This is a genomic window from Mangrovibacterium diazotrophicum (assembly GCF_003610535.1).
Classification (GTDB): Bacteria; Bacteroidota; Bacteroidia; order Bacteroidales; family Prolixibacteraceae; genus Mangrovibacterium; species Mangrovibacterium diazotrophicum.
Genome location: NZ_RAPN01000001.1, coordinates 922,744 through 1,153,429 on the forward strand (window position 1 = coordinate 922,744; position 230,686 = coordinate 1,153,429).

General features: G+C 43.9%; 202 protein-coding genes, 1 tRNA gene and 1 pseudogene (2 of these 204 running past the window's edge). 119 read left to right on the forward strand and 85 right to left on the reverse strand.

The annotated features are described in order from the left end of the window. The 5 genes from BC643_RS03670 to BC643_RS03690 form a co-directional block, all read right to left on the reverse strand. Nucleotides 1-688 carry the 5' portion of an ABC transporter substrate-binding protein gene (locus BC643_RS03670; protein ID WP_120271812.1) on the reverse strand. The gene continues 539 nt to the left of window position 1, outside the view, so only the first 688 of its 1,227 coding nucleotides appear in the window; it begins with the start codon at nucleotides 686-688; the stop codon falls past the left edge of the window. A gap of 1 nt (nucleotide 689) precedes the next feature. Next, nucleotides 690-2,915, reverse strand: a complete 2,226-nt coding sequence (locus BC643_RS03675) for a TonB-dependent receptor plug domain-containing protein (RefSeq protein ID WP_170154444.1) — start codon at nucleotides 2,913-2,915, stop codon at nucleotides 690-692. Nucleotides 2,916-3,005: 90 nt separating this feature from the next. Next, the gene (locus BC643_RS03680) at nucleotides 3,006-3,701 is read right to left on the reverse strand and encodes a hypothetical protein (RefSeq protein WP_147377128.1); all 696 of its coding nucleotides are present in this window, start codon (nucleotides 3,699-3,701) and stop codon (nucleotides 3,006-3,008) included. 548 nt (nucleotides 3,702-4,249) lie between these two features. Then, nucleotides 4,250-5,224 (reverse strand): NAD(P)H-quinone oxidoreductase, encoded by a 975-nt coding sequence (locus tag BC643_RS03685; protein ID WP_120271815.1) that lies wholly within the window; start codon nucleotides 5,222-5,224, stop codon nucleotides 4,250-4,252. 11 nt (nucleotides 5,225-5,235) lie between these two features. Beyond that, nucleotides 5,236-5,793, reverse strand: a complete 558-nt coding sequence (locus BC643_RS03690; protein ID WP_120271816.1) for a hypothetical protein — start codon at nucleotides 5,791-5,793, stop codon at nucleotides 5,236-5,238. A 127-nt stretch (nucleotides 5,794-5,920) separates the two neighbouring features. Between BC643_RS03690 and BC643_RS03695 the strand changes: the two genes are divergently transcribed. Next, the gene (locus tag BC643_RS03695; RefSeq protein WP_170154445.1) at nucleotides 5,921-6,817 is read left to right on the forward strand and encodes a LysR family transcriptional regulator; all 897 of its coding nucleotides are present in this window, start codon (nucleotides 5,921-5,923) and stop codon (nucleotides 6,815-6,817) included. 165 nt (nucleotides 6,818-6,982) lie between these two features. Here the strand turns inward: BC643_RS03695 and BC643_RS03700 are convergent, their stop codons facing one another. Next, complete coding sequence (locus BC643_RS03700) at nucleotides 6,983-7,189, reverse strand: (4Fe-4S)-binding protein (RefSeq protein ID WP_120271818.1); 207 nt, start codon at nucleotides 7,187-7,189, stop codon at nucleotides 6,983-6,985. Between the two features lie 344 nt (nucleotides 7,190-7,533). Here BC643_RS03700 and BC643_RS03705 point away from each other — a divergent pair, with 344 nt between their 5' ends. Next, nucleotides 7,534-11,019: a sensor histidine kinase gene (locus tag BC643_RS03705; RefSeq protein ID WP_120271819.1), complete on the forward strand. Its 3,486-nt coding sequence runs from the start codon at nucleotides 7,534-7,536 to the stop codon at nucleotides 11,017-11,019. Between the two features lie 453 nt (nucleotides 11,020-11,472). Here the strand turns inward: BC643_RS03705 and BC643_RS03710 are convergent, their stop codons facing one another. The 4 genes from BC643_RS03710 to BC643_RS23660 all read right to left on the reverse strand — a co-directional run bounded on the left by BC643_RS03710 (nucleotide 11,473) and on the right by BC643_RS23660 (nucleotide 14,385). Continuing rightward, complete coding sequence (locus BC643_RS03710; RefSeq protein ID WP_120271820.1) at nucleotides 11,473-12,735, reverse strand: O-acetylhomoserine aminocarboxypropyltransferase/cysteine synthase family protein; 1,263 nt, start codon at nucleotides 12,733-12,735, stop codon at nucleotides 11,473-11,475. An 85-nt stretch (nucleotides 12,736-12,820) separates the two neighbouring features. After that, nucleotides 12,821-13,108 carry a hypothetical protein gene (locus tag BC643_RS03715; RefSeq protein ID WP_120274132.1) on the reverse strand — a complete coding sequence of 96 codons (288 nt, stop codon included), beginning with the start codon at nucleotides 13,106-13,108 and terminating at the stop codon, nucleotides 12,821-12,823. A gap of 212 nt (nucleotides 13,109-13,320) precedes the next feature. After that, nucleotides 13,321-14,199, reverse strand: a complete 879-nt coding sequence (locus BC643_RS03720; protein WP_120271821.1) for an AraC family transcriptional regulator — start codon at nucleotides 14,197-14,199, stop codon at nucleotides 13,321-13,323. Between the two features lie 51 nt (nucleotides 14,200-14,250). After that, on the reverse strand, nucleotides 14,251-14,385 hold the full coding sequence (locus tag BC643_RS23660) for an Arm DNA-binding domain-containing protein (protein ID WP_120271822.1): 135 nt from the start codon (nucleotides 14,383-14,385) through the stop codon (nucleotides 14,251-14,253). Between the two features lie 297 nt (nucleotides 14,386-14,682). Between BC643_RS23660 and BC643_RS03730 the strand changes: the two genes are divergently transcribed. From BC643_RS03730 to BC643_RS03770, 8 genes and pseudogenes are all read left to right on the forward strand, one after another. Beyond that, nucleotides 14,683-15,825 carry a site-specific integrase gene (locus BC643_RS03730; RefSeq protein WP_120271823.1) on the forward strand — a complete coding sequence of 381 codons (1,143 nt, stop codon included), beginning with the start codon at nucleotides 14,683-14,685 and terminating at the stop codon, nucleotides 15,823-15,825. Nucleotides 15,826-15,839: 14 nt separating this feature from the next. Next, nucleotides 15,840-16,706 (forward strand): hypothetical protein, encoded by an 867-nt coding sequence (locus tag BC643_RS03735; RefSeq protein WP_120271824.1) that lies wholly within the window; start codon nucleotides 15,840-15,842, stop codon nucleotides 16,704-16,706. A 186-nt stretch (nucleotides 16,707-16,892) separates the two neighbouring features. Next, nucleotides 16,893-17,174, forward strand: coding sequence for a helix-turn-helix domain-containing protein (locus tag BC643_RS03740; RefSeq protein WP_211337974.1), 282 nt, complete (start codon nucleotides 16,893-16,895; stop codon nucleotides 17,172-17,174). Between the two features lie 402 nt (nucleotides 17,175-17,576). Beyond that, nucleotides 17,577-18,104 carry a hypothetical protein gene (locus BC643_RS03750; protein WP_120271827.1) on the forward strand — a complete coding sequence of 176 codons (528 nt, stop codon included), beginning with the start codon at nucleotides 17,577-17,579 and terminating at the stop codon, nucleotides 18,102-18,104. Nucleotides 18,105-18,212: 108 nt separating this feature from the next. Beyond that, nucleotides 18,213-19,274 carry an AAA family ATPase gene (locus BC643_RS03755; protein ID WP_120271828.1) on the forward strand — a complete coding sequence of 354 codons (1,062 nt, stop codon included), beginning with the start codon at nucleotides 18,213-18,215 and terminating at the stop codon, nucleotides 19,272-19,274. Nucleotides 19,275-19,344: 70 nt separating this feature from the next. Further along, nucleotides 19,345-20,514 (forward strand): DUF6371 domain-containing protein, encoded by a 1,170-nt coding sequence (locus BC643_RS03760; RefSeq protein WP_211337975.1) that lies wholly within the window; start codon nucleotides 19,345-19,347, stop codon nucleotides 20,512-20,514. 84 nt (nucleotides 20,515-20,598) lie between these two features. Continuing rightward, a pseudogene (locus BC643_RS23725) lies at nucleotides 20,599-20,829 on the forward strand (DnaB-like helicase C-terminal domain-containing protein); the annotation flags it as partial. After that, nucleotides 20,826-21,095 carry a hypothetical protein gene (locus tag BC643_RS03770; protein ID WP_147377129.1) on the forward strand — a complete coding sequence of 90 codons (270 nt, stop codon included), beginning with the start codon at nucleotides 20,826-20,828 and terminating at the stop codon, nucleotides 21,093-21,095. The pseudogene BC643_RS23725 and the gene BC643_RS03770, both read left to right, overlap by 4 nt. Before the next feature lie 58 nt (nucleotides 21,096-21,153). Here the strand turns inward: BC643_RS03770 and BC643_RS03775 are convergent, their stop codons facing one another. Next, nucleotides 21,154-24,429, reverse strand: coding sequence for a T9SS type A sorting domain-containing protein (locus BC643_RS03775; protein ID WP_170154446.1), 3,276 nt, complete (start codon nucleotides 24,427-24,429; stop codon nucleotides 21,154-21,156). A gap of 232 nt (nucleotides 24,430-24,661) precedes the next feature. Between BC643_RS03775 and hsdR the strand changes: the two genes are divergently transcribed. The 15 genes from hsdR to BC643_RS03850 all read left to right on the forward strand — a co-directional run bounded on the left by hsdR (nucleotide 24,662) and on the right by BC643_RS03850 (nucleotide 45,567). Beyond that, on the forward strand, nucleotides 24,662-27,907 hold the full coding sequence (gene hsdR, locus BC643_RS03780) for a type I restriction-modification system endonuclease (protein WP_120271831.1): 3,246 nt from the start codon (nucleotides 24,662-24,664) through the stop codon (nucleotides 27,905-27,907). 10 nt (nucleotides 27,908-27,917) lie between these two features. Then, complete coding sequence (locus BC643_RS03785; protein WP_120271832.1) at nucleotides 27,918-28,844, forward strand: glycerol kinase; 927 nt, start codon at nucleotides 27,918-27,920, stop codon at nucleotides 28,842-28,844. A 17-nt stretch (nucleotides 28,845-28,861) separates the two neighbouring features. Next, entirely contained in the window at nucleotides 28,862-29,773 is a 912-nt protein-coding gene (locus BC643_RS03790) for a PGN_0703 family putative restriction endonuclease (protein ID WP_147377131.1), read from the forward strand. Nucleotides 29,774-29,814: 41 nt separating this feature from the next. Then, nucleotides 29,815-30,921 carry a PD-(D/E)XK nuclease family protein gene (locus BC643_RS03795; RefSeq protein WP_170154447.1) on the forward strand — a complete coding sequence of 369 codons (1,107 nt, stop codon included), beginning with the start codon at nucleotides 29,815-29,817 and terminating at the stop codon, nucleotides 30,919-30,921. 49 nt (nucleotides 30,922-30,970) lie between these two features. After that, on the forward strand, nucleotides 30,971-32,431 hold the full coding sequence (locus tag BC643_RS03800) for a type I restriction-modification system subunit M (protein WP_120271835.1): 1,461 nt from the start codon (nucleotides 30,971-30,973) through the stop codon (nucleotides 32,429-32,431). Further along, nucleotides 32,432-34,039, forward strand: a complete 1,608-nt coding sequence (locus tag BC643_RS03805) for a restriction endonuclease subunit S (protein WP_120271836.1) — start codon at nucleotides 32,432-32,434, stop codon at nucleotides 34,037-34,039. Next, complete coding sequence (locus BC643_RS03810; RefSeq protein ID WP_120271837.1) at nucleotides 34,020-35,528, forward strand: restriction system-associated AAA family ATPase; 1,509 nt, start codon at nucleotides 34,020-34,022, stop codon at nucleotides 35,526-35,528. Before BC643_RS03805 ends, BC643_RS03810 begins: the two co-directional genes overlap by 20 nt. Continuing rightward, entirely contained in the window at nucleotides 35,528-36,586 is a 1,059-nt protein-coding gene (locus BC643_RS03815; protein WP_120271838.1) for an HNH endonuclease signature motif containing protein, read from the forward strand. The genes BC643_RS03810 and BC643_RS03815 overlap by 1 nt, the downstream gene beginning before the upstream one ends. Before the next feature lie 5 nt (nucleotides 36,587-36,591). Further along, a complete protein-coding gene (locus BC643_RS03820; protein WP_120271839.1) occupies nucleotides 36,592-37,023 on the forward strand; it encodes a hypothetical protein in 432 nt (143 codons plus the stop codon). 21 nt (nucleotides 37,024-37,044) lie between these two features. After that, nucleotides 37,045-39,642 carry an AAA family ATPase gene (locus BC643_RS23495; protein WP_211337976.1) on the forward strand — a complete coding sequence of 866 codons (2,598 nt, stop codon included), beginning with the start codon at nucleotides 37,045-37,047 and terminating at the stop codon, nucleotides 39,640-39,642. Nucleotides 39,643-39,688: 46 nt separating this feature from the next. Beyond that, the gene (locus tag BC643_RS03830) at nucleotides 39,689-40,873 is read left to right on the forward strand and encodes an McrC family protein (protein WP_170154448.1); all 1,185 of its coding nucleotides are present in this window, start codon (nucleotides 39,689-39,691) and stop codon (nucleotides 40,871-40,873) included. Between the two features lie 151 nt (nucleotides 40,874-41,024). Then, the gene (locus BC643_RS23665; protein WP_262697247.1) at nucleotides 41,025-41,159 is read left to right on the forward strand and encodes a hypothetical protein; all 135 of its coding nucleotides are present in this window, start codon (nucleotides 41,025-41,027) and stop codon (nucleotides 41,157-41,159) included. Between the two features lie 44 nt (nucleotides 41,160-41,203). After that, entirely contained in the window at nucleotides 41,204-44,119 is a 2,916-nt protein-coding gene (locus tag BC643_RS03840) for a cold-shock protein (RefSeq protein ID WP_120271842.1), read from the forward strand. Further along, nucleotides 44,116-45,036: a hypothetical protein gene (locus tag BC643_RS03845; protein WP_120271843.1), complete on the forward strand. Its 921-nt coding sequence runs from the start codon at nucleotides 44,116-44,118 to the stop codon at nucleotides 45,034-45,036. Before BC643_RS03840 ends, BC643_RS03845 begins: the two co-directional genes overlap by 4 nt. A gap of 228 nt (nucleotides 45,037-45,264) precedes the next feature. Then, nucleotides 45,265-45,567: a hypothetical protein gene (locus BC643_RS03850; RefSeq protein WP_211337977.1), complete on the forward strand. Its 303-nt coding sequence runs from the start codon at nucleotides 45,265-45,267 to the stop codon at nucleotides 45,565-45,567. 97 nt (nucleotides 45,568-45,664) lie between these two features. Here BC643_RS03850 and BC643_RS03855 read toward each other — a convergent pair. Next, nucleotides 45,665-45,738, reverse strand: a tRNA-Arg gene (locus BC643_RS03855). A 188-nt stretch (nucleotides 45,739-45,926) separates the two neighbouring features. On the opposite strand from BC643_RS03855, the gene BC643_RS03860 reads away from it, so the two are divergent. Beyond that, nucleotides 45,927-47,108 (forward strand): MFS transporter, encoded by a 1,182-nt coding sequence (locus tag BC643_RS03860; protein ID WP_120271844.1) that lies wholly within the window; start codon nucleotides 45,927-45,929, stop codon nucleotides 47,106-47,108. On the opposite strand, the gene BC643_RS03865 is transcribed toward BC643_RS03860, so the two are convergent. Then, entirely contained in the window at nucleotides 47,093-47,854 is a 762-nt protein-coding gene (locus BC643_RS03865) for an MBL fold metallo-hydrolase (protein WP_120274134.1), read from the reverse strand. The two genes, BC643_RS03860 and BC643_RS03865, sit on opposite strands and share 16 nt — an antisense overlap. An 80-nt stretch (nucleotides 47,855-47,934) precedes the next feature. Between BC643_RS03865 and BC643_RS03870 the strand changes: the two genes are divergently transcribed. The 17 genes from BC643_RS03870 to BC643_RS03955 all read left to right on the forward strand — a co-directional run bounded on the left by BC643_RS03870 (nucleotide 47,935) and on the right by BC643_RS03955 (nucleotide 66,283). Next, nucleotides 47,935-48,654, forward strand: a complete 720-nt coding sequence (locus BC643_RS03870) for an SAM-dependent methyltransferase (protein WP_211337978.1) — start codon at nucleotides 47,935-47,937, stop codon at nucleotides 48,652-48,654. Nucleotides 48,655-48,805: 151 nt separating this feature from the next. Continuing rightward, on the forward strand, nucleotides 48,806-50,176 hold the full coding sequence (locus BC643_RS03875) for a radical SAM protein (RefSeq protein ID WP_120271846.1): 1,371 nt from the start codon (nucleotides 48,806-48,808) through the stop codon (nucleotides 50,174-50,176). Further along, nucleotides 50,173-50,763: a methyltransferase family protein gene (locus tag BC643_RS03880; protein ID WP_120271847.1), complete on the forward strand. Its 591-nt coding sequence runs from the start codon at nucleotides 50,173-50,175 to the stop codon at nucleotides 50,761-50,763. Before BC643_RS03875 ends, BC643_RS03880 begins: the two co-directional genes overlap by 4 nt. Next, nucleotides 50,744-51,163, forward strand: coding sequence for a DUF4395 family protein (locus BC643_RS03885; protein ID WP_120271848.1), 420 nt, complete (start codon nucleotides 50,744-50,746; stop codon nucleotides 51,161-51,163). Before BC643_RS03880 ends, BC643_RS03885 begins: the two co-directional genes overlap by 20 nt. Further along, on the forward strand, nucleotides 51,160-51,942 hold the full coding sequence (locus BC643_RS03890) for a prolipoprotein diacylglyceryl transferase (protein ID WP_120271849.1): 783 nt from the start codon (nucleotides 51,160-51,162) through the stop codon (nucleotides 51,940-51,942). The genes BC643_RS03885 and BC643_RS03890 overlap by 4 nt, the downstream gene beginning before the upstream one ends. A 31-nt stretch (nucleotides 51,943-51,973) precedes the next feature. After that, nucleotides 51,974-52,225: a hypothetical protein gene (locus BC643_RS03895; protein WP_120271850.1), complete on the forward strand. Its 252-nt coding sequence runs from the start codon at nucleotides 51,974-51,976 to the stop codon at nucleotides 52,223-52,225. A 215-nt stretch (nucleotides 52,226-52,440) separates the two neighbouring features. Then, nucleotides 52,441-53,244: a hypothetical protein gene (locus tag BC643_RS03900; protein ID WP_147377133.1), complete on the forward strand. Its 804-nt coding sequence runs from the start codon at nucleotides 52,441-52,443 to the stop codon at nucleotides 53,242-53,244. Between the two features lie 137 nt (nucleotides 53,245-53,381). Continuing rightward, nucleotides 53,382-54,611: an Nramp family divalent metal transporter gene (locus tag BC643_RS03905; protein WP_120271852.1), complete on the forward strand. Its 1,230-nt coding sequence runs from the start codon at nucleotides 53,382-53,384 to the stop codon at nucleotides 54,609-54,611. Next, nucleotides 54,611-55,372, forward strand: a complete 762-nt coding sequence (locus BC643_RS03910) for a 5-oxoprolinase subunit PxpA (protein WP_211337979.1) — start codon at nucleotides 54,611-54,613, stop codon at nucleotides 55,370-55,372. The genes BC643_RS03905 and BC643_RS03910 overlap by 1 nt, the downstream gene beginning before the upstream one ends. Continuing rightward, entirely contained in the window at nucleotides 55,365-56,048 is a 684-nt protein-coding gene (gene pxpB / locus BC643_RS03915) for a 5-oxoprolinase subunit PxpB (RefSeq protein ID WP_120271853.1), read from the forward strand. Before BC643_RS03910 ends, pxpB begins: the two co-directional genes overlap by 8 nt. Next, nucleotides 56,041-56,976, forward strand: a complete 936-nt coding sequence (locus BC643_RS03920; RefSeq protein ID WP_120271854.1) for a 5-oxoprolinase subunit C family protein — start codon at nucleotides 56,041-56,043, stop codon at nucleotides 56,974-56,976. The genes pxpB and BC643_RS03920 overlap by 8 nt, the downstream gene beginning before the upstream one ends. A gap of 438 nt (nucleotides 56,977-57,414) precedes the next feature. Then, nucleotides 57,415-57,645 (forward strand): hypothetical protein, encoded by a 231-nt coding sequence (locus tag BC643_RS03925; RefSeq protein ID WP_120271855.1) that lies wholly within the window; start codon nucleotides 57,415-57,417, stop codon nucleotides 57,643-57,645. A 131-nt stretch (nucleotides 57,646-57,776) separates the two neighbouring features. Further along, a complete protein-coding gene (locus tag BC643_RS03930; protein ID WP_120271856.1) occupies nucleotides 57,777-60,215 on the forward strand; it encodes a tetratricopeptide repeat protein in 2,439 nt (812 codons plus the stop codon). A gap of 18 nt (nucleotides 60,216-60,233) precedes the next feature. Further along, the gene (locus BC643_RS03935; RefSeq protein WP_120271857.1) at nucleotides 60,234-61,616 is read left to right on the forward strand and encodes a hypothetical protein; all 1,383 of its coding nucleotides are present in this window, start codon (nucleotides 60,234-60,236) and stop codon (nucleotides 61,614-61,616) included. Nucleotides 61,617-61,995: 379 nt separating this feature from the next. After that, on the forward strand, nucleotides 61,996-64,008 hold the full coding sequence (locus tag BC643_RS03945) for a M13 family metallopeptidase (RefSeq protein ID WP_120271859.1): 2,013 nt from the start codon (nucleotides 61,996-61,998) through the stop codon (nucleotides 64,006-64,008). 212 nt (nucleotides 64,009-64,220) lie between these two features. After that, on the forward strand, nucleotides 64,221-65,408 hold the full coding sequence (locus BC643_RS03950; protein ID WP_120271860.1) for a serine hydrolase domain-containing protein: 1,188 nt from the start codon (nucleotides 64,221-64,223) through the stop codon (nucleotides 65,406-65,408). Between the two features lie 59 nt (nucleotides 65,409-65,467). After that, nucleotides 65,468-66,283 carry a sugar phosphate isomerase/epimerase family protein gene (locus BC643_RS03955; protein WP_120271861.1) on the forward strand — a complete coding sequence of 272 codons (816 nt, stop codon included), beginning with the start codon at nucleotides 65,468-65,470 and terminating at the stop codon, nucleotides 66,281-66,283. A gap of 48 nt (nucleotides 66,284-66,331) precedes the next feature. On the opposite strand, the gene BC643_RS03960 is transcribed toward BC643_RS03955, so the two are convergent. Next, on the reverse strand, nucleotides 66,332-66,799 hold the full coding sequence (locus BC643_RS03960) for a pyridoxamine 5'-phosphate oxidase family protein (protein WP_120271862.1): 468 nt from the start codon (nucleotides 66,797-66,799) through the stop codon (nucleotides 66,332-66,334). Nucleotides 66,800-67,418: 619 nt separating this feature from the next. Between BC643_RS03960 and BC643_RS03965 the strand changes: the two genes are divergently transcribed. Continuing rightward, the gene (locus BC643_RS03965) at nucleotides 67,419-69,347 is read left to right on the forward strand and encodes an amidohydrolase (protein WP_120271863.1); all 1,929 of its coding nucleotides are present in this window, start codon (nucleotides 67,419-67,421) and stop codon (nucleotides 69,345-69,347) included. Nucleotides 69,348-69,613: 266 nt separating this feature from the next. On the opposite strand, the gene BC643_RS03970 is transcribed toward BC643_RS03965, so the two are convergent. Beyond that, nucleotides 69,614-70,195 carry an HdeD family acid-resistance protein gene (locus BC643_RS03970; RefSeq protein WP_120271864.1) on the reverse strand — a complete coding sequence of 194 codons (582 nt, stop codon included), beginning with the start codon at nucleotides 70,193-70,195 and terminating at the stop codon, nucleotides 69,614-69,616. 313 nt (nucleotides 70,196-70,508) lie between these two features. Here BC643_RS03970 and BC643_RS03975 point away from each other — a divergent pair, with 313 nt between their 5' ends. From BC643_RS03975 to BC643_RS04010, 8 genes are all read left to right on the forward strand, one after another. Further along, the gene (locus BC643_RS03975; RefSeq protein ID WP_120271865.1) at nucleotides 70,509-72,839 is read left to right on the forward strand and encodes an arylsulfatase; all 2,331 of its coding nucleotides are present in this window, start codon (nucleotides 70,509-70,511) and stop codon (nucleotides 72,837-72,839) included. A 167-nt stretch (nucleotides 72,840-73,006) separates the two neighbouring features. After that, complete coding sequence (locus tag BC643_RS03980; RefSeq protein ID WP_147377134.1) at nucleotides 73,007-74,503, forward strand: hypothetical protein; 1,497 nt, start codon at nucleotides 73,007-73,009, stop codon at nucleotides 74,501-74,503. A 274-nt stretch (nucleotides 74,504-74,777) separates the two neighbouring features. After that, nucleotides 74,778-75,527 carry a DUF2971 domain-containing protein gene (locus tag BC643_RS03985; protein ID WP_120271867.1) on the forward strand — a complete coding sequence of 250 codons (750 nt, stop codon included), beginning with the start codon at nucleotides 74,778-74,780 and terminating at the stop codon, nucleotides 75,525-75,527. 402 nt (nucleotides 75,528-75,929) lie between these two features. After that, entirely contained in the window at nucleotides 75,930-76,571 is a 642-nt protein-coding gene (locus tag BC643_RS03990; protein WP_120271868.1) for a rhomboid family intramembrane serine protease, read from the forward strand. Between the two features lie 108 nt (nucleotides 76,572-76,679). After that, the gene (locus BC643_RS03995) at nucleotides 76,680-77,216 is read left to right on the forward strand and encodes a dihydrofolate reductase family protein (protein WP_120271869.1); all 537 of its coding nucleotides are present in this window, start codon (nucleotides 76,680-76,682) and stop codon (nucleotides 77,214-77,216) included. A gap of 255 nt (nucleotides 77,217-77,471) precedes the next feature. Continuing rightward, nucleotides 77,472-78,101, forward strand: a complete 630-nt coding sequence (locus tag BC643_RS04000; RefSeq protein WP_120271870.1) for a hypothetical protein — start codon at nucleotides 77,472-77,474, stop codon at nucleotides 78,099-78,101. 59 nt (nucleotides 78,102-78,160) lie between these two features. Then, nucleotides 78,161-79,744 (forward strand): serine hydrolase, encoded by a 1,584-nt coding sequence (locus tag BC643_RS04005; RefSeq protein ID WP_120274136.1) that lies wholly within the window; start codon nucleotides 78,161-78,163, stop codon nucleotides 79,742-79,744. Nucleotides 79,745-79,781: 37 nt separating this feature from the next. Continuing rightward, nucleotides 79,782-80,498 (forward strand): hypothetical protein, encoded by a 717-nt coding sequence (locus tag BC643_RS04010; RefSeq protein ID WP_147377135.1) that lies wholly within the window; start codon nucleotides 79,782-79,784, stop codon nucleotides 80,496-80,498. A 72-nt stretch (nucleotides 80,499-80,570) separates the two neighbouring features. Here the strand turns inward: BC643_RS04010 and BC643_RS04015 are convergent, their stop codons facing one another. Further along, a complete protein-coding gene (locus BC643_RS04015) occupies nucleotides 80,571-81,698 on the reverse strand; it encodes a helix-turn-helix domain-containing protein (protein WP_170154449.1) in 1,128 nt (375 codons plus the stop codon). Between the two features lie 274 nt (nucleotides 81,699-81,972). Between BC643_RS04015 and BC643_RS04020 the strand changes: the two genes are divergently transcribed. The 8 genes from BC643_RS04020 to BC643_RS04055 all read left to right on the forward strand — a co-directional run bounded on the left by BC643_RS04020 (nucleotide 81,973) and on the right by BC643_RS04055 (nucleotide 92,012). Beyond that, entirely contained in the window at nucleotides 81,973-82,728 is a 756-nt protein-coding gene (locus tag BC643_RS04020) for a helix-turn-helix domain-containing protein (protein WP_120271873.1), read from the forward strand. A gap of 235 nt (nucleotides 82,729-82,963) precedes the next feature. After that, nucleotides 82,964-84,184 (forward strand): hypothetical protein, encoded by a 1,221-nt coding sequence (locus BC643_RS04025; protein ID WP_147377136.1) that lies wholly within the window; start codon nucleotides 82,964-82,966, stop codon nucleotides 84,182-84,184. A 54-nt stretch (nucleotides 84,185-84,238) separates the two neighbouring features. Next, entirely contained in the window at nucleotides 84,239-85,108 is an 870-nt protein-coding gene (locus tag BC643_RS04030) for a tetratricopeptide repeat protein (protein WP_147377137.1), read from the forward strand. Between the two features lie 81 nt (nucleotides 85,109-85,189). Beyond that, nucleotides 85,190-85,879: a hypothetical protein gene (locus tag BC643_RS04035; protein WP_120271876.1), complete on the forward strand. Its 690-nt coding sequence runs from the start codon at nucleotides 85,190-85,192 to the stop codon at nucleotides 85,877-85,879. Nucleotides 85,880-85,973: 94 nt separating this feature from the next. Continuing rightward, nucleotides 85,974-87,953 (forward strand): M1 family metallopeptidase, encoded by a 1,980-nt coding sequence (locus BC643_RS04040; protein WP_120271877.1) that lies wholly within the window; start codon nucleotides 85,974-85,976, stop codon nucleotides 87,951-87,953. 122 nt (nucleotides 87,954-88,075) lie between these two features. Further along, nucleotides 88,076-88,981, forward strand: coding sequence for a TolB-like translocation protein (locus BC643_RS04045; RefSeq protein WP_120271878.1), 906 nt, complete (start codon nucleotides 88,076-88,078; stop codon nucleotides 88,979-88,981). A 153-nt stretch (nucleotides 88,982-89,134) separates the two neighbouring features. Then, nucleotides 89,135-90,436 carry a serine hydrolase domain-containing protein gene (locus BC643_RS04050; RefSeq protein WP_120271879.1) on the forward strand — a complete coding sequence of 434 codons (1,302 nt, stop codon included), beginning with the start codon at nucleotides 89,135-89,137 and terminating at the stop codon, nucleotides 90,434-90,436. Nucleotides 90,437-90,632: 196 nt separating this feature from the next. Next, the gene (locus BC643_RS04055; protein WP_120271880.1) at nucleotides 90,633-92,012 is read left to right on the forward strand and encodes a LamG-like jellyroll fold domain-containing protein; all 1,380 of its coding nucleotides are present in this window, start codon (nucleotides 90,633-90,635) and stop codon (nucleotides 92,010-92,012) included. Nucleotides 92,013-92,157: 145 nt separating this feature from the next. Here BC643_RS04055 and BC643_RS04060 read toward each other — a convergent pair whose 3' ends face one another. Further along, nucleotides 92,158-92,781 carry a hypothetical protein gene (locus BC643_RS04060; RefSeq protein ID WP_120271881.1) on the reverse strand — a complete coding sequence of 208 codons (624 nt, stop codon included), beginning with the start codon at nucleotides 92,779-92,781 and terminating at the stop codon, nucleotides 92,158-92,160. 503 nt (nucleotides 92,782-93,284) lie between these two features. Here BC643_RS04060 and BC643_RS04065 point away from each other — a divergent pair. The 3 genes from BC643_RS04065 (at nucleotide 93,285) to BC643_RS04075 (ending at nucleotide 95,607) form a co-directional block, all read left to right on the forward strand. After that, entirely contained in the window at nucleotides 93,285-94,475 is a 1,191-nt protein-coding gene (locus tag BC643_RS04065; protein WP_120271882.1) for a M24 family metallopeptidase, read from the forward strand. Between the two features lie 78 nt (nucleotides 94,476-94,553). Next, nucleotides 94,554-95,096 carry a GNAT family N-acetyltransferase gene (locus tag BC643_RS04070; protein ID WP_120271883.1) on the forward strand — a complete coding sequence of 181 codons (543 nt, stop codon included), beginning with the start codon at nucleotides 94,554-94,556 and terminating at the stop codon, nucleotides 95,094-95,096. Further along, nucleotides 95,080-95,607: a GNAT family N-acetyltransferase gene (locus tag BC643_RS04075; RefSeq protein ID WP_120271884.1), complete on the forward strand. Its 528-nt coding sequence runs from the start codon at nucleotides 95,080-95,082 to the stop codon at nucleotides 95,605-95,607. Before BC643_RS04070 ends, BC643_RS04075 begins: the two co-directional genes overlap by 17 nt. 10 nt (nucleotides 95,608-95,617) lie before the next feature. Here BC643_RS04075 and BC643_RS04080 read toward each other — a convergent pair whose 3' ends face one another. From BC643_RS04080 to BC643_RS04090, 3 genes are read right to left on the reverse strand one after another with little or no spacing between them, the layout of a single operon-like run. After that, nucleotides 95,618-96,694, reverse strand: coding sequence for a septation protein IspZ (locus tag BC643_RS04080; protein WP_120271885.1), 1,077 nt, complete (start codon nucleotides 96,692-96,694; stop codon nucleotides 95,618-95,620). A 9-nt stretch (nucleotides 96,695-96,703) separates the two neighbouring features. After that, entirely contained in the window at nucleotides 96,704-97,216 is a 513-nt protein-coding gene (locus tag BC643_RS04085; protein ID WP_120271886.1) for an FKBP-type peptidyl-prolyl cis-trans isomerase, read from the reverse strand. A gap of 12 nt (nucleotides 97,217-97,228) precedes the next feature. Continuing rightward, on the reverse strand, nucleotides 97,229-98,266 hold the full coding sequence (locus BC643_RS04090; RefSeq protein ID WP_120271887.1) for a DHH family phosphoesterase: 1,038 nt from the start codon (nucleotides 98,264-98,266) through the stop codon (nucleotides 97,229-97,231). 115 nt (nucleotides 98,267-98,381) lie between these two features. Here BC643_RS04090 and ndk point away from each other — a divergent pair, with 115 nt between their 5' ends. Then, nucleotides 98,382-98,801, forward strand: coding sequence for a nucleoside-diphosphate kinase (gene ndk, locus BC643_RS04095; RefSeq protein ID WP_120271888.1), 420 nt, complete (start codon nucleotides 98,382-98,384; stop codon nucleotides 98,799-98,801). Here the strand turns inward: ndk and BC643_RS04100 are convergent, their stop codons facing one another. Together BC643_RS04100 and recF are read right to left on the reverse strand one after the other, a co-directional pair. After that, on the reverse strand, nucleotides 98,802-99,092 hold the full coding sequence (locus BC643_RS04100; protein ID WP_120271889.1) for a DUF721 domain-containing protein: 291 nt from the start codon (nucleotides 99,090-99,092) through the stop codon (nucleotides 98,802-98,804). Then, nucleotides 99,079-100,197 (reverse strand): DNA replication/repair protein RecF, encoded by a 1,119-nt coding sequence (gene recF, locus BC643_RS04105; protein ID WP_120271890.1) that lies wholly within the window; start codon nucleotides 100,195-100,197, stop codon nucleotides 99,079-99,081. The genes BC643_RS04100 and recF overlap by 14 nt, the downstream gene beginning before the upstream one ends. 182 nt (nucleotides 100,198-100,379) lie before the next feature. Here recF and BC643_RS04110 point away from each other — a divergent pair, with 182 nt between their 5' ends. From BC643_RS04110 to BC643_RS04120, 3 genes are all read left to right on the forward strand, one after another. Further along, entirely contained in the window at nucleotides 100,380-101,069 is a 690-nt protein-coding gene (locus BC643_RS04110) for a tetratricopeptide repeat protein (protein ID WP_120271891.1), read from the forward strand. A 72-nt stretch (nucleotides 101,070-101,141) separates the two neighbouring features. Then, on the forward strand, nucleotides 101,142-101,627 hold the full coding sequence (gene ribH / locus BC643_RS04115; protein ID WP_120271892.1) for a 6,7-dimethyl-8-ribityllumazine synthase: 486 nt from the start codon (nucleotides 101,142-101,144) through the stop codon (nucleotides 101,625-101,627). 82 nt (nucleotides 101,628-101,709) lie between these two features. Then, entirely contained in the window at nucleotides 101,710-102,441 is a 732-nt protein-coding gene (locus BC643_RS04120) for a nucleotidyltransferase family protein (RefSeq protein WP_120271893.1), read from the forward strand. A 48-nt stretch (nucleotides 102,442-102,489) separates the two neighbouring features. Here BC643_RS04120 and BC643_RS04125 read toward each other — a convergent pair whose 3' ends face one another. The 3 genes from BC643_RS04125 to BC643_RS04135 form a co-directional block, all read right to left on the reverse strand. Further along, nucleotides 102,490-102,951, reverse strand: coding sequence for a Spy/CpxP family protein refolding chaperone (locus BC643_RS04125; protein WP_120271894.1), 462 nt, complete (start codon nucleotides 102,949-102,951; stop codon nucleotides 102,490-102,492). Nucleotides 102,952-103,174: 223 nt separating this feature from the next. Then, nucleotides 103,175-104,014 (reverse strand): HAD family hydrolase, encoded by an 840-nt coding sequence (locus BC643_RS04130; RefSeq protein ID WP_120271895.1) that lies wholly within the window; start codon nucleotides 104,012-104,014, stop codon nucleotides 103,175-103,177. Between the two features lie 36 nt (nucleotides 104,015-104,050). Then, nucleotides 104,051-104,923, reverse strand: a complete 873-nt coding sequence (locus BC643_RS04135; RefSeq protein WP_120271896.1) for a pyridoxamine kinase — start codon at nucleotides 104,921-104,923, stop codon at nucleotides 104,051-104,053. A gap of 293 nt (nucleotides 104,924-105,216) precedes the next feature. On the opposite strand from BC643_RS04135, the gene dapB reads away from it, so the two are divergent. The 4 genes from dapB to BC643_RS04155 all read left to right on the forward strand — a co-directional run bounded on the left by dapB (nucleotide 105,217) and on the right by BC643_RS04155 (nucleotide 108,339). After that, nucleotides 105,217-105,933, forward strand: a complete 717-nt coding sequence (dapB, locus tag BC643_RS04140) for a 4-hydroxy-tetrahydrodipicolinate reductase (protein ID WP_120271897.1) — start codon at nucleotides 105,217-105,219, stop codon at nucleotides 105,931-105,933. Between the two features lie 4 nt (nucleotides 105,934-105,937). Further along, a complete protein-coding gene (gene lepB / locus BC643_RS04145) occupies nucleotides 105,938-107,278 on the forward strand; it encodes a signal peptidase I (RefSeq protein WP_120271898.1) in 1,341 nt (446 codons plus the stop codon). 88 nt (nucleotides 107,279-107,366) lie between these two features. Further along, complete coding sequence (locus BC643_RS04150) at nucleotides 107,367-107,690, forward strand: lipopolysaccharide assembly protein LapA domain-containing protein (RefSeq protein WP_120271899.1); 324 nt, start codon at nucleotides 107,367-107,369, stop codon at nucleotides 107,688-107,690. A gap of 7 nt (nucleotides 107,691-107,697) precedes the next feature. After that, nucleotides 107,698-108,339: a WbqC family protein gene (locus BC643_RS04155; protein WP_120271900.1), complete on the forward strand. Its 642-nt coding sequence runs from the start codon at nucleotides 107,698-107,700 to the stop codon at nucleotides 108,337-108,339. A gap of 9 nt (nucleotides 108,340-108,348) precedes the next feature. On the opposite strand, the gene BC643_RS04160 is transcribed toward BC643_RS04155, so the two are convergent. Both BC643_RS04160 and BC643_RS04165 read right to left on the reverse strand, forming a co-directional pair. Next, complete coding sequence (locus tag BC643_RS04160) at nucleotides 108,349-108,774, reverse strand: NUDIX domain-containing protein (RefSeq protein ID WP_120271901.1); 426 nt, start codon at nucleotides 108,772-108,774, stop codon at nucleotides 108,349-108,351. Between the two features lie 55 nt (nucleotides 108,775-108,829). Continuing rightward, complete coding sequence (locus BC643_RS04165; RefSeq protein ID WP_120271902.1) at nucleotides 108,830-109,615, reverse strand: C40 family peptidase; 786 nt, start codon at nucleotides 109,613-109,615, stop codon at nucleotides 108,830-108,832. A 168-nt stretch (nucleotides 109,616-109,783) separates the two neighbouring features. Here BC643_RS04165 and BC643_RS04170 point away from each other — a divergent pair, with 168 nt between their 5' ends. Both BC643_RS04170 and BC643_RS04175 read left to right on the forward strand, forming a co-directional pair. Continuing rightward, nucleotides 109,784-111,850, forward strand: coding sequence for an HD family phosphohydrolase (locus tag BC643_RS04170; RefSeq protein ID WP_120271903.1), 2,067 nt, complete (start codon nucleotides 109,784-109,786; stop codon nucleotides 111,848-111,850). 126 nt (nucleotides 111,851-111,976) lie between these two features. Beyond that, nucleotides 111,977-112,219, forward strand: a complete 243-nt coding sequence (locus tag BC643_RS04175) for a PLDc N-terminal domain-containing protein (protein WP_147377138.1) — start codon at nucleotides 111,977-111,979, stop codon at nucleotides 112,217-112,219. A gap of 47 nt (nucleotides 112,220-112,266) precedes the next feature. On the opposite strand, the gene ftcD is transcribed toward BC643_RS04175, so the two are convergent. Then, nucleotides 112,267-113,949 (reverse strand): glutamate formimidoyltransferase, encoded by a 1,683-nt coding sequence (gene ftcD, locus BC643_RS04180; RefSeq protein ID WP_120271905.1) that lies wholly within the window; start codon nucleotides 113,947-113,949, stop codon nucleotides 112,267-112,269. An 11-nt stretch (nucleotides 113,950-113,960) separates the two neighbouring features. After that, nucleotides 113,961-115,208 (reverse strand): imidazolonepropionase, encoded by a 1,248-nt coding sequence (gene hutI / locus BC643_RS04185; protein ID WP_120271906.1) that lies wholly within the window; start codon nucleotides 115,206-115,208, stop codon nucleotides 113,961-113,963. Between the two features lie 388 nt (nucleotides 115,209-115,596). Here hutI and BC643_RS04190 point away from each other — a divergent pair, with 388 nt between their 5' ends. Continuing rightward, the gene (locus BC643_RS04190) at nucleotides 115,597-118,119 is read left to right on the forward strand and encodes a DUF5686 family protein (protein ID WP_120271907.1); all 2,523 of its coding nucleotides are present in this window, start codon (nucleotides 115,597-115,599) and stop codon (nucleotides 118,117-118,119) included. 20 nt (nucleotides 118,120-118,139) lie between these two features. Here the strand turns inward: BC643_RS04190 and BC643_RS04195 are convergent, their stop codons facing one another. From BC643_RS04195 to nth, 3 genes are all read right to left on the reverse strand, one after another. Then, nucleotides 118,140-118,475 (reverse strand): T9SS type A sorting domain-containing protein, encoded by a 336-nt coding sequence (locus tag BC643_RS04195; RefSeq protein ID WP_170154450.1) that lies wholly within the window; start codon nucleotides 118,473-118,475, stop codon nucleotides 118,140-118,142. A 224-nt stretch (nucleotides 118,476-118,699) separates the two neighbouring features. Further along, nucleotides 118,700-118,870: a DUF362 domain-containing protein gene (locus BC643_RS04200; protein WP_107823877.1), complete on the reverse strand. Its 171-nt coding sequence runs from the start codon at nucleotides 118,868-118,870 to the stop codon at nucleotides 118,700-118,702. Nucleotides 118,871-119,020: 150 nt separating this feature from the next. Next, complete coding sequence (gene nth / locus BC643_RS04205; RefSeq protein WP_120271909.1) at nucleotides 119,021-119,680, reverse strand: endonuclease III; 660 nt, start codon at nucleotides 119,678-119,680, stop codon at nucleotides 119,021-119,023. 86 nt (nucleotides 119,681-119,766) lie between these two features. Here nth and BC643_RS04210 point away from each other — a divergent pair, with 86 nt between their 5' ends. Then, nucleotides 119,767-121,644 (forward strand): ABC-F family ATP-binding cassette domain-containing protein, encoded by a 1,878-nt coding sequence (locus BC643_RS04210; RefSeq protein ID WP_120271910.1) that lies wholly within the window; start codon nucleotides 119,767-119,769, stop codon nucleotides 121,642-121,644. Between the two features lie 190 nt (nucleotides 121,645-121,834). On the opposite strand, the gene BC643_RS04215 is transcribed toward BC643_RS04210, so the two are convergent. After that, nucleotides 121,835-122,566, reverse strand: coding sequence for a DUF4163 domain-containing protein (locus tag BC643_RS04215; RefSeq protein ID WP_120271911.1), 732 nt, complete (start codon nucleotides 122,564-122,566; stop codon nucleotides 121,835-121,837). A 243-nt stretch (nucleotides 122,567-122,809) separates the two neighbouring features. Between BC643_RS04215 and BC643_RS04220 the strand changes: the two genes are divergently transcribed. The 8 genes from BC643_RS04220 to BC643_RS04255 all read left to right on the forward strand — a co-directional run bounded on the left by BC643_RS04220 (nucleotide 122,810) and on the right by BC643_RS04255 (nucleotide 130,763). Continuing rightward, nucleotides 122,810-123,715 (forward strand): OmpA family protein, encoded by a 906-nt coding sequence (locus tag BC643_RS04220; RefSeq protein WP_120271912.1) that lies wholly within the window; start codon nucleotides 122,810-122,812, stop codon nucleotides 123,713-123,715. A gap of 501 nt (nucleotides 123,716-124,216) precedes the next feature. Next, nucleotides 124,217-125,383 (forward strand): PAS domain-containing sensor histidine kinase, encoded by a 1,167-nt coding sequence (locus tag BC643_RS04225; protein ID WP_120271913.1) that lies wholly within the window; start codon nucleotides 124,217-124,219, stop codon nucleotides 125,381-125,383. 146 nt (nucleotides 125,384-125,529) lie between these two features. Beyond that, complete coding sequence (locus tag BC643_RS04230) at nucleotides 125,530-126,009, forward strand: nuclear transport factor 2 family protein (RefSeq protein WP_147377139.1); 480 nt, start codon at nucleotides 125,530-125,532, stop codon at nucleotides 126,007-126,009. Between the two features lie 107 nt (nucleotides 126,010-126,116). Next, complete coding sequence (locus BC643_RS04235) at nucleotides 126,117-127,085, forward strand: family 43 glycosylhydrolase (protein ID WP_120274137.1); 969 nt, start codon at nucleotides 126,117-126,119, stop codon at nucleotides 127,083-127,085. Nucleotides 127,086-127,232: 147 nt separating this feature from the next. Next, nucleotides 127,233-128,483 (forward strand): hypothetical protein, encoded by a 1,251-nt coding sequence (locus BC643_RS04240; RefSeq protein WP_147377140.1) that lies wholly within the window; start codon nucleotides 127,233-127,235, stop codon nucleotides 128,481-128,483. Between the two features lie 46 nt (nucleotides 128,484-128,529). Continuing rightward, entirely contained in the window at nucleotides 128,530-128,874 is a 345-nt protein-coding gene (locus BC643_RS04245; protein ID WP_211337980.1) for a diacylglycerol kinase family protein, read from the forward strand. Nucleotides 128,875-128,976: 102 nt separating this feature from the next. Continuing rightward, a complete protein-coding gene (locus BC643_RS04250) occupies nucleotides 128,977-129,537 on the forward strand; it encodes a GNAT family N-acetyltransferase (RefSeq protein ID WP_120271917.1) in 561 nt (186 codons plus the stop codon). Nucleotides 129,538-129,635: 98 nt separating this feature from the next. Beyond that, a complete protein-coding gene (locus BC643_RS04255; protein WP_120271918.1) occupies nucleotides 129,636-130,763 on the forward strand; it encodes a TlpA family protein disulfide reductase in 1,128 nt (375 codons plus the stop codon). A gap of 68 nt (nucleotides 130,764-130,831) precedes the next feature. On the opposite strand, the gene BC643_RS04260 is transcribed toward BC643_RS04255, so the two are convergent. From BC643_RS04260 to proS, 5 genes are all read right to left on the reverse strand, one after another. Then, a complete protein-coding gene (locus BC643_RS04260; RefSeq protein WP_120271919.1) occupies nucleotides 130,832-131,938 on the reverse strand; it encodes an OmpA family protein in 1,107 nt (368 codons plus the stop codon). Nucleotides 131,939-132,292: 354 nt separating this feature from the next. Next, nucleotides 132,293-133,615, reverse strand: coding sequence for a tRNA lysidine(34) synthetase TilS (gene tilS, locus BC643_RS04265; protein WP_120271920.1), 1,323 nt, complete (start codon nucleotides 133,613-133,615; stop codon nucleotides 132,293-132,295). Between the two features lie 6 nt (nucleotides 133,616-133,621). Continuing rightward, complete coding sequence (pepT, locus tag BC643_RS04270; RefSeq protein ID WP_120271921.1) at nucleotides 133,622-134,839, reverse strand: peptidase T; 1,218 nt, start codon at nucleotides 134,837-134,839, stop codon at nucleotides 133,622-133,624. Nucleotide 134,840: 1 nt separating this feature from the next. Next, nucleotides 134,841-135,527 carry a hypothetical protein gene (locus BC643_RS04275; RefSeq protein WP_120271922.1) on the reverse strand — a complete coding sequence of 229 codons (687 nt, stop codon included), beginning with the start codon at nucleotides 135,525-135,527 and terminating at the stop codon, nucleotides 134,841-134,843. 71 nt (nucleotides 135,528-135,598) lie between these two features. After that, nucleotides 135,599-137,074: a proline--tRNA ligase gene (gene proS, locus BC643_RS04280; RefSeq protein WP_120271923.1), complete on the reverse strand. Its 1,476-nt coding sequence runs from the start codon at nucleotides 137,072-137,074 to the stop codon at nucleotides 135,599-135,601. 98 nt (nucleotides 137,075-137,172) lie between these two features. Between proS and BC643_RS23290 the strand changes: the two genes are divergently transcribed. From BC643_RS23290 to nagB, 6 genes are all read left to right on the forward strand, one after another. Next, complete coding sequence (locus tag BC643_RS23290) at nucleotides 137,173-138,642, forward strand: hypothetical protein (RefSeq protein ID WP_147377141.1); 1,470 nt, start codon at nucleotides 137,173-137,175, stop codon at nucleotides 138,640-138,642. A gap of 58 nt (nucleotides 138,643-138,700) precedes the next feature. Further along, complete coding sequence (locus tag BC643_RS04290; RefSeq protein ID WP_120271925.1) at nucleotides 138,701-140,278, forward strand: OmpP1/FadL family transporter; 1,578 nt, start codon at nucleotides 138,701-138,703, stop codon at nucleotides 140,276-140,278. Between the two features lie 153 nt (nucleotides 140,279-140,431). Next, complete coding sequence (locus tag BC643_RS04295) at nucleotides 140,432-140,707, forward strand: hypothetical protein (RefSeq protein WP_120271926.1); 276 nt, start codon at nucleotides 140,432-140,434, stop codon at nucleotides 140,705-140,707. An 18-nt stretch (nucleotides 140,708-140,725) separates the two neighbouring features. After that, nucleotides 140,726-141,439 carry a class I SAM-dependent methyltransferase gene (locus BC643_RS04300; RefSeq protein WP_120271927.1) on the forward strand — a complete coding sequence of 238 codons (714 nt, stop codon included), beginning with the start codon at nucleotides 140,726-140,728 and terminating at the stop codon, nucleotides 141,437-141,439. Nucleotides 141,440-141,441: 2 nt separating this feature from the next. Continuing rightward, nucleotides 141,442-143,457 (forward strand): DUF4954 family protein, encoded by a 2,016-nt coding sequence (locus tag BC643_RS04305; protein ID WP_120271928.1) that lies wholly within the window; start codon nucleotides 141,442-141,444, stop codon nucleotides 143,455-143,457. Further along, a complete protein-coding gene (gene nagB, locus BC643_RS04310) occupies nucleotides 143,454-144,281 on the forward strand; it encodes a glucosamine-6-phosphate deaminase (protein WP_120271929.1) in 828 nt (275 codons plus the stop codon). The genes BC643_RS04305 and nagB overlap by 4 nt, the downstream gene beginning before the upstream one ends. Nucleotides 144,282-144,437: 156 nt before the next feature. On the opposite strand, the gene BC643_RS04315 is transcribed toward nagB, so the two are convergent. The 10 genes from BC643_RS04315 to BC643_RS04360 all read right to left on the reverse strand — a co-directional run bounded on the left by BC643_RS04315 (nucleotide 144,438) and on the right by BC643_RS04360 (nucleotide 158,909). Beyond that, nucleotides 144,438-144,656 (reverse strand): Nif11-like leader peptide family natural product precursor, encoded by a 219-nt coding sequence (locus tag BC643_RS04315; RefSeq protein ID WP_120271930.1) that lies wholly within the window; start codon nucleotides 144,654-144,656, stop codon nucleotides 144,438-144,440. Between the two features lie 367 nt (nucleotides 144,657-145,023). Beyond that, complete coding sequence (locus BC643_RS04320; protein WP_120271931.1) at nucleotides 145,024-147,291, reverse strand: two-component regulator propeller domain-containing protein; 2,268 nt, start codon at nucleotides 147,289-147,291, stop codon at nucleotides 145,024-145,026. A gap of 264 nt (nucleotides 147,292-147,555) precedes the next feature. Beyond that, the gene (nifJ, locus tag BC643_RS04325) at nucleotides 147,556-151,122 is read right to left on the reverse strand and encodes a pyruvate:ferredoxin (flavodoxin) oxidoreductase (protein ID WP_120271932.1); all 3,567 of its coding nucleotides are present in this window, start codon (nucleotides 151,120-151,122) and stop codon (nucleotides 147,556-147,558) included. A gap of 47 nt (nucleotides 151,123-151,169) precedes the next feature. Next, complete coding sequence (locus BC643_RS04330) at nucleotides 151,170-152,348, reverse strand: AAA family ATPase (protein WP_120271933.1); 1,179 nt, start codon at nucleotides 152,346-152,348, stop codon at nucleotides 151,170-151,172. 140 nt (nucleotides 152,349-152,488) lie between these two features. Continuing rightward, complete coding sequence (gene cobA, locus BC643_RS04335) at nucleotides 152,489-153,283, reverse strand: uroporphyrinogen-III C-methyltransferase (protein WP_120271934.1); 795 nt, start codon at nucleotides 153,281-153,283, stop codon at nucleotides 152,489-152,491. A 54-nt stretch (nucleotides 153,284-153,337) separates the two neighbouring features. Next, complete coding sequence (locus tag BC643_RS04340; RefSeq protein ID WP_120271935.1) at nucleotides 153,338-154,162, reverse strand: SDR family oxidoreductase; 825 nt, start codon at nucleotides 154,160-154,162, stop codon at nucleotides 153,338-153,340. A gap of 94 nt (nucleotides 154,163-154,256) precedes the next feature. Then, nucleotides 154,257-155,021 (reverse strand): uroporphyrinogen-III synthase, encoded by a 765-nt coding sequence (locus tag BC643_RS04345; protein WP_120271936.1) that lies wholly within the window; start codon nucleotides 155,019-155,021, stop codon nucleotides 154,257-154,259. After that, nucleotides 154,999-156,693 (reverse strand): NADPH-dependent assimilatory sulfite reductase hemoprotein subunit, encoded by a 1,695-nt coding sequence (locus BC643_RS04350; protein WP_120271937.1) that lies wholly within the window; start codon nucleotides 156,691-156,693, stop codon nucleotides 154,999-155,001. Before BC643_RS04350 ends, BC643_RS04345 begins: the two co-directional genes overlap by 23 nt. Before the next feature lie 143 nt (nucleotides 156,694-156,836). After that, nucleotides 156,837-158,636: an assimilatory sulfite reductase (NADPH) flavoprotein subunit gene (locus BC643_RS04355; protein WP_120271938.1), complete on the reverse strand. Its 1,800-nt coding sequence runs from the start codon at nucleotides 158,634-158,636 to the stop codon at nucleotides 156,837-156,839. Between the two features lie 42 nt (nucleotides 158,637-158,678). Continuing rightward, a complete protein-coding gene (locus BC643_RS04360; protein WP_120271939.1) occupies nucleotides 158,679-158,909 on the reverse strand; it encodes a DUF2061 domain-containing protein in 231 nt (76 codons plus the stop codon). A gap of 499 nt (nucleotides 158,910-159,408) precedes the next feature. On the opposite strand from BC643_RS04360, the gene BC643_RS04365 reads away from it, so the two are divergent. The 3 genes from BC643_RS04365 (at nucleotide 159,409) to BC643_RS04375 (ending at nucleotide 161,640) form a co-directional block, all read left to right on the forward strand. Then, nucleotides 159,409-159,711, forward strand: a complete 303-nt coding sequence (locus tag BC643_RS04365) for a chorismate mutase (RefSeq protein ID WP_120271940.1) — start codon at nucleotides 159,409-159,411, stop codon at nucleotides 159,709-159,711. A gap of 8 nt (nucleotides 159,712-159,719) precedes the next feature. After that, a complete protein-coding gene (locus tag BC643_RS04370; RefSeq protein WP_120271941.1) occupies nucleotides 159,720-160,661 on the forward strand; it encodes an aldolase catalytic domain-containing protein in 942 nt (313 codons plus the stop codon). Between the two features lie 214 nt (nucleotides 160,662-160,875). Then, on the forward strand, nucleotides 160,876-161,640 hold the full coding sequence (locus tag BC643_RS04375) for a DUF4197 domain-containing protein (protein ID WP_120271942.1): 765 nt from the start codon (nucleotides 160,876-160,878) through the stop codon (nucleotides 161,638-161,640). 118 nt (nucleotides 161,641-161,758) lie between these two features. Here BC643_RS04375 and BC643_RS04380 read toward each other — a convergent pair whose 3' ends face one another. Then, entirely contained in the window at nucleotides 161,759-162,139 is a 381-nt protein-coding gene (locus BC643_RS04380) for a LytR/AlgR family response regulator transcription factor (RefSeq protein ID WP_120271943.1), read from the reverse strand. Between the two features lie 319 nt (nucleotides 162,140-162,458). Here BC643_RS04380 and BC643_RS04385 point away from each other — a divergent pair, with 319 nt between their 5' ends. After that, nucleotides 162,459-163,397 (forward strand): DUF368 domain-containing protein, encoded by a 939-nt coding sequence (locus BC643_RS04385; protein WP_120274138.1) that lies wholly within the window; start codon nucleotides 162,459-162,461, stop codon nucleotides 163,395-163,397. Nucleotides 163,398-163,430: 33 nt separating this feature from the next. Then, nucleotides 163,431-164,180, forward strand: coding sequence for a shikimate dehydrogenase family protein (locus BC643_RS04390; protein WP_120271944.1), 750 nt, complete (start codon nucleotides 163,431-163,433; stop codon nucleotides 164,178-164,180). 94 nt (nucleotides 164,181-164,274) lie between these two features. On the opposite strand, the gene BC643_RS04395 is transcribed toward BC643_RS04390, so the two are convergent. The 5 genes from BC643_RS04395 to BC643_RS04415 form a co-directional block, all read right to left on the reverse strand. Next, the gene (locus tag BC643_RS04395; protein WP_147377142.1) at nucleotides 164,275-164,589 is read right to left on the reverse strand and encodes a hypothetical protein; all 315 of its coding nucleotides are present in this window, start codon (nucleotides 164,587-164,589) and stop codon (nucleotides 164,275-164,277) included. A 50-nt stretch (nucleotides 164,590-164,639) separates the two neighbouring features. Further along, nucleotides 164,640-165,041, reverse strand: coding sequence for a NifB/NifX family molybdenum-iron cluster-binding protein (locus BC643_RS04400; protein WP_147377143.1), 402 nt, complete (start codon nucleotides 165,039-165,041; stop codon nucleotides 164,640-164,642). Nucleotides 165,042-165,285: 244 nt separating this feature from the next. After that, a complete protein-coding gene (locus BC643_RS04405) occupies nucleotides 165,286-168,264 on the reverse strand; it encodes a PEP/pyruvate-binding domain-containing protein (protein ID WP_120274139.1) in 2,979 nt (992 codons plus the stop codon). 139 nt (nucleotides 168,265-168,403) lie between these two features. Beyond that, complete coding sequence (locus tag BC643_RS04410; protein ID WP_120271947.1) at nucleotides 168,404-169,477, reverse strand: 2-oxoacid:ferredoxin oxidoreductase subunit beta; 1,074 nt, start codon at nucleotides 169,475-169,477, stop codon at nucleotides 168,404-168,406. A 3-nt stretch (nucleotides 169,478-169,480) separates the two neighbouring features. Beyond that, complete coding sequence (locus BC643_RS04415; protein WP_120271948.1) at nucleotides 169,481-171,319, reverse strand: 2-oxoacid:acceptor oxidoreductase subunit alpha; 1,839 nt, start codon at nucleotides 171,317-171,319, stop codon at nucleotides 169,481-169,483. 214 nt (nucleotides 171,320-171,533) lie between these two features. On the opposite strand from BC643_RS04415, the gene BC643_RS04420 reads away from it, so the two are divergent. Continuing rightward, nucleotides 171,534-172,070, forward strand: a complete 537-nt coding sequence (locus BC643_RS04420; RefSeq protein ID WP_120271949.1) for a gamma carbonic anhydrase family protein — start codon at nucleotides 171,534-171,536, stop codon at nucleotides 172,068-172,070. Nucleotides 172,071-172,097: 27 nt separating this feature from the next. Then, on the forward strand, nucleotides 172,098-172,997 hold the full coding sequence (locus BC643_RS04425; RefSeq protein ID WP_120271950.1) for a nucleotidyltransferase family protein: 900 nt from the start codon (nucleotides 172,098-172,100) through the stop codon (nucleotides 172,995-172,997). A gap of 103 nt (nucleotides 172,998-173,100) precedes the next feature. Here the strand turns inward: BC643_RS04425 and murI are convergent, their stop codons facing one another. The 8 genes from murI to BC643_RS04465 form a co-directional block, all read right to left on the reverse strand. Next, the gene (gene murI, locus BC643_RS04430; protein WP_120271951.1) at nucleotides 173,101-173,937 is read right to left on the reverse strand and encodes a glutamate racemase; all 837 of its coding nucleotides are present in this window, start codon (nucleotides 173,935-173,937) and stop codon (nucleotides 173,101-173,103) included. Nucleotides 173,938-174,009: 72 nt separating this feature from the next. Then, entirely contained in the window at nucleotides 174,010-174,516 is a 507-nt protein-coding gene (locus tag BC643_RS04435) for an OmpH family outer membrane protein (RefSeq protein ID WP_120271952.1), read from the reverse strand. Between the two features lie 42 nt (nucleotides 174,517-174,558). Next, a complete protein-coding gene (locus tag BC643_RS04440; protein WP_120271953.1) occupies nucleotides 174,559-175,071 on the reverse strand; it encodes an OmpH family outer membrane protein in 513 nt (170 codons plus the stop codon). 65 nt (nucleotides 175,072-175,136) lie between these two features. Beyond that, nucleotides 175,137-177,725, reverse strand: coding sequence for an outer membrane protein assembly factor BamA (gene bamA / locus BC643_RS04445; RefSeq protein WP_120271954.1), 2,589 nt, complete (start codon nucleotides 177,723-177,725; stop codon nucleotides 175,137-175,139). Between the two features lie 19 nt (nucleotides 177,726-177,744). Continuing rightward, nucleotides 177,745-178,485 (reverse strand): isoprenyl transferase, encoded by a 741-nt coding sequence (locus BC643_RS04450; RefSeq protein ID WP_120271955.1) that lies wholly within the window; start codon nucleotides 178,483-178,485, stop codon nucleotides 177,745-177,747. A 1-nt stretch (nucleotide 178,486) separates the two neighbouring features. Then, entirely contained in the window at nucleotides 178,487-179,218 is a 732-nt protein-coding gene (porG, locus tag BC643_RS04455) for a type IX secretion system protein PorG (RefSeq protein ID WP_120271956.1), read from the reverse strand. A 184-nt stretch (nucleotides 179,219-179,402) separates the two neighbouring features. Continuing rightward, nucleotides 179,403-180,284 (reverse strand): NAD kinase, encoded by an 882-nt coding sequence (locus tag BC643_RS04460; RefSeq protein WP_120271957.1) that lies wholly within the window; start codon nucleotides 180,282-180,284, stop codon nucleotides 179,403-179,405. A 15-nt stretch (nucleotides 180,285-180,299) separates the two neighbouring features. Further along, nucleotides 180,300-180,992: a CBS domain-containing protein gene (locus tag BC643_RS04465; protein ID WP_245994857.1), complete on the reverse strand. Its 693-nt coding sequence runs from the start codon at nucleotides 180,990-180,992 to the stop codon at nucleotides 180,300-180,302. Between the two features lie 38 nt (nucleotides 180,993-181,030). On the opposite strand from BC643_RS04465, the gene BC643_RS04470 reads away from it, so the two are divergent. Together BC643_RS04470 and BC643_RS04475 are read left to right on the forward strand one after the other, a co-directional pair. Continuing rightward, nucleotides 181,031-181,747 (forward strand): pyridoxine 5'-phosphate synthase, encoded by a 717-nt coding sequence (locus BC643_RS04470; RefSeq protein ID WP_120271958.1) that lies wholly within the window; start codon nucleotides 181,031-181,033, stop codon nucleotides 181,745-181,747. Between the two features lie 131 nt (nucleotides 181,748-181,878). After that, entirely contained in the window at nucleotides 181,879-182,691 is an 813-nt protein-coding gene (locus BC643_RS04475) for an alpha/beta fold hydrolase (protein WP_120271959.1), read from the forward strand. 95 nt (nucleotides 182,692-182,786) lie between these two features. Here BC643_RS04475 and malQ read toward each other — a convergent pair whose 3' ends face one another. Beyond that, nucleotides 182,787-184,292, reverse strand: a complete 1,506-nt coding sequence (gene malQ, locus BC643_RS04480; protein WP_120271960.1) for a 4-alpha-glucanotransferase — start codon at nucleotides 184,290-184,292, stop codon at nucleotides 182,787-182,789. Nucleotides 184,293-184,531: 239 nt separating this feature from the next. Here malQ and BC643_RS04485 point away from each other — a divergent pair, with 239 nt between their 5' ends. The 3 genes from BC643_RS04485 (at nucleotide 184,532) to BC643_RS04495 (ending at nucleotide 188,189) form a co-directional block, all read left to right on the forward strand. Next, nucleotides 184,532-185,362, forward strand: a complete 831-nt coding sequence (locus tag BC643_RS04485; RefSeq protein WP_120271961.1) for a CvfB family protein — start codon at nucleotides 184,532-184,534, stop codon at nucleotides 185,360-185,362. A 135-nt stretch (nucleotides 185,363-185,497) separates the two neighbouring features. Beyond that, a complete protein-coding gene (locus BC643_RS04490) occupies nucleotides 185,498-187,744 on the forward strand; it encodes a type IA DNA topoisomerase (protein ID WP_120271962.1) in 2,247 nt (748 codons plus the stop codon). A 10-nt stretch (nucleotides 187,745-187,754) separates the two neighbouring features. Beyond that, nucleotides 187,755-188,189, forward strand: coding sequence for a hypothetical protein (locus BC643_RS04495; protein ID WP_120271963.1), 435 nt, complete (start codon nucleotides 187,755-187,757; stop codon nucleotides 188,187-188,189). A gap of 42 nt (nucleotides 188,190-188,231) precedes the next feature. Here BC643_RS04495 and BC643_RS04500 read toward each other — a convergent pair whose 3' ends face one another. The 5 genes from BC643_RS04500 to BC643_RS04520 all read right to left on the reverse strand — a co-directional run bounded on the left by BC643_RS04500 (nucleotide 188,232) and on the right by BC643_RS04520 (nucleotide 195,796). Next, on the reverse strand, nucleotides 188,232-188,663 hold the full coding sequence (locus BC643_RS04500) for a divergent PAP2 family protein (protein WP_211337981.1): 432 nt from the start codon (nucleotides 188,661-188,663) through the stop codon (nucleotides 188,232-188,234). Between the two features lie 130 nt (nucleotides 188,664-188,793). Continuing rightward, a complete protein-coding gene (locus BC643_RS04505) occupies nucleotides 188,794-189,996 on the reverse strand; it encodes an aminotransferase-like domain-containing protein (protein ID WP_120271965.1) in 1,203 nt (400 codons plus the stop codon). A 539-nt stretch (nucleotides 189,997-190,535) separates the two neighbouring features. Continuing rightward, nucleotides 190,536-191,615 (reverse strand): phosphatidylinositol-specific phospholipase C1-like protein, encoded by a 1,080-nt coding sequence (locus tag BC643_RS04510; protein WP_120271966.1) that lies wholly within the window; start codon nucleotides 191,613-191,615, stop codon nucleotides 190,536-190,538. A 133-nt stretch (nucleotides 191,616-191,748) separates the two neighbouring features. Continuing rightward, nucleotides 191,749-193,350, reverse strand: coding sequence for a diflavin oxidoreductase (locus BC643_RS04515; RefSeq protein WP_120271967.1), 1,602 nt, complete (start codon nucleotides 193,348-193,350; stop codon nucleotides 191,749-191,751). Nucleotides 193,351-193,702: 352 nt separating this feature from the next. Beyond that, nucleotides 193,703-195,796, reverse strand: coding sequence for a S9 family peptidase (locus BC643_RS04520; protein ID WP_120271968.1), 2,094 nt, complete (start codon nucleotides 195,794-195,796; stop codon nucleotides 193,703-193,705). A 323-nt stretch (nucleotides 195,797-196,119) separates the two neighbouring features. Between BC643_RS04520 and BC643_RS04525 the strand changes: the two genes are divergently transcribed. From BC643_RS04525 to BC643_RS04535, 3 genes are all read left to right on the forward strand, one after another. Further along, nucleotides 196,120-196,611, forward strand: a complete 492-nt coding sequence (locus tag BC643_RS04525; RefSeq protein ID WP_120271969.1) for a thioredoxin family protein — start codon at nucleotides 196,120-196,122, stop codon at nucleotides 196,609-196,611. A 244-nt stretch (nucleotides 196,612-196,855) separates the two neighbouring features. After that, nucleotides 196,856-197,380, forward strand: a complete 525-nt coding sequence (locus BC643_RS04530; protein ID WP_120271970.1) for a hypothetical protein — start codon at nucleotides 196,856-196,858, stop codon at nucleotides 197,378-197,380. Nucleotides 197,381-197,512: 132 nt separating this feature from the next. Further along, complete coding sequence (locus BC643_RS04535) at nucleotides 197,513-199,948, forward strand: GH36-type glycosyl hydrolase domain-containing protein (protein WP_120271971.1); 2,436 nt, start codon at nucleotides 197,513-197,515, stop codon at nucleotides 199,946-199,948. A gap of 53 nt (nucleotides 199,949-200,001) precedes the next feature. On the opposite strand, the gene BC643_RS04540 is transcribed toward BC643_RS04535, so the two are convergent. The 5 genes from BC643_RS04540 to BC643_RS04560 all read right to left on the reverse strand — a co-directional run bounded on the left by BC643_RS04540 (nucleotide 200,002) and on the right by BC643_RS04560 (nucleotide 202,826). Next, entirely contained in the window at nucleotides 200,002-200,643 is a 642-nt protein-coding gene (locus BC643_RS04540) for a DUF2202 domain-containing protein (protein ID WP_120271972.1), read from the reverse strand. A gap of 11 nt (nucleotides 200,644-200,654) precedes the next feature. Further along, nucleotides 200,655-201,104: a hypothetical protein gene (locus BC643_RS04545; RefSeq protein WP_147377144.1), complete on the reverse strand. Its 450-nt coding sequence runs from the start codon at nucleotides 201,102-201,104 to the stop codon at nucleotides 200,655-200,657. Between the two features lie 165 nt (nucleotides 201,105-201,269). Further along, nucleotides 201,270-201,785, reverse strand: coding sequence for a Spy/CpxP family protein refolding chaperone (locus BC643_RS04550; RefSeq protein WP_120271974.1), 516 nt, complete (start codon nucleotides 201,783-201,785; stop codon nucleotides 201,270-201,272). Continuing rightward, complete coding sequence (locus BC643_RS04555) at nucleotides 201,785-202,213, reverse strand: anti-sigma factor family protein (RefSeq protein WP_170154451.1); 429 nt, start codon at nucleotides 202,211-202,213, stop codon at nucleotides 201,785-201,787. The genes BC643_RS04550 and BC643_RS04555 overlap by 1 nt, the downstream gene beginning before the upstream one ends. A 37-nt stretch (nucleotides 202,214-202,250) precedes the next feature. Next, nucleotides 202,251-202,826: an RNA polymerase sigma factor gene (locus tag BC643_RS04560; protein ID WP_120274141.1), complete on the reverse strand. Its 576-nt coding sequence runs from the start codon at nucleotides 202,824-202,826 to the stop codon at nucleotides 202,251-202,253. A 213-nt stretch (nucleotides 202,827-203,039) separates the two neighbouring features. Between BC643_RS04560 and BC643_RS04565 the strand changes: the two genes are divergently transcribed. Both BC643_RS04565 and BC643_RS04570 read left to right on the forward strand, forming a co-directional pair. After that, a complete protein-coding gene (locus BC643_RS04565; protein ID WP_120271976.1) occupies nucleotides 203,040-204,869 on the forward strand; it encodes a sodium:solute symporter family protein in 1,830 nt (609 codons plus the stop codon). A gap of 216 nt (nucleotides 204,870-205,085) precedes the next feature. Continuing rightward, the gene (locus tag BC643_RS04570) at nucleotides 205,086-205,361 is read left to right on the forward strand and encodes a hypothetical protein (protein ID WP_120271977.1); all 276 of its coding nucleotides are present in this window, start codon (nucleotides 205,086-205,088) and stop codon (nucleotides 205,359-205,361) included. 4 nt (nucleotides 205,362-205,365) lie between these two features. On the opposite strand, the gene BC643_RS04575 is transcribed toward BC643_RS04570, so the two are convergent. Next, complete coding sequence (locus BC643_RS04575; protein ID WP_120271978.1) at nucleotides 205,366-205,854, reverse strand: PaaI family thioesterase; 489 nt, start codon at nucleotides 205,852-205,854, stop codon at nucleotides 205,366-205,368. Between the two features lie 69 nt (nucleotides 205,855-205,923). Next, on the reverse strand, nucleotides 205,924-206,739 hold the full coding sequence (locus BC643_RS04580; protein ID WP_120271979.1) for a prohibitin family protein: 816 nt from the start codon (nucleotides 206,737-206,739) through the stop codon (nucleotides 205,924-205,926). 73 nt (nucleotides 206,740-206,812) lie between these two features. Here BC643_RS04580 and BC643_RS04585 point away from each other — a divergent pair, with 73 nt between their 5' ends. Both BC643_RS04585 and BC643_RS04590 read left to right on the forward strand, forming a co-directional pair. Beyond that, nucleotides 206,813-207,760 carry a nucleoside phosphorylase gene (locus BC643_RS04585; protein ID WP_245994859.1) on the forward strand — a complete coding sequence of 316 codons (948 nt, stop codon included), beginning with the start codon at nucleotides 206,813-206,815 and terminating at the stop codon, nucleotides 207,758-207,760. Nucleotides 207,761-207,787: 27 nt separating this feature from the next. Beyond that, on the forward strand, nucleotides 207,788-208,654 hold the full coding sequence (locus tag BC643_RS04590; RefSeq protein WP_120271980.1) for a transglutaminase-like domain-containing protein: 867 nt from the start codon (nucleotides 207,788-207,790) through the stop codon (nucleotides 208,652-208,654). Here BC643_RS04590 and truA read toward each other — a convergent pair whose 3' ends face one another. Further along, nucleotides 208,655-209,425, reverse strand: a complete 771-nt coding sequence (gene truA, locus BC643_RS04595) for a tRNA pseudouridine(38-40) synthase TruA (protein ID WP_211337982.1) — start codon at nucleotides 209,423-209,425, stop codon at nucleotides 208,655-208,657. It lies immediately after the preceding gene. Between the two features lie 179 nt (nucleotides 209,426-209,604). Here truA and BC643_RS04600 point away from each other — a divergent pair, with 179 nt between their 5' ends. The 10 genes from BC643_RS04600 to BC643_RS04645 all read left to right on the forward strand — a co-directional run bounded on the left by BC643_RS04600 (nucleotide 209,605) and on the right by BC643_RS04645 (nucleotide 219,583). Next, the gene (locus BC643_RS04600; protein ID WP_120271982.1) at nucleotides 209,605-210,600 is read left to right on the forward strand and encodes an AAA family ATPase; all 996 of its coding nucleotides are present in this window, start codon (nucleotides 209,605-209,607) and stop codon (nucleotides 210,598-210,600) included. A 45-nt stretch (nucleotides 210,601-210,645) separates the two neighbouring features. Then, nucleotides 210,646-210,987, forward strand: coding sequence for a four helix bundle protein (locus tag BC643_RS04605; RefSeq protein ID WP_120271983.1), 342 nt, complete (start codon nucleotides 210,646-210,648; stop codon nucleotides 210,985-210,987). A 167-nt stretch (nucleotides 210,988-211,154) separates the two neighbouring features. Next, nucleotides 211,155-211,979 (forward strand): DUF58 domain-containing protein, encoded by an 825-nt coding sequence (locus tag BC643_RS04610; RefSeq protein ID WP_245994860.1) that lies wholly within the window; start codon nucleotides 211,155-211,157, stop codon nucleotides 211,977-211,979. Between the two features lie 3 nt (nucleotides 211,980-211,982). Next, entirely contained in the window at nucleotides 211,983-212,975 is a 993-nt protein-coding gene (locus BC643_RS04615) for a BatA domain-containing protein (RefSeq protein ID WP_120271985.1), read from the forward strand. Between the two features lie 68 nt (nucleotides 212,976-213,043). Continuing rightward, on the forward strand, nucleotides 213,044-214,036 hold the full coding sequence (locus tag BC643_RS04620) for a vWA domain-containing protein (protein WP_211337983.1): 993 nt from the start codon (nucleotides 213,044-213,046) through the stop codon (nucleotides 214,034-214,036). A 17-nt stretch (nucleotides 214,037-214,053) separates the two neighbouring features. After that, nucleotides 214,054-215,082, forward strand: coding sequence for a vWA domain-containing protein (locus BC643_RS04625; RefSeq protein ID WP_120274144.1), 1,029 nt, complete (start codon nucleotides 214,054-214,056; stop codon nucleotides 215,080-215,082). Then, nucleotides 215,079-215,918 carry a tetratricopeptide repeat protein gene (locus BC643_RS04630; protein WP_120271986.1) on the forward strand — a complete coding sequence of 280 codons (840 nt, stop codon included), beginning with the start codon at nucleotides 215,079-215,081 and terminating at the stop codon, nucleotides 215,916-215,918. The genes BC643_RS04625 and BC643_RS04630 overlap by 4 nt, the downstream gene beginning before the upstream one ends. A gap of 106 nt (nucleotides 215,919-216,024) precedes the next feature. Continuing rightward, nucleotides 216,025-217,848, forward strand: coding sequence for a BatD family protein (locus BC643_RS04635; protein ID WP_120271987.1), 1,824 nt, complete (start codon nucleotides 216,025-216,027; stop codon nucleotides 217,846-217,848). Nucleotides 217,849-217,871: 23 nt separating this feature from the next. After that, nucleotides 217,872-218,621, forward strand: coding sequence for a tetratricopeptide repeat protein (locus BC643_RS04640; protein WP_120271988.1), 750 nt, complete (start codon nucleotides 217,872-217,874; stop codon nucleotides 218,619-218,621). A gap of 95 nt (nucleotides 218,622-218,716) precedes the next feature. Then, nucleotides 218,717-219,583, forward strand: coding sequence for an enoyl-ACP reductase FabI (locus BC643_RS04645; RefSeq protein WP_120271989.1), 867 nt, complete (start codon nucleotides 218,717-218,719; stop codon nucleotides 219,581-219,583). A gap of 52 nt (nucleotides 219,584-219,635) precedes the next feature. Here BC643_RS04645 and BC643_RS04650 read toward each other — a convergent pair whose 3' ends face one another. From BC643_RS04650 to BC643_RS04665, 4 genes are all read right to left on the reverse strand, one after another. Further along, a complete protein-coding gene (locus BC643_RS04650; protein ID WP_120271990.1) occupies nucleotides 219,636-220,112 on the reverse strand; it encodes a hypothetical protein in 477 nt (158 codons plus the stop codon). A gap of 125 nt (nucleotides 220,113-220,237) precedes the next feature. After that, complete coding sequence (locus BC643_RS04655) at nucleotides 220,238-221,692, reverse strand: arylsulfatase (RefSeq protein ID WP_120271991.1); 1,455 nt, start codon at nucleotides 221,690-221,692, stop codon at nucleotides 220,238-220,240. A 111-nt stretch (nucleotides 221,693-221,803) separates the two neighbouring features. After that, entirely contained in the window at nucleotides 221,804-222,385 is a 582-nt protein-coding gene (locus tag BC643_RS04660; RefSeq protein ID WP_120271992.1) for an indolepyruvate oxidoreductase subunit beta, read from the reverse strand. A 12-nt stretch (nucleotides 222,386-222,397) separates the two neighbouring features. Beyond that, nucleotides 222,398-223,999 (reverse strand): indolepyruvate ferredoxin oxidoreductase subunit alpha, encoded by a 1,602-nt coding sequence (locus BC643_RS04665; RefSeq protein ID WP_120271993.1) that lies wholly within the window; start codon nucleotides 223,997-223,999, stop codon nucleotides 222,398-222,400. Between the two features lie 152 nt (nucleotides 224,000-224,151). On the opposite strand from BC643_RS04665, the gene BC643_RS04670 reads away from it, so the two are divergent. Then, nucleotides 224,152-225,486, forward strand: a complete 1,335-nt coding sequence (locus BC643_RS04670) for a sodium:solute symporter family protein (RefSeq protein WP_170154452.1) — start codon at nucleotides 224,152-224,154, stop codon at nucleotides 225,484-225,486. 20 nt (nucleotides 225,487-225,506) lie between these two features. On the opposite strand, the gene BC643_RS04675 is transcribed toward BC643_RS04670, so the two are convergent. The 5 genes from BC643_RS04675 to BC643_RS04695 all read right to left on the reverse strand — a co-directional run. Then, nucleotides 225,507-226,100, reverse strand: coding sequence for a hypothetical protein (locus BC643_RS04675; protein WP_120271995.1), 594 nt, complete (start codon nucleotides 226,098-226,100; stop codon nucleotides 225,507-225,509). 10 nt (nucleotides 226,101-226,110) lie between these two features. Further along, nucleotides 226,111-226,602: an RNA polymerase sigma factor gene (locus BC643_RS04680; protein WP_120271996.1), complete on the reverse strand. Its 492-nt coding sequence runs from the start codon at nucleotides 226,600-226,602 to the stop codon at nucleotides 226,111-226,113. 243 nt (nucleotides 226,603-226,845) lie between these two features. Continuing rightward, nucleotides 226,846-229,338, reverse strand: a complete 2,493-nt coding sequence (locus BC643_RS04685; RefSeq protein ID WP_120271997.1) for an endonuclease MutS2 — start codon at nucleotides 229,336-229,338, stop codon at nucleotides 226,846-226,848. 118 nt (nucleotides 229,339-229,456) lie between these two features. After that, nucleotides 229,457-229,858 carry a response regulator gene (locus BC643_RS04690; protein ID WP_120271998.1) on the reverse strand — a complete coding sequence of 134 codons (402 nt, stop codon included), beginning with the start codon at nucleotides 229,856-229,858 and terminating at the stop codon, nucleotides 229,457-229,459. A 20-nt stretch (nucleotides 229,859-229,878) separates the two neighbouring features. Then, nucleotides 229,879-230,686: the end of an alanine/glycine:cation symporter family protein gene (locus BC643_RS04695; protein WP_120271999.1), read on the reverse strand. Its footprint extends 872 nt past the window's final position; 808 of the gene's 1,680 nt are visible here — the last part of the coding sequence; its start codon lies off the right edge, out of view; the stop codon is at nucleotides 229,879-229,881.

The window sequence follows — 230,686 nt, forward strand, 5'->3', positions numbered from 1 at the left end:
TTCCCATCTGCGAGATCATTCCGCGGTACTCCGGGTTAAGCAAATCCGACCACGACCGGGGAAGAGCTAAATTCGGTTTCAACGCCGGATCGTAAACCATGACAAACTCCTCCGCTCCAAAAGTGTGGTACTGTCGTTTGTCATCCACCAATCCCGCTTTCCGGAACATTGCGTTAAAGGGTGCCCGGATCTGCGAAGTAAAATAACCCGGCTTAATCCATGAATCAGTAAACTGTTGGGTATTTAGCGAGCTAAAGCCTTTGCCAATCAATATATCCGGCAAATCATCAATCGATTGACAGAGTGCAAGGTAATTTTGAAATTCCTTCTTTTTGTATTTCGGAAAAATATTCAGGTTCAGACCTATTCCCTGCGATTTAGCAAAGGCGCAAAGCTCGTCTACGAAAGCTTGTTGCCAGGTAAAACTCACATAACCTGCTATATTTACCTGCCCGCTTTTCACCAGATTTCTGCGCATCTGCGCATAGTTGCACGGATACTGCAACGCTCGTTTCACCGTCCTTGTTAAACCAAGGGTCAGTGATTCCAAAGGCAGTTCATATTGCTCGGCAAAACTACCGACTGAAATATTTTCGTCAATCAGCTTACGGAAGGGCCAAAGAAACTCCAGGCATTCCGGATGTTGCTCCAGTAATTGTTTTAGATCTGTATCCGATTGTACCAACATATCAGTTCAAATTAAAAGTGACGTAAAAGCGAAAGTTCCTCCCTTCGGCCGGTAAGTACGACTGAAAGGTTTCGTAATCCTTGTTTGTCAGGTTGTTCACGACCAGTCGAAGTGACGGATTACAAGGCAAGGCCCCAAAGCTAAACCCGAGTGACAAATCTGTTACGACGTAGGCCGGCGTGGCATAACCGTCATCGGGCAGGCGCCTTTGCTCACTGTAGTAAACGGCAGCCAGCAATCCATGTGACGAAATATTCGGACTCAACTGGTAGTGGTAATGCAGCTCCGATTTCAGGTTGAAAGGCGGCACAAAGTCAAGTGGCTCTCCTTCTCCGAAATAATCTCCCCCATCTGAAACATCGGTTCCGTTCAGATATGACGCGCCGGCGGAGAACACCAGTTCATCTTCTTCCTGCAAAAGCTGTTGCACCGGTACTGTCAGCATCAATTCTCCACCCCACAGGCGGGCTTTCCCAACATTGGTATATTGAAAATTGGTTCCCGGTTGCCCCTTCACATCGTCCATGGTAATCATGTCTTTCATCAACCACAAAAAAGGGCTGAGATCCAACTCTATTTTACCAATTGTTTGCTGGTAATCCATATCGATGCTGTGGCAATATTCCGGCTTCAATTCGGTGTTTCCGTATAAAATACCCCGCGCCGTATAGTTATCGGCAAACAGCTCTGTTGTTTCGGGCATACGAAACGAGCGGGCCAGGTTCAGCTTAATGTGACTTTGCTCAGAAAGCCGAGTTTGTCCACCAATTGATGCCGAAACAGCATGAATATGACTCTCGCCTTCCTTATCCTGCTTCAAACTGTACACTTCACCTTCCTGCACATGGTCGTAGTCGAAACGCAGGCCGCCTGCCAGTGAAGTTCCAAAACCGGGCCGGAAGATGGTTTCACCAAAAGCTCCGGCCACAATCGAGCGCGCATTGATGCTCACCCGATTTCGAAACGAAAGGTTCTGAATGTAGTCGTTACTCTCGGTTGGCGACGAAATGTGAAAGCTGTAATAGGAAGTTCCCGTATTCAGCGTCCACTTTTCGCCAATCCGGTGCTGAAGCGTCCAGCTGGCACCGTAATAATAATCGGTGTAGTCGGTAACTTCCTGGAAAGACAAAAGATGGCCAGCAGCCGTGAAGTAACGTTTTTCAAGTTCCCGCTTTTCATGACTGAAATAAGCCGACACCACCGACTTCCAGTTTGGATTGGCTTGAAAAGTCCAGTTCATTGAAATGTTTCGCGTATCCTCAATATTGGTTGTTGCCAGTAAATATTCGGTCCCGCTGAAGCCTTTGGGTTTTCCCCAAGGCCCGCCCCAATGCAGGTCGACCAGCACGTCCAGTCGGCTTTTTGCTGACATTTTCCAGGCCGTTTTCGCCAGGAAGTCTTTATCCTCGTAAAAACTGTTTTCAATCGTCGTTCCGTCCGGGTAATGGCCGCTTCCAGCTTTGCGATAGCGTAGGTTAATTCCGCCCGCCAACTTTTCGTTCCCCTCACTGACCGAAGCCAGCAGGATGCGTTCATCGTTGTTGGTTCCGTAGCCAGCTGTCAGTTTCCCGTTCATCCCGTCTGTATCAAAAGGGAATGCATCAATTAGATTGACGATTCCGGCGATGGCACCGGAACCATACCGCACTGAAGCCGCTCCTTTCTCCACTTCAACGCGATCCAAATCGTACACATTGATGGTGTGGGACATAAAGCCTGCCGGGTAACTACTAAAGCGACGGTTGCCGTTGCGCAACACCAGGAGCCGTTTGCCTGATAAACCCCGGAGAATAAGTGGAACCTGGTAACCCGAGCGCTGCGTGAAACCTGCTTTGGCACCCAGTAAATCAGTCACGTGCAGCGGCATCCGTTCTTCCACCTCGGCTTTATCAACCGATAAAACAGCCGCATTGCTTTTAGCCCGCAGACTTTGACTTTGCAACACCATTATATCCCCCAGTTGATAAACACGAGGTGCCAATTCAATCTTTAAATCGTCACCAGGGCGTGCCAATTCAATATCGCGACTTTCAAAATTGCTTGCCGATACAGAAATCGCCAAAGGAAAAGCATACGCATCGACCGGAAAACAAAATTCTCCCTGCTCGTTGCATAGCAACTGTTTGCCTTGCGGCAATAGCAGGCTTGCAAAAGCAATGGGTTCCCCCGAAAGTGAAATCACCTTTCCGCTGATAACCTTTGCCGATAGTGTTTGACTAAGCATCATAAATAGAAAAATTAAGTGACACAAGTAATGATTCATGGACCGGAATTCTGGTAAATAATTGTCTGCCGTGCGGCGGATTGACTGGACAGCCTATTCGGAAATAACCTGCCAGCGAACAACGGTTTTTTGCTTGTCAGCCCCGCTTCCCTGGAAAGCATGTACCATAAATTTGACGTAACCTCCCTCACCAGTCTTCACCAGGTAAACCGGTTGAACTTCTTCCTCGGTCAAGCCATCAGGTATCACCAAGACATTGCTGCGGAAACTCCGGCCAATAACACATTGGTCGATAGCTGCAAAAAGCAGAGCCCGGTCATAGTATCCATCTTCGTTAATGCATGCAGCGTAATCCACGGTTGGCTCCGAAACAACCGACAACTGCATTTCCGGCGTTATTTCAGTCAGTGAATCGAAATATTCCAGTCCCGCTCCGATTTGAACAGCCTTCACATCCGAGTTCAACAACATGGCAGGGCAACCTTCCGACGCCAAATCACCATTATCATCTGTGTAATAAGACTTTACAGTGTAAAATTTAATATCATACGTGTAGTCGTCGGTTTCTTCCAGGTACTTGTAATCAAAATCCGTTTCTTCCAATGCTGTCTCGTCGTTTACGAAGTCCATTCCAGCCCCCCAGACATTCACATTTGGGTTCCGTTCAAGGGAATACTCCTTAACCGGGTAGTCACCCGAAACAATACTTTTCAACTGATCATCTTCACTACACGATACAGCAACCAAGCAGCTAAACGCCATTAAGCAATAAAAATTCATCCTTTTCATTATAGTCAAATTTTGGTTTTTCGATATTCATTAAAAAGATAACGTCGTTATTCACAAAACAGATAACGTGCCGAAAGATGATCTAAAGCTTAACCATCGGAAATGCAATACGATAGCAAAAACACAAGCAATACATAACTACAATTTTGTAGGACATTCAAGGTTAAAAACAACAAAATTGTGGGAAAATGGAAGTATTTGGCAAAACAATCGACAGCTTTTATTATTGTTTGTGTAAGGCAATGTTGACATTATTAGTTCTCGTTCACTCCAATATCCCTCCTATGGACAATTCTATTCCGTCGCTCCAAAATCCCTTTAATGTAACGACATGACATTCTAAGTCATGAGCTGAGCACGAATTCTCGATATCATAAACAAATTTCTCTGGGGGCGCAACAAAACTAAAAACGGTATAAAATTGGTAATTTGCTCACCCATTTTATACCGTTTACTTTTTTGATTCCACCTAATGTATCATCAATATCCTGTCCTCAAGATCACACCTGAAAACAAGCACAAACCGGATTAGGTTAATCTTAGTCGGATTACACCTCCCAATCCAGAATTATTTTGCCAATGTGCTTGCTTTGCTCCATGCATTGATGTGCCTGGACAACGTCGGTGTACGAATACGCTTTGTATACAATCGGTTTAAATTTCCCGTTTTCGATTAGTGGCCAGACATACTTCAGTACTTCTTCGGCCAAACGTTTCTTGTACTCGTACTCCCTTCCCCGCAAGGTACTTCCTGAAATACTTAGCCGCTTCACCATCATCTGCCAAATATCAAGCGAAACATCTTTCCCTGATTCAGCATTAATATAAACCAACCGGCCATCTTCGTTCAATACATGGAGGTTCTTTTCAAAATAAGGTCCTCCGATCATATCCAGGATAACATCAACGCCGCTGTTTTTCAATACCTCTTCAAAATCCTGCGTTTTATAATTAATGCACAGGTCGGCACCTAAATCGGAACAATATTGTGCTTTTTCGTCTGTACCCACTGTTGTGATAACCCGCGAGCCAAATGCGTGCGCCAATTGAATTGCGGTTACACCAATACCACTGCTTCCACCATGAACCAGTAAAGACTCTCCAGGCTGAAAACTTCCGCGCTCAAAAATGTTCGACCAAACTGTAAAAACTGTTTCAGGCAAACTGGCGGCTTCAATAAAATCCAATTTGGCGGGAATTGGCAGGCATTGTCCTTCTTTTACCGCAACAAATTGAGCATAACCACCGCCTCCCAGCAAAGCACACACGCGATCTCCCTCTTTCCATTGGGTAACGTCGGGACCACAAACTACCACGACACCAGCAACTTCCAAGCCCGGAATTTCATTGGGTGTATTTGTTGGAGCAGCGTATTTCCCCTGTCGTTGGAGAACATCGCTCCGGTTAACGCCTGAAGCTTTCACCTCGATTAAAACTTCATTCCCTACTGGAATTGGCTGAGGTATTTCTGTTAGTTGTAAAACTTCAGCACTTCCGAATTCAGTGATGGTAACAGCTTTCATAATCTCATTTTTTAGAAAGGTAAATTGTATTTGCCATACAGCGCTTTATTCTCAATACTTTTTGCAAACAGAGGTGTTTCTTCGTGGTTGTGTGCATCGGAGGCATCTTGTCTTGCTTTGGCAGCCTGGGCTAAAGTAATCCCGTTTTTACGGATGAACTCCATAAACTCGGGAGTTGCTGTTGCATGGATCGAGTTCGTATATTTCGACGTTTGATCATCAATTCGTTCCGCTTTGAGTTCCCATAGAACCTGAACTCTGGACCGACCGCTGGCAGTTACCGTATCCGAGATCGAAAGCATCCGGCAATAGTCGGGGCGGGCTTCGTCAAAAACATAGTGTTGTACCACCAATGCGGTTCCTACAAATTCAACATTGATCGACATTGGTGTGCCTTCGTAGTTAGCCGTAATCCCGGCTGCAATGTGATTAACCGAACAACGTTGATATTCGGCGTCCGGCAGGTGAAGCAGCCAGTCCGCAATATCAACTTTTTCAATTGGGGCATTGATCACTGTAGAAACGATTGATTCGGATAATGCGTTTTCGGGTGTTTGTAAAATTTCCATCTTTTCGTGTTTTAAAATTAACTGAAACAAAGTTCGATGATCTTTCTTAATCGTGGAAATGGTATTTTTAGATCATATCAATCGAAAATTTCGATATAGAATAATTATCTTTAGAAAAATTAGAAGAATGGAACTTCGTCAACTCAAATACTTTGTCCGTGCAGCTGAGCTTTTAAACTTCACCCAGGCTGCTGATGATTTGTACATCACCCAAAGCACCCTTTCACACCAAATAAAAGAATTGGAAACCTCGTTGGACATTCTCCTTTTTGACCGGATCGGGAAACGGGTAAGATTAACGGAAGCGGGAGAAACGATGCTCGGTTACGCCCGCAAAACCATTCGCCAGGCCGAGGAAGGCAGGCAGGTATTAATGGATTTGAATAATCTACAAACCGGCAAGTTAACGATTGGGGCAACTTACGGGCTAACCGAACTACTGATCCAATCCATTACCGCATTTAACCAGGAATTTCCCGGGGTCCAGGTCCGGATTGAATTCGGCTCGACCTCCGATTTACTGCAAAAGATCCGGGCCTTTGAAATCGACTGCATGCTTTCGTTCCTGCCTTCTTCCCCAAACCTGGCAGACCTTGTAATAAGCCAGCTGTTTACTGCTCATCTTTCGCTTATTCTCCATCAGTCGCATGCCTGGGCTAAACTCAAAAAAGTAAGCTTGCAAAAGCTGTCCGAACTGCCTTTGGTTTTGCCGTCGCCCAGTTACAGTATCCGGAATTTCCTGGATGGGATACTCCTGAAGAAAGGAATCGAATTAAATGCCAAAATTGAAATCAACGATATTCACAGCCTGCTGGAACTTACGAATACAAAAAATTGGAATACCATCCTGATGAATAGTTCCCTGTTCGATTTTGCAGAACTAACCGCTGTTCCCATCGAAGGCAAAAACATGATTCGTGAAGCAACAATCACGGTCTCTTCTGAAATCTACCAAAAGAAAGCCCTTTTGGCTTTCCAGGATATCATTCTGAAAAAGAGCTTGGCCTATCGACAGCAGAACTGAACCAACAATCTTTACATTGAATCCACCCTTTGGGGACAATATTCCTCGCACAAGAATTTTGAAAATGGAAATCAGGCAATTTCAAAGTTTCTTAAATCGGGGAATCCGCCTCATCCGCTTCCACTGAAGAATCCTATTCCCCTAATCGATTCAAATTATGCCGAATTATTTTTTGATACTTAGGGCGCCCGACGGGCATTTGGCAACCTGATCGATGAGTTCCTGTGAACTGGCATTCTCAATTTTAATCCAGGGGCGTTCGATCGGGTTGTAAACTTTCGGGAGGTTTTTGACACAAACGCCCGAGTGAATGCATTTCCAGGGTTGCCAAACTATGGTGATTTCGCCGTTGCTGTATTCTTTTGTTTCCATTGCAGTTCGTGTTTGTAGAGTAGACAAAGCTTGAAGGTAAAAAGTTTAGATGAGAGCATCTGATTAAGTCGGGTTCCCTCACTACGCGAGAATTGGATCTATTCCCAATATCCTCAGAAAGACAAAGAAAAATTAAGGCCAAAATCGACACTTTTAAAAATCAAGCGCAATAAAAGATGAAAAAATCCGATTTAAAAGCATATTCTACCGACACAACCTGATTTTTTACAGACCAAACGCCACCTTAACAATTTAATTGCTATCTTCTCCATATCCAAAATCCAAAAATCACAGTATACTGCGTTGCCCCCGTATATCATTTTCAGAATAAAAAATAGGACCGAATGAATATTCCTTCTCATTATCTAAATAAATCCAAAGAAGATCTACTCACTGAATTAGAGAGTCTTTTAAATGAAAAAGAACAGGCACTAAAGGAGTTAAAAATAATTCACCAAATAAGCGCGTTGATTGAAAACCCGGAGTATTCCTTTAATGAAATAATTAGTCAAGCGATTACAATTATTCATGATAATTGGCTCCTATCGCGCCTGCAAAGCGTGAAAGTTATAATAGGTGATCAGGAATACACCAGCCCTAACTTCGAAGTTACTCCATGGAAATTGACTGAAGTTATCAGCGCCGAATACAACGAAATCGGAGATCTTCAATTATTTTGCAGCGAAGAACCTTCTCTTATCGGTACTGACACCTTACAACACAGCAAAGAATTACTACACTTAATAGCTGTAAAATTAGGGGAAGCAGCGGCAAAGAATTCGCTGCAGAAGAAGTTTAACATCACTTTCCACCAAAGTCCTGTTGCTGTTTGCATTTTGGACATTGATGCAGGTTTTCAATTTTTGGATGCCAACGAAACTCTAATCGAAGAGTCGGGATACAAACGAGAAGAACTGATCAACAAGAAACTTTCGGACTTAGGGATTTTAAAAAATCCTGATGTTATTGACGATCTTAAGGAATCCTTTCACTCTAAAGAATTGATTCAGGGATATCCTATTCAGATTAATTCGATAGAGAACGAGATCAAATATCTGATAATGAATGCCCGGAAACTGAGCATTAATTCGCAAAACATAGCCGTCGCTTCTTTCATTGATATCACTGAAATCTTATCTCTCAAAGCTTCTGAAAAAGCGAGCAACGAGTTTAACCGCCTTCTGATCGATTCGATACCACTAGGCCTGGAAATCGTCAACCAGGACGGGAAAATCCTGTTCGCAAACAAAGTACTAAAAAACATGTTTGGTGAAGATCTTGTCGGTAAAACGTGTTGGTATTCTTACCGCAACAACAGCCAGCCATGCGATACCTGTCCGGTAAAAAAAACAATTCAAATTGGAGAGACTTTTTCCTCTGAAACCAATGAGCTTATCGGAAATAGAACTCTTCAAGTTAACCACACTGGATTCCGGTACAAAGGGAAACCGGCTTTGTTAAAAATCTTTATTGATATCACGGAACGTAGAAAAACCGAACAGGAACTCAGGGATGCTAATGAAAAGCTGCACGTAATATTTGATAACGTTGATGATGCCTACCTTCAAACTGATAACAATGCGACCATAACCTATGTGAACCCGGCAGCTCCGGCCATGTTTGGCTATTCTTCAGTCCAGGAGATGATGGGACTACAAGCGGATCTACTTTATGGAAAACCGTCCGACGCTCTGGATGTAAGAAATATAATGGCTCAAGGTGAGCATATCCACGATGAAACTTACCTGGCCAAGCGTAAAGATGGCTCCGTTTTCTGGGTCTCGATGAACGCTCGGTATATTTATGATGAAAACGGGAATATCAAAGGAAGGCAGGGATTTATTCGTGACATCTCTCAACGACAGGAATTTGAACAACAATTGATTGAAGCCAAAGAAACGGCAGAGCGAAACGAACAAAAACTACGAGAAGCGCAGGAGCTTGCTAAAATTGGAAGTTGGGACTGGGATAAACAAACTAATACCATAAATTGGTCACCGGAACTATATCATCTTTTAAAGCTAAACCCGAACCTCCCACCTCCAGGAATATATCAATCAGAAAGCATTTACACTCCGGATAGCCTGGAAAAGCTATCCGCTGCATTCCAGGAATGTCTTGCCACTGAAAAACCCTATGCAATTACACTGGAAATGGTAAAAGCGGACGGAAAACACTTTTTCGTAAAAACACAAGGACGTATTGTTAAAAGCGAAACAGGAGAAGTGATCGGTCTTCAAGGGACCGTGCAAGACATCGATAGACGAAGACGATTGGAAATTGAATTAACCAAAGCGAAGAATAAAGCTGAAGCTAATGAAAAAAAATTGGAAGAGGCCCAGGACATCGCCCGCATCGGGAGTTGGGAATGGTCGCTTACAACCAATACAACACAATGGTCACCGGCATTATTTCACCTTCTGGGAATGGAGCCGAACTCCTCTCTACCAACCTATGATGAATCTTTTGCTTTTATTTCCCCTGAATCCAGGACTAAAGTTGAAAAAGCGGTCTCGGAGTGCTTACAAAACGGCGAGCCATTCATTCTGGAATTTGAGATGATTCGAGCCGATGGTAGCTTTTTGACCATGTTATCCAGAGGGCGCCCAACGTTTGATGCGACCGGAGTCGTTATTGGTCTACAGGGAACGGTGCAGGATATTACCGCACAGAAAGCATTGGAATCCGATTTAATTCGGGCGAAGGATATCGCTGAAGCAAATGCAAAGGAACTTAACGAAGCACAGAAACTGGCAGGAATCGGAAGTTGGCAATGGATTGCGGGAACAGACACTGTCACTTGGTCCGAAAGCTTTTTCACTTTAGTCGGATTGGATCCCAGCCTTCCGGCTCCATCTTATGCAGAATTACCTAAATTCCACACAGAGGAAAGTTTTAGCCGTTTAAACGTCGTTGTTGAACATTCCATGAAAACAGGCGAACCGTTCGAACTGGAACTCGAAATGATAAAAAAAGACAGAAGTACCACACTCGTCTGGTCAAAAGGCAATGCCTTAAGAGATGAAAATGGTCGGATCATCGGACTATATGGAACTGTATTGGACATCAACGCCCAGAAGAAACTGGAAGCCGATTTAATTAAAGCTAAAGAAAAAGCAGAAGAAAGTAACCGGTTAAAAACAGCCTTTTTACTAAATATGTCGCATGAAATCCGGACTCCGATGAACGGTATCCTTGGATTTATGGGTCTACTGGATGAACCCGATCTTGATGCAGAAACTCGTTCTGAATTCATTAGCATCATTAATCAGAGTGGTGAACGACTAATGACGACTATCAATGACCTTTTGGAAATCTCAAAAATTGAAATTGGCGATTTAAACCTGCATTTTGCAGAAGTCGATCTTCGAGAAGTAATGAAATTTAAATACGATTTTTTCAAAATTCAAACAGCCAACAAAGGAATACATTTAAAGCTGGGACAACAAATTACCGGGGAAAGTGCCCAAATTATCTCCGACCGAAATAAATTGGGAGGTATAATGATAAACCTGATCCGGAATGCCTTCAAGTTCACAGACAACGGAGAAATTGAGTTCGGCAACTATCTTAAAGATGACAAACTTTGGTTCTATGTCACCGATACTGGAATTGGTATACCTCAGGATAAAATAGATGTGATTTTCGATCGTTTCGTGCAGGCGGACCTTGGTCTGAGCAGGGAATACGAAGGTTCCGGAATTGGGCTGTCAATTGCCAAAGCATACGTAGAAGCGCTAGGAGGTGAAATTGAAGTGAAATCAGAAGTAGATAAAGGAAGTACCTTTTCCTTTTGGATTCCCTATTCTCCTGTGTCCAAACCTTTGTGAAGATTTGAACGGATCAAAATAAACGTTTTACAAACAGCTGCAAAGTTTGTAAGAGGCTGCGATAAGTTGAGGCAATGAAACAACGCTAAGCATAAATTCCTCATGACTATTTTTCATTTTAAAGCAAAATACCCAGAATATTTCCAGGTATTTTGCTTGTTTAGAATTTGATATTGATGAAACGCAGAAAGCTTACTGGACAAAAATATTAGTTCATTTTCCGAAAAACGGCTACACTACTTATACTAAAATCGGCAGAACTTTATCGTTAATAACGATGACACTTTCATTTCATCTTTAAGCTATGCTCCTCTAACTTTGAAATCAATAGCGCCCCCGAGTTACTGTTTTTGATTCCTAATTTTTATCAATTTTGCAGATCTCAGTTTCGACATCAAGTTTCAGCATCTTCCCTCCAAGGCCCTTGATCCTAAAAAATCGTTTTTATGTGACCTAAACTTGAGTCAAGGCATTTCGAATATCTGCAAGAATATCATCGATATGTTCCAGACCGACAGAAATACGCACCAAAGCCTCGCTGATACCTGCGTCCTTAAGTTGTTCTGCACTTAGTTGACGATGCGTTGTCGAAGCCGGGTGTAAAACGGAAGTTCTGATATCGGCAACATGCACTTCAATGGATGCAAGTTTCAAAGCATTTATGAATGTCATAGCATTTTGTTTACCACCTTTCAGTTCAAAAGAAATAACGCCACTATTTCCTTTGAGATATCTTCGGGATAAATCGTAGTATTTATCGGTAGATAAACCTGGGTAAGTTACAGACAATATCTTGTCTGAAGCATTCAAAAATTCTGCCACCTTCATCGCGTTATAACAGTAGCGCTCCATTCTTATAGAAAGCGTTTCTAAGCCCAGATTGAGTAAAAAAGCGGAATGTGCAGCCGGATATACACCATAGTCTCTCATTAATTGCATTCTGGCTTTGATAATATAGGCGCTTGCCCCATATATTTCGGTATAAGAAACGCCGTGATATGATTCATCAGGTTCGGTCATTTCCGGAAAATTACCATTCGTCCAATCAAACTTTCCGCTATCTACGATAACGCCACCAATTTGGACGGCATGTCCATCCATGTACTTAGAAGTCGAATGGACAACTATGTCAGCTCCAAACTTAATCGGCTTACATAAAACAGGAGTTGCAAATGTGTTGTCAATTACCAATGGTACGTTATGGCTATGCGCCACTTTGGCGAATTTTTCGATATCCAAAACGGTTAGTGACGGATTGGAAAGCGATTCACCAAATACTGCCTTTGTATTGGATTTAAAAGCTTTGTGCAAAGTGGCCTCATCAGCATCAACATCTACGAATATACATTCTATGCCCTGTTTCTTTAAGGTAGTCGAAAAAAGGTTTGTTGCACCGCCATATATTTGAATCGGGCTAATCAAACTATCGCCCGCTTTACATAGATTTAGAATTGCAATAAGTAGTGCCGCCTGACCGGATGATGTGCACATTGCAGCAATACCACCTTCCAACTCCGCAATTTTACGTTCAACGGCCATCACTGTTGGATTGGCAAAACGGGAATAGATGATACTCTTTGTAGGATCATCAAAAACTTCACCTACTTCTTCAATACTGTCATAAACATAGGTGGTACTTTGCACTATTGGTGTAACTCGGGGTTCACTGTTTTGGGGCGAATAGCCTGCGTGGAGGCATAGTGTTTCATCTTTCATGTTAAATTATATGAATGATTTGTTTTTTTATTTTACAATCGGAATATGGCTTGCGTGGTAAAAGGCAGCCTTTTTTTGTCGACTATTAAGCAACGGCGTAGATCTTAATATTGAGATTGTTCTTGATGACGGATTTTAACGCAACTACTACCTCATCGTTGAAAAGATTACTCAATAAATACTCCTGCGCATTTTCAATAGTATTAAAGCTATGCAAAACCTGAATGTCTTCAACATGCACTAGCAATTCCTTTGTCAGCGCTCCTTCGATGGATTGAAGGAATGGAGTTTTGTACCGACTGTAAACGTCGACAACCTGCGCTCTATCCGCATCAGTTATCTTTAATGTAATTTCTAAATATGCCTTTGCCATAACGTTTGTGATTATTGTTTCAGCAAAGGTCTTGCTAATACCATTCATGAAAAATGGCTACATAAGAAAAAAAATGGTAGATTTGGGAATCCCCCCAACAAGTGACAATAATCCTATCGGTATACAAATACTGAGTATTCGATCCGCATTGTATTCAACGTTCTCCCAATGTAGCCCTATCCCCCAGACTAAATTGGCTCTATTTTACCACCTCAGGAAACAGCTTTTCGAAAATCCCTTGGAGCTATTTGGGTATTTCGCTTAAAGAATTTGACAAAATTAGAAGCATCAGAAAATCCTAACTGGTAAGCAATTTCACTTACATTCTTATCAGAATATGTTAAAAGTCGTTTTGCTTCTAAGGTGATACGTTCATTAATGATCTCTAGAGGTGTTTGTTGTAAATTCTCACGTGTACAATTAGTCAGGGTTTTTGCGGAAACGTTTAGCAGAGCTGCATATTCAAAGACAGTATGTATTTCAAAGAAGCTTTCTTCCAGCAGCTTTTGAAATCGTACCAATAAAATGTGAGAAGGGTTATTCATCGAAAGTTCTCCACTCTTTTCTCTAACGCCCAGACGTTGTGTGAGAATAAGAAACAAATGGAGAAGTACTTTCATGTATTCTCTATGCCCAAACTGGTTTGGATTTTTCACCTCCTCCTGCATCTGTAATACGATATTTAGTAATATGTCCCGGTCTTTCTCTTTTATCTTAAATAGGGGTTCTTTTTCAAAGGAGTGAAAGATATTATGCTTCATAAACACTTCCGTAAAGGTCTCACTATAATCAATAAACGAAGCGTTAAAATGAATGATGAAGCCATCCGGATAATTCTCATCAAAATGGTGAATTTGCCCCTTCGAAATAAAAAACAAGGAATTAGCCTTCACTTTGTATGTTTCAAAATCAACACGATGCTGCCCCATTCCGTCTTTAAACCATATGATTTGATAATAGCTATGCACATGTGGTTTCTGAGTATGTGCTGCGTTTTCAATCAAAAACTCCTTTAACGGATAGACTTCGAACTGTAGTTTTTCAGGCTCGTTTTTATGTAAGTGATACTTTTGGATAGGTGTTTCAGGCATACTTTTCTATAAAATCTGTTTCCCACAAATATTCGTTTGAAATCCCAATACTTACTCCTTTTTTAAGGATACTCCCAAGCTCTGATACCTTCTCTTACCATCTTTGGAGACCTGAATCATTAGCGGATTTTCCCCGTTAGCAAGGGTTTTAGACTTGTAAAGGACTACAGAAATAGATGCTTTCATGATGTAACTGGTTTACATCTCGGCTTAGAAAATCGCCTAAAAGCACCCCTTTAAAACAAAAATAGGAGTAAGAATAAAATTCTAACTCCTTTATTAATAGTACCCCGGACGGGTACACTACCATTGAAAAATACCAATTTAAATATTAGGCATAATACTGACTGACAATAATATAAGTTAATATTTAGTTTCTGTTTTTTCATCAAATTTCATTTATTTTCCAATTTTTTGTATCCTATTTGTATCCCGACATAATTGTTTTGTATCTTTGAGAAAAGAACGGAAACCAGTTATTAAATGGGAGCTAAACCAGACCAACCAAAGCACACACTAAACTATACGCCCGGCCCTGGAATGAACATTAGGCTCCGGGGAAAGAAGCTAGCCAATGGCAAGATATCACTTTACCTTGATTATTACAAAGGTTATTCCCGGAATAAGGAAGGCAAACTTCTCACCAAAAGATACACCGAGTACCTAAAAATATACCTCCTGAGCTCTCCCAAGAGTCAGGAAGATCGCAGGATCAACAAGGAGAACCTCGATCTTGCTCAAAAAATAAGGACAAAAAGGGAAAGCGACCTCAACCACAACTCGGAAGGGTTTATTTCACCACAAAAGAAAAAGGTAAATTTCCTGGACTTCTGCGAGCAGTATAAGAAAACCTATACCAAAGGTGATCCCCGCATGATACACTCGGCTATCGAAGCCTTCAAAGGCTTCATCTCCGACGACTTTATATCAGCTTCATCTATTGATAAAAGTGTCATGGAAAAATTCAGAGACCACCTTCTTTCAAATTACAATGGAGAAACCCCCAATTCTTATTTTAAACGATTTAAAAAAGTTCTGAATGCAGCAGTTCAAGAGGGACTCCTTTCTAAATCACCAGCAGAAGGTATACGATGTGCCAAGCCGGATGGCATACCCAAAGCTATTTTGATGCCCGAGGAAATAATTAAGCTAGCAAAAACACAATGTGGAAACCCTGAAGTAAAAAGAGCATTCTTGTTTAGCTTAAATACTGGGCTGCGTTTTATAGACATCAAAGATCTGAGGTACAAACACATTCAGAATGCCCAGGTTGTAAAACCTCAAACCAAGACTGGTAAAACCGTCTATATAGATCTAAATTCTACGGCTCTGAAACTTATAGGTAAAATAGAAGCACCAGAAGCCCTGATATTTGACCTACCGAGCCTTGATAGTTGCCTGAGAACAATTAAAACCTGGACAAAGCGAGCTAGCATTGAAAAAAATATTACCTGGCATTCAGCGCGTCACAGCTTTGCAACGATACTACTAATGAATAACGCCAATATCAAAACGGTCAGCGGACTCCTTGGGCACTCGAAGCTTGACCACACACAAAAATACACCCACCTTGTCGACGAATTAAAGAAAAAGGCAGTCGACAGCCTGCCAGACATCAACTTATAAGCTTAGGAAGAAAAATGAAAGAAACCATGTCTCTCGATGAGTTTTTAGCACTTAAAAACTTATCCGCTAACCAGCTATGGGATTCCTTAGGTGAAGCCCCATCGTTCTTGCACAAATCAATCTTAAAATTAATTGAAAATAACCCGGAAAATGCAGAATCTCTAATAGAGCATGTTGTTAGGCTTATTTTTAGGCTTGATGAGATTAAAAGGATAAAATTTTTAGTTGGCTATTTGATCCTCATCAAACGATCTACCCCCATAGATGTGATACTTGCTCGCAGAATTTCAAATTATCTCGAAACCATAAGGACATTGGAAAGTGACCTGGCATTTGCACTGAGGGTAACCGAAGATCAGCTTAAAGAAAAGACATTTCATGCGTCGGAATTTTATGCTTCATCGTTTGCCAAAAGGAAGAAGCACATCATATTCCGTATGTTTATACCTAACATGACCAGGGGCCAAATCAGAGAATTGTACAATGGACTTGTTCAATTAAAATGTATTCCTGGGCCCAAAGTGACTAGCGGTAGTACGCACGATAATATGACCTACAAAAAGTTTACACAGCTTTTTTACAGGGATAGCAGAGCAATTACAGATTGGGGTTCAGGGAAGATTCCGTGGATTGCGGTATCCTCGAAAAACAACCAGCCCAACAAAAAAGCATTGTTGGATCTATTTTGTCTTCTGAGAGACATGGGCTTAGTTCAAAAAAATATTAGTGATTTGGATCTTTTCAATATACTTGAAATGAATTTTTGCCAATCCAATGGACAGGACTTGACCAAATTCACACATTCCAACAAGGGAAACTCCCTTAATCCAAAGTCAGAACTTCATCAGGACTTCTGTCGCCTCGTACAACACATCACCTAACTAGTCAAAGACCTTCATATCAGATAGCTTACAATTTATTGTAAGCTATTTTCTTGCCAATTGTTTCTTCCGACCTTGCCGATGAATTCATTTTTTAGTTCTCGTTACCACTGGTAATAGTTTTAACTAAAGAAGACCGGTCTTCTTTCATTTTAGTTTCAAATGAAAGATTTAAATTTTTTGATCATGGAGCGATTGGAAAACATCGAATCACTCCTCTTGGCACACCAAGGTACGCTGACCTTAACACAGGCGGCAGAGTTTACCGGGCTTTCAAAAAGCACCCTGTACAAACTAACCGCGTCAGCTAATATTCCGCACTACAAGTGCGGGAAGATCATCTATTTTGATCGGGAAGAGCTGGAAGCGTGGATGAAAAGAAACCCAGTAAAAATGAGTGAAGAAACTGATGCTGAAGCGTCAAAGTATGTAACGCTTAACAATGGAGGAAATAAGGCATGGAAATAGTAAAACTAACATCAAAATCGAGGAATTTAAACACATACACTTCAAGCCAGAATCTAAATTTCCTTTGTCGCCTGACAAGACTCATCTTCTTGGATGAGAACTTCAACTACGATGAAAAGATGTCTTTGATCGGATTTATCTTAGACTATCGGAAACTGCTAATTTATTACAGAGACTATGCTGAAAGTGGATCGATCGATAGCTATGAATGGCTAACATCAAAACTTGAATCCTTCTTTGATTATCTACAAGAATTTGAGGATTTAATAAGCCAATTATCTCTGGTGATTTCTACCCAGCAATTTTTGACTGAAGACGATTACATGGAAAATCATTGGGCGCTGAGGACACTCTGCTCATTTCGTCGGATCTTCGAGGAAGACATGAAACAACTAGGGCTATATGACTTTGACTAATTACCTAGTAAGCAAAAAGTTCGAGGAACTGACTGCCAAATACCGGTTTGAAATAGTCGCCTATACAACGGAGCATGTTAAATTCCATGTATTGTTAATGAACAAAAGAAAACCCAATCGTGGCGGATTGTCGATAAACTTTGTTCCACGACCTAGCAATTGGGGCGGACAGGAAATGCCTGATATGGCATTCACTAAAGGATCTGAAAATATCAGCAGTATTATATTTCCTGAGCCGGGCCTGCCATATGGGTATGGAGACATTAAAGGTACCGACGACGCTTTAAGCGTAATTCTCAATGACGATTTCAGTATTTGCGGTATTACCACGATTGAGATTTTCAAGCGGAAAAACATCTGGATTGAGCTAGTGGAAGTTGAGCTCGATCATGAGCTTGACTTTCTTCGAAAATCAGCCTTTAATTTGATCGTGGAATTAAAACAAAAAGCAGGGGGATTTCCTCCTGCTTTTCCTTTTGCCTTATTAAGTGGGATGAGTACCCAAATTTTGTAACCAACAATAGTTTTAAATAATGTACAACACCTTAAAGCTAGTACTGACAAACGATTTTGATCCAAGTATAACTTCTCTTAATGTCACACCTTCAAAATCTGATGCCCTATGAAACTAAAACCAAATTTCGGCAATTTAACTGATCCTTCGTTAATTAAGGACCATTTCGAAGAATTAGAATGCAAGGCGGAATCAGGCGTCGAGAAAATCGGATTATTTGCAGTAAAATCCGCCAATAATTGGATTGAGCAGGCAAAACATACACCTATCCCGTTGATGTTATTCGGGGAGTTTTGGCACCAAAACGAAGTGTGTATTTTATTTGCTGACACTAACTTAGGAAAATCAATTTTAGCTGTTCAAATTGCCAACAGTATTAGCAGAGGTAGTCAGATTCCTGGATTTAAACTTGAAGCACCCAGCCAAAAGGTGTCATACTTTGACTTTGAGTTGTCTGCTAAACAATTTGAGGCTAGGTATTCAATCAAAAACGAAGCTCTTCAAATTTTCGAACAGCACTACACTTTCAGCCCAAACCTGATTCGGATTGAGATCGACCCGGAAGCAGAAATGCCTAATGAGCAAACCTTTGAAGATTATCTGTTTGAATCATTGGAGCAAAGTATAATTCACTCAGGAGCAAAGGTTTTGATTATTGACAATATCACATACCTAAAGACCGCTACCGAAACGGCCAAAGATGCTTTGCCTTTGATGAAACAACTAATCGCACTAAAGAACAAGTATAAAATTTCAATATTGGCACTGGCACACACGCCGAAACGAGATTTATCAAAACCTATTACCAGGAATGATTTACAGGGTAGTAAGATGCTGATAAATTTTGTTGATAGCTGCTTTGCTATTGGAGAGAGTCACATAGATAAGAATTTGCGATACCTGAAACAGATTAAGGCCCGGAACACTGAGATAGTCTACGACACGGAAAATGTTGCTGTTTGTCAGATTCAAAAGCAGTGCAACTTCCTTCAGTTTGAATTTATCGACTTCGGAGCCGAGCGGAAGCACCTTCGAGAAATAACGGAAAAAGATCGTTCAACTCTAATTGAAAAGGCTAAGGAGCTTAGCCAGCAAGGTAAAACGCAAAGAGATATTGCGAGTGAACTTGGTCTTTCGGTTGGTGCCGTGAATAAGTATTTAAAAAAATAAGTGTTCACGATGTTCACATCGTGAACACCATGAACATCGTGAACATTGTGAACGCAAATAGAAAACTAACATGCAGTATTATAGATATATACTTGATAAAAGTAGTCGGAAGTTTATCTGTCCGGATTGTGGAAAGAAACGGTTTGTGAGATACGTTGATATTGAAACCGGGAACTATCTACCCGAAAAATATGGTAGGTGTGACAAAGGTGATGGTCACCATTTCCTCGATCCTTATTCAGATGGCTATGCCCAGGAATGTAGTCGATCAGACAACAAGGACGATTGGAAGCCACCAAAACCGAAGCCTGCCTCAACCATCCCAGTTTACTTTGATTTTGAAACCTTCAAAAAAACACTGAAGGGATACGAGCAAAACACGTTCATTCAAAATCTCATGGGGCGTATTGCTTATCCGTTTGATGTTGATGAAATGACAAAGGTGGTTGAATTATATCGACTAGGAACTATTACTAAAGGATATAGAGCAGGAGCCGTTACGTTCCCCTTTATTGATATCACAGGTAATGTTCGAGCGATCCAGGTTAAACAATTCGATGAATCTAATCACACCACTGGAACCGACTTTTTACATTCAATTATTGAAAAAGATTGCATCAGGAACAATCAGCCATTACCGGATTGGCTGAAGGCCTACAAAGCCCAAGAAAAGCGTATTTCATGCCTGTTTGGGGAACATCTACTAGGCCACAAGGCATCTGGTCCGGTAGCGTTGGTTGAAGCCCCCAAAACGGCTATTTATGGTGCGTTATATTTCCCGAAAATTACTTGGCTGGCGGTATACAATAAAAGCAGCTTCTCGATTGATAAATTAAAAGTATTGGCTGGCCGTAGCGTGTATGTCTTTCCCGATCTATCCAGAGATGGCAGCACCTTTGCAGAATGGCAAGCCAAGGCCGAGCAGTACCAAGAGCAGTTACCTGGCACCCGGTTTATATTTTCTGATTTACTTGAAAAGTTCGCCCCTAAGCAGGACAAGGAAAACGGAAACGATATTGCGGATTATCTAATTCAACAGGATTGGAAGGAATATCGGGAATGTGATTTTTGTGAAAAAAGTGAAGCGCCAAAAACAACTTTTTCCCCCACCCCTGAGCAAGTATACCAAGCCTTTTCAGTTGCTATTTGTGAAGGATGCCCGCCAACAGCGTTTTGCGTGCCTGAGTTTTGCCCGAAGGCAGCAGAGTTTCTACCCGAAACGACAAAATCAAAGATTTAAACAGGAAACTGTAAAATCTATCATTGCTGCCCGTCGGTTAAAAAGCTTCGCCAAAGAGCTTAATATAACTGTTTAGCGCTTTCTCAATTATCCCGCGATAAAGATAATCCTAAGCCATATAAAAGCCGGCTAAGAGGCTCTGATCGGATTGAGGAGGCTGCTGATATTGTTATCCTTTTATTTAGACATGAAGCATACTGCATTGCTGAATTCAGCGATCCACTCATCGGTATGCTTGCAAGGGAATGGCGGAAGTCGCTGTCGCGAAGGGTCGTACGTGGAGGATGGAGTTTAAAAGCATCGCAATGCAAATGAAAAGTCCTTCGGAAGTGACTCCAACAGGTAGCAAGACCAAGCTAATTGAGTCGCTCGCTCTGAAACAAATCGACAATATTGGTATCGACGAGTTTTTAGGGGAGATCGCTGCATGGCAGCAAAGTGGTCAAATTACTAAAAAAGAGGCCTACAAGATCCGGACGTTCATTAAGGAAAGAAGCTCTGAACCATATCCGCTCGCTGAAAATGAACTGATACGAGAACTAAATTTAAAGATTAAAGCAGCGGCAAAGTATGAAGTTTAAGATGTTCCCAGTTACCGTATTAGTATACTTCCTTGCAATGGGAAAAAGCAAAGCCTAGTTATTGAAGCACCATCTTTTGAGTGAAAATATCTGTTTTTGTCATTATTGTCACAAAGTAGTTTCCTTTAGGTAAGTGCGATACATCAATTTCCCAAGTGTTCTCGTTCCCTATTGAACCTAAATTAGACAAGATGTGAGTTACCCCGGTTTCATCGACGACTTTTAGCAGAGCCCCGCTCGGGGAGTCCTGATTTAATCTTATATATATTTTCCCACTGCTTGGATTGGGATAAATTAAAAAGTCGTTGTTGGTGGATGGCAGCTCATTTATCGCAGTTTTAATCATTGCGATTAATTCAGACGATGATGTACAGCCATCTTCATCTGTGACAACCAAGTAATATGTTCCACTTTGACTAATTACATATTCAGAAGTAAATGCATCCTGTACAATCCCGTCTTGGCTGTACCATTGGTAGGCATGATATGAAGTGTTACAAAATAGAGTGTCACCGTCAGTTTCAATTTCCGGTTCGATAAGTTTATTTACTTGAAGATACGTAGTTATTGTACTATCGCATCCGTTAGAGGCAGTAAGCGCTTGATCATAGGTGCCACTTTCATTCCAGCCAAGATAGTTTTCTCCCTCGCATATTGTGACATATTGTTCTTCGCTATAACCATCCAATACTGTAAGATTTGTTGTTACGAGACTATCACATCCCACAGTAGATGCTAAGGTGCGTTCATAGGTTCCTGTCTCAGTCCAATCTAAATAGCTGCTTCCGTTGCAAATTGTAACGATCTCTTCTGATTTGTGGGCAGGTTGAACCGTCAAAAAAGTTGTCACTGTACTATCACATCCGCTCATTGACTCCAAATGCTGGATGTATTCGCCGGAGATTGTCCAGTTTTTGAAGGCATCTCCCTCACAAATTGAGACTGTTTGTTCTATGTTGTACCCGCTTAGTACTTCGAGGTTGGTCGTGACAACGCTATCGCATCCCAGACTATTGATTAGGGATCGTTGATAAACACCGGTAGCAGTCCATCCTTGATACTCCTCACCATCACATATAGCGACATTCTCATTGGACGTTGAGCTATTGGATTCCCACTTGGCCCACAACGAAACATCTTCCTCTGTATGATACTTTATTGTTTGTAGTGGCTGTGTAAACTCTGCATCAGTATACCAACCTTGAAATGTATTACAATCCATTACGGGATCATAAAGTGAGATGTCAGGAGTTGTGTAGTAAAATGTGTCCGGATTTTGCGGATCATTAATTCCACCGGCAAGTTCATAGTTAATTTTGAATGGTTTCACCGAGTCAGTCAGAACTGGTGCTGAAAGGGTTCCTCGGCCTCCTGTTGCTTCAAAGAAATTATACAAACTCGAAATGTCATCTTCCCCCTTAAACGTTAAGTAATCAATACCGGCCTCCAACTCTTCCTGCTCCTCATTAGTTGGCATGCGATTGGCGAGTAAAACAAACAGTACTTCAAAATCCTTTTGGGCATCTGACGATTTAGGGAATCGCTCACCAAAGGTATCGAGAATTGTTTCTTGGTCAAATACCACGACGCTGTCTGAATAAAAGATACCGTTTGAACGGAAGTCACTATAACTATCAACTGAAAGCTTGTAAAAGCAAGACAACGGGTTAACCTCAGCTAGCGAAATCATACCCATCAAATACAATTCGATATTCGAGTAAGGCACTGAGTTACCTCCGTTTACATTTTGACCAAAGCCTGGCGTCCCCTTCATATAGGCCTGATATTTATTTTCAACTCCGTCGACGTCAGTGACAAACTCTGCAAATCCGCCCAGCTGTCCTCCGGCAGAGGCTACCCCCCAATGAGGCCGGTAATCAATTTCCTCAACCCCTTCTGGCAATAAGCTGTTCTGTTGAATTGCCTTTGTGTGAAAGAGAAAATTGCCCCAAGTGTGCGAAATTTCATGTAATGAAGGACCGTATGGCACATTGCTTTTATCTGATAGCCAAATTACCGATTTCGTACCTGACGGAAGCCCGTAGTAGCTTGACAGGTCAAAGATCCGTCTACCGATGTTTGATACATCATTAGATATACCATAGCTCAGACCAACAGCTGCAGCATTCTCCGGATAACTATTCATAACGACAAAAACAAAATCATAATCACCATCTATTCGCTCAAACACCGGTTGAGTTAGCCCTTTTAAAATTTCCCAAGTCGGTTGCCCCCATTTCTGATAAGTAGAGTCTGCAACAAGAGATATGACAAATTTCCCGGAACGAGGAATGACAATATCGTCAGTAGCGTAAATGTATTTTGTTGAGTCGACTTCAGTTATGAATGATTTTGTTTCACCATATACCCTGAAATTATCCAGAACAACCGTTGGACAATAGTAGTACTCCTTACCATCCTCAAGGTCTTTTACTTCAGCGTAAAAGGTCAAGTTGGTGCTAGAATCTTTAATGTATCCTAAGTTCTTTTTTATACTCAGGCTGGGTTCATCAGACCAAATTATTCCTTTTTCTACATAGGCATCGTTATCTAATAAACAGCTGAAGCCTATGTTCGCAGTATTTTCCGTAACCCCCTTTGCATCAAGTGTCTCCAAAAAATCAGAGGTGTTTATTAACTCTGGGACTGAAAGCGAAAGATTCTGTTCATTATTACAAGCAGGAGCACAACCATAAGTTGTATAAATGTAAAAGGCAATCACGCCGTCGTCAGTCACTTCACTTACAGGAACATTAAACGTTAGTGTTTTTAGATCGCCGTCAAAGCCCATCCAGCCATCAGAATCGAGTCCACCGCAAGTTGTAATATAAGTTTCATCAATTCGATACCACGGACAAAATATGTATGCTCCATTAGTAGTCTTAAATCCGCTATAACGAGGATCGTATTTGTAATCCTCTATTCCATTTCTATTTTTGTCAAAATAGAATGTGATTCTATTAGTCGGATCTTCATTCGTAAAATCTGCCTGAAATTGAATGTGTAGACTTGATTCATACTGTTCAAAAGAATATGTTAGATAAATATTTTGGTCTTCGTATGCGACACCAGACTCTATATCTTGACCGAATTGAACTGCTATGCTGGTCGATTTTAGTCTAGGCGCAAATTCGCTGTAATCAGGCAGGACTGCTGGTTCTATTTGATCTGGCGTAATTGAATCAACATGGAGCCATTCTTGATTAGAGATTACTGAAGTTGTGTCTGCTGCTTCTTGAGCATAGCTCGACATACTGCAACAAAACAGCACTGAAAGAACAAATGCATTTCTAAAAAGGGGGGGGAAATTAGGTGATTGGGAGAGATTTTTCATGAGCAAAGGTTTGGACGTGATTAATGGCGTATATAAGTTACAAAAAACACTAACCATAAACACTGTATATAAGATAGTTGAGTCAAATTTGAAATGATTCTAAATTAATCGTATGATCATTTGAACCATTACCAAAAACCTTTAATACGAAGTTGAATTCCTTTTTTCATAATCTTTCTTTTCTTTTCAGGATTATGTATATTGGCAGTGCCAATTGTCAACCCGTGGAATAATGTCTAAAAGTAATTTCAGCTTTCTTACTGAGGAGTTTCCGATTTTAGCCAATCTGGGATCCCAGGCTGAGCAATATATTCATAGCGACCCAGGAGCCGCGCTCGGCAAGGTTCGCTTGCTTGTTGAAAAAATGACTGAGTTGATCTTCAAGGTTCATCAACTGGAGTTTCCCTACGATGACTCGATCTTCCGGAGGATACAAGTATTGGCCGACGAGGGTGTTCTCGACGACAAAATCATTAGTTTACTTCATCAGCTTAGAAAATCGGGTAACGTAGCGACTCACAGTACAGAAGACCTGAGTAAGGTTGCTATGAGCCATTTGCTTAGCTTATTCAAACTTTGTAAGTGGTTTGCTGAGTCGTACGCTGAAAGCTACCTGGACTTATCCTCAGTAAAATTTAGTCCTCCGGAGCAGATTGATTGGGAAAAAGACTATCAAAAGTTGGAGCAGGATTACAAGCAATTGGAGGCTAAACTAAACGATCTGCTTAAAGAACGCCAAATTGGTCAGCTAAGCCAGGAAGAAGCGCAGGGATTCAAGCAACGCTCCGCGAAGGCCAGTCGGAAACTAGACATGTCGGAAGCTGAAACCAGGGAGCTCATTGATGAACAACTTCGACTGGCGGGCTGGGAAGTTGACACCTCAACACTTAACTACAAGTTAAATGGTACAACACCCGTGAAGGGGCGCAACCTGGCAATTGCTGAATGGAAGGTTGGTAGCAAATGGGCAGACTATGCCCTCTTTGTTGGCACAGACCTCTATGGCATTGTTGAAGCAAAAAAATACTCACAGGATATTTCGACCAACCTGCATCAATCCAAGATTTATGCAGAACTAGCAGAAGAGACAAATCAGGCTAGATTGCTTGGCAAATGGGGCAAATACAATGTGCCCTTCCTGTTCTCGACTAATGGCCGCCCCTACCTTAAACAGATTGAAACAAAGAGCGGTATCTGGTTTATTGATATCCGTAACCCGCGGAACCATAGTCGTTGCCTCAAAGGATGGTACACTCCGGCTGGATTAGTCAACTTGTTTGAACAGGACATTGAGGCCGCTGATAAAAAACTAAAGGATAACGCACCGGACTATTTACAGTCTAAAAGCGGCCTGGGGCTACGTGACTACCAGATTAAAGCAATTACGAAGGTTGAGGATACGTTAATCAAACAACCGGAAATCAATCGCATCTTATTGGCTATGGCGACCGGTACTGGCAAAACAAGAACCATCATCGGACTCGCCTATCGGCTGATTCAATCCAATCGCTTTAAGCGTATCTTGTTCCTGGTCGATCGAAGGCTATTGGCCAGCCAGGCATTTGATGCTTTCAAGGATAACAAAATTGAAGACCTGAATACCTTCGGTGAGATCTATGAGATGAAGGGTTTGAAAGATCTGCTTCCCGAACTGGATACCCGGCTGCATTTTGCCACGGTTCAGAGTATGGTGAAACGGTTGTTCTACAACGAAGATCCAGCAACTATTCTTCCAGTGGATACCTACGATTGCATCATTATTGATGAAGCGCACCGAGGGTACTTGATGGATCGTGAACTAGCTGAAGAGGAGCTGAACTTTAAAGATCAGAACGACTATGTAAGCAAGTACAGGAAGGTGCTTGACTATTTTGATGCTGTTGGAATCGGGCTGACAGCTACACCCGCTTTGCATACCACCGAAATATTTGGCAATCCCGTCTTTACCTATTCATACAGGGAAGCCGTCATTGATGGTTACCTAATTGACCATGAGCCTCCGTTTATTATCAAAACCAAATTAAGTGAAGAAGGGATTGTTTGGGAAAAAGGTGAAAAACCCAAAGTGTATGACAAGGAACAGAACAAGGTTGTTGAACTAAGCGAGTTGGAAGATGAACTGGCGATCAACGTGGAGGGCTTCAATAAACAGGTTTTAACGGAGAACTTTAACCGGGCAGTGCTCTCGCAGCTAGTTCAGGAAATTGATCCTGAGAGTGAAGAAAAGACACTGATTTTTGCCGCTACCGACGATCACGCAGCTGACATTGTTAAGTACCTTAAAGAGGAATATTTTAAAATAGGATTAGACGTTCAAGACAATGCTATTCAAAAGATTACCGGGAAAGTCTATGATCCGGAGCAGCTCGTGAAACGCTACAAGAATGAAAAATATCCTTCGATAGCTGTTACCGTTGATTTGCTGACGACGGGAATTGATGTTCCGGCAATTTGTAACCTGGTGTTCATGCGTCGGGTGAAATCGAGAATCCTCTATGAACAGATGCTGGGCCGAGCTACCCGTCGTTGTGATGAGATCGATAAGGAAGTATTCCGGATCTTTGATGCAGTTCGCTTGTATGAAGCATTGGAGGACTACACCCAGATGAAACCGGTAGTACCCACCGCTTCCGTAACGTTTACTCAGTTAATCGATGAACTTGACTCAATCGACAGTAATGATCGAGCTTTAATGCAAGTGGAGCAGCTGCTTGCCAAATACCAGCGCAAACGGAAACAGATTACAGACAAAGATCTGGATCAATTCAGTTACCTGACTGGTGGGCAAGATCCGGAACAATTTGCTCAAAGGCTTCAGGGAATACGTGAACACCATCAGTTTGATGAATTGAAAGGATTGAGAGGCGTATGGAAATACCTGGATGAACTAAAACCCAGTCCTAAATTTCAACTGGTATCTGAACACGACGACGAGGAAAGAGGTATCGAGCGCGGTTATGGCCAGGGGCAAAAACCTGAAGATTATTTACTGAGCTTTGAGAATTTCATAAAAGAGAACATCAACAAGATAGAAGCCTTGAAAATCATATGCTCTCGCCCTCAGGAGCTCGATCGGAAATCACTGAAAGAGTTATTGCTGGAACTTGACAGCAAAGGATTCAATGCCAAATACCTGAATCAAGCATGGAAGCAGGCGAAGAACGAAGATATCGCGGCTGATATTATCAGCTACATCCGGACATTGGCTTTAGGAAACACGCTTATCGGCCATGAAGAACGGATCAAGAACGCGATTTCTAAGATCCGCTCAATGAGCGACTGGCATAAGAATCAGATAAAATGGATAGACCGCTTTGAGAAACAGTTATTGCAGGAGAATATCCTTCAAAAAGATGATCTCGACCTGGCTCCATTTAACCGGGACGGAGGTTATCTGCGACTCAATAAGATTTTCAATAACAAGCTGGATTTAATACTCAACACCATCAATGAAAGTTTGTATGAAGTGACAGCATAAAATCTGAACTATGACTAAACCATCTCGAAAAATCAGTACAACTGCCCTTTCCAGAGACATGGGAATTAGCAGCAAAGAGCTATTTGAAACATTAAGCGACTTGAATTTAGTGTACAAACAAGCTGGCCAATGGTATTTGACACAAAGAGGGTTTGATTGTGGCGGGGAAATAGCAGTGCACCCTCAATATGGCGAATACATTGTTTGGCCTGCGGACTTAGATCTGGATTCGATTTTTAACAATGCCAAGCAAACCTTGATAAATGCTACGGCAATTGGCAAGGAGTTTGGACTAACATCTCAACGCATCAACCTTGTGTTGTCTGAGATCGGATGGATTGAGAAAGCAATCAAAGGCTGGACAATTACCAATTTGGGGGTCAAGGCTGGCGGGCTTGAATTTGAACATTCATCAGGGGGAACCTACGTTCTTTGGCCAACTGATATTTTAACCCATAAAGCTTTGCTAAGTTCCATCCAACCAGAAGAACAAGTGGATTCAAAACCGCAACAAGTGTCGACATCCATAGCACAAGGAGAATTGATTGCAGACCTGAAGGACTCACATAATTTCAGAGAGAAATTCCCGGCGACGATGAGAACTAAGGATGGACACCTGGTTCGCTCCCGAGGGGAAATTTTGATTGACAATTCACTCTATGACTATGGTCTCGCTCATGCATACGAGCGTAAATTGCCAATTGAGGAAGACGTCTATTGTGACTTTTATATCCCTTCAAAAAACAGCGGGAAAGCTGTCTATATCGAATACTGGGGTATGGAGAGTGACGAGAAATACGATGCACGGAAAGAGCAAAAGAAAGAAATTTACAGAAACCATGATTTGAACCTAATCGAAATAGAAAACAAACATATCGAGAATCTGGATGATTACCTTCCTAAGATGCTTCTGAAATACGAGATCCGCGTGGACTAAACAAATAGACAACCCAAATGAATCTAACTGAACTATTAGGAAATCAGAGTAAATCTGACAATAATCTGGCGGGGCGTATGCGTCTCCATCAAAGCTGGTGGCGAGCTTTTGTATTGGCTGAAGAACAAGGCCAACATCCGATGAAAAAGGATGAGCTGATCGGCAGCAGCATTCTAAATGGTGAGACAAGCTACTCCAACTTTTTGGATGACTATGCCAAAAGAGCCGTGAAAGAAGAATTGGACGGACGTGGCTCTGCGTCGAAAGGGATGATTTCAGAATCACGCCTGTTCAACAACCTGCTATCCAGTCAACCGTTATGCTTCAACTTCTTTGGTCGGCTTAAATACAAACCTGAACTCGCTACGGCGGCTTTAAAGCCGTTTTTCCCGGCGATCGAACAGGCAACGGATATTCACTTTGAATTTGCCCCAAATGCCGCCCAAAACGGCGACAACTCGGCTCACGATGTCGCGATTGAGTTTAAGACCGCTGCCGGTAAACTTGGACTCATTGGTTTGGAATGCAAATACACCGAACCGTTTTCACCCAAAGAGTATCGAAACGAGAACTACGAGAGACTTTACACGGAATCCGATGCTTTTAGTGCCACCTATGAGGAACTAACCAACACCAGGTACAATCAATTATTCCGGAACCAACTGATCGTGGAGTCAGCCGTGCTGAATAAAACCTATGACTTGGCTTATAGTGGTCTCTTCTGTTTTGAGAAGGACGACAATGCATTGACCAAAGGAACAGCCTTCACTAGCATGCTCAAAAACGGAGAAGAGCGATTTAAAATCATCAGCTACTCCGCCCTGCTGGAAACCATTCAAAAACAGAGCATTGATTGGGAGACCAGGGAATGGACCATGTTGCTATGGGCCCGCTATTGTGCAACCCAACTAAGTGAACAACTAAAATGACAAAAGCTCTGCGATGCGGAGTTTCAAATAAAAACATACCCATGAACATTGAATTAACCACCCAACTACTGGAAGATTTCAAAAAAATTCCAATCAAATTTAAGGACAGCACTTACCTGGAATTGTGCCAATACCCGAAACGGCGTTTTGAAGAAATTTGCAGTCGATTACTGGCCTTTTACTTCGACCCGGCGAAAGAGCATGGATTTGGCGACTTGTTTATCCGTTCCTTGCTCGACATATTGAAAGCTAATATTCGTTTCGATCCGGATCAGCTTGAAATAATCACCGAGGATAATGCTGAAGGTAAGCGAATCGATCTTGTAATTGCCTGCCCCGATTTTGTGATTGGCATCGAGAACAAAATCACCGCAGATCTCTATAATCCGTTGGAAACTTACAGGAAGAGGCTGGAACAGTACCCCTCAGAGAAAGTCTTCAAGCTCGTTTTGTCTGTCCATGATTTTACTAAGCCAGAAGAATTAGCATTAATTGAGGACAATGAGTTCAAACCAATCACTTATAGCCGACTTTTCAATCAAGTAAAGGCTCAGATTGGAGCATACATTTCAAACTGCAACCAAAAGTATCTGACCCATTTATACGATTTTATTGAAACCATCGAGAATATGAAAACAACCTATACCAACCCTGAACTAACACAATTTATCCTTAAAAACGAGTCTGACATTAAACAATTAATTGAGGCTTACAATCGTCATAAACAAGAAGTGTTAAATAGTCAAAAACCGAGAATCGCTGAGATCTTGGAGACCTTGATAGAAGAAACCAAAGGAGAGTGGTGGGTTTATCAAGGCTGGGATTTAGGGATTAATAAATTTCACGGCAAAGACTTAAAGATTGGTATTGAGTCTAATTTTGAAGCTACTACAATTGATCCATGCCAGAAGTTCAGGATATATATCACAGCTTGGAACGCGTCCGCTTTTACACCGTTCAAAAGTCGGTTATTGGCAAAATTTCCAGATTGCCATTTAGATGAAAAAAGCGTTAAAAACAGGGTATATTTCCACCTGCCTCCCATCGACGGAAGCGACTCAAAAAAGATTGTTGCAAAGTTGAAGGAATACTACCTAGTGGTTAGTGAACTTATTACAGAGCAGGAATTGATTTCACGGCAAAACTGACTTTCTTTGCAATTTACCGATCAAGAACAATCAAAATAAAATCATACGGATGAGTGCTGAAGAGATTGCTGCCAAGCTATGGAACCTGTGTAATGTGCTGCGTGACGATGGGGTAACCTATCACCAGTACCTGAATGAACTGACTTTCATTCTGTTTATAAAGCTCAGCGAAGTAAAAGGATTTGAAGAACAGTTGCCCGAGGAATACCGTTGGTCAACGTTGAAACATATAAAGGACAACAAGGAGTTGTTTGACACCTATCGTGAGTTGCTGGCAACGATTAGTAACAAGAGCGAGAACACCAACATCAAGGAGATTTTTACCAATGCCAGCACGACACTGCGTAACCCGGTAAACCTGCGGACGCTGGTTTCAGCCATCGACCAGTTGGACTGGTACGAGGAGCACGACCGCGATGTGATGGGTGATATTTATGAAGACCTGCTGGAACGCAACGCGACTGAAAAGAAAAGTGGTGCCGGGCAGTACTTCACGCCTCGCCCGCTGATTAATGTGATGGTGGAGTTGATGGCTCCGCGATTGGGTGAGCGTTGGAACGATCCGGCCTGCGGAACCTTTGGTTTCCCGATCTCGATCGACCATTACCTGAAAGAGCGCTACGACTACCCGTTTAGTGCAGGTGAAAAAGAACGGAAATTTCAGGAAACAGACGCTTTGAGCGGCGTGGAACTGGTGCAGGATGCTCACCGCCTGGCCTTGATGAATGCCAAGCTGCACGGACTTGACAGCACCATTTTCCTGAACGACACGTTAACCGAGTTTGGGAAAACACTACGTGATTTTCACGGCGTGCTGGCTAACCCACCCTTTGGCACCAAGAAAGGCGGTGAACGACCTTCGCGCGATGACTTTACTTTTCCGACCAGTAACAAGCAGCTGAACTTTTTGCAGCATATCTACCGCTCGTTACACAAACGTGGTGGTGCCCGTGCAGCAGTTGTATTACCCGATAACGTGTTGTTTGAAGATGGTGATGGTGCCCGCATACGACGCGACTTGATGGACAAGTGCCGACTACATACCATTCTGCGCCTGCCCACCGGTATTTTTTATGCCCAGGGTGTAAAAACCAATGTGTTATTCTTTGAGCGTGGAACCACAGAAACAGGCAACACCGACAAAGTTTGGTACTACGACATGCGGACCAATATGCCGAGCTACGGTAAACGGACTCCTTTTACCCGTGCAGCTTTTGAGGACTTTATTAAAGCCTATACCGGCGGCATGGGTGAAGCTGAAGTACAAGATAACTACGACGGTATTGTTGACCAGACAGCACGTGAAGCCATAAAAGACGAGCGTTGGCAGTGTATTACCCGCGAGCAAATAGCAGCTAAAAACGATTCACTCGATTTAGGTTTGATTGCAGATAGCAGTCTCGGTAACGGCGATGAACAAACCGAGCCTATTGATTTGGTACGTGAAGCAGCCGAGGAGCTAAAAAGTATGCTAGATGAATTGAACGCCATAATGAAGGAGCTGGAATAGATGGAGAAATCAAACGTTCCAATTAATTGGGTAAAGATAAAGGTTGTTGAAATCTCTGAGATCATTAGAGGTGTCTCATATAGCAAGAATGATGCAACATCAATAAAATCAGAAAGCAACTGTCTAATCCTCAGAGGAGGGAATATTCAAGATGGCAACGTTGTAATTGACGATGACTGCGTATATGTTGATTCTGGTTTGGTAAAATCGAGCCAATTTTTGAGAAAGAACGATATTGTAATTGTCGGATCAACTGGAAGTAAGGCCTTAATCGGGAAAGCTGCAATTTGCAATGAAGATAGAAATGACATCGCGTTTGGCGCCTTCCTAATGCTATTAAGACCAAACAAACTGATCACGGGCCGATATTTTGATTATTTCTTTTTATCTGATTTTTACAGACAGGAAATTAGGCAATTGGCAGGCGGAATTAACATCAACAATATTAGAAAAGAGCATATTGAAAATCTTGTGTTTCCTCTTCCTCCTCTTGCCGAGCAGCAGCGGATTGTGGCCAAGCTCGACAGCTTGTTTGCCCGCATTGAGAAGTTGAAAGCAAGCATGGAGCGTATCCCGCAACTGCTGAAAGACTTCCGCCAGGCCGTGCTCACCCAAGCCGTTACCGGCAAACTCACCGAAGAGTGGCGCGAAGGGCGGGAGCTGGAAGAGTGGGAAAGTTCAAGCATAGGAAAGTTATTCGATGTAAAAACCGGGGCAACCCCCAATCGGAGTACTACCGGTTATTATTCCAATGGGACTATCCCTTGGTTGAAGTCGGGACAAGTTAAAAATGAGTTGATTTTTGAAGCTGAAGAATATATTACAGAGATAGCTGTTAAAGAAACGAATGCTAAAATTTTTCCGATCGATACTCTTTTAGTAGCAATGTATGGAGAAGGAAAAACTCGTGGGCAAGTTGGATGGATGAAATTAGAAGCAGCAACTAACCAAGCAGTAGCGGCGTTGGTTAATGAAGCAATGCCTTTGATTACAAGAAGCTATGTTTTTTTCTATTGTCTGAGCCAATACAATGAAATTAGGGCGAAAGCAGAAGGAGGAAATCAGCCTAATCTTAATCTTTCAAAAATCAAAAACTGGGAAATCCAAATTCCAAGTATTGATGAGCAAAAAGAAATCGTACGCCGAGTAGAGTCGCTATTTGCCAAAGCCGATTCTTTGGAAGCTCAATACCAAAACCTAAAAGGGAACTTAGAGCAACTGCCTCAAGCACTGTTGGCTAAAGCTTTCCGCGGCGAGCTGGTGGAGCAACTCCCAACAGATGGCGATGCGCGAGATTTGTTGGCGGAGATACAGGAACTGAAAGGTGAAACAGCAGCTAAAGGAAGAAGTCGAACTTCCACTGCGGTAAGAAAAAAATCAACGATCAAAAATATGGATATTGAATCTATAATAAAGGAACATTTCAAAGATGAGAAGTTCTCATTCGATGATTTGAAGAGAGTAACAAAAGGTGATTATGAGACAATCCAGAAGAAGGTCTTTGAATTACTAAAGCGGAAAAAAGGATGGGGTTTAGTTCAAGAGTTTGATGACGGGAGAAAACAAATGATGTTAAAATCCAGAAACTATGAAACTAAAAAAGGTTAGTCTGAAGAATCCCGGTGCTAATGGTTTACTAAGGGAATTTGAATGGATTGCAAACTACGATTTAGATGATGTGAAGAGCCTAAATCCCAAATGTTTGATTGGAGTAAATGGCTCTGGTAAGTCTCAATTGTTGGAGGCTATTACTGAGATTTTCTATTTGCTGGAAGATCACTGGAAGAACAAAAACAAACTACCCGCCGATTTGTGCTTTAACTTAGAGTTCTTTCTAAACCGACCAGAAGGGATACACGAAGTAAGAATCACAAAGGAAGAAAAGAAAAAGGTTGAGGTATATGAAAGTGATGGCGCTGAGTTTTTTGAGTACAGCGGAAAACTTGAAGAATTGCTACCTCAAAGAATCGTTGGCTATACATCTGGTCAAAATGAAACTCTCTCTCTACGATACCTAGATGTTTATTCTGGTTATGCAGAAGAAGTCGGAAGTGCAGCCCTGAAACCGGAAAGTAAAGATAAAACCATAGAAACTCCGCGCTTCTCATGGGTTGATTATGATTCCAATATTGCGGTGCTTGTTGCAAATTTCATGCTCCGAAGTTCTACCGACTTATTGCCTTTTGAAAGTCAAATCAGGTTACAATCTATCGACTCATTCAGAGTTATCGTTCAATTAAAGTCAGGTAAAGAAATAAAACTCACCCATGAACTTGAAGGGTATATCGACAATCTAAAGCGGATTTCGACGACATATGACTACCTAGAATCAAGACAGTCATATGTGTTTGACTACTTCGTTGATGATCAATCACGAAGGGCATTTAATTCTTTCTTCAAAAACGCGTCTGAATTATTTCTTGCATTCTACAAACTGGGCCTGTTGAACGAATTAATGATTCAAAAGAAGGTAAGAGAAGGTATTAAAAAACAAAGAAAAGATCATAAAACAATTGTAAAACCGCCGATTGTCCCTGATAGTGATAAAGTGTTTCGATTTGATCGAGTAAAAGTAAACAGGACTGATATAAAGCATGAAATCGACTATATCGGATTAAGTGATGGAGAACACCAATTCGTTCATATTCTGGGTACAATATTAATGTTTGATGAGGATAACACGCTATTCTTATTGGACGAGCCTGAGTCTCACTTCAATCCGATTTGGAGGATCCAGTTTCTTAAAACAATTAAAGAAATCACGAAGCATCGCTTTCAGGACTTCTTAATTACTACACATGCACCATATCTACTGTCTGATACGCCGAGAGAAGATATCTACATTTTTAAACGAAATGGAAACGATGTGACAATTGAGGAGCCGTCAAAAACCACATTTGGAGCATCATTTGACGAGCTACTTGATATTGCCTTTGAAATTAAACCACCTATTAGTCAACTATCGACTGAAAGGATCAACAACCTAGTTGAGTCTCAAAGCGAGGATGAAATAAGAAAAGGTATAGCGACAATCGGAGAGTCAGCCCAAAAAATTAGACTTTTCCAAAGACTCGTAGAATTAAAGAACAAAAACTAATGTTGTTTAAATATTCATATGTGTCTCATGCTTCAACTGAAGACTTTTATAAAGAAGTTCAAGTTGTTTTTAAAAATCTTTGGAGAGAGCGGAACAACCTGGGAACTTTTTCACTAACGACGCAGTTATTTACGAGTGAGCAAATTAAGACCCTAAGGAAATCAAAGAAGTTTAAGCAATTGCTGGAAAATTTTATCAATAATTTTCTTCAATTAGAAGCAGAAGAGCAGAAGGAAGTACTAAGAGCATTTATTTGGGAAAATACTATTTCTAGCAGATTGTCTGATATAAACACGCGGATACTTTGCAAAGAAGAACTTCCTTCATCCATTAGAGACCAGACCAAGGAATTATTTTACTATCTGTATAAAGAAAGGTTCAGAAAGAAGTATTTGAACACTTACTATCCTATATTTTACAATCGTCATAGAAATCGATATTGTCCCTTTTGTGGCTTGGAAAAAATACCTGCTGCAAACTCGAATAAAAAGCGAGAATATGACCATATTCTCCCAAAATCAATTTATCCTTTTGCAGCGGTTAACTTGAAAAATCTAGCACCTTCCTGCATTTTCTGTAATGAAGACGCTAAGAAGGATAAAGACATCATTTTTTCTACTAACATAAATGGAGCAAAGCGAAGAAGGGCTTATGATTACGTTTACGATGGAGACCTGTTAGTAGTTGATATACGAATTGAGAATAGGACTGTATTCCCAAATGCAAATGGGGAGAACAGTGATTGGATTCTTACTATTCTCCCTGATGAAGATAAAACAAGGACATGGGATGAAGTTTTTTGCATAAAAGAAAGGTACATCGAGTATCTTGATCAACACTATAATGATTGGATTAAAGAGGCCGTTGGATACTGCTTAAGTGATAGTTCACTAACTGATTTGGAAATAAAATCGTCGATAGTGAAGATGCTTACTGGGTTAAATACAGCAAGCAATGACAATATGGAGAGTAAGCTCAAATTGCGCTTTTATGAGTTGATTTCTAGTGATACAAATTCAATTCCATTTCAGACTATTCAAACAGCGCTAAACCTGTAATAAATATGAGAACCAATACCCGCTATCACAACTTGGACTTTGTTACCGACACGCTTTGTTACAAGCAAATCGGCAGTTCAACGCTATTCGTTAGAGATGGCAATTACTTATTGTCTCCTTCGGTATCAGAAGGACAAAACGGTGCATATTGGATCGATATCCGGCAGGCTAATCTGGAACAAATTTCCGATCGTAATAACTGTGATTTATTGATCCGGATTGTCCCGGATTTATTTTGCTTGTGCAAACTAAGCCACATCAATAAGCTGCTATCCCCGACATTGATGGATAACCGTCCAAACTCAGGTCACGTTTGGGGCATCAAGTTGGACATTAAGCAATTTAAAAAGACTGTTGATATCCGAAGCAACCGCAATAGAGAAATATTCGTCACTGTTCCTTTACTGACAAAAGAAGAGCTTCTCAGAATGACATAAAACTACTAAACCAAAAATCAAATGACTAAGCAATTTTCGTGGGTGCCTTTTTATAAAGAACTATTTTCCATCGTATTGACTTTCGAGGAAAGACAAACAGAGCTGATTGAGTTTCTGAAATACTTAAAGAATGAAATGAAACTTCCGGTCACACCTGTACACAACGATATAAACAAAAGTGACAAACAGATTCAACTGAGAGAGATTGATCCCTTTACATTTATCGGAGCATTAAATCGTGGGGTCACTCATGATAACCGTACCAGGATAGCAGAACTATTCAAAGAGCATTTCGAGATTGCTGCCGAAACCCCAAGCGACTTCGACGGGATACCTGTTATGAATGCCATGAGGTCTTGGTATTTTTCTTATGAAAAAGATAGAGGGAAAGACGACATTCCGTTGCTGTGGCAATTGGCAAAAGAAGCACCCAAAGGAATAGATAATATTTCTCCCAAATTATTTGATGATTGTTTGAAGTTAAAAGGAGTCGGAGCTCCATACCTTACGATGGGGCTTTTTTGGGCTGCTCCTGAACTATTTTCTGCGTGTGACCAGGTAATGTTCAATTATATTTCTGGCATAACAGGCAAAAAAATAAAAGTGACGAATTTTAATTCTTACAAAGAATATTTTAAAACAGTTAAAGACCTATTCCCTGACAAACAATTATTTGAGGTATCATACGACGCGTGGCATAATAATCAAGATAGTGAGACGAGTGAAGGTGAAAATGAGGAAGAAGAGAACGAAAACGAGACTTACTATTGGTTATATAGTCCTGGTCCAAAATCTGCTTTTTGGGAAGAGTTCTACACCCATGGAATCATTGCAATTGGTTGGGATCAACTTGGCAATCTTGAAAATTATGAAAACAAAAGTGACATTGTAACTGCCTTACAAAATCTTTCCACAGAAGAGAATCCAGGCTCAATGAAGAACGATTCAACTGCTTGCTGGGAATTTGCAAACGACTTAATGCAGGGAGATGTGATTTTCGTTAAAAACGGAGTTAAAGAACTTATCGGAATGGGAATCATTGAAGGTGATTACTATTTTGACGATGAACGCACATATTTTAAGAACGTCAGAAAGGTTCAATGGATTAAAAAAGGAAACTGGCCTGTCGATTTTTATCTATCAGCGAAGACTCTAACCAATGTAACAGAGTACAAGACTGAACATCCTGATTATGAATTTTATCATGAGCGCCTTGATGCTATAATCAACGGAGCTTACAAACCAATTGAAAAAGATGACAGCAGTGTTATACATGAGCTTCATCCTCTGAATCAAATTCTCTACGGACCTCCCGGAACTGGGAAAACGTTTAATTCCATAAACCACGCTGTTGCTATCATTGAAGGTAGATCGCTTGATGACATCATGGATGAAAGCCAGGGAAACAGAGAAAGCGTACTAAATCGATTTAACAGCTACAAGGAAGTTGGACAAGTTGTTTTCACGACCTTCCACCAAAGCATGAGCTATGAAGATTTTATCGAAGGGATAAAACCAATTGAAATCGAAGGCAAGTTACATTACGAAGTAAAAGATGGACTCTTCAAGCTAATATCTGACCGAGCTCTACAAAACCAAAAGCAATCGCGCAAATCAGACACCTTAAAACCGTTTGAAGAAGTGTGGCATGATTTTCTAGCCCCGCTCTCTGATGAGAAAACGATTCCGATCAAGATGAAAAAATCGTCTTATCAGATCACTGAAGTTACAGACCGGACGATCTTCTTTGACAAAGAAGTGGGCGAAAGCAAGCACTCATTAAGCGTTGGAACATTAAAAAATATGTACCTGGCTCAGCAAAATGATATCATCCATGGAGGGTTGCAAGGGTACTATGAACCGCTACTAGATCTGCTATTGAAAAAAGGTAAAAGCTCAGTATCTGTTGATCCTAAAAACTTTGTATTGATTATTGATGAGATTAACCGTGGCAACATTGCTCAGATATTTGGTGAATTAATAACGCTTTTAGAGCCAGATAAGAGAGTTGGCGCCAAAGAGGCTCTTACGGTAACTTTGCCATACAGCAAACAGAAAAGTTTTGGGGTTCCATCGAATTTGTATCTGATTGGTACTATGAATACGGCAGACCGAAGTGTTGAGGCTTTGGATACCGCATTAAGAAGAAGGTTCGCTTTTACGGAGGTTTTACCAGACCCAGAAATACTTAAAGAGTGCAGTCCTCTGCTAAACAACGGAGAGGAGTTTAAGCTGCCCGGCGGCCTCGATAGGTTGGTGGAGCTTATGACTATTATAAACAAGCGTATCGAGAAGCTAATCGACAAGGATCACACAATCGGACACAGCTACTTCTTGGGTGTTGAAACGCTTAAAGATTTAAAGTCTGTTTTTGTAAATAAAATCATACCCTTATTGCAAGAGTACTTTTATGGAGATATGGCTAAAATAGGCCTGGTGCTTGGTGAAGCTTTCTTTGAGATATCGAAGTCAGACACAGAAGAAAACATCTTTGCCAGGTTTAAACACGATGCTTTAGACGACTTAATCGATCGTAAGGTATATAAGCTCAAAATAAATTGGGAGAGTGACGATGAATTTGTTAGCGCCATCAATGATTTGATCGATCCCAATGTCTAAGGTCAGAAAGAATATTATAACTGTCTATGAGCACCAAAGCCTAAAGATGGATGTAGACAAAGGCTTTAGTCAAGGGCATTTGGAGGCTTTGCAACGCTATTATGGAGAAAAAGGCACAAACTACTATGGACTGATACACAAAGGGGTTAAATTCAGTCAATACGTTGGTGTAATTCAAGTGGGGAGTCTGACCATTGAAGTTCTTCCCAAGACAGATGGTGAAAATCAGAATTACTGGCGGTCTCTATTAATCGGGATGCTGAGATCAGTTGGGAGCATAAAGGTGGACAATGCTGGATCTTCCCAACTAAAGATCAGGTCAAACTCAATTTTGGATCTCTATTTTGAGTTGTATGTAAGTGAATTGGAAGCATTAATTCACAGAGGGTTAATTAAGCAATACCGAAGAATTGAAGAGAATACAACGGCTTTAAAAGGGAAGCTGCAATTTGGCAGGCAACTGAAACATAACCTTATCCATAAAGAAAGGTTTTTTGTGAACCACCAGTCTTACGATGGCAATCATGTCTTCAATCAGATCCTATATGCTGCATTGAAATTAACAGGGGCAGTATGTAATTCACCATTGCTGACTAGTCGTATTGGGGCGCTCCTACTCGCTTTTCCCGAAGTTGACAGTATTAAGGTCACTGAAGCTACTTTTAACAGGCTGTGCCTCGACCGGAAATCAGAGCCATATCGAGAATCTCTCAATATTGCCCGAATGCTGCTACTAAACTATCATCCAGATATCAGTACTGGTGCTCATAACGTGTTGGCCTTAATGTTTGACATGAATGTCCTCTGGGAACGATTTATTTTAGCTAGTTTAAGACGTTATGCCAACGACGGCAATTCTGTGTTGGGAAAAATTAGAAAGTCGTTCTGGAAGCCGGAAAATGGCTCTAAAGCTAGCATAGAACCAGATATCGTAATGGAAAAAGATGGACAGACTTTGGTTTTGGATACAAAATGGAAAGTAATTAAAAACAATCGTCCGTCAGATGATGATTTAAAACAGATGTATGTTTACGCGAACTATTATCAGTCCCTTCATACCGCACTCGTTTATCCTGCGACCGGTAACAGTTCGATCAAAGGAAATTTCTACCATGAAATAGATGGAACACAAGGCAAGCCTTGTTCTGTAATCCGTATCGCCTTGCCTCCTGAGCCAGTTAGTATTAAAAAGTGGCAACAGGAGATTAGTGAGATTTTGGTAGGCGTTTAAGTTTTCCAGTTTAGTAGACAATTAAAAGAGTGACGGGCGAAGATATCTCAAGTTATTAGGCACTACATTGGGAATTCATAACTCAAATTACATTATGCAAATGTGTAAAATTTATTACCTTGACAATCCCAATAGCCAATTAAGCAAAAAAATGAATAACCAATTTGAACAACAACAAAGCAACTGGCTAGAGAAAGTCGCTGACGGATGCCACAATTGTAAAACAAATCCCGAGTATGCAATGGACTTTGACTTCTATGCCTGTCAGTCGGACAACTCCAATTGACATTCTCAACCAATAAAAAGATAAACTAATCTAAATGACCTTATATGGAAACAAAGGTCCAATTGGGGACAGTCGTTTTTTGGCGACATACATTTGGATTCATTGCGATTGAGGATTTATCTCTCGCTTATTTTTTTCATCGCTCCTCTCTGCGCGATCCTAACCAACATGTAGAATTGCTCGATCAATTCGAGTTCGAAATAGCTGAAACAGACACTGGCAAGTTTAAAGGGAAAGCGAGAGCTATCAATCTGCGATTTGTAGAGAAGGGGCGAGTCGACGATCCTCGCTTTGACCGATATGTTGGAACCTTGAAATCATGGAATAAAGGTATTGGGCATATCACCACAGAACAGCTGATTGAAACTAGTGAAGTGTACGTTAACACATCTCGAATCCTCGGAGAGCGTCCTCATCTTTCTCAGGGCGAATTGCTTGTTTTCTGCCCTGTCCAATCTGCTAAATCCCCATCAAATATACTAGCATTGTTTGCATACCCAGTCGATTCCGAGAATGACTTGTCCTTTTTAAAACAACAATATTTTGAGACAAGGATTCCTGAATTAGGAAATTATTTATTGAAACAATCAGAGCTAACAGACATTGATCTACAAATAATTGAACTTTTCAGCATAGAACGGATAGAGGGGCGGAACATCGAGGGTTATGCAAAACTGAAAGAGGATCTAAAGCGTATTAAAGCGCAGTTTGGATACTTACCGCCATATAAAGATCTTTTAATTTTTGCAGATGAAGGCTTTTTATTGCAGCTCTTCATTGAAGGTATTATTCCTGACTTCCGATACGAAGATGTCTTACATTATTTTCTAAACACAACGTCTATTCAAAAGAAAGAGATACTGTTTCGATTAAATCAGGATGACCAACAACAGATTATCAAAGAATATTTAAACTGGATTAAAATCTATGTTGATCTAAATTCAATAGGAAACGAAATTAAGTGTTACCTCGATATTACACATCGTGATAAAAACCTAAAGGATGAAGCCGCATACCAAGGTCTTGCAGAGATCTTGCTTACAACTTTACCTGTAAGCGAGGTAAAAAAACTGTGGATCAAGAAATATATCGAATTACCACAAAAGTTTATCAAAGACAATTTTGATTTAAGCAATCCATATGAAATAATTACATTGTTAGACTCTGAAGACGAGTCGCAAAAACAAATAGCAATCCGTTTGCTTAACGAACAAATACTTGAGGTTACCGAGGGTGAAATTCTAAAAAACTATACTTACTACGTCGGCTGGTTAAAATTCATTCAAATCCACAATTCCAGACTATTCCACAAAGAGTTTACAGAAGCATTGAACGCGTTACCTATCCAGGATAAATATTGTCTGTGGATATTCGATATTTTGCCTTCAATCGACTATACCGCAATACCGCCCTTCGTCTTCGAGCAGTGTGACTACTATTTACGACTTAGGTCGGCAACCAAAGATCAATACTTTTCTTTCCTAACGAACCATATTGAACAAAATGAGCTGAACGACTTTATTCAACAATACGCTTGGAATGAGTTGGTTCAACCCTGCTTCCCCAAAAGTGATACTACGTATTCGCTCTTAGTCGACATATGCGACTGGCAAAAGAAGTACCAGAATAATACGATTGAAATAGATCCATTAGCAGAGTGTGTTTATCACTCAATTCCAAAGTTTACTGTTCAACACGTTCGTTTGTGGCTTTATGATTTTGTAAGCCCGGAGTATCTGGACTATTACGGCTTTCGAGAAGCCTTTAAAAAGTTAAACAATCCAGAAAAAGTCGAGTTCCGAAATAAAGCTAATTGGCACTCAAAACTTGAATTAGATGAAGAAGCAAAACTAACTGTTGAGCCTTGTACTAATTTCACAGAAACCGAAGATGGTGAGATAATTTACAAGGCTCGGCTAAATAACATTTATTTTACAAACGGATATTTAGCACTCCGGCTTGAAGATCGTAGCTACACCCAACGTTTTTATGCACCAGAGGTAAGCACAGGTCTGAACTCAATAAGTGAATTTAGCAATTTAATTGATCGGGAAATAACAATCCTAGTACGTGAAAAACAGATCCAAAAAGTCGATGATAACCTCTACATAATTCTTTCCGAAGTTTTTCGGAATTATTTGCTAAAGGCGTTAGCTACTCCTATCGCAAAAAACAAAAAATCCAAGCGAAGCTATGCCTATGCAGAAAACATGGAACTTCGGAAACAAGTTTTGAATTACCTAAAAATAATCCAGACGCCAGATAAAAAAACAGTCATATTGGACGAGCCACATGCTTACTATCGACGACTCGACGAATCAGTTGAATTCCCCGACGTAGAAAAAGTTGCTCTTTATTCAATCAAAACCTCAGACGGATATGCAATTATCTGGGAAAACATAGATTACAGCTTCGACCGAGCAAGCTTTGTTTTTAAAACCACAGATGAAAGCTATGGAAATCTTGTTGAAAAACTCACACTTGCTATTACCCGTTTGGGGCAACTACGCTCAACCTTGCGAAAACTAGATCCCGATATTAACGAACTACATGAGTTTAAAAACAGCTTAGGTTATGTCGGTACAGTTCTAAAAAAGAGGGGGCAAAACGATGCTTTTGAATCATGGAAAAACAATCTTACTGAGACTATCAATCGAAAAATACCTCCACAAACAGATCGTCTGTTTGACGAAATTTGGAGAGAACTTAATATAGATTCAACCAAATCAGTAAGGCATACTAATCCTCTTCCTGATAAAAAAGGGATAAAGACTGTCGATACAGGAGAAGATAATTCGTCAACTAAAGAAGAAACAATTGTGACGGAGAGAAACGATCAGCCCCCAGGTCAAACATCTAGTTTCTCAAACCAATCTCCATATAAGGAAAGGGAAGCAGTTTTATCAGCCTTAAACGAAATTAACAACCTATTTGAAAACCTACTAAAAATGAAAGAATGACTGAACAAGAAATAAACGAACAGTTAGAAAAGGAAGTTCTGCGACTGACAGCAATTTTGGACCAGGCTTCACTGTCTAGTACCATCAACAAACGAATATTTTTTGAGCAAAATCAACTCAACCAAGCGCTTGCAGAAATAGACACAACAGTGCAGGAATTGGGATTAAAGATCTTAGACATTAGTAACTCTTTGAAATTAAAATCCGATGACGATGACAAGAAATTAGACTGGTTAAACGAGTCCTTCGATGATTTAAGGAAACTCAAAAAAGACTTAAACCTGCAAAGCACAAATTTAGCCAATGAGCTGAAAAAGGTCCAGAATAACATTGCCTTACTTTCCGCAAAAAATGAAGATATTGAGAAAAAATTAATAGTTGCTGAAAATGGGATGAGTGAAACTGAAGAGAACACCTCAAAGATTCTTGAATTAAATAGAAAAATTGACAACGTTATCGGCAAAAAGAATTATGCAACGAGTCTATTTTTTTCAGTCTTAGTAGTAGCTATAATAATTTTCTTCTTATGGAATACAAGGCTATCCAATTCTATTGATGAGTACAAGGTTAGTACTATTACGTTCTCACAAAGCATTGCAAAGCAAAAAGCAAGAACCCAAGATTTAGAATCTCGTTTGAAAAAGATGGAAGAATTCCCAGATCCAATTCCCTCCAATACGATTGAATCAAATTCAATATCTATTTCCAAAGAACCTATTAAGATATCCCAATTAAAAGTACGAGCAACATTGTGGAATGATAGTAACTTACCAAAAATGGAAAGCATTGAATCTTTTGATCAAGGTACCAAGGTCTATGTTTTAAGTGAGCCAATAAAAACTTATGATCGATCTATGATCAAAGTAAGGATTGAAGGAAAAGAAGGTTATATATTTTCATCGTCCATATTTAAATAACAAAACACAAAAGAACTGAACTTGCTCAAAGAATTTAGATATTTAATAGAAAAAACAAGCTCTATGGATGAAATCAGGCACCAATTATAGTCTAAATCGGTGCAATTCGGCCCTAAATATTTTCCTGTTTTATTCCTTTGTTTTCTCCAAAGAAAGAGTTAGTTACAAAAGTTGCATCACGGAAATTTTATGATTATTTTTATCTAAAGTAGACTCAAATAGAAAGCTATGGCAAAAGGAGTAAAAACTGGTGGACGGAGCAAAGGGACCCCTAACAAGCTTACTGGAACGGTGAAAGAGATGATCCTTCAAGCAATTTCTATGGAAATTGAGAACTTGCCTGCGATTTTAAAGGAGCTTGAACCAAAAGAAAAAGCTGATTTTGTGATTAAGTTACTTCCTTACATCTTACCTAAAGCAAAAGAAGTGTCTGGTATGCAAGGGGGGTGGACCAGCTCTCACGATAGATTTGTTGAAGGTATCATGGAAAAGATGAGAAAGTCTCCTCCGCTGAAATCCACTGCAAGTTAGTGATTCAATTTAGATCGGTTTTCCAAATCTTTGTATCCTATTTGTATCTTATGAAATACAAAAGCCTGATTATCAATCGACAATCAGGCTTTACAAGTACCCCGGACGGGATTCGAACCCATGACCTACTGCTTAGAAGGCAGTTGCTCTATCCAACTGAGCTACCGAGGCATCCTTATTTTTGCTTTTGAAAACTGCGCTCGAAACCGAACGATCGACAGCTTTCTTAAAAGCGGTGGCAAAGATATAAAAATATCAAAAAAACCAATACGACTTAATTTAATTTTTCGCTGTTTCTGCATCTGTTCCGACTTTCTTCACCAATTCGACCGGCCGGAATTTTATACTTTTGCAGCCGTATGAGCAAAATGGTCCGCAACAATTTAATCAACCTCTACCTTATTAAGTTTGCCAAATGGTTCAATTTGGTCATGCCCGTGGTGGTCTTGTTCTACCAGGACAATGGCCTGAGCATGCAGCAAATTTTCCTACTGAAATCCATCTACTCCATCGCGATGGTGTTGATGGAAATTCCGTCGGGTTACCTGGCAGATGTGTGGGGACGTAAGAAAACCCTGATCCTGGGTGGCTTTCTGGGAGCTGCCGGGATGGCGGTATATAGTTTTTCCTATGGATTCTGGGCTTTTGCCGCCGCCGAAATCATTTTGGGTGTTGGCTACAGCTTTATTTCCGGCTCCGACTCTGCCCTACTCTACGATACGCTGAAAGCCGCCGAGCGCGACAAGGAATACATCAAACAGGAAGGGTGGATTACCTCTGCCGGGAACTTTGCAGAAGCGATTGCTGGCGTTTGCGGCGGATTGCTGGCAACCATGAGTTTGCGACTGCCGTTTTATGTCCAATTTGGGATCGCATCGGTGGCCATACCTGCAGCCCTCTTATTGAAAGAACCGAGGTTACAATCCATCGAATTAAACAAAAGCTTCAAATCGACACTGAATACCGTTAAGGAAACCTTTCAGCATCCCTTGTTGAGATCGGCTTTGCTAGTGTCTTCCTTTGCGGGAACGGCCTCGCTTACCTTTGCCTGGTTTGTTCAGCCTTATTTTAAAGAAGCCCAGTTGCCCGTTTCCCTATTCGGGATTATGTGGACTTTGCTGAACCTGTCGGTCGGCGTTTCTTCCATGTTTTCCTACAAAATTGAAAACAAGCTGGGCCAACGAAACTCTTTACTGGTAATCATACTGGGATTTGCCATCGGCTTTTTCCTGGCGGCCTGGGAGGTCAGCCTGATTGGTATCGGCCTGCTGTTCTTTTTCTACCTCGTACGCGGGATTGCCCATCCAATTCTGAAAGATTACATCAACCGCTACACCGATTCCGAAGTTCGGGCAAGCATCCTGTCAATTCGGAATTTCGTGATTCGAATCAACTTTGCCATTATTGGACCGGCTTTGGGCTATTTAACCGACCAGTTCAGCCTGTCACTGGCGCTGATTGCCACAGGTACCGGATTCTTGGTATCAGCCTTGTTGAGTATGGGGCCGCTTTGGAAAGCGAATATTCAAAGATCCAACTGAAGCCCGTCGTATGAGAGGTGGACGTTCTCGGGCAGGATTTTTTCAACCTCATCGTGCAAGCCCATCAGGTGCGAAATGTGCGTCAGATAAGCTGTTTTCGGCTTCACTTCGTCGATCAACTGCAATGCTTCTTCCAGGTTGAAGTGCGAAATGTGCTTCTCGATACGCAAAGCACCAACGACCAAAACATCCAGGTTCCTGAGTTTCTCCTTTTCTTCTTCCTCGACCCGGTTCACATCGGTTAGGTAAGCGAAATTGCCAAAGCGAAATCCAAATACCGGCAGGCGATGGTGAAAACCACGGATCGGCAAAATATCCGTCGACTTGATATTGAATGCTTTATTTTCGAGTAAGTGAAGATTCATTTGCGGAATTCCCGGGTAGCGGTTCGGCTTAAAAACGTAGTCGAACACCCGTTTGATGGTGTCCTGCACCCTCTCCTCGGCATAAATATCCGTCGGGTGTCCCTGCACCCAATTGAACGCGCGAATATCATCCAGCCCAAATACATGGTCAACGTGTTCGTGTGTCAGGAGGATCGCATCCAAAGTCCGCTGCCTGATGCGCAACATTTGCTGGCGAAAATCGGGCCCGGCATCAATCACCAGTTTCAAACCATCAATTTCAATGTATAAAGCCGAGCGCAACCGGTTGTCTTTCGGATTTTGCGACTGGCAAACCGGGCAATCACAGGCAACAACCGGCACTCCCTGCGAGGTTCCCGTTCCCAGAAATTCAATATGCATTTGCGGTGAGTTTTCCATGAGCAAGGCTCAAAACTACAAAAAATAGAAATGACGAGGCTTTGCACTTAAATTAATTAATTTTGAAGAAAATTATTTCAATGGCCAATTTGTACCTCATCCCGATCACTCTCGGAGAAAGCGAACTTGAGTCGGTGATCCCCGCTACGCACCGCGAAATTATTCTTTCGATTTCACATTTTATTGTTGAAAATGTGCGCACAGCACGTCGTTTTCTGAAGAAGGTTGACCGGGAAATTGACATTGATAGCCTTCATTTTTACGAGCTCAATAAACACACCGACAAGAAACAACTGCACAGTTACCTTGATCCATTGAAACAAGATCTTCACATTGGAATTATGTCCGAAGCTGGTTGCCCCGGAGTAGCTGATCCGGGAGCGGATGTTGTGCGTATTGCCCACGAGAAAAACGTCAAAGTTGTGCCATTGGTAGGCCCGTCCTCCATCCTTTTAGCCATGATGGGCTCGGGCATGAACGGCCAAAACTTTGCCTTCAACGGCTACCTGCCGATTCAAAAAAACGAGAAGGCACAACAGATCAAGTTGCTCGAAAAACGAATCTACACCGAAAACCAAAGCCAGTTGTTTATTGAAGCGCCCTACCGTAACCTGCAATTGCTGGACGATCTGCTGCAAAATTGCCAGCCGCACACCAAGCTTTGCATCGCCTGCGACCTGACCTTGGAGACCGAATTCATCAAGACACAATCGATCGAAGCCTGGAAAAAATCGAAACCGGATATCCAGAAACGACCAGCGATCTTTGTATTGGGCCAATAAACCGATTCCCGCGCTAAGTTGAGCTGAATTTCAACGAATCGACAAGCGATTTCGTACACGACAGTATTACGGGAACAGCCGCAAATGGAACCAAACAATATTTTTGTTCATTCCTTTTTGACGCGTCGAAAGAAACCTGTAATATTAGGCGATGAAAAAAAACCGAGACTACACCTTTCACGAGGCTACGACCAGCTTGTGCTCTGACTGCATGCAACGGATTCCGGCGAAAATCGTGCTGAAAGACGGGCACGTTTTTTTGAAGAAATCCTGTCCTCAACACGGCATTCATTTTGAGTTGCTGGAGGAAGATGCCGATTACCACTTGGCGAAAAGACGCTACGACAAACCTGGAACTTTTACCACAGCTCAAACCAGTATCCGGAAAGGTTGCCCCTACGACTGCGGACTCTGCCCGGATCATGATCAACATACCTGTATCGGACTCATCGAAGTTACCAACCAATGCAATCTGAACTGCCCGGTTTGCTTTGCAAATAGCGGCAAAGAGGAATTCCTTACACTGGAGCAGATTGACCAGATCCTGGATAAATACATTGCGTTGGAAAACGGCGATGCAGAGATCCTGCAAATCAGTGGTGGCGAGCCGACTGTTCATCCTCAAATTCTCGAGATTATTCAGCTGGCACTGTCCAAAAAAATCCGTTTTGTGATGCTGAATACCAACGGGGTGAGAATAGCGTCGGATAAGGAATTTGCACGGCAGTTGAGCCAGTTCAAAGAGCGCTTTGAGGTTTACCTGCAGTTCGATGGTTTCAAGGAATCGACTCACCGGCATTTCCGCGGAAAGGACCTTCGCGCGGTTAAGCAGAAAGCCATTGATAATTTACTGGAAGAAGGCGTCCCGGTCACTTTGGTTTCAACCGTTGAAAATGGAATTAATGACGACGAGTTGGGACCGATTGTTGAATTTGGCATGAATCGAAAAGGAATTCGTGGCGTCAGTTTCCAGCCTGTAAGCTATTTCGGACGGATTGATTCAACAGCCAACATCAAACGAAGCACACTCTCCGGAATTATCAAACAGCTGGAGTCACAGCTCAGCTCTGTGTTTAAACCCGGAGACATTATTCCGTTGCCCTGCAATGTGGAGCGCGTAGCTATTTCGTATCTCATCAAGGACAAGAAAGGCCGTTTCACACCGCTGCCCCGAACTATAAAAGTTGACAGTTACCTGCCGGTTATCGAAAACACCTTTGCCTTCGATGCCGAGCGTTTTGTCAACGAGCAAGTTCGCCACATCCAGAATAACCTGCAACTGTGCGATTGTTTCAAACTCGTCAACGATATTTACAAATACATTCCCCGAAACTACAAGCTAAAATCGGCCGAAGACCAAAAGAATTTCATCGATGAAAATACCTTTCGGATCAGCATCACCTCGTTCCTGGACAAACACAACTTCGATCTGAAATCAGCGCAAAAGGAATGTGTTCACATCCTGACACCCGATTTAAAGCGAATGCCATTTTCAACCTATAACCTGTTGTACCGAAAATGATGAACCAGGTATCCGATATCACCATCCTGATTTGTCTGTTGGCACTTTTCATCGCCATCCTCATCAATTTCGTGGAGCGAAACAAAAAGGTTCAGACTGAAAAGAAAAGCATTGTTGAAACCGGCTCGATGACGGGCTTTTTCATCTTTTTCTACCTGCTGATCCGCTTTAAAATCGGGGACCTTCAGCTTCCGGAAACAGCTGCACTTATTCTCAAACCCATCGGTTTGCTTCTGGTTATCGCCGGAACCTACATCAATATTCGCAGCCGCAAAACATTGGGTGCGAATTGGGCCAACCAGGTCACCCTTTACACCGATCAACAGGTGGTTTGCTCGGGTATGTATAAATACATCCGCCACCCGCTTTACAGCTCCATCATTGCCATGTTTTACGGAGCCTGCCTGGTGTACCCGAACTACCTGGCATTTGCAGCCAACACCCTCATCTTCGTCCCTTTCATGTACTATCGGGCCAGGCAGGAGGAAAATCTGCTCCGGAAACGTTTGCCCGGTTACGAAGAGTACAGACGAAAAACCGGTTTATTCATTCCTAAACTGATTAAAAATGAAAGCAATTCCAATTAATGCATTTCGCTTTTGCAAAATAACGGTCACCCTGCTGGTTTGGCTGGCCTTTGCCTTCCAATCAATGCCACTACTGGTGATCGTGTTCTTGATCCTCGGATTATCAGCCCTGTTGAAAATTCAGCGGGCACCTCTGATAGTCCTGTATTCATTCACGATCGAAAGAATTATTCCCTCGCGAATGAAAGAAGTACACGAAACAGGCCTTCGCTTTGCGCACAGTTTGGGCACGGTGCTTTGTGCGATTTGCATCGCCTTGACAGTACTCTTTCCAACCGTTGGCTGGTGGTATGTGCTGGCATTTGCTGTTTTAAAAACGGTGTCGATGCTTGGCCTGTGCCCGGGTGAAGCCATGTATTCCTGTTACGCAGAAGGGAGCTGCAGTATTTTCAAAAAATGATCGACAATCACACATTCCCGGCAAATTGGGGAATTTTCCCCGTCATCTTTCGAATTGGCAAACTCGAAGTCAGTTCCTACTCCTTCTTTGTGCTGCTTGGGTTGATTGTCGGGCTCTCCGTTTATTTCCTCCTCGCCAGACGCTACAAACAAGCCAGCGAGAACTCATTCTATGTGGTTGTTGCCGGCGTTGTTGGCGGTATTTTGGGAGCCAAACTCCCTTACTGGATTTTCAACTACCAGGTCATCGTGGAAAACTACCCGAATATCGGCCCCATTCTTTCCGGGCGAACCATTACCGGCGGACTGATTGGCGGTACTTTGTCGGTTATCTACATCAAACGCCGGCTGGGAATTACCGATAAAAAAGGCAATCTGTTTGCACCGGCCATTGCTATTGGCGTGGCCATTGGCCGACTCGGATGCTTTGCCCGTGGCTGCTGCTATGGCGAGCCAACCACTTTGCTCTGCGGAGTCAATTTCGGAGATGATGTTCTGCGCCACCCGACTCAACTCTACGAAACGGTATTCTTCATTGGATTCTTCATCTACAGCCTGATCCGGATAAAAAGTGCGCCACCGGGATTTCTGTTTTATGCGCTTATGAACAGCTACTTCATCCTTCGTTTTTTCGAAGAATTTATCCGCTACAACGACCAGTTCTTTTGGGGGCTTTCCTTCTTTCAATACATCTCAATTGTCGCTGTCGTCTTTATCAACCTGAAACAATACCTTGAAAAAACTCAACATCATGGAAGACTATTATCAACAAAAAGGTAGAAAGGTCATAGATTTTCTACTTGGTTTCATTATGAATTTTGGAATCGCGCTGGCCGTCATGTTTGGCCTCGGAATTCTATTCGTTGCGGGCCTGGCAACAGTCAAACTCACACATATTCTGATTATTTCCATTACCATCATCGGTTTGACGCTTTTGGAAATTTCCATTATCCGGAAGTACTTAAAACAACGTCGGTACATCGCAATCGGGCTGATTGTCGGGATTGTATTCCCGCTCTTGGTCGTGGGAACCTGCTCGCCGCTCATCTTTTCACTGACCTAAATCGTCCGGGAAAATTCACCCCCGGACATGCTGAAATGACCGGAAATATTTGGACTGAGTGCATAATTGTTCGTACTCATTTTTCGATACGCTTCGTTATACGGAAACTTCCAATAGGCATTCGCGTAAGTTAATTATTGAAGACTTTAAACTCTCTTTTTCTTATTCTTAACAGTTTGCGATTCACCTTCAATATTAAACTTATGGTATTGCTGATGTCTACATTTACAGTCGTTGTCATTATTGTCGGCGGCATCATCTTTTTTGTGTGGTTGGGATCCGTAGTGGTGCAATACTTCAGTCACTTGGCTGTTGTCGGTTGCGATGTACCTGTAGTGGTGATGTATCTGGGAGAAAAGGATAGTGTTAAAGGCTTCCTGTTGGAAAAGCCTCGGTACACGACTCAATTTTCGGGTGTAAACGGGAAACTGGAATTCTTTCGTGACAAAGATTTCTACCGGCTGAGTGATCCTCCTGAAAACCTTGGGATCACGCTCATTCAAACGACAGGAACGAATAATCCGGCTGTTCAGGAATTGCATGGACTTCAGGTTGGGCAAGGTGAATTAACAATCTCGGTCGACCCGGCCGATTCGCGGGATTTCAAGGAAATCTATGTTCCGGTTTTTGTGATCGATCCTGCAACTACCGGCTTCCTCATTCTAATCCGAAAAGCTGCACACGAGGCCGGTAAAAAATGGTACCACGGTGCAACCGGTAATTTCTTTCCCAATTTCTTCGGAGGACAATGTCGGGGGCTTTGCGACCAATGGGCAGACTGGCTAGGCGGCTGGATGATCCGGCATAATGATGGGACAATTTGTAAAATTGAAAAAGTGGTTTACAATACCACTAAAACGGGATTCAGACACGTAGCTCTTCGAATCACCATCTGTGAGTCGGGTCATGTTTATTACGTCGATGGGCATAAAAATCCGGATAATCCGGTGGTTCCTGGTGCCGATTACGAACAGAAGCATGGAGTACCGGAGACCCACTATGAAATTTGGAGCCAATAAACCTGCTTGCTGCTTTTTTAAAAATTGAAAAGCGACTATTTCGACATTTGCAATTGTCACTTTCCGCTTTTGCAAGAATGATTAAGTTTTAGCAAATCTCAGGCAATCTCGTATATTTAGGCGATTAAACCCTGAATATGCAATTTTTCCAAAAGCTCAAAGACCTCGGGCCGGGCGTGCTGGTCACCGCCGCATTCATCGGGCCGGGAACAATAACCACCTGTACTTTAGCCGGAGCCAATTATGGCTATGTCCTTTTGTGGGGACTAACCTTTAGTATTTTGGCTACGATCGTATTGCAGGAGAAAGCTGCGCGCTTGGGCTTGGTTACCCGCATGGGCCTGGGCGAAGCCGTTCGACAACAGTTTGCAAACCCGGCGATGCAATACCTGGCGATCGCCCTCGTGCTTTCGGCTATTTTAGTTGGAAATGCAGCCTACGAAACTGGCAACATCCTTGGTGCTGCCTTGAGTTTGGAAGAACTATCCGGTTTATCCACTATCCCAATCGGAAACCTGAACCTGAAAATCTGGGGGCCGGTGATTGGTTTGCTTGCCTGGCTGATCCTGGAACTGGGAAGTTACAAAAGCCTTGAGAAGTTCATCATCGGGCTGGTCATCCTCATGAGCCTGACCTTTATTACCACAGCCTTTTTTATTCAACCTGACCTGTGGGCTATTCTGAAGGGCATGTTTGTACCGGCGATACCTGAAGGTTCGTTTGTTTTCGTCATGGGGCTAATTGGAACAACCGTAGTACCCTACAACCTGTTTTTGCATGCCTCGGCTGTGCAGGAACGCTGGAAAAGCGCCTCCGATCTGGGCAAAGCCCGCACGGACCTGTCAACGGCTGTGATCCTTGGAGGATTGATTTCAATGTCGATCGTCATCACAGCAGCGATGACTTTTCACGGGCACGCGGTTTCCATTACAGGAGCCGGAGATCTGGCCGAACAACTTGAACCGTTGCTCGGGAACTGGGCCCGCATTTTCATGTCGCTTGGCTTGTTCGCAGCCGGTATTTCGTCGGCCATCACCGCACCCTTGGCTGCCGCCTACGCCACTTCCGGAATATTGGGATGGAAGGCTGGCTTTGGCGATCTCCGCTTCAAACTCGTTTGGCGATCTGTCCTTTTAATCGGCATCGTTTTCTCGCTTTTGGGTTACAAACCCATCCAGGCAATCTTGTTTGCTCAAATCGCGAACGGCCTTTTGTTGCCGTTCATCGCCATATTCTTAGTGATTGTCATGAATAACAAAAAATTGCTGAGCGTGCATGCCAATAACCGCTGGCAAAACATCACAGCAATTATCGTTGTTGTGGTGGCCATTGCGCTGGGATTAAAAAGTATTGTAAGTTTGCTGTGATGAAAATTTTGCATGTAGATTTGAATTGTGACCTGGGTGAAGGAATCGGCAACGATGCTGCAGTAATGCCTTTTATTTCATCTGCAAATATTGCTTGTGGCTACCATGCAGGCAATGAAATGACCATGCGCGAGACTGTGCTTCTGGCGAAAAAATGTGGCGTGAGTATTGGGGCACATCCGGGCTACGATGACAAGACCAACTTTGGCCGCACGCCGATGGATTTAACAGCTAGTGAAGCTGAAGAGCTGGTATTTAAGCAGATCAAAAAATTACAGAAAATCGCCGAATCCGAAGGCTGTAAGCTGACACATGTGAAGCCGCACGGTGCATTGTACAACCAGGCAGCAATAGACATTAATTTGGCCAGTGCGATTGCCAGAGCAATCTACAAAGCCGATCCGAAACTGCTTTATGTCGGGTTGGCCAACTCGCAAATGGGCGAAGCTGCAAAAGCGTTTCAACTTCAGTTCGTGTCCGAGGTATTTGCCGACAGGGCCTACACGGACGAAGGCCAGCTGGTTTCCCGGCAACTCGACGGAGCTGTGATCCACGATCCGGTAAGCTGCACCTCCCGAGTTCTACAAATGGTAACGCTTGGAACCGTTGAGAGCATCGGTGGGAAACGAATCGCCATTCAGGCGGACAGTATTTGCATCCATGGCGACAACCCAGAAGCGATTGCCCTGGCCAAAGCCATTCACGATGCATTGGTCGCAAACGACCTAAAGATCGAACCAATCACGACCACACATGATTAGCTATTTCCCCTTGGGAGACTCGGCCATCCAACTCACCTTCGGCGACTCGATTAACGAAGAAACCAATCGGAAAATCTACGCCTACATGCGGATTTTAAAGGAGTTTGAAATTCCGGGAATCATCGAACTGGTACCGTCTTATACGAAACTGATCGTTCATTACAACCCACTCGAAATCGGAATTCACGAACTGGTGGATAAACTGAAAGAGCTGGAACAACAAGGTATAACACCAGCTGAAAGCGAAATGAAAATTGTCGAAATTCCGGTGTTGTACGGGCCAACTTTCGGCAGCGATTTGGAGGTGGTGCTGCAACATACCGGGCTGACTGAAGAAGAATTGATTACCCAACACAGCGCACCGATTTACAAAGTTTATATGCTCGGCTTCACACCCGGATTTTGCTATTTGGGAGGAATGCCTGCCCTGTTGGCGACTCCGCGCAAAAAAACGCCCTCAGCCAAAATTCGGGCAGGCTCGGTGGGTATTGCCGGCGAGCAAACAGGTGTCTATCCCATCGAAAGCCCCGGAGGATGGCAGATTATTGGACGAACACCACTTAAGCTTTTCAATCCCGAGCGTGAGCAACCGTTTCTGGTTGAAGCCGGGAACAGCATTCGCTTCTACCCCATCAGCCAAACAGAGTTTGACCAATTAAATGAGTACGATGCGTAAAATCCGGATCATTCAAAAAGGACTGCTCACCACCATTCAGGATGCCGGGCGACTTGGCTACCAGCAATATGGTATGCCTGTTTCCGGCGCGATGGATTTGGTGTCGTTGCGCCTGGCCAATCTGCTGGTTGGAAATTCGCCGGATGAAGCCTGCCTGGAAACAACTTTCCTGGGGCCCGAAATTGAATTCCTTGCGGATGCGGAAATCGCCGTTTGCGGTGCTGAAACAGACCTGCGATTGAATGGTTCTCCCATTGCTTTAAACTGCAACCATCGGATCTGCCGAGGCGATATGCTGAAACTGGGAACCTGCAAGCGCGGCTTGCGGAATTACATCGCCTTTGCTGGAGGGCTGGACGTTCCGGTCGTCATGGGCAGCAAATCGACCTACCTGAGAGGTAAACTGGGAGGCTGGCAAGGGCGAGCGCTCGAGAATGGCGATGTGCTTCCTCTTGGTGAAGCGCGTCCGTTTCAACAAAGAAGCTTGACGGATAATCCGACTTGTTTACCGCAACCAACCAACGAAATCCGGATTATTGCCGGAAGCGAAGTCACGGCCTTTACCCGCGAAGGATTGCAGATTTTCCTGAATTGCACCTACACTGTCAGCCCGCAAAGCGACCGAATGGGTTACCGGCTGAGCGGACCGCCTGTTGCGCATAAAACCGGAGCCGATATACTTTCCTCGGGAATTGCCAACGGAACCATCCAGGTTCCTTCGCACGGCGAGCCGATCATCATGCTGGCCGACCGCCAAACCGTGGGCGGCTATACCAAAATTGCCAACGCCATTTCAGCCGATCTGCCCTTGCTTGGACAAATGCGCCCCGGCGACTGCATGCGTTTCATCGAGGTAAAAACTGAAGAAGCCCAACGACTGCTGCAAGACCAAATTGACCGTGTGAAAGCAGCCGTGAAACAGGGCTAAAAAACAGGGCATGTCGTTACAATGATTAACAAATTCCCCGATAAATTCGGGACGACATTCCACAAATGAGCCTCCATTCATCTGATTTGTTCTCACTGAACCGATTCCGAATAGTTTGTACATCACATATGTTCTTTTACAGATGTCATCAGGACGCAAGAAATTAGAACTAATTTCTCTTATTCATCCGGTATTTTTGTCCATACGTCTATAAATCGGACATAAAGGTCGGTTATTAGTGGCAAAACCAATTAAAGATCCGATATTAGAGCTGTGTACAATTCGTCGTGTACTGGTTGCGATGTGTACATTTTTGAAATTGCGCTGATTTCCCAATTACAAAAACGAAACCAACCGGGCTGAAGCTTTCAGACCGGAGAAAAACTGATCGGACTCTGGTTCGCGAAATTTTATTGATAAAATAAAACTGGGAGTGCTATGACGTTTAGATACCAAGAATATAATACGGGAGACCTTCATGAACAACTTCGGATTTATGAAAACCCGACCATGGCAGATTCCGGCAACGGAGTTTCTGCATTCAGTTGCGGCAATTTGAAACTGGTGTCGATTCCGAAGATTGGCCAACAGATTTTGAAGCTGTTCGACCAAATCTTTCAAAACAAAAATGACCGTTTTTTACAATTATTAGCCCATACATACTTGTAGTTTTAGTGCGCAAACCGAATCAGGCCATTGAAAAGCAATCACTTTTTTCGGGTTCACCAAACCAGAAAAAACCAAACCAGAATTGATCAGCCTTAACACCTGTTCTATTAAAAAAACTCAGTAAAAACTCTATGAAAACGGGATCTTCCATTACGAAAGGTTTAGTCTTCTTATTCTCGCTTTTAATATCTGCCAATATTGCTTTTGCACAGGAAGTTCAAAAGCTCAATGTTACATACACGCCAAGCGAAAACGGCTATGAACTTCAGATTCCTTTCGCCTGGGAGTTCATCAATTGTTACGGAGAGATTCATGTCACTATCACGAAAAACACGAAAAGCATCACCTCCAGCGCGTATATCAGCGATGGTGTGCGCTACACAGCTGCCGATTTAGGTGCCGAAGCGTTTAGCAAACCGGAGTGCGGTTATACTGACCTGAGTGCCGACGTGTATTGCGGCGCATACAAACTGGGTCGAATAAAAATGACCAACGTGATTGACTGGTTGGGTGGTTGTTTTGGGCAAACCTACTATGTAACCGAAATGCTTGGGGTGAAAGATGCTGACTACCGCGACCGTCTGGCAGAGCTATCGCTGAGTAACCTGAGAATCGAGCAGCTATCGAGCGATAGCCCCGACATCGAAGGAAAGATCAAAGAAATAGAGAAGAAAAAAGCGGTTTCCTCGAAATTGGCCGATGCCGACCGCGCCTTTTCCGGCGGCAACTACGAGGAGGCCCAAAGCCTTTACCAGGAAGCCCTGAAGATTGACAGTTCGAACGCCCACGCCCGCGAAAGGCTGGCTGAAACCAAAGAAAAGCTGAAGGCGCAGCAATTGGACAATGAATACAAAAACCAGCTGAAAGCCGGTGAGGATCTGGAAAAAAAAGGCGACTACGAAGGTGCTAAAAGTGCCTATCTGAAAGCGCTTCAGGCAAAGCCGGGCGACGAAGCAGCCCAAAAGAAGCTGGCGCAAATACAGGAAAAACTGAACAAGGAGGAAGCAGCACGGGAAACGAATGCGGCTGCCAAATCCGCAGCAGCCGACCGAAAACACAGCGGCAGCATGTGGGGCCAAAACTATAACTCCGATTCATACGGTTCGGCAACGCAGGCCGCCAACCTGATTGGCAATTTCAGAGTCGACTACAGCCTTTCGACTGCAGGCGGCGAACCGGTTCACCAATTTCGGTTTTACTGGGAATGGGACAATGCGCTGAATACAGGTTACCCGCAGTGGGTATCGGTGCTGAGCGATACGGTGGTCATGATTCGGGACATTCAGAAATACCCGGACTTATTCGATCGCTGGAACCATATCAAACCCTTGTACATCGAGGTTGAAAGCAAAATCCTTTACTACAAAAACGAGGGGCAATACGTTGCACAGGCGGGCAAAATTCACATTGTTCCGGAAGTGATCGGCTACTCGGGACAGGAAGTTGACTGGTCGCTGCCCGGCAGTTGTGCCTGGGACGAGCTTTTTCCCTATTGCAATGATTTGAAATGGGACTACTTTCGAAAGATTGGCTTGTATGAGGAGATTCATGCTTACCAGGAAAAATTCGGTACCGACATCGCCTGGCCCAAATATACCTTCGAATACAGCGACGATATCAATTTCTACCAGGGCCATAAATGGTTCGACAGTCAATTTAAACAGCTGAACAGATCGGATTACGAGAACTACAGCACTTCCGCCGATATTGTGAAAGTGATTTGGCCGGTCGAAGATATCCAAGCAATTATCCGCGATTTCGAGGAGCGCGAGAAAAGAGCCAAAGAGGCTAAAATGACTTCAGATGATTTTTGGAGCACGCCTGAAAGCGAAAAGAAAACAGAACAGAGCGACTTCTGGGACACCCCTGAAAATGCCACAACCAAAAGCGATGTAGCAGCAAAGCGACAAAGACAGCAGGAAGACCAAATTCTGTCAAACTGGGCTGGAATTATACAGCAGCAACGGGAAAAGTACGAAGGGCTGAAAAAGCCAATCGCCGTGCTTAGCTCCAAGACGGTTGCAACCCCCAACTACAAGCTGAAAGGGAAAATTTCAAAATCATTCAAAAACAAAATCGTCAGAATAAGCGGAGAAAAAATAGAAACGACTTATGCGTCCATAAAAGATGACGGTTCCTTCGATAGCGACCTAAAATTAAAAACCGGCGCGAACAAATTGACGCTTGATCTGCTCGAAACCGAAAAGTCGATCAACGCGCTGAAATCACAAGCTTTGGATGTCACCTTCACCCCTAGTCTGGATGGAGAAGGTGTTGTTTCCAAACGAGAAACAAAAATTACGGTTTACGATGAGAACAGTGTACAGGACGACTATTACGATTTGTACATCAACGGTGAATTTGTCGACTACATTCACAATTCACCTGGTGGCAAAACCACCGTCAATTACACGCTGGACGAAGGCGACAACTACATTGAACTGAGATTAAGCCGGGAGATGGGGAAAAGCACCGCGCTGGTCATCATTATAAACGATGGCGAGTTTAAAAAAGCTTTTTCCGGCACACACGACCACAGATACATCATTTCAGCCCCATACAGTGAATAAAACCTCAAAAGAACAAATATGAAAATGCAAAGAATTGTCATCCTGCTGATTGCTCTTTTCACAGGAGTCAGCTCTTACGCCCAATCATCGGCGAATGAGCAGAAAGCCTTTCAAAACTTCAAGCAGGCGCGCGAGGCCTACGATCAAGGAAACTACGAAACAGCGGCCGATCTTTTGTTGCAAACAAAAGAGTTGTTGGGAAGTACCAATATCCGCATCCAGCCCATGCTGATTAAGTCGCTGGTGAAAATTGAAAACTGGCAACAAGCCAAGATCGAAATTCCGGCTTATTTCGCCTTGAATCCCGACCCGGAACTGGTGGAATACCAGGAAATAAAAAGTCTTCAATCCACGGTATTGTCGGAAGCCCAAAAGGAAGACAATGCCTGGGCGCTGGCTGTGGATCGTCATAATACCGAAAAATACAAAGCATACCTCGAAACTTATCCATATGGCGCCCACCGTGCCGACGCAGAAAAAAGTATTCAGGATATCAATAGCCAACTGGACAATGCAGCCTATCAAAAAGCAATTTCCGATGGCAGCCAACAGGCTCTCAGTTTCTATTTAAGCAATTATCCGGATGGAAGTCACCGGGATGAAGTAAGTCGAAGACTGTCGGAACGCAAAGAAAACGACCTTTATCAGAAGGCAAAAAACAACAATTACGTCGAAAACTACGAAGATTACATTCGTCAGTATCCGAACGGGAAATATGCATCGGAGGCCAAACAGATTATTGAAAACAGTTATTTCAAAATCGCAGAAGAGGCTTATGCCGAAAAGGATTATTACCAGGCCCGTAACTTTTACCGGAAGTACCAGGAGAACTATCCGAATGGCGCCAACAGCAAAATCGTAGCATCCAAGCTAAAGAAGACAGAGAGTAAATTGAATCAGAAAGGTGCTCGTTTTCTGCTCTACACCTACGATACCGAGAGTCCGATTGGAATCAGCACCATTCGTTTAAATGTAAATAAACTGGGCTTTTACTACAACCTGAAAATGAATTCGGACATCTTCAAATTCTCCAGCGTGAGCTATGATGTGGACGACAACGGCGAAAGCGATCGTCCGGGCGATATTAAAATGACCGGAGAAAAGTTATATGCCAACGTTGCCCTCTCGATAGGTGCGACCTTCAAACTGGCTTACCCATTGTATGGCTATCTGGGTGCTGGTTTTGGCTATTACCCCGTTTACGAGGAAGCCAAAGTTTATTACAGCAGCAGCGGCGACTACTGGGAAAACGACTGGCTAAAAAACACCGATCAGACAGAATCTGTTTTCTTCCCCGAAGGTGGTTTATTACTCAACCTGGGCAACAAAATGGTGCTCAAATACGGAGTGATGTATCACGAGGAAATCGTCCACCAGTTTGGGATTGGAATTAAATTCTAACAAATAAATTTCTCTTTTTCTCTTGTTGAAAAAGCCCACTTGACCGGGGCTTTGTGTACCAATATCAGTAAACTTCAAAAAAAGCCCGGCATTCTCGATTCGATGAGTGCCGGGTCTTTTTTTTAGATGTTTTTGAATCGGTGGCAATCGATGAAGCGAACTGCCGGGAAGACGGCAAGCCTTCAGCCTGTGCTGATTGCTAAAAGAAGTAAACAAAGTACCGGTTTGAATTTCCTTCTAAGTTTTCGGATTAAAAAGTCTGAAAACTACGATAATGAGAACAGAAATTGTATCTTGTTTAAGAATAGCAAAATTGATTAACTGTGCCCGTTATTATAGCTCAATCAATGATCCTTTCCTCATTAAATTCATTTAGAAGATGAAAAAGCTGTTTTTCCCTTTCGCTGCGGCGCTAATTCTGGCCGCCTGCACAACACATCCAGAAAAGAAACTGATTGAAATCACCGGTGTCGATAATTCTCTGCGTCCCGGAGACGATTTCTTTAAATATGTCAACGGTACCTGGTACGATTCGGTTCCCATACCCGAGACGCAGGCTGGCGTTGGCGCCTATATGTTCATGAATTATCCGCAGCGCTTACGCTTGCAGGCAATTTTGGATAGTGTTGCGCAGGGAAACTACCCGGAGGGGAGCCTGGAGCAGAAAGTAGGCGACTTCTATGCTTCGGGGATGGATACCGCCACGATTGAGCAGCGTGGTTACGAGCCATTGAAACCGATATTGAATGCGATTGATGCGATTGCCGATCTGCCGTCCTTAATGAGTTTTGTTGCCGATGCTTCAAAAACGGGCAATGGCTCGTTAATGGGGGTGTACATCGGTCCCGATGATAAAAACAGTAGCATGAACATCGCTCATGCTTATCAAACGGGAATTGGCTTGCCCGATCGTGATTATTACTTCAAGAAAGACCCCGCAACTATCGGAATCCAGGAAGCTTATAAAGAATACCTGGCCAGCCTATTTCAACTCACAGGAACTTCGGCGGAAGAAGCGCAGAAAAATGCGGCTTTGGTGTACGAAATCGACAAGCAACTGGCAGCTTCGCACCGGACACGGGTTGAACTGCGGGATGTGAAAGCCAATTACAATAAAATGGCGGTGTCTGCACTACAGGCTGGTCAACCCAATATTGGCTGGTCAGCGTACCTTAGTCTGCTGGGAGCTCAAACTGATTCCATTGATGTGGGGCAACCGGCATACTACGAGAAGCTAAACGGGCTTTTGAAAAGTATCCCCGTCGCTGACTGGAAAATATATTTGAAAGCTAATTCGCTGACCAACTATGCTGACGACCTCAGCAAGGCATTTGTAGACGCCTCTTTTGCATTTACAAAAGTTATTTCGGGCCAGGCAAAGCCCAAAACACGCGGCGAAAAAATGGCCAGCGCTGTTGACCATTACCTGGGTGAAGCTCTGGGTCAATTGTATGTGAAAGAATATTTCCCCGAAAGTGCCAAAGAACGGATGCTCGATTTGGTGAATAATGTGCAAACGGCTTATGCCGCCCGAATCGATAAGTTGGACTGGATGAGCGACAGCACCAAGCAAAAAGCCAAAGAAAAATTGTTCGCCATCACGAAGAAGATTGGATATCCGGACAAGTGGAAAGATTACAGCGCCGTGAAGGTGGGACGCGATACCTATTTCGAGAACGTGGTGTCGGCTGCAACGGCCAACTACGAACGCGGACTGGCCAAATTGGGTAAGTCGGTCGATAAAAGCGAATGGTATACAACTCCGTCAACCGTGACTGCTTACAATAATCCTTCGGCGAACGAGATTGTTTTTCCGGCAGGTATTTTACAAGCTCCGTATTTTGATAATGAAGCTGACGATGCCTTGAATTATGGCGGTATCGGGATGGTGATTGGTCACGAATTGACGCACACTTTTGACGACCAGGGCGCACAGTTCGATAAAAACGGCAATGTTAGCAACTGGTGGACAGACGAGGACTACAACAAGTTTAAATCCCGGATACAACAGGTTATTGATTTGTACAGCACTTTTACGGTCTTGGACTCCCTGCACATAAACGGAGCGATGACTGTTGGTGAAAACACAGCTGATATTGCAGGTGTTGCCGTTGCTTATGATGCCTTTAAAATGACACCGGAAGGGCAAGACACGGCTAAAGTGGGAAACTTCACGCCCGATCAGCGTTTCTTCCTGTCGATTGCGCGAATCTGGCGGGTAAAGATGAAAGACGAATACCAGCGTTTGTGGATCCGGAGTAACCCGCACTCATTGCCAATTTGGCGCGTCAACGGACCGTTGATGAACACCACGCCTTTTTATGCGGCATTTGATGTGCAGCCGGGCGATAAAATGTTTCAGCCCGAAGAAAATCGCATCACGATCTGGTAGTTGTAACTACCCGGGAATGGCTTCTTTTTATAACGGCAGAACTATTGTTGCATCTGTTTGCAGAAGCCTCGAGGGTGCCGTATAATTGGAAAATTATGCCTGATTTCTTCGCGCGTCGAATAGCTTTTCGATGCAGGTGCACGGGGCAACCGATGTAACCAACGACTAGCTTTTTCGGTAAGTCCTGGTAAAACCAAGCGTCAAAAAAAACGATGTCATTTCAAATCAACAGACTATTCCATTTGCTCGTCTTCCTGTTTTTTCTCGATGCCTGTCAATCTTCGTCGAGCGGCCAATACGTCTACTCGCCTCCTGCTGCTACTGAAGCAGATCTTCCGGTTGCCTCGTTAACCGATGTCAACATGGATATTTCGCCAATTGAAAAGGCAGTTGAGCGAATTGAAAAAGGCAAATATGGCGAAGTGCATTCGTTGCTGATTTCTAAAAACGGGAAACTGGTGCTGGAGGGATATTTCAACGGACACGATTACCAGTGGGATGCGCCTGATCATTACGGAGAACTGGTGCAATGGACACCCGGGCGGACGCACTTTGTGCATTCGGTCAGCAAGAGTATCATTTCACTTTGCATTGGCATTGCGATCGACAAAGGCTTTATTCGCGATGTGCAGCAATCTGTTTTCGACTACATGCCCGAATACGAATACCTCAACACGGGAGACAAGCATTACATCAACATCGAGCACTTGCTCTCCTGCACCGGCGGACTGCAATGGGCCGAGTGGAATGCTCCGCTCAGCAGCCGCGAGAACGACCAGGTGAACATCTGGTTCCACCCCAAAGGGCCGATTGACTATTACCTGCAACGCCCCTTTGTGGCGGTTCCCGGAACGCTCTTTAACTACAGTGGCGGAGGTATCGAAGTGTTGGGCAAGATTTTGGAAAATGCCAGCGGCATGAGTGTTCAGGCATTCTCGGACGAATACCTGTTCGGCCCACTGGGCTTGAAAGAAGCCGAGTGGAACATTATCTACCCAACCGGCGAGTACCATGTGGCTGCCGGATTGAAACTTCGCCCGCGCGACATGTTAAAAATAGGGATGATGATGCTTCAAAATGGGAAGTGGAACGATCAGCAAATCGTTTCTCCGGAATGGATTTCCAAAAGCAGCACGTCTTTTCTGCCCGATATGTCCATCAATGTTCCCGGCGAGGATCTTCGCGACATGGGCTACGGCTACACCTGGTGGACCAAAGATGAAACCAACAACGGGCAAGCAGTACATTGGTTCTCGGCCAACGGCTGGGGTGGTCAGAAAATCGTCGTGCTGCCCGAGTTCGAAACGGTGATCGTTCTTACGGGCGCCAATTACACGAGCAAAGTCAAGGAATACCGCATTATTAGCGACTACCTGTACAAGGCGATTCGGGCGGATTAGCCCCAATTACCGGCAACAATTAAACTGCTTCGGTGTTAGAGCTTCATAAAAACAGACAAATGAAGTTAGCAACGGTTTCGTGGACCTTTGGATTAGAGGAGTTGGATGAGTTATTTGCCAAAGTGCAGTCGATCGGTTTTTCAGCCTTACAGTTTTGTGGCGATTTTCGCCGGTATTCGCCGCAGGAAGTTATCGAAACTGCCCGAAAATACGCAATTGAAATCGTGGGCTATGACCCGTTTAATTGTCAGCCGCCCGATAAGGAAAGTGCAACTCTCGAAAATTCTGTTGCTTTCTATCGGCAGGTTATCGACTATGCCGCGGCCTTGAAAGCGCCGGTAGCAACCCTGCAGGGATTGTCGTTTTGGACGACCAATCAAGCAGATTACGAGTCGGGGATGCAACAAATCATCGAAGCCGTGAGGCAACTCAACGACTACGCCAAAACCCAACAGGTGCTGTTAACCTACGAGGCCTGCTGTCATTACGAAACTCCATTGGTTCACACGGCCGACGAGTTGTTGCGGATTCTGCACGAATCGCGAGCCGACAACCTCAAACTGGTACTCGACAGTTTTCATATGAATATCGACGAGCCCAATCCGCTGGACTCCTTGCGGAAAATAAACGGTGAACGACTGTACAGCTACCACGTATCCGACTCCGGACGAGGTGGAATGGGAACCGGCCATATTGACTTTCAACATCAACGGAAGGTGTTGGAAGAGATTGGCTTCGACGGGCTGGTTTGTTTCGAAACCGTGATTCCCGAATGCCGTCCCGCCAAATTCCCCATGAACGCGGAGCAAATGGCCGAACTAAGCCGCCAGCTTAAGGCCAGCCTCACAGCCTGGCAACAATTGAGCAATAAATAAGCAGCTCCCCGATTCAGTCGTCCGGGAAGCTGCTACGTCTGGTGAGGTCTATCCGAAATATTTTCCGGTTATACTTTCGATGGTAATTTTAATTACGCCCGTTCCTTTCAGCATGTTCTCAGGGTATTGTTGTCCCGACAGCTGCGGGGTATACTTGGCTACAATTCGGTCGAGAGCAGCTATTTTTTCAGCAGTTTCTTCTACTAATTCGGCTTGCCCAAAGGCAACCACGCTTTGGTATTTGGTATTCACATCGCAGGCTTTGTCATCCAGGATCAGGCCTTCCATCTGCTCCACTTCAAAACATACTTTGCTGTTGGCTTTAATATTGGTCAGTTTCTGGCCCATGTTCAGACCATGGATGTAAATTTCGTTTCCGGTTTTGACAAAGTGTACCGGAACCACGTAAGGAAATCCGTCGTTGTTTAGAGTGGCCAGGTGCCCCACTTCCTTTTTGCTCAGCAACTGATCGACAGCTTCGGCCGACAGTTGGTTTTGTTTCATTCTGGCTTGCATAGTAAGGGTGTTTGGTGATTTTTGTTGGTGAATCGTGTTTTTTACAAACTTATTGCTTTTGGTGGATCAGTGCGAAAAACGGTGAAACAAGGATGTGAAAAGAAAAGATTAGATAAAATACCCCGGCTAAAACCCGGGTTTACCGAGCTCCGCCTTGAAACGATCCCGGATGGTTTCCATATTCATAGAAAGCATGACCATCCTCAATAGCTAATCATTTCCCGGAGGGGATTAATAGTTTCGATAAACAATCTCGGCTTAATATTGCGAGACGATTGACCGGGCTTCCAACAAAACAGCACGAATTCCTGCTTGCCGCTGTCAAACTTCCGAGAGATGTTGATTACCATTCAACACAAACATTAGCGGGTGCGATAAAAACGGATAAGATTTCAATAAAATGGCATTTCGGTACAAATTACTTTTTTAAAGTATCGTAAATTGATAGGCGGAAATGTTTCCAATAACTGATTCAACTCGTACGAATCAGTTTGTTCATTCCATTCAAATTCAGCCCGCGCTTGTGAATTTTGTTAGAGTTGAAAAAAACTGGTTTTGCTAAAGACAAGTAAACAACCGAAAGCCTTTTTAAACCGGCTTTAATTTTAAAAAACCAAACATGAAATTAAACAACTTACTGACAATTCTTGCAAGCCTATTCGTATCAATCAACCTGTGTGGCCAAAGCATCACCCTTCAGGACGTCGTGAATGTGACCAATCCACTACCGGAGATTACGATTTACACCGCGAAGGAGATCGTCACCTTAGATTCCCATAAACCAAAGGCAACAGCTGTGGCCGTTGTTGGCGACAGGATCCTTGCCGTCGGTTCGCTGGACGAATTAAAAGCCGCGGCCGGCGATCAGCATTTCACCATCGACAAGACTTTCGACAGCAAGGTAATCGTCCCCGGCTTAATCGCGCAACACGACCATCCCTTGTTAAGCAGCCTGGCTATGATGTCTGAAATCATTGCCATTGAAGACTGGGTGTTGCCTGACAAAACGATACCGGCAGCAAATAACCGGGAGGAATACCGCCAACGGCTGGAGGAGGCAAACAAGCAATTGAAAACAAAGGATGAATTACTTTTCACCTGGGGCTATCACCCTTCATTCCACGGGCCTTTAACCCGTTCGGATTTGGATAAACTGAGTTCTACCCGCCCAATTATTGTGTGGCATCGCTCCTGTCACGAATTCACCTTAAACACGGTTGCATTAAACACATTGGGCATTGACGAAACATTGGTCAGTCAATTTTCAAGTTCAGCGAAAGCTCAATCCAATTTGGCAGAAGGTCATTTCTGGGAACAGGGCATGTTTGGCATCGTTCCCAAAATAGTACCTTATATCGCTACGCCGGAACGACTTCAAAAAGGATTGAAACTCACCCAAACATTTTACCACACCAACGGCGTAACGCTCGCCTGCGAACCGGGCGGCTTATACTCGCAAAAGTTACAGGAAGCAGAGAATGCTGTTTTATCCGATCCTTCCAGTCCATTTCGTTTTTATTTTATTCCCGATGGCAAGTCCATCTACAGCCTTTACCCCGGGAATGCCATTTTGGAAACCGAGAAAACCCTCAACTGGTGCCATGGGATGACGAAAATGCTTCCCAATGAAATCAAACTGTTTGCTGATGGAGCGATCTATTCACTCGCCATTCAATTGCGCGAACCATACATCAATGGTAACTTCAAAGGCGAATGGATTATGGATCCCGAGCTGTTTTCCAAAGCTTTCCAGCTGTATTGGGATGCCGGTTACCAGATTCATGTTCATGTGAACGGCGACGCCGGGTTAGATATGCTCTTAAATAATTTAGAGGCCAATATCCGACGAAATCCGCGTTATGATCATCGCATGGTCGTTGTGCATTTTGCCGTATCCGGCACCGATCAGGTTGAACGAATTAAACGGTTAGGCGCCATTGTAAGCGGTAATCCGTACTATGTTACTGCCCTTGCGGATATGTACAGCAAGGATGGCTTAGGGCCGGAACGAGCCGATAACATGGTTCGAATGGCTGATGTGGAGAAAGCGGGCATTTCTTTTTCGTATCATTCCGATATGCCCATGGCTCCGGGACAACCGCTGTTTTTAATGGATTGCGGGGTCAATCGGATTGCAAAATCCGGGCGGGTTGCCGGGAAAGAGCAACGGGTTAGCCGCGTAGGGGCTCTGAAAGCCGTGACCATTGAAGCCGCCTACTCCCTAGGTTTGGAAAAGGAAGTGGGAAGCATTGAAGCCGGCAAGTTGGCCAATTTTACCATTCTGGGTGACAACCCGGTTACTTGCGAAGCTACCGAAATCAAAAATATTCCGATTTGGGGAACCGTTCACGAGGGACGCCTCTTCCCCATCAGCAGCAATCGTACTGCAAGCGCCTCAACCGGGCCGGTAGCCAATGAAAACACCTATGCGACATTGCTACATGCCGAAGATCAAGAAGCTGAAATTCACGATCACGAAAGTGGAGATTGTGTATGTGCTTTGAACCGCCTTTTCGCACAAGCGCTCGCAGATAATCTTGGGGAATAATAATTTGACCGGCCGTAAAATTCAAACAATTAGCGATCCTTTCGGCATAAACCGGAAGAGGCTGGACAATCGCAAATCAAGAACACATCGGCATCAAGCTGCAGACTAAACGATTTTGTACGCCTTCGAAAAGCGGGGCGGCAATCGAGTGATTCGAATGCCGCCCCGCTTGTTGTTTCGGCTTCCGGATCAGTGGAAGATCGAATACGGGTGTGTTTTTTTCTGAGCTGCCAATGAACGCACGAAGCAGGTCTATGGCTTAACCGTCAGGCAAAGCGGGAAGCTTTTAGCTTCAATTGGCGGGCCATCGCGATGGTCACCAGACCAGCCAGGATCAGGAAGATTCCGATGATTTTCACAATCACCAAGGCCGAAGAGAAAGGTGCTGCAATCAACAGAATACCGAGGATGAGCGCAAAAATTCCGCGCCACAGGTAGGTCTTTCCGTTCTGTTGCCGCTTTTTCAGCTGGTTGGCCGTAAGCAAGGCCGACACCCCGTTGATGATCGCGATAAAGCCGAGCAGGCTCACCAAAAAGGATGTGGTGAATACGGTTGATGATCCGGGTTTGGCCAACACGATGAATCCGGCCAGTATGCCGAGCCCTCCGCTAATTAAACTCCACCACCAGTGCCGGTTGTGGCTGCGTTGCTGAAAGGCGCTGTAAACCGTTGCCAGCCCTTCAATTAACCAATACACCCCTAAAATAAAGACCAAAGTGGTTAACGATGCTGCCGGAAAAAGAAGCAGGATTAAACCGACGACCAAGAGCACAACACCTTGCACCATGATCAGTTTCCGCATTCCATCGGCAGCTTGTTTTGCTGAGTTTTGATTGATTTGATTCATAATTTCCTGTTTATCTGATTATTCAACTGCTATCAAAATTAACACAATTGGATCGCATGCACCAAATTCGAAAGCAGGAAATATGTTCGGTAATCAACGGCTTTTTGCAATAGCTGTCAACACTCATTCAGTCAAAAATGGATTCAACTTTTCAACTCAAATTGCTGCAATCGTTAAATGAAGATGTTGTAACTTGTGGAGAAGCTAGCGCAAGAGGTGAAGAACAGCCTAAAAAACTGGAGCTTGAATCAGATGAGTGTACCGAGTATATCTAAGATTTGACAGGCAATCCAAACGGTTTAAATAAATAATTATGAAAAAACTTGCGTTACCCTTTCTTGTCTTTCTTTTGTTTTCGTGTACCCAAAGCACGACCACCACAACAGTACAACAGGAGGAAGTTTTACCTCACCCTCCCGCTGAGTTTCACGGAAAAATAGGAACCTCGTTCGAAGATTCGGAAGAAGATTATCCCCAACCATTTGAAGCCCCGGCCGGTGCTCCCAACGTGCTGATCATCTTACTGGATGACGTCGGCTTTGGACAGGCCGAAGTTACAGGAGGGCCAATTCCCACGCCTGCCATGGACCAACTGGCAGCCGACGGACTGACCTATACCCGCTTCCATACCACCGGAATTTGCAGCCCCACCCGGGCCGCACTGCTAACCGGCCGAAATCACCATCAAGCCGGCTTCGGAACCATTTCGGAACTCTCGACCGGTTATCCCGGCTACAATAGCATTTGGGGGAAAAATGTCGGCACAGTGGCCGAAGTGCTGAAACAAAATGGCTACAGCACTGCCGCCTGGGGGAAATGGCACAACACACCCGACTGGGAAACCAGTCCCATTGGCCCCTTTGAACAATGGCCAACCGGATTGGGTTTTGAATACTATTACGGCTTTCAGGGCGGTGAAACCAACCAGTACTATCCCCAGTTGTTCAGAAATACAACGCCTGTAGAACCGGAAACGACGCCGGAAGAAGGCTATCACTTCACGAAAGATATTACCGAAGATGCGATCGCATGGATGCGTCAACAAAAGTCTATCGCCCCGGATAAACCCTATTTCATGTACTTTGCGACCGGAGCAACGCATGCTCCGCTTCATGCCCCCAAGGAATGGATCGACAAATTCAAGGGGCAGTTCGACGAAGGTTGGGATGCGATGCGCGAGCATACCTTAGCCCGCCAAAAAGAAATGGGTATTGTACCTGAAAATACAGAATTGACAGCCCGCCCGGAATCAATCCCCGCCTGGGATAGTTTGGGCGCCGACGAAAAGAAATTGTATGCCCGCCAAATGGAGGTATTTGCCGGCTTTTTGGCACACACCGACTACTGGACCGGTAAACTTATACAAGCCGCCCGCGATCTTCCCGGAGGTGAAAACACCATGATTGTTTACATTATTGGTGATAATGGCTCCAGTGCCGAAGGGAGCATGAGCGGGACCTTGAACAATATGATGACTCAAAACGGATTCCCCGACAATGTGGAACGCCAATTAAGCGCCATGGACGATTTGGGTGGCCCCGAATATGAAAACCATTTTGCTGTGCCATGGGCCTGGGCCGGTTGTGCTCCCTTCCAGTGGATGAAGCGCGTCCCCTCCCACTTTGGCGGAACCCGTAACGGAATGATTGTTTCCTGGCCGGCATCCATTACCGCCAAAGGCGAAAAAAGAACGCAGTTTCACCATGTCATCGATATTGCCCCTACCATTTACGAAGCGGCACATATCATCATGCCTACACGGATAAACGGGGTTGAGCAAACACCACTTGCCGGCGTTCCGATGAATTATTCGTTTGCTGATGCCCAGGCATCGGGGACACGCCATACTCAATATTTTGAAACCGGCGGACACCGGGCAATTTACGATAATGGCTGGGTTGCCGCTTCATTCCACGGCGTCCCCTGGGAGCTAACCGGGTCAGTCGGTTTCAAAGACAATAGCTGGGAGTTGTATCATATTGACGATGATTTCTCGGAAGCCCATGACTTAGCATCGGAAAACCCCGAAAAACTGGAAGAGCTTAAAACGATATTCGATGAAGAAGCTAAAAAATATGATGTTTACCCGCTTGACGATCGTTTTGCTGAACGGGCAACCAACCCGAATCGTCCTTCAGTGGTTCGCGGAAAAACCGAATTTACCTACCTGGCCGGAACCGAACGGATTCCGGAAGGAAGTGCTCCTCCGGTTTATGCCCGCACGCATACCATTTCAGCAAAAATTAATTATTCAAAAGGTGATGAAGGAGTCATTGTAGCCAACGGAGGAACATCGGCCGGATATACGCTGTACATTAAAGGAGGAAAGTTGTTTTACTATTATAATTTCTTTCATCTGAATCACTACGAAGTTGCCTCGACTGCGCTGCCGGAAGGAGAGCTGGACATTCAAATGGCTTATACCCAGGAATCAATTGAACCGGGAGGTGGAGGTAGTGCCCGGTTGTTTGTGAATGGCCAACAAGTAGCTGAGGCCAAAGTCGACAAAGTGGTTCCGGCGCGCTATTCGGCAACAGAAACCATGGATATTGGTAAAGACCTGGGCTCCCCGGTGTCGATGAGTTACCAGGCCCCATTTGCCTATACCGGCACCATCGAAGCAGTCAAATTTCAATTGCAATAGAATGCATCCTTGCTGAATAAACTTAGCCCGTCAATACCGATTGGCGGGCTAAGTTTTTGTTTTGTCTAAACATCGTTTATTCCCTGGAAGGAAAGAAAACCACAGCGCAAACCGGTACGCAACATACACTTAACGTTAGCTACAATTACAAAAAAACATCCAACACTATGAAAAATATTATTAAGTTATTTTTTGTTCTTTTCTTCTTCCTTGGCTTCAAATATGAAAGCAACGCTCAGATTTATGATATCGTATTTGGAGATGACTTAAAAGAAGATGCTCGAGAAATCATTAGTCAAATGTTTGAAGGAATGGACAAACTTGTAAATGATGCTATTGATCGCGGAGATTTCATTACTGAATCTAGGTTAAAAGAAGCAGGATTAATGTTAGATGGAATTAAGAACTTTATTCATAATGAGCGAATAGAAACAATTAATAGTTTGGACATTCAAAGACTAAATACCCTAAAAGGATTGGACCAGATGATGGCAGGAAATATCCCTAGCATTTATGAAATTAACGATTTGTCTGCTATTCTTACTGCAAACACCCAAGATATTGCTAACAGCCTTGGTGGTATTATTAATACAAGAGACAAATTTGGAATTTATAGAATAAACGGAATCTCACAAGAATATAAAGAGACTGGTTTATATAGAGTGAATTTTATTGGTAATGTTTTCGGGAAAAAAGATATTCAAAACACTGTGATTATTGATGGAATTGAAAGAGTACTACATCAAGGAACAAATATTAATAATATGTACGTGGAATTCCCTAGTTCAGAGATAAATGCGAAGTTCAAGGGCACCGAAGTATCTAGAATTCCAATTAACATAATAGGTGTACGAATTAAAAAAAATATATTTGGAACAAAGAGAGATACTCTAGTTAGCTTTAAAAACACGATCCTTTTACATCCAAAATATCCGATTCAATATGAACTTGTAGAAATTTCAAAGAATTTTGAATGGAGTGAAGCTTTAGTAGGAAACGTAAAAGAAATGTTTACGGTACCGAATCAAAAAACAACAATATCCACAAATGTTCCTGACGGCCTTAGAATAGACTCTTTGAAAACAAGATTTTATGACCCTTCAAACGCTATTGAGATATTTAACTCAAAAGAGTGTCCTAAAATTCAATTAGAAAAAGAGGCTGAAGAGTTTAATAAAAAAATGGAGCTTCAAGAGCGTGCTATGTGGAGACTTTCAGGTAACAATAGTATTAGTTTACCAAAAAGGACTGTTAACTTTAACTGTGATTCATGGAAAACGGATAACTTAAATGAAATAGGTTATTGGTGCGATAAACCTATTTACTTTAACGAACAAACCGCTGTGAGAAGAACATTTTACACGTCAAAACGTCAAAAAATTTGGATTGAAATTTTTTATAATAAAAAAATACCTTGTCAACCAATTGAAATCTCGCGTAAACTTAAAAATGACAATAATGGATATTTGTCCTATGGAGTATATGAAAGCGATTATTTTAGTAGTGATTACGCCTCTTATCGCTTAAAGGTTAAATATTTCTATGATAATTGGAGAATAATTAATCCAACATCTGCGACTACTATTAAAGGAATAAGAACGGATATGGAAGTTGGAGCAATAAAAAGATTAACCATTAATATTAGCTCTTTAACAGGATTCTAATATGCTATTAACTGTAGCTAACAAAAGGTAATATAACACCAACCTCAGTTTCTGTCGGACACTCAGACTCTCGTCTGACCGCCACTACATGATACCACCACTGTTAGGTGTGATTTGACGTACTTCAAGATTACAAAAAAAAGATTAGAATTTTTAATCTTCCAGAGCTGTTTAAATCATGTTGATTACAATAAAATTCTAGCACTTTTGAAAAGAATAAGCTATGAATAATTCGATTAAATAAATGAAGTTAAGAGAGTAAAAAAAAACGCCTATGATTTTATATAAATATGTAAATCAAGATAGAGTTGACATTTTGAAGAATAGGAAAATTAGATTCACACAATACTATAATCAGAATGATCCGTATGATTGCACTTTTGCATTAATGCCGTTAGACAAAGAAAAAGAGGATGCAGAAGAAGATGATTACAGGGCTGAAAGGGCACAATTAGAAGTGTACTTAGAAGAAAAATTTAGTCAATTAGGGATGTTATGCCTGACAGAAGATCCAAGCAATTTACTTATGTGGTCTCATTATGCAGGAAATCATAAAGGCATGGTAATAGGATTTGATACAAGTAATCAGTTCTTCAATACAACAGAAAAACTGTATGACCATCATTATGGTGGATACGACTATTTACCTACCGAAGGTTTTGGAACTGTTAAATCTATCGAGTATTTGGAGAAAAGAAAGTTTGCTAAAATTGGTGAGAAAATTCGTTTACATGATATATTTTTCACAAAAAGTGTACATTGGAGTTATGAAAAAGAATACAGGATTATTAAAAATATTAATGATTTTGAACCTGTCGAAATAGACAGTGACATATACCTACTTCCTTTTCCTATTAATGCTATCACAGAAATAATTATAGGAGCAAATGCAGATCAAATGCTTTATGAGGATATAAGGTTGATAGTTCAAAATGACTTTAAGGATAAGGTTGAAATTAAAAAAGCAAAACTTAAGCATACTGCTTTCGGTCTTGATTATGTTGGCATTAAAAACCACACCTAACAAAGAACTGAGCTAAAAACAACTAAAAGGCCTATAATTTTCCCATTAAAATCATCTTCTTTTGGTGCTGGTCCCCTGCTAGCGCAGATCTGTAATCCGAGCTTTATTTAGGACAAATAAAGAAAAACCGAATAAGTCGTTCCCAGTAAGCTTTACAAAAGTGTACCAGCGGCGGGGTCACCCTCTATCCCTAAAAAATTGAATTTTTTCACACACGTAGTTATCAAAACAAAATTTTATAACTATTTTCAAACGGCAGCTTAAGAGACCGCAATCCAAACCAGAAAAATAAAAATATTTGAGGTTTTTAGACAGACTGCCGTCATGGGCAAGTAAATCGAAACGACTTTCAAACGATAGAACCAGAATTAAGCAAATAACATTAAACTCAACTAATTTTAGATGCCAATATTTACCATTATTCTAATAGCAACCATTTCTGGACTAACAATATATGGATTTAATAATTCAGATTTCTATGAAAAATATTCATTCAACGTTGGTGCAATAAAGAACGAAAAGGAATATTATAGGATAATCACCTCCGCATTCATCCATGTAGATTATACTCATCTTGTTTTTAATATGGTTTCCTTATATACTTTTGCGGAATTTGTTGAAATAGAATACACTTCAAAAGTTATTTTTCTTTCATTCTTATTAAGTGTAATAGGAGGAGGAGTATACAGTTTAATTAATAATTGGAAAAACGATAATTACTCGGCAGTTGGTGCTTCAGGTGGAGTTTGTGGAATTATTTATTCCTCCATATTTCTCATGGAAACTGGTAGTGTATATATCATGTTTATACCCATTCCTATTCCCGACTACGTATATGCTGCTTTATTTATTTGGGGTTCTTACTATTTAATGAAAAAAGGAACTGACAATATTGGTCATGATGCCCATATCGGGGGTGCTATTACAGGAATTATCTATGCCATTTCTGTTATTCCCTGGGTTTTCTTGCAAGAGTTTCGTATTATATTGATTATGTTTTTACCTTTTGCCGTTTTATACATACATGAAAGGTATTTTATGTGACACCGCTCCCGCGCGAATCCTTTCGCGTGGTAACAATCACCACACGATACAATCGTTTAACAGCGAGGAGCATCCAGAAAGACAAATCTGAAAACAAAAAAATAAATCATGGAAAATCGGAAACTTATACTTTACATTTCCTGCTCTTTAGACGGATACATCGCGAAACCTAACGATGATTTGAGTTTTTTAAGTCAAGTGCAAAAAGAAGGGGAAGATTATGGGTATCACGATTTCGTATCGACTATAGACACAGTGATTCTTGGCAGAAAAACCTATGATTGGGTAATGACACAAGTTGACGAATTTCCACACGCTGATAAAGAAACATATGTAATCACCCGAACTGAAAGACCTCGAAAAGGGAAAACAATATTTTACACGGGAGAATTAAAAGGATTGATAATCGGACTTAAAAAAAGGCAGGGCAAGAATATCTTTTGTGATGGCGGTGCAGAAATTGTAAATGAACTTCTAACTGAGAAACTGTTTGACGAATTGATTATTTCAGTGGTTCCCGTATTGGTTGGCAATGGAACAAGGTTGTTTAAAGACGGAAGACCCGAACAAACACTTAAACTTATTTCAGTAAACGGTTTTGACACAGGACTGGTGCAACTTCATTATAAAATGACTGAAAAATAAAAAGCTCGAAAGCACAACACCTTGTATCGTTAATGGCAGGCGATGTGGCAAACAGCAAGGTTTGTAGCCCGCTCAAACTGCGTAGCGGTTTGATTATGGAATAGAAACCTGTGCCAACAATAGCAATAAAAGCATGGCGAACGCAGTGGTTTTCGCGCGCCGGCACACCAAGCAAGATACACCAACCGTTGTATACCCTGTAAGGAATCAATCCCCTGCTCCAGACAACCGAGTGAAAGAACCAACTAATTAGCCATGCGATTTACACAACCAGCCTATCCAACCGTTTATTTCAGCGACAAAATATGGGTGAAATGTCCCGATTGTGGCGATATTGGTCTTGTTGAAACTGAATTTGGCCAATACACAATTCCTTATTCGCGCCACCATACATCAACTTTTAGTTGCACAAAATGTGGTTCGACGAAAAAGAGCGATGAAAAATGGTTTGGATACGTTCAAGGCTTTGTTGGACGAAGTTGTGGCTTTTGTGGAAGTCAGATAAGCTATACGACCGAACCGACCAAAGCACCTTTTGATTCGGTGACAATTAAATGTAATTCGTGCAAAAAAGCCAAAGACTATTCATTAAATTGGTACCGATACAAAGAGAACATGCCAACAGATCCTTATTTCGGATTAGAACTTTGGCTGCAGATCGATATCAAGGATAAAATCTTATGGCTCTACAACATTGACCATTTGAATTATTTGAAGAACTATGTTGCCTCGAAGCTTCGTGAAGACGATGGAAGGCACAAATACTCAATGATTACAAATCTTCCGCAGTGGATAAAGTCGGCCAAAAACAGGGATTTGATTTTGAAAAAGATTGATCGCCTGAAAAATGAGATGAACAGAAAAATGGAAGACAACACGAAATAACCGCTTTAAAACGGCGGTTGATTCGGAACCTTGGACAAGCAAACAAAAACACCCGATTGATGAATAAACGAAACTCCAAACTAATTCTCGTTCTGATTCTTGTATTTGGACTCGGAACAACCAATTCCTTTTCTCAGGTAACGGCGCCCGAAATTGATGCGATTGTCGAACACGCCATGGATAACTTTACCGTAGCGGGCGCTGCAGTGGCGGTTGTCAAAGACGGGCAAATCATCTTTGAAAAAGGCTTCGGCTTAAAGTCGATCGACAGCAAGGAAAAGGTTGACGAGCACACCAACTTTGCCATTGCCTCCAACTCGAAAGCATTCACAACGGCAGCACTGGCCATCCTGGTGGATGAGGGCAAACTGGCCTGGACTGATCCGGTGATCAAATACATCCCCGAGTTCCGGATGTATGATGACTATGTGACGCAAAACTTCAACATTGAAGACCTACTGACACACCGGAGCGGCCTTGGTTTGGGAATGGGCGATTTGATGCTTTGGCCTGTTGGTTCAGACTTCAGCGTTGCCGATATCCTGAACGGCTTTCAGTATTTCAAACCGGTTTCGGCCTTTCGTACCAAGTATGATTACGACAACCTGCTTTATATCGTCACCGGTGAATTGATTGCACGGGTAAGCGGAATGAGCTGGGAGGAATTTATTAAGGAGAAGATTTTTGCCCCCCTTGGAATGGACAATTCTTACGCATCGGTCACCTACATGAATGATCAGAGCAATTTGGCATCCCCGCATTTGAACAATGGCAAAGAGCTGTCCCTCATCGAAACCGAGCATTGGGATCCGAAAATGATCAACGGTGCGGCCGGCGGTATTTATGCCAATGTGCACGATTTGGCGAGCTGGATGCTGGTTCAGCTGAACAAAGGGAAATACGGCCCCCAACAGGAAAAGCAGCTTTTTACTGAAGCCAGTCAGCAGGAAATGTGGAAAATACATACGACAATGAAGACTGATCCGAATCCGCGATACAATTCACATTTTGCAGGCTATGGTCTGGGATGGCGGCTCAATGATGCGAAAGGCAACCTGATCGTCTCTCACACGGGAGCATTGGCCGGGATGTTGTCGAAAACGCTTTTGGTGCCGGATTTAAACCTGGGCATCGTTGTGTTAACCAATACCTGGGGCGATGGTGCCGGTTTGTTCTCGGCAGTGTCTCAAACCGTATTGGACAAGTATTTGGGACTGGATGAATTTGACTGGACGGAAGCCTACGTCAAACGATTGAGCCAAAAAGGAAATGAGGCCGCCGAGGTTGTTGCCAACGTGTGGGCAACGGTTGAAAAAGCCGATGCATCGAACATCGACTTGAATAACTATTCGGGCGAGTACAAAGACCCCTGGTTTGGCAACATCGAAATTTATGAGCAGGACAAGCAGCTTTGGTTCCGCTCTGTTCGATCGCCGAAACTTACCGGGCCCATGCATTACTACGGTGCCAATACCTTTGTGGTAAAATGGCCCGACTCGGAATTAACCGATGCCGACGCTTTTGTGCTGTTTCAACTGGATGAAAACGGGAAAGCACAGGGTTTTAAAATGAAAGGCATCTCCCCTGCCATCGATTTTAGTTTCGACTTCCAGGATTTGGAGCTTCAACGAATAAATGAATAAAGGCCAATTTATTTTACCATATCTGGTCAAAGTGCACATGAAACAAACAACTCAACTTATTGCAATCGCATTGCTCGTTATTCTAACAGCTTGCGGACAGCCGGAAAATGTACATTGGCAGGCCGATCAGCAAGACTCGGCTTATGGGTTGACACTGGGATACTCGTTACCGGCAACGAAAGTCCAGGAAATTGTTGGCGACCAGTTTAACCCAATAGTCGACAAAAATGGCAATGCCTTTTTAATGCTCTTTATTGAAACGGCCAAACAATACAAGCTCCAAAACAAGACTTTCGAAAACATGCTACTGGCACATCTTGCTGTTCCTTGCGAGGAGTCCATCAATTGCCCGTTTACCATTGCTGCGGAAAATCAAAAGATCAGCCAGGTTTATAAGCAATTCAACTTCAGGATTGATGAAGGCGAGGTCGATTTTTCGGTTGAAGATCAAGGTGATTCTTTAGTTATTGCGGCACAGATCGCTACTGCAAACGGCAAAATCTCTATTACGGCTAAAGTTCCGAATAATCCAGGGGAACTTGTAACGATGGCTACCAAAGTGACTGGCTCAACTCCAAACAGTTTTTTTGAAGGAAAAGAATCGTACCGTCCGGTAAAGATATCGTCAGCCAAAATCAAAACTGAGGGGGAAACCTGGCTATCGCAATTCGACTTAAAACCCGAACCCGATGTCATGTGGTTGAACACCGAATTTAGCTGGGATTTTAGCTTTAGCGAAGCCGTTGCTGATTAAATCGGCATCAAGATTTGAGATTTCAAAAGTCACATAAAACCAGCTTTACCAGAAGCTCAAAAGGCTTTCTGGTTACACCTTCTCTAAAAATTGGCTGAAGCTCTCCCCGATACAGTCTTTAAAATTCCGTTCGAACGACCGGACGGAACCGAAACCGGATAGTTCAGCGAGTTCATCTTTGGTCAATTCCGCTTTGTGTTCGCTGATGTATTCCCTGGCAAAACCAATCCGGTACTCGTTCACAAACCGGTTAAAATTTTTCCCGGCGTACTGGTTAATCGCGTTGGATAAATGGGTGCGGTTTGTTCCCAGTTCAATAATCAGGTCATCGATTTTCAACTCGGAATTCAGATACGGTTTCTGCTCGTCAAAATAGTGATTCAAATTTTCAAACAGCCTCCTCCCCGGCTCAACCGGCTCTTCAATTCGTACCTTCTCAACAAAGGGCAATTCGGGCAAGGGATGCTGCCGCAAACCCACAATGCCGAACAGCCAGATAGCAACCGAAATCACCGCCAGGGGCAAGATTAGCACCAGGTAGTTGCCAAACACCTTCACCGGATTAATGGAGTAAAAACCAATCGCCGCAATTGATCCGACAAATAAGACAAAGTTGAGCACTTTGATGCTGTTCAACTGAATGCCCTCGGTATTTGAAAACACATCCTGAATTTCGGAGCTATATTGCCGTAAAATTGAAATGGTTCTGAACCCGTAGAATAAAATCTGCGCGAAAAGAAGGAGAATATTGATAATCCGGCAAAAGAACATGAAAACCATCACCGGCTGGCCCCATTCCGGAGCGAAACGGAAAACCGTGACGAACTGTTCGCGTTCCGATGCATCCAGCATGAGGTAATAAACCAGGCTTTGCAAAGCAACAATTCCCGCAGGAACCAGGTGAACAATCAGCTGGCGAAAACTCACCGCCGGGTCAATCAGCTGGCGGATGTAGATGTAAATCCCCGGGTAAACCAGCAGCAACGACACCACATTGATCATCAGTATCCGGGAATAGAATTCGTAGTCGCCACTCAGAAAATAATAGAGTCCCCAAAACAAAAAAGCCAGGTTAGCCAAAACCATTGCCAATGTTTTTTTGGCGCTATTCCCTTTCTCGGCATTCATAAAAATTGCCATTGCAATAACGAGCGGAATATACACCGGACTGAAAAGTAAGAACAAAACCCAGCTAGCCATTTCTCTCCTGTTTTCGACCCTTAAATGTAGAAAACTTTTGCCTTTGTCGAGATCATTTCGCTGTTTAGCTAACATACAATTAAATAATCGTTTAATAAGCCGACATTCGTACGGTGTACTATTTGTCGTAAGCTATTTACGATTTGTCAACCGGAAATTGCGCTTATTTCCATCTTTTGTAACGGTAACTATACGCACGAACGAGCTTGGTTCGGAATGAATCTGATCAGTACTGATTAGACGTATTTTTTATTTTAATGAAAGAGAACTTATCATGGAGCTTAATTACGAGGAACACAAGCCGGCCGGATTTATCAGCCAGTTTGTACAATGCTTCTGGATGTATGAGAATAGAAGCGAAACAACAAAACACACGATTTTACCGCATGGCTATTTCGAAATCGTAGCCGAGTTTAGCAACGGGAAGATCGGCAAGATTACGCAATCCGGCATTTGGACGCAGCCGGTAAACGTCGTTATTCCCCGAGGCTCGCTCATTCTGGGAATCCGATTCAAATTAACAGCTACAGAGTATATCTTTCAACATCCCATCAGCGATATTCGGGATCAACTGACTTCTCTTCCCTTCGACTTTTGGGGATTCGACCAATACGGTAATGCAGATTTCACCAACTTCGTAAAACAGGTTTCGAAACATTTGCTGAAACAATTGAGAAACTTCCCGCTTCAGGCCATCGATCAGCGCAAGCTGAAACTGTTCAAACTGATCTATCTAAACAAGTTTGAATCGGTAGAGCAGCTGGCTGTTCAAATCGGTTGGAGCAGGCGGCAGATTAACCGTTACTTTAACCAACAATTTGGTTTCCCACTGAAAGAATACCTGAAAATCATTCGCTGTTCTTCGGCTTACAAATACATCTCGAAAGGGGAATTGTTTCCACCTGTTAATTACTTCGACCAGTCTCACTTTATCAAGGATATTAAACACTACACCGGCAAAACACCACGGCAACTCTATCATAACAAAGACGGCCGTTTTTTACAATTACTGACACAGCAGCAGAACTAGCTTTCTGTCCTGTGTGGGATGTCCACCGGGCTCGTTTTCACGAAACCTGCGCCATACGACGGTAACGCTATCGTAACAATAACGACCGTTTTTTACAATTACAAAAAACTCCGCGCGCGTACTTTTGGAACAGTATCCAAATGAAAAGCGCTTGCTCTACACCCGTTCGTTCATTGGACACCAGAGAAAAATAAAACCAAAATCAATTCGCCTTTGTGCGCTTTTGTCAATCATTATGAAAACAGCCAAACTAACACGAGTACTATTCCTGTTGTACTTTATCATGAGCCATTCCATTTTCGACAGTTTAGCTCAAAACTCAAGTACAAAAAAGATTGATGCTTACATCAATTCTGCCATTGAAGGAGCTATTTATGATATCAAAACTTATCCGAAAGTTAAAGTTGGAAAAGGGTATTTCTCTAATCGTCTAAACAACAAAACGTGGGATAAAATTGCGGATCAACTTGATCAAGCAATGAACGACAGATTTAGGTATGTTGTTAAACTACCAATCGTCGTAAAAAGAGGATATAATGTCGAAACGGGTAATCAATCAACATTCAACAGTCGTGTGATTTATTTCGTAGGCGACTGCAACACCTATTTCGAGTTTATTCGTTCTGAGTCTCATTCTAAAAGAACTTACTACGTTGAATACAAAGGTAATTTTGTTTACGGAAAGGATGAGCAAGCTATAGCCCGCTATTTCTACAATGTACCTACGGATGAAACGAAGAAAAATGTTCAGGTCAAAAAAGAAGGTGTACTTCTTGATAAACAGTTCGCAGAGGAAGCGACCCGGTCCAACAGAGAATTTGCCTACCAAAACTCCGACGAAAGAAAGGCACACAATCAGGCGCTTTGGGGTAATATTTTGGATAACGCCGTGCAATCTACTTCCGAGTTTCAACAAGAGATGCAAACCAAGCAGAATGAACTGAACACCAATATTGACATAGCTTACGAACAGGATTTGCAAACTAAAAATGCAAATTCAGCATCAACCCAATCTAACTCAGGCTCCAGTTCTGCAAACTCCAGCCGATCAAATTCGAGCACCAATAGTTCCGAAAGCCAAATACAAACCGATACACAGAAAAACTCAGCGCCCCAATCAGAGCAAGAGGAAACAAGCGAAGCAGATACAACCGGCACCGAAAACTCAACGGAAACCACTGAGGAATTCGGACATGCCTATGCCGTTACCTGGCAGAATTCAGCCGGATACTGGCTGGCTGTTGGACCGGTTCAATCGCTACAGGTAGGAGAAGAAACCGAAACGGCCGCCCTAGGTTATGTTCGCGGAGGTGATTCAGAAAATCACGGTTTTTTAAAACTGATTCAAACCTGTGGAAAATTCCGGGTTTACGACCTTGGTGTAGAACTGAATTCATGGGATACCGATGCAATTGCTTGGGTAAAAAAACATGGTTACAGCTGCAGCCAACCATAATACCGCTAATCCAAATTTCAAAAATAATTAACAACAACACAAAAATATACCCCAATGTATCGAATACCATCTCTGTTAATTGTCCTGCTCTTTGCGATGAATTGCATGGCTCAAAACGCAACAAGCACCGATCCTTCTGATATCGGTGACGATGATTTGTATAACTATGCCCAAAATCACAATCAAATGCAAGATTACCAAGCCTATTTGAGCTTATACCCCAAGGGTAAACATGCAAACGCAGCAAGAAAATGGCTTGGAAACGAATATTACCGGATAGGAAATGAGTTTTACCAAAAACGGGAATTCGATGCAGCAAAAATGTGGTACATGGATTACCTGAAACTATTTCCAAACGGTACTTACAAGCCGGATATCGTTCAAAAGATGGCTGACGCAGATATTAAACTCCGCCAACCAAAATCGTCCTTTATCATGTATTCCTACGATACAAACAGGCCTATTGGTGGTAGTTTAGGTACATTGAGTCGGATCAAACCAGGATTTTACTTGAGCGTTCAAGGCAATTCAGAGGGATATAAATCATACAGTGATGTAGAATACAAGATAAACAACGAAGGTACCAGCGATTACGACGTTTATGATGTTGTCCGCACCGGGACCACTGAAATTTCCGATTTCTGTTTTTCTGTTGGAATTACTTACTCGTTATCCAACTCGTTTTGGATATATGGTGGCCTCGGTGCAAACGCGAAAAGCCAATACGATGAAGTCAATTTATACAGCGGCGATAATTTGAAAGACACCTGGTTGATGGAAAACACCGATGAATCTTATACTAATATTTATCCGGAAGCCGGACTAATCTTCAAAGCCCATAAACTTCTGATAATTCGTTACGGATTCATGTACAGCAAAAAACTCACCCAGCAAATTGGCGTTGGCCTCTTTTTTGGCCGATAAGTTCGACTCACTCAACAATTGCTCGTTTGCGGCAAAGCTTTAGGATGCAGTCCTGGTATTCTTTGCAGCGAACGAGCGTTGATGGGTACATACCTAAATAAAAGCATTGAAAATACGACATTGAAAACAAAGAAGATACGCGGTCACCGGAGGCGCTGGAAAGACATCGATTACTGGGTTGAAGCCAACCGGGAGCTTGATTTGGATGAGTTGAAAGCGAACCAACGAAACTATGCCAAAATTTGGGTACGCCCATGGAGTGGCATTTCTATTACCAACAGCCAAATTCCCGCCCCCTACGGCGAAACAAAATTGAAGATCCTGGGTGGGCTGATCAAGATTTACGATTCCTGGCAGCAACAACTGGACCAGCTGGGCGAGAGCTACTGCCTACAAATTTGGCTGTTCGAACCGCGTTTCTCCATGTCTCAGGTTGTTTGCGCCATCGGCGACTACACCGACTTTTACACGGATACTTTCTTCAATCCCATAGCCCCGAAGCAAATGATTCCCCTGAATTACGGGCGACTGGCAACTGAAATTGCGGGTTTCAACTGGAGCTACCGGCTGGACGAAGATCATTGGGATAACAACGAACCGGGCAGCCCCGACTTATGGGCTAACCAAGCCGAGTACGAAGCTGCAAAGAAGTGGTTCAGACAACTCATGAAAAAACCACACCGAACAACAAAACCAGAGGAGCTGGCAGGAACAGCGACCGAGTTTTACTCTTTCAAAAAAGGAGCGGTTTGGCTTGGCGAGAAGTATTGAAAGATCGGCAGGAATTGAAGTAAAAAGGCTTGCTTTAGCGCGGTAGCAGGCTGAACAATAAATTGTATATTTATTGTCTCCAAAACCAAACATCATGAAAAAATTCCTGTTTGTCTGCCTTAGTTTTTTAAACGTTGGTTTCTTATTCGCACAGAATGAGATCGAAGATCAAAGCCCTTATAATCCGCGGGATTTCTTTGTACAAACCTTCAACCCGACCGATGGAAACGAATATCGTTCTGCTGATGGAACTCCGGGGCCGAAGTATTGGCAAAACCAGTCCGACTACCTGATTCATGCAACGCTGAGTGAAAAAGACACCACCATAAGCGGCGATGTGACCATCACCTATACCAACAACAGCCCGAATCGTTTGGAATATTTGTGGCTGCAACTGGATCAAAACATTTTCAAATCCGACTCGAGGTCGGTAGCCTGCACCGCTTACCCCGGCGACTACTTTGGTGTGCTGAACAAAACCGACGGAGGCTACCAAATTGCCGATGTAACGGTAACACAAAACGGGACCACTTACACCATTCAACCCATTATAAGTGATACCCGGATGCAGGTTCGTTTAAACGCGCCCCTGCAGCCAGAGGGAGGCCAGGTCTCGGTGAAAATCAACTTCAGCTTTCGTATCCCAATGGATGGAGCCGGTCGCTTTGGACGTCAGTATACCGACGATGGCGTGATTTATCAGATTGCCCAATGGTATCCGCGCATGTGTGTGTACGACGATGTGGAAGGTTGGAACACGCTTCCGTACATGGGGCTCGGTGAGTTTTACTGCGATTACGGCAACTACGAATATTTCATCACTGCTCCGGCAGAAATGATTGTGTATGGCTCGGGCGACCTGCAAAATCGCGAAGATGTCTTAACCAAAGCACAAATCAAACGATTGGACGCAGCGTCGAAAAGCGATAAAACTGTGACCATTATTGCAGCCGACGAAGTTGGGAAAGCCGGCATGCGGCCAGCAAGCAAGGGAGATTTAACCTGGCACTTCACCATGGATAACACCCGAGATGTAGCCTTTGCTGCCGGAAAAGGCATGATTTGGGATGCCGCCAAAGTCAATCTGCCCTCGGGCCGCAAAGCGATGGCCATGTCGTGCTACCCGTTGGACTGCGCCGGCGACACGGCCTGGAGCCGGTCAACCGAATACCTGAAAGCCTGTATCGAGATCTATTCAGAAAATTTCTTTGAATATCCCTGGAATAACGCCGTCAGCAGCGCCGGCATCACCGGGGGAATGGAGTATCCGGGCGTGATCTTCAACAGCTCAAAAGAGAAGAAAGCGCGTTTGTGGTTCCTCATTTCACACGAAATCGGACACGACTGGTACCCGATGATTGTGGGGTCGAACGAACGAAAATACATGTGGCACGACGAAGGCCTCAACACCTATGTGAACTACATCGCCAACGATCTTTTTAACGACGGCGAATACCTGACTGACCCCGCCTATTTTGCGCCAACTTTCTTCGCTTCGCGTGACTACACCCAGTTTATGGAATATAAAGATCCGTTGATGACGGTATCGGATGCCATGGATGCCGAGCAGCATTACCAGTTCTACGGCAAAACGGCTTACGGACTCAACTTGCTGCGCACCATTGTTGTTGGCAAGGAACGCTTCGATTATGCCTTCCGGAAATACACCGAAGCCTGGGCCTTTAAACACCCTACCCCTTACGACTTTTTCCGCTGCATCAACAACGCGGCAGGCGAAGACTTAAACTGGTTCTGGAAGGAATGGTTTTTCACCACCTGGAAACTGGACCAAACCATTACGGATGTCAGCTACATTGATAACGATCCGTCTAACGGTGCGTTGATCACAATCGGCAACAAAGGCAAAATGATTATGCCGGTTATCCTGCAAATTGCCCAGGCAAACGGACAAACAGAAACCGTTCAGCTGCCGGTTGAAATCTGGCAACGGGGTGGCACCTGGGTCTACAAATACGCGTCGACAGCACCAATCGAAAAAGTTGTGCTCGATCCTGATGGCCAACTACCGGATATGGATAGATCCAATAACAGCTGGGTAAACAGTGGAAAATAAAATTCTATTCGGCTTAATTAAGAGTGAAAATACATAGAGTTTTCAAACCTGAATGCGATATATAATAGCCTGGCCATTAACACGAATATTAAATAATATTTGTGCCAAAGAGTTATCTGTACATGAAAAAAGAAATATTTATTCTTGCTCTGTTTCTTCTTGTTAAATCATCATTTGGACAAGAGTTTACAAATCTATACGGCGATTATTTGGGACAAACTCCTCCCGGAGATACACCCGAAGTTTTTGCCCGCGGGATTGTTTCAGACACCTTGCTTCAACACAGTACGATAGCGATTTCACCTGACGGGAATGAAGTGTTTTGGTGGTCATTCTATTATGGCAAACAAACAAAGTATTTTGCAAAAAGGATGCGGCGAATTGACAACAGGTGGACTGTACCGGGACTGTCGGCATTTTTAGGTGAACCTCTTTTTTCAGTTGATGGGAAAAAACTCTATTTCAGCTCCCTACAGGGCCCCCAATATGTTGAAAGACAAGAAACAGGCTGGAGTGAACCAAAGAGCCTTGGAATTATAGAGCACTTCCCCGAAATAAAAATGGTCGAATTTCGCTCGGTCACACAAAATGGTACTCTTTATTTTAACGGTTATGCAGAAGGGTATAAGTTTAACATGGCGATCTACCGGTCTGAACTCGTAGACGGACAATATACAAAGCCAGAATTGCTTCCTTCTCAAATCAATATTCCCGTTGATGGAATGCTTAATCAAACTCCCTATATTGCTCCGGATGAAAGTTACCTGATTTACTGTTCCAGAAGCTTTACTCCTATTGATGACCAAGGCGATTTATACATTTGTTTTAGAAATTCTGACGGAAGCTGGGCGGACCGTATCAAGTTAGATGAATCCATCAACACAAAAGGAATGGAGCGATATCCATCAGTATCGCCGGACGGTAAATATTTCTTTTTCAATCGACACGATCCGGTTTACGAAGAAGATATCTATTGGGTGAGTGCCAGCTTTATCAACCGTTTAAGAGAAAAAATAATGGGTGAATAAAAACGAGGTCTAACTCTCCGCACATGCCAACGAGAATTAGTGGTGTGACGAATGTTGATAATCGTTTCGCTGTTCATTCCTATCGACAGAAAAAACACTGTGCAACCTGTCTCGACAACATTTCCCAGCGTGCATTTATTTTGAAAAAAACACATGAACCAGACTATATTACTTTCTCTATTTTTTGTTTGCTTAATGACCTCCTGCACTGTATTTTACCGCACAGTAAGATATGGAGGCGCAGATATTGACGACTACAATGTTTTCCCAACCTATGACCTGAATGTGAATGAGTATAAATTCCACTTTACAAAATCAGATTACAAGTTATTTGACACCCTGGATGTAAACTGGGATTATCAAGGCATTACATATCACAACCTTGATTCTTTACTCGAAAACACGTCAACAAGAGCATTTCTTATTATTAAAAATGATTCTATAATTTATGAAAACTATTTTCGAGGATACAAGAGAGAAGATATATCGACCGTCTTTTCTGTCTCAAAATCAGTTACGTCCTTATTGATTGGAATCGCTATTGACGAAGGTTATATTTCAAGTGTAAATGACCCGGTTACAAAATATATTTCGGAGCTTAAACATGCCGACCCAATGTTTGATAAACTCACAATAAAAGATTTATTAGATATGCGGTCGGGGATAAAATTCAATGAAGATTATAGTTTCAATCCATTTTCAAAGATTGCTCGTTTGTATTATGGAAGAAATCAGTTTTCACTAGTCAAGAGATTGACTTTTGAATGTGAACCCGGGACTAGACAGGAATATCAAAGTATATCGACCGCTATACTCGGAATAGTCATCGAAAAAGCCACAAAGCAAAACTTTGCCAAATACTTTGATGATAAAGTTTGGAAGCCTCTTGCCATGGAAAATACTGCAAAATGGAGCCTTGATGATAAAAAACATCAATCAGCAAAAGCCTATGGAGGTTTAAGCATTTCAGCCATTGACCTTGCTAAAATCGGACAGCTGTATTTAAATGACGGGAAGTATAATAATACACAAATCGTTTCGGCGAAATGGGTCGAAGAAACTTTAACACCCAATGTATACAACGACGGTTACCAAAGTCAATGGTATAGTTTCTGTGGGAATGGACTGGATTCGACAGGAAATAAATATTTTAATGATTCGATTACAGCTCAAAAAGCTTGGCAAGTACGCTACGCAAAAAAATATCCATATTACGAAGTCAGTCAAGTCAGAAAAGTTGACTGGAATAAAAAACAGCAAAAAAAATATTGGAGTTTAAGTAGAGACAATTATTGGAAATTATCAATCTATACGAATCAATATTATGCTTTGGGTATTATGAAACAAATATTGTTTATCGATCCTGCAAAAAAGACAATTATTGTGCGTTTAGGAGATCGTTCGGATTTTGATAATTATACAGATCTTCTGTATAAAATAAATAAGAAATTATGAATATGCCCACAGCGCATATCGCATAAAGACGTGTAGGGAGGCGCCATCGGGTAGAGCTTTTTTTCGCTGCACTTCCTTTTGGACACAAACGAGCTTCAAAATCCCCAAAGCTTTCTTACATAGATTATTACAAGGCTCCAAGCATCAAAAGCTGCTAAAATCTCGTAACATCGGTATATACCAAAGATCGTATGTTATGAAAACTTCAGTTCAAAGCCCACTCGGATCTAAACATACAACTTCGATCTTAACCAACATCTTCCCCTGCTTAGTGTTTGCTTTTTGCTTCCTGTTGCTCAATCCTCCGGAAGTTCGGGCACAGGATGCCATACTAAAACATTCGTACACATTTGACGATGGAACCGCCAAAGACGTGGCTGGCGGGGCGGATGCCGCCTTAAACGGCGGAAAGATCATTAATGGCGAATACGTGGCTTTTTCGCAGGGACAATTTATCGTTCTTCCGGCCGATAAGATTGCACTCAACAGCTATCCCTCATTAAGTCTGGAAGCCTACCTGGGAGCCGGGCATCTGAATGCCTTTTTTACCATGTTTGCCTATTTCGGCAATTCGGTTGGTCCGTTAGGAACAAACTACCTGTTTCAATCGCTTTCCAATGGCGGAAAAAGTGTTACGGGTATCTCGTGTAAGAACGACCAAACGCCTTGGGCAACCTCAACCTATGTATTTGGCAATTTGGTAAACGATGCCAGGTACCACCATGTCGTCAGTACGTTCGACAACCATGAAATCAAGTTTTACCTGGATGGCGCTTTAATCGATCAAAACACAATCAACCAATTTCCGAACAATGCCATCGCCAACCTCAGCAACCAGTTTGCCTACTTATGTAAATCGGGCTATATGCAGGATCCGACCTGGTTCGGAACCATCGACCAGTTCAACATTTACGAAGGCGTTTTAGATGCCGCCACCATTGCCTGCTCGGCAAAAAAATACGAGGCTGGTTTAAGGGACATCCCCGCGGAAATAAAACAAATGCTGAGCGACGTTTTGGTCAACCCTGGCTTTAAACCAGAAAGTGATTTGTTGGACACCTTTCTGCAATCATACAAACAAGGCAAATTTGTAGTCTACCCTACTGTGATTCGCACACCCGACTCAACAGCCTTTTCACCGACCACAGGCAAATTATTTGCAGAGCTAATGGCTGCTGATTTGAATTTAAATGCATCATTCAACACAGAAATACTCGATCCCGGAAAATTGGAGGGACAAGGCCAGTTCGACTTCTTCAATAATGACATGAAACATTTAGCCGGTTCAATCAAGGAGAAAGGAACGGATGCCGACTACCACGTGATTCTTGAAATTCTCTTCCCGCCACGCCAGGCTGAAGCAGTTGATGTTTTTGGAATCCATATCTTGATTCTCGATAAAGACGCCGAGAATGCCTTTTCCTTTTTATTGAATTCGCATCATGATTACTTTGCCTACAACGGCCTGTCGGCGGCCAATGCCGATGAAGCTAATTTGGAGGCGCTTAAACTGAAGTGCGCACAAGTTGCCTTCGACGCCTTGACGAAACAGCTGGAATATGCTAAAAATAAATAAAAACCCGATCGTGAAGTGAGTTCATCCCCTCATGTGCGGCAAATTTATTCGGGAGCGCAGATCAATTTAATCTGATCTGCGCTTTGTTTTTAGTAACCTGAAATCACACCTCCAGATAGGAAAGAAATACCTTTGCCTAATCCGATCAAGGATTGAAGTGCCACAATTCGGGCTCCTTTAAAATCTTTGAAACAAATGCGTTGGTGTTGTAAGTATTCAGATATCGAACAGCCCCTTTATAGTAACCACAAACATCGATACCCGAATCACCGGTACATTCGATCGTGAATTCGTAAATGTCATCGGAAATAGCAACGGTAACACGACCACTCACAATCAGGTCTCCCGCTTCTGAATCATCTTCGGCCGAATCCCAATTAATAACATATAAACCGAAGGCAAAAGTTCCTGTCGGGTAAGGTTCGTCCGGATAGAAATCGTAACGACCGGCCTCAAGGCTTAAACCTGTATCTGAGAACATAAAAAACTGCAAAATATTTCCCTCCCCGCTCAAGGTCCAACCCTCAGATCCTAAGTCTTTATACACCAAACCACCGGAGTACATGACCAAACTGTACAGGTAGCCATCGAAAAGGATACTTCCGTTAGCAGAGCCGCCATATTCGAGAACAGCAGCCTGTAGATTATACTCCGTGTCGCCAACCATGAAATAATTGTGTACTTCAGGTTCGTCGTCGTCCGTGTCTTTACTGCAACTAGCCACAAAAAACAGGCATAGCAAGAGACACGTCTTGAACAATGTTTTCATCTTGTTTTCGGTAAAAAATTGAGTTCGCTGTTTTTCACACGCATCGATCGCGTTTACAGCCGGAGAATAGATTTGGGGCGAGGGGGATTTGATAAGATCCGGCGATCAGTCGAGCTTCGCGTATGATTCAAATCCGGCCGGGGGAAGCTGGTATTTACCGCATTTTGACGGAGAAGGGGCGCTCTTCTCAAGCAACGGAAAGAGGGCTCTGAAAAGCCTGAGATATTGATCCAGCCGTGAGAACGACCAATCAAGTCTAGGTAAAATTTAAACAATGGAGAAAAGGCATTGCCAAATGACACCATTGAGGTTAGAACATTGGTTTTCCTTCTCAATTACGACAAGAGAATAAGCAAAGTTTCAACGCTGATCTTGCTGCAATCCGCCCCATTGATTTACATTTCTCCCCAACCTTAAACTTTCGTTACCGCGGGAAAAGGATTCCACTACATCCTTCCCTTTTCCTGCATTGAAAGATTACATTTGCGTCCAAAATACATTTTATGAGTGAAAAAACACCGGCCTCAGAGCTGAAGGCAAGAATGGCGTCGTTTTGCCGGTTGATGGATGAGCAAAATCCGGAATGGCAAATGGCCATGATTTTTAGCAAAGTAAACCTGTTGTATTTCACCGGTTCCATGTCGGAGGGAATGCTGGTTATTGAGCGCGATAACGGAGCAACTTACTGGGTGCGACGCAGCTACGAACGAGCCCTGCACGAATCGGAGTTTGCATCCATCAAGCCAATGGGCAGCTACCGCGATGCAGCAGCCGATTACAACAACATACCAAAAGCCGTTTACCTGGAAACGGAGTTCGTTCCGTTGGCCATGTTTAAGCGGGTTCAAAAATATTTCCCTTTCGAGACGTTTAAACCACTCGATTTCCAGTTGTCGATGACCCGTGCCGTGAAGAGCGCCTGGGAGTTGAATTTCATGGAACAGGCTGGCAAAATTCACCAGCGGGTTTTGGAAGAAAAAGTACCTGCGCTGTTGCGTGAAGGTATGAGCGAAGCCGATTTGGCTGCCGAGCTTTACGAAGTGATGGTGAAAGAAGGGCACCACGGCACCGCCCGTTTTGCGATGTTGGATACAGACATTGTAGTGGCTCAGCTGGGCTTTGGAACCAGCTCGCTGATCCCGACCAACTTTGATGGTCCCGGTGGAAACCGTGGCTTGAATGCAGCTGTTCCGAGTTTAGGAAACCGCGAACGCAAATTGAAAAAAGGAGATTTGGTGTTTGTAGATATGGGCTTGGGCGTGAACGGCTATCACTCCGACAAAACCATGACTTATATGTTTGGCGCTCCTCTTTCTGCGGAAGTGCAGGCCGTTCACCAGCAATGTGTGGACATTCAAAACCGGGTGGCTGCCATGTTGAAACCGGGAAACACGCCTGAATTTATCTATGAAACCATCATGGACAGCTTGACCGATGAATTCAAACAGAACTTCATGGGATTTGGCAACCGGCAAGTGAAATTCCTGGGGCACGGGATTGGCCTTACGGTGGACGAACTTCCGGTTTTAGCCAAAGGTTTTAAAATGCCTTTGCAGGAGAACATGGTGTTTGCTGTGGAGCCCAAAAAAGGGATTGAAGGCGTTGGGATGGTCGGTATTGAAAACAGTTTTTTGGTCACTCCAGATGGAGGCCGAAGCATTTCGGGCACCAGCCCGGGCTTGATTTTAGTTTAGTCGTTTATTCGAACAAGCAGATAAGAATCCAAAAGCAGGGCAATGAATTTTGTCCTGCTTTTTCGTTTACTTTAATGCATGAAACCAATCAAGCTTGAAACTGAGCGAACCCGGCTTCGGGAACTAACTTCTGACGATGCTGATGATTTTTATGCCTTAAATCTCAACCCTGAAGTTATCCGTTACACCGGTGATCAGCCGTTTTCAAATCCGGAAGAAGCCCGAAAATTTCTACTGGCTTACGACCAATATCAGAAGCACGGTACCGGGCGCCTGGCTGTGATCGAAAAAGAAAGTCAACGGTTTATTGGTTGGTGCGGGTTGAAGTACACGCCCGAGTTACAGGAATTTGATCTTGGGTTTCGATTTTTCCGGCAATACTGGAACCGTGGCTTTGCCACCGAAACAGCGATGGCTTGCCTGGATTTTGGCTTTAACCAGCTGAATCTTGACGCGATTGTTGGACGCGCCATGCATGCAAATCAAGCGTCGATTCGGGTCTTGCAAAAAATCGGGATGAGCTTCGTAAAAGAGGCCGAATTTGAACTCCATCCCGGTGTTCTGTACCAAATAACCCGGGACGAATATCTAAAACAAATGGCTAATGAAAAGCAATCTTGAAATAACGATACGGAACGCAAAACCGGAGGAGTTCCCCGCTATCGGCCGACTCATGGTCGATGTTTATTCACAGTTGGATGGATTTCCGAAAGAAAGCGAGCAACCGGATTATTACAAACTACTGTTGAATGTCGGCGCTCTGACACAAAAACCGTGTACGGAAATCCTGGTAGCGGTTGATGAAAAAATGCAGCTACTCGGGGCAGTTGTATACTTCAGCGACATGCAGTACTACGGATCGGGAGGAACAGCAACAGCCGAGAAAAACGCAGCAGGATTCCGTTTGCTGACGGTTGCCCCATGGGCTCAAAAACAAGGAATTGGCAAGCAACTAACACTGGCCTGTATTGAAAGAGCCCGCGAACGAAAGCTGCAGCAGGTGATTATCCACACCACGCAAGCGATGTTGCCAGCATGGAAAATGTATGAGAAACTAGGCTTTAAACGGTCAGAGGATTTGGACTTTTTACAACAAGAGTTGCCAGTTTTTGGGTTTCGGTTGAAACTCTGAGCAGTAATACTCAAGCGCCAAAGAGCAACTGGTACTCGTGTTCGAAGTTGGGTGTAAAAACGCCCTTTCCCAGATTTTGTGCAATTTGTTTACGGGTCCAGAACCGGCCCTCTTCCACTTCGTCCGAGTGCAGATGAATGCCCTGAAAATCATTTGTGGTAAACACATACACCAACTCGCGTTCCACTTCACTCTCCCAGACGTAGCTTTTCAGAAGCTTTGCCGAAAACTGCTTTAAGCCGATTTCTTCCCAGGCTTCCCGCTTTAACGAAGTCTCCAGATCTTCGCCAAACGCGATATGACCACCAACTGCCGTGTCCCATTTTCCGGGCTGAATGAGTTTATTCATTGGTCGTTTTTGCAGGTAGATGCCTCCGGTTTTGTTGAACACATGCAGATGAACCACAGGATGCAACACTTTCGATCCGTTGTGGCATACCGATCGCGGAACCCGGCCCAGCACTTTACCCGACTCGTCCACAGCAGGCAGCTGCTCTTCTTCCGAAAGTTGCTGCACTTGTTTCTTCTGTTGCCGCTTTTGTTTCATAAACGTAATCAGGAAAACAACACCAAATAGAATGTAAAACAAGCCTCCCGAGATGAATGCCCAGGCTGCGTCGGAAAGATAAAAAGTGGCATAGAACACCAAGGCTGTGTGCGCCAGAAAAATCCAAAACATCAGTTTCAGGCTAGCGCGCATTTGCTGCATTTGACTGTCGTCAACCTGCATGTTTCGCATATAGCGCTGACTCATGAGCGCTACGATGTTGACTTTCGAGTAGGCTGAAAAAGCCAGTACAGCGCATAAAATCAGCTGCACCAAACCTGGCTTCAGTTTGAAAAATATCTCGTTATGCAGAATCAGCGACACGCCACCAAGCGCGAGCAGCAGCAGGGTGTCGAAAAGTACAAAACGCTCAAAGCGCTTCTCCTTTACCCAAACCCAAGCCAACTCTCCCACTCCGATCACCAAAGCTGCAATCAGTCCGGCCTGCGTTCCCCAAATCTCATCAATCAGGATAAAAGCAAACAAAGGGATAAACCCCGGAAGCAGCTGCTTGAACAGTTTTAGTTGTTGCTGATTCATTAGTGCTTACTATTCCGTGTAAATCGCGTCTAATTCCAGGTCGAACACCAAAGTTGTGTAAGCAGGTATGCCGTAAGTTCCGGTTGATCCGTAAGCCAAGGACGACGGGATAATGAAGGTTCCGCTTCCGCCTTCTCTGAGATGATTGATGGCATCCTGAAAACCAGGAATGACACTGACCTCGCCATTCACATAGTGCCACAAGCCATCATCGCTGTAGGCTGATGAATCGAAAATGTAGCCACTCGTAAAATAACCGGTGTAAGCCACTCCGATCGAATCGCCTGTCTGCGGATAGGCTCCCTCACCAATCTCGTCCATCACGTAATAAACGCCTAACTCTGTAGTGTCCAAATCATATCCGTTCTCGATAATGGAAGTCAATAAAGCGTCGAGCTGCTCCAGTTCCGATTCCTCTGTGTACTCAACCTCATCCGAATCGTCGTCGCCGACACAAGAGGCCATGGCCATTACCAGCAACGACAAAGCCGCTACCTTCCAATACATTTTTAGTAGTTTCATTCAGATTATTATTTAGTCCTGTTTGGTTCGTTTCAGCTCTTCAGCGTATTCGGGCAACAACTTCCGGAACCGTTCAACGGTTGCCTCCAGCGTGTCGAACACTTCGCCTCCTGCTGCATTCCGGTGTCCGCCACCGCCAAAATGGGCCGTCGCAAATTCGTTGACTGCAAATTCACCTTTCGAGCGGAATGACGCTTTAATCTGGTCGTCATTCTCGGTAAAGAAAGCGCTAAAATGAATGCCTTTTATCGATAACGGCATGTTGACAAAACCTTCGTTGTCGCCTTTTTGGTAATGAAATTTCGCCTTGGTTTCTTTCGAGAGGTACATCACTGCCGCATGATATTCCGGGAAAACTTCCATGCATTCGCTCAAACAGTATCCCATCAGGCGCATCCGATCAACCGAGTAATTGTCGAACACGCGCCCATGAATATCTTCCGGGTTGACACCGAAAGCCAGCAATTCACTCACCGTATTGAACGTTTGCGGGTCGGACACATTGTAATCGAAAGAACCAGTGTCGGTCATGATCCCGCAGAACAGGCATTCTGCCCCATCCAAATCGATGTATTGCTCGTATCCCATTGCTTTCGTAACGTGGAAAACCAGCTCGGCAGTTGACGAATAATCGGGATGCGAAAATTCAAGATCAGCAAAGCCCTGCGGGTATGGATGATGGTCGATCATCACTTTTTTACCGCTCCAGTTTTCAATCAGTTCCTTCAATTCGCCGATCCGCGAAAGGTGATTAAAGTCCAGGCAAATCAGCATGCTTGCTTCGTTCAGAATCTTCGCAGCTTTCTCTCGTGCATTCACATAAACCAGCAACTCGTCAGAGCCTTTCATCCATTTCAGGAACTCGGGGAAGTGGTTTGGCGAAATCACTGTAACTTGCTTTCCGGCGTTCTTCAGAATAGATGCCAGCCCCAGCACAGAGCCAATGGCGTCGCCGTCGGGATTAATGTGCGGAACAATGACAATAGTACCTTCGAGCTGTTCGATTTCAGCCCGCAATCGTTTAATATCTTCTATATTAAATGGTTTCAAAATGTTAAATTTTAAGGGTGCACAAAGATAAAAATAATGAAAGCCCGACGGAATTCAATTGATTTATTTTTAAATTTAATGAATTCTCCTTTTGTAAAACTAACAAGTAAAATTTATGCCAGGTAAAGTAACATTCACTATTATCAAACCAGGCGCTGTTGAACGCAACCTAACAGGCCCCATTCTCGCAAAAATGAACGAAGCCGGATTTGTGATTAAAGCTTTGAAATATACAAAACTGAAAAAAGAACAGGCCTGTGAGTTCTACCAGGAACACGAGGGAAAGCCGTTTTACGATTACCTCACTGATTTTATGAGCCGGGGGCCAATTGTTGTCGTGATTCTTGAAAAAGAAAATGCCGTAGCTGATTTCAGAAAATTGATCGGTTCAACTGACCCCGCAGAAGCAGAAGAAGGAACTATTCGAAAATTGTATGCTCAAGACAAAAGGGAAAATGCGGTTCATGGTTCCGACAGTGACGCGAGCGCCATTCGCGAGAGCGATTTCTTTTTCTCCCGGGTCGAGCGCTTTTAATCAACGAAAAATAATATCCCGAATAACTTCAGCACCTGCATGTTCGTTCAGGTGCTTTTTTATTTGTTCCCGCATCATCACCAACTCATTCCGCAGAATCGGCGAGCTCAGTTTAACAAACAAGGTACCGTTGCTGACACGCAAATCTTCGGTATACGAAGCCACGGTTTTCCCCATGATCGCCTCCCACGATTGCACAATATCCAACTCCGACAGTTTGGGTTGAAGGTTATTTTGATTGATATATTGGCGTAAAACTTCGCTCAGTTTTTCGGTATTACTTTTTCTCATCGGTTACATCGTTTACGGTTCCGTCAACTACTCTGAAAATCTTGGCATCAGCCTGCACCTCCCGAATAATCTGATCCAGGTGCTCACGGTTAGTGTCGGTAATAAAAATCTGTCCAAAATGATCGTCAGCAACCAATTTCACAATCTGCTCCACCCGGCTTTTGTCGAGCTTGTCGAAAATATCGTCGAGCAGCAAAATCGGTGTCATTCCGGCCATCTTTTTAATAAAGTCGAATTGAGCCAGTTTCATGGCCACCAGGTAGGTCTTCTTTTGTCCTTGCGAACCGAGCTTTTTGATTGGATAATCGCCCAATTTGAACAGAATATCATCCTTGTGGATGCCGACTGTTGTGTATTGAATAGCCCGGTCGCGATCACGATATTCTTTTAGTTGCTGCTCAAAATCGCCCTCGTACAACTGCGACTCGTGCTCCATCCCAATGATCTCCTTCCCTGACGAAATAAGCTCGTAATATTGTTGAAAAATGGGTTGCAACTGCGCAATGTATTCCACGCGCTTGGTATGTATTTGCTGGCCATAGAGAACCAGCTGGTCATCCCAAATCTCCAAGCTTTCGGCGCTGTAAAAACGCTCCGATGCGAACTGTTTCAACAGCTTATTGCGCTGCAGCAACGCCCGGTTGTAACGAATCAGTGCTTCGAGGTAATTATGATCGTACTGCGAAATCAAAGCATCCAAAAACTTGCGACGTTCTTCGCTCCCACCGGTAATCAAGTCACTGTCAGAGGGAGTGATGATAATCAACGGCAACAGACCAATGTGTTCGGCCAGCTTTCGGTATTCTTTTTTGTTTCGTTTGAAATTCTTTTTCTGTCCCCGTTTCAGCCCGCAGTGAATCAATTCCTCCTGATCCAGTCGCTGATATCTCCCCTGAATGACGAAAAACTCTTCTTCGTGACGGATATTCATTCCATCAACCGAGTTCAAAAAGCTTTTGCAAAACGACAGGTAATAAATCGCATCCATCAGGTTGGTTTTACCGGCACCATTGTTACCGATAAAGCAATTCAGATCTGCAGAAAACTGTAATTCAGCTTCTTCAATATTTTTAAAATTTAAGAGCGATAAACTTTCGAGGTACATGAATCAGTTATTTGCCAAGCAAAACTAATAAAATAAAAACGGATCGCTTCGGCCTTTGATAATTGCTGGAGATAATAACAGCAATGTGTTGATTAATATTAAATTTTATAAAACATTTCTGGCCCTTGTTTACCAAAAAAGTATATTTTTGCGTCACAATTTTAGAATAATCTCACTTAAAAATGGCAAAGAATAAAGATCACAAACAGGACGATAACCTGATGGAAGTGGAAAACGCTTTAACCAAATCGGAGCAGTTTATTGAAGACAATCAGAAGATTTTGAGCATCGTAATTGGTGCAGCGGTTGTACTGGTAGCTGTTTACCTGGGTTATACCAAATTATATATTCAACCGAAAGAAAAAGCCGCTCAGGAAGAAATGTTCTTTGCAGAGCAGTATTTCGAAAAAGATTCATTCAACCTGGCAATCAACGGTGACGGTACAAACCCGGGCTTCCTGGACATCATCGACGATTACAGCGCAACTCCTGCCGGCAACCTGGCTAACTACTATGTTGGTATTTCTTATTTGCACATGGGTCAGTACGAAGATGCATTGGATTATCTGAACGATTTCAGCACCGACGATTTAGTTTTGGCTCCGGTATTGGAAGGTGCCAAAGGCGATTGCTATGCTGAGTTGAACGAAAACGACAAAGCAATCAGCGCTTACAAAAAAGCTTATTCTACAAAAAATGACTTCACAACACCGATTTACCTGATGAAAGCAGCCCAGCTGATGGAAACTCAAGGTGAATTGAACGACGCGTTGGAAGCTTACACGCAGATTAAGAAAGACTATCCTACTTCAACTGAAGCACGTACAATCGACAAGTACATTGCACGGGTTGAGATGGCGATGAAAAAATAAGTTGATCTAAAAACACAGATATAAATCCCCTCAACGTAGGGGATTTTTTATTTTTGCATAAAACAGAAGAACATGGCTACAAAAAATTTATCAGAATACGATTTGGAATCTGTACCATCAGCCGAAGGAATGAAATTCGGGATTGTGGTGGCAGAATGGAATTACCAAATTACCGGTGCACTGGCGCAGGGTGCCGTTGACACATTGATTAAGCACGGCGCAAAAGAAGAAAACATTACGCTGAAGCATGTGCCCGGAACATTTGAACTTCCGCTGGGTGGACAGTTTTTGGCTGAGTACACGCACGCCGACGCTATTATTTTGCTGGGCTGTGTAATCCAGGGAGACACCCGCCATTTCGACTTTATTTGCGATGGCGTCACCCAGGGAACCACTGAGCTGAACCTGAAATACAACAAGCCATTCATCTTTGGCGTGTTGACGACAGAGAACGAGCAACAGGCGCTTGATCGTGCCGGCGGCCGCCTGGGTAACAAAGGCGATGAAGCCGCTGTTACAGCCATTAAAATGGTTGCTTTAAAAGAAGAATTGAAATAGTCAATTAAATAGTACAGCGGGTGTGACTCGAAGTCATGCCCTCTGTCTCTTATTTTTCTAACTCCCACTAAATTTGCGCTGAATGAAAGCCATGCTTTTTGCCGCCGGACTAGGTACCCGGCTCAAACCCCTGACCGATTCGAAACCCAAAGCGCTTGTCGAAATTGGTGGCATGACTTTACTGGAACGTTGCATCCTGCAGCTAAAACAGAGCGGAATTCAAGACATCACGATCAACGTTCACCACTTCGGCGATCAAATCGTGTCGTTTGTCAAAAAGCACGAAAACTTTGGGCTGAATATCCACATCAGCGACGAGAGCGAGCAACTGTTGGATACCGGCGGTGGCATTTTAAAAGCCAAGGAGTTCTTGGCTGGCGATGAACCAATCCTGCTGATTAATGTCGATGTGCTGACCAACCTGGATTTGACGAAATTGCTCGCATACCACATCAATTCCAATTCTTTGGCAACCCTGGTTGTCCGCAAACGCCAAACATCGCGTTACCTGCTTTTCAACCAAAACCTGCTGGTTGGCTGGACAAACAAAAAAAACGGAGAAATGAAAATTTCCCGTCCAAGTTTGATTGATCAGGCTGAGGAATTTGCCTTTAGCGGCATCCATATTATTCAGCCTGAACTATTGGAACGGATCGAAGAGAAAGGAAAATTCTCGATTATCGACTTGTACCTGCGCCTCGCCAAAACGGAAAAAATCAGCGCTTATGTTGATGCAGACTCTGTTTGGATGGATTTGGGAAAGGTTGACGAAATCAGCCAGGCCGAAGAGCTTATCAAACAATTGGACAACTAAAAGCCGCTCCAAAAATTGAAACGGCTTTCTCGTCGGTAATCTAAATATCTATTCTGCTCCTCCCGGAGGGCCTTGGCGGTTTTTCATGCGTTCCTGACGCTCTTTCACCATTTCGTCATACTTTACCTGCTGTTCTTCAGTCAGCAAAGCTTTGATCTCTGCATCTTGTTTTGCCATGCGAGCTTCCATTTCAGCACGCATTTTTTCGCGATCCATTTCTTCGCCGCTTTCACGAGCCTTTTCCATTTCCTCGCGACGTTTTTCAAATTCTGCACGTTGCTTTTCCATATTACTGGTTAGCAGGGCTTTTACCTGTGCAGTTTGTTCGTCAGTCAAAGCTAACTTCTCTTTCATCTGAGCCGTTTGCTTTTCAATACGTTCTGCCGGATCCATTCGTTGTGGACGCTGTCCCGACTGGCTTTGAGAAGGACGTTCGCCTGACCCGCGCTGTGCTTCGGCTACGGTGATAACACCGATAAATAATGCCAGGATTAATAATAACTTCTTCATAAAATTCTTTTTGTTTGGGTTAATAACCTCTTATTCAAATTCTTCTTTTTGATGACCTGCAAGTTGAATCGACCCGATCAATCAAAATTTGCCCTTTGACTTGGATTAGTTCCCGAGGTTTAAATCAAAGTTGAATTTTAATGAATTTTCACGTTTTCAAAACGGAAATTATGCAGTGATTCAACCACCGCTACTTCCATTCGATGAAAGGATTAATATCGAATTAAAACAGATGATTCTTTATCGAATAACTGAAACCGCTTTCTTCATTGCTGGGTGCTTTCAGGTATTTGGGCTTCATATCTTCCGGCCCGTTTTCAACTAAATACGAGATTGAAGTGAAGTCCAGCAACTCGGTGTCGTTGTAGTCATTTCCAATGCTGAAGGTAGACTGGTGCGGCACCTTGTGCAGGTCGCAAATGTATTTGATGGCATTTCCCTTCGAAACCTCTTTGTGGAAAATCTCCATCCACACGTAACCGGTCTCCAACGGGGATGTCGCCCGCAAAACTTTGATATCGTCAAAATGCTCTTCCAGCTCATGCTTCAACTGCAGATACTCGGCAGTTGTTTCAAAAATGACAAGAAATTGGCAGGCGTCATCGTCCAATTTTCCAGAATCGGGCAACAAGCTGGCATACTCGTGATGATTGGCATAGTAGCGCTCAAACTCGGCGCAAATGGTTTCGCCACGATAATACCAACAATAGGAATTCTCGGGAATACCCCGAAATAAATAAAAGTTCAGCCGCTTATCCATTAGCTGTGCAACGATGGTATTCACCGTATCCTGCGGTATATTTTGCTTGTACAGCAATTCATTCGTACGGCAATCGTAAATACCCGCCCCGGACGAAAAGGCGACATAGTCGAAGGGCGCATGATCCGGGATCACTTCTTTTACTTTGCGAAAATTTCGGCCGGTAGCCACCACCCGAATAATATCGTGTTCGCCCAAAAACTCGAGCATTTCCCAGTCTTCCTTACTAATTGTATGATCGCGGCGCAACAGTGTTCCGTCCAGATCAGTCGCGACCAAACCTATTTTCTTCCTGTAGTCCATTGTCTTCCCTCAACTAAATTTAGTTCGCCTTGCCGATTAATCCAGCAATTGGTAGCTGCTTATTTGCACCGGTGCATTCAGCGATGGCAGTACCTTTTCAATCAAAATTCCCTCTGCCGGGTGATGACCGTGTCCGAAAGTAGCCCGAACCCCCATCGATATAAAATGAACAGCCCGGTCGAGTGCAATCGGTAAACTGTCGCCCTGCAGCAACGAGCCAACCATCACACTGGCGAAAGCATCACCGGTGCCCGGGTAATTTGCGGGCAGGTAATCGCAGCTCACGCGCCAGTAGCGGCCGTCCTCTGAATTGTAGGCCATCACCGATGTTTTATTGGGTACATCCAACTCGGGCACGCTGGTAATAATAACCTGCTTTGGCCCGAGTGCCGCCAACCGTACGCACCATGATTTTAGTTCTGAAATACTCACCTTCGGTTGGTATTCTTCACCCAGCAGAAAAGCGGCTTCCGTTAAATTAGGAGTAATGACCTCCGCATGCCCGACCAACTCTTTCATCTTCTCAACCATTTCCTGGTTGAAGGCTGAATACAATCGTCCGTTGTCTCCCAAAACAGGATCAATAACCACCAACTGATCCGGAACAGCAAAGTCTCTAATGAAATCTTTAACCATGTCGATTTGATCGACTGCACCAAGGTAGCCCGAATAAATCGCGTCGAAGCGGATATTCAACTGTTTCCAGTGCGCAATCATTTGCGGCAGCTCAGCACTCAAATCGCGGCCATGAAAACCGGGATAGGCACTGTGCGACGACAAAACTGCCGTCGGTAACGGGCAAACCTGTATCCCCATCGACGACAAAATCGGGATAACCACCGTTAACGATGCCCGTCCAAAACCGCTCAAATCGTGAATAGCAGCGACCCGCTGCAGATGAATTCTCATAGCCAAAATTTTTCCTAAAAATACACAAACTATCGATCAATGTGTTTCAAACCGGTTAAAACAAGCACCGCCCATAATCGTAATTAAGTGGAAGTATTTTTCAAAAAGCGGGGTAAACGAAGGCTTACACCGAATGCAATCAAAGGTTTACCGAAAAAATAGGTCGAAAGCAGGAAGAAATGATAGTTTTGTGGTGATATTTTTATCTTTGTACACCTTAACAAAAAAGGGGACAACGAAAACGACCATGTTCCCGATTCATAAACCGCCTCTCCGGAGCACAACATTTTTTTATGAAGATTGCATTGATAGGATACGGCAAAATGGGCAAAATCATTGAGCAAATTGCCCTTGACCGCGGACACGAAATTGTACTAAAAATCGATATTTCCAACCAAAACGAGCTGACTGTTGAAAACCTGAAAAAGGCTGATGTTGCCATCGAATTCACGGTTCCTTCGTCAGCCACAGCCAATTATAAACTTTGTTTCGACGCCGGTATTCCGGTCGTTAGCGGCACAACCGGCTGGTTAGAACGAAAAGATGAAGTGGAAGCTGAAATGAAAGCCAAAAACGGAACCTTCTTCTACGCTTCAAACTTCAGCCTTGGCGTAAACCTGTTCTTCGCTTTGAATAAAAAATTGGCCCAGCTGATGAATGGTGTTGAAGGCTACGATGTGAGCATGGTTGAAGTGCACCACACGCAAAAACTGGATGCTCCGAGTGGAACAGCCATCACACTGGCTGAAGAGTTGTTTGAAAATTATCCGGCAAAAACAAGCTGGACAATGGAACACCCGAAGTCGTCGCAGGAAATGCACATCGGCGCGCTTCGCGAAGGCACTGTGCCCGGTATTCACCGCATCAAGTATGAGTCGGATGTCGACTACATTCAGATTGAGCACAGCGCAAAAAGCCGCCACGGATTTGCCTTTGGTGCCGTGTTGGCAGCCGAATACAGTTTCGGCAAAAAGGGACTTTTGTCAATGAATGATCTTTTAAACTTATAATCACATGAGACAACTATTAACCAACAAATGGTTCAAATTTATCATTGTTGGCCTGCTGTATAGTTTGTGGGTTATCTGGCTTGAAAATTACTGGTGGTTCATCGGACTGGCTGTCATTTTCGACATGTATATTACCAAGAAAGTCCACTGGGCCTTCTGGAAGAAAAAGAACCCGCCAAATGGAAAGCAAACCAAAACAGTGGAGTGGATTGACGCGATCATCTTTGCAGTAATTGCGGCAACTTTCATCCGGATGTTTTTCATCGAAGCGTACACCATCCCTACTCCATCAATGGAAAAATCGATGTTGGTTGGCGACTTCCTTTTCGTGAGCAAAACATCGTACGGGCCAAAATTGCCAAACACGCCACTTTCGTTTCCGTTTGTGCACCACACCATGCCATTGACGCAAAACACGCCTTCGTACCTCACCTGGATTGAAAACGACTACAAGCGTATTGCTGGTTTTGGCCACGTGAAAAACGATGATGTGGTGGTGTTCAACTTCCCCGAAGGAGACACGGTTGCGACCAATTTGCCGACCCAAAGTTACTACAACCTGGTACGCAATTACGGCCGCGAACGTGTTTGGAGCGACAAACGCACATTCGGCGACATCATCGCCCGCCCGGTTGATAAATGTGAGAATTATATCAAACGCTGTATCGGTATTCCCGGCGATGTCATCAAAATTATTGATGGACAAGTTTACGTGAATGATAAACCACAGGAACCGATTGCCGGCGTTCAGTATGATTATATCGTGACAACCAACGGAGCAGCAATCAACCGCAAAACACTGGAAGATATCGGTATCTCAAGAGCTGATCAACAAGTTTTCAATGGTTCACAGTTCCTGTTCCCGATGACCGACGAACAGGTGAAAGAAGTTGAAAAATTGAGCAATGTTACTTCGGTAAAACGGGTGAACATGACTGCCGGAAACTGGGATCACAACATCTTCCCGTTCAGCGAAGATTACCCTTGGAATGTTGACAATTTCGGTCCACTGGAAATCCCCAAAAAAGGACAGACAGTTGAACTGAACATGACAAACCTGCCAATCTACAAGCGCATTATTCAAACGTACGAAGGACACGCTCTTTCGGTAAAAGACGGCACCATTTATATCGATGGCGAAGCTGCCAGCCAATACACATTCGGTATGGATTACTACTGGATGATGGGTGACAACCGCCACAATTCAGCCGACTCGCGTTACTGGGGTTTTGTTCCCGAGGATCACGTTGTAGGTAAAGCTGTATTCATTTGGCTATCTCTCGACAAAGAGAAAGGCTTCCCTGCGAATATTCGCTGGAACCGCTTGTTCTCATTTGTTCACTGATAAAAAATAAATGTTAACCACGCAAAAAGGATATGACGCCGTTAGGTTGATTATCCTTTTTTTTATAATTTACATGAAAAAGTAAGTTATGTCTGCAGGAATTATCATCATCCTTTTACTCGCTTTGTTGCTGGTTATTTTCACCTTGCAAAACAGCGTGGCCATCGACGTTAAATTTCTATTCTGGCAACTCGACCAGGTTCCACTTGTACTGACACTGATTGTCTGCATCATTGTTGGTGTCATTATCGCGCTGTTGATCAATCAGCCAAAAATGTGGAAACTGAAATCAACCATCAAAAGCCTGCAAAAAGAATTGAATGCCTTGAAAGCTGCCGAAAAACCGGTCGAGAAACACCCGGAAGGCATAAAGATGGAAGGTGGCTCGGATAACGACTTTTTCAACGCTTAATTCATTCATGACAAATTCGCCCATTTTACTGAGCACCGCATACCTACCACCGGTTCAGTACATCACTAAATTTTTGATTCACCCGGAAGTGTGGATTGAAGGTCAGGAACATTTTATCAAGCAAACATACCGCAACCGCGCTACGATTCTGGCAGCCAATGGCCCCGAATCTTTGATTGTTCCGGTTGAAAAAGGACGCAGTCCCAAGCAAAATATTTCAGACTTACGCATTTCGTACGACACGAGCTGGCAGCATATCCATTGGCAGGCCATTGTTTCCGCCTATAATTCAACGCCGTTTTTTGAAATTCTGGAAGATGATTTCAGACCGTTTTTTGAGAAGAAGTTCGATTTCCTGTTCGATTTTAATCAGCAGATATTGCACACTATTTTCGACATCCTGGAAATAACACCGAATGTTCAGATTACCCCGGATTTTGAAGCTGTTCCCTCTAATTTTCTGAACTTCCGGGAAGCGATTCATCCGAAACCACAAAAAGCATTGGAGGATCCAAATTTTAAACCGGTTGTTTACACCCAGGTTTTCGACGACAAATTTGGGTTCACACCGAATTTGAGCATTATCGATTTACTCTTTAACTGTGGATCGGCCAGCTACGAACTGCTGCTAAAAAGCACCAAAGAATAATACCGAAATTTACAAGGAAAGAATTTCCCGTTTAAACCGGGCGATCAAATCGGCGTGATCAAAAGCAAGTTCGGGCAAATCGTCGATCGGGAACCATTCAGCTTTGGCGGCATCGTCGCCTCCTTTCACCACGGCATCTTCGGCTACATAGCCATAAAAAAGAATGGAGATCGTTCGGCCACGGGGATCGCGATCCACTTTGTCAGCCGCCGTAAATTGAGTCAACTCGAGCACCTCCAGTCCGGTTTCCTCCATCAACTCGCGTTTGCAGGCGTCAACCAATAACTCGTCCATTTCCATAAATCCGCCAGGCAGGGCCCACTTCCCCTTGTAGGGTTCAATGCCACGCTGAATAAGCAGCAATTGTTTGCTTTCTTTTTTCAACACAATGCCATCGGTCGTTAAGGCCGGGCGGGGATATTTGTAGCTGTACATTGGCTAAAAGATTATTGATTAATGTTGATTGCCTATTTTGAAGAGACAGCCTACATTAGGGTAATATTCGTTTCATGACACGCATTTTGTGCGAGTAACGTTTGGTATCGACATTGAAAATACCGAATTGATCCACATTGTCAATCCGCACTTTTCCAGAGGCATGAATAATTTTGTTCTTCTCCCACATAATGCCAACATGCACAATGTTGCCTTCGTCGTTATCGAAAAAAGCCAGATCACCGGGCTGTGCTTCGTCAACAAAACTCAGTGCCACACCATGGTGAACCTGATCTTTCGCATCGCGTGGCAACTTGATGCCGGCCATCTTATAAATAATCTGGGAGAAACCGGAACAATCAATACCGAACGGAGACCGACCTCCCCACAAATAGGGCGCGTTGAAATACATCAGGGCATGCTGGATCATTGACTTTCGAAGCTCGTCCGGTTGGTTGTAAGCATATTTACCGGTCATCCGATACACGTCGCGGTTTATCGAAAACTCATGCTTGTAGGGACGCCAGCACGGCAACGAGCTACCGGCAACAATCATCATGTTTTGCTCGTCGTCTATCGGTATCAGGTTGAAAATGTCGGTACAAACAGCCACCGGCGATTTCTCAATTTTCAGAAAAGTACGCTCCACTAACGGAGTAATCATCTTCTGATCAACCCAACCTTCGTAACCATCGTACGCCAACACCACGCGGCACCAGCCCATGAACAGCTCGTGCACATAAAAATGTTCTCCAAAAAGAATCTGTGTGATCATCTCGCTTCTTTCGGAAGGCTCTTTCCTGACCGGAATAATACTAAGACCGGAAATTCCGTAATTCATTTAGCAATTGCTTTTTATAGTTGCATACCCGTTAAGACTGGCGTCTTCTAAGCCCTGAATTATTCGGGTATAGCTCTTTTCATCAAAGAAATTGTTATTTTTAATTCTCAAAGATAAAAACATCACGTTTAGTTTTAACCCGCAGAATCGGTCTTTAAAAAGGTATTTATGAAAAAGTTATTAACCCGCCTGGGCCAGTATTATCATATCTTGTTTATCGCGTTGGTTTTTTCTGCCACCATCTTCCTACTGTATTTAATTATTCCGGGGGAAAGTCGATTTCGGTATGAATTCCAAAAAAATGCTCCCTGGCGCCACGAAACCTTGATCGCTCCGTTCAACTTTGCGATTTACAAGCCCGATGAAGTTGTTAAAAATGAACGGGATTCAGTCAAGAAGGAATTTATTCCTTATTATGAAATGGATACCTTGGTGAGTATGCAGCAGTGCAAGAATTTCGAGCTCGAGCTGATCAGCCTGACCACTGAAATACCGACCTTGACCGATAAAACCATTGCTGACGTTACCGTAATCATGAAGCAGGTTTACGAAGCTGGGATTATTTCTCAATCGCCGGAAACCCACCCGATACTGAAGGATAAAACCGAGCTGTACATCATCGATAACAAGACCGTTTCGAAAATTCCGGTAGCTTCGATTTACTCGTTGAAAACAGCTTTCCAGGCGTTAAACGATACGCTTCACTATTTCTTAAAAGATGGCTACAATCAGCTGAACCAAAATATGAATTTAGCTGATTTTATCCAGGCAAACCTCAATTACGGCGAGGAGTACAACTTGCAGGAAATGGACAAACTGGTCAATTCGGTCTCAGAAACCCAAGGCATGGTTCAGGCGGGCGAGCGGATTATTTTTAAAGGTGATATTGTTACGCCCGATAAGTTTCAGATTCTGAACTCGCTGAAAAGGAGTTATGAGACCAAGCAAGGACAAAATATTGATGGCTATTTGCTGATCATTGGAAAACTGATCATGATTGTGGCTTGTATCCTGATCCTGATTTTATACCTGGCCTATTTCCGACGCGAAATCTTCAACGAGAAAAGGCACTTAAGCTTTATTCTTTTGATGATTGTGCTCATGGTTTTCACCTTCCGGTTTATCCTGCAGCACGACTTTATCAACATTTACGTCGTTCCCCTGGCCATTTTGCCAATATTGCTCCGCATCTTCTTCGATTCGCGGACAGCAATCTTTGCACTTTTGGTAACATCATTGCTTATTGGCTATTTTGCCCCCAACAATTACGAATTCATCTTCCTCAATCTGATTGCCGGTTTCATTGCTGTTTTCAGCCTCGACAAATTGCACCGCCGATCACACCTGGTGTTCACCGCACTTTGGGTTTTTGTAACTTACAGTGTCTTGTTCCTGGCTTTGGCGATGATTCATGAAGGAAATTTCGAAGCTATTCGTTGGGACGAACTGGAATGGTTCGCCGGAAATGCCATTTTGATTCTGCTTGCCTACCCGCTCATCTATATTTTCGAAAAGCTTTTTGGCTTTGTATCCGATGTTACTTTGATTGAGCTGTCGAATACAAATCAGCCACTGTTGCGAAAATTGGCAGAGGAAGCGCCGGGTACTTTTCAACACTCATTGCAAATTGCCAGCCTTGCCGAAGCAGTTATTCACCGCATCGGCGGAAATCCATTTCTGGCATATGCAGGTGCACTTTATCACGACATAGGTAAAACAAACCAACCGGTTTATTTCGTCGAGAATCAGTCAGCCGGCATGAGCCCGCACAGCGAAATGGGCTATAAAGAAAGTGCAAAAGTGATTATCGACCACGTGACTTACGGTGTGAGACTGGCTCGGAAACACAAATTACCCGAGATCCTGATCGACTTTATAACAACGCACCACGGTACCATGCAGGCCAAATACTTTTACACGCTCTACAAGAATGAACATCCCGAAGTTGCAGCCGATCCGAAAGATTTTACCTATCCGGGACCACGGCCGCAAAGTAAGGAAACATCCGTAGTAATGATTATTGACGGCATTGAAGCTGCTACACGGGCGTTGAAAGAAAAGACGCACGACAATATTCGCGAGTTGATCGGCAAAATGGTGCAGCAAAAACTCGACGATGGTCAATTGGACAACACCGATCTAACCTTACGGGACATCACGCTGATTAAAGAAACGTTATTGGAAAAACTGATGAATATTTATCACGTCCGCATCGAATATCCAAAAGAAAAATAGCAACAAAAATCTGTTTTCATCACTGCTTTTTAATGTTATTAACATTTATGTTGAATAACTTTCAAATTTAGCTATTGACTTTACCCCTCAATAAGTCTTAAATTAGTGGTAGAAAAATGCGAAGCGATGAATTTAGATTTATTAATGATTAATTCGAATTACATCTTGACCATTCAATTTTTGTTTGTGGTTTTGATTCTGTTGCCGGCGATGGCATTATTGAGTGTTTTCAGAAACGAGTTTGAGGGGAACAAACGCTATGTTTGGGCAACTATCATTATTCTGCTACCGGTAATCGGCCCTCTATTATACATTTTTAAAGGACGTCAACAACGACTTCGAAGAGCCCTATGGGAAGAACCAATATAAGAAAAGCACTCTGAATGAGTGCTTTTTCATTATCTAAATTGCTGCGATCAGCCAATCTTCTCGTAAACAAGTTTCAAAATTTCCTGCTCTTTAAATTCGGCGCGGTAAAGTAGTCCCTCAGCCCGGTGTTTTAACTCGTCTGATTTTACGTTGTCTTCAAGTCCGCCCAGGTTAATCAGCACATTGAGGTAAGCTCCCTGAACCGCCGTGCGAGCACAAAGTGCACCAACACCAACATCTGAAACGGAATTCGGGTTTCCATGCTCAGCCATGGCCTGAATCACTTCCATCGATGCATAGGCAGTCTCCATCAAAGTGAGCGGAACATTTATTGCCAACAAGGTGGCAGTTTGTATGGCTTCTGAACGGACCACCTTTTCGGAATCGGTTCCTTTCGGCATTTTAAATGCCTCCATAATCCGCTTAAAAGCATCAGTGTCCTCATCGACCAATTCGAGTAATTTATTTTGAAAGCCTTTTGCCTTTTCCGCCCAATCCGAAAACTCTTTCCAGTGCTCATCCCAGCCACGCTTGTGCGAAGACAGGTTGGCAACCATTCCGGAAAGAGCAGCTCCCAAACTACCAACGTATGCAGCGACCGAACCTCCGCCTGGTGCCGGCGATTCAGAGGCTGTTTCGTTGGCAAAAGCCTCCAAACTCAGATCAGTCAGAAGCGATCGATCAGATCGGAGTTGATATTCAATTATCCGCTCCTTCGGGTTGAATGGAGCCAATTCATCCAAGCCCATCGATTTCACAGCGATGTTAATCAATTCCTCATCTGAAACCCCGGTTGAACGTTGTTGCTTCCGAAGGAAATATTTACCAGCTTCCAGCATCGCATTCAACGGAATCAGCCCGATTAACTCCGAGCCGGTCACTCGCATTCCGCGATCCTGCGCACTTTCGCAAACAGCTTCAAAAGCCTTGTGAATTGGGGTAATCGTAATATCTGTCAAATTCATCGAGATTTGCGCCACTCCGTATTCCTTGATGAACCACCCAATCGCCCGGACTTTCCGCAACTTTCCCGGAATGCGAACAGCCACGCCATTTTTATCCTTGACAACTTTCCCGGTTACCGGATCACCTTCACGCAAAACGCGACCGGCTTCGCGCACATCAAACGCAACTGAGTTAGCCCGTCGCGTAGAAGTTGTGTTCAGATTGACGTTATACGCAATCAGAAAATTACGGGCGCTCACGGCTGTGGCGCCGGATTTTGCGTTGAAGGCAGTCGGCCCAAAATCGGGTTTCCAATTGGGATCCTGCAATTTCTTTGGCAGCCCTTCGTACTCACCCGAACGGCAATTGGCCAAACTGCGCCGCTCTTCATTTTGCGCCGCAAATTCATAACAATAAACATGAATACCCAATTCGTCCCCGATACGTTTCGCCAATTTTCGCGCATATTCAACGGTTTCCTCCATGGTTATATTCGACACCGGCACCAGCGGGCAGACGTCAGTCGCTCCAAATCGGGGATGCTCCCCTTTGTGTTTTTGCATGTCGATGACCTCCGATGCCCGCTTGACTCCTCGGAAAGCGGCTTCTACGACAGCCTCCGGACTGCCGACAAATGTCACAACAGTCCTGTTTGTATCTTTGCCCGGATCGACATTCAGCAATTTCACATTTTCCACGCTTTCAATTGCATCAGTGATTTGTTTGATCACAACAGGATTTCGTCCCTCACTAAAGTTGGGCACACATTCGATCAACTGGCTCATATAAACTCGGATTAAATTATTTCCCCGTCAAGGATGACAGTCTCAATTAAATTACTGGCGTAATGATACGGAATATTGGTGTAACCGGGAAGTTCTTTCGTGATGAATAGATTGCCCATTTTTCCCCGGCAAATACTGCCACACATTCCTTCCACCCCCATAGCATAAGCACTGTTTATAGTCGTTGCATTGATGGCTTCCTCCGGTGTCATGTTGTATTTTAAACAGCCCATCGCCATCATAAAATTCATATTTCCGCTAGGCGACGATCCTGGATTGTAATCGGAAGCCAAAGCCACCGGCAAACCGGCATCAATCATATTGCGAACGGGTGAATAAGGAAGGTTTAAAAAGAAAGCTGCTCCCGGCAAAACCGTCGGCATGGTTTCCGTTCCTTTCAATATGGCAATTTCCTCAGCTCCCATATGTTCCAGATGATCAACCGAAAGTGCGTTGTATTTCACACCAACCTGAACGCCACCGGTCAACCCAAGTTCGTTTGCATGTATTTTAGGGCGAAGCCCGTATTTCAGGCCAGCCATCAAAATTTGCTCTGTTTCGAACGGCGTGAAGAATCCCTGGTCGCAAAAAACATCAATGTAATCAGCCAGATCTTCTGATGCAATGATCGGTAACATTTCGTGAATAACCTTTTCAATATATTTGCTACGATCATCCCAATATTTTCGGGGAATTGCATGTGCGCCTAGGAAAGTCGCTTTGATAACCATGGGACTTTCCTTTTTTAAACGGCGAATAACACGAAGTATTTTCAATTCTGATTCAGTACTCAGTCCGTATCCGCTCTTGATTTCAACGGCTCCGGTTCCTTGCATGGCGATTTCATGCAGGCGGCGCATGGCATCGTCAAATAGTTCCTCTTCGGAATAATCTTCCATTTTTAAGGCTGAATTGAGAATACCACCGCCGCGTTCAGCTATTTGTTCATAGCTCAAACCATTGATCCGGTCAACGAACTCACTTTCGCGGGTTGCACCAAAAACCAAGTGCGTGTGCGAATCGCAATAGGAAGGCATGACAATCCGGTTGCTGCAATCCAGCTCAACTAAAACATCATTGTCCAGCTTTTCAGAGCGCAAATCGTCCATCTCACCGAAGCCTTCAATAATGCCGTCGCGCATGACCAAATAGGCGTTATGCAGTATTGGGAGCGATTTCATTTGAGCGCCCGCTTTGTAACGAATCGAACAATCTTCGATCTGAACTAACTCTTTGATATTTTCCAGTACAATCCTCATATAAAAAAAAGATACTACAATTTTCAGAAAGTCACCATTAAATTTAGATGCTAAAAATCATATTCAAAAATGTAGCTTTAACAATATGAAATTGTGCGTTTTAAGCAAAAATAGCGATTAAGAAAAGATGAACAGAGAGCACGTCCGTTACTCCAAAACGTCCGCAGCAAATCCGAGCGAAACTTTAGGCCACTACAGAGTGTTTAGTACCTGTAAATTCTGCTCTTCCGATGATTAACCTATTAACTATTATTTCACAGAATAAGAGAAATTATCGACCAATGGAAGATACTGTCGCTTTTTTATCCATTTTTACATCGGATTTCAGCATGCGGAATTCGTTTTCCGAGCGCGCGAAAAACAAAGAGTCAGAAACAGAAAACAACACATGTCAAATCAGACCTCCAGATTTGCGGGGAAACTTGTAGCCACATTGCATCTTGTTGCATTGCTATTGGCTGGAACGACAAGTTTTGCACAGCAAAAAATGCTCTCAGGCACGGTAACCGATTATGCAACCGGTGAGCCTATTCCATTTGTTAACATCATCATCAAACATACCACGACCGGTACCATGACGGACACGTTGGGGCATTTCAGCCTTCAATTTCCAACGCTGACCGACACGCTTCACTTTACGGCAATTGGCTACAAAACAATTGACAAGCTTCTTCCCCGAGAGGACATGCAGACCATCCAAATCAACATGCAACCCGAAACATTCGATATTTCAGAGGTTCAGGTTGCTCCGGATGAAGGGCCAATGCGCGAATTATTCGGACATATTATGGATCGCAAAAAGGCGAATAACCCGGATCAGTACAACAAGTACTCGTACAAGAAATACTCTCAGTGGGAGTACCAGATCAATAACATCGGTGATAACCTGCAGAATTCGAAGACTTTTCAGAAGAACGCCAACGTGATCAAAACGGCCGAAGACAGCACGAAATATCTACCCCTCTATTTTTCGGAACAGCTTGTTTTCAATGAAATTCAGCGAGATCCTGCCAAAAAGAAATCTACCGTATTGGCCGACCGAACCAACGGGGTGGGAATTCTGGATCAACTGGAAATTTCAGGCTACACGAGCGCGCTGGACATGGAAGTCAATTTTTACGACAACTTCATCAATATCTTCACCCAAAACTTTGTGAGCCCGCTGGCCGACAATGGCTGGTACTACTACAAATACTTTTTGGCCGACAGCTCATTGGTTGACGGCGTGATGCACTACCGTGTTCACTTTCAACCCAGACGAGCCGGTGAGAACACGTTCAAGGGGTATTTTATTTCGGAAAACAAATATTATTCGATTGTTGAGATCGATGGAGAACTGTCGCAAACCAGCAACCTCAACTTTTTAAAGCGGCTGCACCTGAATAGCGATTACTATTTTGTGAATGATTCGACGCCATTCTACAAGCGCAACCAGATTGATGCGGTGTTTGATTACATTCCGTTCCGAAATCAGAAGAAAGATCCGAAACGGCTTTCACTCTATTATAAACAAACGGCCAGCATCGACGATGTTGTGATCAATCCTCCCGGAGATATTAAATTGAGTGCACCGAGGGCAAAGTACGAAACCGTAAAACTACCGGATGCCTACGATCGCGACTCCGCTTATTGGGAGGCACACCGCATGGAACAACTCACGCAAAAGCAAATCATGTTCACCCAGGTGATTGACTCCATCAGCGACATCAAGCAGGTTAATATTCTGAATAACTTGGCTGACATGTCGATGACAAGCTACTACGACCTCGGGAAATTTGAAATCGGACCGTTTACAAGCTTTTACAACACCAATAAAGTGGAAGGCAATAAATTCTTCTTTGGCGGGAGAACAAGCGACGAAATCAGCAAAAATTTCATGGTTTGGGCTGGATTAGGGTACAGTACCCGAAACCAAAAAATATCGGGAATGTTTGGCGTTGGTTACAAATTCAAAACTATCAACCGACAAGTTTTGAAGATTGGCTACGACGACAAGATGATCCGCCACGGCGAAAACGAAAAAATTCTTTACCTCTACGAAAACGCTTTTACAGCAACCGAGAACAACCTCGTTTCGCAGCTGTTGAAGCACGATCCGCTGGATGAAATCTACCGCGAACAAAAAATCAATGCCCAATACGAATACGAGTGGTACCCGGGGCTGATGAATAAACTCAGCCTCAACTATACGCGCCATTACTCGCCCATGTACTATCCGTTTATGCGAAACGGCAATCCAGTGAGCTCGGTTTCTGCCACCGAAATCAACCTGGATACGCGCTTCTCAAAAGAAGAAAAGGTGATTGATGATGGCTTTCTAAGATTGTATATGGGAACTGAGTTTCCGATTGTCCACTTTACCGTTGGCGTCGGCCAAGTCTATCATGGCGATCAAACATCCTATTACAGCAGGCTCGCATCCACCATCAAGCAGGAAGTTTACATTGGGATGACTCGTTTTGACTATGCGGTGGAGGCTGGCGCCTACTTTGGTAAACTCCCCTACACCATGCTCGACATTCCGCGTGGTAACGAAACCTATGGTTTGTATTCCTACGACTTTAACCTGTTGAATTACCTGGAATATGTGCACGACAAATATTTGCACACCTACCTGGAATACCACTTGAATGGCTTCTTCTTCCGTCGGGTGCCGATACTGAAAAAGGCGAACTTTAGGGAAGTGCTGTCTGCGAAACTACTTGTCGGATCGGTTAGCGATAAGCACCAGGAAATAATCAGTTTCCCGGAACCGATAACCGACATGAAAAAGCCCTACATCGAACTGGGAGCCGGGGTAGAAAATATTCTGAGTATGTTTCGGGTCGAAGCACTTTGGCGAGTACAACCACAGTCTGTTATCGGCGCACCGCAATTCGGTATTCGCGCACGATTTGAGCTTGGATTATAGAAATTGGAGAAGAATTTGAATTAGACCTTTCGCAAGCGATTTACGAAAACGTCTTTGCCGATCTTCACTTTCAGAAGATATAAGCCTGAGTGAAAGTCATTCAAATTTAGGCGAATTTTTTGCGTTCCGGGAGTCAGTTCGACTGCTTCCCATTGTTGCACAGGGTTCCCCAAAACATCCATCAGCATAAATTCAGCCTTGGCAAACTTATCAGAGCTTAGCTCTACAAAAATATAATCGCTAACCGGATTAGGGAACACACGATCAACCTTCACAGGCTGTTGGTCAGTTGCGGTTGAATCGCTGGTTTGGGCACTCCCAAACTGATGTGCAATTAGAATCAATATAACTATCAAAAACGCTTTCATATTTCACTCCGTCACATACAATATACGATTTTCTGGCAAAAGGTAACCCCACTATCTTTTCAAATTTGCCTCCTGCAATCATCTGAGGCTACTTTAACTCGCTGGTGACCATGAGTTATTTTGCGGAATAAGGCGAAAAAAGTTTCAATTTAAAAGGCATAAAAAAACCTGCCAACTAAGGTTGGCAGGCGTAAGTTTTATGCTGTCCGATATTATTCTGCTACAGAAATAGCATCAACCGGGCAAACTTCGGCGCAAGAGCCACAATCAGTACAAAGATCTGCGTCGATCTTGTAGATATCGCCTTCAGAAATTGCTTCAACAGGACATTCATCAATACAAGTTCCGCAAGCGATGCACTCGTCAGAAATTACATAAGCCATAACACTTCTTTTTTATAGTTAAAGATTACGAGCAAATGTACGAGTTTTGAAAAAAATTCAAAGGGCAAGTACCTAATTTTTTATGAATCCAAATAAGCACATTTAAACTGCACTTAACACGCATGGTACAAACATCCGAAAAATCAGTATTTATTGAGCTTTCAGAGCCTTTTTCTGATTCGTTTCATAGTATTTGCAGCATTCCTTTAAACCGCACTTGCTGCATTTGGGCGACCTCGCCAGACAAGTGTATCGCCCATGCAGGATGAGCCAGTGGTGAGCCAGCGGAACGATTTCCTCCGGAAAGTATTTCATCAGTTGTTTTTCGGTGTCCAGCGGCGTTTTGGAATTTGTTGCCAACCCGATGCGGGCCGACACGCGAAACACGTGGGTATCGACAGCAAAGGCCGGCTTTTCGTAAACCACCGAAGCAATTACATTGGCGGTCTTCCGGCCAACACCGGGCAACTTCTGCAGTTCGTTCACATCATCGGGAACGACACCCTTAAAATCGTGTACCAACATTTTGGCCATGCCCACCAGGTGCTTTGCTTTGTTGTTGGGGTACGAGCACGAACGGATATAATCAAACACCTCCGCCGAGTCAACTTCCGCCATCAGCTCGGGTTGCGGGAAACGCTTGAATAGTTCCGGCGTAATTTGATTCACCCGCTTATCGGTGCATTGAGCCGACAGAATTACGGCTACCAGCAACTCATAGGGGTTTGTGTAATGCAGTTCAGTCTCGGCAATCGGCATTTCTTTCTGGAAATAGGCGATTACCTTTTCATATCGTTCTTTCTTGAGCATCTGTCTGTTTTTTCTGAATAAAACAAAAATACGGCATCCGGCTTACTATACAAATTATTCCTATTTTAGCGCAAAATTTTTTGCTGATGATTCCCTATTTACAGGCCGAACAAATTTCCAAACGATTTGCCGATTCCATGCTTTTTGAAGGTATTTCGTTTACCATTTTCAAAGACCAGAAAGTTGCCCTGATCGCCAAGAACGGCGCAGGAAAAACAACAATGATGGAAATTCTGGCCGGAAACGATGAGCCCGATAGCGGAACCATCACCAAAACCAAAGACACAAAAATCGGCTACCTGCGTCAGAACCCGGATTTGGATGTCAATCTAACTGTACTCGAGCAGGCATTGAAATCCGACAATCCGGCGTTGCAAGTGGTGCGTGAGTTTGAAAACGCGCTGAAGCACAACGACCAGAAAGCGATTGAGGAGCTATCGGTAAAAATGGACGAACTGCATGCCTGGGATTTTGATGTGAAAGTGAAGCAAATCCTCAGCCAGCTGAAAATTGACAACTTCGATCAGCGTGTTGGCGAACTCTCCGGAGGACAGCAAAAGCGCCTGGCACTCGCCAACGTTCTGGTAAATAATCCGGATTTACTGTTGCTGGACGAGCCAACCAACCACCTCGACCTGGAAATGATTGAGTGGCTGGAAATGTACCTCGAAAAGACCAATTGTACCCTGTTCATGGTGACGCACGACCGCTACTTCCTGGATCGGGTTTGCAATGAAATCATTGAAATTGACCAGAACCAGGTTTACGGTTACTCCGGAAATTACAGCTACTACCTAGAAAAACGACAGGAACGGATCGAGCAGCAACAAGCTTCTACCGAGAAAGCACAAAACCTGCTGCGCACCGAGTTGGACTGGATGCGGCGCATGCCGAAAGCCCGCAGTCACAAAGCCAAGTACCGCATTGATGCATTTTACGACTTGAAAGAAAAGGCGAGCTTCCGCCGTCGCGAGGACAACCTGGAACTGAGCATAGCATCATCGCGCATGGGAAGTAAAATTCTGGAGCTCGATCACATCTCAAAAGCCTACGGAGATCTGAAACTCATCGACGATTTCAGTTATAAATTCTCCCGTTTCGAGAAAGTCGGCATCGTTGGTAAAAACGGAACCGGAAAATCGACTTTTCTGAATGTAATTACCGAATCGCTTAGCGCCGACACCGGTACTGTTGATTGGGGCCAAACCATCAAAATCGGCTACTACCGGCAGGACGGCATGGACTTTAAACCAACCGACAAGGTTATCGACGTGGTAAAAGCCATTGCCGAGGTGGTGACGTTTGAAGACGGTAACCGGATGACTGCCACGCAGCTTCTCACCCGCTTCCTGTTTCCACCCGAAAGCCAATACGGATTGATTGAAAAGCTGAGTGGTGGCGAGAAACGGCGCTTGTACCTTTGCACCATCCTGATGCAAAACCCGAACTTCCTGATTTTGGATGAGCCCACCAACGATTTGGACATCATGACGCTGAACGTGCTCGAAGATTACCTGGCCGCTTTCGATGGCTGTGTCATTGTTGTATCGCACGACCGCTATTTCATGGATAAAATCGTCGACCATTTATTCGTGTTTGAAGGTGCAGGCAAAATCAAAGACTTCCCCGGAAACTACACGATTTACCGCAACAGCGTTGAAGAGGAAGAAGAAAAGGCGAAGGAAAAAGAAAAAGCTCAGGCACAGGCAAAAGAACAAAAAACGCCCGCTCAGAAACCAAAGCAACAATCGCAAAAACTGACGTTCAACGAGAAACGCGAATTCGAGCAACTGGAGAAAGACATCGCTTCACTTGAAGAAGAAAAAGAAACGCTGGAAGAACAGATGAACTCAGGAGAACTGTCTCCGGATGAGTTGGTTGAAAAAAGCCAGCGTTACGCTGACCTGAAAGACGAACTCGATGAAAAAGAATTGCGTTGGCTGGAGTTAAGTGAAAAAGCTTAAAATCAATCAGTAGAACAGTTCACATTCCCCCTTAAACAAAAAAAGAGGCCATTGGCCTCATATAAAAAAGAAGTGTTTGAATCTTGATCTTTAACTAATCTTGTGTGGTACAAACATAGGCAACTGTTTTGTACTACGCCATCCCTATTTGTTGGGATATTTTAGTTCTCCCCAAAAACGTCGATGAAAGCTATTTTGCCACGTTTAGCAAAAAACTTTCACCTAAATCCTTCAGAGAAACAGTCACTTCAGCTGGCCCGCAAGCGTAAGGTCCCAAAGAATAGTGACCAAAGGTAAAATAGGCTGCTGAAGCTGAAAAGTTGATGGACGATACCAAATCCAGTGTCGGGTCAATATCAAAACATTGTTCCGGATTTTCAAAATTTTCTTTTAGCAGATTATTTATAGCAACCGTTTTCTCAAAGTCCAGCAAATCGGTTGTCTCCAAAAACTTTTGATTTTCAACATCATAATTAAAGGCTACAAAATTGGTCATCCCGTGAGCTCCGCCGGTAAACTGGTAAACGGCCAACCGAACACTGACATATTCACTGGTAGCCATGTAAACGGTGTCCGTTACATTCAGCGCATATCCCCATGAAGGACGTGGTAAGCTGTCGGCCTCAAAACTTTTGAATATTTCCTCCGCATCAACCTTTAATGAATCGGACATGGCAGATACATAGCGTTCAAGCTGTACGTTCAAATTTTCAAGGCTCGCATTCACAGCTTCATCTGACGAAGCGAAAACCCGGTATTGAACATCCACTGTCCAAGCATCCGTTTTACTAGCAACAGTCCGTTCCTCAACAGTTACTTTCGGAGCTGCCGTGTGACAAGCTGATAGAAACATGACATAAACAAACATGCTTAAAATCGAGCATTTGAAAATAAGCTCTGGAAAAATGAATTTTGATTTCATCGTCCGTTGAATAGATTAGATAACCAAAATTAACCAATTCCAGGGAGACCATTTCCACTCAAATCTTCATTTTCAACGGATTCCCCAAAAAAAATCTAAACTTCTATCGTTCTATTTTCGCTGATCTGTGTGAATCTTTGTTTTCTCAAATCTTGGAATAAAAATTGATAAGAAAACTTCCGAAAAAAATAAAGAACTCAACATCAAATCAATCGTACAGATAAAAATTCTAACATATTGCGAATGAAAACAAAACAAGTACTCCTGCTAATTTGCGCTGTTGCTTTGGGCGCTGCTTCGTGTAAACCTTTCTACAAATGTGGGGAAACCAAACCCGACAACCAGTATTTCTTATCCAAGCGGGTGATGCTGTTGCTCGACGAACGCGATGACCTTTGTGTGACCGTAGAAATGAGGGAAAACGAAATTGCGAAACTGAATGACGACATCCAGGTGCTGAACAAGGATATCAGCGATTTGGAAACTTCGTTGGATGACGTTGACAAAAAATACAATGCGCTGATGGGTGAAAAACTCTCCCAATCAGAACAATTCAACCTGGCTCTTCAACAGAAAACAAAAGAGTTGAATGAAAAAGAGCGTCTTTTGGAGGAACGCGAAAAGGCACTGAACGATCTCCGCAGCGTCATCGCACGCCAGGACTCAGTTACCCAACGTCTGAACGACCTCATCCGAAATGCACTGTTGAGCTTCCCTTCCGACGAATTATCGGTTGAGATTAAAAATGGCAAAGTCTATGTTTCGATGTCCGACAAGTTGCTCTTTAAGTCAGGAAGCGCTGCGGTAGAAGCCAAAGGGAAGGAAGCAATTAAAATGCTGGCCGGTGTTCTGGATAAAAACCGCGATATCGATATCCTGGTTGAAGGACACACCGACAGCATCCCTATTCACACTGCAGTTTATCGTGACAACTGGGATCTGAGTGTTGCGCGGGCTACATCGATTGTACGAATCCTGACGAACGAATACAAGATCGCTCCTACCCGCCTAACTGCATCCGGGAAAGGTGAATTTTCACCGAAAGCCAGCAACTCAACGCCCGAAGGACGGGCCTTGAACCGTCGAACCGAAATCGTTCTTTCGCCCAAACTGGAAGAAATTATGCAACTGCTGAAAATGGACAAATAATACAAATATCACTGCTAAAAAACGCAGATCCGTCTACTTCGAATAGATTGGGTCTGCGTTTTTTTATTTCCGGTCACGGTCGGTAATTCCGATTTTTAGTCTCCGTTAGAACAACTCAAGTGCGCTACTTGTATGACCAATATATCGACTAAAAAACTTCGATAATCAGACAAATTGTTTGGTTCAAATGTTGTAAATTGCCTCTAAACAGGACAAAATTACGCTCTCAATTAACGTTTAATGTATGAACTATCTGCCTAAATTAGGGGAACCAATCTTCCATGTTCCCGCGGTAACCATTTTACTTACAGCGATCGAGAACCAAACACAATTCACCGGAAAATTTAGAATTTGCCATAGTCATTTTTCCTACTGCCAGATTTAGGTCAAGTGAATAGCCCTACAGCAAAAACTTGACCGGAGACCAAACTAAACATTCAACATTACGGGAAAAGGCGATGCAACCTATGCTATCGCCAGATCGATATTTGAAAATGAACTATGGATAAAAATTTAACATTTGAAAGCCTGCAAAACCGGGTAAAAGAGCTGGAACAGGAATTAAAAATCAGATCGGAACTTTTAGATAAATCCATCGATATTATTTGGAAACTGGACTTAAAACTTCGTTTTACTTTCGTCAGTCCCTCCGTCTTCGAGACTTTCGGATATACACAGGACGAATGGATCGGAAGCACCCTATCGTCACATGCCAGTCCTTCAGAGTTTATTCGGATGTCTCAAAAAGCACTTGATTCGATTACCTATTACAGTGAAGATACTCCATTCGAGATGTTTGAAGCGGTTATGCTACGCAAAGACGGAACCCCCATTGATGTCGAAGTCGCTGCGAAACTCGTATTCGACACTAACGGACTTCCCAAAGAACTTATTGGAAGTACTCGAGATATCACGCAACGCAAAAAAGCAGAACGGGAACTGCGGGAAAAAACCGACCAATTAAAAGCCAGCAATGCAGCCAAGGACAAATTCTTTTCGATCGTGGCGCATGATCTTAAAAACCCATTCAGCGCACTAATTGGGTTTAGTAGTCTTTTGCAGGAAGAAGTTGAACACGTCGAGAACGAGAATATAGTGCAGTTCTCATCAATCATTAACAACACATTGCTACGAACATTTGATTATCTGAATAACTTGCTGGAATGGTCGCGCTTACAGCTCTCGCAAATCGATCTCTACCGCTCCACCTTCAATTTGTACAAACTGGTTCATTCAACGGTGGAAATGCTCTTCATTCAGGCACAAACCAAAAACCTGACCATCAGAATATCTATTCCGGAATACACTGAGATGTATGCTGATCGCAAAATGATCCAAACCGTACTAATGAATTTAATTTCCAACGCTATAAAATACAGCCATAAAAGAAGTGAAATAAAAATTGAAGTAGACTCAGACGACGAGGGCGTTTCCGTTTATGTGAAAGACAAGGGAATAGGCCTTTCGCCCAGGATGCAGGAAAACATGTTCAATATTGAAAAATCGGTCAGCACTCCGGGAACTGAGGCAGAAACCGGCACCGGCCTGGGATTGATCCTTTGTAAAGAGTTTATTGCGAAAAACGAAGGCTCGATCGGCGTTGAAAGTATGGAAGGCAAAGGATCTACATTCTGGTTTAAAATTCCACATAAAACAAAACAGGGGTAACATTAAAAAAATAACGGTCGCCCAAACATTGGGGTAATTTGTGTAAATTGCAAAAAATCAAAACCTTGACAAGTCGTTTTCTTCATTGCTCAATAAACATTTGGTTGCAAACGACGCATGCAATAAATCAACTAAACCCAAATATCATGAAAAACCGAAGCGCCATTTTGATTTCCTTCTTCCTCATTCTCAGTGTGGCAATTCCTGCCAGTGCGCAATCACTAACCGCACCAGAAGAATCCACGATTATTCGAGAAATAGACGCGAACTTTGCCCGGATGCTGGCTTACGGAGAAAAGTTAGACTACGATAAACTAAGTTCCGGAGTTGATGACAGTCGTGAGGCTGGATTTATCACCAATGGCAACTTTTATGCACAATATGCCACCTTGATAGCCAATATGAAAACCGCGGCGAAAGGTATCGACCGGCAGGTATTTTCAATCAGAGAGAAAAAAATAACCCCACTTTCAGACCGGCTGGCTTTGATGACCGTTAGCGGCTCAGCTACTATTTACCTGGCTGACGGGCGCGAGTTACCGGTGAATTTTCTTTGGTCATTTGTGTATGAAAAAGCCGGCGACGAGTGGAAAGTTATTCATTCACACCAGTCAAGTCGCAATTAAAAAAATCGATTAAGACAGAATCGTTCATTAAACCTATTCTGTTTCAAATCACCGATTGCCCTTTGCATGTTTAATTGTCTAAATTCGGAAAACAAAAAAAAACAAATATGAAACGACTCAAAACACTACTAACGATTTGTATCACGATCACCACCATGGCTGTTTTCGCTCAAAATCCGTTGGATTTTGGCAGCAATATTCGCACAGCCGATCCATCGGCCCATGTGTGGAATGACGGACGTTTATACATCTACGCATCGCACGACATTGAATGTCAGGAAGATTTCTGGATGAAGGATTGGCACATTTTCTCGACTGACGACCTCATCCACTGGACAGATCACGGACCGTGCCTTTCGGTTGATGATTTGTCTTGGGCCGACAACTTTGCCTGGGCTCCTGACTGTGCCTATAAAAATGGCAAATACTACTTTTGTTTTCCGGCAGGAACAGGCTTCAAGGATCGGGTAAACCCGAAAAACAGCACCAAATGGATGGGGATTGGCATTGCCGTTAGTAACTCGCCAACAGGTCCGTTCAAAGATGCCATCGGTGCTCCACTCTGGAGAGAACCCTATGCGAATGATCCCTGTATTTTTGTAGATGACGACGGGACCGGTTACATCTACTTCAACGGAGGTGGCGACTACATGGTAGCAGTATTGAATGATGATTTTCTGAGCGTGAAAGGCGAACTGAAAACAATGGACATGGGCGGCTACAAACCGAAACGGGAAGGCCCCTGGGTATTCAAACGAAACAATCTGTACTACTATACCATGCCTGAAGATAACCGGGTACTCACCTACTACACTTCCAACACTCCATTGGGTCCATGGAAATACCACGGAGTAATTATGGAGGACGAGCACGAAAGCAACAACCACCATTCCATTGTCGAATACAATGGTCAGTGGCTCCTTTTTTATCACCGCTGGATTGATACAGGGGATGCCTGTCCAAACCGTAAACGACAACGCGAAATTTGCGCTGAGTACCTCTATTTCAACGAGGATGGCACTATTCAACCTGTAAAACGAACAGCTGAAGGATTAGCTCTAAAACCGAAACAATAAATACCAGAACGCCCCTCTGAAATTCGAAAGCGGGGCGTTCTCAATTATCAACATTTTGAAAACTGCCGTTGTATAGCCAATCCCTTTGTCGTAACTTGATCGTGCTTTTAATGTGCGCTGTAAGAGGCTGACGATAAACAAACAGCTATGCACAAAGGATTAATTACATTAATTGCTTTTTGTTGCCTATGTCAGGCAGCAGTTGCACAGGAAAGATTATTTAAAGTCCACTCCCCTGATTCTGTCAACGGAGAACCGCGGATCAATGCCTGGATCGGTGTGAACATGAAAATGAATGGCTACTATAACATTCGCGGCGGTTTGCAAGACTACGACACCTTTAAACTGGATCGCATAAATGTTTTCGACGACGACAACCGTCAAAACCTGGCCATCGATTTATACCAAACACAAATTCGATTCAGCACAACTTACATTCATCCTGAATGGGGTAAAATTCAAGCCTTTGTTGAATCGGACTTTTGGGGCGAGAACGGGCAAATGCGCCTCCGTAAAGCTTACATTATTTTCCGCCATTGGCAGTTTGGCCAGGATTACGAAGCTTTTGGCGATCAGGAACTCTGGCCCAATGTACTGGACTCTGATGGCCCTCCTTCCGGGATTTGGGTACGCGTTCCGTTCATCAAATATTTTAATGAGCTGAAAAATCCAAAATGGCGATATGAAATCGCTCTGCAGGCGCCCATTGTCGACTATCGGGAGTTTCCCGATCTGGCGACAACGATCGAGTACAACTATCCAACACTTCCGGAATTTGCAGCTGCCATGAGATACGCCCTCAACAAGGGCCATTTGCGCCTATCCGGGATTCTCCGTGCAATTAACTACCTCGAAAACGGTGATGAAAATAAGTTGATGGGCTACGGCGGAGCTTTCTCCGGCTTGCTGGGCAACTCGGGCGAATCCAATTGGCAGTTTCAATACGCTGCCGGTAAAGGTATTTCGGCCTATTTGGTTGCTCATGGAGGAGCCGGCTACGATGCCTTTCCCGCTGCAGATGGGTTTCAAACAACTTTTGCACATGGTGGGTGGGCTGCTTACGAGTATTATCTGTCAAAACAGGTTCACTTCAATGCCGTTTGGGGTCTCACCCAACTTAAAATGACAGACATCACCGAGTTCACGATTAACGACTTGGAGACTAATACACAAATCTCAATCAAAAACGGAAATGCTTCTGTCTTTCACAAATACCTGATCGTAAACGCCCTTTGGGATCCGTACCCCAATTTTACAGTCGGCATCGAACTCGATTTGGGCAACAAGCGCATCAAAACTAACGGAACTGAAACAATCGGCACAGAAGATGTCGCGTTTAAGAATGACAATGATCGATCAGCCTCCCGAATTAGCTTCGGATTTATGTTCAGTTTTTAAAAAAGATGGCATGAAAGAGAAAGTCCCCTTTTCGCTCAAACACAGAATGAGAGCTTTTAAGTATGCCCTCAACGGGTTAAAGATATTAATCGGGGAAGAACACAACGCCCGCATTCATCTGTCAGTAACCGTCGTGGTTATTCTCGCTGCTATTGCCTTGAGAGTTTCGTCTGGCGAGTGGCTGGCACTGATCCTGGTTATCGCACTTGTTTTCTCCCTCGAAGCAATCAACAGTGCTTTGGAGAACCTCTGCAATTTTGTGCAACCGGATCTCCACGAAAGCATCAAACGAATCAAAGATCTTTCGGCAGGTGCCGTGTTTATAGCTGCCGCTGCGGCTGTAGCCGTCGGCCTCATCATATTCGTTCCGAAAGTGATTGAGCATCTCTGAATATTACAAAAAAATCCAGGAAAGTCTTCAATCCTACATTGTTGCTGAATTTTACGTAATTTGCCTTCTTTAATCCAATATCCGCAAGACCTTTAAATTGAAATGAGAGAAACACTTCTACTTACGGTGAGAACCGAGCGATTATCATTGATTGAAGTATCGCCGGACGATCTCGAAGCCATTCACCAATTACATTCTATTCCCGAGGTTGACGAATTCAACACACTCGGCCTACCCAACTCGATTGCCGATACTGCGCAATTGATGAAACCGGTGTTTGAAGCCCAGTTGAAAGTTTCCAGAACTTCGTATACCTGGAAAATCATGCTAAACGAAACGAATCAATTTATCGGTCTAGCCGGATTTATCCTCTCGAATGACAAGTTCAGGCTGGGCGAAATCTACTACAAACTCAATCCCGCCTTTTGGGGTAACGGTTACGCAACCGAGGTCGCCAAACGCTTGATAAAACTGGGCTTCGAAGATTTCAACTTACATAAGGTTGAAGCCGGAGTTGCAACTGAAAACAGCAAATCAATCCGGGTGTTGGAGAAATCGGGAATGACAAGGGAAGGCCTGCGCCGCAAGATTCTCCCGATTCGTGGCCAATGGATCGACAACTTCCACTACGCCATCGTAGAAGATGACCCGCGCGATTATTAGCAAGATTATTCTAAACTTAACAGAATAATTCTGCAGAATTATCGTTTTCTTCGGAAAGCTACTATTTTAGTTCCCGAAATGCGTAAACGAAATTGCTGATGCCAACGATCCGTCTATTCATATTTCTCCTGCTCATTGGGATTCGTTTTCCAAGCCAGGCAGCCGACTTTCCGCTTACGATCGCCGAAATCTATTCTCCCAATACCATCACGGATTTCAATCAACAAAAGCTCATTTTAATCGACTTTTGGGCGACCTGGTGTGCACCGTGCCGGCCCGCGACCGAGCAACTGGAAGTTCTGCAGCAGCAAGTTGCCGAGCAGGTTTTTATGGTTTCGGTAACCGATGAAAGTCGATCTAAGGTTGAAGCCCATCTGGCCAAACATCCCATCCAACTCATGGTGATGCGCGATTACAACGGTAATCTTATTCGGCAGTTCAATGTTCGGCAATGGCCTTACGCTGTGCTTTTAACGACCGACGGAAAGCTGGTTTGGGAAGGACATCCGGCTAATTTATCCTATGCGGCAATCCAAAATTTTGCGCGCAAGTACCAATCGGAACCAAATCGCAAAATCGCCGATATTTTTTTACAGGTTGAACAGGCCAACTTGCCAATGACTGCAGCACCGGAGATTAGCCCCATATCTTTGTCGGTATCGCAAATACACGGCCCGGCTTCACAATTTTTGAAAAACGACCAATTGGTGCATTACCGCGGTTCTGTGGCTGATTTGGTTGCAAAACTTTACCGGGTACCGCGACAGCAAATCATTCCCAACCAATGGGCAAACACCTATCTCGACCTGCAAAGTCCAAGCAATTTATGGGAAGCTGAACCAGATTCACTGATTCGATACGTTAGCAAACGATTCAATTTGAAGATTTCGGCATCGAGCGCGCCCGAGGATGTTTACCTGCTGGAAATAGCAAATCCCTCGAAACTTTGGAACACCGATCAGTTTAGTTGGGGCAACGGCGCCTCTTCCAATTACCTGATCGGAGAAGACCGGGTGAAAGCCGACAACCTGACCATTTCGGAAATCTGTGTTCTTTTGAGTAACGAGAAACAACAACTGTTTCAGTACGAAGGAACTGAAGTCGCCCCACACGACTGGGATTTTCATTTTCAATACAATGAATTTATGAAGGAAGAATTGCTCGATGAATTCGGAATCAGTATTCGTCCGGTGCGAAAAGAAGTGACTCTGTTCAACCTGAACTAAGCCCAAAGGCACAAAAAAAGAGGTAGTTGTTTAAATCAACCACCTCTATTACATCTATATAATCCTGCTTATCGAATGATTCGGAATTCAGTCCGACGGTTTTGTTGGTGTTCCTCTTCGGTACAATCTACGCCGTTGGCGCAACGGTTAACCAAACGAGTTTCGCCATAACCTTTGGCAACCAACCGGCTGCGGTTAATACCACGACTAACCAAATAGTTTACAACCGACTGTGCACGTTGTTGCGACAAAGCCATGTTGTAATCGTCGTCTCCGCGCGAGTCGGTGTGCGACATGATTTCAACCCGGATATTCGGTTTTTCAGTCATCAGGCTAAGCAAGTGCTCGTCGATAATTTTTTTGGAATCTTCTGTCAATCGAGCGCTGGCCAATTCGTAATAAATAGGCAGCAAATTGGGTGTTCCTGACACCAGGTTACAATCAACTTCTTCCCAAACGGTCATACCACCTTTTTTAACCAAAACTGTTTTGGTGATGGTTTTGGTAACAGCCGGAACGACTTCGCTCTCAGTACGGGCAGGTTGGTCAACAACCTGACGTTTGATGGTGGCATATTCTGCAGGGATTTCGACTTCTTCGACCCGAGCCGGCGTTTTAACCACCTGTTTTTTATAGGTTGCCGGGACTTCAGCAACGGGGACGGGGGTGGTCGTCGCGTCTGAAGTCAATGTTTGAAAAGGAACGACCTGGTTTTTAGCCGGGTATTCCACAAAACAGGCAACCATACAATCTTCCTTGTTAGCGGAAGGACAATCTTCTAACTCGGTATACTCCCAACGACCAATTTTGGGATAGGTTTCAATGACCTTGCTATCATTCCCGAATACAGCCGGCACAACTTCCAAATTCGTTGCCTTTTCCTTTTTCACATAAGGAACCTCAACTGTTTCATAAACGGCCGGTACATAAACCAACTTTTTCGAAGCTTCTTTCACCAAAACTCGCTCCTCTACTGTTTTAAACGTTGCCGGATAAGTCACCAACTTTTTGTACTCAGGCGACACAACCACCGTTTCTGTTACATCTTCAAATTCGTCTGGAGTGATACATTTGATGTAGCACTTGCCGGGCTCGGCATCGGGGGGCAACTCCTGCGCAAATGTCTGCACCGCAAACAGACAAGCAGAGGCCATTAATAAATAAACCTTTTTCATAGCGTAATAATTAGATTAATACTAAGCTGAACCAGAAGGGTTCACCTGTTATCGAATGCAATTTCCTTATCAAGTTACAAGCATTTACAAATCAAAACATTATGATGATTGTTAAGACATTATTAACACTCATTTGATTTGATTAACATTTAGATAACATTGACCCTGCTGTAAGAATACCGAAAACAAATGCCGAAATACCTGAAAACTGACTGACGTTCCGGAAAATCCAAAACCGCAGTTAATACAGAAGAAACAAATACGCGTATAAAATTAACATTCAACCTGTTAACAGAAGATGAAATAGTTCTGACTGAAGGAGAAAAAAAAGAGTAAAAAATCGGGTGTTTGCCGCTAACCTAAAGAGATGTGGAAAACCTGTTGTGTGTCGCGGGTAATTTTAAAGCGGTCATCAATGCGGCGCCCAAGAACCCAAACCACTTTTTTACCGCTGTAAAGAATCCAGGCGGACTCTTTTTCGGGGATTGAAAGTTTCACGTCGATGAAGAAGTCGCTCAGTTTTTTCATGCCGCTCATGCCCAGCGGAACAAAGTATTCGCCTTGCTCCCACTTCTTCAAAATCAATGGGAATTGCAGTTTGCCAAAATCAAGATCGGCAACCATCGGATTGGTCGAAAATCGAAATGCCGGACTTTTCGCGATTGTTTCAAATTGCATTGAAACGGGCTCATTCATCGACTTACAATCTTCGTCGATATAATAACGTTGCGCCTTGGGTAAATCCAACTTTGTTATCAGCAATTCTGTCCGATCTTTTACCAGCCGGTGTGTTTTGCTGAAAAAGTTTTTCCCCGTTTCACCATCCAGCGCGCCGGCTATTTCCTGCACCTGTTCTGCATTAAAACCGTATGGATGCAGCAATTCAAACAACAAGCTCTGTTGGGGTTGAAGGGCTTTCAACTGCCCGATATTTAAACGGCAAATCCCCTCGCCTTCCACTTTCAAACCGGTAAAAATTCCGTTGAGCTGCTGCTGGTAAACTGCTGCTGTTTCTTTTAAAATTGAAGCTGTTTTGGCCGCGTTTTTCCGAAAGGCAGGATTGATTGATTCGAAGAGCGGAATAATCTGATGACGAATGATATTGCGCTGATAAATCAGCTCATCGTTACTGGAATCGTGTTTATACGGGAGTTTGCTGCTCTCGGCATAAGCCAGGATTTCCTCGCGCGAAGCAAACAACAATGGCCTAACCACAAAACCGTTTTTAGCCTGAATGCCGCTTAAACCGCGAATTCCGGTACCGCGACTCAGGTTGATGAGCATCGTCTCAATCAGGTCGTCGCGATGATGTGCTGTAACAAGATAATCGAAGTTCAACTGCTGCCGAAGTTCCTCGAACCAATTGTAGCGAAGCTCCCGGGCCGCCATCTCAATCGAAATACCTTCGAGCTGAGCATATTCACGGGTATCAAATTGATTCACGAACAGCTCAATTCCCTGCTCTCCACAATAATCCCGGATGAAAACCTCCTCGCCGTCCGACTCGGCCCCGCGCAACTTGAAGTTGCAATGAGCGACACAAAACTCGTAATTGCATTGCTGAAAAAGCTTCAACAAAACCATCGAGTCGGCACCACCGCTGACTGCCAGAACGAGTTTGTCGGTTTCGGCAAAAAGATTTTCATCCCGGATATATGTTTGGAAAGCCTCGAGCATGTATTATCAGCCTACTACTTTTTCTGCGATTTTTACGATCACTTCAACCGCTTTTACCATCGACGCCACCGGCACATATTCGTAAGGCCCATGGAAATTGTGGCCGCCTGCAAAAATGTTCGGACACGGCAAGCCCATGAACGACAAACGAGAACCATCAGTACCTCCGCGAATTGCACGAATGATTGGCTCCACACCAACTTCTTTCATGGCTTCTTCGGCCAGGTCAACGATGTGTTTTACCGGCTCAACTTTTTCGCGCATGTTGTAGTACTGATCTTCCATTTCCAGCGAAACGGTTCCTTCGCCGTACTCGTCGTTCAGGAAGATGCAGGCCTGCGTGATCATCTCTTTGCGCTTATTGAATAACGTGCGATCGTGATCGCGAATGATGTACATCATTTTGGTTTGCTCCACTTTTCCCTCAAATGAAAGCAAGTGGAAGAAACCTTCGTAGTTTGTCGTGTATTCCGGACGTTGTTCCGACGGCAACATGCTGTCGAGTTTGTGAGCAACGTGAATGGCATTGATCATCTTGTTTTTCGCCGCTCCCGGGTGCACGCTGCGTCCCTGAACGGTGATGACCGCCATTGCGGCATTGAAGTTCTCGTATTCCAGTTCGCCCCGTTCGCCGCCATCCAATGTGTAAGCGAATTCAGCACCAAATTTTTCCACATCGAAGTGGTCGGCACCTTTCCCAATTTCTTCGTCCGGAGTGAAACAAACCCGAATTTTACCGTGCTTGATCTCCGGATGTTGGATCAGGTATTCCATTGCCGACACGATTTCGGTTACACCCGCTTTGTCGTCGGCACCAAGCAGGGTGCTTCCGTCGGTAGTGATGATTTCTTCGCCGATGTAATTTAATAAGTCAGGAAACTGCTCCGGAGACAGCGAAACCTTGTCGTTCAATTTGATGGTGCCTCCATCGTATTTACGAATGATCGGATTCACATTTTCGCCCGAGAAATCGGGGCTTGTATCTACGTGAGCAACAAAACCTACAACCGGTGCTTTTTCGTCAGTCGTAGCAGGCACGGTAGCCATCACGTACCCAAATTCGTCCTTTTCAACATCACTCAGCCCGATCTGTTTCAGTTCTTCAACCAGCTTGTCCATAAAAACTAGCTGACGCGCTGTACTCGGAAAGGTTTTACTTGTTGGATCGGATGTGGTGTACTCTTTCGCGTATCCAATGAAACGCTTAACAATTGTCTCCTTCATATTAAATATCGTCTGAATTAAATTTAAAACCGACCCGCTTGCCGGTTTTCATTTTTGCATGGAAAATTTCTTCCTTCATCTGCTCAACCGAAGCAATTTTTACCTGGTCATAAGGTGGAACCAACAAATCGAACTCAATCGCATATTTGATTGAAGTATCCAAAATCTGCTTGATGTTTTCCTTCGACATGATGTCGTTTTTAAAATCCTTAACCAGTTCGCCCGATTGTCGTTTTCCTTCAACAAAGAAATGACTCTCGCGGTTGATAAAAATCCGGGCAATCAGATAGCCCAGATCCTGCATCCGGTTGTATTTAAATGAATCAGAAAGAAAATTATAGATGTTGATAATACCGCAATATGAATTCAGGGGTTCTTCTTTCACATAGTCCGTCTTCCAAACCGGGTGCTCCCGGTTGAACACAAAAACATTGGAGTGCATACTGAACAGCAACATGTCGGCCGCCAGCCGGAACTCAGCTTCGAAAGGCCCCTTTTCGTGAAAAGTCGGTAATGCTTCATCGATGACTTTGCCCTTTAGTTTGGCCGAATATTCTTCAACCAACTCGCGAAGCGCTTCTTTTAATAAATTAAATGCTTCGAGCGTGTTTTTATAAACTGCTTGCTTGACATTGGACTTAATGACAATGGATTCCAGCTGGTTTGGCTTTTCATCGGGAGCATTCATACGCGGTATTTTTGTTAAAAATAAGAAAAGCAGCCAAAATTGACTGCTTTTATATGAATGTAAAAATCATGTTAGTAAGCAATAGCGAACAGCACGCGCTGGCTCGAAGGCTTTCCGCTGTAAATACATTTGCCTTCTTCCTTTTCTCCCTCAAAAGGGATACAACGAATTGTCGCTTTGGTTTCTTCCTTAATTTTTTGCTCAGTTTCCGGTGTACCGTCCCAGTGGGCTAAAACAAAGCCACCTTTGCCTTTCAGCACGTTCTTGAACTCCTCGTAGTTGTCAACTTTCGTAGTGTGCTCGGTGCGGTAATCGAATGCTTTTTTGTAGATATTCGCTTGAATGTCTTCCAACAAATCAGCCACAAACTGATCGATATTTTCCAGTTGAGCAACTTCTTTGGTGAGGGTATCACGACGGGCAACTTCCACGGTCCCGTTTTCCAGGTCACGAGGTCCTACCGCCAAACGTACCGGAACACCTTTCAGCTCATACTCTGCAAATTTCCATCCTGGTTTTTTCGTGTCCGAGTTATCGTATTTCACCGAAATACCGCGAGCTTTCAACTTGGCAACAACTTCATTCACTTTTTCGTTGATTGCACTCAATTGCTCGTCGCTTCTGTAGATTGGCACAATTACCACCTGGTAAGGAGCCAATCTCGGAGGCAATACCAAACCATTATCGTCAGAGTGAGCCATAATCAATGCTCCCATCAAGCGGGTTGAAACCCCCCAGCTGGTTGCCCAAACGTAATCTTCCTTACCCTCGCGGGTAGCAAAACGCACATCGAACGCTTTCGCAAAGTTTTGCCCCAGGAAGTGTGAAGTTCCCGACTGAAGCGCTTTTCCATCCTGCATCAATGCTTCGATGGTATAAGTTTCCAACGCACCTGCAAAACGTTCGTTCTCTGATTTCGCACCTTTAATTACAGGCACAGCCATGAAGTTTTCAGCAAAATCAGCATAAACGTTCACCATACGTTCTGTCTCTTCCAACGCCTCTTCTTTCGTGGCATGCGCGGTGTGTCCTTCTTGCCACAGAAACTCTGCCGTACGCAGGAACAAACGAGTACGCATTTCCCAACGAACAACATTGGCCCATTGGTTACACAAAATAGGTAGGTCACGGTATGACTGAATCCAGTTTTTATAAGTGTTCCAAATAATCGTTTCTGAAGTCGGACGAACAATTAATTCTTCTTCCAGTTTGGCATCCGGGTCAACAACAACACCTTTTCCATCCGGGCTATTTTTTAAGCGATAATGTGTGACTACGGCACACTCTTTGGCAAAGCCTTCAACGTGATCGGCTTCTTTACTGAAAAATGATTTGGGAATGAACAGCGGAAAGTAGGCATTCACGTGCCCGGTTTCCTTGAACATGCGGTCCAGTTCGGCCTGCATTTTTTCCCATATTGCGTATCCGTAAGGTTTGATTACCATGCATCCCCGAACGGCTGAGTTTTCGGCCAAATCTGCCTTCACAACCAGCTCGTTGTACCACTGCGAGTAATTCTCACCTCGAAGAGTTAATTCTTTCGCCATTTCTTTTGATTTGGTATGGTATTTGCTTTATTTGTATTGCTATATCGAGGCTACAAAGTAAATAAAATTTATTCTTAAAAGTTACAGGAGGGATAGTTATGAAAGCAAAAGTTACAATCATCTCGGCATTAGCACTGTTACTGGGTGCTTGTACCACCGGGAACTATGTAACCGATCGGTACGACGATATCTACTTTACTCCCGGAGATGTACCTCCACCGGTCGTTGTTGACCAGGTTCCTGTTGACCAAAGCATGCAGAATTCAAAATCCGCGCCACTTGTGATGCAGGAGCAAAGTACGTCCGAATCCGGAGATCAAAGATACACCAATCATGTGTTTACCACTGAAGATCCAAATGCCGATGTGCACTATTACGACATGTCGGGTATGGAGTTGGTGGAATCCGACACTACCGCTTTGACAGATGATGGAAGTACTAATTATATCATCAATAATTATTACGAAGGTGAAGACCTCGATTTTGCCTATCGCATAAACCGTTTCCACCGATATGGCTACTACTCTCCTTATAGCTGGTATTACGATTCTTACTATTATGACCCGTTCTACTGGGATTACTGGTATTCTCCGGGCTGGAGCTTTAGCATTGGCTGGGGATGGGGTTATCCATATTACGGCTACTGGGGTAGTTCCTGGTACTGGGGCAGTCCCTGGTATTATGGCGGTGGCTACTGGGGTGGCGGCTATTACGGAGGAGGATATTGGGGCGGCGGCTACGGGCCTTCTTATCCGATCTATGACAACGACAGATACAGTTATGGACATCGTCGTTCAAATTACGGCACCGTAAGTGGTGGTCGTTATGACAGTGGAAATTCCGTAGCCAGTGGAAGAAGATCGACTACAACTGTTGGCACATCAACTAGAGGAACCGTGGCCGGTGCTACGGCAACATCCCGAAGATCAGTCGCAGGCACGACCACGCGTACAGCCGCAACAACAACGAAAAGTGCCACAATCATGGATAAAAGAAGAGATTCATCCGGAGAAGGTGTAAGCTCAACCGGAAGAAGAAGTATTTCTTCGACAACGGGAACTTACAGCGGAACCACCAGGTCTACTCAAAGCACAACAACCGGAACTGTTAGAAGTAGCTCTAGCGGTACTTCAAGATACAGCGTTCCGACACAAACAAGACAATACACACCAAGTTACACCAAACCAAGAACGGTAACCAGATCGACATACAATAATAATACCTACAACTCGACACGTTCGTCGTCCTACTCAAAACCATCGTCAACGAGTAGCTCACAAACCAGATCGACTTACCGAAGCACCTACAGCAATGGTACGACCTACCAACGGGGATCAAGCCAGAGCAACACAACCAGAAGCTCGTCAAGCTACAGTACACCGAGCAGAAGTAGCTCGTCAAGTTACAGCACACCGAGCAGTAGCAGTAGCAGTGGCTCTACTTATCGTTCTTCGAGTAGTAGCGGTTCATCCAGCCGGTCATCATACTCTTCCGGTTCATCAGGCAGTAGCTCCAGAAGTTCGGGTAGTAGCAGCGGCTCATCCAGCAGAGGCAGCGGTCGCAGATAAGAAACTGAAAAACGAAAACACAAGCCATAAAATGATTAGCTAATTAATTCAGATAGTTATGAAAAAAATACTTTATACCACACTTATCATTCTGGCCGCTGGATCAACAGTATTTGCACAGAATATGGTAGATGCTTTGCGATTATCTGACGTGAGATTACAGGGAACGGCCCGCGCAACTGCGATGGGAAATGCCTTTGGAGCACTCGGTGGTGACTTTACTTCAGCCAGTATAAACCCCGCCGGCTTGGGCTTATACCGAAGCAATGAATTCGTATTTACAACACAATTTGGCGAAGCTAAATATGATGCCAGTTATTTAGGAGCAAGTGCATCTGACTCGAAATTCAATGTAAGTGTACCCAGTATTGGTTACGTTGTCAACTTCCCGTCTGCATCCAATAGCACCAGTTCGCTGGTTAGCTTTAGCCTGGGACTTGGCTACAACCGGATGAACAACTTCAATGTGAAAAAACTGGTCATGGGCCGTGGTGCAACATCTTCAATGCTTGATCAATTTGTGGTAAATGCAGACGGATCGACGGTCGGCAACCTGGATCCTTTTTATGAAGCACTGGCAGCCTACGATCCCAGTGATGACTACGGCACGGATCTTATTTACTACTATGATAGTGATCCGAATAAAATATACTATCACGACATGTTAGTATATCAGGCAGACGATCCCAGCAACCTGGAAAATTTTGCTCACGACCAACGAAAATCATTTTCACAAAAAGGAAGCGTGGACGAATACACCATATCATTCGCAGCCAACTTCAACCACAAAGTTTACTTAGGTGCAACTATTGGTATTCATGATGTTTATTTTAAAGAAACAACCACTTTAAACGAGTACAACATCGATTACGAAGGCAACAATGACTTTAACCGTTACCTGAATGAATACTCGTTCAACTCATACCTGAGAACAACCGGCTCGGGCTTTAACTTCAAAATTGGTGCGATTTTCAAACCAGTCGACCAATTGAGAATCGGCCTTGCGTTCCATTCTCCCACATTCTATGATTTGCACGACAGCTACGACAACAGCATGTACTCAGATATTGATTACATAACTGATGATGGAAGCTACATCAATTATAAAACGACAGCCTACTCTCCTTACGGTGATTACGACTACCAAATGGAGACACCAATGAAAGGGATTGTCAGTGCAGCCTACGTAATCGGAAAATCAGGATTGATTAGCGTGGATTATGAATACGTAGACTACGGCTCAATGAAATTAAGAGATGGTGGCGATGGCTACGATTTCTACGACGAAAACCAAGATATCAAAGAGGCGTTTAAATCAGTCGGCAACCTGCGAGTTGGCGGTGAATACCGGGTGAATAATTTCTTCAGTTTAAGAGGTGGTTATGAGTATTTCCCAAGTCCGTACAAAAGCGTTGCTTTTGGCACCGATCAAATGAACAGCGATGCAAACACCTCAACTTATTCTGCAGGTTTTGGTCTTAAATCTGGTGGGTTCTTCTTTGATGCTGCTTACAAATACATGACCAGCACAAGCTACATGGAACTTTACCAGGTTCCCGACGGAGTAAGCTCTCCGATGGCCAAGATGGATTACACAAACAACAATATCACATTTACATTAGGGTTTAGATTTTAAACTGGAAAACGCTCCTTAATCGGAGCGTTTTTCGTTTATCGGGTGAAAACGGGTGTTCACACCGTCGTTTATATTTGTTCATAAAAATTTTCAATTTTTAGTTTTTTCTCCAAGGCTTTTGCCGTAACTTGTATACTCGTGAAGGAACTTTTTATGGATCAATTTAAGCATATTGACTACCTGATGTCGCTTGAGATTTTCAGAAAAGCTGAAGTTTTGGGCCGACGTTTAAAGCTGGGGGAGTTTAGGACTTCGTGCTGGCTTCAAAAGGAAAATATTAAATTGGACGATATCAAGTCCGCATCCCGCAACTTTCCCGACCTGCGTATTTTCATTATTGGTGAGGGCGAGTTCGAAGGATTCTACATTTATTCCCAAAAGAAAGAAAGTTGTTTTAAATTTGAGGCGCCAGTATTGAATTACAAATAAGCCCTCATTCTTAAAAACATGCTATCATACGACGCTATTGGACAAGCTGTTCACAACTACCACTTCAAACGTATCGACAAACCTATAACCATTCATTCCGAAGGTTTTGATGAAGATTTCGTAGATCCCTCCTATTTTTTCAGATCATTCAAACAAATGCCGAAGCTGGAGCAAATTGCGCTGCAAAAAGCCAGCGGAACAGTTTTGGATGTTGGTGCATGCGCGGGATGTCATAGTTTGTTTTTACAGCAGAAGGGCGTTGCTGTTACCGCACTGGAACAATCGGCTTTATGCTGCGAAGTTTTAAAAGACAGGGGCGTTGATCAAGTGATTCATGCCGACCTGATGAATTTCAGTTCTCAGAAATTCGACACCCTTCTGCTTTTAATGAATGGCACCGGTATTGCTGGTAGACTCGGGAACTTGAAAACATTTCTGGCACAGCTAAAAAATCTCCTCAATCCAAACGGTCAAATTCTCATTGATTCATCCGACTTAATCTATTTATACATGGATGAAGATGGCGCTGCGGAAATAGACATCAATGCAGAAAACTACTACGGAGAACTCGTTTACCAGGCAGAATATAATGGGATAAAAGGCAGACCTTTTCCCTGGTTGTATATCGACAGTGAGAATCTGGCAGAATATGCAGAAGAAGTCGGTTTAAAGATCGAAAACATCGAATTTGGAGATCATTTTGACTACCTTGCAACCATCAAATTAGCCTAGTTATGAATAAACAACAATACCGTTCGCTCAGCCCGGATGAAATAGAATCCCTGAAAATGCAGGGGTGCGCAGCCGACAATTGGGAGACCATCCGAATTGCAGAGGGGTTTGAGTCCGAACGATTCTTTAACGTTCAGTTCAGCGGGAATGTGCGCATCGGAATCCAGAACCAGAATATTGAACTTTACGGAGGAGTAAAAAAGAAGTGCGGCGTTTATCATGCGCATCTGCATAATTGTATCGTTGGAAACAACGTTTACATCAACCATATCAAAAACTACATTGCCAACTACGAAATTCACGACCATGTAATTATTGACAATTCCGACATCTGTGCCGTAGAAGGCATCAGTCGGTTTGGCAATGGTACCGGGGTCGAAGTCTTAGACGAGACAGGTGGGCGCAAAGTGGTAATTTACGATGAACTTTCTGCGCACCTGGCCTATATCATGGCATTCTACAAACACCGCCGCGACGTGATAGTCAATCTCGACAAGATGATTCAGGATTATTGTCACAAGGTGAAATCCGACATGGGCGTAATCGGTGAGCATTCTCGTATCTTTAACTGTCGCGAAATCCGGAATGTGAAAATCGGCCCTTATACACATATCAACGGAGCCAGTGTACTGCAGAATGGCTCGATCAACTCCAACCATTCGGCACCCGTTTTAGTCGGGCACGATGCTAACCTGAAAAACTTCATCGTTTCTTCCGGTTCTGAAGTATCCGACGGGGCTATCATTGCCAACTGCTTTATTGGACAAGGATGCACGCTTGGCGCCCAATATTCGGCCCAAAACTCACTCTTCTTTGCCAACTGTCAGGGATTTCATGGTGAGGCTTGCGCCGTTTTTGGAGGACCATACACCGTTACCCACCACAAATCGACTTTGCTGATCGCAGGTATGTTTTCGTTTTGCAACGCGGGCAGTGGATCCAACCAAAGTAACCACATGTATAAACTTGGGCCAATCCACCATGGGATTGCTGAGCGGGGCACCAAAACGACCAGCGATTCGTACCTGTTGTGGCCAGCCCGGATAGGCGCTTTCACCCTCGTTATGGGCCGTCATTACAAAAACTCGGATACCTCGGACATGCCCTTCTCCTATCTCATTGAAAACGACGACGAAAGCTGGCTGGTTCCGGGCGTCAACCTGAGAAGCGTGGGAACAATTCGCGACGTGTTGAAATGGCCGAAGCGCGATAAACGCACCGATAAACACAAGTTGGATTACATCAACTTCAACCTGCTAAGTCCGTTCACCATTCAGAAAATGGACCACGCGATCCGGATTTTACACCAAATACAAAAAATATCGGGCGAGACGACAGAAGTATTCTCGTACAACAATACCAAAATTAAGCGCGATGCGCTTCAGCGAGGCCTGAAGCTTTACCACATGGCCATTATGAAGTTTATCGGTAACTCGATCATTACCCGGCTGAACAAAGGCCAGCTGCACTCCCCTCACGAAGTGACTGACTGTTTGCTGCCTACCAGTGCGATTGGCTTGGGGGATTGGATCGATTTATCAGGTTTGATTGCTCCCAAGGAGGAAGTTATCAAACTCATGGAAGCCATCGAACGTCATGAAATTACAACGCTGACTGAGATCGATCAAAAATTTCGGGAGTTTCATGCCAATTACTACGAGTATGAATGGAACTGGACCGTTGAATTCATTCAGAAATACTTGGGCAAACCAATTACCGAGTTCGCGATTGAAGAGATTATCGATATCGTCAAACAATGGCGCGAGAGCGTTGTCGAATTGGATCAAATGCTTTATGACGATGCCCGCAAAGAATTCCGGATTGACGTGATGACCGGCTTTGGGATCGATGGTGACCAGCAGATTAAGCAACGTGACTTTGAAAGCGTTCGGGGACGATTTGAAGAAAATGATTTTGTGAAAGAGATTTTACTGCATATCGAGCGGAAAACAAAACTCGGAGAGCGTGTAATCAATCAATTACAATTAACAACCAAGAAATTAGAAAAGGAAAAATGAGACTGATTATCCAGGAGAATTACGAACAGCTGTCGAAATGGGCAGCCAATTATATTGCACGAAAAATCCAGTTAGCTGCACCAACAGCCGAAAAACCTTTTGTACTTGGACTGCCAACCGGCTCGTCGCCCCTGGGGGTTTACAAAGAACTGATCAAACTGCATCAATGCGGCAAGGTTAGCTTTAAACACGTCATCACCTTCAATATGGACGAATACGTGGGCATTCCGAAAGAACACCCGCAAAGCTACTATACCTTCATGTGGGACAATTTCTTTAGCCATATCGATATTCCGGCTGAAAATGTCAACATTCTGAACGGAAACCCAACGAATCTAAAGGAAGAATGCGCCCGATACGAAGCCAAAATGAAGGAAGTGGGTGGCATCGATTTATTCCTGGGAGGTATCGGTCCAGATGGCCATATTGCCTTCAATGAGCCAGGTTCATCGCTGGCCTCGCGCACACGCGACAAGGAATTGAATTACGATACCATTGTTGCCAACTCGCGTTTCTTCGAAAACGACGTGAATAAAGTGCCCAAATTGGCTCTGACTGTCGGTGTAGCAACCGTAATGGATGCCAAAGAAGTGTTGATCATCGTTAACGGACTAAACAAAGCCCGCGCGCTGAAACATACTGTTGAAGAGGGTGTTAACCACATGTGGACGATCAGTGCCCTGCAGCTACACCCCAAAGGTATGATCGTTTGTGATGAACACGCTACTTACGAGTTGAAGGTGGGAACTTACAAACATTTCAAATCAATAGAAGATGCCAACCTGGATGCCTCAAAACTGTTGGGCAGTGACTTGGTTTGGTAAACTTCACCAGACAAAAAAGCAAAAGCCACAATCGAAAAATTGTGGCTTTTGTTTTAGGCTTTTTCTAAGTTATTGCAGAGGCCTTTCCACTCAATCCAGACGAAGTACCGGAATACTAACTCCAATAAGCAACGCTAAACAGCGAGTGAAATAGTCCTATACCCAAATTCCTTTTTTAGGTGGGTTGCCATACGAATCAAACGAATCACCGTTCTCACGTAAAACCTGCTTCAATTCTTCTACTGTAAACTCAAAACCATCTTCTTTGGCTAGTTCTACAAATTTTTCTTCCGAAAAGGTGTTATCGTATTTTACACGAAATTGTCTGTCGTCGGCACCTTTGTCCAGCAAATCTAAAACGGCTTTTTTTGACATCTTCTTTGAAGTTTAAAAGTTAGTATGATCGCAAATATAGCCATAATTCCATTTTAACAATTATCACTAAAATCAAAATTAATCTACCAATACGTAAATTTAATAACGCTTTTAGCACCACTATACTCACCAAATACAAATATTAAAAACAAATAGATCTCTAAATCCTCTCAGACGACAGCTAACGAAAGTCCGCGAATCAGGAATTTTTCTCATCGGTTATCGCTACCTGAATAAGCTTTTTGCATTTACAAGTTGCCTGGCAAATTATACCTGGGCAACTAAGCCAATACGGATATCACAGCGACACAGATTGCTTGGTAAAAGCCAAAATCTCGTGCCCGATTTCAAACTCGCTGATGGCGTATCATTCTTTCTTTACAACCTTGAATTGATGAACTCCGCTTTCGCCCGATATTTTGAGTAAATAAATACCATTTACGTATTGGGAAATGTCGATTTGCTTTTCCGACCCGCTGACCATTGCTCGGAGCAATTTCTGCCCAGTCAGGGTAAATACTTCCACCCAATCGAGTTGATCACCGGAAATAGTCAGAATTCCTGTAGTTGGATTTGGATAGATACTAAGCTCAGTATTTTCTGGTTCAAGGCTTTGAACTGAATAGTTTATTGTAAGTGTATCATAAGCATTGGTAATTGCAAACGTATAATCTCCAACTTCCAAATCACCGATAACACCATCATTCTTGACAAATTCGGATCCATTTACCGAAAACTGAAATGGTTTCGTGATCCCCTGTGTATCGATTGTAACAGATTGGCTAAGTTGCGCCGATTTAGTTGAACGGACTTCCGCATCAATAACTGGTACCAACTTTGAAACACCATTACTGGTAGACAGCCAGAATATGCCGGTGTCTTCTTCCCTGTAGATTCCTTGAACAACATCACCCACCAGGCCATCATCGGTTGAATAAAGTTTGAAAGTGCTTCCATCGTATTTATACAACCCGACAATTGAAGCAAACCAAAGCAGGTTATTCTTATCCTTATAGCTGTCGAAAAACCATACAGTAGGAGCACCATCCAATAAATCCCATTTTCCATCTTTATAAATCAGCAAGCCCTCCATTGTGGAAGCTATCAGGTTATTGTCTGAGTCCTCGACAAAAGAATAAACAACCAGCTCACTAAAACCTCTAATATCGACGATATCATGCGTGAATTCTACCCCATCCCAATAACTGATGCCACCTCTTGTTCCAAACCAAATTTTATGATTAGAATCCTCGTAAACAGCATCGACGTAATTTGAAAGAAAACCATCTTCGGTGGTGTAATAAGTCCAACTGGTACCATCGTATTTTAGCAAACCATTTAATGTTCCATACCAGAGATTATTTTCATGATCCTCAACAATAGACTGTCCCCATCCAGTAAACATTTCATCTTTTTTATAATCGAAAATTGTCCATCCTGTGGAGTCATACTTGTAAATACCATTTACAGTTGTAAACCAATAATTTCCTCGACTGTCCTGCAGTCCTTTGGAAACCCACTCAACATCATCGCCGTCCGGTGTCTTAAAGAAACTCTCCCATTCATCGCCGTCAAGAATACTTATTCCACCATGCGTACAAAACCAAATTTTCCCCTCAGTATCCTTAAAAACGTCAGATACATCACTATTTATAAGTCCCTCGGTTGTTGTTACCCCCCAAGCTTCTCCATCAAATATCGCATAACCTCTTTCGGAACCACTGTAAACAATGTTGGACGAATCCACGAACAACGACAAATTCTGATTGTCTGCCAGACCGTCGTCCACTGTAAAATATCTCCATCCGGAATCACTATACATAGCTACCCCCTTGGTGTTCGCAAAGAAATAATTTCCATCATGGTCTTCGACTACTGACCGCATAACTCCAACAGAGCCGGATTTACTTGGACTCAATCTTACCCATTTGTCTCCATCAAAAACATATATTTTGGTCAAAGTAAGCGCCCAAACTTTGTTCTCGCTATCGACATAGACATCAACGATCATCTCTGTTGAATTACTTTCCCACGAATTAGCGGAAAACGTTTCTCCATTGTACACCCAAACTCCTTTGTCCGCTGTTCCGATCCAGATATTCCCCAGCCTATCCTGCGCCATACACCGAATATCGTTAGTTGGTAAACCGGTGATTGTTGTGTAAGATTTCCATTTCGAACCGTTAAATTTCGTTATTCCACCCCTAGTCGCAATCCACACATTTCCCAGCGTATCAACCAATAGATCTTCAACTTTGTCATTAATCAGATGATCATTCGTAGAATAATGAGTAAAATTCCCATTTGAATAGACACTAATTCCCGAATAATAACTACCGTAGCCTATCCAGATATTGTTATTATGATCCATTACGATATCACCAACTTCATTGACTCTTAGTCCGTCGCTTGTTGTAAACGATTGCCAACCAGAACTGGATTTGATGCTTATCCCTCCTTCTGTTCCAATCCATAAACGATTTTGGTCATCTTCCATAAAGGTAAAAACCCACTGGCCAGCAAGCCCACTGTCCCCCGTAGTACCTGACTGATAATTAGTCCAGGAATCCTGTGCACCCGCCTTTTGACACATAACAAGACAACACAAAATACTGATAAGCACACTTCTAGTCATGAGATAAGTTTTATTCTATTTTTAATTCATTCCGCCACTTCGCTCCCAAACCAGACAAATCAGCTCGGTTTGAAGCCATGCTAATTTACAAAAAATAAAATACGAAATTATTCATTTACTATAATTTAAGCTTAATCTAAACAAAATATTTTATCATAAAAAAAAGATTTAAACCCATTCATTTTACCGATAAGGGATATAAATGAAAAAAGCCACCATCCTTTCGGACAGTGGCTTTTGCTATATAATAAACGGTCTTTTTTTTTATTCTGCAGATGCTTCTTCTTTAGCAGCTGAGAAATCCATAGCAGCCAAACGTTTGTAACCAGCCAAACGCCATTTTGCATTTTCTTCAGCAGCCGCGAACAATTCAGCAGCTTGTTCCGGGAATGATTTCATCAATGAAGTGTAACGAACCTCACCTTTCAGGAAGTCTTGGAACTTGCTCCAATCAGGTTCCTTAGAATCCAAAACAAATGGGTTTTTACCTTCAGCTTCCAACATTGGGTTGTAACGGTACATTGACCAGTAACCAGCGTCAACAGCTTTTTTCTCTTCATCTTGTGATTTACCCATGCTTGCACGCAAACCGTGGTTGATACAAGGAGAATAAGCGATGATCAATGATGGTCCTGGGTAAGCTTCAGCTTCACGCAATGCTTTCAGGTATTGAGCCTGGTTAGCGCCCATAGCAACCTGTGCTACATAAACGTAACCGTAAGACATTGCCATCATACCCAAGTCTTTTTTGCGGATTTTCTTACCTGAAGCGGCGAATTTAGCAACAGCACCAACCGGAGTTGATTTAGACGCCTGACCACCAGTGTTTGAGTAAACTTCGGTATCCATTACCAATACGTTTACGTCTTCACCTGAAGCCAACACGTGATCCAAACCACCGTAACCGATGTCGTATGCCCAACCGTCGCCACCGAATACCCAAACTGATTTTTTAGCCAGGTATTTTTTCAGGCTCAGGATTGTTTTTGCATATTCAGCATCGTTGCCTTCCAATACTGCGATAACAGCTTTTGAAACTTCAGCTGTTTTGTCGCCGTCTTGTTTTGCTTCGATCCATGCGTTGAAAGCAGCAGCAACTTCTTCGCTAACACCGGCAGCAATAGCTTCTTTCATTACAACTTCGATGCGGTCTCGTTGAGCGCTTACACCTTCAGCCATACCGAAACCATATTCTGCGTTGTCTTCGAACAGTGAGTTAGCCCATGCCGGACCGTGACCACTTTGGTTGTGTTTACAGTAAGGAGTTGCAGGAGCTGAACCACCATAGATTGAAGAACAACCTGTAGCGTTGGCAATCATCATGCGCTCACCGTACAATTGAGTGATCAATTTCACATATGGAGTTTCACCACAACCTGCACAAGCACCAGAGAACTCGAACAATGGTTGAGCGAACTGAGAGTTTTTAACTGATTTGTTTTTGTCAACAACAGTTTCTTTGTAAGTAACGTTTTTCGCCATGTATTCCCAACGAGTAGCTTCGGCTTCTTGAGTACCAAGAGGTTTCATTTCCAAAGCTTTTGTTTTCGCAGGACAAACATCAGCACAGTTACCACAACCAGTACAGTCGTTTACAGAAACCTGGATGCGGAAGCTTAATCCGTCGAATTGTTTCGTAGGAGTAGCTACGCGAGTTTCAGTACCGGCAGGTGCACCTTCAACTTCAGCTTTGTCCATCAGGAACGGACGGATAGCAGCGTGAGGACAAACGTAAGCACATTGGTTACATTGGATACAGTTGTCAGCTTGCCATTCAGGAACGTTAACAGCGATACCGCGTTTTTCGAAAGCAGAAGTACCTTGTTCGAAAGTACCGTCTTCGTAACCTACGAAAGTAGAAACAGGAAGGTCGTTACCTTTTTGAGCGTTGATTACATCAACAAATTTGCTGATATATTCAGGACGGTCAGTTGCAGCAACTTCTTCTGCCAATTTGATGCCTTTCCATTCAGTAGGAACAGCTACTTCGATTACGTTAACACCACCTGCGTCAACAGCAGCGTAGTTCATGTTAACGATTTTCTCACCTTTTTTACCGTAAGATTTTACGATCGCTTTCTTCATTTCTTCAACGGCTTTTTCGTAAGGAATTACGCCGGTAATTTTGAAGAATGCAGATTGCATGATGGTGTTGGTACGAGTTCCCAAACCTAAGTCTTCACCCAGTTTAGTACCGTTGATGATATAGAATTTGATTTCGTTTTCAGCCAGATAACGTTTCATGGTATCCGGTAAACGTTTTTTAGTTTCTTCTTCGTCCCAGATTGAGTTCAACAGGAATGAACCGCCTTTTTTCAGACCTTTCAGTACGTCGTAAAGGTGAATGTAAGCAGGAACGTGGCAAGCAACGAAGTCAGGAGTTGTTACCAAATAGGTTGAACGGATTGGGCTGTCGCCGAAACGCAAGTGAGAACAAGTGAAACCACCTGATTTCTTAGAGTCGTACTCGAAGTAACCTTGACAAGATTTGTCAGTAGATCCACCGATGATTTTGATTGAGTTTTTGTTCGCACCTACAGTACCGTCAGAACCTAAACCGTAGAATTTAGCTTCGTAGATATTTTCAGGAGAAATTTTGATTTCAGCTTTCAACGGAAGTGATTTGAAAGTCACGTCGTCAACGATACCCAGGGTGAAACCGTTTTTAGGTTCAGCCATTTCCAGGTTTTCGTATACTGCCAAAATTTGAGACGGAGTAGTGTCTTTTGATCCTAAACCGTAACGACCACCAACGATTACCGGAGCATTTTCTTTTCCGTAGAACAAGTCTTTTACATCCAGGTACAATGGTTCACCGTTTGCGCCAGGTTCTTTACTGCGATCCAAAACAGCGATACGTTTCACTGATTTAGGCAGTGCGTTCATGAAATATTTAGCGCTGAACGGACGATACAGGTGAACTGACATCAAACCAACTTTTTTACCTTGGCTAGCCAGGTAGTCAATTGTTTCTTTGATGGTTTCAGTTACTGAACCCATAGCGATGATGATGTTTTCTGCATCTTCAGCACCGTAGTAAGTAAATGGGTGATATTCACGACCAGTCAATTTGCTGATTTCAGCCATGTAACCTTCAACGATATCAGGAACTGCATCGTAGAATGGGTTTGAAGCTTCGCGAGCCTGGAAGAAAATATCCGGGTTTTGAGCTGTACCACGAGTTACAGGAGTTTCAGGGTTCAACGCGCGATCGCGGAAAGCCTGGATCAAGTCCATGTCAACCAATGGACGAATATCTTCAATATCCAGGTAATCGATTTTTTGAATCTCGTGAGAAGTACGGAATCCGTCGAAGAACGACAAGAAAGGTACGCGAGATTTCAAAGTTGCCAGGTGAGAAACACCTGCCAAGTCCATTTCTTCCTGTACTGAACCGGCAGCCAACAAAGCGAAACCAGTTTGACGGGCAGCGTACACGTCAGAGTGGTCGCCGAAGATAGACAAAGCGTGAGATGCCAATGCACGGGCACTTACGTGGAATACTGTAGGTAATAATTCACCTGCAATTTTATACATGTTAGGGATCATCAACAACAACCCCTGAGAAGCCGTGTAAGTAGATGTTAAAGCACCTGATTGCAAAGAACCGTGTACCGCACCGGCAGCACCAGCTTCTGATTGCATTTCAGCCAAACGTACAGGACGTCCGAACAGGTTTTTCATTCCTTTTGCAGCCCATTCATCCACATACTCAGCCATTGTTGAAGACGGAGTGATTGGATAAATACAGGCAACTTCACTGAACATGTAACTCATGTACGCTGCTGCGTAGTTACCGTCACATGTAACAAACTTCTTTTGTTTTGCCATTTTTATTCAAGTTAAATTTTAGATATGTTATTTTCAATTCTCAATTTCTAATACAAAAAACCGAACAGCCAGAGCGGAATCACATTCCCTCTACCCTCTTCGATCATATCGGCAGCAGCGTAACTCTGAGCATCTACCGGCTCGGTGTATTTGCCACCCACAATAAAGTCGTATTTATTTTCAACTTTGAAATCTGCCTTCTCCGAACTCTTCACCAGGTGATTGACATTTAACTGGTTATAGAAGAATGTTGTGCGAAGCGTCCGGTTGTTAATATTGTCCGGATCAACAGCATATAAAATATTGGTGTTATGCGCGTAAACCCAATCCGGCTTTTTCAGCTGATCTTCGTCACCGTTTGAATACAACAGGTTGATCAAACGCGCATTTTTCAAGTATCGCAGGTAATTCATGATAGTCGCCCGCGATGTTTCCACATCAGCGCTCAACTTACTCACATTGGGCGAAAAAGGAACCTGGCTGCAAATAATCTGCAGCAACTTGCGGAGCTTTGGCAAATATTTCAACTCAATCTGGTTCAGATACGTTACATCGATCTCCAGCGCCAGGTTAACGTGCTTCAACAGCGACTCGCGGTAAAACGATTTGCTGTTCAGGAAATACGGATAATAACCTGTTTCGAGATACTCGTTAAAATAAGCCAAAGGTTTTACCTCATTGGTAACCTCCGCTGCGATCTCCCGATGATTGGTCAGAATTTCGTCTAACGAATATGTTTTAAAGTTGAAATTTCCTTTGTAATTCAGGTACTCGCGGAACGACAAACCTACCAAATGGTAAACACGAACAATGCCTTTCAGCTCGTCGTGACCTTCGATAACCCGCAGCACAGGCGATGAAGAAAAAATAATCTGAAGTCCGGGGAAATTGTAGTAACAATCGCGGATTTCCGAATCCCAGTCCGGGTACTTGTGAATCTGATCCAGGATCAGAACCTTTCCACCCTTTTTATAGAATTCGTCTGCGAAATTGTAGATCTTCCGCTTGGTGAAATAAAAGTTATTCAGGTTGACATACAAACAAGATTTGTCGTCGCTGAATTTTTCTTTGACAATGTCTAAAAGGAAAGTCGTTTTACCTACCCCACGGAAGCCCTTAATACAAATCAGGCGCTCCGTCCAATCGATCTGATCCATCAAGCCTCTGCGAAGAAACTCTTTTGGAGTGTCGGTCAATGATTGGTGTATCTGAAGTAGGTTTTCCATCTGGCTAACTTTTATATGCAAACAAAAGTAGACAGAAAATTCACACTTTTGCTACCCAGAGATAGCAAAATACTCACGTAAGTGTAATTTATAATTATTAAAAATAAGGAAAAACTGCAAATAAGACAAAGCAGTCCGAATTAATCGACCTGTATTTCAGAAACATAATCAACCCTTGAGCCTTTTTTTCCGTTATCGCAAACGGGAATTGCGTGGCTTCCCATCACAATAACAGCAGGCATCGGAATATCATTTTCGGTTAAGAAAATCGTAAGATTGGACAACTTTGTGGAAAAGATCTGTTGATCGGGGTGCCCTACCCGACTTACAATTTGCATCGGCAAGTCGGACGAAACCTGACGAGCATCCAATTCTGAAGCCAGTGCTTCCATATTCTTCAACCCCATGTAAAGCATTACAGGAGCCTGGGCTTTTAAAACCGAAGCTACGGTATCGATATCTTCGAAACCACCGTCTCTTTTATGACCGGTATAAAATAGCGCCATACTATTCACTCCACGCAGCGTTACCGGGATATGGAAAGTAGTAGCCGCCGCCAGCCCGGCAGTAATGCCCGGCACAACTTCAACATTTAACCCTTCATTCAAGCAAAATTCCAGCTCTTCAGCTCCGCGTCCGAATATAAAAGGGTCTCCCGCCTTCAAGCGCACCACCCGTTTACCTTCTATGGCAAACTGCTTCAGCTGTTGATGAATTTTGTCCTGTCGCTCCGTTTGGTGCTGTCCGTCCTGGTAATGCTTACCCGCGTAGACTTTCGTCGCTCCTTCCGATGCCAAGTGAAGAATTTCCTCACCGTGCAACGCATCGTATAAAATAACATCTGCCTGCTCAATTCGCTTCAACGCGCGCAGAGTAAGCAACTCCGGATCGCCGGGTCCTGCCCCAACAATCGATATCAAATGATCTTTCCACATAATAATATATAGAAGGAAAATAGAGCTCGCCGGATGAATTCCGGCAGCGCTGTTTTAGAATTCGGCCCCAAGATAACTCATGGGGCTGGGATATTTAAATTTGTAATCCAAAAACCGAATCAGTTTTCGACTGTCAACAATTTTATAAGGTTCTTTCTCGTCGGAAAAATGAGGAGCAGGAATTCCGGAAACCGCCGATGCTTTCAGGTAAAATTCCTTGCGTGAAGGATGCTCCGGGCAACAAGCATTGAAGGTTTCACCCCACATGTTTTGTCGGATGATCTCCATGATGATCGCAATGCAGTCGTCCTGATGAATGAGATTAACAGGTTTACTGCCGCCAACAGCCTCCGTTCTCCGACTCAAAAAGCGAGCGGGATTCCGATCAGCGCCAATCAATCCCCCAAAGCGAATAATGGTTGTTTGAAAATGAGGATTCAACCGGAATTGATTTTCAGCATCCAGCAGCGCTCTACCCGACGGCTTCTCCGGTAACAAAACATCCGTTTCCTTGGCAACTCCCCACGATTCGGGATAAACCGAAGTAGAGGAAATGAAAATGATTTTACGAATCGTCGTTTTTTCCAAATAGGCAATCAAATGGCGAATTTGAGCCGGAAAAATATCTTCAACATCGGCCGTACGACGCGGAGGAATCGATATAATTAATACATCCGTGTCGAAAAACTTCGGATCATTCACCTGCAAACCAACCGAACTTGCCACCACCCGAAAGGGCCAGATCGCTGTTTGCTGCAACAGCTCCATCTTCTCTTCAGACGTTACAGAGCCTTTTACTTTGTAGCCTCTGCCAATCAACTTTCGGGCTAAGGGCAAGCCCAGCCAACCGACACCTAATATGGAAACTGTTCGCATCATTCAAGTTATAACAAAACAGATGTCGGCTGGTTGTGCCAATTATGAAAAACATCCGAACTATTTATGAATTTAGTCGACGCCCTCTGCCCACTCATCAATCGGTTACCATTCCCTTAAACTCGGGCTCGCTCAATTTCTTTTGAAGCCGATCAATCGAGAACTGCACGAATGACAACTCTTCTTCCTCGCTTGAGACATTCACCTCATTCGGGAAAACTTTCCAGGCCATCATCGCTGTTTGGTCGCCAACTGCCATAATTTGGCCATTTGGTGCCGGGAAATTACCTGATGCCTTGTAGGTTTCAATCGATTTTGGATTGAAAAACAGGTAGGCATCAAAGGTTTGATTCAGCCATTTTTCGATCGGTGTATTTTTATAAACTTCCATCTCAACAGGTTGAATTCCGTGCGAAAACAATTGCTCGTACAAATCGTTCAACGGCTTGTCTCCGCGCAAGTAAACCACTTTTTGCCCCGTATTGTGGCGAGCAATTAATTCGCTTAACGAGAAAATATTCGGTTCAGCCGAACGATGTATTTTCATCCGGGTTTTCTTCAGGATAGCTACTTGCTTCGAGCTAATGCAGAAGATCTCGTGCTGCGAGCGCAAGCCAAAATGATGGCGGAAACGTGCCAGCCAATGTGCGGCATAACTGCTTGTTACCACCAGACTTACTTTCTGATCGCGAATACTGTTTAAAAATTCAACTTTCGGTTTACGAAACTGGATGCGAAAAAGTGGTTGTTCAATAAACCGAACCGGCTGATTACGGAGCCACTGCCGGGTTTTTTCCGACAGGCTCCTTCCTATAAATACTGAGGGTAGTTCCATTGTATCAATGTTTAAATTCTTTTCCATGGATAATTTCTTTCACATAAGCTTTCCGAACCACAAAATCTCCAAATCCTTCGCCTTCGTTACGGTTCTGCGCGTAATCAGCAATAATAGGTTTCAACTCTGCTAAAATTTCCTCTTCGGAAAGTGTTTCTTTATAGAGTGCATTCAAGCGGGTTCCGTTGCGGTTACCTCCAAGGTACAAGTTGTACCGACCGGCCGACTTGCCAATAAAACCGATTTCGGCCAGGTATGGGCGACCGCAACCATTCGGGCAACCAGTCATGCGGATTACAATCTCTTCCTTTAACAGACCATGCTCATCCAAAATGACTTCGATCTTACTCATCAAATCGGGCAGGTAGCGCTCTGCTTCTGCAAAAGCCAAACTACAAGTATTCAGCGCCACACAGGCAATCGAATTCTGGCGGAGGCCGGAAAGCTGAATTGGCCACACACCATATTCTTTCAGGATTTTGGCCACTTTCTCCTTGTCATCCAAATTGGCCAAAATCAGGTTTTGATTACCTGTCAGGATAAATTGTGCATCAACTTGTTCTGCGATCTCACGCAAGGCTGTTTTCAATTTCAGGTTTCCGGTATCCTTCACACGGCCACCTTCGATAAACAGGTTCAGATTCCATTTGCCATTGGTACCTTTTACCCAACCGTAACGATCGCCGTTGCGGCTAAAACTGTACGGGCGGGCAGGCTCCAATTTGTATCCGAGGTATTTATTCAGCTCTGCTTTAAACCAATCCAATCCCTTGTGATCGATCGTGTATTTCAAACGAGCTTGCTTCCGGTTCTGGCGATTCCCATTGTCTTTTTGTACGAGGACAACTTTTTCGGCAACATCTACTGCCTGCGACGGCGTACAAAATCCGATCACATCTCCCAAGCGTGGGTATGTTTCAGGCACACCGAAGGTTGAACCAAAACCACCACCGACAACAACGTTGTAACCAACCAGTTTGCCTTTTTCCTGGATCGCGATGTAGCCCAAATCCTGCGAAAACACATCAACATCATTATAAGGAGGAACAGCAACGCCTATTTTAAATTTACGCGGTAGGTAGCGATCACCGTAAATTGGTTCAACGTCTTTTTTACCGTCAACCAACAGGTGCTCATCCAACCAAATTTCGTGGTAGGCAGTCGTCTGCGGAGTCAAATGCGCCGAAATATCTCCGGCTAATTTGTAGGCTTGTGCGTGAATCTCAGATTCTTCCGGGTTAGCCAATGACATCACATTTCGGTTTACATCGCCACAGGCTGCAATGGTATCCATCAATGCAGAATTAATTCCCTGAATGGTTGCTTTCAGTTTACTCTTAATAACGCCGTGCAACTGAAAAGCCTGGCGTGTTGTCAATTTCAAAGTGCCGTTTGCATGCGTGTCAGCCAACGAGTCCATTTGCAACCATTGCTCTCTCGAAGCAACCCCTCCCGGCAACCGGACACGAATCAAAAAGGACCAGGCTGGTTCCAGTTTTTGCAATTTGCGCTCTTTCTCCAGGTCGCGGTCGTGCTGCTGATAAATTCCGTGAAATTTAGACATCTGGGTGTCACCATCGGCAATGGCCCCGGTAACCGGGTCTGCCAAACTTTCAACCAAGGTTCCACGCAGATAGTTGCTATCGTATTTTAATTTTTCTACTTCTGACAATTTACTCCAATCAATTTGCTCGCTCATGATTTCTTTATTTTAGTCAGATAAGTATTAATACCACCAAAATAAGTATTTATACTTATCGAGTCAAGATTAAGTTCTGTTTTTTACTTTCTGTTAAGAATTTTTATCGATTCATTCATCTTTCTGTCCAAGCGCGGCAGCGATTAATATACATCAGTCTGGAATCGCTTGTCCTTTTTCAGCTTTTTGAAGTAATCGCGGGCTTGATCTTCGCTCATTCCACCTTGTGTTTGAATAATCTCCAACAAGGTTTTCTGAACGTCTTTTGCCATGTGCTTCATATCGCCGCAGAGGTAGAAACTCGCTCCGCTTTGCAACCAATCGAACACTTCTTTTTGTTGTTGCGCCAAACGATGTTGAACGTAGATTTTTTCTTCCTGATCGCGTGAGAAAGCCAAATCGATTTTTCCGAGTACACCTTTCTTCAGGGCTTTCTGCCATTCAATTTGATAGAGGAAATCGGAGTAAAAACGACGCTCGCCGAAGAACAACCAGGTTTTTCCTTTTCTCTTTTGAACCTCGCTTTGCTGAATGAATGCGCGGAATGGAGCAATTCCGGTTCCCGCACCAACCATGATGATCGGCGTTTCCTCACTCTCCGGAAGACGGAAGCCAGGATTGCGCTCAATGTAAACCGGTACTTCTTCGTCAATCTCAATACGATCAGCCAGGTAAGTCGATGCAGCGCCTTCGCGGTTACGGCCTTTGTTTTCGTAACGTACTGTTGCCACTGTGATGTGAACCTCATCACCAACGGCATCCTGGCTCGAAGAAATGCTGTACAAACGAGCTGGTAACGGACGAAGCAAATCGATCAATTCCTGGGCCGTCAATTCAGCAGGAAACTCAACCAGCAAATCCAGAATATCGTTACCCCACAAGTAGCTATCCAACAGCTCGTCGTTTTCCAAGATTTTTGCCACTTCCGGATTACCTGTCTTTTCAGCATATTTCTGAATCACATCTCTTGTCAGCAAGGTAATTTCAACCTGGTGACGCAAAGCAACATTCAATGAGTATTCAGTTTTCTTTAAAACAACCGGAGCATCAGTGTCTAATTTTAAACGCTCGATAATTTGCTCAACCAAAACAGGTGGGTTATCAGTTAAAATGCCAACCGAATCTCCAGGCTGATATGAAATACCTGATCCATTTAAATCCAATTCGACATGATATACTTCCTTATCAGAATCACGACCGGTAATTTTCACCTTGTCAATCACCGTTGCCCGGAATGGATTCTTTTGATTATACACAACCGCTTCTTCTTGCACTGAACTTGTCGCAGACGTTGAAACCGCTGCAGGTTGCAATGCTGCCAATTTCTCCAGAATGGCATTCATCCAGGTATTGGCATCTTCTTCATAGTCCACATCGCAGGTTACAATCGGGAAAAGCTCTTTAGCTCCGGCTTGTTTCAATGCATGATCGATATCAAGCCCGGTTTGACAGAAAAGTTTGTAGCTCTTATCACCCAAAGCCAATACCGAGAAATTCAGATTCGGCAATTTGGGAGCGCGTTTACCGGTAATGAAGCGGTGGAAATCTTCAGCCATTTCAGGCGGCTCACCTTCTCCGTGGGTGCTCACAATTACCAGCAGGTTTTCTTCGTCGGTCAGCTGTTTTGGATTGTAATCATCCATAGCCAGCACACTGGCCGAAATTGATTTTTCACCCAACAACCCACCGAGTTTTTTGGCAATGCCCTCGCTACGGCCTGTGTGAGAACCATACAAAATAGTCAATTTCAAATGCGAAGCCGCAACAACCGCAGCTGCAGTTTGCGCTTGCTGTCCAATGGCAACGGCCGGTTTGTTGTAGCTGGCAGTCAATCCTTGAAAATAACCGTTCAACCAGATTAACTGCTCAGGCACTGCTCCTTCCAGTAATACTTCCAGTGCTTTCGCCTGGGCCTCGCTTAAGGGATTCAATTTAATGCTCATTTGTTTCTATTGTTTTTTATGAAATTACTGATGAATAGGTCGTTAAATTTGGTACTCGATGTCAGACTGATCAATCCGTCCAAACTTGATACGGTTCCAGGTCCGTTCGTGCATGTAGTAGAGAAACATCTTCGTAAACAGCTCCACACCACCAATTGTAACTGCAAAATCCAACTTCCCTGTAACCAACCAGGCAATCATCATCGTGTCAATCGTACCGACGGTTCTCCACGATATTGACTTCACTACGCTGCGATAAGGTTTTTCTCTCATGATCGATATTTATTTTGTTTTTATTTTTTCTGAAAATTGAAGCATAAAAAAAGCCCTTCTGCGTCTGCAGAAGGGCTTTTTGTTTTTATCGTTTCGTTATCCTATAACAATATCAACTTCTTTCCTTCTGCAAAAAAGAACCACAACACATACACATACACATACACATGTTTGCACTTGAAGAAGGGTTAATATTTACAGAAGTTATCTTTGTCATTTTTTCAATATAAAAGGAGACTTACCTGACTCAAACATCGCTCGTTTGCGAGATGTTTTTATTTTTGTTTTGAAATCAGATATAGAACTCTTTTTGTGATTTATTTGGCAAATATAGAGGTAAAATCGACATTTCGAAATATTTCGATGTAAAAAAATTATTAATTCAAGAATCACATTTTCTTAAAAATCTAAAATACATCAAATTATCAGGTGATGAATTGTAAATAATTACACCAACTTATTTTCATTTTATTATTTTTGTGACAAAAATCAGAAAATAATGAAAGACGCAAAATCCTGCAAGACCATTGAGGAGGTTCGACAAGAAATTGATCGGATTGACAGAGAGGTAATGGAACTACTGGCCAGACGACAGGACTATGTGTGCGAAATTATCCGGTTTAAAAAAGATGAAGAAAGTATTGTAGCGCAAGGTAGACAAGACCAGCTTTATCAACAGCGACGTGAATGGGCCGAAGAACTCCGCTTGTCGCCTGAAATGATTGAGGAGGTTTATAAAACGATGGTACGACATAACATCCAAAAAGAACTGGAGCTGCACAAACAAACTAAAAACAGTTAATCTCTAAGATGTACAAATCAGATATCAAAGTAGTGGATTGCACCGTTCGCGATGGCGGATTGATGAATAAATGGCAATTCGATGACAAGTTTGTAAAAGGAGTTTATGACGCCTGCGTTGAAGCGGGTGTTGATTATATGGAAATTGGCTACATCAGTAGCGAAAAATCATTTAACAGAAACGAAGTAGGTCCGTGGAAATTTTGCGCAGATAATGATCTTCGCCGAATTATGGGCAACAACGATACCAGCCTTAAAATATCAGCCATGGCCGATATCGGCCGGATTGATTTCGACGATATTCCGCCTGCCAGCGAAAGCCTGATCGACATGATGCGTGTGGCTTGTTACGCACATCAAACCGACAAAGCCATTGAACTGGCACATCACTGCATGGACAAAGGCTACGAAACCACCATTAACCTGATGGCCGTTTCGAAAGTTAACGAACGCGATTTGGATGAAGCGTTGACGGATGTAGCTCAATCGCGCGTGCCTGTTTTCTACCTGGTTGACAGTTTCGGAAGCATGTACTGCGAAACGATCGAGCACCTGCTGAAAAAATACAAAGCTGCTCTTCCTGAAAAAGAGATCGGCATTCACGCGCATAATAATATGCAGCTGGCCATGAGCAACACCATCACAGCATTGATGGGTGGCGCGACTTATCTTGACGCAACCCTGTTGGGAATGGGCCGCGGAGCTGGTAATTGCCCAATTGAAATTTTAACAGCATTCTTGAAAAACCCAAAATACAGATTACTGCCCCTGCTGAAAGCAATCCAGGAAGAAATTCTTCCCTGGCAACAAAAAATCGACTGGGGCTACCATATTCCATACCTGGTTACCGGCGCATTGAATGAACATCCGCGCAGCGCAATGGCCTGGATGGATTCGGACCGCAAAACCGATTTCGTAGCGTTCATGAAAGAAATGCACGACTACGAATAAGTCTCAAAATCCTTTTTTGAACCTTTTCTCACATCTCACAATAAACCAAAAACTGAGTATCTCGAAAAACCCTCTCCTAACCCAGAGGGTTTTTCCTTTGTATACCGGTTGAACATTTGAAGCACGATTGTTGTCATATGCATGAAAAAGAAAAACCGCATCAAAATTTAATGACCCTTGGTGCGTTTCCTATAGTAAATAAACAAAAGAGAAAATGAAAAAGACCGGATTACTATTCGTCGCAGCTTTATTGCTGTTTAGCTGCAAGTCCGAAGCACAGTTGCTGAAGCAACTGAAATCAATTATCGAACCGGAAACCTCCACCGATTCAACCCAAACCACAACCAGCACAAGTTCGAGTACTTCGCAGACTTTGAGTTTAACGGAGAGTGAAGCCAGCTCAGGCATCAAAGAGGCTCTGATCAACGGGGTTACGAAGGGTGTGGAACTGGTATCGCAGGAAGATGGCTACTACGCCGACCCAATTATTAAAATCCCTTTCCCGGAGGAAGTAGACTTTGTAGCAAGTAAACTGAAAGCCATCGGCATGGGTAGTTTGGTAGACAAAGCAGTACTTTCGATGAACCGTGCAGCCGAAGACGCCGCCGGTACAGCCACCGATATTTTCGTTGGCGCAATTAAAGAAATGACTGTTACCGATGCGGTAAATATTGTAGCCGGTGAAGACGATGCAGCTACGCAATACCTGGAAACACATACCACAGAGAAACTAACTTCGGAATTCAGCCCGATCATCACCAGTTCGCTCGAAAAAGTAGACGCCACCAAATACTGGAGCGATGTGATGAATGCATACAATCAAATTCCGATGGTGAAAAAAGTGAATCCTGATTTGGGTGAATATGTAACCGAAAAAGCAATCGAAGGGTTATTTGTAAAAATAGCCGACGAAGAAAAAGCGATTCGCGAGGATCCGGTTAGCCGGACAACAGACCTACTGAAAAAGGTTTTCAACTAAAATAAAAACAACAAAAAAGCGGATAATTTATCCGCTTTTTTTCCCTAATCGCAATTCTCTCGAATTGTCTTTTCTCTCTTTAAACCACACTTAAGCCGGACATTCCTCCCGGGCTTACTTACTCAAAAACATATCGTTGTTCCCTCTTCAGGATGATCTCGTAAACAAATCGCTTCACATCGCACACACGAACCGGTTTAGGCAGAAACTGTTGAGCTGCGTAACTAAACGCCGTCTCGCTGTAAGCAGTTTCGCTGCTCACCATGGCCAGTTTAAAGCGTCTCCCCTCTAAGCTGTCCAACAAATCGAAACCGGTTCCGTCGGGCATTTCAACATCCAGAAACACCAGGTCCGGATCATGTTTTTCGATCATTTCTTTACCATTCGTTATATTCTCCGCACTCCCCACAATGGCAATATTTTCGAAGTTTTGTTTCAAAATCGAAATCATCAATTTTCGGGCAACAGGATCGTCATCAATAATTACAGTAGATATCATTTAGTTTTCAGGATTAATGCTCTAGAAAGACCAAATGATGTGCCACCTGCCGTCAAGGCCCCTTTAATTAACACACGGTTATTGCAGATTCGTTAAAATTTCGTTGCCGCACACGACTTTTACGCGATTGAAATATTCTGTAAAAACATAATATGTAATTATCACAGTTTGGCACTTTTGAAAAATATTTCCCAATTTGGTTTGCATTTAATCAAATTGATAAATCTTTTTCTGTCTTTCAGATATATTAATCTCGAAAGCTTATTTTTGGCAGGTATCCGGGAGCGAAAAAATGCCCCCTGGAAAAACCTCATTTTACATGAAACGAACATTGAAAGATTACCTGCTGATTACGCTTAAGGGGATGGGCATGGGAGCAGCCGACGTTGTTCCCGGAGTATCCGGCGGAACTATCGCATTTATTACAGGCATCTATGAGGAGTTAATTGACTCGATCAAATCTGTCAATTTCAAAACATTGAAACTGCTGCTTAGCGGACAAATCAAAGCCTTTTGGGAAGCCATTAACGGTACTTTTCTAGTCAGCTTGCTTTTGGGAATTGGCATTAGCGTACTCTCATTGGCCAAAGGGTTGAAATACCTGCTCGAGCATCATCCGATTTTGGTATGGTCTTTCTTCTTTGGGCTCATTGTTGCCTCGGCCATCTACGTTGCTAAGGACATTAAAGAGTGGAAAATCGGAACTTTTATATCACTAATTTGTGGCGTGGTTATCGCCTATTTCATAACGGTGGTTACACCCGCTGAAGCAAACACCACTTACCCGTTCATTTTTCTCTCGGGAGCCATTGCCATTTGCGCCATGATTTTGCCGGGCATTTCCGGTAGTTTCATCTTGGTATTGCTGGGTATGTACAAATTTATCCTCGGCTCATTGTCCGAATTAAATTTACCGGTTATTGCTGTCTTTTTGGCTGGTGCTGCTATCGGAATTGTGAGTTTCTCAAACATCCTTTCGTGGCTGTTAAAAAAATACTACAACCTCACCATCGCATTGCTTTCCGGCTTTATGATTGGGTCATTGAACAAAGTGTGGCCATGGAAACATGTGCTGGAAACATTCACCGACCGCCACGGAGAAATTCGTCCTTTAATTGAAAAAAACGTTCTTCCTGGCAACTATTTTGAGCTGACCGGCAACGAGGCACAACTGGTTTATGCCCTTTTATTGGCAGCTGCCGGATTTGCTCTTATTTTTGTTGTTGAAGGATTGACCAAAAAACTGGTTAAAGCGTAAATAAAAAGTAAACTCAAGTAATTTAAATACAGAATGAAAACCTACGGACTGATTGGCTACCGATTGGGCTACTCCTTTTCAAAAGGATTTTTCACAGAAAAGTTTGAAAAAGAAAACCTCCAGGAACACGAGTATGTAAACTTCGAGCTCGATACGATCGACGAGTTTCCGGGAATTTTTGAGAAGAATGACCACATTGCCGGCCTGAACTGCACCATTCCCTACAAGCAGCAAATTATGCCGTTTTTGGATGAAATTGACGAAGAAGCAGCCACTGTTGGAGCAATCAACACGGTCAAAATTATTCGCTCGGAAGCCGGCGTAAAGCTGAAAGGATTCAATACCGACATTTACGGTTTCGAGAATTCGCTGAAACCCATGCTGAGCGAGAAACACAAAAAGGCGCTGATTTTGGGAACAGGCGGAGCTTCAAAAGCCATCAAATATATTTTGAAAAAACTGGGGCTGAGCTACGTTTCTGCTTCAATTGAAGAAACACTGAATGAAGGGGAGATTCGCTATGAAGAGATTAACGAAGATTTGCTGAAAGAATACCTGGTAGTTATAAACGCTACACCGCTTGGAACTTTCCCGAAGGTGGAAAACTGCGCCAACATTCCTTACGAATTTCTGACTTCCGATCACGTCTTGTTCGACCTGGTTTACAACCCGGAAGAAACGCTGTTCATGAAAAAAGGCAAAGCACAGGGAGCGGCTGTGAAAAATGGGTTAGAGATGCTACATCTGCAAGCAATTAAAGCCTGGGAAATCTGGAATATGTAACTCCGAATTCACCTCAAAAATCATAAAAATAAAAGCCGGACAGTCTCTCACCTTGTCCGGCTTGATTTTTCTTGGTGTATAACAGTTACATTGTCTATGAGGGAAAAAAGAGAATGTCAATTTCTTCTGAATCTTCTTTCTGCTTCAGCGTAAATTTACCGGCCGGCGTTAGCGTCATTTCGCGCTTTGTCGCGTAAGGCAGTAATTTACGTTGCTCCGAAGCAGCCTGCGAATCATCGATATCGGTATTGAAGTAAATTTTCAGATTGGCGCTGTTTTCATCGTCAAACTGCAGCAAAAAAGCCGTGTGTTCAACAAATACCAAATCATCGTAAGCATAGCTCACATCTGTTCCGGCTTCTTCCAACATCATCTTCACTTCCGAAAGGGGTCTGAATGGTATGGTCATAACTTGAGTTTTTTTGTGTGAATAAGGAATTTTGGTTTTGCGGGGAACGGCTATTTACATGTTTTTGAGGAACAACTACTGCAACTCAATCCGCACGAAGATGGATCTTCGACCGAGTAGATATCATGCTCTTCCAACACCGATTCTTTGTAAAACTGAATATTTTCGTCAACCAACTTGCTATTTGGCCGAAATACTTTAATGTCGTTGTCTTTTAATATTTTGAAAGCCATCGGGCGCACATTCGGACTAATGATAGCCTTTACGATATCGTCCTCTCCTCCTTTTCGCAAATCAAGTCCAAAACGGCTCATCAACTCGGGTTTGCTGAAAATCTCGTTATCGCCTTTGGCGACATCATGTACACAGTAAAAATTAGCTTTGTAGAAATCATCCGCTAAAATATTTACCAATGCGGCGTTCTTTCCAATGATAGGCATACAAATCTTCATAACGTTCTATTTTTGGGTTCAACATGAACTGCCCGCTGCAGCTATCTTGGCACAACATACGCAAAAGATATACCCCAATTAAGAAACGATTGAATAACAGCAGGATAGAATTAAAGAACAGTCAATTTTCTTACATTTATGTAGGATAAATACACCAAACGAGACAAAAATGTGTTTTTCAGCATATAAAACATGGAAAATACTCATTTCTCCACCCTTTGCCCCATGCTCTCTGCACCACTCGTCACAAATGAATCAGTGCTTCGCGTTTGCGACCGTCCATCAGAATCGTCAAATTTTCGTCAAATTCGATTTGTTTCACATGGTTGGTTTCATCAACGACTTTACCCCGACTGAGCACCTCTTCGTTTAGCCAAGCCTCTCTGCTCTTGCTCGGTATGGAAAAATACCCGACATTCATCGACGTAACATTGTGAAAGAAATGCGATCCCAAAGAACCATCAAGCGGGAAATCAGGCAGACCAACTTCTACGATGATACGGGCCCTCGAGATCTGCGCCCAGGTTACAGGGATGCCGGTAAACGAATCACGGGTTCCCCAACGCCCCGGTCCTACCAAAATGTAGTCTTTGTTCAGGAAGTCCATTTTTCGGTTGAAACGACTGACTTCTTCAGCAATTTCTTTGGTTTTTAGCTTATCAAACGTATCACCCGGGACCACAATGACATCCCGAATTCCGTCGACACGGCCATTGCCCATTCCCCTTTTCGCGTACAACAAAGCATTCTCTCGCTCAATCTCATCTAATTCAATATCCAGCTCTTCTTCGTGGCGAATCAGGGGCTTAATTTGTAGCAGATAGAAGGTTGGCGAACCATCTTCCCCGTTTTCCAGATCGATGGCATATTCCATTTCGACCGGCGAGCCCATTGCTTCGCGAAATAAGCGCAGCAGAAAGTTGATTGTTTCGGCCATCGGAATCATGCCGTATTTCAGTAGATTGGCAAAATTCACAACGCGCGTTCCCCGAACCGACAAGTCCGAAATCAGATCGTCATTTTCCGAATCATACACCGAAGCACAGTGATCCAACATCCCGTCTTTTTCAGCCTCGCGGATGGATAGTTTCAGGATTCCGGCATCCTCTCCCACTTTCACCAGGTCGGTTTGACTGTTCGTCATATCCAAAGCATAAAACTGCCGCTGCGAATCTCGAATCTGGTCTTTCAGGCTACTCGGGTTGATTTGCGGATATTTCGGGCAAAAACGGTAAGCATTCTCGCCACCCACAACGTACATTCCCAATCCCACGGCAGCCACCGCAAAACCATCTTCGGGTTCCATGTACGAAACCGGGTAAAAATTGTATGATTGCGCAACTCCGCTAATGGTCGGGTAAAAGCGTCCGTCATGCTGATGCCCCACCAATTCCTGGATGACAATTCCCATCCGTTCTTCTTCAATTTTGTAGTTTACCGCATCAAAATACGAAACGGCAGAATCGGTAAAAATACTGGCGTAAACGAGCTTCACCGCCGTCTCAAGCTGTTTGTAGCGAACATTGACATCCGGATCGTTATTGGGCAGCAGATAAGTAGCGTAAACGCCGGAGAACGGCTGCAACAGGGAATCTTCGAATAATCCGGACGACCGAACAGCCAAAGGACGTCGCATCTTTTCAGCAAATTTGCGAAGCTTATTTTGCAGCGAATCACTCAGATGCGATTCAACAAAAACCTGCTTCAAACGCTCGTAGTCGTTGGAACTGTAAACCTCTTCATACAGGTTATTGATCTCGATAAATTTCTCGAATTCGATGGTGCCGATAATGGCCGTTGCCGGAATTCGAATATTGATTTTAGGAATAATCTTTTTGAAATCGATGTTTTCGATGAAATTACACATGAAAGCAACACCACGGCCTTTCCCGCCAAGTGAGCCTTTTCCCATGCGAACAATGTATCGCTCGTTGCCCAGCAACTGCTGATCGAAATTGATAATCAGTCCGCGAAGCTTTTTAATGCGAACACGTTCGAACACGTCCAAACAGAAGTTCCGAAGCTCTTCCGAATCAGCAAAATCCTCTAACTGATAGGGCAACAGATGCTCGGCAATGTTGATCTCGCCGCGTGCCATCAGCCAGGTTGAAAACGAATTTCGCTTGCCATGATAAGCCAATGCTTCTGTTGGAATCACCTTGAACATCTCCTGAAACTCCTGCAGGTTCTGCGCAACCATGATCGGCTTTCCATCTTCATCCTTAAAAACAAAGCTACCGAAACCGAGTCGCTTGTAAATGAAGTTGTGAATATCCATCGACAGGCTTTCCGAGTTCTTGTTGATGAATTCCGCACCAATCTCCAGCGCACGCGCCGCATTCCGAATATCGTGACTTTGCAGCAACAACGGTATCGGAAAACGAAGAATTTGTTTCGCGTACTTCAACAGCTCGATGCCCGAATTTTCGTCGTCCTGCCCGTTTCTACTAAATTTCACATCCGAAATAACGGTCAGCAGGTAGTCGCGATACTTATTCATCATTTGGATCGCTTCCTCATAATTACTCACCAAAATCACCTTCGGACGAGCCCGCATTTTCAAAATCATGTGCAACTCATCGGCAGCCTCATCCTGCACCAGGTTTTGCGTCTGCGTCATGATGTTGGTGTAAAGCATCGGTAAATAGCGCGAATAATATTGAATAGAATCCTCGACCAGCAAAACCACCCGCACATTACCATTCCGTGTATCAGCTTCAATATTCTTCTTGTCTTCAATATATTTCACCATCGCCAGGAAGACGTTGGAATTACCGTTCCAAACAAAGACCCGGTCGATCGAATCAAAATTTTCCGCCGTTTCCTGGAAATAACGCAAATCGCCGTTGTTATTCACAAGCAACAGAATCGGCACATTTTGCCGCACTGCATGAATACTGTCGGCCATTTGTACGGGAATGTTCTTGTCGACCCCAACCATGATGATGACCAAATCGAAATCGCGCTGCTTGATCATCTCATGCGCCTGTTCCTCGGAATTGACACTGGTAAATCGTGGGTAGGTGTACAGATTCAGCTGTAGAAACTCGCCAAAAATCTTGTCGGTAAACTGCCCCTCGCGTACAATTGAATAACTGTCGTACAAGGTTGCAACCAGCAAAACCTCCTTCACTTTCGTCGGCATCAGCTCTTCAAAAATGTCGCGGTCATTCTTTTTGTGTTTGTAAATAGAGGAGAGGGTAATTTTATCGAGATCTTCCATAGCTTTCATTTTAAGAACAAGCGCCGAAACCATACAGTCAGCTTGCTCCTATTTGATTGATGAAATTAGGAAAAATCCATTTCCCGATAACAAAAAAAGGAGGCCGAAGCCTCCTTTTATGAAACATATACTAGTTGTATTAATCCTGTTGCAACGTACATTTCTTTTGGAAGAACGGAATCGGATCGCTGCTGGTTGGTTCGTTTACCTCCCAGGTATTTCCTGAACGCAACAATTCGTCCACTTTCGAAATCTTACGGGTAGCCTGAACTTCCTCGATCTGGCGAACAACTTCCTGATCGTAAACTGGCGCTTCCACGCTACGAACAACCCCCATTGCTACCGGAAAATCTGGCAAGCACATGTTGATCAGCGCCAGATGCAAGGTAGGGTCAGCAGTTTTTGCATCATGTACCAGTACATCGTCCAACGTGTAACCGTCTTCTCCGATGGTAACAACTTTCATTTTACCCTTGTCGAACACCAAGCCTTTTTCGTTTTCATTTCCAAAAACCATTGGCTTTCCGTGCTCCAGGAAAAGTTGACGTTCATTCCGGAATTTCGGATCAGCAATTTGCTCGTGAATTCCATCGTTGAAAATCACACAGTTTTGCAACACTTCAACAACCGAAGTTCCTTCATGCTGAGCAGCTTCTTTCAAAACCTGCTGGGTGTGCTTCACATTGCTATCTACCGCGCGGGCAAAGAATGTTCCGCTGGCCCCCAATACCAACTGGCCGGGGACAAAGGGATCTTCGACCGTACCAAAAGGAGAAGTTTTTGTAATAACTCCCCGATCCGAAGTTGGCGAATATTGACCTTTTGTCAAACCGTAAATCTTGTTATTAAAAAGAATCAGGTTTAGATTGATATTACGACGAACCAGGTGAATGAAGTGGTTACCACCGATAGCCAGCGAGTCACCGTCACCGGTAATGACCCAAACATTCAAATCGGGGTTAGCGGTTTTCACACCCGAAGCAATTGCTGTTGCACGCCCGTGAATGGTGTGGAAACCAAAAGTACTCATATAGTACGGAAAACGGGATGAACAACCGATACCGGAGATCACCGCAAACTTTTCGTGCGGAATGCCCATTTCGGCCATCGTGCGCTGAACCGAGTTCATAATGGCATAATCGCCACAACCGGGACACCAGCGTACTTCGTTTTCACTCTTAAAATCTTTTGCTGTATAATTGAAATCGGCCATTGATTAGTCCTCCAGTAATTTGTTAAAGTTTTGTTTCAGCTCCAATACCGTGAATGGCAAACCTTTCACCTTGTTCACCTGGTGGTAAGTGAATCCGGGCAATTTATCGCGCAAGTAAGCGGAGAATTGTCCCATGTTCAGTTCACAAACCACGATCTTTTTAAATCGGCTGAAAACTTCTTCGGTATTCTTTGGAAGCGGTTTAATGAAGTTGAAATGAGCCAGTGAAACACTTTTTCCTTCCATCTTCATTTCGCGAACGGCACTTAAGGTGTGACCGTATGTTCCACCCCAGCTAACCACCAGCAAATCGCCTGATTCGTCGCCACAAACTTCCAGTTTTGGCAACATCTCAACCACGCGCTCTACTTTCTCAGCACGGTAGATTGTATTAGCCTGGTGATTTTCCGGATCGTGACTAACACCACCGTTTATATTTTTTTCCAAACCTCCTACCCGATGCTGGAAGCCTTCCATTCCAGGAACAGCCCATTCTCTGGACAACGTTTCTTCGTCGCGTTTGTAAGGTTTGAATGTATCTTTACTTTTTGCTAAACGTGGCTTGATCTCGGGCAGCTCATCCATTGACGGCACACGCCAAGGTTCGCTACCATTACCCAAGAATCCATCTGTCAGCAATACAACAGGCACCATGCGCTCAACAGCGATTTTAGCCGAAAGGAAAGCATAGTAGAAACAGTCTGAAGGCGTGCTGGCTGCGATTACAACAACCGGGCTTTCGCCGTTACGACCATATAATGTTTGCAATAAATCCGACTGTTCAGTTTTGGTCGGCAAACCGGTTGAAGGGCCACCACGCTGAACATTTACAACCACTAAGGGCAACTCGGCCATAACCGAAAGACCCAATGCTTCGGCTTTCAGTGCTAAACCTGGACCAGAAGTAGTTGTGATTGCCAGATTACCGGCAAAAGCGGCACCAATAGCAGTACAAATACCGGCAATTTCGTCCTCGGCCTGGAACGTTTTAACGCCCAAATCCTTGCGTGCTGCAAGAGCAGTCAAAATATCGGTTGCCGGAGTAATTGGGTATGATCCCTGAAACAGGTTCAAGCCCGATTTTTCGGCAGCGGCCAAAAATCCCCAGGCCGTAGCCTGGTTTCCGTTGATATTGCGGTAAGTTCCGCGTTCGATAGCGGCAGCATGAACCATGTAACGCGGTGTCATGTGCTGCATGTTCATGCCATAGTTATACCCGTCGTGCAAAACTTTCAGGTTGGTTTCAACAACCAATGGTTTCTTGGCAAATTTCTTTTTCAGGTAGCCTTCAATGTAATCCAGCGGACGACCAAACATCCAACATACAAGTCCAAGCGCGAACATATTTTTACTCCGCAAAACCGACTTGTTATCCATGCCATAATCCTTCAGGCTTTCACGTGTCAGGCTGGTAATCGGAACCGGAATTTTTACGTAGTCAACCAAATCGCATTCAGTAAACGGATCTTCGGTTTTAAAGGCTGCTTTTTCAAGGTTTTTTTGGTTGAAAGAATCCACATCGAATATGATCGTTCCGCCCGGGTTCATAAACTTAGCGTTTGCTTTTACAGCGGCGGGATTCATAGCAATTAAAACATGGGCGTAATCGCCGGGGGTGTTGATTTGTTTCTGTCCAAACTGGACCTGGAACCCGGATACTCCTCCAACAGTACCCTGGGGGGCGCGAATCTCAGATGGATAGTCCGGGAAGGTTGAAATATCATTCCCAAACAAGGCAGAAGCGTCCGAAAACAAAGTTCCGGTTAACTGCATACCATCCCCCGAATCGCCGGAGAACCTGATAGCTACTTCTTCAAGTTCAATAATTTTAGCGTCTTTCATTTGACAAATATTTAGATACCTACAATAAATCTTACAATTTCGAATGGAAGAAGCGTTAAAAGTAACAATTTAACACCTACCCTTCCAAACGCCTCTAGTCCCCCCTTTTTGGGTATGAGCAAAAATAACCATTTATTAATAAGGTGTTCCTGATCATGTTAATAATTTGGAGGGTTTGCTATCTTTACAAATCAATTTAAAATGAGTACAGATAATGGCTTTTATAAGAACACTTAGAGGAAAAACTCCGGCCTTTGGAGAGAACTGCTTTTTAGCTGAAAATGCGGCGATTATCGGAGACGTAGAGATGGGAAACGACTGCAGCGTATGGTATAGCGCAGTAATTCGCGGCGATGTTCATTCCATCCGTATTGGCAATAATACGAACGTACAGGACTGTGCGGTCATTCATGCAACTTACCAAAAGTCGCCAACCAATATTGGCAGCGATGTGATCATTGCACACGGTGCAATCATCCACGGCTGTACGATCAAAAATCATGTTATGATTGGTATGAATGCCGTGGTTTTGGACGATGCTGTTGTCAACGACAATGTGATTATTGCAGCCGGATCGGTGGTTACCAAGGGAACTTTTGTTGAAAGCAACAGTGTTTATGCAGGTATTCCGGCTAAAAAAATCAAATCGCTTAGCCCTGAGTTGGCTGAAGGTGAATTGCACCGTATTGCAAAGGCCTACGCGATGTACGCCAGCTGGTACCAGGAAGATCAACCTGAAGAGGTAAAATAATCGCTTATTTGGAACTAAAAAACACCAATGAAACCTACTTTATTAATTCTCGCTGCCGGAATGGGAAGCCGTTACGGAGGCCTGAAACAAATCGATCCGTTTGGACCAAGCGGAGAAACTATCCTTGAATATTCCGTGTACGACGCTATTCGTGCTGGCTTTGGTAAAGTTGTCTTTGTAATCCGCGAAAGCTTTGCCGACGAATTCAAATCCCGTTTTGATGAAAAGCTGAAAGGCAAAATTCAGGTTGAATACGTTTTTCAGGAACTGGCAAAATTGCCCGAAGGCTACACCTGCCCGGCTGACCGTGAGAAACCCTGGGGAACCGGCCACGCTATTCTGATGGCAAAAGATGTCATTAACGAGCCTTTTGCTGCCATCAACGCCGACGATTTCTACGGCGCACCGGCCTTTCAAACAATCGCCGACTTTTTCAACACCGAAGTCTCGGAAAACAAATACTGCATGGTTGGGTATTTGCTGAAGAATACCCTATCGGAAAACGGAACCGTAAGCCGCGGAATATGCGGAACCGATGACAAGCAAAACCTGGTTGAAATCAACGAGCGCCACCAAATCAGAAGAGAAGGTGACGTGATTGTTTACGAAGCTGAAAACAAGGAGTTGGTAGAACTTGGCGACGACACACCGGCTTCCATGAACTTCTGGGGATTCCATCCAAGCCTTTTCGAGCATTTGGAATCGCAATTTAAAGCCTTCCTGGACGAAAAAATGCTTTTACCAAAATCCGAATTCTATATCCCAAGTGTTGTGTTCGAACTGATCAAATCAGGCACCGTAAACACTAAAGTTTTACAAGCCGATTCACCTTGGTTTGGTGTTACCTACACAGACGACAAGGCCCACGTAACTGAGCAGATCCAAAAACTCACAGCGGCGGGAATCTATCCTGAAAAACTTTGGTAAACAACGTTCACGCAAAAGAACAACCGAATATAAATTGAAAGAAGGCAGCCTTAAGGCTGCCTTCTTTTTTATGTCTTCATTGCAGTGTTTCCAGCGAAATAAGTTACAGGTGAATCTTGCTCGCCTTCACAGTTTGTCCCATAAACTGTTCTGCCCGGGTTTCGAATAATTCGACCTGCTCAGTGGTCAGGTAATTCACTGTTCCCTGTTTGGTACAAACAGCGTCTATTTCCGAGTGCCGTGACAAGTAATCTTTCAAACTTGCAGCAACGATTTTTCCTTGCTCCACCACTTCAATCCCATTAGCGGGTAAATAGCTTCGGATGCTGTCAATCAAAAGCGGATAGTGTGTGCAGCCTAAAATCAACGTGTCAATGGCATCATCCTGCTCAAATAACTGTCTGAGGTTTTGCTCTACAAAATAGTTTGCCCCTGGTGTTCCAATTTCGTTATTCTCGACGATTGGCACCCACATCGGGCAAGCCTGCTGATTCGTTTGCTTCACTTGGCCGTTCGACCATTTCTGCAATTCAATCGGGTACGATTCAGAAGCAACTGTTCCCGAGGTTGCCAGAATACCGACATGCCCTGTTTTAGTCGTTTTTGAGGCATATTCGACGCTGGGGCGAATAACACCGAGCACGCGTCGATCCGGTGCAATTAAAGGCAAATCTCGCTGCTGTATGGAACGCAACGCTTTTGCGGAAGCTGTATTGCAAGCAAGAATTACAAGGTGGCAGCCCCGGTCAAAAAGCTCCTTGACTGCTTCAAGCGTATATTCATAAACCACATCGAACGAACGTGTGCCGTATGGAGTCCGAGCATTATCGCCCAAATACAAGAAATCGTATTCAGGCAGACTTGCTACGAATTCTTTCAAAACCGTCAAGCCACCGTAACCGGAATCAAATACACCAATAGGATGATAAGCGGGCGCCATTGCATTTGCTTTTTAACAAAAATAAGAAAAGCCATCTGAAACAGATGGCTTTCCCTGAAATATCGGATAAAATTAAATTCCCAATTTTGCTTTTACCAAAGGCAACAAATCAACACTTTGGTTTGACTTGTAAAGCACAGCGTTACTATCGAAAACATAGATAACACCTTGTTCTTTGGCAACAGTTTCAATCGTTTGATTAGCCTTGTCGAAAATAGGCTGCATCAACTCCGCTTGCTTTTGTTGCAGTTTTTGTTGTGCGCTTTGGTTGAACGTTTGAATACGTTGTTGCAGGTTCTGCAAATCTTCTTCTTTCGCTGAACGAACCATGTCATCCAATGAATCTGCTATTTGAGTATATTCTGCTAATTTGGTTTGAAATTCCTTTTGCATGCTTGCCAATTGATCTTCCATTCCTTTTGCTTGCTGTTCCAGCGTTTTTTGCGCAGCTGCTGTCTCAGGCATTGCCTGAATTAAAGCCTGTGAATCGATGTGAGCAAACTTCAATGTTTGCGCTTTTACCATTCCGGCTGAAAACAGCAAGATTGCTACCAAACAAATTTTGAAAACACTTTTCATGATCTTGTATCGATTTTAATTTTGGTTGACAAATATAGAATATTAATTCTTATAACCAAGCTTTTGCAGCACTTGGTCGCTCAAATCAAACTTGGGATTTGTGTACAACATCGACATGCTTCCGGCCTTGTCAAATATGACTGCGTAACCGCCTTCATTGGCTAAATCCTGCACCGCATTAAAGATGTCGTCCTGTATCGGCTTTACCAATCCTTCGCGTTTTTTATACAGGTCACCTTCAGGGCCAAAATACTGGCGTTGTAGCGACTTGTAATCCTTTTCTTTCGAAATAATCACATCCTCGCGTTTCCGTTTCATATCATCCGAAAGCAATACTGCTTCCGACTGGTAATCAGTATACATCTTTTCGAGCTCGGCATGCATGGTTTCCAATTCTTTTTGGTACTGCTGCGAGATTTGATCCAGTTGATCCTGGGCTGCCGTGTAGGCCGGTATATTTTCCAAAATATATTCGGTATCAACAAAAGCATATTTCTGCGCCATTGCTGCACCGGCAACAACCAAAAAGGCGACGATAAATAAAATCTTTTTCATGCGTTATTCATTTAGTGTTTCTACTGAATTGATGAAAAACAAATTCCAGGCCAAAGCCGCCGTCATTAGAACTGCTGTCCAATCACGAAGTGGAACTGACTTCCTGAAACAGAGCTATCTCCGTTAACATCGTCAAACCCGTAACCCCAGTCGATACCCATCAAACCGAACATTGGCAGGAAGATGCGCACACCGACACCCGCTGAACGTTTCAGATTGAACGGGTTATAATCTTCAAAGTCCATAAATGCATTACCTCCCTCAAGGAAACTCAACACATAAATCGTTGCTGACGGTTTCAATGTAACAGGATAACGCAATTCCAACGTCACCTTATCGTAAATATTTGAACCTGTAGTCGGACTCAAACTATAATCCTGGTAACCACGCAATGCAACAATGTCTGCTCCATAGAAGTTGTAGCCGGACATCCCGGATCCACCGACACGGAAACGCTCGAAAGGCGAACGACGGTTTTTGTCGTAGTAACCAAGGAATCCATATTCAACTTGCGTGTGCAAAACCAGGTTTCTGTTCTTCGAGATTGGCGTATACCAAGCTCCTTTGAACTTCCACTTGTGATACTCGATCCATTTGTACCTTTCCTCACTCGTCAAATCGGTATTACTATAATCTACACCATTAATTAATGAGTATGGCGGAGTAAACTGCAACGAGAGCGAGAACTCGGAACCGGAACGAGGGAACAGAGGCTGGTCAATCGAGTTTCGACCAAATGTTGTCTTGAAACTCAGGTTGTTAAACTCACCACTACCATCACCATCATCATCATTCAGGAAGTAATAGTAGTTGGCCATGTTCTTCAGGCTGTAATGCTGCAGCGAAACCTCGTGATACATGGTAAAGAAGTCATCCGGCCACTTCAAACGATAACCATAACCAACAGCAATTGAAGAGGTTACCTGAATTTGATCATCCGACTCATCCGTATCGTATGTGTAATTATAGCCTGAACCATAATAAGATGATCCGTAATAACTACTGTAGCCTGTTCCGTATGGGCTGTACGCACTGCTGTAATAATTATTTGCCGAATAGTTCACTCTCGAACGCGAAAACGAAACTGACAATGAGTTTGGTTTTTTACCACCGAGCCATGGTTCCACAAACGAGAAGCTGTATGAGTTGTAAAACTTACCGCTGGTTTGCGCACGAATACTCAAGGTTTGACCATCACCCGTTGGCAGTGGTCTCCAGGCATCTTTATTAAAAATGTTACGAACCGAGAAGTTTGAGAAACGCAAACCAATGGTACCCACAAACATACGGGCACCCCAACCTCCTGACAATTCAATCTGGTCGTTGGCTTTTTCCTGAAGTTCGTATTTAATATCTACAGTACCATCTTCCGGGTGAGGAATCGGAACCGGGTTAATGGCTTCCGGATCGAAGTGTCCCAACTGCGAAAGTTCACGTACTGAACGAATAATCAATGCTTTACTAAACAAGTCGCCAGGATAGGTACGCAATTCACGACGAGCAACGTGTTCGTGTGTTTTAGTATTACCTTCTATGATAACCCGGTTAATTGTAGCCTGGTTACCTTCGTAAATACGCATCTCAAAGTTGATTGTATCCTCTTTGATGCTCGACTCAACCGGCTCGAGGTTGAAGAATAAGTAACCGTTGTCCAAATACAAGTTACTTACGGCATCCTCGTCCTCGTTCAGACGCTTATCCAATGTCTTTTGGTCGAAAACATCACCCTTCTGAACACCAAGCACAGCATTCAGATAATCAGAAGGATACACTGTATTTCCCATCCAGCGAATGTCACCGAAATAGTATTTATCACCTTCATCTATGTAAATATCCAGTTTCACGCGGCCATTCGCCAAAGGCGTAATTGTATCTGCAACGATTGTCGCATCACGATAACCTTTCTCGTTATATTTTGAAATGATGTTTCCTTTATCTTCTTTGTATTTATCTTCCAGGAATTTCTTCGTCTTGAAGAAGTTTTTGATTCCACGTTCATTGGTTTTCTTCATCGCCTTATTCAATGTACCGGCTTTCAAGTGGTCAATGCCATGATAATCAATCTTCTCAATTTTAACCTTTTCCTTTTTGTCAACATTGATATCCAGAATCACGCTGTTCTCCTGGGTTGTGTCGTCACGCTGTACAATATTAACTACTGTATTTAAATAACCTTTTTCGTGGAAAATGCTTGTGATAATCCTTTCAGCGTTATTCAGCTGGTTGTCGGTTACCTGGCTTCCTTTTAATAATAGTACACGTTCGGTGATATCGTCGCGTTCAGATTTTGAAACGCCGAAGAAGTTGACATCAGCCAGGCGCGGACGCTCCTGGAGATAGATGGTCAACCAAATATTACTGTCTACTACTTTTGTTGCTTCGATTCTTACATCGGAAAACATTTGATTTCCCCAAAGCTTTTTAATTGCATTGGTCACTTCTTCTCCCGGAACAGTGATTTCCTGTCCAACAGAAAGCCCTGAAACCTGGATCAGCACGTTAGTGTCCAGGTAACGAATACCGGCAACATCAATACCGGCGATTGTATATTTTTTAGGGCTCGAATAGTAAATTGAAAAGTTTGTTCCTTCTTCCTGTGCAAACACAGACAAGCTCACGATAAAGAGTACGAAGAAAATTTTGAGTTTACGCATTTTCTGGTTGTTGTTTAGCTCACAAAATTTGTTGACTGGTTTTTCCAAAGCGACGTTCTCTGTTCTGAAAGTCGTAGACGGCTTCAAAAAGATTTTCCTTCGTGAAGTCGGGCCAGAGAACCGGAGTAAAATAAAACTCAGCATAAGCAATTTGCCAAAGCAAAAAGTTACTTATCCTGGTTTCACCACTGGTACGGATGAGTAATTCCGGATCAGGGATTCCTTTTGTGGCTAAATAATTATCGATTAGTTCCTTATTGATACTTTCGGGCTGAAGTTTCCCGTCTTTTACGTCCAATGCAATTTTGCGAACAGCTTCTGTAATTTCCCATTTAGAGCTGTAACTGAGCGCAAGAACCAGGTTTACACCGGTGCAATCCTGCAGTTCTTTTATCGACCAGTTTAGTTTTTCCTGAACTTCGGCTGGAAGACTATCAAAGTCGCCGATCATACTTAACCTGACGTTTTTCTCTTTCAGCGACTCAGTCTCGTTATTGATCGCATGAACCAGAAGGCCCATCAAAGCATCAACTTCAGATTTCGGTCGTGACCAGTTCTCGGTAGAGAACGCGTACAATGTCAGGTATTTAATCCCGATGTCGCTAGCACCTTCCAAGACCGAGCGAACAGACTCTACACCTTGTTCGTGCCCGAAGAATCGTTCGTTTCCATGTTGTGCGGCCCAACGACCGTTTCCATCCATGATGATGGCTACATGTTCCGGAATCTTGCTAGCATTTAATTTTTCTTTCAGCGTCATTCTAGTTTATATTATCATAGGCGGGACATTTTTTACCACCTTGATAAAACCGGTAGCAAACATGTACCCCCAAATGATAGGTCCAATCATTATTATGCAGGGAACTTGTATACTCCGTCAAAACGCCGGTTGTTGGATTGACAAATGCTTTTGGATCGTCCAGGTTATCCAGTTTATCATCGAAATACTTGCGGAACTGACTTTCCAGTCCAACGCTCCATCTTTCGCCGATATTGAATTTAAACCCGAAGCCGAAAGGCATATTCAATGCAGCTACGTTTTTGTCATCACCTGCCGGATCGACATAAGCGCCAACTGCATTTAAAGCAACAGGGTCAAATTCGTACGGATAGAAGCTAACACCCAAACCACCGATCAAATAGGTGGTAATGGAATACTTGCTACTACCGATGATGTACTTGAAAAAATTGAACTCGAACATGCCCGATACATCAGTAACTGTTTTACTGAATTCCCAGGGCGATGATTCAAACTCACCGGTTGCTTTAATTCTCTCCAACATGAGGGTGCCACGAATTGAATAACGCGGGTTAAAATTGTACCGCAAAAATATTCCGCCCGCAGGCCCCAAAGAACTCTTTGTTTCGACTAAAGTCATATCTCCTGAGTACGTCCCCAGGCCTCCCCAAAGGCCTATATCAGCTGTTTGTTGTTGAGCTTGCGCAACCTGCAAAAATAAGATGCTTAGAGCAACCAAGAGCAATCTTTTCATTTCCAATCTTTTAACGTGAAAGGGTTGATAAAAAAGACAGCATTGCAAGTTGTTTTCAGCCTTACGATTAACATCTGAACATAACACCTTTCAAAGGCTACAAAAGTAATATAATTCTGAAAACATCATGCTTGCCGCCTACTATAAAACCCAAATTGAGGTTAAAAATTGTTAAGTTGGAAAATTAATTTCGGCGGTCGGTTCCCCACATCAGTTTGTTGCGCAAAGTGCTGAAAAAACCATGCCCCGGGAGCTTCACAGTCTTCACGGAGAAATTGGCCTTACTCACAACGACTTTGCCCGGAAAGTTGACAGCTTCGGAACGCGAATCGAGAGAACAAAGGAACTGCTGTCCCCGTCCTTCTACCATCAAAGTAATTTTATTGTCGTCCGGAACGACGATGGGGCGCATGGTCAAATTATGCGGTGCAATAGGAGTAATAATAAAACTTTTCGAATCGGGTGTCAGAATCGGCCCGCCCACGCTCAGCGAATAGGCAGTCGATCCGGTTGGTGTGCTGATGATAACTCCGTCGGCCCAATACGTGGTGAGGTATTCATCATTCAGGTAAGTATGGATATTAATCATCGATGAACTATCCATCTTTGTCACCGTGATTTCGTTCAACGCGTAATTGAAATCACCGAACAACTCTACGCCGTCGTCAAACTGCAGAACCGAACGTTCTTCGATATCATACTGCTCGGTGAGAAGATAGCGAATGGCCTCATCGATATGATTGCGCGAAACTGCTGACAAAAATCCCAAACGACCGGTGTTAATACCAATGACAGGCAGCGACTTATTCTTCAAAGTCAGCATCGACTTCAACAGTGTTCCGTCTCCACCAATACTAATCAGAAACCGTGTCGATTCAGGCAACTCGTAACCAAAAGTGAAGAAACCTTCAATCTCGGGCATCTTATCACAACGATCCTTGATCGAGTTGAAAAACGGCTGGTAGAGGTAAATTTTTTCTCCCTGCGAATGGAGAAGTGAGAACAGCCTGCTCATGTCAGGCATAAAAGAAGAATCGACACTGAGTCCAAAAATGGCAACGCTCATAACAAATTAGCTAAGCTAAATATTCAGGTATTTCATTAACATCTCGAACCGGTCGTCATACATGTGCTTCAAAACGCTCTCATCCATAAAAACCGATCGGATTGAATAATTGTAGCGTACAAAGGTTTGAATAATTCCCGACAAATCCATTTGGTTCACTTTCAGGGTAACCGTTATTTGTTGCGAGTTGTGAGCTTTCGACACATAAAAGCTTAAAATTTTGGCATCGTTGCCCTCCACAATCCGGGCGATCTCAGAAAGCGAATAATCGTACGGATTCAAATCCAGCACCAATACCCCACCCGGCTCTTTCACTGCGACCAGGTCGGCAAATTTCTGTGCCAGATCATTCACGGTAATCACGCCCATGTACTGATGATCGCTATCCAAAACCGGCACAACCGACAATTTCAACTCCGACACGAGAGAAACCACCTCATAAATATGTTGGTTGGCGTGAACATGAGGAGTCAACATATGATCCCGACAGTTCTCCATTAACTCTTCATTCAAATTCAGGTCATAAATGGTCTTATCGGCAATCAATCCGGTATAAATATGATTATCCACCACCGGCAAATGCGATATGCGGAAAATCTCCATCCAGTTCAGTGCTTTCTGACCATTATCAGTCAGTCGCAATGATGGGATTACATCTGATATGAGTTCGCTTGCTAACAATTCTTTATTCTTAATTTTCCGGTTCAAACAATTAAATCGTAACTTTGCTGCCCTATTAAATTATTATGACCAGACTTAGTGTAAATATAAACAAAATAGCGACACTGAGAAACTCCAGAGGAGGATCGGTGCCTAGTGTTGTAGAGGCAGCTATTAACTGTCAAAAATTTGGTGCAGAAGGAATTACAGTTCATCCAAGACCGGATGAAAGGCATATTCGCCGGCAGGATGTTTACGACATTAAGCCTCACATTTACACCGAATTAAATATCGAAGGTTATCCAAGTGAAGATTTTCTGAAATTAGTGATCGACGTAAAGGCCGACCAGGCCACGCTTGTACCGGATAAACCGGGGCAGCTCACTTCGGATCACGGCTGGAATACCATTGAAAATGAAGCTTTTTTGGTCGATGTTATCAAAGAGTTAAAAAAGAATGGCATCCGGACTTCGATCTTCGTTGATCCTGATTTAAAAATGGTTGAAGGCGCCAAACGTGTCGGCACAGATCGTATTGAATTGTACACCGAGCCATACGCCAGTCTTTACATGAAAGACGCCGAAAAAGCAGTCGCTCCCTTTGTGGAAGCCGCCAAACTGGCCCACAACCTGGGCCTCGGCATTAACGCGGGTCACGACTTGAATTTGAAAAATCTGAAATATCTGGTCGACATGATTCCTTACATCGATGAAGTCTCAATTGGTCACGCGCTGGTTGCCGATGCGTTGTACCTCGGGCTTCACAATACCATTAAGGAATACCTCGAATGTCTTAAACCATAATACGGGTTGCGCGTTACGTGTTAAGAGTTGCGGGTTGGGGCATTGCTTGTGAATGTCCCCATACAAAACCCACTGAATGAGCCGGGAATTGTTCCGGCTTCCTATTTTACCCTATTAACCACCCAAATCATATGGATTTATTTTTCAGAGAAGAAGGATCGCAGGGAAAGAATATCGTCATTGTGCACGGACTCTACGGATCGTCAGATAACTGGCTTACTGTTGGCAAAAAGTTGGGCAAAAATCACCATGTTTATTTGATAGATCAGCGCAATCACGGCCGTTCGCCAAATGCAGAAGAGCACACGTACGAGCTGATGAAAGAGGATTTGGCTGAGTTTTTTGAAAAACACAACATTGACAAAGCTATTCTCATCGGCCACAGCATGGGTGGAAAAACGGCTATGTTTTTCGCCGCAGAGTATCCCGAAAAAGTCGAAAAACTCATTGTTGCCGACATCGCTCCGAAAGATTATCTCGAATTGGGTGAAAACAGCCAATACTACCAGCACCAGCTTATCCTGCAAACACTGATCGAATTGCAGAATAACTGCGAAGCATACCATTCGCGCGAAGAAATTTCCAATTTTCTGATGCTCAAACTGGGTAGCCAGGATTTGGTAATGTTCCTTCTGAAAAGCATCTATCTCGACAAAGAAACCCAGCAATTCCACTGCCGTGTGAATGTTGAAGTACTGAATGATTCGCTGGATGAAATTATTTCAGGGATGAATTACCGCTGGATTGACGACCGAATCCCAATCGTGGCCTACCCGGTGCTGTTTATTCGCGGCGCAAAATCCAATTACCTGACCGAGGAAGATGTGAAAATGGTGAAAGAAATTTATCCTGAAGCCGTGATCGAAACAATTCCGGATGCCGGGCATTGGCTCCACGCCGAACAACCCAAGCTGTTTATGGAAGCCTTGCTGAGGTTTATCTAGTTACTCGTTTCTGGTTACTGGTTACTGGTTGCTGATTGAAACTCGAAACCCGAAACTCATAACCCGCAACTCGAAACCCGCGACGCGACTTCCTCCTACTCGTCCAACTTCACCACACGGTTGTACTTTTCTGTCAGATCGACTAAAAAGTCTTTGTGCGTCTTTTTCAGCATGCGCCATTCCATCCGCCATTCCCAGTTATTTTTCACTGTTCCCGGGGTGTTCATGCGGTGCTTGCCGTCAAGTTCCAACAAATCCTGCATCGGCACAATCGCAATTTTGGCCACCGATGCCCAAGCTGTTTCCAGCAAACTGCGATGCAAAATGTTCCAGCCTGCCGTGAAGTAACTTTTCAGATTTTTTCGCTCTTCTTTCGTCGCTGTTTTTAGCCAGCCTAAAGTCGTGTCGTTATCGTGTGTACCTGTGTAAACTGCGAAGTTTTGTCCGTAATTGTGCGGCAAATTCACATTGGTTGCATCCGAGGCGTAAGCAAATTGCAGCACCTTCATGCCGGGCAATTCAAAAGCATCGCGAAGCGCCTCCACTTCCGGTGTAATAATACCAAGGTCTTCAGCAATTACAGGTAGATAGCCCAATTGCGATTTCAGTAAACTCAGCATCTCAAAGCCTTTGGCCGGCCACCATTCGCCGTTAATAGCGTTTTCTTCACTCGCCGGAATTGACCAAAACGACTCCAAACCACGGAAATGGTCAATCCGCACCAGGTCGAACATGCGCAGGTTGAAATGAATTCGCGCCGCCCACCAATCGTATTGCCGCTCAGCCAACCGGTCCCAATTAAAAATCGGGCATCCCCAGTACTGGCCTGTTTCACTGAAATAATCCGGAGGAACGCCCCCGACATGGGTCATTTCACCTTTGTCATTCAGCATGAAAATATCCTGGTTGCCCCAAACATCAGAGCTGTCAAGCGACACGTATAACGGAAGATCGCCAAAAATCAGAATCCCTTTTGAATTGGCATAATTCTTCAACTGGAACCACTGCCGGAAAAAAATAAACTGAACGAACCGATGGAAATTAACCTCGCCATCGCTTTCCAAAAGCGCAACATCAACGGCGTGAGATTGGCGCTTTCTGAGCTCGTCGTCCCATTCGTTCCAGCACAAATCTTCATCGTTGTTCTTCAGGGCACGGAACAAGGCATAATCCGTCAGCCACCACGAATGCTCGCCTAAAAAGGTGTAGTAATCTTCTTTCCAGTCGTCAAAATTTTCGGAAAAAGCCTCGTAAGCTTTCCGTAGCAGCGCCGTCTTTTCAACCACCACTGTATCGTACTCAACTTTCTTCTCTGATAACTCTGGAAAGCCCAGCAAGTCTTCCTCTGCCAGCAGCCCCTCGTCGGTCAATCGTTCCAAACTGATAAACAGAAGGTTTCCTGCAAAAACGGAATACGACTGGTAAGGTGAATTCCCATAGCCAGTCGGCCCGATCGGCAAAATTTGCCACAATCGTTGTTTCGTTTCCGCCAAAAAATCAACAAACTCATAGGCATCTTTTCCCAAAGTGCCAACTCCGTATTTATTCGGCAGCGAACTTAAATGCAATAAGACTCCGCTACTACGCTCTAATTCTTTCATTTACTTTCCTTGATTATATCGTCCCGAAAATCAATCTCCCTCCTCACGTTCCTGCGTTCAGTCAAGAACTCACTCGGTATAAGACAAAAATAAATTTTTTATCGTATTCGAAAGCAGATCAATGCAAAAACATCTTTCAATGTCAGTTCACTTTATTTTGAAGTAATCGCAGGCATCAAAATTTCGAATGGCAAATTCCGTCGAAAGAACTACCTTTGCGGGCAAAGAAATACAGATTTATGGCTGCAATTGGTTTATTGAATGAGTTGGAAATTGTCAAAGAAGTTGACTTTGGATTGTACCTAGATGGTGGTGAACAAGGTGAAATTCTTTTACCGAAACGCTATGTTCCTGCAAACTGCAAAGTGGGCGACCAGATTGAGGTGTTCATCTACCTCGACTCGGAAGACCGGCTTATTGCAACCACTGAAACACCGCTGGCCATGGTTGGCGATTTTGCGATGCTGAAGGTCGTTTCGACCACTCCTGTTGGCGCCTTCATGGAATGGGGCTTGCAAAAAGACCTGCTCGTGCCTTTCCGCGAACAGCAATTCCCCATGGAAGAAGGCCGCAACTACCTGGTTTTTGTTTACGTTGACGACGAAACGCAGCGTATTGTAGGCTCCTCAAAACTTGATAAGTTCGTTGATAACCTACCCGTTGACTACGAAGCCGGAGAAGAAGTGGACCTGATTATTGCGGGCAAAACCGACTTGGGCTACAAAGCTATTATCGACAACAGCCACTGGGGCTTGATCTTTAAAAATGAAGTGTTCCAGCCGTTGAAAACCGGCGACCGCTTGAAAGGGTACATCAAGAATGTGCGCCCCGACGAGAAGATCGACCTGGTACTTCAAAAGCCGGGATACGAGAAAATTGACAGCATCGCTCAAGGCGTTTTGGACAAATTGAAAGAAGCAGGAAATTTCATGCCTGTCAACGATAAAACCGATCCGAACGAAATATCAAAACTGTTCGGAATCAGCAAAAAGAACTTCAAAAAAGCGATCGGTTCGCTCTACAAGCAACGTTTAATTACGATTGAAGATGACGGAATAAAAGCTGTGTGACAGTGACCAGTTCGAAGTGATCAGTATTCAAACAGTTACGATTTAGCTATTTACAATTGACAAATTGGAAAGCAACCAATTTACAGCTTGAAGTTTACTTCTTGCAGCTTTTGACTTTCAACTTTTGCCTTCACCATGAAACTTTGTATTGCCGAAAAACCTAGTGTAGCCAGAGAAATCGCCCAAATTATCGGGGCCAAAACCCGCCGCGACGGTTATTTTGAAGGAAATGGCTACCAGGTGAGCTGGACATTCGGACACTTGTGCACCCTAAAAGAACCACACGATTACACTGACAAATGGAAATACTGGGACATGCGCTACCTTCCCATGATTCCGCCACGTTTCGCGATCAAAGTCATTGAAGACAGCGGGGTGCAAAAGCAATTCGGCATTCTGGAGAAACTCATCAGCGAAGCGCAGGAGATCATCAACTGCGGTGATGCCGGCCAGGAAGGAGAGCTCATCCAGCGCTGGGTGCTCACCAAAGCCATCAACAAAGCCCCGGTCAAACGCCTCTGGATTTCGTCGCTGACGGAAGAGGCCATTCGCGAGGGTTTTGAAAAGCTGCATGAAGGCGAAGAATTCGACAAACTCTACGAAGCCGGGAGCGCCCGTGCCATCGGCGACTGGTTGCTGGGCATGAACGCTACACGCGCCTACACGCTGAAATACGGGCAGAATAAACAAGTGCTATCTATCGGCCGCGTGCAGACACCAACTTTGGCGATGATTGTTGAACGTCAACTGGAGATTGAGAACTTCAAACCGGTGCCTTATTGGGAAATCAAAACTATTTACCGCGACACCGTTTTTTCGGCGACCAGCGGACGTTTTCAGAAGCCGGAGGACGCGCAAACCGTGTTACAGGAAATTTCCGGCATCGACCTGTACATTGGCAATATTGAAACCAAGAACAGCAGCGAGCACCCTCCCCGCCTCTTCGACCTGACTTCGTTGCAGATTGAATGCAACCGCAAGTTCAGCATGAGTGCGGACGATACGCTGCGCACCATCCAGTCGCTTTACGAGAAAAAAGTAACGACCTATCCGCGTGTTGACACCACCTTCCTGTCGGACGATATTTACAAGAAGGTGCCGGCAACACTAAAAAATATGAAAGGCTACGAAAGCCTGACGCAACCGATTTTGGAAGCCGGCAAAATCCGGAAATCGAAAAAGGTATTCGACAACAAGAAAATCACCGATCACCACGCCATCATACCAACCGGGCAAAACCGGATCGATTTGAGCGATGCCGAACGGAAAGTTTTCGATTTAGTTTGCAAACGTTTCATCGCTGTGTTTTACCCCGACTGTAAAGTGGCCAACACCAGTGTTGAAGCAAAGATCGCCCAACACGATTTTAAAACTACCGGGAAACAAATTCTGGAACCGGGCTGGCGCGTAGTCTTCCAAAACGAAGACAAGGACGACAACAGCGAAGATCGGATTCTGCCAGCCTTTACCAAGGGAGAACACGGTCCGCATCAACCCGATTTGCAGGAAAAGCAAACCCAGCCACCGCAATATTTCACCGAAGCGACTTTGCTGCGAGCGATGGAAACGGCCGGCAAAAACATGGACGACGAAGAGCTGCGCGAGCTCATGAAGGAAAACGGCATTGGCCGCCCTTCAACCCGTGCCAACATTATTGAAACCCTCTTCCGCCGTCGCTACATTCAGAAGGAGCGAAAACGCTTGGTTGCAACGCCAACCGGAGTTGAACTCATTCAGAGTATTGAAAACGATCTGTTGAAATCGGCCGAACTCACCGGCCAGTGGGAGCGAAAATTACGCCAGATTGAATCGGGCGAGGTAGAAATCGCTCAATTTATGGACGAAATGAAGACGATGGTTTCCGAAGTGATTAACCAGGTAAAAAGCTCGCCACGCAGGCAGATCACCATTCTGGAAGACGAGGAAACACTGAAGGCGAGAGCCAAAGAAGAGGCGAAGCAACAGAAAAAAGAAGCGGCCCAAAATGCGGCTGATAATATTGAATGTCCGAAGTGTGGAAAAGGAAAGCTGCTAAAAGGAAACTCGGCCTGGGGCTGCTCGGAATGGAAAGCAGGCTGCCGTTTTACAATTCCGTTTGCCATGTACGAAAAGCAACTGACCGACAAGCAGGTAATAACATTGGCAACCAAAAAGAAAAGCCCGGTTATTAAAGGTTTTAGCTACAACGATCTAAAAATTGACGGCAAATTGATCCTCAACGAGAATAGCGAGCTCATTCTGCAAACCGAGATTAAAGACGACAGCAGCTGCCCCAAATGTAACGTGGGCAAAATTGTAAAGGGGAAAACCGCTTACGGTTGTACTAATTTCAAATCGGGATGCGACTTTCGGATGCCGTTTGAGATTGCAGTTTCTAGCTAGAAAGTGCTTTATGAAAACTAAAATCAGAAATAAAACACCCCAATCTCCCGCAAAATGGGATACCAAGAGCACGATAAGCACTATTGGTATTGCCCTGATCGTTGGCCTCATTGCCTTTTCACAAACTATCAAACCCAAAAGCAATCGTGTTGACTATTTAAGATTCGATCAAACGACCAAAGGGTATATAACTCATATTGCTGAAAGAGGTGGCTATTTTCAAGGCTACAAAGGAGCTAACTATATGACCTCCGGCTATGAGATTTCGTACGAGTTTTCAGTCGATGGCGTAAACTTCGCGGGAAAGTCTCTGGTACCTCAAAATGAAGCTATTTTGAAAATCAGAAATCAACAAAAGAATAATAATGGTCCAATTACCGTGAGGATTTGGTACAATTCTAACAATCCTCAGTTTAGTGATATTGACTTGAGCAGTATCAACTAAAAACATCAGAAGACCAGACACGAAAATTCTTGTTTGTATTTTCTAGCCCAGTAACCGGAAAAACAGGGCAACCAAAATACCAACGATTACACCACCAAAGACTTCGCGAAAGGTGTGCCCCAGGCTTTCTTTCAGCTGGGCACTCTTAAATTCTTTCAGCTCTTCAAAATCGATTCTCTTCGATAATATATTGAGGAAACGTGCATGTTTACTGGCTTCGTAGCGCACGCCCATCGCATCGTGAATGGTGATGATGGAGAACGTAATGGCGATGGCAAAAAAGTAATTGTCAATTCCCTCGAAAAAACCAATGGTACAAGTTAAAGCTGTTACCACCGCCGTGTGCGAGCTGGGCCACCCACCGTTCGACTTCAGCAACTCGAAATTCCATTTTCCTTTTCTAATTTTGAAATTGATCAGTTTTACTGCCTGTGCCACAACCATTGCAGTCAAAGCTGCCAAAGCTGTTTCCATTGCCGAATTCATTTGCATAAACGAGTCCTCCTGTCGGTTTTAATAGACGAACACCACAAGATAATTATTTCTTTCAGTTAGAAGTGCCTTGGGGCGACATCTTTTAAACGGATGCCACCCCGCGCTTCAACTAAACCGCGCAAAGAACTTTCTTCATTTCTTCGGCAATAATCTGCACGCCTTTTTCAATTTCGTCCGGATCTGCGTTTGTAAAGTTCAAACGAATATGATTGCTGCCCTGCCCTTTGGTGTAGAACGAATTCCCGGGAACGAAAATCACGCCGCGTTCCATGGTCGATTTAATCAGCTCGTCAGCACGTAAACCATCCGGCAGCGTCAGCCAGATAAACATGCCACCAGTTGGCTGGGTCACCTTTACGTCATCCGGCAAATAGCGATTCAACATATCAACCATACAGGCTGCCTGTTCCTCATATTTTGTTCTAGTCCGGCTTAAATGTTCATCCAGATCGTTGTGCGTCAAGTAGTGGTGCAAAACGTATTGAGTCAGGTTATTCGAGTGCAAATCAGCTGCCTGTTTCGCTTTATCGAAATGCGGTACCAAAGCCGGCGGCAGAATCACCCAACCATTGCGCAGTCCAGGAGCGACCATTTTCGAGAACGAGCCAGTCCAGGCTACATGATCCGGCGCATATTTTTTTACCGGCGCAGGGAATTCCTCGCCAAAACAAATTTCATTGTAAGGATCGTCTTCCAGCAAAAACTGGTTGTAGCGACGTAACAATAACGCCAAATCCTGTCTTTTTTCATCTGAATAACTGATTCCCGATGGATTTTGGGCATTGGTAACCGCGTACATTAATTTGATTTCATCGTTCAGAAACAAGTCTTCGACCTGCGCCAAATCAGCACCGTCTTCCAGCAAGTCTACTTCCTTAAAATTGGGCAGATAAGCCGACATCGATTGGATAGCTCCCAAATAGCTAGGTTTTTCTAAAATCACGCCATCTCCGGGATTGATAAACAGCTTCGACAAAATGTCAATTGCCTGCTGTGAACCATTCGTAATAACAACCATCTCCGGTGTAATCTTCATGCCATACTTGGCACTGTAGCGACTGGCAATCCACTCGCGCAGTGGGTAATACCCCAACGAACCGGCATATTGCAGAATATTACGGCCAGCGTCGGCCATTACTGCCCTTGTACTCTCGGCCAATTCGTCGACCGGGAACAAAGACGGATTTGGCAATCCTCCGGCAAACGAAATCATTTTTTGCTGGCCAATGGCATTTAAAATGCTGCGAACAAAGGATACCGGTATATTTCGGTATTGTTCTGAGAATTTTTCTTCGGGAAACTGATTTTCCATAGTTTGTTATTTAAGTTTAAAATCGGCAAAAACAAAAAGCCCTTCCCGGGGCTGACCACACCGGAAAGGGCTTTGCAACATGCAATACAGTCCCGCTCCTAGGTGATCAACTCCACCAGGATAACCGCGACCGCGACGAGAATATGTATTGACAATCGACTCATATTATTTGTATCAAACAGTAATAAAAACAAAAAAGCCACCCTCCGAAGAGAATGGCCTTGCTCCAATAGCTTTAATATTTTTTGTCCATACTCTTCCCTAGCCCAACGCGATGACCGCGAGTGCGACGACGAGAATCGTATGAATTGAATTGCTTTGCATTGTTTTCACAAAGGAAAGATAATTTTCAGCCCTGCAAAGTTTCAGTTTCCTTTTTTTCAATTTTCATTCGAAAAATTTAAAATGGGCACGGAATGTTAACAAAAACGACCAAACAAGGACTTAGCTAAAAATAAAAACACTGCGCTCCGTTAAACGGGCACAGTGTCATGAACAAATGTATGAAATAATATGGGAAGATTCTTTTAATCTGCTACTTAACGCTTCTCAAAAAGCGGATTCACCCGAACATAAGTACTGTCTGCAAAAGCGATGTGATAGGGCGAATCGAAAAATGTACTGGGCTGATAATAGTCGGTAGTTATGATTTGAGCCCCCGATGCACAAGCAGTTTCAAAACGCGAATAATCGTTATTCCGGGCTTCGACCGTGTTGGCATCCGCACGCGTACGAATCAGGTAGCCTTGTTTGACTAGCTTCGGGATTTCCGGGTTTTCGGGATCGTTTAACAACAAAGCTGCTGCTTCGGGAGTACCGGGTTCGGCGCGGGCAAACAATACCCGACCAATTAACGAAGGATGCCCGTGCATATAAAGGTCCCGCTTTGCTCCTCCATCGTCCAAAATGAAGAGGAAACGCCCCTGTGCGTCTTCCAATTTCGGCCAGCTTCCTTTAGTCACTGCTTCATTTAATGTAGGATAATCAGCACGAACCATATCCGGAGTGATCAACTTGTCGTCTCCCAAACCCGCGCGAATTGCCTCATCCAGCCGATCAAAAGTTGCTGATGTTAATCGCTCCGGTTCGGTGAGTTTTGAGTGGTCATCTTTCATCTGATCAGCAGACCCTTTTACTTCCATTGTTATAAACACGGGAAAATGTCCGGGATTAGCTTCAGACCAAGCTTTCAACTGAACTAACGCAATTTTTAGCGTAGGACACGAGCTAAGAAAATCAACGCCAATCATATGAAAGACCTTGAAACCCGGCTTCATCATCAAACTATCGGGGTCATAAGGTTGTTCGGGCTTCACCCAATCCAAACCTTCCGGATGAGCATACCGACCGCCCAGGCTGTCAGCATACACGTCAATTTCCAAATTGCGTAAGCCTAAATCCAACTGATCAGCAAGACTGACATGCGCGTACTGCAAACCTGTGGCTCTTGGATCTCTGGCAATCATCGAATCCATCAACGCAGGCTCGATGGCCTGTTTATAGCTATTGTGAGAACCGATTACCTGGTATTGGTTAATCGGTAGATTGTCGTTTTGATGAGATGTAGAACATGACGCCACTAACAAAAAAGAAAAAGCAGCAAGCGCACGAAACTTCATAACTTTTGTTGTTGAAATTGATGCGTCAAAGCTAGGCAAAAACGAAGCGGCATCCGTTAAACCAAAATTACATTCCGATTAGATGTTTGGAAAAAACGTTCAACAAACCGTTAAAGACCGACTCAAAAATGAACTAATACACATCTTCGCAATAGCGATTATCGGCTTGCAATTGATCCACCGTCAGGCCATTATCTTCGGCCTGCAACAACGCATTGATGGTTTGCTTAACGCTTTGCCCCATCTTTATCGAGCCACACACGTAAATATGTGCACCTTGGTCAATCCACCTCAGCAGTTCAGTACCTTCTTTCAATACGGCATCCTGCACGTAGAATTTCGTCGATTGGTCGCGGGAGAAAGCCAAACTCACATTTTCCAGCAAACCTTCACGTTTCCATCCATCCAATTCTTCGCCATATAAATAATCAGACTTTCGCGTCTTTTCGCCAAAGAATAACCAGTTTCGGGTATTTGTATGCATTCGGCGTTCCTGTAAAAACGCACGAACGGGAGCAATACCAGTCCCGGCTGCGATGAAAATTGCCGGCGTTGAAGAATTGACAGGCAAACGGAATTCATCGTCGGGCGCGATGAAAAACGAAACAGCCGTGCCAACTTCCAACCATTCACTCAAGTAAGTTGAACAGGAGCCTTGACGTTCGCGATTCTTGTGGTTAAACCGCACCTGTTTTACTGTTAGCTGCAGCTCATCAGCATTCATTTGCTGGAAGGATGAAATCGAATAATAGCGGATTTTCAACTTGTCGGGTAAACTAACCAATTGCGATGTATTAAACAGATACGGGAAGTCGTTCAACATATCCATCAAATCATGCTTACGTTGGTAATCCAAACTCGCCTTGTCGTCTGCCAGTAGGTCCGACAGATTTTCGTCGCCCGATAAATCAGCATAACGCTTCATAACCCCACGACTCAAGGTCGTTATTTCAGCTTTTGTCAAGAGAAACTCGCGAAGGCAAAGACCTTCTTCCTCTCGAATCAACTCTTCTGGATTTAGTCCGGTCTTAGCGACAATCAGTGCGACCAATCGTGGAGAGTTTTGTGGCGCAACGCCAATGGAATCACCTGATTTATATTGCACTTCTCGCCCGTTAATAGCCAAACTGATGTGATACACCCCTTCTGCGGACTCCGGATTGAGACATCTTTTTTCTTTAACAATTGCTTTCTTCCACGATCGATTCTTTTGCTCCTCAATGAGAAAAGAATCACCATTCGAGCTCCCTGCCAATAATTTAGAGACCGTTGAAATCCAGCCGGCAGCGTTCGTTTCAAACGCTTCATCACAGTCTACACGCGGAGAAAAGGGTTTGGCACCGCTGTCAAGCAAAAGCCTTTCCAGTGTCTTTCCGGCCTCGCAAAAATGCTCGTAATCCGAATCGCCCAACGCGCATACCGAAAACTCAAGATGATCAAGTTGAATCTGTTTATTCTTTAAGTGCTTGAAAAAACGGACAGCTACCGGAGGTGGATCGCCCTCTCCATGAGTGCTCACCACAAAAAGAACTGTCTTTTCCGAAGCCAGGTTCTCTGCTTTAAACGACGACATATTTTTCAGCCGCACTTTCTTGCCTTTCTCCTTTAAATGTCGAAAAGTCTCACTGGCAACAAACTCTGCGTTGCCTGATTTTCCGCCAAATAATATCGTAATTAAACCTGTTTCGGCTGCAAGCTGCTGCTCACCAAAAAACTTCCGTATCGTTCCAAACATCCTTTTCAATTTTGTTTCCTGTCGTGAATTGTGACCACCTGCTGAGCAGAAAATCGAATACTGACGCCAAAGTTAATTTCGAAAGTCAATCTGATCAATCCCAACATCTTATGATTTTACCGAAAGACACGAGACCAAAACACCATAACAAGATAAAATTCAATGAATTAAATAGAAAACCGACTATAAATCACCCAATATTAAAAGACAAAAATATCTCATATATGAAAGGAGACCTGTTTCTTTCTCCTTATTTCTAGGTAGAAAAGCCATCAGAAAGCAAATTTATGGCCAAGAAAAAGGGCATCCCATTTGTCGTGAAATGCCCTTTTGCGTTATCCTCGGAGTTCGATTATTTCAACCATTTATCCAGCCAATTTTTAAACACTCTCTGCCACAGAATACCGTTTTGAGCGGTAGTCACCCAGTGACTTTCTTCGGGGAAGTGTAAAAACTCGGCCGGGATATCCTGCAGCACTGCCGCATTAAATGCTCCCATCCCCTGTGTGAACGGAATCCGGAAATCCTTTTCTCCGGTAATCACCAAAATCGGTGTGTTCCATTTGCCTGCAAACAAGTGCGGAGAGAACGTGTATGAGCGCTGAGCGGCAGCATTCGATTTGTCCCAGTAAGGGCCACCGATGTCCCAGTTTTCAAACCACATTTCTTCGGTAGTCACATACATTTGGTCGAAGTTGAAAATACCACAGTGCGAAATGAACGCTTTAAAACGCTTGCTCTCATTGTGACCAGCCAGGTAGTTAACAGAGAAGCCACCGTAGCTGGCACCAACTGCGCCCAAACGATTTTCATCCACATAGGGCTCCTTGGCCACATCATCAATCGCCGACAAGTAATCCTGAATATTCAGGCCACCGTAGTCTTTGCTGATTTGTTCCAACCATTCCATACCAAAGCCCGGCAAACCGCGACGGTTTGGAGCCACGATAATGTAATCGTTCGCGGCCATCATCTGGAAGTTCCAGCGGTACGACCAAAATTGGCTAACTGTTCCCTGCGGACCACCCTGGCAATACAAAATGGCCGGGTATTTTTTGTTCGGGTCGAAATGAGGCGGATAGATTACCCAAACCAACATCTCTTTGTTGTCGACTGTTTTTACCCAGCGGCTTTCCACCTTACCCATTTCCAACTGATCCATCAGTCCTTTGTTCACAGCTGTCAATGGCTCGTCGGTTCCGGTAGCCATGTCAACCAGGTACAATTCGGCTGGTTGCGACATCGAAACTTTCGTTGCCACCAATTTGCCATTAGCTGCTTCTTCAACTGTCTGGTAATTGTGCACGCCATCGGTCAAACGCTGAATGTGTCCGTCTGCGATGCTTACCCGGTAGATTTCATCAGTTGCATGAATATCGCTGATGAAGAAAATTGCTTGGGCATCGCGGCTCCAGCTCAGGTGCTCCGCATTTTGCTCCCAATTAGCCGAATAGTTTTTCTCTTCTCCGGTTTCCAGGTTCATCACAAACAAACGCGTTTGATCCGATTCGTAACCATCACGCGCCATGCTCGTCCACGCCAGGTATTTACCATCAGGCGAAAAGCTTGGATTTTTATCGTAGCCTTTGTGTGCTTCTGTTAGGTTTCGGGTCTTTCCGGTTTCAATATCGTATTCGTACAAATCAGTATTCGTGCTCTCGGCGTAAGCCTTTCCACTCAACTTTTTGGATGAATAAACCAATTTCTTGCTATCAGCACTCCACGCCAATTGCTCGGTGCCATCAAATGGGCGATCAGGTGCATCAAACTTCTCCCCTTCCAGCAAATCCTTGCCGCCGGTAATTCGTTCCGCTCCGAGCTTGGCGATAAAAATGTGATTGTACGTATAGTCATGCCAGTTATCCCAGTGTCGATACATCAGATCACTTTCCAGACGGGCATTTGCTTTCGGCAAATCCGGAAACATGTCATGAATGTTTTCGTCCAGTTTCACCTGTTTCACATAGGCAATTTCCTTCGAGTTTGGTGCATATTTAAATCCGTTGATTCCGCCTTCAATGTCGGTGATCTGCTCCGGATTTGAGCCGTCAGGGTTCATTTCCCACAACTGGCTGCTACCACTCGCTGACGAGATATAGCCAATTTTCTCTCCATCAGGCCGCCACATCGGCTCCGATTCGTTCGACGCGGTATTGGTCAATTGTACTGCTTCGCCACCGTCTGCCGGTACCGAATACAGTTCTCGGTAGCCTTTATTTTCTTCAATATTGAAATAAGTTACCGCGTACAGCACCGTTTTCCCATCGGGCGACAAGCTTGCATTTCCGAGCCGTCCAAATGACCACAGCACCTCCGGAGTCATCACATCCGATGTTAGTTTCGGTGTCTCCGGCACATAAGATTTTTGTATATCATTCATCGATTTGGGGTTAGCACAAGCATTCAGAATCAATGCCGTGACAATTAAAACATAAACATTTCTCATAGTAAGTAATCTATTTTCAGGAATCGCAAAATACAGTTTTCAAAAGAGATAAAAAAGAACTTAACAACTTGTTCAAAACAAATGCTAAAATCACCCAGAAGTAAATCTCGAACCGTTTTGACCAAACAATTGAGAATTCTTAAAAGACAAAAAGACGTTGCCCGTTAATGCACCATTCGACAGACCAGGAAGTGGATACATATTCATTTTTCTATATATTTACATTTATTAGCTATTTTTAGGTCAATACTTAGACCCAAGGTTATATATTTGTAGTTGAAGACAATCCGATAGACTCAAATAAACGGAAAGGAAAAGGCACTATGAGAAATATATTTTTAGCATTCAGCTTCGCTGTTCTTACACTAACCAGCTGCGCTTCCGGCTCAAAAACGGAGAATCAAACTCAAAACCCGGATGATCCGCAGGAACACAGCGTTAGCCTAATTAGTAAGGAACAATTTTTAAAAGAGGTTTGGAACTACGAAGACTCTCCCAACGAATGGAAATTTTTGGGCGACAAACCTGTGATTATTGATTTTTACGCCGATTGGTGCGGTCCATGTAAAATTGCAGGACCCATTTTGGAGGATGTTGCCAAAGAATATGATGGCAAAGTGATTGTTTACAAAATCGACACGCAGAGAGAACGAGAGCTGGCAAGTGTATTTGGAATCAGCAGCATCCCGGCATTCCTTTACATTCCTGTTGAAGGAAAACCAATGATGACAGCCGGAATAGGGCGGACAAAAGACCAGACGCGACAAATGTTTGTAGACAACATTGAGTCGCATCTGCTAAAAAACAAGCAATAGTTTCATTCGCAATATAGATCTAAAGGACGGCCTTCACCGTCCTTTTTTCATTTAGCGCAAAGATTCTTCGAGTCAAAAAATAAATCGAAATTCAGAACATATGACAATTCAACTTTGAAAAATTAGCATTTGCTCGTCCGAATATCTGAATTGCTCAACAGATTGCCGATTTCAGTAAATGCAGAGTGTACCGCTGTTGGATTTTAGGCCATTAAAACTAAATTGCCGTTAAAATTCAACAGTTATGACTCACGTGGAAAGCTTTTTAAATGAATTGAATAACTCAATTCAGGCTGATCAGACCAACGGCAACAAGCAGCAAAATACCGGTTTAATTCAGTTTATCGCTTCAACCAAAAACTCGCTTGATAATCTGCAGTCATACCTTGACAATAAACAAGTCGCCCAGTTCTACCAGGAAATCGGAGAGCTCAAATTCATGATCGAATACTCCGACGAAGTTCACAAAAACTGGTTGCTCATTCGCGCTTATTCCGGAGCATTGGCCCGTCTCTCGTTGGAAGTTTCAATGAAACACGCGTCAGATGTGTCGTCCTATTACGAAATCCAATATGGCCGTCGCCGGATTTTGAAGGAGGAAAGTTGGTTCGAACAACTGCGTTGGGAATTCCTGGACGAACTGAAAACGCTCGACGATGATGCGAAACTGACTCGTTTCCTGAACAAGCAGCACAAAAAGCTAAACAGCTGTTTTCAAGTCTACAAAAGCGAGCTGATGCTGTTTCTCGAGAGTCTGAACAAACAGTAATCCCTCCATTTTTAAAATAACTTTTCTACAACATATTTAATTTTGCGCCTATCTTTTTGTACTTTTTACAATTAAATTTATTTTTGCTTCGGAATTAGACAATTCTGGCTTATAAACCCAACAACACGACTTATGAATTTCGGACATTTTGATGACGAAAAGCGGGAGTATGTTATTACCAACCCGCAAACACCCTGGCCTTGGATCAACTACTTAGGCAACGAAGATTTCTTTAGCTTAATTTCGAACACAGCCGGCGGCTATTCTTTTTACAAGGATGCCAAGTTCCGCCGGATTACGCGCTACCGATACAACAATGTGCCGATGGACAACGGAGGCAAGTATTTTTACATCAACGATGGCGGGACTATTTGGAGCCCGGGATGGAAACCTTGCAAAACTCCGCTGGATGACTATTCGTGCCGCCATGGTATGAATTACACGGTCATTAAAGGGGCTAAAAATGGTATCGAAGCTGAAGTGCTGTACTTTGTTCCATTGAAAACCTGGGCTGAAGTTCAAAAGGTAAGTTTGAAGAACAACACCGATCAAAGCAAAAAAATAAAGCTGTTCTCGTTTGTCGAATGGGCACTTTGGAATGCCGCAACCGACATGGAAAACTTCCAGCGAAACTTCTCAACCGGCGAGGTTGAAATTGACGGAAGCACCATCTACCACAAAACAGAATACAAAGAGCGCCGCAATCACTATGCCTACTACTCGGTAAACGCACCAATCGGAGGCTTTGAAACCGACCGCGAAACATTCTTCGGACTGTACAATGGTTTCGACGAGCCGCAAACTGTTCTTGAAGGCGGACCACGAAACAGCGTCGCGCATGGCTGGTCGCCAATCGCGTCGCATTTCGTCGAAGTGGAGCTTCAACCCGGCGAAAGCAAAGAGTTGGTTTTCGTTTTGGGCTACGTTGAGAATGAACAAGACGATAAATGGGAATCCAAGAACATTATTAATAAAACGAAAGCCAAAGCGACACTGGAGCGTTTCAACACCGCAGAAAAAGTGGATGCGGCATTGGCCGAACTAAAAGCATACTGGGAAAAACTGCTGGGTGTTTTCACGCTCAACTCGAAGGAAGAAAAACTGAATCGCATGGTCAACATCTGGAACCAGTACCAGTGCATGATAACCTTCTGTTTCTCGCGCTCGGCTTCGTTCTTCGAAAGCGGCATTGGCCGTGGTATGGGCTTCCGCGACTCGAACCAGGATTTGATTGGCTTTGTGCACCAAATTCCGGAACGCGCCCGCGAACGAATCATTGATATTGCCTCAACACAATTTCCCGACGGCGGTTGTTATCACCAGTATCAACCATTGACGAAAAAAGGAAATAACGAGATCGGTCAAGGGTTCAACGACGACCCGATGTGGCTGATTCTCGGTGCAACAAGCTATATCAAAGAAACCGGCGACTTCAGTATTCTGGTTGAGCCTGTCCCATTCGACAACGAACCGGGAACCGAAGTTTCCATGTTCGAACACCTCACGGTTTCGTTTGACCACGTGGTGAACAACCTCGGGCCTCACGGATTGCCGTTGATCGGTCGTGCTGACTGGAACGACTGCCTCAACCTGAACTGCTTCTCAAACGACCCGAATGAAAGCTTCCAAACGACCGAAAACAAAACCGAAGGTAGCAAAGCCGAAAGTTTGATGATTGCCGGCTTGTTTGTGGTTTACGGACGCGACTATGTGGAGCTTTGCCGCAAGCTGGACAAAAACGAGGAAGCCGACCGCGCTCAAAAACACATTGACGCGATGGTAGAAGCCGTGAAACAACACGGTTGGGACGGCGAATGGTTCCTGCGCGCTTACGACTACTACGGTAACAAAGTTGGATCGGATGAAAACGAAGAAGGCAAAATCTTCATCGAATCGAATGGCTGGTGTACGATGGCCGGAATCGGCATGGAAGAAGGTATGGTTGCCAAAGCGCTCGACTCAGTGAAAGAACGATTGGATTGCGAACACGGCATTGTACTGAACAACCCGGCCTTCACAAAATATTACATTGAGTACGGCGAAATTTCAAGCTACCCTGCTGGCTACAAGGAAAACGCCGGTATTTTCTGCCACAACAACCCCTGGATTATGATCGGGGAAACGGTGCAGGGTCGCGGAGACCGCGCTTGGGATTATTTCCGGAAGATTTGTCCCGCTTACACCGAACATTTGAGCGACCTGCACAAAGTGGAACCTTATGTGTACGCCCAAATGATTGCCGGGAAAGACGCTTTCAAACCAGGCGAAGCTAAAAACTCTTGGTTAACCGGAACGGCAGCCTGGAACTACTACACCATCACCCAATACATTCTGGGCATCCGCCCAACTTACGACGGACTATTGATGGATCCGTGTGTTCCGGCAGAATGGGATGGCTTCCAAGTAACCCGTACATTCCGAGGAACGACTTTCAACATTGAAGTCACGAACCCGAACGGTGTGATGAAAGGCGTAATAGAACTTTGGATTGATGGTGAAAAAGCGGACGGCAGCCTGGTTCCGATAATCGGAAAAGCCAGCTGCGAAGTAAAAGTCATCATGGGCTAAAAAATAAAAAGAGCGGATTCAGGTCCGCTCTTTCTGTTTCTATTCGTTCGTTTCTAGTTGTTTTTCCCGCATCCGCGACCACGACAGTTCCCCTGCCCTTGTCCTCCTCGTTCCATATCTCCTTCAACTATTTCATCAAAATGATCCTGTGGAAGGAGTTTCGGTTCATAGTTCTCGCCGTTGTTGGCCAACACCCTGGTAAAGGCCCGCAGGTGGTTTCGGCTGCCGCGAAGCAAATTCGAATACACCACTTTAATCGACTCATCTGTTGTTTCATCCAGCAAGCGTTCCAGATCTTGAATATCCAATTCCTCCACGTAGGCACCGCTTTCCAACGCCGCTACCAGCGAAACTTTGCCGTCACTCAACAACTGATCGTAAGTAGCCTGCAATTCTTCATTCTGAAAAACACCCGCTTCGGGATTTGCTGGATCATCCAAACCAAAGGCGTCCAACAAAGTAGCAATAGCCGCCATGTGATTGGCTTCAGCCATCGGGATATTCTCGAAAATGCGTAGATCGTACAAATCACCAAAGGCCGTGTACAGGTCGTGCGCCAGTTTCTCTTCTTCGCGCATTTGCAGCAGCCCCGCTTTCGCCTCATCAGTCAGGCTTTCGCTGCCAACTCCGGCGTAACTGCTCATTACAACTGAGAGCAAGACTGCCAGTAAAATTCCACTTACTTTTGTTTTCATAACTGAAATGACTAACTGTTAGCACGACAAGTTCCGGAACCATTTCCCGAACGGCCCTGACCGTTGCCCTTACCCTGTCCTTTTCCTTTTTTGCCGGATTGCCCCACTGCGCTGCCATTGTTTCCACGGGCTTGACGCGCACTTTGCCAGGCCGCATATTCTTTTTGCTGATCAGCATTCAACAAGCCGTTGATGTCTTTTCGATGGGCATCGCGGGTATTCAGCATTTTTTCTCGAATTGCTTGCTTCGCTTCCAGATCGGTTGTCGACTGGCGCTCGGTCCGGTATTCAGCCATTTGCTTTTGAAAGCTTGTTTCCAGTTCGGTGATCGAAGCTTTCTGTTCATCGGTCAAATTTGAAATTCCGTTGATACACGAATTTTTCTTTGGGTTTTGTGCATTTGTATTCAGTCCCAATGTCACCAATAAAACCATTGCTAAAATTCCAATTGTTGTTTTCATAACTTCTGTTTTTAAATTCATTCGATGTTGTTTTGTTTTCCCTCCGACTTGAAGGTTTTACTACTTGACACCGATTGAAATGAAAACTTGTGGTGTTAAAAGAGAAAAAACAAAAAAAATCCTGAACCAGGGATTGGATCAGGATCAAATGAAGAAGAATGAATATTATTCAGGCCTGCCCTGCCGGTGCTTTTTACCTGGTAGTTGAACGCGTTCGTCGCTGTTAAGCAACGACTGAAAAATATCTGCCAACCGAGCTTTCTGTTCATCATTACAGATCGACTTCAATTCGAGGTAGAAGTCGCAGGTTGCCAACTTCAGATCCCGATGCTCTACACCTACTCGTTGCGCGATCGCTTGCAGATCTTCCCGACTAACCGAATCAGAGAATAATTCGTCGAGCATTTCCACGCGTAACTGACTCATATCGTCAGCAATTCCCCGTGCCCGACGGTTGAACCGCCGGTTGGCTTCACGGAAAGGCTCGAGTTGGGCTTCACTCAAATTGAGTTCCTCTTTGAAAAAACGGGTTCGCCGGTCCCCGGGAACTTTCGTTTCTACCCGCTCGCGCGACGAGCGCTCTTCATCATTACTGTGATAAAAAACTGTCGCTACCGTGGCTACGTTTGTAACCAATAGGATCACGACCAGCCAGCTTAATATTTTCACGTTTCGAAACATCACTCAAAGTTTAAAAGAAATTCTTCAATGGGTTCTTCGGATAAATCATCAAACGGCACCAACACTGCCTGCTCGGTCGAAGCAAGATCGGCTCGGGCATGATCGCCCACCCAAATGCCGAACCGAATTCCGACCGCGAGCAGCAAAACAATTAGCGCCGGTTGAAGCACGCGTTGCCAACGAACCCCGGAAACGCTGCGCCGCGCATCAATCCTGTTTTTGACACCTGTGTAAAAATACGGGCCGGGGTCTTGTGTCCTGTTTTCATCCAGCAAAAGCAAACTGCTTTTCAACTCCAGAAAGTATGTCATGCACTCGCCACATTCTTCCAGGTGAGCGGCAACCTGCTCCCTCGTTTTTTCAGGCAAACTGCCTTCCAGGTAGAAAATCAGCTCTTTGCGAACGCTATGATGGTTCATCGTTTTCATAATCGTTTGACACATTTTTCAATTAAAACTTGTGCACTCAAATGCCCTTTTTGTAGCACTGGTACAACTTCTTTTGCAATCCAAGTTTTGCGCGGTGAATCAACGATTCGACCGACGACAGGGAAAGCCCCATCACTTCTGCAATATCCTGGTACGCGAGATCTTCCAGTTTGCTCAGCGTAAAAGCCACACGCTGACGCTCGGGCAAACTATTTATAGCTTTGTACAAATTGGTTCTTCGTTGATCATTTTCTACTTCGTGGTCGGGCCTGGAACTCCAGCTTTCATCGGGCACATCCACTTTCGTTTCATCTCCCAAACTGATCCCAACCGAACGGAAAAACTTCCGCCGCTTGTTGTCGCGCACAAAATTGAGCGATCGGTTCACAGCAATGCGGTAGATCCAGGTTGACAACTTCGATTCACCCCGAAACTTGTGCAACGAATGATATAATTCGACAAATATTTCCTGCGCCAGATCCTCCGCATCATTTCGATCCTGCACAAAGCCCAGACAGGTGTGCAAAACCATCTTTTGATGACGATCCACCAAGAGCCGAAAGGCCTTTTCATCGCCATCATTGATTTGCTGCACCAAGTCCTGATCAGTCATTTTTGAGGTATTCAGTTTTGGTTTTGACACGAATTTATAGAAAAACTTGCGGCCCGTTCACTTAAAATCTCACCATTTTCTCCATTTGCTTGCAGCAGTGATGTTTTCACTTGTTTTTTCCTACCCAATTTAACCGAAAATAAAAGGCAAAAGGCCCGAGATTAACGCCAATAATTGCTATTTTTAACCCAACAACTTATAAACCCTCAACCAATGAATCTGACTATTACCGACGTAATTATTATTGCGTTGTACCTGGTGGCTACAGTCGTTATCGGACTGGTTTTGAAAAAAGTCGCTCAAAAAAGCAAATCCAATTATCTTCTTGGTGGAAACAAATTGCCCTGGTATATGCTTGGCTTGTCCAACGCGTCCGGAATGTTCGACATTTCCGGCACCATGTGGCTGGTGACACTTCTTTTTGTGTATGGGCTCAAAAGTATCTGGATCCCCTGGCTTTGGCCGGTGTTCAACCAGGTATTTTTAATGGTTTTCCTGAGTATCTGGCTACGCCGCTCGAATGTAACAACCGGTGCCGAATGGATCAATACCCGCTTTGGAAGGAGTTTGGACAGTAGCCTTTCGCACGGCGTCGTGGTTATTTTCGCGCTCATCCTTTGCCTGGGTTATCTGGCTTATGGCTTTATCGGGCTGGGCAAATTTGTGATGATTTTTATCCCCTGGCATGTTGTGGCTCCTTATATACCTTTCACTGTGCCGGAAGCCTACGTTCCTCACATTTACGGGATCACCTTCACGCTGTTCGCCGTTTTCTATGCCGTTCTGGGTGGAATGACCAGTATTGTTTGGGCCGATGTTTTGCAATACATCATCATGACCATTTCGGCAATTCTGATTGGCGTGCTGGCCATGAAAGCGCTGACTGTAGAAACATTGAATGTGCCGGATGGCTGGAAAACCCCCTTCTTCGGGTGGAAGCTCGATGGGCTCGACTGGCGGGGAATGATCGACCAGGTGAATGACAAAATTGCCAGCGATGGCTATTCGCTCTTCACGATCTTTTTTATGATGATGGTCTTCAAAGGATTGCTGGTTTCCATTGCCGGTCCGGCACCAACCTATGATATGCAGAAAATTCTTTCAACAAAAACGCCGAAAGACGCAGCCAAAATGAGTGCTTTCGTATCGGTGGTTTTGATGCCAATCCGCTACTTCATGATTGCCGGTTTTGCCGTATTGGGAATCCTCTACTTCGACCGTTTAAACCTGATGGTTGCCGGACAAATTGACTTCGAGCAAATTCTGCCGTCGGCAATTGCCGAATTCGTTCCTGTTGGTTTTATGGGATTGCTTCTCGCTGGCTTGCTGGCAGCCTTCAACTCAACCTTTGCCGGAACGCTAAATGCTGCCCAAGCCTACGTGGTTAACGATATTTACCTGCGCTACGTAAACCCCGATGCTTCCAATAACAAACTTAAAAATATCAACTACGCAACCGGGATTATCGTTGTAATTATCAGTATCATCTTCGGCGTTTTCGCCCAAAACGTAAACAGCATGTTGCAGTGGATCGTGTCTGCGCTTTACGGCAGCTACGTGGTATCCAACGTGTTGAAATGGTACTGGTGGCGTTTTAATGGCTATGGCTATTTCTGGGGTATGGTGGCTGGCCTGATCCCAGCGTTGATTTTCCCTTACATCTTCACAGAAACTTTGGATTTGTACTATTTCCCTTGGCTGCTGCTGGTTTCGGTAATCGGTGCCATGTTGGGTACTTTCCTGTCGAAACCAACCGACGAGGAAGTTTTGAAAGAATTCTACCGAACTGTTCGCCCGTGGGGATTCTGGGGACCGATTAAAGCGAAAGTCATGGCTGAAGATCCGACTTTCGTTCCCAACAAAAATTTCAAGCTGGACATGTTCAATGTGATCATCGGAACAACCGCGCAAACAGCCCTGGTTGCTATGCCAATCTACATTGTACTGAAAGATACACTTCCGATTTGGATTACGATCGCCATCACCATCGTGTGTGGTCTGATTCTGAAAAAAACCTGGTGGGACCGATTACCCGAAAAATAGACAATTCAACACTAATCATAACCGCTCAGGATTCCAACTGAGCTTTGGTTAAATAAATGACAGGAAAAGGAGACTCCACAGTCTTTCATTTCCTGTCATTTATCATGTTTTGCCGGGCAAATGCAAACGTTTGTCCTCTTGTTAAGTATTTTTAACGAAATTTTTGCGCCGAAAGATCAGATTTGCCTAATTTTAGACAAATTTTGATCCGAAACCATGAAAGCAGTTATTTTAACCTCTTCGATTTTCTACTTGTTAGGGTTGAAGGTTTCTCAAAACATTGAAGCCAATCCCAAAGAACTCCAGGACGCCAACCCAGCACCGGTAAAACAAGAACAAGTAATCGAAAAACCTGTTGCCGAAAAAACAGAAGAGCAAAAAACGCTTTACACAACAACTCCACAAAAGGAGACTCCGACGATGAATTCGGATTCAGGATTTAACTCCGTGGTTCGACAAAAATCAACACATTTAATGGAAAAGATGGACTAACAAATTAGTCCTCCTTATCGAAAAAAGCTTCCACACCAGGGTAATGATATTTCTCCCGGGCAATTCGTTCCGGAAAAATAAAGTAGTCCATTTCAGCCATCGTGCATAACTTCCCTTCCGAATTATAAATCCGGGCCTCAATTTTGGCAGTTCTCCGTTGTTTTTCCAACAACTTCGCACGTAAAGTAATCTTCCCCGTATTTGTATAAACCGGCTCCTTGTATTTTACATTCAGCTCTGTTGTAACACCTGCAGTTCCGCACTTGACATACACAACCCAGCCCCCAATTTCATCGAGCAAAGTGGCTTGAATTCCACCGTGCAACACATTCACCCAGCCCATAAAATTTGGCTGTGGTTCCCATTCGGCATACAGTTCATCACCGTCTTCCCAAAATTCCAGTTTCAGACCAATTGGGTTATGTGGCGAGCATCCGATGCACTGGTAAAGTTCCGGATCATCGTTTCTATGAACATTCAATATTTTTCTCATGGCAACTGTTTTAGTAAAAATGAAACCGGCCGGAAATTACTTCCCGACCGGCCTTCAAAGTTAATATCTTTAATTGTTTCCGAGAATCAGCGGCAAACCATCCTTGCCACTGCCAACGACCACAACTTTCGAATTCTGCGATTTCGCCAACTCCAGCGTTGCCTCTATTCCTCTTTGTTTCAAAATTTTGTCAGTTAAACTCGAATTAATAATCTGGTTATAAGCTGCAATACCTTCCGCTTCAATTCGCTTCCGCTCAGCTTCAGACGTTTCGCGGGTTAGGCGGAATTGGTAGGCCAATGCTTCCTGCTCGGTCTTCAATTTATTTTCGATTGCCACCCGAATTTGATCCGGCAAATTGATGGAACGAATCAGCAAAGCACGCATGTCAATGTTATTCTTCTCCAAAATAATTTTGGTCTCATCAATGATTGCCTGTTCCACTTCGCTACGTTTGGTCGAATAGATTTCCTCGGCTGTGTAACGGCCCGCCACCTGACGCACCATTGAGCGAACTTCGGGGATGATCAATTGATCAATATACCGCTTGCCGAAAACTTCGTGCAAATAGCCAATTTTATCGTACACCGGGTTGAAACGAACGGACACGTCAACATTAATATTCAAACCATTTTTATCGAGAACATCCATGGTTTCCTCCCGTTGCTGTTCTTTCACATCGTACACAATCAGGTCGTTCCAAGGCGCGACAACATGAAAACCAGGCATGTAGATATTTTCTTTATCCAAACCATCTCCGAATGGCCGGAAAATAATAGCTCGTTCGCCGGGCTGAATGGTGAAAAACATACTACTACCGAAGAAGATGAGTATAATCACTCCAACGACGATGACAATTAAATAAGATTTCTTTAGGACATTCATTTTGGTAAGTTTTCAATATTATTTATACGATATTAAACAATTGTCCGCAATTAAACAAAAGTCGCCGATAATCTTGAAACAGGAATCGGAACCGACGTTGCGTTGCGCCGGATTTTTGATTAGTTTTGAGCAAAATCATCAAGGACTTTCTATGATTGGCTCCTCCGAACTAATAATTAATTCCGATGGAAGTATCTTTCATCTTCACCTGAAACCCGAGCAAATTGCCGACAACGTAATCCTGGTTGGCGATCCAGGACGGGTTGAAATGATCGCTTCCCTCTTTTCCCAAATTGAATTTAAAGTTAGCAACCGCGAATTTGTCACCGTAACCGGAACGTTCAAAAAAACGCGCATCACAGTTATCTCTACTGGCATTGGCACTGACAACATCGACATTGTGATCAATGAACTGGATGCGTTGGTGAACGTGGATTTTGAAACACGCGAGATAAAAACGGAGAAGCGAAAGTTGAACATCATTCGTATTGGCACTTCCGGCGGACTTCAGCCTTTTCTGGATGTCAACTCCTTTGTGATTTCTCGCAAAGCAATCGGTTTCGATGGCCTGCTCAACTTTTATGCAGGACGGAACTCGGTGTCTGATCTGGACTTTGAAACCAATTTTAAAAACCACGTCGACTGGAACCCGCTGTTAACGTCGCCTTATGTTGTTGACGCTTCTCCCGAACTGTTTGATAAAATTAACGGGCCCAATTTTGCTTCGGGTGTTACCATATCGGCACCGGGCTTCTATGGTCCGCAGGGGCGGGTTTTAAGGTTGCCAATCGTTGATCCCGAGATAAATCCTAAAATCGAAAGTTTTAACTACGCCGATTATAAAATTACCAACTACGAAATGGAATGTTCGGCCATTTACGGGCTGTCGGCTCTACTGGGCCACCGCGCGCTGACGGTTTGTCTCATCATCGCGAACCGTCTAAGCAAACAGGCCAACGGCGACTACCACACGATGATGAAAAAGCTTATTCAGTTGGTTTTGGATAAGTTGGCAGAATAATATATCTTGAGCCAATACACGACGCTTATGGATTCTCAAAAACTACAAGCACTAATTAGCCTTTTGGATGACCCGGATCAAGCAGTGTTTGAGATGGTGGAAAAGGAGTTGCTGAAGGAAGATACGTTGCAGGTGGAACAATTAGAGCACGTTTGGGAAACGAGCCTGGACGAACTGATGCAGAGCCGGATCGAAGATTTGATTCAGCAAATTCAGTTTCGCGAAACCAGCAAACGAATTCAAAACTGGTCGATACAACCGGCCGTTGATCTATTTGAAGGATTCTTTCTGATCAGCCAATACCAATACCCCGACTTAAAACTGAAATCAGTTGAAAGTCAACTCAAAAAAATTAGCAGCGACGTTTGGCTCGAAATCAACAACCGACTGACCTCGATTGAGAAAATCACGGTTTTGAACCACATTCTTTATGATGTCAACAAATTTGCCATCAACCACAGCAACATGCTGTTGCCGCAAAACTGTTACCTCAACCAACTGCTGGAAACCAAAAAAGGCAACCCGATCTCGTTGGCCATTTTATATACAATAGTTGCACGCGATTTGGGCTTTCCGGTCGAGCTGATCGACTTCCCTAAAAATCCGCTATTGGCTTATGTTGATGCTGAATTAGCAAAGAAAACACATGGCGAAGACTACGACTCCCCCATTTTATTCTACATCAACCCGGCAAACAAAGGGGCGATTATCGGGCGGAAAGAAATCGAGTATTTCATGAAGAAAAATGAGCACGTCGACGACAAAGTTTTTCAGCAACCAAGCGAAGACCGAAAAATCATCAAGTTGCTGCTCGAAAACCTGATTGAGGCTTACGAAGCGGTTGGCCATCGCGAAAAGGTAAACGACCTCAGCTCGATTGCCTCGATGTTGTAATCAGTCGATTGGTTCCGACCGCACAAACATCTCTTCCGGATAATGAATATCGGTTAAAAATAGTCCCTCTGCAGGTGCAGAAACTCCGGCTGAGCCACGATCTTTGGCTTCGATAACCTGTCGAAAACCATCAACTGTAAGTTTTCCCAATCCAACTTCAACTGTTGTCCCCACAATAGCCCGAACCATGTTCCGCAAAAAGCGATCGGCTTTAATCGTAAATTTCAATTGCTGACCGTCCAGTTCCCATCGAGCCTCGTCAATCCGGCAATTATTCGTTTTCACATCGGTGTGCAACTTACTGAAGCTGGTAAAATCAATAAACTCGAAAAGCACCTTGCAGGCCTCGTTCATTCGTTCAACATCCAACGGCCGGCTATTGTACCAGGAGGTCTCCAGCGTAAAGGGATTCTTCCGTTGATTGATAAAATAGTGATAAGTCCGGGAGACAGCACCAAAGCGGGCATGCGCTTCCGAATCAACTTTGGTGATTTTAAAAATGACCACGTCCTTGCCTAAGAAGCTGTTCAATTTGTAGGTAAATCCAGGTTCATCCAAGGAGCTTTTGGCCGAGTCGAAATGGGCCACATAGTAGCTCGCGTGAACACCGGTATCAGTCCGGCCGGCACCGGTTACCCCAATGTCTTCGCGGCAAATGGTTGTGAGCGCATGCTCCAAATCTCCCTGCACACTTTTGGCGTTGGGCTGCACTTGCCAGCCATGATAACGCGTGCCGTTATAGGCTAATTCAACAAAATATCGTTGTTTCAATTTTCGAATCTGTTTAAACTTAAAATTTAGAAGCCAGCACTTTCCAATCGTTCTGTTTTTATTAATTTTACAGGCATTTGCGCTGGTTTTTACTTAACAACTTTTAACAAAGTTATACCCTTTTTTGAACTAGTATGCACTAATTTCGTCAACCAAAATATAAAAATAGATCTAAAAATATGAATCAAGCAGTTGATATTCGTGAGCTCAATGAAAGAATAGAGAAAGAGAGTTCTTTCGTCGATTTGATCAGCATGGAAATGAACAAGGTGATTGTCGGACAAAAACACCTTGTTGAAAGTTTGATGATTGGTTTGTTGTCGGGCGGCCACATCCTGTTGGAAGGTGTTCCCGGGCTGGCAAAAACGTTGGCCATTAACACGCTGGCGAAGACCATTAGCGCTGATTTTGCCCGAATTCAGTTTACACCGGATTTGCTGCCCGCCGACTTGCTGGGTACACTAATATACAGCCAGAAGAATGAAGAGTTTGTGGTCAAAAAAGGACCGATCTTCACCAATTTCGTACTGGCAGATGAGATCAACCGTGCGCCCGCTAAAGTGCAGTCAGCTTTGCTGGAAGCCATGCAGGAACGCCAAATTACCATTGGCGACCAAACCTTCAAACTGGAGGAACCTTTCCTGGTAATGGCCACACAAAACCCGATTGAGCAAGAAGGTACCTACCCGCTTCCCGAAGCACAGGTTGACCGTTTCATGCTAAAAGTGGTTATCAAGTATCCGCAAAAAGAGGAAGAGAAACTGATTATTCAACAAAACCTGTTGAAGCAATTCCCGCAACCATCGAAAGTGTTGACGCCGGAAGCAATCATTAAAGCTCGCGACGTGGTAAAAGATGTTTACCTGGATGAGAAAATCAGTAAATACATCGTCGACATTGTGTTCGCCACCCGTAACCCGATCGAATACAAGTTGGAGAAATATGCCGATATGATTTCGTACGGAGGTTCACCACGTGCAAGTATCAGTTTGGCGCAGGCTGCCAAAGCATACGCTTTCATTAAGCGCCGTGGATATGTGATTCCGGAAGATGTGCGGGCTGTGTGTCACGATGTGATGCGCCATCGTATTGGGTTGAGCTACGAAGCCGAAGCCAACAACATTACAACCGAAGAAATTATTACAGATATTCTGAATACTGTTGAAGTTCCTTAGCGGAACAAATTCCAAAAAACAAGGAACAAAAAACAAAATCCAAACATGAACGAACTTGAAAACAGGTGCCTTCAATTTGCAATCGATATTCGATTAAGATTGAAAGTATTGCCCAGAAATACTTCAAACACGGAAGATTTCAAGCAAGTAGTCAGGTCTTCAGGTTCGATCGGTGCAAATTATATTGAGGCCAATGAGTCTCTAGGCGACAAAGACAAGCTATTCCGAATGAGAATTGCAAGAAAGGAAGCTAAAGAGACCATTTACTGGCTAACAATTTTAAAGAACACAAATCCTGATTTTGATAACGAGCTTCAAGATCTGGTTAGTGAAGCTGACGAGTTGAAAAAGATTATTTCAGCAATCATTAAAAAGCTAGATCACTAACCCCTTTTGAATTTTGGGATTTGACTTTGGGGTTTTGGTCATTGGAATTTGATTTTTGGAATTTATACCACGAGAAAAAGTAAAGTAGTTGAACTTATAATCAAGGTAGCTTGGAACATACAGAACTATTAAAAAAGGTCCGGAAGATTGAAATTAAAACCCGGGGATTGAGCGCAAATATTTTTGCGGGCGAATATCACTCGGCTTTTAAAGGACGCGGGATGGCTTTCAGCGAGGTGCGCGAATACCAGTTCGGCGACGACGTGCGTAACATCGACTGGAACGTGACGGCTCGCTACAACAAACCGTACATCAAAATTTTTGAGGAAGAGCGTGAGTTGACCGTGATGTTGTTGATCGACGTCAGCGGGTCGCGTGATTTTGGTTCATTCGAGAAATTCAAAAAGAATGTGATTACCGAAATCTCCGCGATTCTTTCGTTCTCTGCCATCCAGAACAACGATAAAATCGGTGTGATTTTCTTCTCGGAAACCATTGAAAAATTCATTCCGCCTAAAAAAGGGAAATCGCACATTTTGCGTATCATCCGCGAGCTGATCGATTTTGAGCCGGAAAACAAAGGGACCAACATTTCCGAAGCCTTGCGTTACATGACCAATGCCATCAAGAAACGTTGCACCTGTTTCATCATTTCCGACTTTATTCAAAGTGAAAACGAATTCGACAAGGCGCTGACTATCGCCAATAACAAGCACGATGTCGTGGCTCTCCGCATTTTCGACGAGCGCGAAGCCAGCCTGCCGCCAATTGGTATGATCAAGCTGAAAGATGCTGAAACCGGCGAGTACATCTGGGTGGACAGTAGCAGCCGGCAAGTGCGCGAAAGCTATGCGCAATGGTGGAAAGAAGCCAGTGCCAAACTGGATTGGTCGTTTAAGAAAAGCGGTGTAGATTACGCCAACATCAACACCAAAGAGGACTATGTCAGATCCCTGATGACGCTGTTTAAAAAACGGGGGTTAAAAGCATAAAGCATGAAAGGACTAAAAATTACGATATTATTGCTAGGGCTGTGCGGATTTTTCCAGGGAACATCCTTCGCTCAGGGTATCCGCGTAAAAGCAGTAATTGATTCAACCAACGTACTGATTGGTGACCAGTTTAATTTGCGGCTGGAATTGGAGCAGCCCAAGGATGCTCAAGTTGCTTTCCCTGAAGTTGGCGATACCCTCGCCAATGGCATCGAAGTGATGGCACAATCGCCATTGGACACCTTCAAACTGGACGAAAGCGAACAGCTAAAAATCATCAAAAACCTGACCATTACGAGCTTCGACACCGGACGCAACGTTGTTCCGTCCTTCAAGTTTAAACTGGTTCAGGACAATATGCAGCAGGATTTGGAAACCCTGCCCGCCGAGTTTTTCGTGCATGGAATGGAAATTGATACCACCAAAGGCCCGACCGACATCAAGCATCCGTATGCAGCTCCGGTGACCTTAGCCGAAGCTTCGCCCTACATTTTGGGTGCGATTTTGATTTTGGCCATTGCCTTCTTCATTTTCTACTACATCCAGCGCCGCCGGAAAAACAAACCGGTATTTGGTAAAGCGGCCAAGCCCAAAGAGGCACCGCACGTGATTGCCCTGCGCGAACTGGAGCGTATCAAAGATGAAAAACACTGGCTGGAACCGGCGGAAGTCAAAATGTTCTACAGTGATGTGTCTGACACCTTGCGTCAATATATTCAGGAGCGTTACAAAATCAATGCGATGGAGTACACGACCGAGGAAACAATGCAGGCTTTCAACAAACAAAAAGATCTCCTAGCAGATAAGTCGAAGGTTCAGCTAAAAGACATTCTCAGCCTGTCCGACTTGGTGAAGTTTGCCAAGTATCAACCTTCGCCCGACGACCACAACCTGACTTTGATGAATGCCTTCTTCTTTGTGAACGACACAAAGGTTGAAGAACGAAAGACGGAAGTTAAAGATGAACGCGAAGGTGAGGAAGTAGACATGAAATAAGTCTCTGCTTCAAACTTTTTGCAGAAAAAAATACATCACAACAATTTTCTAAGAATAGAAAGAAAAAGATGAACGGAATAACATTTAAAAATCCGGAATATTTTTACCTGCTGCTGCTATTGATTCCCATGCTGGCCTGGTACATTTTCAGGTTCAGAAAATCGGGAGCGAGCATCCGCTTTTCAACGATCTCCGGTTTTAGCAAAATCGGGAAAAGCTGGAAACACTATTTGCGCCATGCACCGATCTTCCTGCAAATGGCTGGTGTTGCCCTGCTGATCGTCGCATTAGCGCGTCCGCAATCTTCCAGCAGCTGGGAAAATTCAACAACCAAAGGGATCGACATTGTAATCGCGCTCGACATCTCAAGTTCGATGCTTGCCCGCGACTTTCAACCCGACCGTTTGGAAGCAGCCAAAAATGTGGCCACCAAGTTTATTGCCGGTCGCCCAAATGACAAGATGGGGCTGGTCGTTTTCTCGGGCGAAAGCTTTACGCAGTGTCCGCTGACAACCGACCACGCTGTGCTGATCAACCTCTTCCGCGACATTCAGAGCGGTATGATTGAAGACGGTACCGCTATCGGAAATGGATTAGCCACCTCGGTTGCCCGTTTAAAGGAAAGCACAGCCATCAGTAAAGTCATTATTTTGCTGACCGACGGTGAAAACAACCGCGGCGAAATTGCTCCGGTTACCGCAGCTGAACTTGCCAAAACATTCGGTATCCGCGTTTATACCATTGGAGTTGGAACCGAGGGAACTGCTCCCTACCCTGTTCAAACGCCTTTTGGAACGCAAATGCAAAATATGCCGGTGAAAATTGACGAGGAAACGCTGCAAAAAATTGCAGACATCACCGACGGTCAATATTTCCGGGCTACCGATAACGAGTCGCTTGTTAAAATCTACGATGAAATTGACAAGCTCGAAAAATCGAAAATTGAGGTGAAGGAATTCAGCCGGAAACAGGAAGAATACCAGCGGTTCGCCTTCTTAGGCGGTCTGATCCTGCTGGCCGGTCTATTCCTGAAAATAACCCTATTCAGAAACATTCCTTAAGTTGAAGAAAAATGGAAATGTTCAGATTTGCACATATTGAATACCTGTATTTACTGGCCATCATACCGATCCTGATCGTTATTTTCTCAGTCATCCGCATCCGCCGTAAAAAGGCGCTGGAGCGTTTCGGTCAAAAGGAAATCGTCGATCAGCTAATGCCGAATGTGAGTAACAGCCGCCCGGTGCTTAAATTCATTTTATGGATGTTCGCACTGGCATCAATTATTTTTGCAGTAGCACAACCGCAATTCGGCAGTAAGTTGAAAACTGAAAAACGGAACGGTGTGGAGTTGATTATCGCGCTGGACGTCTCCAACTCGATGATGGCCGAAGACATTCAACCCAACCGGTTGGAACGGGCGAAAAGAGCCATCTCCCGCTTAGTCGACAATTTGGATGACGACAAAATCGGCCTGATCGTTTTTGCGGGCGATGCTTACACGCAGCTGCCCATTACCACCGACTTTTCGTCGGCTAAGCTGTTTCTGAATTCTGTCAGTACGAACATTGTTCCGCGGCAGGGAACAGCCATCGGCGCAGCCATCAACCTGGCGGTAAGTTCATTCAGCCCGCAGTTTACGGGTAACAAAGCCATCATCGTTATTACCGACGGTGAAAACCACGAAGACGATGCCGTTGGAGCAGCTCAAGCCGCAGCGCAACAAGGCATCATCGTTCACACCATTGGGATGGGATTGCCGCAGGGAGCTCCGATTCCGGTCTATCAAAACGGACAAAAAGATTTCAGAAAAGATAAAAGCGGACAGGTTGTGGTGACCAAGCTCGACGAGAAAATGCTGCAAGAGATTGCCGCTGCCGGAAACGGCGTTTACGTTCGGGCCAACAATGCACAAGTTGGCCTAAACACCATTTTCAACGAGATAAATAAAATGGAAGGTGCCGAGATGGAGTCGCTGGTTTACGCAGAATATGCCGAACAGTACCAATGGTTCATCGCCCTGGCCCTATTCTTCCTGTTGCTGGATTATCTGGTTCTGGAACGGAAGAACAAATATTTGAAAAACATCAAAATATTTGGAAAATGAGACAACACAAGATAATCGATATCACTCTTTTAAGTTTTATGTTCCTCCTGATCTCAGTGGCAGTTCAGGCACAAAACGAACGGAAATTCGTTCGCATGGGGAACAAACTTTACGAACAAGCGCTGGGCGACACCACCAAACAAGACACAGCTGCTTATAGCCAGGCTGAAGTGGCGTATCGCCGGGCACTGGACAAACGCCCCGACGATCAGAAGTGGAACTTCAACCTGGGCGATGCGCTTTACAAGCAGCAAAAGTTCGACCAGGCGCAAAGTACCTACGAAGAAGTGGCCGAGAAGAGTGAAGATAAAGTGGAAAAAGCGCGTGCTTACCACAACATAGGCAACTCGCTACTGATGCAAAACAAGCTGGACGAAAGTATTGAAGCATACAAAAAAGCGCTGCGAAACAATCCGAATGATCTGGACACCAAGTACAACTTGCTGTATGCCATGAACCAGAAGAAAAAACAGGAACAGCAGCAGAAAAACAAAGATCAAAATAAAGATCAGAATAAAGATCAAGACAAGGACAAGGATAAGCAGGATCAGAATAAAGACAAGCAGGACCAGAACAAGGATCAAAACAAAGATCAGAATAAGGACCAGAACAAAGACCAAAATAAAGATCAGCAAAACCAGGATCAACAGAATAAGCAGAACCAGGATCAGAATAAGCAGCAGCAACAGCAGCAACCTCAGGAACAAAAAATCTCCAAAGAGAATGCGGAGCGTTTGTTGCAGGCTTTGCAAAACGACGAAGAAAAGATCCAGGAAAAAGTAAAAAAAGCACAAGCAGCGCAAGCAAAACAACGACAGACTGACAAGGACTGGTAACAATTGAAATATTAGTTACCAACTGCAGACTAAAAACACCGTTTTCACTGTTTCATGCTTTATATATTAATTTTGAAGTTGAAATAACCAACGCATAAGGAGTAAAATGATTAAGAGACTCATCCTTTCAATCTTATTTGTACTACCGGCTTGGTTCGCCTCGGCCGATAGTGTACGATTTAACATGACCGGCCCCAACGTAGTTTCGGTTGGCGAACAATTCCGTCTTTCTTTTACATTGAATGAGCAGGGTACCGATTTAAAATTACCCGATTTATCCGGATTCGACGTGCTCATGGGCCCATCAACCTCCCAAAGTACCAGCATCCAGATGATCAACGGGCAAACGACGCAAACCGTGTCGTTCTCGTACATCTATATTTTACGTGCAAAGACTGAAGGAACCTTCACCATTCGTCCGGCATCGATCAATGTTGACGGCAAAGTTTACGAATCGAATGAATTGGAAATTGAAGTTGTGAAAGGCCAGCCGCAAACGCAGCAAAGCCAAAGCAGCGGAAGCCAACAGCAACAACAGCAGGCCCCGGCAACAACCGAAATTACTAAGGACGATTTGTTTGTGAAAGTCGACCTGGACAAAAGCAATGTCTACAAAGGCCAACAGATTATTGCAACGGTAAAAATTTATGTGAGTCCTAGTGTTCCTATTACGAATTTCGAAGATGTAAAACTGCCTTCGTACGAAGGTTTCTGGACACAGGACATCGATATTCCCAACCAGATTACGTTCAATCGCGAAGTCTACAAGGGGAAAATTTACCAGGTTGGCGTGCTGAAGAAAACAATCCTGTTCCCGCAACAAACCGGAAAAATTAAAATCGATCCGTTTGAAATTACCTGCCTGGTTCGTCAGCAGATCAAACGCCAGCGCAGTTTCTTCGACGATTTCTTCGATAACTACCGCACAGTATCGGCCAAAGTAACCAGTGATCCGGTTTACGTGCAGGTGAAAAACTTACCGGCTAGTCCGGATGGCTTCTACGGCGGCGTAGGGGATCTGGATTTCTCGGCTTCCATCGATAAAACCGGTGCAAAAACCAACGAAGCAATTACCTTAAAACTGACCGTTTCGGGAAGTGGTAACCTGCGGTTGATTGAAGCGCCAAAAGTAGATTTCCCGAAAGATTTTGAAGTGTACGACCCAAAGACCAACGAAAGTCTGAAATCGACCAACAGTGGTTTGCAGGGAAGCAAGACGTTCGAATACCTGGTTATTCCGCGTTACGCCGGAGATTACACAATTCCTGCGGTGACCTTCTCGAGCTTCAACCCGGCAACTGGAACCTACAAAACAACGACATCAAAAGCGTTTGATCTGACGATTGAACAAGGCACCGACGATCAAAACACAACGGTGACCAGCGCTTACAATAAAGAAGATGTGCGTTTCCTTGGAAAAGACATTCGCTACATCAAGCAAAACCAATACAAGCTCCGCAGTACCGATAATTCATTCTATGGTAGCCTGGCTTTCTGGTTGTTATACATCTGCTCATTCGTTGTGGCGGTAATTGTTGCCATTGTCTACCGGAAAAAGCTGAAAGAAAATGCCAATATCCAGTTGGTGAAAACTAAACAAGCTAACAAAATGGCGCGCAAACGCCTGAAAGAAGCAGCAGCACACTTGAAACAACACAACTCGGAGCAATTCTACGAAGCGGTTCTGAAAGCATTCTGGGGTTATCTGAGTGATAAATTGAGTATTCCGGTTGCGAAACTAAACCGCGACAACGCAGCGATGACCCTTGCCCAACGCGGCGCAAGCAAAGAACAGGTTGACGAGTTCATCAAGATCATCGACACCTGCGAATTTGCCCGCTACGCACCGAGTGCTTCGGACGCAGCTTTGGAGGAAGTGTATGAAAAATCGGCCAACCTGATGGGTAAGCTGGACAAACAAATCCGTTGAGTAACCGAAAAAAGAAGACAATCATGAAGAAGTTCATTCAAACCATATTTTTGTTGGCATTGAGCCTGTCGGTCTTTGCACAGGATGCCCAGCTTGACAAAGCCAACCAACACTACATTGCCGGCGAATACGATCAGGCTATCGAGGCTTACAACGAAATTTTGAATGGTAGTAAAGAATCAGCCGAAGTGTATTACAACCTGGGGAATGCGTATTACAAGACCGGGAAGTACACGCAATCTATTCTGAATTACGAGCGTGCAAAACTATTGGCTCCCAACGACGAAGATATTCAGTTCAACCTGGAACTGGCCAATCAACACGTGGTTGATGCCATCGACCCGCTACCACAAGTTTTCTTTGTTCGCTGGTGGAACAACATCACCAACAAGTTCTCCATCGACCAGTGGGCGCGCATTAGCGTGGTTTCGTTCATCGTGTTCCTGATTTTGGCGGGACTATTTTTCTTCACCCAAAACGGCGTGATCAAAAGAGTTTCATTTTGGACCGGTATTTTAGTGATAGTTATTTCCATTTTTAGTTTTAACTTTGCCGCCCGGCATAAGAAGCGAATAACCGAGCATAATTTTGCCATCATCACGCAACCAAGCGTGACGGTAAAAAGCTCGCCTTCCGACAGTGGAACCGACTTATTTTTGATTCATGAAGGACTGAAGGTCGAAATCAAAGATAATTTGAGCGGTTGGATGGAAATTCGCCTGTCTGACGGAAACCAGGGATGGTTACCAGCAAACAGTGTTGAAAGAATTTAAAACGATGCCGGCCAAAGCCGGTATTTTTTTGTTTTACACCATATTTCAAAACCATTTTAAACGCGAGTTGTTTAAAGACTCATAAATTTAAAATCATGGCTTATAATTTACTAAAAGGTAAAAGAGGGATTATTTTCGGTGCCCTGAATGCTGATTCAATTGCTTGGAAAGTTGCAGAGCGCGCCTATGAAGAAGGAGCTACCTTCACATTAACGAATACATCCGTTGCCCTGCGTATGGGAGATACAGCTCAGCTCGCTGAGAAAACAAACTCGACATTGATCGCGGCCGATGCTACCAACGTAGCCGACCTGGAAAACCTGGTTGAAGAGTCGATGAAAGTGTTGGGCGGAAAAATCGATTTTGTGTTGCACTCAATTGGTATGTCTCCGAACGTGCGCAAAGGTCGTCATTACAGCGACCTCGACTACAACTACCTGGATAAAACACTGGACATTTCAGCAATTTCATTCCATAAAGTATTGCAGGTTTGTCGTCAAAAAGACGCCATCAACGAATGGGGATCTGTGGTAGCTTTATCGTATGTTGCTGCACAGCGTACATTCTATGGTTATAACGACATGGCTGATGCCAAAGCGTTGTTGGAGTCAATTGCCCGTAGCTTCGGTTACATCTACGGCCGCGAGCGCAACGTGCGTGTGAACACGGTTTCACAGTCACCAACTCGCACAACTGCCGGTAGTGGTGTAAAAGGTATCGACCGTTTGCTGGACTTCGGCGATCGTATGTCTCCGCTTGGTAATGCAACAGGCGACGAGTGTGCAGACTACTGCATCACTTTGTTCTCTGACCTGACCAAAAAAGTGACTATGCAGAACTTGTTCCACGATGGTGGTTTCTCATCAATGGGTATGAGCATGCGTGCACTGGAACAGTACGAAAAAGGTTTGGATTGCGATTGTGATTGCGGTCCTGCTGAAACAGAACACAAATACGACTAATCGTTCGATTTAAATAAAATAAAAAACGGAGCTGAATTTCAGTTCCGTTTTTTTATGCTTTTAAATAAGCAATGTCTTCTTCGTAATCGTATTGAAGGTCCTCATGAAGCTTACCAACAGTTGTGGTTATTTTCTGAAGCTGCCTCGCATACATATTTCGGATGATTGGGCTAGTGCTCATCGGGATCTTTTCCGTTCGCATCTTCCGGCAAAAGTAGATGAGCAGTTCAACCTCGGTTGTTTTTAGCCCCGAATATCGGATAGCCTGAGTCGTATCCTTCAGTATTTTCCGCAAGCTCTTTTTAATGAGATAGCCACTTTTTCGGTTCATACTTTTAAAGCCCAGATCAATCTCTTGCTTCACCGATTGGATGAAGCCTTCTTCATTTTCAGATTCAAACAACAGGTAGGTCAACAGTTCTTTGTTATCCTTTTTGAAGCGTGCCATCCGCAAACACAGCTCCTGCAACTGCTGCGGCAGGTAGTTTTTCAACTCGTCCCGAATTTCTTTAATTGACCGGCTTTCCATACACGAAAGAAAGCAAAAAATAAGCGACTGACAAAGTAATCAGTCGCTGTATACAGTCGCAATTTTATCCTGATCGGACAAAGCTGCCGGTAGTCTAATTATCCGAATACCGAATATCCAACAAGCTATTCAGTTGTTGAATGTCCTTCCATGCCAAAGGGGAATTCTGCAGATTCGGTGCGGGCAGCCCAGAGAATCTGTTGCATCTCTTCAACTACTTCCGGGTGTTCTGCTGCAAGATTGTGCTCCTCCCCCGGATCTTTCGACAAATCGTAAAGCTCGAGAGTTTGCTTCTCCGGATCGGAAACATTGTAGGACACATATTTCCAGTCTCCCTGACGAATGGCCTGACGACCTCCGTTTTCGTGGAATTCCCAATACAAATAGTCATGTTTCTTTTGGCCGGGTTCGTTCAGTAAGGTTGGCAAAAACGAAATCCCTTGGATATTGGTTGGCTTCCCGGCACCAACAAGCTCAGCAAATGTTGGCATCACATCCCAGAAAGCTGAAATCAAATCGGTTGATGAACCGGCTGCTATTTTATCCGGCCAGCGGGCGATCATCGGCTCCCGAATACCGCCTTCGTACAAATCGCGTTTGTAGCCTTTCAGCGGACCATTGCTATCAAAATAATCGGGATCAGCGCCACCTTCAATATGCGGCCCGTTATCTGAAGAGAAGATCACTAAGGTGTTATCGTCGATTCCCAGTTCCTTCAACTTCGCCATAATCTCCCCAACTTCGTCATCAAGCACCGAAACCATGGCCGCAAACGCGGCGTGGCATTCCTGCTGTGAACCGTAACCTCCGGTTCGGAAACGAGGACTTCCGTAATCAGCTCCTTCAAATTGTTTCTCGGGATCATATTTACCACGGAACTTAGCCAGGTATTTCTCCGGAAGTTTCAATTCAGCATGCGGAATCACCGAAGGATAGAACATGAAAAAGGTTGTATCCTTGTTCCGCTCCAAAAACTTCATGGCTTCTTCGTGAATCAACTCGGGAGCATATTCTTCAAACTGGTCATCAGCATTGCCATCCAACTCGATCATCGATTGGTTATCCCAAAGGTGCCCGGGGAAATAATTGTGAGCCAGTGTCTGACAATTGAATCCGTAAAATTCGTCAAATCCTTGTTTATTGGGATCGCCATCAGTATCAATGAAGCCCAAACCCCATTTTCCGAAAGCACCAGTCACGTAACCATTCTGCTGTAAAAGTTCGGCTACCGTAAATGCGTCGGCAGGCAACGGCAATTGCCCTTCAGGCTTGGTTCCAACGTTACCGCGGATCGGTGTAAATCCGGTCGTCTGCCCGGTCAGCAGCGACGAGCGCGAAGGAGCACAAACGGCACATCCGGCGTAGTGATTTGTAAAACGCATCCCTTCGGTCGCCAGCTTGTCAATATTTGGGGTTTCGAACTTTTGTTGCCCGTAGCAACTCAAATCGCCGTAGCCCAAATCGTCAGCGAGAATGTAAATGATGTTGGGTTTCTTTTCTTCAACGGTTGGTTTTGTGGCAGTTTGGCAGGCAGTAAACGCCAATAGCGCGACCAAACCGCTCAGGTAGTTTCTTTTCATTGTTTGTAATAATTTGATTTTGCAGTGCAGTGCCCTAAAGTTAGAAAAGAAATCCGGAAACAGGATTCCCGAACGGGCAAAACATTGGCGACAAAACGAATTCCAACTTCGTCAAACCGTTGTCAAAGCCACTTTTCGTCCCAAATGAAAAGCCTGCTTGTTAAATTCGACCACATCTTCTCCCTTGCCTGCAAAAACGGTTTCAATCCCCTTTTCGAACGACTGGACTGAGATATGCACAAAAGCAGACAAAGCACCCAGCATAATAATATTCGAAGACTTTGCGTGACCGATATCGCGGGCCAGATCGGTGGCATCTATTTTCAGCACTTTGGGTAGCTGATCAAGCGCCTCTTGAATTTTGCCGATTTCAGGGTAATTCGGAAGATTGGTAAACGGATCAGTATTGGTGATCAGGTAACCGTCTTTTTTCAGAAAAGGCAATTGTCGCAAGGCTTCCATTGGTTCAACCGCTAAAATCAGATCGGCCTGCCCGTGGTGAATCAAATCAGCATAAACGGATCGGTCCGAAAGGCGCACGTGCGATACCACAGCTCCTCCGCGCTGGCTCATGCCATGCGTTTCCGACTGTTTCAAATGAAGCCCTTCTTCGAGCGCTGCCAGCCCGATAATGGCTCCCATCGATAAAATTCCTTGTCCACCCACACCTGCTAAAATAACATCTGTTTTCATCGTCAATGTTTACTATTTCGTTTTATTCCGTTTCATTCTCCACATCGCCTTTTGCAAACACTCCCGCCGTGGGATAACCACCGAAACTCCTTCAAATTCAATCTCTTCCTTAAAAATCTGAACCATCTCCTCGTGATTCTTTTTTAAGGGCACAAAGACCCGAATGTGGCGGGTGTCGACACCAAGCCCCACACAAATAGTTTCGATAATATCCTTTGCAGCCGAATCCTGCCCTCCGGTCATCGACACTGATTGGTTATCGGAAATCACGATCAGCATATTGGTCTTTTCATTAACGGCGTCGAGCAATCCGGTGATTCCCGAGTGCGCAAAAGTGGAATCGCCCAACACGGCAATCGCCGGGAAAAAGCCGGCATCGGCAGCCCCTTTCGCCATGGTGATGGAGGCGCCCATATCCACACAGGTATAAATTGACTCGAAGGGCGGCAAAGCAGCCAGGGCGTAACAACCGATGTCGGAAAAAATATGCCCCGCGCCGTAGCTGGCAATCGCTTCATCCAATGCCTTGAATGCATCAACGTGTCCGCAGCCCATACAAAAAGATGGCGGTCGCGGAACGACGCATTCAGGCACTGAGAAAGGCTCATCGTAAATCACAGCTAACGCCCGCCCAACTTTATCCGTCGTCAACTCTCCCTGTCTGTCAATTGTTCCGTCGAGCTTACCATGCACCGGCTTTCCTTTCCCAAAGAAATCATGCAGTTGTTCCTCAACCAGCGGATAGCCTTCTTCCACCACGAGCAACTCGTCGCACAACTCTTCGAGTTTTCGGATGATTGACACAGGTACCGGGTATTGTGAGATTTTCACTCTTGGATACGGAATCTCAGAATCGGCGAAAACTTCCTGGAAATAGTTCCAGCCTAGTCCGCAACAAACGACCCCGAGGCTTTTATCTGCTCCATCCCTGAAAAAATTGTATTTAGACTGTTCGGCCCACTCTTGTAGCAGGTCTTGCTTTTCCAAAAGATGGCGGTAATTCTTCCGCGCAAAAATCGGAAGTAAGAGGAACTGTTTGCTACTCTGCGGTAACTTCAGGCTTTTGGGCTGAAGTACTTCGCGGCGGAGAACACCGGAACGTGTATGCGAAAGGCGGGTTGTCAGGCGAAGCATAACCGGAAGTTGGCTCTGCTCTGACAGTTGAAAAGCTTCATAAGCCATGTTGTAAGACTCCTGTTGGTTCGAAGGTTCCAGAACCGGGATCATTGCAAACTTCCCATAGAAGCGAGAGTCCTGCTCGTTTTGAGACGAGTGCATCCCGGGATCATCAGCCACTGCCAATACCAAACCTCCATTCACACCCGTAATCGCCGAGTTAATGAAAACATCAGCAGCCACATTCAATCCGACCTGTTTCATGCAAACCAACGCACGCTTGCCCGCGTAACTCATGCCCAAAGCCGCCTCGTAAGCCGTTTTCTCATTGGCCGACCAATTGCAGCGCACCTGCCGATCAAGAGCCTGTTTACTTTGCTGAATATACTCTGTGATCTCTGTCGACGGGGTACCAGGATAGGCATAAACGCCCGAAATACCGGCATCAATGGCCGCCTGCGCCACCGCCTCGTTGCCCAGAAACAGTTCCGGTTTCATAAGTCTTTCGGTTTGATTCTTTTAGAATTTAAGAAGATTTTCCTGCTTAAACAATGTTATTTATCAGAAGCGTTGCCACCGGAAAAAGGGAAGATAGCCGACAATTGTTATTTTTGTGTGTCTGTCCTGCGGGACACCCAGTAGAATTGACTATGAAGATTACCATTCTTGTTGTTTACGGACTTGTCCTGCTCGTCATTGGAGTTGTCTCGGCACTGAAAATTAAAACGCCTTCCGACTATTTTGTTGCCGGGAAACGAAACGGCGTTTTTCAGATTGCCGGAAGTTTGCTGGCTTCTATTTTAGGTGGCTCTGCCATTCTGGGTTCTGTTAATTTGGCGATTCACCAAAGCTGGGCTGCTGCCTGGTACCTGTTGGCGGCATCGGCCGGTTTGTGGCTGCTGTTTCCCCTGGTGCGCAAGGTTAGCAAGTTTGGCAAATTCACGCTGACCGACATGATCGGCCGTTTCTACGGAAATACGGCCCGCAAGTCAGCGTCGGTGATTATCCCGATGGCCTGGACGGGAATTGTGGCGGCACAAATCATTGCCGCGGCAAAAATCCTGTTCAGTTTGTTTGCGCTGCCTTATTCCGACGGCGTGCTTATCTCATCCGCGGTGTTCATTATCTACACGCTGATTGGAGGGCAAATCTCCATCCTGAAAACCGATTTTATCCAGGCGATTATCATTCTCGTCGGAGTTGCCTGTTCGGCAATATTTCTGGCGTTTACCCACGGGCCGCACACGAGTCCGATTGGCGACAGTTTCCCATTTAATCCGCACTTCGGAACAACTGATTTGCTTATTCTGGTTCTTACTTTTTCGAGCACCTTTGTGGTGGGACCGGATATTTATTCACGTGTTTTTTGTGCCCGCGACGAACGAACCGCCCGGCAAAGCATCGCCGTTGTTGCGGCAATCCTTATTCCGTTCGCATTCGTACTGACTTATCTTGGCGTATTTGCAGTTGAAAATCTCTCGTCAGAGCAATTGACACATTCAGTCGTCTTAGTCGATCTGATTGCACAATACCTGCCCGAATGGGTACTCGGCTTAATGGCTGCAGCGCTGCTCTCAGCGGTACTTTCTTCGGCTGATACCACCCTACTGACAGCCTCGATGATGGTGACTGAATTATTTCAGGAAGATATTGACAACAAAAAATCACTCAACACCACGCGAGTTTTTATTGTAGTCATTGGTGTGATCAGCATGCTGATCGCTTTGCAAATTACCTCCATCATTGGTTCCCTCCTGATGGCGCTTTCCTTTTATTCCGGGGCTTTCATTGTACCAATCATTGCAGCACTGGCGAACCTGAAGGTGAACAAAAAATTGAGTATCGTTGCCATGCTTGTAGGCGGTTTGTTTGCTTTAGGCGGAAAAATACTGGCATCAGTGTACGGCTTCAGTTGGGCCAACTGGATGATCGTTGGCGCCTTTATACTGAACTTTCTGATTTTACGGATACCGGAGAAACGCTAAACTTTTGTACGCAATATTGTCTATTCCTTGTATTCTCCCAAGTCTTCAATATCCTCGAGAATTCTATCAGATTTTTTCAAGAAGGCCATCAAATTTCTCCGGCTCAACAAAAGCATGAACACAGCCAGAAGCACGATAAAAAGTATCGTTTTAAAATCAAAATGAAACATATTCCATCCAATTAAAAGCGTTCCTGCTAAGGCAACCGGGCTCCAAAGAAAATTTAGTTGATACGACCGAACGAACATTTTCTTATAATCGTTGAGCTTTGCGGTTGATCCCAAAACAGTATCATTAACGATATCGATACTTTTCAATTTTCGGATTGCTGAAATAAAAAACCAGCTGGAGTAAACGAAAAATACGATCCAAAGTAAAGTTCCCAAAAGAACCGTCAAGTCAAAGTTCTCTGGTCGAAACTGTTCGTGAAACACGAACGCCAAAACAATCGGACCAATCACTAATCCATAATAATTCCGGTATTGCAGCCAATCTATTTTCTTCTGTGATTTCTGAGCCAATGTCTCCAATATCAACTTTTTATTCAGACTTTCAAGTGTATCCAACTTATTGTCATATTTTCTCCAAAGCTGTTCCAATTCTTTGTATTCCATAGTTTCCGATTTAATTGTTTGACAAATGATTTTTTAGTTTCTGTTTGATACGGTTTATTTTGGTCGCCACATTGGTTCTGCTTAAGCCGATAATCTCCGAAATATCATCATAGGAGTATCCTTCAAGCTGCAACATAATAATTGCCTTATCAACTTTCCCCAGGTGACCGATTGCAGCGTACAACAGTTCTGTTATTTCGTCCAATGTCTCCCCTGTTTCGATGCCGGGAACCCAGTCGGTATACTCAATATGATTTTTCTGATTAGAATAGTCCCGAAACCAAGAAATTGCAGTGTTTAATGCAACCCTATAAATCCAGGTACTTAACTTCGACCGCCCGTTAAAACGGGGATAAGCCTTCCACAAATTTGCGACGATCTCCTGAAAAAGATCACTTCGATCAGCCTCAAAACTGCAGAACATGCGGCTAACTTTAAAAATCAGTTTCTTGTTTTCTTCGACTAATTTCAAAAACTGATCGGTTAGTTTATCATCAATCATTGGTGATTTGTTTTTGAGCTATTAGTCGCAAAAATTGAAAGAAAAGTCACACCGAGGGATAATTTATTCGGAAAAACTACTTAAAATATTCAATGTTAATAACGAATAACTCAAAGTCTTTTGTCAAATAAGAAATCAACAATATGATGTCTGTTAGATATGATTCATACAGACAGGCATAGTTCGCCAGTAAGCGAAAGAAGTCGATTGATAAAAATTCGTGTTTTTAATATTCACCATTGGTTAGCCCAGCTCCACAATGGTAATACCTGCTCCACCGAACTGAACATGCTCGTCGCGGCAGGAACTTACGGCAGGCTCTGATTTCAGGTAGTTGCGAATCATTTCTTTCAAAATACCACTCCCCTTCCCATGCAAAATTCGAAGTTCGTGTACGTTGAGCATGATAGCTTCATCAATAAAAGCCTGAATATTGGTAATCGCTTCCTCGGCGCGCTGACCGCGGATATCGATATCGGGTTTAAAATTTAGACGTCGTTCCGAGAGGTTCTTGTTTACGTTTGCCTTGGTCTGGTTGTACACCTTCTGCTCGCGCTTGGCTTCGTTGTTCGATACTGCCTTCAACTTCTTACGAGCGACGGTGGTGCGCAATTGCCCAAAAGCGACGATCGCATTTTTATCGGTCAGCTCCAGAATTTCGCCAACCGTATCTTGTCCTTCAATGCGAACTTTATCGCCCACTTCAAACGGCTTTTCAACCTGTGGCTTCACTAGTTGTTGCTGCGGAGCCTCTGGCTTGACTTCTTTTTTCTCCTTGCGATTCTTTTGCTTATTCTTCAGCTTTTCAATCTTCCGCTGGATCCATTCGTCCTGTTCAGCACTGGTCTCAACAACCTCTTCCTTGAAGGTCTCCAGCTGTTTCCGGATCGCTTTGGTTTTTTCTTTTTCAGCCTGACTTTCACGAATCTCGCGAATGGTATTTTCAACTTTCTTATTGGCCTCCGCTAAAATTTTCGCAGCTTCCGCTTTTGCTTCTTCAAGGATTTGCTTCCGCTGATCATTCAGCTTTTTCAGATCGGTTTCGTAGCGCGTTGAAACATCGTCAAGCGTCTTCTCCACCTGACGAATCCGTTGACGTTTGGACTCCCAGTAGCGTTTGTCGCGCAGGATGTCGCGCAAGTGCTTATCGAAGTCGATGTGGTCTTTCCCGATTTTATCGGTAGCCTCCTGCAGAATTACTTCCGGCATCCCGATTTTACGGGCAATTTCAAAAGCAAACGAGCTACCCGGCTTTCCGATTTCAAGTTGAAAGAGCGGCTCCATTTGATGCGCGTCGTACAGCATCGCACCGTTTATAATGCCCTCGGCTCCCGATGCGAAATGCTTCAGGTTAGTATAGTGAGTAGTGATAACTCCGAAAGTACCCAACTGGTTCAGTTGATTGAGAATTGCCTCAGCAATGGCTCCCCCAAGCATGGGTTCGGTACCGGTTCCAAACTCGTCAATCAACACCAGCGTTCTTTCATTCGAATTACGAACGAAAAATTTCATATTCATCAAGTGCGAGCTGTAGGTACTCAGGTCGTTCTCGATCGACTGTTCGTCACCAATATCGATAAAAATCTGGTCGAAAATACCGGCCAGGCTGCTTTCGTGTACAGGAATCAAAAGCCCGCACTGCAACATGTACTGCAGCAACCCGACTGTTTTCAGACAGACCGATTTACCACCGGCGTTGGGGCCGGAAATCAACAGCAAATGGTCTTTCTGAGTCAGGGTAATATTCAAGGGCATTACCTGGCGGTTTTCCTTGGCCAGGTTGAATTTCAACAATGGGTGAACCGCCTTGATCCACTCCAGTTGGCTCTCCCATTTTATATGCGGCTTGATCGCCTCCATGCGGTTTGCCAGGCGTGCTTTCGCGCGAACAAAGTCAATGGTACCAAGAAATTCATATTGGCTCATCAAGTCGCCCAAATACGGACGAATGTCGTCGGCTACTTCCACCAGGATGCGAACAATCTCGCGCCGCTCAGCATATTCCAGTTCCCGGATTTCATTGTTCAGTTCGACCACCTCGGCCGGCTCAATATAGGATGTTTTTCCGGTAGCAGATTCATCGTGCACAATCCCGCTGATGCGTCGTTTCAAGGCCGAAGAAATCGGGATTACCGGTCGCCCATCGCGGATAGACACACTGGCGTCGTCCTCGATCAGACCTTCGCGTTGAGCTTGCTTCAAAATGGCATGCAGACGCTTCGATACATTACCTTGTTTCGAGAATAATTCTCGCCTGATTCGGGCCAGTTCGGGCGATGCCGAATCTTTGATCTTCCCGTGCTGATTTAGAATTTGGTCAATCCGGTCTTTCACATACGGAAAAACCTGCACTTGTTCCAATAGCTTCCGCAAGTTCGGATAACTTTCTTCTTTTTGCTGTTTGATAAAACGAACAATCGCAATGATGGTCTCAAGCGAACGCTTCAGATTGAAAAGTTCGTCAACATCCAAAAAGCGGCCTTCCGTTCGGATTTTGGAAAGCGCCGGACGCATATCGAAAAAATAGTTAATCGGGAACGAGTCAGTATCCTGCAATAATTTGGAGAATTCATCGGTGAGCGACAACTCAAAATCGAGTTTGCCAGGCTTGGTCATAAATTCAATCTCGTCCACGCGGTCCTGTCCCAGGCTGCTTAAACAAGATTCCTTCAACAAAGCACGCACTTTGTCGAAACCGATTTTCACTTCAAAATTATCCGGATATATTTTCGTCATCAGTTTTTATTTGCTGGCGCAAAAATAACAAGAAGTTTTTTAGTTCCGAGATTTCCGGGCGTGTTTGCCGCGGATCTTTGCCAGCACCTCCCCATTCGGGGATATCTTTCAGAAATAATCAGGAATTAAACTTGTTCTCGACCATGCGTAAGAAATTCGAAGCGTTGAAAGGCTTGCCCAGGTAATTGTCCATCCCGGCTTCCAAACAATGTTTGATATCCCCGTCCGCATCACTAGCCGTCATGGCAATAATAAATGCTTTTTTGAGCATTTCCTGCTCTTTTTCGAACAGACGAATGACCAAGGTCGACTCACATCCATTCATGACCGGCATCATCGCGTCCATTAATATCACATCGTAGGGAACTTTTTTATACTTCTCAAAAGCCTCCAATCCATTGTAGGCACTATCGATTTCAGAAAATCGCCCCCGCAACGACAATGTAACAACCCGATGATTAATCGGACTATCGTCAACCACCAGTAATTTTAAACCGTTGAAATCAAGATCCTCTGACATTTTGCGTTAAAATATATTTGTTAGTCAACCGGAGCATGCTCCTCCGGGAACCTTTCCGAGTATTCAACCCAGAAACTCTTTACCTCCGCTTTCATTTCTTTTCTTAACAGCAAGATACCAATTAAGTTCGGAATCGTCATCAAAGCAATCGTAATTCCTGACAATGTCCAAATGATTGTGGTATCAGTAAATGACGCCAAAAAGAAACCAATGACGTACACAATCCGGAAGTAAATCACTGCTTTAGAGCCGAACATGAATGTCATTGCCCGGTCGCCGTAATAACTCCACGAAATTGCAGTTGAGAACGCAAAAAGCAACAAGCCTATTGCCACAATATATTTTCCAAAATCGCCAAACCAACTCTTTGTAAAAGCGATCGTTGTTAACGGAGCACTGTGGATCAACGATTTTCCCATAAAAGCCAATGAAACATTGTTTGGTATCACACCATTTACAACCGACACCGTACCGTTATAAGGCGCACCGTTTTCTAGCACCCGAACATTTTCGGCTACCGAACGGGCATGGATAATGGTCAGATCATTTTGCACTTTTCCGTCAACAACCTGCAAATCGCCGGTGTACTCAGGCAGTGTGGTGTGGCCTAACAGGAAATCGTGCAGCGCCTGCTGATCTTCCGGCTTCGCCTCGTCGTAACGATTGTCCATCACCACAATATCTGTTGTTTGAAACTGGTTGTCAACTTTCTCAGTCCAAACGCCCGACGACAAAATCACCAGACCTGTCAGGGTACAAATGATGATGGTATCGATAAACGGTTCGAGCAGCGCCACCAAACCTTCAGAAACAGGCTCGTGAGCACGG

Excerpts from the sequence above, each read along its gene's own strand:
- BC643_RS04535 (WP_120271971.1), top strand. The coding sequence starts at position 197,513 with ATGAATTTCGGACATTTTGATGACGAAAAGCGGGAGTATGTTATTACC.
- BC643_RS04500 (WP_211337981.1), bottom strand. The coding sequence starts at position 188,663 with ATGGAAACAGCTTTGGCAGCTTTGACTGCAATGGTTGTGGCACAGGCA.
- ribH (WP_120271892.1), top strand. The coding sequence starts at position 101,142 with ATGGCTACAAAAAATTTATCAGAATACGATTTGGAATCTGTACCATCA.
- pxpB (WP_120271853.1), top strand. The coding sequence starts at position 55,365 with ATGATTAGCTATTTCCCCTTGGGAGACTCGGCCATCCAACTCACCTTC.
- BC643_RS04555 (WP_170154451.1), bottom strand. The coding sequence starts at position 202,213 with ATGAAAACGATGAACCATCATAGCGTTCGCAAAGAGCTGATTTTCTAC.
- BC643_RS04360 (WP_120271939.1), bottom strand. The coding sequence starts at position 158,909 with ATGAGAGAAAAACCTTATCGCAGCGTAGTGAAGTCAATATCGTGGAGA.
- BC643_RS04225 (WP_120271913.1), top strand. The coding sequence starts at position 124,217 with ATGGATAAAAATTTAACATTTGAAAGCCTGCAAAACCGGGTAAAAGAG.
- BC643_RS04660 (WP_120271992.1), bottom strand. The coding sequence starts at position 222,385 with ATGAAAACAGATGTTATTTTAGCAGGTGTGGGTGGACAAGGAATTTTA.
- BC643_RS04355 (WP_120271938.1), bottom strand. The coding sequence starts at position 158,636 with ATGAGCATTAAATTGAATCCCTTAAGCGAGGCCCAGGCGAAAGCACTG.
- BC643_RS04690 (WP_120271998.1), bottom strand. The coding sequence starts at position 229,858 with ATGTCAGAGGATCTTGATTTCAACGGTTTAAAATTACTGGTGGTTGAC.
- bamA (WP_120271954.1), bottom strand. The coding sequence starts at position 177,725 with ATGCGTAAACTCAAAATTTTCTTCGTACTCTTTATCGTGAGCTTGTCT.
- BC643_RS04495 (WP_120271963.1), top strand. The coding sequence starts at position 187,755 with ATGAAAACTAAAATCAGAAATAAAACACCCCAATCTCCCGCAAAATGG.
- nth (WP_120271909.1), bottom strand. The coding sequence starts at position 119,680 with ATGCTCAAGAAAGAACGATATGAAAAGGTAATCGCCTATTTCCAGAAA.
- BC643_RS04620 (WP_211337983.1), top strand. The coding sequence starts at position 213,044 with ATGAACGGAATAACATTTAAAAATCCGGAATATTTTTACCTGCTGCTG.
- BC643_RS04220 (WP_120271912.1), top strand. The coding sequence starts at position 122,810 with ATGAAAACAAAACAAGTACTCCTGCTAATTTGCGCTGTTGCTTTGGGC.
- BC643_RS04540 (WP_120271972.1), bottom strand. The coding sequence starts at position 200,643 with ATGAAAACAAAAGTAAGTGGAATTTTACTGGCAGTCTTGCTCTCAGTT.
- BC643_RS03950 (WP_120271860.1), top strand. The coding sequence starts at position 64,221 with ATGTCATTTCAAATCAACAGACTATTCCATTTGCTCGTCTTCCTGTTT.
- BC643_RS03690 (WP_120271816.1), bottom strand. The coding sequence starts at position 5,793 with ATGGAAATTTTACAAACACCCGAAAACGCATTATCCGAATCAATCGTT.
- hutI (WP_120271906.1), bottom strand. The coding sequence starts at position 115,208 with ATGAGGATTGTACTGGAAAATATCAAAGAGTTAGTTCAGATCGAAGAT.
- BC643_RS03740 (WP_211337974.1), top strand. The coding sequence starts at position 16,893 with ATGGAGCGATTGGAAAACATCGAATCACTCCTCTTGGCACACCAAGGT.
- BC643_RS03700 (WP_120271818.1), bottom strand. The coding sequence starts at position 7,189 with ATGGAAACAAAAGAATACAGCAACGGCGAAATCACCATAGTTTGGCAA.
- BC643_RS04395 (WP_147377142.1), bottom strand. The coding sequence starts at position 164,589 with ATGACCATACCATTCAGACCCCTTTCGGAAGTGAAGATGATGTTGGAA.
- ndk (WP_120271888.1), top strand. The coding sequence starts at position 98,382 with ATGCCAGGTAAAGTAACATTCACTATTATCAAACCAGGCGCTGTTGAA.
- BC643_RS04450 (WP_120271955.1), bottom strand. The coding sequence starts at position 178,485 with ATGACGCTGAAAGAAAAATTAAATGCTAGCAAGATTCCGGAACATGTA.
- BC643_RS04405 (WP_120274139.1), bottom strand. The coding sequence starts at position 168,264 with ATGGAAGATCTCGATAAAATTACCCTCTCCTCTATTTACAAACACAAA.
- BC643_RS04655 (WP_120271991.1), bottom strand. The coding sequence starts at position 221,692 with ATGAAAAGAAACTACCTGAGCGGTTTGGTCGCGCTATTGGCGTTTACT.
- BC643_RS04015 (WP_170154449.1), bottom strand. The coding sequence starts at position 81,698 with ATGGCTAGCTGGGTTTTGTTCTTACTTTTCAGTCCGGTGTATATTCCG.
- BC643_RS03815 (WP_120271838.1), top strand. The coding sequence starts at position 35,528 with ATGTTGTTTAAATATTCATATGTGTCTCATGCTTCAACTGAAGACTTT.
- BC643_RS04560 (WP_120274141.1), bottom strand. The coding sequence starts at position 202,826 with ATGACTGATCAGGACTTGGTGCAGCAAATCAATGATGGCGATGAAAAG.
- BC643_RS04125 (WP_120271894.1), bottom strand. The coding sequence starts at position 102,951 with ATGAAGAAGTTATTATTAATCCTGGCATTATTTATCGGTGTTATCACC.
- BC643_RS04295 (WP_120271926.1), top strand. The coding sequence starts at position 140,432 with ATGGATCAATTTAAGCATATTGACTACCTGATGTCGCTTGAGATTTTC.
- BC643_RS04565 (WP_120271976.1), top strand. The coding sequence starts at position 203,040 with ATGAATCTGACTATTACCGACGTAATTATTATTGCGTTGTACCTGGTG.
- BC643_RS04375 (WP_120271942.1), top strand. The coding sequence starts at position 160,876 with ATGAAAAAGACCGGATTACTATTCGTCGCAGCTTTATTGCTGTTTAGC.
- BC643_RS03845 (WP_120271843.1), top strand. The coding sequence starts at position 44,116 with ATGACTGAACAAGAAATAAACGAACAGTTAGAAAAGGAAGTTCTGCGA.
- cobA (WP_120271934.1), bottom strand. The coding sequence starts at position 153,283 with ATGTGGAAAGATCATTTGATATCGATTGTTGGGGCAGGACCCGGCGAT.
- BC643_RS03795 (WP_170154447.1), top strand. The coding sequence starts at position 29,815 with ATGAACATTGAATTAACCACCCAACTACTGGAAGATTTCAAAAAAATT.
- BC643_RS04330 (WP_120271933.1), bottom strand. The coding sequence starts at position 152,348 with ATGGAAAACCTACTTCAGATACACCAATCATTGACCGACACTCCAAAA.
- BC643_RS04665 (WP_120271993.1), bottom strand. The coding sequence starts at position 223,999 with ATGAAACCGGAACTGTTTCTGGGCAACGAGGCGGTGGCGCAGGCGGCC.
- recF (WP_120271890.1), bottom strand. The coding sequence starts at position 100,197 with ATGTACCTCGAAAGTTTATCGCTCTTAAATTTTAAAAATATTGAAGAA.
- tilS (WP_120271920.1), bottom strand. The coding sequence starts at position 133,615 with ATGCTCGAGGCTTTCCAAACATATATCCGGGATGAAAATCTTTTTGCC.
- BC643_RS03775 (WP_170154446.1), bottom strand. The coding sequence starts at position 24,429 with ATGAAAAATCTCTCCCAATCACCTAATTTCCCCCCCCTTTTTAGAAAT.
- BC643_RS03850 (WP_211337977.1), top strand. The coding sequence starts at position 45,265 with ATGGCAAAAGGAGTAAAAACTGGTGGACGGAGCAAAGGGACCCCTAAC.
- ftcD (WP_120271905.1), bottom strand. The coding sequence starts at position 113,949 with ATGAGCCAGTTGATCGAATGTGTGCCCAACTTTAGTGAGGGACGAAAT.
- BC643_RS04525 (WP_120271969.1), top strand. The coding sequence starts at position 196,120 with ATGAGAAATATATTTTTAGCATTCAGCTTCGCTGTTCTTACACTAACC.
- BC643_RS04080 (WP_120271885.1), bottom strand. The coding sequence starts at position 96,694 with ATGAATCAGCAACAACTAAAACTGTTCAAGCAGCTGCTTCCGGGGTTT.
- BC643_RS04420 (WP_120271949.1), top strand. The coding sequence starts at position 171,534 with ATGGCTTTTATAAGAACACTTAGAGGAAAAACTCCGGCCTTTGGAGAG.
- BC643_RS04590 (WP_120271980.1), top strand. The coding sequence starts at position 207,788 with ATGGATTCTCAAAAACTACAAGCACTAATTAGCCTTTTGGATGACCCG.
- BC643_RS04440 (WP_120271953.1), bottom strand. The coding sequence starts at position 175,071 with ATGAAAAAGATTTTATTTATCGTCGCCTTTTTGGTTGTTGCCGGTGCA.
- BC643_RS04235 (WP_120274137.1), top strand. The coding sequence starts at position 126,117 with ATGAAACGACTCAAAACACTACTAACGATTTGTATCACGATCACCACC.
- BC643_RS04240 (WP_147377140.1), top strand. The coding sequence starts at position 127,233 with ATGCACAAAGGATTAATTACATTAATTGCTTTTTGTTGCCTATGTCAG.
- BC643_RS04475 (WP_120271959.1), top strand. The coding sequence starts at position 181,879 with ATGGATTTATTTTTCAGAGAAGAAGGATCGCAGGGAAAGAATATCGTC.
- BC643_RS04260 (WP_120271919.1), bottom strand. The coding sequence starts at position 131,938 with ATGAAAAAGGTTTATTTATTAATGGCCTCTGCTTGTCTGTTTGCGGTG.
- BC643_RS04380 (WP_120271943.1), bottom strand. The coding sequence starts at position 162,139 with ATGATATCTACTGTAATTATTGATGACGATCCTGTTGCCCGAAAATTG.
- BC643_RS04520 (WP_120271968.1), bottom strand. The coding sequence starts at position 195,796 with ATGAGAAATGTTTATGTTTTAATTGTCACGGCATTGATTCTGAATGCT.
- BC643_RS03980 (WP_147377134.1), top strand. The coding sequence starts at position 73,007 with ATGAAAAATATTATTAAGTTATTTTTTGTTCTTTTCTTCTTCCTTGGC.
- BC643_RS03890 (WP_120271849.1), top strand. The coding sequence starts at position 51,160 with ATGATCGACAATCACACATTCCCGGCAAATTGGGGAATTTTCCCCGTC.
- BC643_RS03920 (WP_120271854.1), top strand. The coding sequence starts at position 56,041 with ATGCGTAAAATCCGGATCATTCAAAAAGGACTGCTCACCACCATTCAG.
- BC643_RS04515 (WP_120271967.1), bottom strand. The coding sequence starts at position 193,350 with ATGTTTGGAACGATACGGAAGTTTTTTGGTGAGCAGCAGCTTGCAGCC.
- BC643_RS03975 (WP_120271865.1), top strand. The coding sequence starts at position 70,509 with ATGAAAAAACTTGCGTTACCCTTTCTTGTCTTTCTTTTGTTTTCGTGT.
- BC643_RS03805 (WP_120271836.1), top strand. The coding sequence starts at position 32,432 with ATGGAGAAATCAAACGTTCCAATTAATTGGGTAAAGATAAAGGTTGTT.
- BC643_RS04385 (WP_120274138.1), top strand. The coding sequence starts at position 162,459 with ATGAAACGAACATTGAAAGATTACCTGCTGATTACGCTTAAGGGGATG.
- BC643_RS04580 (WP_120271979.1), bottom strand. The coding sequence starts at position 206,739 with ATGAATGTCCTAAAGAAATCTTATTTAATTGTCATCGTCGTTGGAGTG.
- BC643_RS04425 (WP_120271950.1), top strand. The coding sequence starts at position 172,098 with ATGAAACCTACTTTATTAATTCTCGCTGCCGGAATGGGAAGCCGTTAC.
- BC643_RS04485 (WP_120271961.1), top strand. The coding sequence starts at position 184,532 with ATGGCTGCAATTGGTTTATTGAATGAGTTGGAAATTGTCAAAGAAGTT.
- BC643_RS04550 (WP_120271974.1), bottom strand. The coding sequence starts at position 201,785 with ATGTTTCGAAACGTGAAAATATTAAGCTGGCTGGTCGTGATCCTATTG.
- BC643_RS04645 (WP_120271989.1), top strand. The coding sequence starts at position 218,717 with ATGGCTTATAATTTACTAAAAGGTAAAAGAGGGATTATTTTCGGTGCC.
- BC643_RS04275 (WP_120271922.1), bottom strand. The coding sequence starts at position 135,527 with ATGAATGCTCCCGATGAAAAGCCAAACCAGCTGGAATCCATTGTCATT.
- BC643_RS03875 (WP_120271846.1), top strand. The coding sequence starts at position 48,806 with ATGAAAAAAAACCGAGACTACACCTTTCACGAGGCTACGACCAGCTTG.
- murI (WP_120271951.1), bottom strand. The coding sequence starts at position 173,937 with ATGGCGCCCGCTTATCATCCTATTGGTGTATTTGATTCCGGTTACGGT.
- BC643_RS04340 (WP_120271935.1), bottom strand. The coding sequence starts at position 154,162 with ATGATGCGAACAGTTTCCATATTAGGTGTCGGTTGGCTGGGCTTGCCC.
- BC643_RS03755 (WP_120271828.1), top strand. The coding sequence starts at position 18,213 with ATGAAACTAAAACCAAATTTCGGCAATTTAACTGATCCTTCGTTAATT.
- BC643_RS03705 (WP_120271819.1), top strand. The coding sequence starts at position 7,534 with ATGAATATTCCTTCTCATTATCTAAATAAATCCAAAGAAGATCTACTC.
- BC643_RS04545 (WP_147377144.1), bottom strand. The coding sequence starts at position 201,104 with ATGAAAACAACAATTGGAATTTTAGCAATGGTTTTATTGGTGACATTG.
- BC643_RS04410 (WP_120271947.1), bottom strand. The coding sequence starts at position 169,477 with ATGGCCGATTTCAATTATACAGCAAAAGATTTTAAGAGTGAAAACGAA.
- BC643_RS04010 (WP_147377135.1), top strand. The coding sequence starts at position 79,782 with ATGAAACAAACAACTCAACTTATTGCAATCGCATTGCTCGTTATTCTA.
- BC643_RS04215 (WP_120271911.1), bottom strand. The coding sequence starts at position 122,566 with ATGAAATCAAAATTCATTTTTCCAGAGCTTATTTTCAAATGCTCGATT.
- BC643_RS03970 (WP_120271864.1), bottom strand. The coding sequence starts at position 70,195 with ATGAATCAAATCAATCAAAACTCAGCAAAACAAGCTGCCGATGGAATG.
- BC643_RS04365 (WP_120271940.1), top strand. The coding sequence starts at position 159,409 with ATGAAAGACGCAAAATCCTGCAAGACCATTGAGGAGGTTCGACAAGAA.
- BC643_RS23290 (WP_147377141.1), top strand. The coding sequence starts at position 137,173 with ATGAAAGCAAAAGTTACAATCATCTCGGCATTAGCACTGTTACTGGGT.
- lepB (WP_120271898.1), top strand. The coding sequence starts at position 105,938 with ATGAGACAACTATTAACCAACAAATGGTTCAAATTTATCATTGTTGGC.
- BC643_RS03990 (WP_120271868.1), top strand. The coding sequence starts at position 75,930 with ATGCCAATATTTACCATTATTCTAATAGCAACCATTTCTGGACTAACA.
- pepT (WP_120271921.1), bottom strand. The coding sequence starts at position 134,839 with ATGAAGGAGACAATTGTTAAGCGTTTCATTGGATACGCGAAAGAGTAC.
- BC643_RS03960 (WP_120271862.1), bottom strand. The coding sequence starts at position 66,799 with ATGCAAGCCAGAATGAAACAAAACCAACTGTCGGCCGAAGCTGTCGAT.
- BC643_RS04255 (WP_120271918.1), top strand. The coding sequence starts at position 129,636 with ATGCCAACGATCCGTCTATTCATATTTCTCCTGCTCATTGGGATTCGT.
- BC643_RS04435 (WP_120271952.1), bottom strand. The coding sequence starts at position 174,516 with ATGAAAAGTGTTTTCAAAATTTGTTTGGTAGCAATCTTGCTGTTTTCA.
- BC643_RS04210 (WP_120271910.1), top strand. The coding sequence starts at position 119,767 with ATGATTCCCTATTTACAGGCCGAACAAATTTCCAAACGATTTGCCGAT.
- BC643_RS04680 (WP_120271996.1), bottom strand. The coding sequence starts at position 226,602 with ATGATTGATGATAAACTAACCGATCAGTTTTTGAAATTAGTCGAAGAA.
- BC643_RS23660 (WP_120271822.1), bottom strand. The coding sequence starts at position 14,385 with ATGAAAGCATCTATTTCTGTAGTCCTTTACAAGTCTAAAACCCTTGCT.
- BC643_RS03995 (WP_120271869.1), top strand. The coding sequence starts at position 76,680 with ATGGAAAATCGGAAACTTATACTTTACATTTCCTGCTCTTTAGACGGA.
- BC643_RS04165 (WP_120271902.1), bottom strand. The coding sequence starts at position 109,615 with ATGAATTACGGAATTTCCGGTCTTAGTATTATTCCGGTCAGGAAAGAG.
- BC643_RS04675 (WP_120271995.1), bottom strand. The coding sequence starts at position 226,100 with ATGGAATACAAAGAATTGGAACAGCTTTGGAGAAAATATGACAATAAG.
- BC643_RS03785 (WP_120271832.1), top strand. The coding sequence starts at position 27,918 with ATGACTAAACCATCTCGAAAAATCAGTACAACTGCCCTTTCCAGAGAC.
- BC643_RS03750 (WP_120271827.1), top strand. The coding sequence starts at position 17,577 with ATGACTTTGACTAATTACCTAGTAAGCAAAAAGTTCGAGGAACTGACT.
- BC643_RS04085 (WP_120271886.1), bottom strand. The coding sequence starts at position 97,216 with ATGAAACTACTAAAAATGTATTGGAAGGTAGCGGCTTTGTCGTTGCTG.
- BC643_RS04030 (WP_147377137.1), top strand. The coding sequence starts at position 84,239 with ATGTATCGAATACCATCTCTGTTAATTGTCCTGCTCTTTGCGATGAAT.
- BC643_RS03810 (WP_120271837.1), top strand. The coding sequence starts at position 34,020 with ATGAAACTAAAAAAGGTTAGTCTGAAGAATCCCGGTGCTAATGGTTTA.
- BC643_RS03880 (WP_120271847.1), top strand. The coding sequence starts at position 50,173 with ATGATGAACCAGGTATCCGATATCACCATCCTGATTTGTCTGTTGGCA.
- BC643_RS03685 (WP_120271815.1), bottom strand. The coding sequence starts at position 5,224 with ATGAAAGCTGTTACCATCACTGAATTCGGAAGTGCTGAAGTTTTACAA.
- BC643_RS03945 (WP_120271859.1), top strand. The coding sequence starts at position 61,996 with ATGAAAAAGCTGTTTTTCCCTTTCGCTGCGGCGCTAATTCTGGCCGCC.
- BC643_RS04000 (WP_120271870.1), top strand. The coding sequence starts at position 77,472 with ATGCGATTTACACAACCAGCCTATCCAACCGTTTATTTCAGCGACAAA.
- BC643_RS03760 (WP_211337975.1), top strand. The coding sequence starts at position 19,345 with ATGCAGTATTATAGATATATACTTGATAAAAGTAGTCGGAAGTTTATC.
- BC643_RS04040 (WP_120271877.1), top strand. The coding sequence starts at position 85,974 with ATGAAAAAATTCCTGTTTGTCTGCCTTAGTTTTTTAAACGTTGGTTTC.
- BC643_RS03770 (WP_147377129.1), top strand. The coding sequence starts at position 20,826 with ATGAAAAGTCCTTCGGAAGTGACTCCAACAGGTAGCAAGACCAAGCTA.
- BC643_RS04575 (WP_120271978.1), bottom strand. The coding sequence starts at position 205,854 with ATGAGAAAAATATTGAATGTTCATAGAAACGATGATCCGGAACTTTAC.
- BC643_RS04490 (WP_120271962.1), top strand. The coding sequence starts at position 185,498 with ATGAAACTTTGTATTGCCGAAAAACCTAGTGTAGCCAGAGAAATCGCC.
- BC643_RS03955 (WP_120271861.1), top strand. The coding sequence starts at position 65,468 with ATGAAGTTAGCAACGGTTTCGTGGACCTTTGGATTAGAGGAGTTGGAT.
- BC643_RS04045 (WP_120271878.1), top strand. The coding sequence starts at position 88,076 with ATGAAAAAAGAAATATTTATTCTTGCTCTGTTTCTTCTTGTTAAATCA.
- BC643_RS04005 (WP_120274136.1), top strand. The coding sequence starts at position 78,161 with ATGAATAAACGAAACTCCAAACTAATTCTCGTTCTGATTCTTGTATTT.
- dapB (WP_120271897.1), top strand. The coding sequence starts at position 105,217 with ATGAAGATTGCATTGATAGGATACGGCAAAATGGGCAAAATCATTGAG.
- BC643_RS04190 (WP_120271907.1), top strand. The coding sequence starts at position 115,597 with ATGTCAAATCAGACCTCCAGATTTGCGGGGAAACTTGTAGCCACATTG.
- BC643_RS03860 (WP_120271844.1), top strand. The coding sequence starts at position 45,927 with ATGAGCAAAATGGTCCGCAACAATTTAATCAACCTCTACCTTATTAAG.
- BC643_RS04160 (WP_120271901.1), bottom strand. The coding sequence starts at position 108,774 with ATGTACAGCTACAAATATCCCCGCCCGGCCTTAACGACCGATGGCATT.
- BC643_RS04070 (WP_120271883.1), top strand. The coding sequence starts at position 94,554 with ATGAAACCAATCAAGCTTGAAACTGAGCGAACCCGGCTTCGGGAACTA.
- BC643_RS04120 (WP_120271893.1), top strand. The coding sequence starts at position 101,710 with ATGAAAGCCATGCTTTTTGCCGCCGGACTAGGTACCCGGCTCAAACCC.
- BC643_RS04230 (WP_147377139.1), top strand. The coding sequence starts at position 125,530 with ATGAAAAACCGAAGCGCCATTTTGATTTCCTTCTTCCTCATTCTCAGT.
- BC643_RS04110 (WP_120271891.1), top strand. The coding sequence starts at position 100,380 with ATGGCAAAGAATAAAGATCACAAACAGGACGATAACCTGATGGAAGTG.
- nagB (WP_120271929.1), top strand. The coding sequence starts at position 143,454 with ATGAGACTGATTATCCAGGAGAATTACGAACAGCTGTCGAAATGGGCA.
- BC643_RS03730 (WP_120271823.1), top strand. The coding sequence starts at position 14,683 with ATGGGAGCTAAACCAGACCAACCAAAGCACACACTAAACTATACGCCC.
- BC643_RS04320 (WP_120271931.1), bottom strand. The coding sequence starts at position 147,291 with ATGACTAGAAGTGTGCTTATCAGTATTTTGTGTTGTCTTGTTATGTGT.
- BC643_RS04685 (WP_120271997.1), bottom strand. The coding sequence starts at position 229,338 with ATGACGAAAATATATCCGGATAATTTTGAAGTGAAAATCGGTTTCGAC.
- BC643_RS04615 (WP_120271985.1), top strand. The coding sequence starts at position 211,983 with ATGAAAGGACTAAAAATTACGATATTATTGCTAGGGCTGTGCGGATTT.
- BC643_RS04605 (WP_120271983.1), top strand. The coding sequence starts at position 210,646 with ATGAACGAACTTGAAAACAGGTGCCTTCAATTTGCAATCGATATTCGA.
- BC643_RS04245 (WP_211337980.1), top strand. The coding sequence starts at position 128,530 with ATGAGAGCTTTTAAGTATGCCCTCAACGGGTTAAAGATATTAATCGGG.
- BC643_RS03710 (WP_120271820.1), bottom strand. The coding sequence starts at position 12,735 with ATGAAAGATGAAACACTATGCCTCCACGCAGGCTATTCGCCCCAAAAC.
- BC643_RS04460 (WP_120271957.1), bottom strand. The coding sequence starts at position 180,284 with ATGAGCGTTGCCATTTTTGGACTCAGTGTCGATTCTTCTTTTATGCCT.
- BC643_RS03930 (WP_120271856.1), top strand. The coding sequence starts at position 57,777 with ATGAAAACGGGATCTTCCATTACGAAAGGTTTAGTCTTCTTATTCTCG.
- BC643_RS03695 (WP_170154445.1), top strand. The coding sequence starts at position 5,921 with ATGGAACTTCGTCAACTCAAATACTTTGTCCGTGCAGCTGAGCTTTTA.
- BC643_RS04635 (WP_120271987.1), top strand. The coding sequence starts at position 216,025 with ATGATTAAGAGACTCATCCTTTCAATCTTATTTGTACTACCGGCTTGG.
- BC643_RS03900 (WP_147377133.1), top strand. The coding sequence starts at position 52,441 with ATGTCTACATTTACAGTCGTTGTCATTATTGTCGGCGGCATCATCTTT.
- BC643_RS04035 (WP_120271876.1), top strand. The coding sequence starts at position 85,190 with ATGGGTACATACCTAAATAAAAGCATTGAAAATACGACATTGAAAACA.
- BC643_RS04025 (WP_147377136.1), top strand. The coding sequence starts at position 82,964 with ATGAAAACAGCCAAACTAACACGAGTACTATTCCTGTTGTACTTTATC.
- BC643_RS04060 (WP_120271881.1), bottom strand. The coding sequence starts at position 92,781 with ATGAAAACATTGTTCAAGACGTGTCTCTTGCTATGCCTGTTTTTTGTG.
- BC643_RS04640 (WP_120271988.1), top strand. The coding sequence starts at position 217,872 with ATGAAGAAGTTCATTCAAACCATATTTTTGTTGGCATTGAGCCTGTCG.
- BC643_RS03790 (WP_147377131.1), top strand. The coding sequence starts at position 28,862 with ATGAATCTAACTGAACTATTAGGAAATCAGAGTAAATCTGACAATAAT.
- nifJ (WP_120271932.1), bottom strand. The coding sequence starts at position 151,122 with ATGGCAAAACAAAAGAAGTTTGTTACATGTGACGGTAACTACGCAGCA.
- BC643_RS04065 (WP_120271882.1), top strand. The coding sequence starts at position 93,285 with ATGAGTGAAAAAACACCGGCCTCAGAGCTGAAGGCAAGAATGGCGTCG.
- BC643_RS04505 (WP_120271965.1), bottom strand. The coding sequence starts at position 189,996 with ATGGAAAATCAGTTTCCCGAAGAAAAATTCTCAGAACAATACCGAAAT.
- BC643_RS04290 (WP_120271925.1), top strand. The coding sequence starts at position 138,701 with ATGAAAAAAATACTTTATACCACACTTATCATTCTGGCCGCTGGATCA.
- BC643_RS04100 (WP_120271889.1), bottom strand. The coding sequence starts at position 99,092 with ATGAGAAAAAGTAATACCGAAAAACTGAGCGAAGTTTTACGCCAATAT.
- BC643_RS04170 (WP_120271903.1), top strand. The coding sequence starts at position 109,784 with ATGAAAAAGTTATTAACCCGCCTGGGCCAGTATTATCATATCTTGTTT.
- BC643_RS03935 (WP_120271857.1), top strand. The coding sequence starts at position 60,234 with ATGAAAATGCAAAGAATTGTCATCCTGCTGATTGCTCTTTTCACAGGA.
- hsdR (WP_120271831.1), top strand. The coding sequence starts at position 24,662 with ATGTCTAAAAGTAATTTCAGCTTTCTTACTGAGGAGTTTCCGATTTTA.
- BC643_RS04670 (WP_170154452.1), top strand. The coding sequence starts at position 224,152 with ATGAAGATTACCATTCTTGTTGTTTACGGACTTGTCCTGCTCGTCATT.
- BC643_RS03830 (WP_170154448.1), top strand. The coding sequence starts at position 39,689 with ATGGATGTAGACAAAGGCTTTAGTCAAGGGCATTTGGAGGCTTTGCAA.
- BC643_RS03735 (WP_120271824.1), top strand. The coding sequence starts at position 15,840 with ATGAAAGAAACCATGTCTCTCGATGAGTTTTTAGCACTTAAAAACTTA.
- BC643_RS03905 (WP_120271852.1), top strand. The coding sequence starts at position 53,382 with ATGCAATTTTTCCAAAAGCTCAAAGACCTCGGGCCGGGCGTGCTGGTC.
- BC643_RS04345 (WP_120271936.1), bottom strand. The coding sequence starts at position 155,021 with ATGGAAAAGAATTTAAACATTGATACAATGGAACTACCCTCAGTATTT.
- BC643_RS03865 (WP_120274134.1), bottom strand. The coding sequence starts at position 47,854 with ATGCATATTGAATTTCTGGGAACGGGAACCTCGCAGGGAGTGCCGGTT.
- BC643_RS23665 (WP_262697247.1), top strand. The coding sequence starts at position 41,025 with ATGAATAACCAATTTGAACAACAACAAAGCAACTGGCTAGAGAAAGTC.
- BC643_RS03885 (WP_120271848.1), top strand. The coding sequence starts at position 50,744 with ATGAAAGCAATTCCAATTAATGCATTTCGCTTTTGCAAAATAACGGTC.
- BC643_RS04370 (WP_120271941.1), top strand. The coding sequence starts at position 159,720 with ATGTACAAATCAGATATCAAAGTAGTGGATTGCACCGTTCGCGATGGC.
- BC643_RS03925 (WP_120271855.1), top strand. The coding sequence starts at position 57,415 with ATGACGTTTAGATACCAAGAATATAATACGGGAGACCTTCATGAACAA.
- BC643_RS04020 (WP_120271873.1), top strand. The coding sequence starts at position 81,973 with ATGGAGCTTAATTACGAGGAACACAAGCCGGCCGGATTTATCAGCCAG.
- BC643_RS03965 (WP_120271863.1), top strand. The coding sequence starts at position 67,419 with ATGAAATTAAACAACTTACTGACAATTCTTGCAAGCCTATTCGTATCA.
- BC643_RS03720 (WP_120271821.1), bottom strand. The coding sequence starts at position 14,199 with ATGCCTGAAACACCTATCCAAAAGTATCACTTACATAAAAACGAGCCT.
- BC643_RS04415 (WP_120271948.1), bottom strand. The coding sequence starts at position 171,319 with ATGAAAGACGCTAAAATTATTGAACTTGAAGAAGTAGCTATCAGGTTC.
- BC643_RS04075 (WP_120271884.1), top strand. The coding sequence starts at position 95,080 with ATGAAAAGCAATCTTGAAATAACGATACGGAACGCAAAACCGGAGGAG.
- proS (WP_120271923.1), bottom strand. The coding sequence starts at position 137,074 with ATGGCGAAAGAATTAACTCTTCGAGGTGAGAATTACTCGCAGTGGTAC.
- BC643_RS04305 (WP_120271928.1), top strand. The coding sequence starts at position 141,442 with ATGAATAAACAACAATACCGTTCGCTCAGCCCGGATGAAATAGAATCC.
- BC643_RS04150 (WP_120271899.1), top strand. The coding sequence starts at position 107,367 with ATGTCTGCAGGAATTATCATCATCCTTTTACTCGCTTTGTTGCTGGTT.
- BC643_RS04250 (WP_120271917.1), top strand. The coding sequence starts at position 128,977 with ATGAGAGAAACACTTCTACTTACGGTGAGAACCGAGCGATTATCATTG.
- BC643_RS04510 (WP_120271966.1), bottom strand. The coding sequence starts at position 191,615 with ATGAAGTTTCGTGCGCTTGCTGCTTTTTCTTTTTTGTTAGTGGCGTCA.
- BC643_RS03715 (WP_120274132.1), bottom strand. The coding sequence starts at position 13,108 with ATGGCAAAGGCATATTTAGAAATTACATTAAAGATAACTGATGCGGAT.
- BC643_RS04055 (WP_120271880.1), top strand. The coding sequence starts at position 90,633 with ATGAAAACTTCAGTTCAAAGCCCACTCGGATCTAAACATACAACTTCG.
- BC643_RS03910 (WP_211337979.1), top strand. The coding sequence starts at position 54,611 with ATGAAAATTTTGCATGTAGATTTGAATTGTGACCTGGGTGAAGGAATC.
- BC643_RS04050 (WP_120271879.1), top strand. The coding sequence starts at position 89,135 with ATGAACCAGACTATATTACTTTCTCTATTTTTTGTTTGCTTAATGACC.
- BC643_RS04315 (WP_120271930.1), bottom strand. The coding sequence starts at position 144,656 with ATGTCAAAAAAAGCCGTTTTAGATTTGCTGGACAAAGGTGCCGACGAC.
- BC643_RS23495 (WP_211337976.1), top strand. The coding sequence starts at position 37,045 with ATGACTAAGCAATTTTCGTGGGTGCCTTTTTATAAAGAACTATTTTCC.
- BC643_RS04530 (WP_120271970.1), top strand. The coding sequence starts at position 196,856 with ATGACTCACGTGGAAAGCTTTTTAAATGAATTGAATAACTCAATTCAG.
- BC643_RS04600 (WP_120271982.1), top strand. The coding sequence starts at position 209,605 with ATGAATCAAGCAGTTGATATTCGTGAGCTCAATGAAAGAATAGAGAAA.
- BC643_RS03800 (WP_120271835.1), top strand. The coding sequence starts at position 30,971 with ATGAGTGCTGAAGAGATTGCTGCCAAGCTATGGAACCTGTGTAATGTG.
- BC643_RS04200 (WP_107823877.1), bottom strand. The coding sequence starts at position 118,870 with ATGGCTTATGTAATTTCTGACGAGTGCATCGCTTGCGGAACTTGTATT.
- BC643_RS04400 (WP_147377143.1), bottom strand. The coding sequence starts at position 165,041 with ATGAAGATTTGTATGCCTATCATTGGAAAGAACGCCGCATTGGTAAAT.
- BC643_RS03675 (WP_170154444.1), bottom strand. The coding sequence starts at position 2,915 with ATGATGCTTAGTCAAACACTATCGGCAAAGGTTATCAGCGGAAAGGTG.
- BC643_RS04390 (WP_120271944.1), top strand. The coding sequence starts at position 163,431 with ATGAAAACCTACGGACTGATTGGCTACCGATTGGGCTACTCCTTTTCA.
- BC643_RS03820 (WP_120271839.1), top strand. The coding sequence starts at position 36,592 with ATGAGAACCAATACCCGCTATCACAACTTGGACTTTGTTACCGACACG.
- malQ (WP_120271960.1), bottom strand. The coding sequence starts at position 184,292 with ATGAAAGAATTAGAGCGTAGTAGCGGAGTCTTATTGCATTTAAGTTCG.
- BC643_RS04630 (WP_120271986.1), top strand. The coding sequence starts at position 215,079 with ATGAGACAACACAAGATAATCGATATCACTCTTTTAAGTTTTATGTTC.
- BC643_RS04570 (WP_120271977.1), top strand. The coding sequence starts at position 205,086 with ATGAAAGCAGTTATTTTAACCTCTTCGATTTTCTACTTGTTAGGGTTG.
- BC643_RS04155 (WP_120271900.1), top strand. The coding sequence starts at position 107,698 with ATGACAAATTCGCCCATTTTACTGAGCACCGCATACCTACCACCGGTT.
- BC643_RS04470 (WP_120271958.1), top strand. The coding sequence starts at position 181,031 with ATGACCAGACTTAGTGTAAATATAAACAAAATAGCGACACTGAGAAAC.
- BC643_RS03895 (WP_120271850.1), top strand. The coding sequence starts at position 51,974 with ATGAATTTTGGAATCGCGCTGGCCGTCATGTTTGGCCTCGGAATTCTA.
- BC643_RS04625 (WP_120274144.1), top strand. The coding sequence starts at position 214,054 with ATGTTCAGATTTGCACATATTGAATACCTGTATTTACTGGCCATCATA.
- porG (WP_120271956.1), bottom strand. The coding sequence starts at position 179,218 with ATGAAAAGATTGCTCTTGGTTGCTCTAAGCATCTTATTTTTGCAGGTT.
- BC643_RS04300 (WP_120271927.1), top strand. The coding sequence starts at position 140,726 with ATGCTATCATACGACGCTATTGGACAAGCTGTTCACAACTACCACTTC.
- BC643_RS03840 (WP_120271842.1), top strand. The coding sequence starts at position 41,204 with ATGGAAACAAAGGTCCAATTGGGGACAGTCGTTTTTTGGCGACATACA.
- BC643_RS04650 (WP_120271990.1), bottom strand. The coding sequence starts at position 220,112 with ATGGAAAGCCGGTCAATTAAAGAAATTCGGGACGAGTTGAAAAACTAC.
- BC643_RS04175 (WP_147377138.1), top strand. The coding sequence starts at position 111,977 with ATGAATTTAGATTTATTAATGATTAATTCGAATTACATCTTGACCATT.
- BC643_RS03985 (WP_120271867.1), top strand. The coding sequence starts at position 74,778 with ATGATTTTATATAAATATGTAAATCAAGATAGAGTTGACATTTTGAAG.
- BC643_RS04130 (WP_120271895.1), bottom strand. The coding sequence starts at position 104,014 with ATGGACTACAGGAAGAAAATAGGTTTGGTCGCGACTGATCTGGACGGA.
- BC643_RS04135 (WP_120271896.1), bottom strand. The coding sequence starts at position 104,923 with ATGAGAATTCATCTGCAGCGGGTCGCTGCTATTCACGATTTGAGCGGT.
- BC643_RS03680 (WP_147377128.1), bottom strand. The coding sequence starts at position 3,701 with ATGAAAAGGATGAATTTTTATTGCTTAATGGCGTTTAGCTGCTTGGTT.
- BC643_RS04350 (WP_120271937.1), bottom strand. The coding sequence starts at position 156,693 with ATGAGCGAGCAAATTGATTGGAGTAAATTGTCAGAAGTAGAAAAATTA.